This window comes from Rhodococcus marinonascens NBRC 14363, assembly GCF_001894885.1.
GTDB classification, from domain to species: Bacteria; Actinomycetota; Actinomycetes; order Mycobacteriales; family Mycobacteriaceae; genus Rhodococcus_F; species Rhodococcus_F marinonascens.
The window spans coordinates 1-166,755 of the sequence record NZ_BCXB01000010.1 but is presented as its reverse complement, the minus strand read 5'-3'; the positions used below and the strand labels follow the sequence as shown (position 1 = coordinate 166,755).

154 protein-coding genes, 1 tRNA gene and 6 pseudogenes are annotated in these 166,755 nt (G+C 65.1%); 58 read left to right on the top strand and 103 right to left on the bottom strand.

What is annotated here, in order from left to right:
- From RM2_RS09830 to RM2_RS23865, 3 genes and pseudogenes are all read right to left on the bottom strand, one after another.
- Nucleotides 1–664 (bottom strand): class I SAM-dependent methyltransferase (locus tag RM2_RS09830; RefSeq protein ID WP_072688642.1); only part of this gene is annotated, 664 nt, incomplete at its 3' end.
- 163 nt (nt 665–827) lie between these two features.
- Nucleotides 828–1,334 carry an SET domain-containing protein-lysine N-methyltransferase gene (locus RM2_RS09825; RefSeq protein ID WP_072688640.1) on the bottom strand — a complete coding sequence of 169 codons (507 nt, stop codon included), beginning with the start codon at nt 1,332–1,334 and terminating at the stop codon, nt 828–830.
- A gap of 452 nt (nt 1,335–1,786) precedes the next feature.
- Nucleotides 1,787–2,153, bottom strand: a pseudogene (locus RM2_RS23865) (ketopantoate reductase C-terminal domain-containing protein); the annotation flags it as partial.
- Between the two features lie 459 nt (nt 2,154–2,612).
- Between RM2_RS23865 and RM2_RS09815 the strand changes: the two are divergent.
- The 4 genes and pseudogenes from RM2_RS09815 (at nt 2,613) to RM2_RS09800 (ending at nt 4,407) form a co-directional block, all read left to right on the top strand.
- Nucleotides 2,613–3,137, top strand: coding sequence for a ParA family protein (locus RM2_RS09815; RefSeq protein ID WP_072688638.1), 525 nt, complete (start codon nt 2,613–2,615; stop codon nt 3,135–3,137).
- Between the two features lie 99 nt (nt 3,138–3,236).
- Entirely contained in the window at nt 3,237–3,452 is a 216-nt protein-coding gene (locus tag RM2_RS09810; protein ID WP_072688636.1) for a hypothetical protein, read from the top strand.
- 33 nt (nt 3,453–3,485) lie between these two features.
- A pseudogene (locus tag RM2_RS09805) lies at nt 3,486–3,869 on the top strand (type ISP restriction/modification enzyme); the annotation flags it as partial.
- Between the two features lie 244 nt (nt 3,870–4,113).
- Nucleotides 4,114–4,407, top strand: a complete 294-nt coding sequence (locus RM2_RS09800; protein ID WP_072688635.1) for a hypothetical protein — start codon at nt 4,114–4,116, stop codon at nt 4,405–4,407.
- A gap of 54 nt (nt 4,408–4,461) precedes the next feature.
- Here RM2_RS09800 and RM2_RS25130 read toward each other — a convergent pair.
- Nucleotides 4,462–4,778, bottom strand: a pseudogene (locus RM2_RS25130) (IS1380 family transposase); the annotation flags it as partial.
- 112 nt (nt 4,779–4,890) lie between these two features.
- Between RM2_RS25130 and RM2_RS09790 the strand changes: the two are divergent.
- Nucleotides 4,891–5,253 (top strand): PH domain-containing protein, encoded by a 363-nt coding sequence (locus RM2_RS09790; RefSeq protein WP_072688631.1) that lies wholly within the window; start codon nt 4,891–4,893, stop codon nt 5,251–5,253.
- Nucleotides 5,254–5,812: 559 nt separating this feature from the next.
- Nucleotides 5,813–6,265 carry an acetyltransferase gene (locus RM2_RS09785; protein WP_072688629.1) on the top strand — a complete coding sequence of 151 codons (453 nt, stop codon included), beginning with the start codon at nt 5,813–5,815 and terminating at the stop codon, nt 6,263–6,265.
- Between the two features lie 73 nt (nt 6,266–6,338).
- Here the strand turns inward: RM2_RS09785 and RM2_RS25885 are convergent, their stop codons facing one another.
- A complete protein-coding gene (locus RM2_RS25885; protein WP_218017218.1) occupies nt 6,339–6,584 on the bottom strand; it encodes a transposase in 246 nt (81 codons plus the stop codon).
- A 258-nt stretch (nt 6,585–6,842) separates the two neighbouring features.
- Here RM2_RS25885 and RM2_RS09775 point away from each other — a divergent pair, with 258 nt between their 5' ends.
- From RM2_RS09775 to RM2_RS09765, 3 genes are all read left to right on the top strand, one after another.
- Entirely contained in the window at nt 6,843–8,369 is a 1,527-nt protein-coding gene (locus RM2_RS09775) for a sodium-dependent transporter (protein WP_072688627.1), read from the top strand.
- On the top strand, nt 8,366–8,473 hold the full coding sequence (locus RM2_RS09770) for a methionine/alanine import family NSS transporter small subunit (RefSeq protein ID WP_072688625.1): 108 nt from the start codon (nt 8,366–8,368) through the stop codon (nt 8,471–8,473). Before RM2_RS09775 ends, RM2_RS09770 begins: the two co-directional genes overlap by 4 nt.
- A 227-nt stretch (nt 8,474–8,700) precedes the next feature.
- On the top strand, nt 8,701–10,983 hold the full coding sequence (locus tag RM2_RS09765) for a HelD family protein (RefSeq protein ID WP_072688623.1): 2,283 nt from the start codon (nt 8,701–8,703) through the stop codon (nt 10,981–10,983).
- 22 nt (nt 10,984–11,005) lie between these two features.
- On the opposite strand, the gene RM2_RS09760 is transcribed toward RM2_RS09765, so the two are convergent.
- The 3 genes from RM2_RS09760 to uvrB form a co-directional block, all read right to left on the bottom strand.
- Nucleotides 11,006–11,458, bottom strand: a complete 453-nt coding sequence (locus RM2_RS09760; protein ID WP_072688621.1) for a universal stress protein — start codon at nt 11,456–11,458, stop codon at nt 11,006–11,008.
- A 169-nt stretch (nt 11,459–11,627) separates the two neighbouring features.
- Entirely contained in the window at nt 11,628–12,500 is an 873-nt protein-coding gene (locus RM2_RS09755; protein ID WP_072688619.1) for an SCO6745 family protein, read from the bottom strand.
- A 29-nt stretch (nt 12,501–12,529) separates the two neighbouring features.
- On the bottom strand, nt 12,530–14,692 hold the full coding sequence (uvrB, locus tag RM2_RS09750; RefSeq protein WP_072688618.1) for an excinuclease ABC subunit UvrB: 2,163 nt from the start codon (nt 14,690–14,692) through the stop codon (nt 12,530–12,532).
- A 78-nt stretch (nt 14,693–14,770) separates the two neighbouring features.
- Between uvrB and RM2_RS09745 the strand changes: the two genes are divergently transcribed.
- Nucleotides 14,771–15,289 carry a ribonuclease FAU-1 family protein gene (locus RM2_RS09745; protein WP_072688617.1) on the top strand — a complete coding sequence of 173 codons (519 nt, stop codon included), beginning with the start codon at nt 14,771–14,773 and terminating at the stop codon, nt 15,287–15,289.
- A 3-nt stretch (nt 15,290–15,292) separates the two neighbouring features.
- Here RM2_RS09745 and coaE read toward each other — a convergent pair whose 3' ends face one another.
- A complete protein-coding gene (gene coaE, locus RM2_RS09740; protein ID WP_072688616.1) occupies nt 15,293–16,507 on the bottom strand; it encodes a dephospho-CoA kinase in 1,215 nt (404 codons plus the stop codon).
- A 185-nt stretch (nt 16,508–16,692) separates the two neighbouring features.
- Here coaE and RM2_RS09730 point away from each other — a divergent pair, with 185 nt between their 5' ends.
- Complete coding sequence (locus RM2_RS09730; protein ID WP_072688615.1) at nt 16,693–16,911, top strand: hypothetical protein; 219 nt, start codon at nt 16,693–16,695, stop codon at nt 16,909–16,911.
- Nucleotides 16,912–17,047: 136 nt separating this feature from the next.
- Here RM2_RS09730 and rpsA read toward each other — a convergent pair whose 3' ends face one another.
- A complete protein-coding gene (gene rpsA, locus RM2_RS09725; RefSeq protein ID WP_072688614.1) occupies nt 17,048–18,535 on the bottom strand; it encodes a 30S ribosomal protein S1 in 1,488 nt (495 codons plus the stop codon).
- Nucleotides 18,536–18,785: 250 nt separating this feature from the next.
- Between rpsA and RM2_RS09720 the strand changes: the two genes are divergently transcribed.
- Nucleotides 18,786–19,679 carry a class I SAM-dependent methyltransferase gene (locus tag RM2_RS09720; protein WP_072688613.1) on the top strand — a complete coding sequence of 298 codons (894 nt, stop codon included), beginning with the start codon at nt 18,786–18,788 and terminating at the stop codon, nt 19,677–19,679.
- A gap of 68 nt (nt 19,680–19,747) precedes the next feature.
- Here RM2_RS09720 and RM2_RS09715 read toward each other — a convergent pair whose 3' ends face one another.
- The 4 genes from RM2_RS09715 to RM2_RS23405 form a co-directional block, all read right to left on the bottom strand.
- The gene (locus RM2_RS09715; protein ID WP_072688612.1) at nt 19,748–20,509 is read right to left on the bottom strand and encodes an amino acid ABC transporter ATP-binding protein; all 762 of its coding nucleotides are present in this window, start codon (nt 20,507–20,509) and stop codon (nt 19,748–19,750) included.
- Nucleotides 20,506–21,489, bottom strand: a complete 984-nt coding sequence (locus RM2_RS09710; RefSeq protein WP_072688611.1) for an amino acid ABC transporter permease — start codon at nt 21,487–21,489, stop codon at nt 20,506–20,508. Before RM2_RS09710 ends, RM2_RS09715 begins: the two co-directional genes overlap by 4 nt.
- 42 nt (nt 21,490–21,531) lie before the next feature.
- Nucleotides 21,532–22,455 carry an ABC transporter substrate-binding protein gene (locus tag RM2_RS09705; protein ID WP_072688610.1) on the bottom strand — a complete coding sequence of 308 codons (924 nt, stop codon included), beginning with the start codon at nt 22,453–22,455 and terminating at the stop codon, nt 21,532–21,534.
- Nucleotides 22,456–22,572: 117 nt separating this feature from the next.
- Nucleotides 22,573–22,806: a hypothetical protein gene (locus RM2_RS23405; RefSeq protein ID WP_139277718.1), complete on the bottom strand. Its 234-nt coding sequence runs from the start codon at nt 22,804–22,806 to the stop codon at nt 22,573–22,575.
- Between the two features lie 19 nt (nt 22,807–22,825).
- Between RM2_RS23405 and RM2_RS09700 the strand changes: the two genes are divergently transcribed.
- Nucleotides 22,826–23,347, top strand: coding sequence for a 2'-5' RNA ligase family protein (locus tag RM2_RS09700; RefSeq protein WP_072688690.1), 522 nt, complete (start codon nt 22,826–22,828; stop codon nt 23,345–23,347).
- Here the strand turns inward: RM2_RS09700 and RM2_RS09695 are convergent, their stop codons facing one another.
- Nucleotides 23,348–24,253 (bottom strand): DMT family transporter, encoded by a 906-nt coding sequence (locus RM2_RS09695; protein WP_072688609.1) that lies wholly within the window; start codon nt 24,251–24,253, stop codon nt 23,348–23,350.
- Nucleotides 24,254–24,475: 222 nt separating this feature from the next.
- Between RM2_RS09695 and RM2_RS09690 the strand changes: the two genes are divergently transcribed.
- Both RM2_RS09690 and trxA read left to right on the top strand, forming a co-directional pair.
- Nucleotides 24,476–25,414 carry a GlxA family transcriptional regulator gene (locus tag RM2_RS09690; protein ID WP_245813807.1) on the top strand — a complete coding sequence of 313 codons (939 nt, stop codon included), beginning with the start codon at nt 24,476–24,478 and terminating at the stop codon, nt 25,412–25,414.
- A 73-nt stretch (nt 25,415–25,487) separates the two neighbouring features.
- The gene (gene trxA, locus RM2_RS09685; RefSeq protein ID WP_072688607.1) at nt 25,488–25,856 is read left to right on the top strand and encodes a thioredoxin; all 369 of its coding nucleotides are present in this window, start codon (nt 25,488–25,490) and stop codon (nt 25,854–25,856) included.
- Between the two features lie 17 nt (nt 25,857–25,873).
- Here trxA and polA read toward each other — a convergent pair whose 3' ends face one another.
- On the bottom strand, nt 25,874–28,618 hold the full coding sequence (polA, locus tag RM2_RS09680) for a DNA polymerase I (protein WP_072688606.1): 2,745 nt from the start codon (nt 28,616–28,618) through the stop codon (nt 25,874–25,876).
- A gap of 201 nt (nt 28,619–28,819) precedes the next feature.
- On the opposite strand from polA, the gene RM2_RS09675 reads away from it, so the two are divergent.
- The 4 genes from RM2_RS09675 to RM2_RS09660 are packed head-to-tail and all read left to right on the top strand — an operon-like array spanning nt 28,820 to nt 32,986.
- Nucleotides 28,820–30,220, top strand: coding sequence for a branched-chain amino acid ABC transporter permease (locus tag RM2_RS09675; protein WP_174553842.1), 1,401 nt, complete (start codon nt 28,820–28,822; stop codon nt 30,218–30,220).
- A gap of 3 nt (nt 30,221–30,223) precedes the next feature.
- Nucleotides 30,224–31,213, top strand: a complete 990-nt coding sequence (locus tag RM2_RS09670; protein ID WP_072688605.1) for a branched-chain amino acid ABC transporter permease — start codon at nt 30,224–30,226, stop codon at nt 31,211–31,213.
- A complete protein-coding gene (locus RM2_RS09665; protein ID WP_072688604.1) occupies nt 31,206–32,195 on the top strand; it encodes an ABC transporter ATP-binding protein in 990 nt (329 codons plus the stop codon). Before RM2_RS09670 ends, RM2_RS09665 begins: the two co-directional genes overlap by 8 nt.
- Entirely contained in the window at nt 32,192–32,986 is a 795-nt protein-coding gene (locus tag RM2_RS09660; RefSeq protein ID WP_072688603.1) for an ABC transporter ATP-binding protein, read from the top strand. Before RM2_RS09665 ends, RM2_RS09660 begins: the two co-directional genes overlap by 4 nt.
- Before the next feature lie 61 nt (nt 32,987–33,047).
- Here RM2_RS09660 and RM2_RS09655 read toward each other — a convergent pair whose 3' ends face one another.
- Both RM2_RS09655 and RM2_RS09650 read right to left on the bottom strand, forming a co-directional pair.
- Nucleotides 33,048–34,379 carry an ABC transporter substrate-binding protein gene (locus RM2_RS09655; protein WP_072688602.1) on the bottom strand — a complete coding sequence of 444 codons (1,332 nt, stop codon included), beginning with the start codon at nt 34,377–34,379 and terminating at the stop codon, nt 33,048–33,050.
- 266 nt (nt 34,380–34,645) lie between these two features.
- The gene (locus RM2_RS09650; protein ID WP_373863318.1) at nt 34,646–35,272 is read right to left on the bottom strand and encodes an ANTAR domain-containing response regulator; all 627 of its coding nucleotides are present in this window, start codon (nt 35,270–35,272) and stop codon (nt 34,646–34,648) included.
- Nucleotides 35,273–35,372: 100 nt separating this feature from the next.
- On the opposite strand from RM2_RS09650, the gene RM2_RS09645 reads away from it, so the two are divergent.
- Together RM2_RS09645 and RM2_RS09640 are read left to right on the top strand one after the other, a co-directional pair.
- Nucleotides 35,373–35,446: transfer RNA gene (locus tag RM2_RS09645), tRNA-Leu, on the top strand.
- A 351-nt stretch (nt 35,447–35,797) separates the two neighbouring features.
- Complete coding sequence (locus tag RM2_RS09640; RefSeq protein ID WP_072688601.1) at nt 35,798–36,301, top strand: SRPBCC family protein; 504 nt, start codon at nt 35,798–35,800, stop codon at nt 36,299–36,301.
- 21 nt (nt 36,302–36,322) lie between these two features.
- Here the strand turns inward: RM2_RS09640 and RM2_RS09635 are convergent, their stop codons facing one another.
- The 11 genes and pseudogenes from RM2_RS09635 to RM2_RS09585 all read right to left on the bottom strand — a co-directional run bounded on the left by RM2_RS09635 (nt 36,323) and on the right by RM2_RS09585 (nt 49,566).
- Nucleotides 36,323–38,110 (bottom strand): ABC transporter ATP-binding protein/permease, encoded by a 1,788-nt coding sequence (locus RM2_RS09635; protein ID WP_072688600.1) that lies wholly within the window; start codon nt 38,108–38,110, stop codon nt 36,323–36,325.
- A gap of 101 nt (nt 38,111–38,211) precedes the next feature.
- Nucleotides 38,212–39,132 carry an acyl-CoA thioesterase gene (locus RM2_RS09630; protein WP_072688599.1) on the bottom strand — a complete coding sequence of 307 codons (921 nt, stop codon included), beginning with the start codon at nt 39,130–39,132 and terminating at the stop codon, nt 38,212–38,214.
- Nucleotides 39,133–40,551, bottom strand: a complete 1,419-nt coding sequence (gene pyk / locus RM2_RS09625; protein WP_072688598.1) for a pyruvate kinase — start codon at nt 40,549–40,551, stop codon at nt 39,133–39,135.
- A gap of 225 nt (nt 40,552–40,776) precedes the next feature.
- Nucleotides 40,777–41,897 (bottom strand): annotated as a pseudogene (locus tag RM2_RS09620) (glutamate synthase subunit alpha); the annotation flags it as partial.
- A 274-nt stretch (nt 41,898–42,171) separates the two neighbouring features.
- On the bottom strand, nt 42,172–43,071 hold the full coding sequence (locus RM2_RS09615; protein ID WP_072688597.1) for a TM2 domain-containing protein: 900 nt from the start codon (nt 43,069–43,071) through the stop codon (nt 42,172–42,174).
- Nucleotides 43,064–44,167: a prolipoprotein diacylglyceryl transferase gene (gene lgt / locus RM2_RS09610; protein WP_072688596.1), complete on the bottom strand. Its 1,104-nt coding sequence runs from the start codon at nt 44,165–44,167 to the stop codon at nt 43,064–43,066. The genes RM2_RS09615 and lgt overlap by 8 nt, the downstream gene beginning before the upstream one ends.
- Entirely contained in the window at nt 44,164–44,967 is an 804-nt protein-coding gene (gene trpA, locus RM2_RS09605) for a tryptophan synthase subunit alpha (protein WP_072688595.1), read from the bottom strand. The genes lgt and trpA overlap by 4 nt, the downstream gene beginning before the upstream one ends.
- Entirely contained in the window at nt 44,964–46,283 is a 1,320-nt protein-coding gene (trpB, locus tag RM2_RS09600) for a tryptophan synthase subunit beta (RefSeq protein WP_072688594.1), read from the bottom strand. The genes trpA and trpB overlap by 4 nt, the downstream gene beginning before the upstream one ends.
- Before the next feature lie 63 nt (nt 46,284–46,346).
- Nucleotides 46,347–47,156: an indole-3-glycerol phosphate synthase TrpC gene (gene trpC, locus RM2_RS09595; RefSeq protein ID WP_072688593.1), complete on the bottom strand. Its 810-nt coding sequence runs from the start codon at nt 47,154–47,156 to the stop codon at nt 46,347–46,349.
- Nucleotides 47,157–47,242: 86 nt separating this feature from the next.
- Nucleotides 47,243–47,983: a TIGR02234 family membrane protein gene (locus tag RM2_RS09590; protein ID WP_139277717.1), complete on the bottom strand. Its 741-nt coding sequence runs from the start codon at nt 47,981–47,983 to the stop codon at nt 47,243–47,245.
- Nucleotides 47,980–49,566 (bottom strand): anthranilate synthase component I, encoded by a 1,587-nt coding sequence (locus RM2_RS09585; RefSeq protein WP_072688684.1) that lies wholly within the window; start codon nt 49,564–49,566, stop codon nt 47,980–47,982. The genes RM2_RS09590 and RM2_RS09585 overlap by 4 nt, the downstream gene beginning before the upstream one ends.
- 59 nt (nt 49,567–49,625) lie before the next feature.
- Here RM2_RS09585 and RM2_RS09580 point away from each other — a divergent pair, with 59 nt between their 5' ends.
- From RM2_RS09580 to RM2_RS09570, 3 genes are all read left to right on the top strand, one after another.
- On the top strand, nt 49,626–50,090 hold the full coding sequence (locus tag RM2_RS09580) for a peroxiredoxin (protein ID WP_072688591.1): 465 nt from the start codon (nt 49,626–49,628) through the stop codon (nt 50,088–50,090).
- 58 nt (nt 50,091–50,148) lie between these two features.
- Nucleotides 50,149–50,658, top strand: a complete 510-nt coding sequence (locus RM2_RS09575) for a MarR family winged helix-turn-helix transcriptional regulator (protein ID WP_072688590.1) — start codon at nt 50,149–50,151, stop codon at nt 50,656–50,658.
- A gap of 321 nt (nt 50,659–50,979) precedes the next feature.
- On the top strand, nt 50,980–51,939 hold the full coding sequence (locus tag RM2_RS09570) for a glycoside hydrolase family 16 protein (RefSeq protein ID WP_218017217.1): 960 nt from the start codon (nt 50,980–50,982) through the stop codon (nt 51,937–51,939).
- 35 nt (nt 51,940–51,974) lie between these two features.
- Here RM2_RS09570 and RM2_RS09565 read toward each other — a convergent pair whose 3' ends face one another.
- The 13 genes from RM2_RS09565 to RM2_RS09510 all read right to left on the bottom strand — a co-directional run bounded on the left by RM2_RS09565 (nt 51,975) and on the right by RM2_RS09510 (nt 63,900).
- On the bottom strand, nt 51,975–53,387 hold the full coding sequence (locus RM2_RS09565) for an IS30 family transposase (protein ID WP_072688681.1): 1,413 nt from the start codon (nt 53,385–53,387) through the stop codon (nt 51,975–51,977).
- A 297-nt stretch (nt 53,388–53,684) separates the two neighbouring features.
- On the bottom strand, nt 53,685–53,882 hold the full coding sequence (locus RM2_RS09560) for a tautomerase family protein (RefSeq protein WP_139277720.1): 198 nt from the start codon (nt 53,880–53,882) through the stop codon (nt 53,685–53,687).
- 23 nt (nt 53,883–53,905) lie between these two features.
- Nucleotides 53,906–54,250: a phosphoribosyl-AMP cyclohydrolase gene (hisI, locus tag RM2_RS09555; protein WP_072688587.1), complete on the bottom strand. Its 345-nt coding sequence runs from the start codon at nt 54,248–54,250 to the stop codon at nt 53,906–53,908.
- A complete protein-coding gene (hisF, locus tag RM2_RS09550) occupies nt 54,247–55,020 on the bottom strand; it encodes an imidazole glycerol phosphate synthase subunit HisF (RefSeq protein ID WP_072688586.1) in 774 nt (257 codons plus the stop codon). The genes hisI and hisF overlap by 4 nt, the downstream gene beginning before the upstream one ends.
- Nucleotides 55,017–55,850, bottom strand: a complete 834-nt coding sequence (locus RM2_RS09545; RefSeq protein WP_072688585.1) for an inositol monophosphatase family protein — start codon at nt 55,848–55,850, stop codon at nt 55,017–55,019. The genes hisF and RM2_RS09545 overlap by 4 nt, the downstream gene beginning before the upstream one ends.
- Nucleotides 55,847–56,596 (bottom strand): bifunctional 1-(5-phosphoribosyl)-5-((5-phosphoribosylamino)methylideneamino)imidazole-4-carboxamide isomerase/phosphoribosylanthranilate isomerase PriA, encoded by a 750-nt coding sequence (gene priA, locus RM2_RS09540; protein WP_072688679.1) that lies wholly within the window; start codon nt 56,594–56,596, stop codon nt 55,847–55,849. The genes RM2_RS09545 and priA overlap by 4 nt, the downstream gene beginning before the upstream one ends.
- A gap of 82 nt (nt 56,597–56,678) precedes the next feature.
- Nucleotides 56,679–57,314: an imidazole glycerol phosphate synthase subunit HisH gene (hisH, locus tag RM2_RS09535; protein WP_072688584.1), complete on the bottom strand. Its 636-nt coding sequence runs from the start codon at nt 57,312–57,314 to the stop codon at nt 56,679–56,681.
- Nucleotides 57,311–58,504: an MFS transporter gene (locus tag RM2_RS09530; protein WP_072688583.1), complete on the bottom strand. Its 1,194-nt coding sequence runs from the start codon at nt 58,502–58,504 to the stop codon at nt 57,311–57,313. Before RM2_RS09530 ends, hisH begins: the two co-directional genes overlap by 4 nt.
- Complete coding sequence (locus RM2_RS24440) at nt 58,505–58,657, bottom strand: CG2302 family histidine operon protein (RefSeq protein ID WP_169846696.1); 153 nt, start codon at nt 58,655–58,657, stop codon at nt 58,505–58,507. It lies immediately after the preceding gene.
- 13 nt (nt 58,658–58,670) lie between these two features.
- The gene (gene hisB / locus RM2_RS09525) at nt 58,671–59,285 is read right to left on the bottom strand and encodes an imidazoleglycerol-phosphate dehydratase HisB (protein ID WP_072688582.1); all 615 of its coding nucleotides are present in this window, start codon (nt 59,283–59,285) and stop codon (nt 58,671–58,673) included.
- On the bottom strand, nt 59,282–60,424 hold the full coding sequence (locus RM2_RS09520; protein ID WP_072688581.1) for a histidinol-phosphate transaminase: 1,143 nt from the start codon (nt 60,422–60,424) through the stop codon (nt 59,282–59,284). Before RM2_RS09520 ends, hisB begins: the two co-directional genes overlap by 4 nt.
- On the bottom strand, nt 60,421–61,773 hold the full coding sequence (gene hisD / locus RM2_RS09515; protein ID WP_072688580.1) for a histidinol dehydrogenase: 1,353 nt from the start codon (nt 61,771–61,773) through the stop codon (nt 60,421–60,423). Before hisD ends, RM2_RS09520 begins: the two co-directional genes overlap by 4 nt.
- 183 nt (nt 61,774–61,956) lie before the next feature.
- The gene (locus RM2_RS09510; protein ID WP_072688579.1) at nt 61,957–63,900 is read right to left on the bottom strand and encodes an acyl-CoA dehydrogenase family protein; all 1,944 of its coding nucleotides are present in this window, start codon (nt 63,898–63,900) and stop codon (nt 61,957–61,959) included.
- A gap of 154 nt (nt 63,901–64,054) precedes the next feature.
- Between RM2_RS09510 and RM2_RS09505 the strand changes: the two genes are divergently transcribed.
- On the top strand, nt 64,055–64,684 hold the full coding sequence (locus RM2_RS09505; protein ID WP_072688578.1) for a LysE family transporter: 630 nt from the start codon (nt 64,055–64,057) through the stop codon (nt 64,682–64,684).
- Between the two features lie 15 nt (nt 64,685–64,699).
- Here the strand turns inward: RM2_RS09505 and RM2_RS09500 are convergent.
- Nucleotides 64,700–65,036, bottom strand: a pseudogene (locus RM2_RS09500) (beta/alpha barrel domain-containing protein); the annotation flags it as partial.
- 219 nt (nt 65,037–65,255) lie between these two features.
- On the opposite strand from RM2_RS09500, the gene RM2_RS09495 reads away from it, so the two are divergent.
- Nucleotides 65,256–65,885, top strand: coding sequence for a LysE family transporter (locus tag RM2_RS09495; protein ID WP_072688576.1), 630 nt, complete (start codon nt 65,256–65,258; stop codon nt 65,883–65,885).
- A 15-nt stretch (nt 65,886–65,900) separates the two neighbouring features.
- On the opposite strand, the gene nadC is transcribed toward RM2_RS09495, so the two are convergent.
- The 3 genes from nadC to nadA are packed head-to-tail and all read right to left on the bottom strand — an operon-like array spanning nt 65,901 to nt 69,369.
- Nucleotides 65,901–66,770 (bottom strand): carboxylating nicotinate-nucleotide diphosphorylase, encoded by an 870-nt coding sequence (nadC, locus tag RM2_RS09490; protein WP_072688575.1) that lies wholly within the window; start codon nt 66,768–66,770, stop codon nt 65,901–65,903.
- Nucleotides 66,770–68,335 carry an L-aspartate oxidase gene (locus RM2_RS09485; protein ID WP_072688574.1) on the bottom strand — a complete coding sequence of 522 codons (1,566 nt, stop codon included), beginning with the start codon at nt 68,333–68,335 and terminating at the stop codon, nt 66,770–66,772. Before RM2_RS09485 ends, nadC begins: the two co-directional genes overlap by 1 nt.
- Complete coding sequence (gene nadA, locus RM2_RS09480; RefSeq protein ID WP_072688677.1) at nt 68,332–69,369, bottom strand: quinolinate synthase NadA; 1,038 nt, start codon at nt 69,367–69,369, stop codon at nt 68,332–68,334. Before nadA ends, RM2_RS09485 begins: the two co-directional genes overlap by 4 nt.
- A 77-nt stretch (nt 69,370–69,446) precedes the next feature.
- Between nadA and RM2_RS09475 the strand changes: the two genes are divergently transcribed.
- Nucleotides 69,447–70,181, top strand: a complete 735-nt coding sequence (locus RM2_RS09475; RefSeq protein ID WP_072688573.1) for an NUDIX hydrolase — start codon at nt 69,447–69,449, stop codon at nt 70,179–70,181.
- A gap of 30 nt (nt 70,182–70,211) precedes the next feature.
- On the opposite strand, the gene RM2_RS09470 is transcribed toward RM2_RS09475, so the two are convergent.
- A complete protein-coding gene (locus tag RM2_RS09470; RefSeq protein ID WP_072688572.1) occupies nt 70,212–70,811 on the bottom strand; it encodes a TetR/AcrR family transcriptional regulator in 600 nt (199 codons plus the stop codon).
- Between the two features lie 86 nt (nt 70,812–70,897).
- Between RM2_RS09470 and RM2_RS09465 the strand changes: the two genes are divergently transcribed.
- Nucleotides 70,898–71,710, top strand: a complete 813-nt coding sequence (locus tag RM2_RS09465; protein ID WP_072688571.1) for an SDR family NAD(P)-dependent oxidoreductase — start codon at nt 70,898–70,900, stop codon at nt 71,708–71,710.
- A gap of 3 nt (nt 71,711–71,713) precedes the next feature.
- Here the strand turns inward: RM2_RS09465 and RM2_RS09460 are convergent, their stop codons facing one another.
- The 5 genes from RM2_RS09460 to bioB all read right to left on the bottom strand — a co-directional run bounded on the left by RM2_RS09460 (nt 71,714) and on the right by bioB (nt 74,674).
- Nucleotides 71,714–72,316 (bottom strand): DUF2567 domain-containing protein, encoded by a 603-nt coding sequence (locus tag RM2_RS09460; protein WP_072688570.1) that lies wholly within the window; start codon nt 72,314–72,316, stop codon nt 71,714–71,716.
- Nucleotides 72,301–72,591, bottom strand: coding sequence for a zinc ribbon domain-containing protein (locus tag RM2_RS25880; RefSeq protein ID WP_139277716.1), 291 nt, complete (start codon nt 72,589–72,591; stop codon nt 72,301–72,303). The genes RM2_RS09460 and RM2_RS25880 overlap by 16 nt, the downstream gene beginning before the upstream one ends.
- Nucleotides 72,570–73,310 carry an RNA-guided endonuclease InsQ/TnpB family protein gene (locus RM2_RS23850; protein WP_139277715.1) on the bottom strand — a complete coding sequence of 247 codons (741 nt, stop codon included), beginning with the start codon at nt 73,308–73,310 and terminating at the stop codon, nt 72,570–72,572. Before RM2_RS23850 ends, RM2_RS25880 begins: the two co-directional genes overlap by 22 nt.
- Nucleotides 73,311–73,418: 108 nt before the next feature.
- The gene (gene bsaP / locus RM2_RS09445) at nt 73,419–73,661 is read right to left on the bottom strand and encodes a biotin synthase auxiliary protein BsaP (RefSeq protein ID WP_072688569.1); all 243 of its coding nucleotides are present in this window, start codon (nt 73,659–73,661) and stop codon (nt 73,419–73,421) included.
- Entirely contained in the window at nt 73,661–74,674 is a 1,014-nt protein-coding gene (bioB, locus tag RM2_RS09440) for a biotin synthase BioB (protein ID WP_072688568.1), read from the bottom strand. Before bioB ends, bsaP begins: the two co-directional genes overlap by 1 nt.
- A gap of 161 nt (nt 74,675–74,835) precedes the next feature.
- Between bioB and RM2_RS09435 the strand changes: the two genes are divergently transcribed.
- Both RM2_RS09435 and RM2_RS09430 read left to right on the top strand, forming a co-directional pair.
- Nucleotides 74,836–75,465 carry a TetR/AcrR family transcriptional regulator C-terminal domain-containing protein gene (locus RM2_RS09435; RefSeq protein WP_072688567.1) on the top strand — a complete coding sequence of 210 codons (630 nt, stop codon included), beginning with the start codon at nt 74,836–74,838 and terminating at the stop codon, nt 75,463–75,465.
- 73 nt (nt 75,466–75,538) lie between these two features.
- Nucleotides 75,539–76,666 (top strand): lipase family protein, encoded by a 1,128-nt coding sequence (locus tag RM2_RS09430; RefSeq protein WP_072688566.1) that lies wholly within the window; start codon nt 75,539–75,541, stop codon nt 76,664–76,666.
- A gap of 276 nt (nt 76,667–76,942) precedes the next feature.
- Here RM2_RS09430 and RM2_RS09425 read toward each other — a convergent pair whose 3' ends face one another.
- On the bottom strand, nt 76,943–78,160 hold the full coding sequence (locus RM2_RS09425) for an NAD(P)/FAD-dependent oxidoreductase (RefSeq protein ID WP_072688565.1): 1,218 nt from the start codon (nt 78,158–78,160) through the stop codon (nt 76,943–76,945).
- A gap of 373 nt (nt 78,161–78,533) precedes the next feature.
- Between RM2_RS09425 and RM2_RS09420 the strand changes: the two genes are divergently transcribed.
- From RM2_RS09420 to RM2_RS09395, 6 genes are all read left to right on the top strand, one after another.
- Nucleotides 78,534–79,916, top strand: a complete 1,383-nt coding sequence (locus RM2_RS09420; RefSeq protein ID WP_072688564.1) for an MBL fold metallo-hydrolase — start codon at nt 78,534–78,536, stop codon at nt 79,914–79,916.
- A gap of 34 nt (nt 79,917–79,950) precedes the next feature.
- The gene (locus tag RM2_RS09415; RefSeq protein ID WP_072688563.1) at nt 79,951–80,328 is read left to right on the top strand and encodes a thioredoxin family protein; all 378 of its coding nucleotides are present in this window, start codon (nt 79,951–79,953) and stop codon (nt 80,326–80,328) included.
- An 84-nt stretch (nt 80,329–80,412) separates the two neighbouring features.
- A complete protein-coding gene (locus RM2_RS09410) occupies nt 80,413–80,769 on the top strand; it encodes a rhodanese-like domain-containing protein (RefSeq protein ID WP_072688562.1) in 357 nt (118 codons plus the stop codon).
- Nucleotides 80,766–81,050 carry a metal-sensitive transcriptional regulator gene (locus RM2_RS09405; RefSeq protein WP_072688561.1) on the top strand — a complete coding sequence of 95 codons (285 nt, stop codon included), beginning with the start codon at nt 80,766–80,768 and terminating at the stop codon, nt 81,048–81,050. Before RM2_RS09410 ends, RM2_RS09405 begins: the two co-directional genes overlap by 4 nt.
- Before the next feature lie 128 nt (nt 81,051–81,178).
- Nucleotides 81,179–81,460: a hypothetical protein gene (locus RM2_RS09400; RefSeq protein WP_072688560.1), complete on the top strand. Its 282-nt coding sequence runs from the start codon at nt 81,179–81,181 to the stop codon at nt 81,458–81,460.
- 118 nt (nt 81,461–81,578) lie between these two features.
- Nucleotides 81,579–82,103, top strand: coding sequence for a GtrA family protein (locus RM2_RS09395; protein ID WP_084721708.1), 525 nt, complete (start codon nt 81,579–81,581; stop codon nt 82,101–82,103).
- A 47-nt stretch (nt 82,104–82,150) separates the two neighbouring features.
- Here RM2_RS09395 and RM2_RS09390 read toward each other — a convergent pair whose 3' ends face one another.
- From RM2_RS09390 to RM2_RS09365, 6 genes are all read right to left on the bottom strand, one after another.
- A complete protein-coding gene (locus RM2_RS09390; RefSeq protein WP_072688559.1) occupies nt 82,151–82,906 on the bottom strand; it encodes a succinate dehydrogenase/fumarate reductase iron-sulfur subunit in 756 nt (251 codons plus the stop codon).
- 1 nt (nt 82,907) lies between these two features.
- Nucleotides 82,908–84,842 (bottom strand): fumarate reductase/succinate dehydrogenase flavoprotein subunit, encoded by a 1,935-nt coding sequence (locus RM2_RS09385; RefSeq protein WP_072688558.1) that lies wholly within the window; start codon nt 84,840–84,842, stop codon nt 82,908–82,910.
- A gap of 54 nt (nt 84,843–84,896) precedes the next feature.
- Nucleotides 84,897–85,721, bottom strand: a complete 825-nt coding sequence (sdhC, locus tag RM2_RS09380; RefSeq protein ID WP_072688557.1) for a succinate dehydrogenase subunit SdhC — start codon at nt 85,719–85,721, stop codon at nt 84,897–84,899.
- On the bottom strand, nt 85,718–85,999 hold the full coding sequence (locus RM2_RS09375) for an Rv0250c family protein (RefSeq protein ID WP_072688673.1): 282 nt from the start codon (nt 85,997–85,999) through the stop codon (nt 85,718–85,720). Before RM2_RS09375 ends, sdhC begins: the two co-directional genes overlap by 4 nt.
- Before the next feature lie 153 nt (nt 86,000–86,152).
- Nucleotides 86,153–86,872: a dethiobiotin synthase gene (gene bioD, locus RM2_RS09370; RefSeq protein WP_072688556.1), complete on the bottom strand. Its 720-nt coding sequence runs from the start codon at nt 86,870–86,872 to the stop codon at nt 86,153–86,155.
- Entirely contained in the window at nt 86,869–88,011 is a 1,143-nt protein-coding gene (locus RM2_RS09365) for an 8-amino-7-oxononanoate synthase (protein ID WP_072688671.1), read from the bottom strand. The genes bioD and RM2_RS09365 overlap by 4 nt, the downstream gene beginning before the upstream one ends.
- Nucleotides 88,012–88,088: 77 nt before the next feature.
- Here RM2_RS09365 and RM2_RS09360 point away from each other — a divergent pair, with 77 nt between their 5' ends.
- The 4 genes from RM2_RS09360 to RM2_RS09345 all read left to right on the top strand — a co-directional run bounded on the left by RM2_RS09360 (nt 88,089) and on the right by RM2_RS09345 (nt 95,624).
- Complete coding sequence (locus tag RM2_RS09360) at nt 88,089–89,381, top strand: adenosylmethionine--8-amino-7-oxononanoate transaminase (protein WP_072688555.1); 1,293 nt, start codon at nt 88,089–88,091, stop codon at nt 89,379–89,381.
- A gap of 55 nt (nt 89,382–89,436) precedes the next feature.
- On the top strand, nt 89,437–91,698 hold the full coding sequence (gene glgX / locus RM2_RS09355; RefSeq protein WP_072688554.1) for a glycogen debranching protein GlgX: 2,262 nt from the start codon (nt 89,437–89,439) through the stop codon (nt 91,696–91,698).
- 13 nt (nt 91,699–91,711) lie between these two features.
- The gene (treY, locus tag RM2_RS09350) at nt 91,712–94,105 is read left to right on the top strand and encodes a malto-oligosyltrehalose synthase (protein ID WP_072688553.1); all 2,394 of its coding nucleotides are present in this window, start codon (nt 91,712–91,714) and stop codon (nt 94,103–94,105) included.
- A gap of 163 nt (nt 94,106–94,268) precedes the next feature.
- Nucleotides 94,269–95,624 carry a beta-1,3-glucanase family protein gene (locus tag RM2_RS09345; RefSeq protein ID WP_072688552.1) on the top strand — a complete coding sequence of 452 codons (1,356 nt, stop codon included), beginning with the start codon at nt 94,269–94,271 and terminating at the stop codon, nt 95,622–95,624.
- Between the two features lie 180 nt (nt 95,625–95,804).
- Here the strand turns inward: RM2_RS09345 and RM2_RS09340 are convergent, their stop codons facing one another.
- Nucleotides 95,805–96,434 (bottom strand): hypothetical protein, encoded by a 630-nt coding sequence (locus tag RM2_RS09340; protein ID WP_084721707.1) that lies wholly within the window; start codon nt 96,432–96,434, stop codon nt 95,805–95,807.
- 286 nt (nt 96,435–96,720) lie between these two features.
- Between RM2_RS09340 and RM2_RS09335 the strand changes: the two genes are divergently transcribed.
- Nucleotides 96,721–97,929: an enhanced intracellular survival protein Eis gene (locus RM2_RS09335; RefSeq protein ID WP_072688551.1), complete on the top strand. Its 1,209-nt coding sequence runs from the start codon at nt 96,721–96,723 to the stop codon at nt 97,927–97,929.
- A gap of 156 nt (nt 97,930–98,085) precedes the next feature.
- Here the strand turns inward: RM2_RS09335 and RM2_RS09330 are convergent, their stop codons facing one another.
- Nucleotides 98,086–98,274: a DUF1918 domain-containing protein gene (locus RM2_RS09330; protein ID WP_072688550.1), complete on the bottom strand. Its 189-nt coding sequence runs from the start codon at nt 98,272–98,274 to the stop codon at nt 98,086–98,088.
- 129 nt (nt 98,275–98,403) lie between these two features.
- Here RM2_RS09330 and treZ point away from each other — a divergent pair, with 129 nt between their 5' ends.
- On the top strand, nt 98,404–100,161 hold the full coding sequence (gene treZ / locus RM2_RS09325) for a malto-oligosyltrehalose trehalohydrolase (protein ID WP_072688549.1): 1,758 nt from the start codon (nt 98,404–98,406) through the stop codon (nt 100,159–100,161).
- Here treZ and RM2_RS09320 read toward each other — a convergent pair.
- Nucleotides 100,104–101,693 (bottom strand): MFS transporter, encoded by a 1,590-nt coding sequence (locus tag RM2_RS09320; RefSeq protein WP_072688548.1) that lies wholly within the window; start codon nt 101,691–101,693, stop codon nt 100,104–100,106. The genes treZ and RM2_RS09320 overlap by 58 nt on opposite strands.
- Nucleotides 101,694–101,818: 125 nt before the next feature.
- Here RM2_RS09320 and RM2_RS09315 point away from each other — a divergent pair, with 125 nt between their 5' ends.
- Nucleotides 101,819–102,343, top strand: a complete 525-nt coding sequence (locus RM2_RS09315) for a TetR/AcrR family transcriptional regulator (RefSeq protein WP_072688547.1) — start codon at nt 101,819–101,821, stop codon at nt 102,341–102,343.
- Nucleotides 102,344–102,347: 4 nt separating this feature from the next.
- Here RM2_RS09315 and ilvA read toward each other — a convergent pair whose 3' ends face one another.
- Both ilvA and RM2_RS09305 read right to left on the bottom strand, forming a co-directional pair.
- A complete protein-coding gene (gene ilvA, locus RM2_RS09310; RefSeq protein WP_072688666.1) occupies nt 102,348–103,700 on the bottom strand; it encodes a threonine ammonia-lyase IlvA in 1,353 nt (450 codons plus the stop codon).
- A gap of 173 nt (nt 103,701–103,873) precedes the next feature.
- Nucleotides 103,874–104,308 carry a nitroreductase family deazaflavin-dependent oxidoreductase gene (locus RM2_RS09305; protein ID WP_072688546.1) on the bottom strand — a complete coding sequence of 145 codons (435 nt, stop codon included), beginning with the start codon at nt 104,306–104,308 and terminating at the stop codon, nt 103,874–103,876.
- 212 nt (nt 104,309–104,520) lie between these two features.
- Here RM2_RS09305 and RM2_RS09300 point away from each other — a divergent pair, with 212 nt between their 5' ends.
- Nucleotides 104,521–104,799, top strand: coding sequence for a hypothetical protein (locus tag RM2_RS09300; RefSeq protein ID WP_072688545.1), 279 nt, complete (start codon nt 104,521–104,523; stop codon nt 104,797–104,799).
- On the opposite strand, the gene dnaE is transcribed toward RM2_RS09300, so the two are convergent.
- The 5 genes from dnaE to lspA all read right to left on the bottom strand — a co-directional run bounded on the left by dnaE (nt 104,770) and on the right by lspA (nt 111,500).
- Complete coding sequence (dnaE, locus tag RM2_RS09295; protein WP_072688544.1) at nt 104,770–108,306, bottom strand: DNA polymerase III subunit alpha; 3,537 nt, start codon at nt 108,304–108,306, stop codon at nt 104,770–104,772. The genes RM2_RS09300 and dnaE overlap by 30 nt on opposite strands.
- Nucleotides 108,307–108,408: 102 nt before the next feature.
- On the bottom strand, nt 108,409–109,326 hold the full coding sequence (gene rarD / locus RM2_RS09290) for an EamA family transporter RarD (RefSeq protein WP_072688543.1): 918 nt from the start codon (nt 109,324–109,326) through the stop codon (nt 108,409–108,411).
- Nucleotides 109,323–110,009 carry a hypothetical protein gene (locus RM2_RS09285; RefSeq protein WP_084721706.1) on the bottom strand — a complete coding sequence of 229 codons (687 nt, stop codon included), beginning with the start codon at nt 110,007–110,009 and terminating at the stop codon, nt 109,323–109,325. The genes rarD and RM2_RS09285 overlap by 4 nt, the downstream gene beginning before the upstream one ends.
- Nucleotide 110,010: 1 nt before the next feature.
- Nucleotides 110,011–110,919, bottom strand: a complete 909-nt coding sequence (locus RM2_RS09280; protein ID WP_174553841.1) for an RluA family pseudouridine synthase — start codon at nt 110,917–110,919, stop codon at nt 110,011–110,013.
- Between the two features lie 14 nt (nt 110,920–110,933).
- Nucleotides 110,934–111,500 (bottom strand): signal peptidase II, encoded by a 567-nt coding sequence (lspA, locus tag RM2_RS09275; RefSeq protein WP_174553840.1) that lies wholly within the window; start codon nt 111,498–111,500, stop codon nt 110,934–110,936.
- A gap of 53 nt (nt 111,501–111,553) precedes the next feature.
- On the opposite strand from lspA, the pseudogene RM2_RS09270 reads away from it, so the two are divergent.
- A pseudogene (locus RM2_RS09270) lies at nt 111,554–112,508 on the top strand (hypothetical protein).
- Nucleotides 112,508–113,266: a sensor domain-containing protein gene (locus RM2_RS09265; RefSeq protein ID WP_072688662.1), complete on the top strand. Its 759-nt coding sequence runs from the start codon at nt 112,508–112,510 to the stop codon at nt 113,264–113,266. Before RM2_RS09270 ends, RM2_RS09265 begins: the two are co-directional and overlap by 1 nt.
- A gap of 99 nt (nt 113,267–113,365) precedes the next feature.
- Here RM2_RS09265 and RM2_RS09260 read toward each other — a convergent pair whose 3' ends face one another.
- The 24 genes from RM2_RS09260 to RM2_RS09140 form a co-directional block, all read right to left on the bottom strand.
- On the bottom strand, nt 113,366–113,869 hold the full coding sequence (locus tag RM2_RS09260) for a WKL family lipoprotein (protein WP_072688661.1): 504 nt from the start codon (nt 113,867–113,869) through the stop codon (nt 113,366–113,368).
- A 152-nt stretch (nt 113,870–114,021) separates the two neighbouring features.
- Nucleotides 114,022–115,371: a DNA polymerase IV gene (locus RM2_RS09255; protein WP_072688540.1), complete on the bottom strand. Its 1,350-nt coding sequence runs from the start codon at nt 115,369–115,371 to the stop codon at nt 114,022–114,024.
- A 31-nt stretch (nt 115,372–115,402) separates the two neighbouring features.
- Complete coding sequence (locus tag RM2_RS25115; protein WP_281250405.1) at nt 115,403–118,765, bottom strand: isoleucine--tRNA ligase; 3,363 nt, start codon at nt 118,763–118,765, stop codon at nt 115,403–115,405.
- 274 nt (nt 118,766–119,039) lie between these two features.
- Nucleotides 119,040–119,234, bottom strand: coding sequence for a hypothetical protein (locus tag RM2_RS09240; RefSeq protein ID WP_072688539.1), 195 nt, complete (start codon nt 119,232–119,234; stop codon nt 119,040–119,042).
- Nucleotides 119,235–119,284: 50 nt separating this feature from the next.
- Nucleotides 119,285–120,121, bottom strand: a complete 837-nt coding sequence (gene wag31, locus RM2_RS09235; protein WP_072688538.1) for a DivIVA-like cell division protein Wag31 — start codon at nt 120,119–120,121, stop codon at nt 119,285–119,287.
- Between the two features lie 101 nt (nt 120,122–120,222).
- Nucleotides 120,223–120,525, bottom strand: a complete 303-nt coding sequence (locus tag RM2_RS09230) for a YggT family protein (RefSeq protein WP_072688537.1) — start codon at nt 120,523–120,525, stop codon at nt 120,223–120,225.
- Nucleotides 120,526–120,670: 145 nt separating this feature from the next.
- Nucleotides 120,671–121,357 carry a cell division protein SepF gene (locus tag RM2_RS09225; protein ID WP_072688536.1) on the bottom strand — a complete coding sequence of 229 codons (687 nt, stop codon included), beginning with the start codon at nt 121,355–121,357 and terminating at the stop codon, nt 120,671–120,673.
- 85 nt (nt 121,358–121,442) lie between these two features.
- A complete protein-coding gene (locus RM2_RS09220) occupies nt 121,443–122,168 on the bottom strand; it encodes a YggS family pyridoxal phosphate-dependent enzyme (RefSeq protein ID WP_072688659.1) in 726 nt (241 codons plus the stop codon).
- A gap of 57 nt (nt 122,169–122,225) precedes the next feature.
- Complete coding sequence (gene pgeF, locus RM2_RS09215) at nt 122,226–122,957, bottom strand: peptidoglycan editing factor PgeF (protein WP_072688535.1); 732 nt, start codon at nt 122,955–122,957, stop codon at nt 122,226–122,228.
- Entirely contained in the window at nt 122,954–124,147 is a 1,194-nt protein-coding gene (gene ftsZ / locus RM2_RS09210; RefSeq protein ID WP_072688534.1) for a cell division protein FtsZ, read from the bottom strand. The genes pgeF and ftsZ overlap by 4 nt, the downstream gene beginning before the upstream one ends.
- A 214-nt stretch (nt 124,148–124,361) precedes the next feature.
- A complete protein-coding gene (locus RM2_RS09205; RefSeq protein WP_072688533.1) occupies nt 124,362–125,000 on the bottom strand; it encodes a cell division protein FtsQ/DivIB in 639 nt (212 codons plus the stop codon).
- Nucleotides 125,001–125,236: 236 nt separating this feature from the next.
- Nucleotides 125,237–126,748 (bottom strand): UDP-N-acetylmuramate--L-alanine ligase, encoded by a 1,512-nt coding sequence (gene murC / locus RM2_RS09200; protein WP_072688532.1) that lies wholly within the window; start codon nt 126,746–126,748, stop codon nt 125,237–125,239.
- The gene (murG, locus tag RM2_RS09195; RefSeq protein ID WP_072688531.1) at nt 126,748–127,893 is read right to left on the bottom strand and encodes an undecaprenyldiphospho-muramoylpentapeptide beta-N-acetylglucosaminyltransferase; all 1,146 of its coding nucleotides are present in this window, start codon (nt 127,891–127,893) and stop codon (nt 126,748–126,750) included. The genes murC and murG overlap by 1 nt, the downstream gene beginning before the upstream one ends.
- Nucleotides 127,890–129,425 (bottom strand): putative lipid II flippase FtsW, encoded by a 1,536-nt coding sequence (gene ftsW, locus RM2_RS09190; protein ID WP_072688530.1) that lies wholly within the window; start codon nt 129,423–129,425, stop codon nt 127,890–127,892. The genes murG and ftsW overlap by 4 nt, the downstream gene beginning before the upstream one ends.
- A complete protein-coding gene (gene murD / locus RM2_RS09185; protein WP_072688529.1) occupies nt 129,422–130,948 on the bottom strand; it encodes a UDP-N-acetylmuramoyl-L-alanine--D-glutamate ligase in 1,527 nt (508 codons plus the stop codon). The genes ftsW and murD overlap by 4 nt, the downstream gene beginning before the upstream one ends.
- 4 nt (nt 130,949–130,952) lie before the next feature.
- Nucleotides 130,953–132,032, bottom strand: coding sequence for a phospho-N-acetylmuramoyl-pentapeptide-transferase (gene mraY / locus RM2_RS09180; RefSeq protein WP_072688528.1), 1,080 nt, complete (start codon nt 132,030–132,032; stop codon nt 130,953–130,955).
- The gene (locus RM2_RS09175; RefSeq protein ID WP_072688527.1) at nt 132,029–133,543 is read right to left on the bottom strand and encodes a UDP-N-acetylmuramoyl-tripeptide--D-alanyl-D-alanine ligase; all 1,515 of its coding nucleotides are present in this window, start codon (nt 133,541–133,543) and stop codon (nt 132,029–132,031) included. The genes mraY and RM2_RS09175 overlap by 4 nt, the downstream gene beginning before the upstream one ends.
- Nucleotides 133,540–135,120, bottom strand: coding sequence for a UDP-N-acetylmuramoyl-L-alanyl-D-glutamate--2,6-diaminopimelate ligase (locus RM2_RS09170; protein WP_072688526.1), 1,581 nt, complete (start codon nt 135,118–135,120; stop codon nt 133,540–133,542). Before RM2_RS09170 ends, RM2_RS09175 begins: the two co-directional genes overlap by 4 nt.
- 206 nt (nt 135,121–135,326) lie before the next feature.
- Nucleotides 135,327–137,177 (bottom strand): peptidoglycan D,D-transpeptidase FtsI family protein, encoded by a 1,851-nt coding sequence (locus tag RM2_RS09165; RefSeq protein ID WP_072688525.1) that lies wholly within the window; start codon nt 137,175–137,177, stop codon nt 135,327–135,329.
- A complete protein-coding gene (gene ftsL, locus RM2_RS09160; protein ID WP_072688524.1) occupies nt 137,174–137,848 on the bottom strand; it encodes a cell division protein FtsL in 675 nt (224 codons plus the stop codon). Before ftsL ends, RM2_RS09165 begins: the two co-directional genes overlap by 4 nt.
- Nucleotides 137,845–138,861, bottom strand: coding sequence for a 16S rRNA (cytosine(1402)-N(4))-methyltransferase RsmH (rsmH, locus tag RM2_RS09155; RefSeq protein ID WP_072688657.1), 1,017 nt, complete (start codon nt 138,859–138,861; stop codon nt 137,845–137,847). Before rsmH ends, ftsL begins: the two co-directional genes overlap by 4 nt.
- A 192-nt stretch (nt 138,862–139,053) precedes the next feature.
- The gene (gene mraZ, locus RM2_RS09150; RefSeq protein ID WP_072688523.1) at nt 139,054–139,485 is read right to left on the bottom strand and encodes a division/cell wall cluster transcriptional repressor MraZ; all 432 of its coding nucleotides are present in this window, start codon (nt 139,483–139,485) and stop codon (nt 139,054–139,056) included.
- Nucleotides 139,486–139,975: 490 nt separating this feature from the next.
- Entirely contained in the window at nt 139,976–140,425 is a 450-nt protein-coding gene (locus RM2_RS09145; protein WP_072688522.1) for an SCO2097 family morphological protein, read from the bottom strand.
- A 236-nt stretch (nt 140,426–140,661) separates the two neighbouring features.
- Nucleotides 140,662–141,042, bottom strand: a complete 381-nt coding sequence (locus tag RM2_RS09140) for an SAV_6107 family HEPN domain-containing protein (protein WP_072688655.1) — start codon at nt 141,040–141,042, stop codon at nt 140,662–140,664.
- A gap of 267 nt (nt 141,043–141,309) precedes the next feature.
- On the opposite strand from RM2_RS09140, the gene RM2_RS09135 reads away from it, so the two are divergent.
- Genes RM2_RS09135 through RM2_RS09115 form a run of 5 tightly spaced genes read left to right on the top strand, consistent with a single transcriptional unit; the run spans nt 141,310 to nt 146,322 of the window.
- Nucleotides 141,310–141,921 carry a GNAT family N-acetyltransferase gene (locus tag RM2_RS09135; protein ID WP_072688521.1) on the top strand — a complete coding sequence of 204 codons (612 nt, stop codon included), beginning with the start codon at nt 141,310–141,312 and terminating at the stop codon, nt 141,919–141,921.
- Nucleotides 141,922–141,946: 25 nt separating this feature from the next.
- A complete protein-coding gene (locus tag RM2_RS09130) occupies nt 141,947–143,521 on the top strand; it encodes a phytoene desaturase family protein (RefSeq protein ID WP_072688520.1) in 1,575 nt (524 codons plus the stop codon).
- A complete protein-coding gene (locus RM2_RS09125) occupies nt 143,518–144,366 on the top strand; it encodes a carotenoid biosynthesis protein (protein WP_072688654.1) in 849 nt (282 codons plus the stop codon). The genes RM2_RS09130 and RM2_RS09125 overlap by 4 nt, the downstream gene beginning before the upstream one ends.
- Nucleotides 144,367–144,397: 31 nt before the next feature.
- Nucleotides 144,398–145,138, top strand: a complete 741-nt coding sequence (locus RM2_RS09120; protein WP_072688519.1) for an LppM family (lipo)protein — start codon at nt 144,398–144,400, stop codon at nt 145,136–145,138.
- Nucleotides 145,139–145,161: 23 nt separating this feature from the next.
- Nucleotides 145,162–146,322: a glycosyltransferase family 2 protein gene (locus RM2_RS09115; protein ID WP_072688652.1), complete on the top strand. Its 1,161-nt coding sequence runs from the start codon at nt 145,162–145,164 to the stop codon at nt 146,320–146,322.
- Here RM2_RS09115 and metF read toward each other — a convergent pair.
- Entirely contained in the window at nt 146,315–147,262 is a 948-nt protein-coding gene (gene metF / locus RM2_RS09110; protein WP_218017219.1) for a methylenetetrahydrofolate reductase [NAD(P)H], read from the bottom strand. The two genes, RM2_RS09115 and metF, sit on opposite strands and share 8 nt — an antisense overlap.
- A gap of 136 nt (nt 147,263–147,398) precedes the next feature.
- Between metF and RM2_RS09105 the strand changes: the two genes are divergently transcribed.
- The 4 genes from RM2_RS09105 (at nt 147,399) to RM2_RS09090 (ending at nt 152,841) form a co-directional block, all read left to right on the top strand.
- Nucleotides 147,399–148,589 (top strand): polyprenyl synthetase family protein, encoded by a 1,191-nt coding sequence (locus tag RM2_RS09105; RefSeq protein ID WP_174553838.1) that lies wholly within the window; start codon nt 147,399–147,401, stop codon nt 148,587–148,589.
- A gap of 8 nt (nt 148,590–148,597) precedes the next feature.
- Nucleotides 148,598–150,154: a phytoene desaturase family protein gene (gene crtI, locus RM2_RS09100; RefSeq protein WP_072688517.1), complete on the top strand. Its 1,557-nt coding sequence runs from the start codon at nt 148,598–148,600 to the stop codon at nt 150,152–150,154.
- A 127-nt stretch (nt 150,155–150,281) separates the two neighbouring features.
- Nucleotides 150,282–151,892, top strand: a complete 1,611-nt coding sequence (locus tag RM2_RS09095; RefSeq protein WP_072688516.1) for an alpha-(1->6)-mannopyranosyltransferase A — start codon at nt 150,282–150,284, stop codon at nt 151,890–151,892.
- Between the two features lie 7 nt (nt 151,893–151,899).
- The gene (locus tag RM2_RS09090) at nt 151,900–152,841 is read left to right on the top strand and encodes a phytoene/squalene synthase family protein (RefSeq protein ID WP_072688515.1); all 942 of its coding nucleotides are present in this window, start codon (nt 151,900–151,902) and stop codon (nt 152,839–152,841) included.
- Between the two features lie 4 nt (nt 152,842–152,845).
- Here the strand turns inward: RM2_RS09090 and RM2_RS09085 are convergent, their stop codons facing one another.
- Nucleotides 152,846–153,214, bottom strand: a complete 369-nt coding sequence (locus RM2_RS09085) for an Rv2175c family DNA-binding protein (protein ID WP_072688514.1) — start codon at nt 153,212–153,214, stop codon at nt 152,846–152,848.
- Nucleotides 153,215–153,344: 130 nt separating this feature from the next.
- On the opposite strand from RM2_RS09085, the gene RM2_RS09080 reads away from it, so the two are divergent.
- Nucleotides 153,345–155,357, top strand: a complete 2,013-nt coding sequence (locus RM2_RS09080) for a Stk1 family PASTA domain-containing Ser/Thr kinase (RefSeq protein ID WP_072688648.1) — start codon at nt 153,345–153,347, stop codon at nt 155,355–155,357.
- Nucleotides 155,358–155,403: 46 nt separating this feature from the next.
- On the opposite strand, the gene RM2_RS09075 is transcribed toward RM2_RS09080, so the two are convergent.
- The 8 genes from RM2_RS09075 to RM2_RS09040 form a co-directional block, all read right to left on the bottom strand.
- Nucleotides 155,404–156,789, bottom strand: a complete 1,386-nt coding sequence (locus RM2_RS09075; protein WP_072688513.1) for a class II 3-deoxy-7-phosphoheptulonate synthase — start codon at nt 156,787–156,789, stop codon at nt 155,404–155,406.
- Nucleotides 156,790–156,845: 56 nt separating this feature from the next.
- Nucleotides 156,846–157,337, bottom strand: a complete 492-nt coding sequence (locus RM2_RS09070) for a polyadenylate-specific 3'-exoribonuclease AS (protein ID WP_072688512.1) — start codon at nt 157,335–157,337, stop codon at nt 156,846–156,848.
- Between the two features lie 100 nt (nt 157,338–157,437).
- Complete coding sequence (locus RM2_RS09065; RefSeq protein ID WP_072688511.1) at nt 157,438–158,205, bottom strand: lysophospholipid acyltransferase family protein; 768 nt, start codon at nt 158,203–158,205, stop codon at nt 157,438–157,440.
- A 130-nt stretch (nt 158,206–158,335) separates the two neighbouring features.
- The gene (locus tag RM2_RS09060; protein WP_072688510.1) at nt 158,336–159,331 is read right to left on the bottom strand and encodes an ROK family protein; all 996 of its coding nucleotides are present in this window, start codon (nt 159,329–159,331) and stop codon (nt 158,336–158,338) included.
- Nucleotides 159,328–159,759 carry a hypothetical protein gene (locus RM2_RS09055; RefSeq protein WP_072688646.1) on the bottom strand — a complete coding sequence of 144 codons (432 nt, stop codon included), beginning with the start codon at nt 159,757–159,759 and terminating at the stop codon, nt 159,328–159,330. Before RM2_RS09055 ends, RM2_RS09060 begins: the two co-directional genes overlap by 4 nt.
- The gene (locus RM2_RS09050) at nt 159,756–160,997 is read right to left on the bottom strand and encodes an ArsA family ATPase (protein ID WP_072688509.1); all 1,242 of its coding nucleotides are present in this window, start codon (nt 160,995–160,997) and stop codon (nt 159,756–159,758) included. Before RM2_RS09050 ends, RM2_RS09055 begins: the two co-directional genes overlap by 4 nt.
- Entirely contained in the window at nt 160,994–161,431 is a 438-nt protein-coding gene (locus RM2_RS09045; RefSeq protein ID WP_072688508.1) for an SRPBCC family protein, read from the bottom strand. The genes RM2_RS09050 and RM2_RS09045 overlap by 4 nt, the downstream gene beginning before the upstream one ends.
- 153 nt (nt 161,432–161,584) lie before the next feature.
- Nucleotides 161,585–162,004, bottom strand: a complete 420-nt coding sequence (locus RM2_RS09040; RefSeq protein WP_072688644.1) for a polyketide cyclase / dehydrase and lipid transport — start codon at nt 162,002–162,004, stop codon at nt 161,585–161,587.
- A gap of 171 nt (nt 162,005–162,175) precedes the next feature.
- Between RM2_RS09040 and RM2_RS09035 the strand changes: the two genes are divergently transcribed.
- Together RM2_RS09035 and RM2_RS09030 are read left to right on the top strand one after the other, a co-directional pair.
- The gene (locus RM2_RS09035) at nt 162,176–163,987 is read left to right on the top strand and encodes an AMP-dependent synthetase/ligase (RefSeq protein WP_072688643.1); all 1,812 of its coding nucleotides are present in this window, start codon (nt 162,176–162,178) and stop codon (nt 163,985–163,987) included.
- A 386-nt stretch (nt 163,988–164,373) separates the two neighbouring features.
- Nucleotides 164,374–166,626, top strand: a complete 2,253-nt coding sequence (locus RM2_RS09030) for an Ig-like domain-containing protein (RefSeq protein WP_169846695.1) — start codon at nt 164,374–164,376, stop codon at nt 166,624–166,626.
- Nucleotides 166,627–166,755: the final 129 nt, after the last annotated feature.

Here is a 166,755-nt window from a genome sequence, read left to right as displayed (position 1 = left end):
CTACGGTGAACCCGGCTTGGGTGGCGAGTTCCTCGACCATCGGCACCGACGGCAGCCGGCCGCCGGGAAAGATTTCAGTCATGATGAACTTCGCGAATCGGGCCATCTCGAACGTCATCTTGAGGCCTATTTTTTTCGCCTCGTCCCGGTCCGCGCCGGTGATGGTGTGCAACAGCATCGACCCGTCTTGCGGCAACGCGTCATAGGCCATCGTGAAGAACGCGCCGTAGCGGTCGTGGCCGAAGTGTTCGAACGCTCCGATGGACACGATCCGATCGACCTTCTCGTCGAACTCTTCCCAGCCTTGCAGTCGCACCTCGACCTTGCGCTTGGTGGGAACCTTGGCCAGCTTAGCCACGGCGTACTGGCGTTGACGCTCGCTGAGTGTGAGCCCGATGACGTTGACGTCGTAGTTCTCGATCGCCCGTTGCATGCCGCCGCCCCAGCCGCAGCCGACATCGAGCAGCGTCATCCCCGGTTCGAGGTTCAGCTTGCCCAGCGCCAGATCGAACTTGGCGTTTTGAGCCTCGTCGGTAGTCATATCGTCGCGTTCGAAGTACCCGCAGGTATAGCCCATCGTCGGGCCTAAGAACAGTTCGAAGAACTCATTCGAGATATCGAAGATCGACTGCAGCTCATCGTACTTCGGCTTTAGTTTGGACATACGTATTCGGTTTCTCCCAACTCGGGTAATGTCCGGCGAGTCGCACTTCAGCGCCCGCCTCGGCTCCCTGCCTCAACCTGGCAGGCCCGCTCCGTAACCGGATGGCCTGCGAACACTGGTCGTCTCGATCAACACCGTTCCCACACTGCGAACGACTGGAGTTCTAGATCCGAACCCCGCCGGCGAGTCGTTGCTGGTCCGCGGCTGCGGCGTGCTGGGCATCGAGTTCGGTGAGGTAGGGCGCTACGAAGCCGCGATAGTCGGCCTTGCGTTGGGCGGAGAGGTCCTTCCACCCGGTGATGCTGTCTCGGCAGTGCCGCGAGCCGCACTGGCAGTGGGCGGCGAAGTGTTGGATCGTGTAGTTCCGCATCGCGTAATCGAACGTGATCTCCTGGCCTGCGGTGATGGCGTCGCGGGCTACGAAATCGTGGGCGCCACTGGAGTTGAGGCGGACCCCACAGTTCGGGTCGCACGAATGGTTGACCTTAGGGACCAGGCCGCCGTGGAACACCCAGCGTTCCGCGCTTACCTGCGAGGCGTGAGAATGGTTAGCGCTGACTTCGCCCTTGATGACACCGATCATGACCGTTTCACCCATCCGGAAAGATCGGGTGGCGAATACACCTTCTCCCTTGGCCTTAGTGCCCAGAAGCTGGAATCCGTTGTTCATCGTGTTCTGCTCTCTGAGGACGGGTGCACGCGCAAGCTGATCCTCCGCAGGGTGCGGCAGCCAACGCGCCGTCTTCCTCGACTACGGTGCGTCAATCCTGTCACGTGCTCCGGCGTGTTTTTTCGTTATCGAGACAGCCGTCCCCCCGAGAAGTCTGGCCAGCAAGCGACTACCGAGGTCGGTTGGCCAGAAGTGCGGTGACCCGGGTTTTGTAGGTGACCCAACTCCGCCAGGTCGCGATCGATCATCCGAGCGGGTTGCATGGATGCTTCAACCCCCTCGGCTGCTGTAAGGCGACGAGCTGCCCTTTGGTGCTGGTCGGTGCGCTGGCCGGGGAGGGGGAATCCATTGTGGACGGGTTCGTGGTGCGCGGGGAGAGCCGTTTGGTCCGCCTGGAGCTTGAAGCGACATCCGGCAGGGCTGACGATCAGCTCGACGTTCGGGCCTGGCTCTCAAACGGGGTCGGTCCCGTCGCTGGCCGCGGCCAGCAGCGGCACCACGACGTCGCTGATCGGGGTGGTCAGTCCGTGGGTACGGCCTTTGCGGATGATCACCCCGTTACACAGGTCCCATTCCAGCCGGCGGTGGGTTTCCCCGGTCGGCAAGCATCGAGGTGCCCATATCGTCGGGAGCCGACCGGACAAGGTCGACCGTCTCCTCGACCACGTCTTCGCCGAGCCGGGCACTTTCGGCGCGCGCCACCGCCAGGCACTCGGTGACATAGCGGCGGGACAACGCTGCTACGTCGTCGCGGCGGAACATTCCGGACCGCCGCGCGGACAACACCATGAATCCGGCCAGCGCGTTGACTAGCAGTTTGTAACACCCTGGAAGATCGCGTCGGACATACCGGCCGGCGACTCCCGCGTCGGTAGTGCTGTTGCTGACCCCTGCAACCGCGCAATACCGTCGTTGCTGACACCCCTGCCGTCCCGGTCCCCCGGCCCGTGGTCGGCAACCGCCCGATTGGTCGATGAGGGAAGCGGCAACCCCCGGGAACGTGCCGCGTTGCGTGCCGGATCGGTCTCGGCCCCCGCCTGTTGCTTCCCGTTGCCCGCCATTGCACACCGCAACGGGGCTGTAGTGCTACAGCATTGCTGCTGCTCACAAGCCTGACTGTCATATCGGTGGCTCCGTTGCACTACAGCACTACAGCACCAGAGAGGTACGGACGACGGCGATCCGAGTTGCACAGCGTTACTGCCGCTCACAGGCCTCTGCCTGTCCTATCATGTAGGTCAATGACACCGTGAATCTATAGCACTACAGCTCGGGAGGATGCCGATGCCGGCGACCGTATATGCGATTTGCAATCAAAAAGGTGGGGTCGGGAAGACAACAACGGTCTACCACCTGGCTGCTGCAATCGCTGAAACAGGGCGGACCGCGCTGTGCGTCGATCTCGACCCCCAGGGAAATATGACAACCGTGCTCGGGAAGGACGACCTCAAACACGATGATCTAGGAATCGCGGAGGTACTGAGCTCCCGCACGGACGTGACCATCGACGATGTGGTGATGCCTTCACTCTTCACAGGCGTCGATGTCGTCCCCACCCCCCCGGAGAGCGAGAAACTCGCGGTCGTTCGTGACGAATTGGTAGTGACCGGGGCCGGCCGCGAGAAGCAATTGTCCGACGCGCTCGAACCCTTCAAGGGCAAGTACGACTTCATCCTGCTCGACTTCCCTCCGACGATCGACCTGTTGACCATCAACGGCATGAGCGCCGCCGACTATGCGCTTATCGGGAGTCGAGGAACAGAACCGCCCGATCCGGCGCTTAGGAATTCTCGCGGATACTAGCTCTTTATCTGCGGTAACCTATGGAACGAACTGGCGCGATGGATCTTTCGTGCGGGGTCGACTCGGTAATTCATCTGCGGTAGCGCGGGAGGCTGCTCGATGGGGACCGACCAGACGGTACTGCCGCCGGTGCCGCGCGATCCGATCCCGCCTACCCCGTCCCGGGTAGGCGGGATCGTGGATGCCATACGGATATTCCTCGGCACGGTGCCGGTGAAGAACATCCGCCGCGATTACATCGTTGTGCTGAACCGAATGGAACGTGACTTCGGCAAGGACGCGAATGTGGCACTCTCAGCTATCGAAAGCGCTTAGCGCCGGATCGGGCTGATCTGTTCCTCGACCCCCGTCAAGCCGAACGGCCTCGACGTGCAGCTCGAGCCGGACGCTAGCCCGGACGGCCGCGAGACGTGGCGCATGTCGACGATGAAGTGGGGCAAGAAGAAGGACCCCGCGACCGGCAAGAACGTCGCTGACCGCACGACCATCAACTACAACCCGAAGGTCACGATCGCCAGCATCCCCGAGGACGCCGAACGGTACATACTCGGGCCCCGTTCGGCGCTTGCCTGGATCATCGACCGCTACCGGGTCAAAACCGACAAGGCGTCCGGCATCGTCAACGACCCCAACGATTGGTGCGACGAGCACGACAACCACAGGCACGTCGTGGACCTGATCGAGCGCATCGTGACGGTCAGCGTCGAGACCATAAAGGTCGTCGACAGCCTGGCCGACAACGCATGCCGTCGCGGGTCATCATCTGGTGAAGGAACCGACTCTGTGATCCCCACTCTCACCGCCATAGTCGCCACACTGGCGATCATCTCCGCCGCACTCGTGACACGTTCCGCCACGCGCTACTCTGCTGATCTGTAAGCCCCGCAACGGAAACGGGAAGGGAGCTAGACCTACTGAATGAGTTTGCGGAGGCACTCCTGGGCGCCGCCACGGGGGGCGGAGCAACACGTTTACCGTGGACAAGGAGCTCCGCCTCCAGGCCGTGCTCTCGGAGGAGCAGTTCTACGAGACCCGTCCCTACAGTGAGACCGCCTTCGTCGAGGTCCAGCGCCTCCAGCTCATCATTCCGGCGATGCCGTGGCCGGACGTCGTGGATGCGGCGGTGTCCGCACGTGACCTCCTGGAGAGCGTGGTGGTCCAGTCCGAGGACAAGGAGGTGGACCCGCGAGCATGCGATGGCGAACCAGCCAGACGCCATCACCATAGCCAAGATGACCTCAAAACGCGGCGAACTGTTGGACTCGTATGACCTACCTGTGTGCCGGCAATCCTTTGTGTGCCCGTGGACCGGGCGCAGCAGCTAGTCGATGTCGACGAATCGCAGGCGTCCGATTCCGGGCAACAGATCGGCCCGGCTCGCGAGCGTGACAAGATGTACGCATCACCGATTCGAGCTGGCGAGCACGACGGAGGGTGTACTCGCGCAGCACGGTTCCAACGGTCCGGGGGGCATTCACCCCGCCGAACAAGAACTGCATTCCACCGGATCGCAGTACACCGACGTCGTCGATGCTGTCCGCACCGACGCACATCCCGGCGATCAGGGTGCCTGAGTTCCGGGGCAGGGTTCGCCGACCCGGACTTGATGCGCGGCGTAGTGATCGCGACCTTCTCCTCGATCGACCATCACTTCGCATCGACGAAGGCGCCCTCACGATGGTCGATACGCGTCACCTGCGACGAGATTTCTTGAGACGATGAGCAAACCCCGACCGACGTTGCAGGAGGAGCCATGACCGACCCGATCTTCGATAAGTCGGAGCAACTGAAGCAGGTCGAGCAGGGAGTTCTTCCCGGCGAGACGATCATCGCCGTGTACGACTGCATCGGAGCAGGAACCGGGTTCCTCGGTATGACGAACCTTCGCGTCGTGATCCAGGACAAGAGCTTCGTCGGAAAGCGCACCGCGATCACGTCGATCCCGTACAAGAACATTCGGTCTGTGTCGTTCCTCAGTAACAAGTCGTGGGCCGGTCAGTTCTTCTCGTCTAGCAGTGTCGCCCTCGACATCGGGCAAACCAATTTCGAAGCAGACTTCCGCGGCACCGACAAGGCCCATCACGTGCATACGGTCATCCTCCAACACATCACGTGATGCCGCTCGTCGGTCTTCCGGTGCATCCGACAGCGATGGTGACACCGGTCACCATCGTCAAAGACTCGAATCGCGCATGCCGATAGTTCGGCATGCTTCGGCGTTCATAGCTGCTCGCGAGGGATGCGTCGGCACCGCGGACACCAGGCCGGCGATCCCGGTGCCCGGAGCGTACGGCGACGGGAACCTTTCGGTCTGCCAAAGCTCACTTGGGAACCCCGTGTCTTGATCGGCCTCCCTCGCCAAAAGTCTCCAAGAGAAACTCGAGGCCTAGGGCGTTTTGATCAAGGCATGTGCGTTCTTCGCCGTCGCCATCCGCGTGGGTCGTGATGGCCTCCGTGGATGGCCATGCGATGAGGACCCGGTCGTGGCGCCGGACCTGATCCACGTATCCGTCCGCGGCGACTAGCCCGACCTGTCAAGCCCCGAGCGCCGCACCGTTAGAGCGGGTGTCAGTTGACACCCGTGGTGCATCTCCTCGTCGTGCCAGGCGACCGGGAGGCTGCGCAGCTGTGCGATAGGATTTGTGAGTTCGCCTAAATACCCAAAGAGGTCCATCGTGTCTGAGCTGAGTATCCGCCCGTCGATCGGAGCCGCCGAGTACCCGACGCTCGTGACGATCTGGCGCAGCGCCGTCGACGCGACCCACGACTTCCTCGCCGCCGCGGATCGCGACGAGATCGAGGCGCACCTCGCGTCGGACTATTTCCCAGCCGTCGTCCTCTCGGTCGTGGAGATCGACGGCGAACCGGTCGGATTCGCAGGCACGCTCGACGGCGGGCTGGAAATGCTGTTCGTCGCCGCCGCACAGCGCGGGGGCGGAATCGGAACCGCGCTCCTTACCTACGCGATCACGGAACACGGCGTGACCAGGCTCGACGTCAACGAGCAGAACGCCCTGGCCGCGGGCTTCTACGCCCACCGCGGATTCGAGATCGTCGGCCGAAGCGAGACCGACGAGGCAGGTCGTCCCTATCCGCTGCTCCATCTGCATCTAGGCGCATCATCCTGACGCAGGACATCGTCCGGGGCGAGGAATGTCTCGGGCCGTCGTGCGAGTGCTCGCGATCCAGCACCGACTTCTGCTAGGCCGTATTGATCGAGTCGGTCTTGATCCAGATCAGGATCGCGGCGAGACAGATCGCAGCGCGGTAATTTCGAGCGAGCTTGTCCGAGCGCATCGCGACCCCGCGCCACTGCTTGAGCCGGTTGAGGCACCGCTCGACGACGTTGCGGGCTTTGTAGCGGACCTTCTGCTCGTCGCCGAAGCGATGGGTCGGCCCGCCTTCTTGCTCGGTCCACGGCCGTGACCCGCCGGTCACAGTCGGCATCAACGGCTCCAGCACGGCCCATGCCTCGTCAGAAACCTCGGGTCGCGTTACTCGTCAAAACTCGCCCACCCGAGGACGAAACCACTTGATCAACACGGCCTAGGGGCACCGACAGCAGGGGTGTACTCTGCTGCGGGCGCAGAACCGCCGGTAGGTCCACGGTTCGGTGCCCGCGTACACCACACTTCGGAAGCGTCAGTGGATACGGTCGACCCAACGACAACAAGTATCTGCGTCGAGCGAAAGGCAGCAGCGACAGTGGAACGTCAACAAGAGGCGTGGTCCGGACGGACCGTGTTCATCCTGGCTGCGATCGGCTCCGCCGTAGGTCTGGGCAACATCTGGCGGTTTCCATACGTCGCCTACACGAACGGCGGTGGGGCCTTCTTCGTCCCGTACCTCGTCGCATTGCTGACGGCCGGAATTCCGCTACTTTTCCTCGACTACTCCCTCGGCCACAAGTTCCGCGGGTCACCGCCGCTGGTGTTCCGCAGGCTGCACAAGCGTGCCGAAATCATCGGGTGGTGGCAGGTCGGTATCTCCTTCGTGATCGGTGTCTACTACGCCGTCATCGTCGCGTGGGCGATTCGGTACTTCTTCTTCTCGTTCAATGAGGCGTGGGGCAGTGACCCCGCGACGTTCTTCGTCAACGACTTCCTGAAGCAGGACGACGACGCGACGTTCGCACTGGGCTTCGTCCCCGGCGTCGCGTTCCCGCTGCTGGCGGTGTGGGTCCTTACCCTCGCGGTCCTGGTCTTCGGGGTACAGAAGGGAATCGGCGCAACAGCACGGGTGTTCGTCCCGTTGCTGATAGTCCTGTTCGGAGTCCTGGTCGTGCGTTCACTGTTCCTCGACGGGGCCGGCGCGGGCCTCGACGCCTTCTTCCAGCCGAACTGGTCCATTCTGACCGACCCCACAGTGTGGATCGCCGCATACGGGCAGATCTTCTTCTCGTTGTCCGTGGCGTTCGGCATCATGCTCACCTATTCGTCGTATCTGGGGCGCAAGACGAATCTCACCGGCTCCGGGCTCGTGGTTGCATTCTCGAACAGCAGCTTCGAGATTCTCGCCGGCATCGGCGTCTTCGCCACCCTCGGGTACATGGCGAACATCTCGGGCGTTGCCGTCGACGAAGTGGTCGAGAGTGGAATAGGACTCGCGTTCGTCGCGTTCCCGGCGATCATCTCGTCCATGCCCGGGGGGGCGCTGTTCGGAGTCCTGTTCTTCGGTGCCCTTGTGATCGCCGGGTTCACCTCGATGGTCAGCATCATCCAGGTCTGCGTCGCGGCCGTGGAGGACAAACTCGGAATCGACCGTATACACGCGGTCCTCGGGGTGGGCGGGGTCTCCGCAGTGATATCGCTCCTACTCTTCCCCACCGTCACCGGACTGAACGTCCTGGATGTCGTGGACAACTTCGCGAACAACATCGGCATCGTAGGTGTGGCACTGGTCGCCATCGCGGTGGTCGCCTGGGCGTTGCGGCGCCTGCCCGACCTCGAGAACCACCTCAATTCGGTGTCGTCGTTCAAGCTCGGCATCGCTTGGCGCCTGTTCGTCGGCGTTGTGACCCCGGCCGTGCTCGCGTTCATGTTGATCACCGAGATCGTCGAACGCATACAAGACGGATACGGGGGCCTGCCCAGCGGTCTGGTCGTTACCTTCGGGTGGGGCGCGCAAATCCTCGTGATCGTCGTCGCAGTACTGTTGTCATTCACTCCGTGGCGGCGCACGGAAGTAGAACTCGAGCACTCGGAACCGACAAAGGCGGGCGAGAACCTATGAGCATCTCTGGGATCGTGATGATGGTGGTGACCCTCACATTGGTATGGGGAGGATTGGTCGCGAGTCTGGTGCACCTCCACCATCACCCCGACGACGAAGCGTAGGCGCTCGTCGCTGGGAGGGTGCACGAACCTAGTGTCTTTCTGGGGCCGAGAAAAGTCGGGCGTTCCCTACGACTTCGAGTGCCCGTGCCGCCCGGAATTCGGACTTTGTTGGCCCCGAAAATTCCCGCTGACCAGCGACGTGAACAGGAGGTCGCCGGCGCCGACTAGACTGTACAGGCACTTTTGCAGCCGATCGGATCTGCAGCCGAACCAGTCAAGGAGACCTCTTGCCCGACGAGGACACGTCACGCACCGAGCGCGAGTTCGAGCAGAAATACGTGACGATGCTCTACACCCGACTGGACGGCCTTCGGCAGTACGCGGCGAACCGGCTGAGCCGTGTACTGCTCGAAAGCGGCGGAACCCCGCAGGCCCGTAGTGAACGGGAGTCCTTCAATCAGCTCTATACCGAAGACCTCGCCGAGTACGACGCCGCCGAAAACGGGCTCTGCTTCGGGCGCATCGACCTAGACGGCGAATGCCGCTACATCGGACGTCTCGGCATCCTCGACGAGGAGAACGACTACGAGACAATGCTGCTTGATTGGCGTGCGCCCCTTGCCCGCCCGTTCTACCTCGCCACCCCCGCAGCCCCCGATGGCGTCTCGCGCCGACGGCACATTCGGACCCGAAGTCGCCGGGTGACGGCGGTCAACGACGAGTACCTCGATCTGGTGGCAGCGGAGGCGGCAGGCACCGTCACCGGTTCGGACGGGGTTGCGGGCGAGAACGCACTGCTCGCAGCCTTGAACGCCGCACGAACAGGTCAGATGAACGACATTGTCGAGACGATCCAGGGTGAGCAGGACGCCATCATCCGGTCCGAGCACAAGAGCGTGCTGGTGGTCCAGGGTGGTCCCGGAACCGGCAAGACCGCGGTCGCATTGCACCGCGCGGCGTACCTCCTCTATACCTACCGTCAGCAACTTGCGAAGGCCGGCGTCCTCATCATCGGCCCCAACGCCACGTTCCTCGACTACATCAGCCAGGTACTACCGTCGCTCGGCGAGACGGGTGTGCTGCTATCGACCATCGGCGACCTCTATCCCGGCGTCCGCGCCACCGCCGAGGACGGTCTCGAGTCCGGCGAGATCAAGGGTTCCCTCGACATGCTGGACGTTCTGAAGAAGGCAGTGCGGGATCGGCAGGAAGCACCGTCGCAACCCGTCGAGTTGACGTTCGACACCCACCGGATCACCCTCGACCGCAAGATCGTCACTCGCGCTCGTGGCCGGGCGCGGTCGTCACGGCGCCCCCATAACCTGGCCCGACCGATCTTTGTCTCTGCGGTCATCGAAGCGCTGGCCCAGCACCTCGCGGACACACTGGGCGCCAACGTCGTCGGCGGTGGAAATCTGCTGAGCCGCGACGACATCGCCGACATGCGAGACGAGATGCGCGAGGATCCGGAGATCATGGGAGCGATCAACTCCCTCTGGCCCGAATTGTCGCCGCAGCAGGTTCTCACCGAGTTGTACGCTTCACCGAAGCGACTGGCCGACGCCACTCCGAATATGACCGAATCCCGCCGCGCCTTGCTGCGCCGCCCCGTCACTCACGGCTTCAGCGCCGCCGATGCGCCCCTCCTCGACGAACTCGCGGAACTGCTCGGTGTGGACGACACCGCCGAACGCGAACGCGCCCGTCGACAATGGAGGGCACAGATCGCGGACGCTCAGGGCGCCCTCGACATCCTGACCGGTTCGGCACCACAGGACCTCGAGGACGAGTTGGATCCCGAGATCCTCATGGCCTACGACCTTATCGACGCCAGCCAGTTGGCGCAGCGCCACGAGGTGGGGCAACGCCAAACCACTGCGGAACGTGCGGCAGGCGACCGTACCTGGACCTACGGACACGTCATCGTCGACGAGGCTCAGGAACTCTCGGAGATGGCGTGGCGAATGCTGATGCGTCGCATACCGAATCGCTGGATGACCCTCGTCGGGGACACGGCGCAGACCGGTGATCCCGCTGGAACGTCATCGTGGCAACGAACCCTCGAACCGTACGTGGCGAACCGCTGGAAGCTCACCGAACTCACCGTCAACTACCGCACGCCGGCGGAGATCATGACGCCGGCGCAGCGGCTACTCACTGAGATCGATCCCGAACAGACCGTACCGCGGTCGGTTCGCGAGTCCGGATCCCCGCCGTGGGCCATGCCCGTCTCCGTGGACGAGATGGCAGACACCCTGCGCACGTGCGTATCTCGCGAGACCCACCCTGGCACGACCGCGGTAATCGCCGGCCACGACCTCGTCGCCGCACTCGCAGATCTGGCATCGGACTCCGTCAGCGTCCTCACGGTGCGAGATGCCAAGGGGTTGGAATTCGACTCGGTATTCATCGCAGAACCCCAGGACATCCTCGACCAGTCGCCGCGGGGGATGAACGACCTTTACGTTGCACTGACGCGCGCCACCCAGCGCCTCGGCGTCGTGCACGCCCGGCCGCTACCCGAGGTGCTGTCCGATCTGATCCCGGTAGAAGTCGCAGCGCGGCCGTGACACCGGTGCGACCGACCGAGTCTCAGCGCACCGTATGGACAATCAGGACGTCGGAGGTGGACTTGCGTGCCGCATCCGACGGAACCGATCCGAGGAGCCGCCCAGTGAGAGTGTTGAGTCCACGATTACCGATTACCAGGAGCCCTGCCTCGACCTCGTCGACCAGTTTCAGCAGCGACTCCACGGGTGCACCGACAATCGCACGCTCGAGAACCTCCTTGGCGCCCGCCGCGTGAGCACGCTCCCTTGCTGTGCGCAAAATCTCGTACGTCGGTGTCGAGCCCATGATCTGGTAGGCCTCGTCGCCGAGCGCGTCGACGGCCTGCCCGGCGTCCTTGGGATCAGCCGGATGGTAAGCGCACGCGATGATCAGTTTGGCGTCGGCGTCACCTGCGATGGCAGCAGCCTTCTCGACTGCCAGAAACGACGACTCGGAGCCATCGGTTCCGACGACTACGGTCTTGTAGGCGCTCATTCATTCCTCCATGTTCGCGACGGTCATCAACTGTTTAACAGGTCGACCACGGTTTGCGATGGTCGATCTATCGGGGTCCGGCACACGACACGACTGGACCGGCAGCCACTGCGCTGACCCTAACGATATCGGTACCGACACAGGTGCATTTGCAGTACGCGCCCGGGCGTCAGCGTGACGGGTCGACTTTGGGACCGAACAGCCACGCGGGGAACACTCCCCCGGCGACAATCGCCTTACGCCACGGGGTCGCGAGTTCGAGCACTCGGGCCGCCCCATCCTCCCCCAGCGCCGCCCATGGAGCCAGGGCCAGATCGTCGGTGAGATCCTCGACCAGTTCCCGCAATTCCCTTCCCTCTGCAGTGAGCTCGCCCCGCGCATCCAGTATCTCCCTGTCGCGAAGATTGCCACACGCCGAGTCCCATTGCTCTCGAGTCCATCCGCGACGAGTCTGCGCGAATTTCTCCTGGAACCCGAACCCCGTTGCGGTGTGGGTGATCAGCGATTCAAGTCCACTCAGTCCCGCCGTCTGCAGTGCCGCGAGGTGACCGTCTCCGCGGTACTCACGCAAGAGTGTAAGCGAATGCCAGAAAGTGAGGTGCGGTGAATCCGGCCACTCTACCGACGCATACCCGGCATAGAGCGGCCTGCCCTCGACGCCCGGCATGCCTCGAGCCGCGATGGACACGAGTTCGGCCGCTTCCGCCATCTCCGGCGATTTCGTCACCGCCTCACCGAGAAGGCGGACAAACGCTTCGTCAACCGCCCGGTACCGTGCCGCCACGACGGCGGACGGCGGTGCAAGGTCCCACGCGCGCGGAATGATCGCCTCGATCACGGCCGGGCTGAAGGTGAAAAATGTGGCAGCGACAACGCCCGGACCGACCGCGCCCATGGGCGCCGACCGACCCGCGAAGTAGCACATCCTTCCCGGTTCGAGACCGGCTTCGACCAGGCGCTCCTCGACCTCGGGAACGAAATAGCTGAGGGAGTGAAGCAACTCCAAGGACCGAGCGGTGCGGCCTGCGCTGTGTGCATCCATGCATCAGACGGTACTGCGCTGTCCCGGTGCTACTGCAAGCCTGCAGCGTCCATGCCGCGAAGTTCCTTCTTCAAGTCCGCGATCTCGTCGCGGAGTCGACCGGCGAGTTCGAACTGCAGATCACGGGCTGCGTTCATCATCTGATCGGTCAATTCCTTGACCAGGTCCGCCAACTCGGCCCTGGGCATGGACTTCGTGTCGCGACCCTCGTACAGTCCGGCACTGATCGCGCGGCCTGCCTCACCCTGAGCGCGACGACCCCGCGTGGCGTTCCGTCCGGATCCGCCCACGTCGATACCTCCGGCCGTGTCCTCGGCCTCCTCATAGACTTGGTCGAGGATGTCCGCGATCTTCTTCCTCAGTGGCTGCGGATCGACACCCATCTTCTCGTTGTAGGCGACCTGCTTCTCACGTCGCCGGTCGGTCTCCTCGATGGCGTGCTGCATCGAGTCGGTGATCTTGTCGGCGTACATGTGAACCTGACCGGAAACGTTACGTGCCGCACGCCCGATCGTCTGGATGAGGCTCGTAGAGCTTCGGAGGAAGCCTTCCTTGTCTGCATCGAGAATCGCCACCAACGACACCTCGGGAAGGTCTAGACCCTCACGCAGCAAGTTGATCCCCACAAGCACGTCGTACTCACCGAGCCGAAGTTGCCGCAGCAACTCGACCCGTCGCAGGGTGTCGATGTCGGAGTGCAGGTACCGCACCCGGATGCCGAGCTCGAGAAGGTAGTCGGTCAGATCTTCGGACATCTTCTTCGTCAGAGTGGTCACCAGGACCCGCTCGTCGCGGTCTGCACGCTCGCGGATCTCGTGTATCAGATCGTCAATCTGCCCCTTGGTCGGCTTCACGACGACTTGCGGGTCCACCAGGCCGGTCGGGCGGATGACCTGCTCGACGAACTCGCCGCCGGCCTGTCCCATTTCGTACTTGCCGGGTGTCGCCGACAGGTACACGGTCTGCCCGACGCGCTGGGTGAACTCCTCCCACGTCAGCGGCCGATTGTCGGTGGCGGACGGCAACCGGAATCCGAACTCGACGAGATTGCGCTTCCGTGACATGTCACCCTCGTACATCGCCCCGATTTGTGGGACCGTCACGTGGGACTCGTCGATGACGAGGAGGAAGTCCTCCGGGAAATAGTCGATGAGCGTCGCCGGCGCTGTACCGGCGCCGCGACCGTCGATGTGACGTGAGTAGTTCTCGATACCGGAGCAGAACCCGACCTGCTTGATCATCTCGAGGTCGTACTCGGTGCGCATCCGCAGCCTCTGCGCCTCGAGGAGTTTGCCCTTGTTCTTGAGGTCGGTGAGCCGCTCCTCGAGTTCGGCTTCGATGTCCTTGACAGCGCGTTCCATCCGCTCAGGACCCGCGACGTAATGCGTGGCGGGGAAGATCCGCACCGAGTCGACCTGACTCACGACGTCTCCGGTGAGGGGATGCAGGTAGTACAGCGCCTCGATCTCGTCACCGAAGAACTCGATCCGCACCGCCAGCTCTTCATACGAGGGGATGATCTCGACGGTGTCACCGCGCACCCGGAATGAGCCTCGAGTGAACGCCAGATCGTTGCGGTTGTACTGCACGTCGACGAGCAACCTGAGCAGCGCATCGCGGGGCACTTCCACGCCAACCTCGAGTTGCACCGAACGGTCGAGGTATGACTGCGGGGTCCCGAGTCCGTAGATGCACGATACGGACGCCACCACGACGACGTCCCGGCGTGATAGCAGATTCGACGTCGCGGAGTGCCGTAACCGCTCGACATCATCGTTGATCGACGAGTCCTTCTCGATGTAGGTGTCGGTCTGTGCGATGTAGGCCTCGGGTTGGTAGTAGTCGTAGTACGAGACGAAGTACTCGACAGAATTGTTGGGCAGCATGTCGCGCAATTCGTTGGCGAGTTGGGCAGCGAGAGTCTTGTTGGGTGCCATCACCAGCGTTGGTCGCTGCAGCTTCTCGATGAGCCAGGCGGTGGTCGCAGACTTGCCGGTGCCCGTGGCGCCGAGCAGGACCACGTCCTTCTCACCCGCATTGATACGCCGCTCGAGGTCGGCGATGGCCGTCGGCTGGTCGCCTGCCGGTTTGTGGTCGCTGACCACTTCGAACCGGGTCTCCGACCGTTCGATATCACCGATCGGACGGAACTCGGAATGTGCCACCACGGGCTGCTCGGATGCAAACGCCATACAAACAGGCTAGGCGCAGGCACCGACACACTCACCCGCCAAGCTCCGAAGAGACGAAATCCCGGTAAATTTCCCCTCATGGAAGACGCTGGTCACCGTATTCACGCGCCGAAGATCGAGTATTTCGACCTACAGGAGCACACCAACACTGATCCGAAGGGGTTCGTTCGTTCAGTCGATCACTACCGTGTCGAACCCTGGGGGTTGTACATGGCGCGGACATCCGACCATCCGCAGTTCCACTATCTCGAGTCCTGGCTGCTCCCCGACCTCGGTATCCGCGCGTCGATCTTCCACTACCACCCCTACCACCAGCGCGACCAGGACCACTACGTCGACATCGGCACCTTCACCCGCGGCGAACAAGTCTGGAAGTCCGAGGACCACTACCTCGACCTCGTCATCCGGACCGGGCGCGACACCGAACTTCTCGATGTCGACGAACTGTTGGAAGCGCACAGAGTGAGCCTGCTGGATGCAGCAACGGCCGAGCAGGCGGTGCTGGCGGCCACGACGGCGATCGCCGGGATCGCCGCCCACGGCCACGACCTCGGACGCTGGCTGGCGTCACTGGGGATGCCGATCGATTGGCGGTGACGCCTACAACGACCACCCTGTCTGCTCCGCCCAGTGCCACGCCCGGCGGTAGGCGAGGTCGAACCACGGTGCCTTCGCATCGACGTAGGCCTCGATCGCGCCCTCGACGGAAGAGCATGCGGAAGCCTTGTCTGCGGCACCCTTGTTGATCGTTGAATACTCGGCGCGGGCCTCCGCGTCTGCGCGGAGCCAGTCGCGGAAAAGAAGCGCGAACCGCTGTCCGGGCCACTCGGCGACTCGCAGATGGATATTGGCCGGCCGCGCCGGGTCTGCTGCTCCGTGAATTCGCTTGCCCCACAACGCCGGGTCGGTCTCTCCGCCCTGGTACGCGGGCTTCGGATCGTCTGCCGTGATGTTCTCGATCTGGGGAAACCCGGCGGCGGTGAGGGATTCGGCGAGGTCGTCCGCCGTCCCAAGGCCTGCGACAGTGATCTGAATATCGATGACGTCCCTGGCGGGCAGTCCGTCCACGGCGGTCGACCCGATGTGATCGATGCGCAGGGCGCGATCACCGCACACGAGTTCGAGTCGCCCGATCAGCCGGCGCGCCTGCTCCGGCCATTGCGGATTCGCCGGGGCGAGCGCGGGCAGGGCGGTCACCACGGTCCGAGTACGGATGTTGGACTCGAACGGCACGAGACGCTCGGACCACAGTGCCCGGATCTCCGATTCCAGGGAGCCGGGCGCCCCATTGTTGTCGAGCAGGACGTCGGCAGCCGCGCGCCGCTGATCGTCGTCAGACTGGGCGGCGATGCGAGACCGCGCGTCCGTTTCGAGCATTCCCCGCGAGCCGACGAGCCGCCGCACCCGCTCCTCGGCTTCGACGCACACGATGAGCACCAGATGAAAGGCCGCGCCCATCCCGCCCTCGACGAGCAACGGGATGTCCTGAACGAGCACCGCGTCCTCGGGCACCGACTCAATGATCTCCATGGTGCGCGCACCGACGAGTGGGTGGACTATCGAGTTCAGCGCCAACCGCGATTCGTCGTCGGCGAACGCCCGCGCGGCCAGCGCCTGACGGTCCAATGCCCCGTCCGCTGCGAGGATCTCCTCGCCAAATCGATCGATGAGGGTCGCCAGGCCGGGGGTTCCCCTTTCGACGACCTCCCTCGCTATCAGGTCTGCATCGACGATGACGGCCCCGAGTTCGGAGAGGACCTTCGACACGGTGGACTTACCGGCTCCTATGCCTCCAGTGAGGCCGATTCTCAACACGCTTCCCAGTGTGGCATCTACAGCGGTGGGGTTCGCATCTGCAGCAGTGGTTTGCTCCCATGAGCCTCTCCACCACCTACCCTCCCTGCAAACTCACCCGACCCAGATGACAGATGAGTCCGATCTCTTCGGCTAGGTTCGAAGACACGGACCCGACCTGCACCTTCTTCAAGAAGAGGAACGCTATGCGTGAGCACCGCAACCAGATCGGTCGGCACCGCCTCGGCACCGCGGGCGGGATACATTGCGTCGACTTTCCCGAGGTAGCTCTCGCCGTCGCCGATCATCGGCGATCCTGGCTCATGGCCTTCATCGGCCAGGGTCGGCACACCTTCGCGTCGATGCGCAGGCGGGCCGAGGCGCACTCGTCGCCCAACTACTGGATTCCCGCCACCGCGAGCTGAGCGACCGGCCCTCCCCCATACTCACGGGCCCACACTCAACGGGCCCCGGCACTCAAAGCGCGCCGCACACGGCAAGACCCCGCCCCTGCGACTGCAGGAGCGGGGTCTTTGGCTTGGCGAAAGGCGTCAGCCGGATTTATCCGGCGTTGCCGGACAGCTTCTCGCGCAGAGCGGCGAGCTGTGCATCGCTGGCCAGCGATCCACCAGCGGACTCCGCCGGCGCGGAGTTTGCCGACACAGGCGCGTCCGCCTCGTCTGCACCCGACTCCGAGGAGTAGCCGGCGGCAGCCGTGGCAGCCTCGGCGGCCTCGTCTGCAGCAGTCTTCTCCATCTGAGCGCTGTGCATCTTGTGGCGACGCTCGGCCTCGGCGTAGCGGTTCTCCCACTCTTCACGCTGCTTGTCGAAGCCCTCGAGCCATTCGTTGGTCTCGGGATCGAAGCCCTCGGGGAAGATGTAGTTGCCCTGGTCGTCGTAGCTGTCCGCCATTCCGTACTTGGACGGATCGAACTCGGCGTTGTAGTCCTCGTTGGCCTGCTTCAGCGACAACGAGATACGACGACGTTCGAGGTCGATGTCGATGACCTTGACGAGTGCATCGTCGTTGACGCCGACAACCTGGTCCGGAACCTCGACGTGGCGCTCGGCCAGCTCCGAGATGTGGACGAGGCCTTCGATTCCCTCATCGACGCGCACGAAGGCACCGAACGGAACCAGCTTCGTGACCTTGCCGGGCACGATCTGGCCGATGGCGTGAGTGCGGGCGAACTGACGCCACGGGTCTTCCTGCGTGGCCTTGAGTGACAGGGAGACGCGCTCGCGGTCCAGGTCGACGTCGAGGACCTCGACGGTGACCTCGGTGCCGACCTCTACGACCTCGGACGGGTGATCGATGTGCTTCCAGGACAGCTCGGACACGTGCACCAGGCCGTCGACGCCGCCCAGGTCCACGAAGGCACCGAAGTTGACGATGGAGGACACGACGCCCTTGCGGACCTGGCCCTTCTGCAACTGGTTCAGGAACTCGCTGCGAACCTCGGACTGCGTCTGCTCGAGCCATGCACGACGGGAGAGGACCACATTGTTGCGATTCTTGTCCAGCTCGATGATCTTGGCCTCGATCTCCTTGCCGACGTACGGCTGGAGGTCGCGGACCCGACGCATCTCGACGAGCGAAGCGGGAAGGAAGCCGCGCAGGCCGATGTCGAGGATCAGGCCGCCCTTGACAACCTCGATGACGGTGCCCTTGACTGCCTCGTCCTTCTCCTTGAGCTCCTCGATGGTGCCCCAAGCGCGCTCATACTGAGCACGCTTCTTCGACAGGATCAGTCGGCCTTCCTTGTCCTCCTTGGTGAGGACGAGAGCTTCAACCTCATCTCCCACGGAGACGACCTCGTTGGGGTCGACATCGTGCTTGATGGAGAGCTCACGGGAAGGGATGACGCCTTCGGTCTTGTAACCGATGTCGAGCAGAACCTCGTCCCGATCGACCTTGACGATGGTGCCTTCGACGATGTCACCATCGTTGAAGTACTTGATCGTTGCGTCGATAGCGGCGAGGAAGTCCTCGGCGGAGCCGATGTCATTGACGGCTACCTGCGGCGAGGTCACGGTGGTGGAGGGCATGTGTTGAGTTGCTCCGGACGGGTTGTGGTCGGTTGATGGTGTTCTGTCGGACAAGCAATCTGAACCGACGGAATATTCCCGCCGAATCAGGCCACCCTAAGTACAGCGAACGACACCCGATTGGAACCGAACAAACTCGAACTGAACCGAATCCGATGTCGCACACGTAGACACTTGCGTGCAATAGGTTACGCGCTTCTGGGCAAGCTGGGCAAACCCGGGCACGTCCCCGCGCTCTAGTCTGTTCCTCATGCCCGATTCTCGCCCGGTCCAATCTCAACTCTCTCCCGAAGACGACCGCCACGGCACCGCCAACGCCGCCCTCGGAACCACCGGGGTGAGCCGAGTCCGCGTCGATTCCGAGACCAGTGAGCGCGCGAGTCGCGCCTGGTGGGACGCCGACGCCGACGACTACCACCGCACACACGGCGAATTCCTCGGTGTCGACGCGACGGAAGGCGAGTTCGTCTGGTGCCCGGAAGGCCTGCACGAGGGGGATCACCACCTTCTCGGTGACGTGGCAGGTAAGGACGTCCTCGAAGTCGGTTGCGGGTCCGCGCCCTGCGCACGCTGGCTGGCAGGCCGGGGCGCTCGCGCTGTCGGACTCGATCTGTCCATGGCGATGTTGGCCCGCGGCGCCGAGGCCATGCGCGCGGGAGGAGCAACTGTGCCGCTCGTGCATGCGGGAGCCGAGCACCTCCCCTTTGCCAACGCGAGTTTCGACACCGCATGTTCGGCTTTTGGCGCAGTTCCGTTTGTGGCGGATTCGCAACAGGTGATGCTTGAGGTGGCACGAGTTCTTCGCCCCGGTGGGCTCTGGGTGTTCGCGGTGAACCACCCGATCCGCTGGATCTTCCCGGACGATCCGGGGCCGCAGGGCCTCACCGCCACGCTCCCCTACTTCGACCGCACGCCCTACGTGGAGGTCGACGACGACGGTGTCCCCACCTACGTCGAGCACCACCGGACCATCGGCGACCGGATCCGCGAGATCGTCGCGTCGGGGCTAGAGGTCCGCGACATCATCGAGCCGGAGTGGCCCGAATGGCTCGACCGCGAATGGGGGCAGTGGAGTCCTCTGCGCGGGCAACTCTTCCCCGGAACCGCCATCTTCAGCTGCCGGAAGCCCGTGAGTACTCCTTAAGTACTCACGGGCTTGACTACTCACGCGCTTGACTACTCACGGGCCGCGAAGCACTCGCGGACGCCGCGTCACAGCAGCTTCGAGAGGAACGCCTTGGTGCGTTCGTGTTGCGGATTGGTCAGCAGCTCATCGGGTTTACCCGATTCGACGACAACGCCGGCATCCATGAACACCAGGTGGTCGGCCACCTCCCGCGCGAAGCCCATCTCGTGGGTCACGACGACCATGGTCATACCGCCCGCGGCGAGATCCTTCATGGCGGCGAGCACCTCTCCGACCAACTCCGGGTCGAGGGCAGAAGTCGGCTCGTCGAACAACATCAGCTTGGGATCCATCGCCAGCGCGCGGGCGATGGCGACGCGTTGCTGCTGGCCGCCCGACAGTTGCGCCGGGTAGGCATCCGCCTTCTCACTCAACCCCACCTGCTCGAGTAGAGTCCGACCCCGCTCGACGGCCTTCTTCCTGCTCAATCGCTTCACTTGGATGGGTGCCTCGATGACGTTGGCAAGCGCCGTGCGGTGGGGGAAGAGGTTGAAATGCTGGAATACCATGCCGATGTCGCGGCGTTGCTTCGCCGCAGCACGCGGATGCAGTTCGTGGAGCTTGCCGTGCCGCTCGGAGTAGCCCATGATCTCACCGTCGACATACAGCCGCCCGGCATTGACCTGCTCGAGGTGGTTGATGCAACGCAAGAACGTCGACTTACCCGAACCGGACGGACCGACGATACACAGAACCTGACCGGGCTCGATCTCCAGCGACACGCCCTTGAGCACCTTCAGCGCTCCGAAGTTCTTGCACACCCGGTCCGCCTTGACCATCGGCGTCATTTTCGTTCCCCTCCCGGTACGTCCGGCAAGTGCGACGTGCCGGGTTCGACGATCAGCGGCCTACCCTCTGCGTCGGCGAGGGCCTGCAACTGCCGCGAGGTGAGCTTGCGGGTCGCGCCCTTCGAGAAGTACCGCTCCAGGTAGAACTGACCGATCATGAGCAGACTCGTGAAGGCCAGGTACCAGGTGGCGGCAACCATCAGCAGCGGAACCGGCTCAAAGTTTGTCCCGGCGATATCTCTGGAAACACCGTACAGTTCGAGGGTGTATGGCACGGCGCTGACCAGCGACGTCGTCTTGAGCATGCCGATCAGCTCGTTTCCCGTGGGAGGGATGATCACCCGCATGGCCTGAGGCAGGATCGTTCGCCGCATGGTCTGCGACCAGGTCATGCCGAGCGCCACCGACGCCTCCGTCTGCCCCTCGCCCACCGAGCTCACGCCGGCCCGGATAATCTCGGCCATGTAGGCGGCCTCGTTGAGCGCGAGTCCGATCACCGCGAACAGGAACGCCGAATAGAGCCCCGGAAGGTCGATGTGCACGAACTGGTGGACAAACGGGATACCGAGGTCAAGCTGTCGGTAGATGTACGGAAACAATCCCCAGAACGCCAATTGCACGTACACGGGGGTTCCGCGGAAGATCCACAGGTAGATCCACGCCGCCGTCTTCAGGACCGGGTTCGGCGACAGCCGCATGACCGCAAGGATTACACCAAGCACGATGGCGAGCGCCATCGACAGCACGGTGAGCTCGATCGTCTTCACTGCCGCGGCCGAGATCCGCTCGTCGAACAAGTATCGAGCGTAGATGTTCCAGCGGTACGCCTCGTTGGTCCGCGCACCGTTGACGAACAGGGCCAGCAGCAGACCCACGACTATCGCGGCGATCCAGCGACCGGGCCGGCGCAGTGGGATCGCCTTGATCGGCTCCGGTTCCTGGATCGTCGCGGCTGCCGAACTGTCCGGCACCTTCTCCATCTCAGACACCCGTCAACTCCACCTCAGCTACTCGTCAACCGCTCAGCTCGTCGCGCCGTTGATCTGCGAGGTGGTGATGACGCCCTCAACGACGCCCCAGTTCTGCGCGATCTCCAGGTAGCTGCCGTCGTCGATCAGATGCTGGAGCGCCTTCTGGAGAACCTCTGCGAAGGGCGAGCCCTTCGCGACGGGCCAGCCATAGGGCTGGGCGTCGAAGACCTCACCGGCGGTTTCGATCCGCCCGTCGCTCTGCTTAATCGCGTACGCGGTAACGGGCGAGTCCGCGGACATCGCGTCTACCTTGCCGAGGGCGACCGCGTTGGCCGCATCGTCCTGACTGTCGAACTTGATGATGTCGATGGGTGGCTGCCCTGCCGCGACGCACGCCGCACTCTTGGCGGGTACTTCCTCGATGTCCTCGATGGTGGTGGTCTGCACGCCGACCCGCAGGCCGCAGGCGTTGTTCGGGTCCACCGCCCCGCCAGCGGGTTGAGCCCACTGCACGCCGGCGCTGAAGTAGGTGACGAAATCCACCGCCTCCTCGCGTTCCTCGGTGTCCGTGAACGACGACATGCCCATGTCGTAACCGCCGGCCTGGATCGACGGAATGATCTTGTCGAAGTCCGCCTCGGTGTATACCGGCGTCACACCGAGCACCTTCGCGACGGCGTCCACAACGTCGACGTCGAAGCCGACGATCTTGCCGCTCGGATCCTTGAACTCGTTGGGAGAGTAGGGGATATTGACACCGACGATAATCTCGCCGTCCGAGGCGATCTCCTCGGGCAACTCGGCCGCGATCGCGTCCACCTTGTTCACCTCCACGGTGTCGCCTCCGGAAGGAAGGTCACCACCTTCGGTGTTGGTGGCGCACCCGGTTAGCAACAGAGCACTGGTACCCACCAGTGCTCCGAGGGTGCGGGCAACTCGGCCTCGCGTGATGACGGATCGACCAGACACTGGCATGTCCTCCAAAGAAATCGTGGTGCACCGAGCGAACTACGGCGACGGAGAACTCTCGAACTCCGAATTGTCGAACGGAAGAGTACGTCATCCGGACCGGCAGATGACATTATCGGATATTTACGGCCTGTCGAACTGCGAAGACGGTCTTGCGCGACGGAGTGTGCGGGCGAGGACCGTCTCGGCGAATTCGCTGGTCGACGAGAGCCCACCCACGTCAGCGGTGGCCACTCCAGACGAGATCGTAGCGCGGACCGCCTCGCTGATCCGGTGCACAGCGGCGCCCAGTCCGATGCCGTCGACGACGATCACGCCGATTCTCGTATCAGAGATGTTTGCCGCAGCACCGCTCATGGGGCCATCATTGCCTACCATGGTCCAGTCTGTGGAACTGCTCTTCGACGAGGCAACCGACGTTGCCGTTCGCGCCGAGTGGCAACGGCTGTGGGATGCAGGGCTACCCAGCCGAACCCGCGTTCGCGCGATGTCGAATCGACCACACGTCACCTTGTTCGCGGCCCGCCACATCCCGACTGAGATCGACGAACTCCTCGGCCGGCAGATCGCGACGCCCTCGTTTCACGTCCGACTGGGCGGTCTGGTGATGTTCGGTAGCGGACACGTAACGTTGTCGCGACTGGTGGTGCCGTCGAGGGCACTGTTGTCGCTGCACCGGACGGTCTTCGACCTCGCGGAGCGTGCAGCGGAGGTCCCGCCGCACATCCGGCCCGGCGAATGGACCCCGCACGTGACCCTCGCGCGGCGACTCCCGGCCGATCAGATCGCGGACGCCGCACGATTGCTCGACGGCGGCGACATCATCGGGCGCGCGTCCGTGGTGCGCAGATGGGACGGCGACGCCAAACGTGAGTGGGTCCTCACCGCGCCCCCGTGATCACCGCACGTCTGCGACCATCACGTTGGTGGATCTACGCGAAGACCGTTGCGTGACAATGATTCCCGAGACCACGGCAAGCGCCCCCACCGGATGATTCCACGAGATACCCTCCCCAAGCACTATTGCGCCGAGCACCACCCCGACCAGCGGCGTCAGGTAGGTGACGGTGGATGCGGCGGTCGGCCCCCAACCGCGCACAACGTTGGTGTTCCAGACGAATGCAAGACCGGTGCCGAATACCCCGAGCCCGATCATCGACGCAACGATCGCGGGTGTCAGGTGCATCGGTGAGCTCGCCGCCCACGGCGTCACGACGAGCAACGCCATCGCCGCGATCGATACCTGCATGAACGCGATGGCCGGTGTGCCGATACCTCGCGGAAGTATGAAGCGGCGCAAGTAGACCAGCGCGACACCGTAAGACGCGGTCGCCCCCAGGCACGCAAGCTGCGCCGGAACACTGCCCACGATCCCGGCCTGCCAGGGCGCCAGCACCACGACCACACCCGAGAACCCGAGCAGCAGGCCGAACAGTTTTGCATCCGTGAGTTTCTCCCCCGGCAGGAATGCCAGCGCCAGCGACATCGTCATCAGGGGTGTCGTCGCATTGTAGATGCTGGCCAGCCCGGAACTGATGGTCTGCTCGGCCCAGCTGAACAGCAACCACGGCACCAGACACTGTACGACCGCAAGTACGGATAGATGCGCCCATGTCGTCGCGTCACTCGGCAACCGCGATCGGGTGAGACCGAGAACCACACCGAGAGTCAGCGCCCCGAACACCAGCCGCCACAGCACGACTTGACTGAACGACAAGCCCTCGAGGCCGATTTTGATGAAAAGGAAACTCGCACCCCACGCAAGCGCTGTCCCGGTGTACTGGGCCGCCAGACCCGCCCTCAAAACCGGAAGTTCCCGTGCTGGGTGACATCGTTGTGCGTGTCGGGTGTACGGCCGGTGAGCACCATTACGTCGAGTGCCAGGAACACGAGGAGAATCACAACCAGGATTGTCATGCTTCGAGCCTGGCTGCCGCTCACCCAGGAGGGAAAGTGGCAGCAATGACACAGTTCGACGTTTTTCTGCCATACTGATGCGGTGCTGAAAAAGGTCGTTGTACCACTCATGCCCCTCACTGAAGCTTTCGAACTTGGTGTCGCCTGCGAGGTGTTCGGATTCGACAGATCCGACGACGGACTCCCCACCTACGATTTTTCCCTCGTCGCCGGCGCACCAGAACCCATTCGCACCCGTTTCGGGTACGGAATCGACGTTCCCTACGACCTCGACCGACTCGACGATGCCGATCTCGTCATCATTCCCGCGGGCGGAACCTTCGCCGAGGATCCGTGTATGGATCCCCTGCTCGAAAAACTTCGCGAAGTCGTCGACCGCGGCACCAAGGTTGCCAGCCTCTGCACTGGTGCGTTCGTACTCGGCGCCGCCGGGCTCCTGGACGGCCGAAAATGCACCACCCACTGGAAGCACTCCGAGCGACTCGCCGAATGTCATCCTGCAGCCACGGTCGATCCAAACGTGCTCTACGTGGACGACGACCCCGTCCTGACAAGCGCAGGTACCGCGGCGGGAATAGATCTGTGCCTGCACATCGTGCGAAAGGAGCAGGGCAGCGCAGTGGCCAACGGCATCGCACGACGCATGGTGGTCCCACCCCATCGGGACGGCGGCCAGGCCCAATATGTAGCGATGCCACTGCCGACGGCCTCGATCGACACCCTCGGACCTGTGCTGGACTGGATGACCGAACATCTCACCCTCGACCTTTCGGTGACCGCCCTGGCTGCGAAGGCCAACGTGTCACCGCGTACGTTCGCGCGACGGTTCCAGGCCGAGACGGGCACCACCCCCGCACGATGGCTCGGCGATCAACGGGTCCTCGCCGCGCAACACCTCCTCGAGAACTCGGACCTGCCGGTCGACGTGATTGCCGAACGCGTCGGATTCGGAGGTGGGGCGGTACTGCGGCAGCACTTCTTGCGGCTGCGTCACACCACCCCGCAGGCGTACCGTCGCGCTTTCCGTGACACTGAACGAACCGCATGATCGGCCTGCAGGGAAGAATCGGCGGCGACCGGGCGTTACACAAGCAACACCATCACCGATCGGAAGGACTCCCGTGGCCACCAAGACACTGACTCAACAGAATTTCGACGAGACCGTGACCGGCAATGACGTGGTTCTCGTCGACTTCTGGGCATCGTGGTGCGGACCGTGCCGCGCGTTCGCTCCCACCTTCGAGGCGTCGTCGGAGCAGCACCTCGACGTGGTGCACGCCAAGGTCGACACCGAAGCGGAACAAGGCATCGCCTCGGCGGCGAACATCCGCTCGATCCCGACCCTCATGGCGTTCCGTGAGGGTGTGCTGGTATTCAGCCAGCCGGGCGCCTTGCCGCCTGCCGCGCTCGAGGATCTCCTCACGCAGGTGAAGGCGCTCGACATGGACGAGGTACGCAAGCAGATCGCCGAGCAAGCTCCGGCCGAATAGGACGACAGGGGCGCCGCCTAGTGTGCGGCGGCGTCCCAACTGCGACCGGTGCCGACCGACACCTCGAGCGGCACCGACAGTTCGATGGCCGAGGACATCTCGTGGCGGACCAACTGCTCGACCTGTTCACGCTCCGACTCGACGACCTCGAGCACTAGTTCGTCGTGAACTTGCAGCAGCATGCGCGATTTCAGCCCAGCCTCACGCAGCGAGCGTTGGACGTTGATCATGGCGACCTTGATGATGTCGGCGGCCGTGCCCTGGATCGGCGCATTCAGGGCGGCCCGCTCGGCGACTTCGCGCCGCTGGCGATTGTCGTTGACAAGATCAGGCAAATAGCGGCGGCGGCCGTACAGCGTCGATGTGAAGAGGTCCTTCCGGGCCTGTTCCACCACCTCGTGCAAGTAGTCGCGCACGCCACCGAACCGCGCAAAGTACGCCTCCATCTGAGACTTGGCCTCCTCGGTCGAGATCTTGAGCTGCGCCGCCAGCCCGAATGCGCTGAGCCCGTAAGCAAGACCATAGGACATCGCCTTTACTCGACGCCGCAATTCGGGCGTGACCTCGTCGATCGGCACGCCGAATGCGCGAGCACCGACGAAGCTGTGCAAGTCTTCTCCGGTGTTGAACGCCTCGATAAGCCCCTCGTCCCCGGACACGTGAGCCATGATCCGCATCTCGATCTGGCTGTAGTCCGCAGTGAGCAAGGTATCGAAACCCTCGCCGACCACGAAGCCGTCACGGATCTGACGGCCGGCGTCGGTGCGCACGGGGATGTTCTGGAGATTGGGTTCGGTCGAGGACAGCCGGCCGGTGGCCGCGACGGTCTGATTGAACGTCGTATGTATACGGCCGTCTTCGGCGACGGTCTTGAGTAGACCGTCTACGGTCACCTTCAGACGTGTCGCGTCTCGGTGCGCGAGCAGGTGCTCGAGGAACGGGTGCGACGTCTTCTCGAACAAATTCTGCAGCGCATCGGCGTCAGTGGTGTGGCCGGTCTTGGTCTTCTTCGTCTTCGGCATCTCCAGTTCGTCGAAGAGCACGACTTGCAGCTGTTTGGGTGACCCGAGGTTGATCTGCTTCCCGATGACCTCGTAGGCGGCCTCCGCCGCCTCCGATACCTGGGCGGCGAACCGGCTCTGCAGGTCGTGGAGGTGATTACCGTCAACGGAGATACCCGACGCTTCGAGATCGGCCAGCACCTCCAATAGGGGCAGTTCCATTTCGGAAAGCAGGGTGCTCGATTCGATGTCGGAGAGTTCGGTGTCGAGTGCAGACGCGAGATCGAGCACGGCACGCGCGCTGAGGATTTCGGCTTCCGCGGCTTCAGCCTCCACCTGATCGGCGTCGTCGAGCAACGACAACTGCTCCTCGCCGGTCTCCTCCACCCGAAGCTCTCGGCGCAGATAGCGCAGCGCCAGATCGTCGAGGTTGAAGGTCCGCTGCCCTGGCCGCACCAGGTAGGCCGCCAACGCGGTGTCGCTGGTGAGTCCGCCGAGCACCCAGCCGCGGCCGCGCAGCGCGTGCATTGCCCACTTGGCTTCGTGCAGGGCCTTCGGCTGATCTGCATCCGCGAGCCAGTCGCCGAGCGCCTTCTCGTCTTCCGGCGTGACACCGGCGGTGTCGACGTAGGCGCCTTCGCCGTCCGCGGCCGCAATGGCGATCGCCGTCACGTCGCCGCCGTATGGCGTGCGCGTTCCGACCACGGAGACTCCGGATCTCTCGCCGCCCGAAGCGTGCTCGAACAGCCAGTCGGCGACCGCGCCGGGTTCGAGCGCGCCGCCACGCACCTCGAAGCCCTCTTCAGCTTCGGCCTCGACGGGGGCGAGCGTCGCGAACAATCGGTCCCTAAGCACCTTGAACTCGAGGTCGTCGAACAGTGCGTGGATCTTGTCACGATCCCACTGCGCAAGGACCAATTGATCCGGGGTGTACGGCAGTGGCACATCGCGCACCATCTCGGTGAGTTCCCGGTTGAGGAGGACGTTCGCAAGGTTCTCGCGTAACGCGTCCCCGACCTTGCCACGTACCTTGTCGACGTTGTCGACCAGTCCGACGAGGTCGCCGTATTCCTTGATCCACTTGGTGGCGGTCTTCTCCCCCACACCCGGGATTCCCGGCAGGTTGTCGCTCGGGTCGCCCCGCAGAGCCGCAAAGTCCGGGTACTGCGCGGGTGTGAGCCCGTACTTCTCCTCCACGGCCGCCGGCGTGAACCGGGTGAGGTCCGAGACACCCTTCTTCGGGTACAGCACCGTCACGCCGTCGGTGACCAACTGGAACGAATCCCGGTCACCGGTCACCACGAGAACGCGGTACCCGAGCGCCTCTGCCTGGGTGGTCAGTGTCGCGATGACGTCGTCGGCCTCGAAGCCTTCTTCCGCCATGACTGGAATGCCGAGCGCGCCGAGCACATCCTTGGTGATCTCGATCTGGCCCTTGAACTCGTCCGGAGCCTTGCTGCGGTTCGCCTTGTACTCGGGGAACCTCTCCGCCCGAAACGTCTGCCTGGACACATCGAATGCCGCCGCGACATGGCTGGGCTGTTCGTCGCGCAGCAGGTTGATCAACATCGACGTGAACCCGTACACCGCGTTGGTGACCTGACCGCTGTGGGTCTTGAAGTTCTCGGCGGGCAGCGCGTAGAACGCACGGAAGGCGAGCGAGTGGCCGTCGAGGAGCATCAGAGTAGGGCGATCGCCGGACGGCTCGGCTCGGCCGGACGCGAGGGACGTGGTGGACCGGGGTGTCGTTGCAGGGCTCACGGTTGCCCAGTCTAGGGAGCGACTGCGACAACGATCAGCCGGATGGTCCGAGCAGATCCGCTGACCAGAAATTCACACGCCAGAAATCCGAGAACCCGATTTCGCGCGGTCGAAGCCGCTAGAGTCCGGAAATTGCGAACGGGCTTTCCAGCCCGCCGCTGCACCGCCTGACCAAACTAGACACACCCGGAGGACCTGTTCGTGGCCCCAACCGTAAGGAAGCGACTCCCACTAGCGAGTACGCGACCTAAATCCCCAGGGATAGACATAGGACGAGATCCGGTAACCCCGTACCTCGGCCGTGTATTCGCCCTTCTCCTGCTCAGCCTCGTCGCTGCGATCGCACTCGGTGGTCCCGCGGCGGCGCAGGAGCCCACCCCGCCACCACCACCCGGGACCAGTGCGCAACCCGCACCCCCGGAGAACGCAGTCCGGGTCAGTGGCACCCTCAACAATGGCGGCGACCGTCTCGCGAGCGTCGAAGTGCGCGCACTCGACTCGACCGGGCGAGAGTCCGCCCGCACCGAATCGACGAGCACCGGCCGCTGGGACGTTCGCGTCGCGCCCGGCACTTACACATTCGAGATTGTCGAATCATCCCTCCCCGACGACGTGAGCGTGCAAGAGACAGTGGAGCGAGATGTGGTGGCCGGTCGTGCCAACACGGTGATCTTCTTGTTCGGCGATGAGCGGACTAGTTCCGACACCTCGTTCTACGAGAAGCTGATCCGGCAAACCGTCGACGGGCTCCGGTTCGGTCTGATCATCGCCATCGCAGGCGTCGGCTTGAGTTTGATCTACGGCACCACCGGTCTGACGAACTTCGCGCACGGCGAACTCGTCACTCTCGGTGCCGTCGCGGCGTGGGTCTTCAACGTGACGTTCGGGATGCAGCTGATCGCCGCCTCGATCCTTGCGATCATCGTCGGAGTCCTGATCGGCCTGTTGAACAACGCCGCGATCTGGAAACCTTTGCGCCGACGCAAGACCGGCCTGATTGCGCAGCTCGTGGTGTCGATCGGTCTCGCGATCGCCCTGCGCTACCTGATCCTCATCTTCTTTTCCGACCGCACGGAGCCGTTCGACGACTACCAGGTCCAGGTGCAGAGGCAGTGGGGTCCGATCGCGATCACCGATGCCAACCTCGTGTCCATCGTCATCAGTCTCGTCGTCCTGGTCGGCGTCGCCCTACTGCTGCAGAAGACGCGCATCGGCAAGGCCATGCGCGCGGTATCCGACAACCGTGACCTCGCGGAGTCGTCCGGCATCGACGTCGAACGCGTGATCCGTTTCGTCTGGGGTCTCGGCGGCGGACTCGCCGCCCTCGGCGGGGTCCTGTTCGCCATCTCCGAACTCGGGGGGCGCGTGCAGTGGGAGATGGGATTCAAGCTTCTGCTGCTGATGTTCGCCGGAATCACGCTCGGCGGACTCGGCACCGCATACGGCGCGCTGCTCGGTTGCGTGATCGTCGGCCTGCTCGTCCAACTGTCCACGCTCGTGATCAACCCTGACCTCAAGTACATCGGAGGACTGCTCATCTTGATCGTCATCCTCGTCGTCCGGCCTCAAGGCATTCTCGGCAGCCGGCAAAGGATCGGGTGACACATGGATATCATCGGAGCACTCCAGGTCTCGCTCGCCCAGCTGATTGGACCGTCAGCAATCTTCTACGCGCTGCTGGCGATCGGCCTGAACCTGCATTTCGGCTACGCCGGCCTGCTGAACTTCGGCCAGATCGGTTTCGCACTCCTCGGCGGCTACGGCGTGGGAATCATGACCGTCACCTATGACCAGCCGCTGTGGCTCGGCATCCTCGTCGGTCTCGCGGCAGCCGGGCTGCTGGCCCTGGTCCTCGGCATCCCAACTCTTCGACTGCGGGCCGACTACCTCGCCATCGTCACGATTGCCGCTTCGGAGATCTTGCGGCTGGTATTTCGATCCACCGCTTCGGATTCCGTCACCGGATCCACCAACGGGTTGTTCGGTTTCGCCGACCCGTTCACTGATCTCAGCCCGTTCGATTCTGGGAAGCAGTACTCCTTCCTCGGTGTGAAGTTCTACGGCGACGACCTGTGGTCGATGGTGGTCGGCTGGTCTCTCGTCCTCTTGCTGTGCGGGTTCGTATACCTCCTGACACACAGCCCGTGGGGTCGCGTCCTCAAAGCCGTCCGAGAGGACGAGGACGCCGCGCGCTCGTTGGGTAAGAACGTCTTCGTCTACAAGATGCAGGCCCTGGTCCTCGGCGGCATGATCGGCGGTCTGGGTGGCGTGTTCAACGCGCTGCAGACCAAGTCGATCAACCCCGACTTCTATTCGACCGCCCAGACGTTCTTCGCCTTCGGCGCCCTCATCCTCGGTGGCGCCGCCACCGTCTTCGGACCCGTCATCGGCGCGATGCTGTTCTGGTTCCTATTGGCCATCCCGGACGCGTTGCTGCGGCAGGCTATCTCGGGGCCTGAACCGCTACTGGCGCTGACGGAACAGCAGGTGGGTGCCATGCGATTCGTCCTGCTCGGGATCATGATCGCCGTCCTGATGGTCTTCCGGCCACAGGGCATAATGGGCAACAAGCGGGAGGTACAGCTCAATGCCTGACACCAACCTCACAGCCGAGCAGCGCGGGGCGATCTTCACCGACGTACCGCACTCCCCCGGCGCACCCAAACCGGATCCGATACTCGTGGTGGACAGCGTGTCCCGCTCGTTCGGCGGACTCAAGGCCGTCGACGTCGACCACCTGGAGGTTCAGCGTGGCTGCATCACCGGACTCATCGGACCCAACGGGGCAGGCAAAACCACCCTGTTCAACCTGCTTACCGGTTTCGACCGGCCTGACACTGGTACGTGGTCAATGGACGGGCAGTCCCTGGGCCGCATGTATCCACACCAGGTAGCCCGCAAGGGTGTGGTGCGCACGTTCCAGCTCACCAAGGCACTGTCAAAGCTGTCCGTGCTCGACAACGTGCGACTTGGGGCAACAGGGCAGCGGGGCGAACGCATCGTCAATACGCTGCTGCCCTGGACGTGGAAGGCTCAGGAACGTGCCGTCACCGAACGCGCCAACGAACTGCTCGCCCGCTTCAAGCTCGATGCCAAGGCCGACGACCTCGCCGGCTCGCTGTCCGGCGGTCAGCGCAAGTTACTGGAAATGGCGCGGGCACTGATGACCGATCCCACGGTAGTGATGCTCGACGAGCCGATGGCCGGTGTGAATCCGGCGTTGACCCAGAGCCTGCTCGGCCACATCAAATCGTTGCGCGACGAGGGCATGACCGTCGTGTTCGTCGAACACGACATGGACGTTATCCGCGACATCAGCGATTGGGTGGTGGTGATGGCCCAGGGCAGCGTGATCGCCGAGTCCACGCCGGAACATCTCTCGTCGAACGAAGCCGTGGTCGACGCCTACCTCGGCGCCCATCACGATCAGGCGCTCCAATTCGACGACGCGGGAAATCCAGTGGGCGAAACGGCCGTCCTCGCCGAGGCCCTCGAATCGGCCGAGGCCGAGACTCTCGAGCGCGGCGGCGACCTCTCCGAACCCGACATAACCGAACTGAGGCACGAGAATCCATGACCGAACTGACCCCAGCGGAATTCGCAGCCACACCCGAGGAGCACGCCAAACTCGCCGAAGGTGCACTCCTCCGAGCAGACGGCCTCGTTGCCGGCTACATCCCCGGCGTCAACATTCTCAATGAGTGCAACTTCTTTCTGCGCGAGGGGGAGATCGTCGGCATCATCGGCCCCAACGGTGCCGGGAAGTCCACACTCCTCAAGTCATTGTTCGGGCTGATTCCAGCCCGGTCGGGATCGGTCGTCCTGCGCGGAGAGGACATCACATCCAAGCCGGCCCACGTGCTCGTGCAGAAAGGAGTCGGCTATGTCCCGCAGACACAGAACGTCTTTCCCTCGCTCACCATCGAGGAGAACCTAGAGATGGGGATGTATTTGCGCCCCAAACTCTTCGACGAGCGGTTTGAGTTCGTCGGCGAACTGTTTCCCCTGCTGGCCGAGCGAAGAAAGGTGAAGGCCGGCGCCCTGTCCGGCGGCGAACGGCAGATGGTCGCAATGGGGCGCGCCCTGATGATGGAACCGTCAGTCCTGCTTCTCGACGAGCCGTCCGCCGGCTTGTCACCGATGTTCCAGGACGAGGTGTTCATCCGCTGCAAGAGCATCAACGGTGCGGGAGTCTCGGTGATCATGGTGGAGCAGAACGCCCGCCGGTGCCTGCAGATCTGCGACCGCGGATATGTTCTCGACCAGGGACGTAACGCCTACACCGACTCCGGGCCGAACCTCATGCACGACCCCAAGGTGATCGAACTCTACCTCGGCACGCTCGCCGGAAGCCAGGAGAAGAAGTAGTCCTTGCATATGACCGAGGGCCAGGGATTCCCTGGCCCTCAGTCATGTCGAGAGGTGGAGATTAACCGCCGACTACGATGAAGTCGTCCTGCGTCGGCGTCGCCAAGGTGTTGTCCGCGCCGAACTGCAGCTTGGCGTACGAACCGATGGACGGCTCTCCGGCGGCACTGAAGTCGAGCTTGCCGGTGATGCCGTCATAGTCGATGTCCTGACCGTCCTGCACCAACGGGAGGCACTCCTCGTACGATGTGCAGGGGGTGCCACCCAAGGTGACGGCGTTGATGTTCGCAGCGATGTCAGTACCGGCCGTCGACTTCGCCGCTTCCGCGGCGAGCGCGGAAACGATTACGGCGTCGTAGGATTCGGCGGCATAGTTGAAGTCGATCAGGTTCGGGTCGACGGTCATGATGCGATCCTGGAACGACTGACCGAGGAAGGTCATGGGTGCAGTGCCCTTCATTCCCTCCAGCAGTGGTGTTGCCACCGACTCGCCGAGCGCGTTACCCATGTTGCCGTCCACGCCGTAGACCTTCATGCCGTCGGACGGCCCGATGCCCACTCCGTGCATGCGGCTGATGATCTTGGCCGACTCCTCGAATCCGATTACGGCGACGGAGTCCGGGGCGAAGTCCTTGACCTGACCGACCTCGGAGTTGAACGACTGTGCATTGGGGTCGTAGATGATCTTCTGAATCTGGTCTTCCGGGATACCGGCATCCACGAGATTCTGCACCAGATTGTCGGCGAGCCCGGTGCCGTACGGATCGTTGAGCGCCAAGATCGACACGCGCTGGCCTCCGTCATCCGAAATAAGCTGCGAGACAGCCTGAGCCTGCAGCACGTCGGTGGGGGCGGTGCGGAAGTACTGACCGCTGTCCCGGTAGCAGACGAACTGATCGGACGTGTTGGCAGGGGAGAACATCACGACGCCCGCACTGGTCACCTTGTCGATGACCTTGAGCGACACCGACGACGACGCCGCACCGATGATCACCTGCGTGCCCGAGGCGAGCTCCCTGTCGACGGTGGCGTTCGCCGTATCGGTGGTGGTGTCACCCGAGTCGCCGGGGATCAGTTCGACTGGCTGGCCGAGAACCCCACCTGCAGCGTTGACATCGTTGACACCTAGCTGGGTACCGGCCACCATCGGCGGGCCCAGGAATGACAGGCTGCCCGTATTGGGAAGCAGGGTGCCGATTTTCAGCGGCGCCGTGGACGGAGCGCCTGATGCCGTCGCCACTTCGGGCGTGCAGTCGGTTGAAACCGTGGTGGCCGGGACGGAGCTGTCGCTTCCGCTCGCGGCGGCGTCGCCACTACTCGAACTGCAGCCCGCGAGCGCGAGAGACGCCGCGCCGAGAACCGCGGCCGTTCTCACGAAGGTCTGTATTGCCATCCAAAATCTCCTTAGATCACCTGTATTCGGACGCCACCCAACTCTGCGTCCGCCGTGGGATCAGACGGTAGCGGTCCGACGGCATTCGCAATCGCTTCAGACCGGCTCGTGACCTTACTGTGACCTGAATTGCCCAGCATTTACACATCCGTCATATTGAGGAACCCTTCCTGCACCGTCGAGCCCGCCCGCTGTATGACCGACGACCGACGAGAACTCGCACGAGTCCACCCCCGCTTGGTGTTCCGACCTGAGCGCACCCGAGGTCAGCTCGGCGCTTCCCCTCCAAGGGTCTCGAGCACCACGCGGGCGACCGCCTTCATCGTCGACCGGCGGTCCATCGCCGCCCGTTGGATCCAGCGGAACGCCTCGGGCTCGGTCAGCGAGTGCTTCTCCATCAGCACACCCTTGGCGCGTTCGATGACCTTGCGCGTCTCCAGACGCTCGGACAGATCCGAGATCTCACGCTCGAGCGCGGCGACTTCCTTGAACCGGCTGGCCGCCAACTCGACCGCCGGGATCAGGTCGGCAGCGGAGAACGGTTTGACGAGATATGCCATCGCGCCGGCGTCCCTGGCCCGCTCCACCAGCTTACGCTGACTAAATGCTGTGAGAATGACCACGGGCGCAATACGTTTCGCGGCGATCTCTGAGGCCGCGTCGATCCCGTCGCGATGAGGCATCTTTACGTCCATGATAACCAGGTCGGGCTTCAGTTCCACGGCCAGATCGACGGCGACCTGCCCATCCCCCGCCTCACCGACCACCTCGTAGCCCTCTTCCTGCAGCATCTCCACCAGATCGAGCCGGATCAGCGCCTCGTCTTCAGCCACCACGACCCGTCGCGGCGGGGGCGACGCATCTGGCTGCTGTGGAACATTCATGGTGACCATTCTCCTCTGCTCGGACGACGTTGACGCGGGGAGCGACCGTGAGGAAGGTACCGGTGATTGACTCTCCGCAGCGATCTTCTACAGTGGTACAGCGCGACCCGCCCTCGTATCCCAATTGGCAGAGGAAACGGATTCAAAACCCGTCCAGTGTGAGTTCGAGTCTCACCGAGGGCACTGCCAGAGTTTTTCCCGGGTTTCCCAATTCACCGGGTTTCCCAATTCACCAGGTTTCCCAATTCACCAGGTTTCCCAATTCAGATGCCTCCTCTGACCCGAGGTTCAATTCTCTTCTGCAGCGCAGAATCGGAGACCGGGTCCACCCGTGGCCGGTTGCCTGTCGGACGGTCCGCCTTGACGTGCAATCAGCAACCTGCAGGCAGCAGTTATTTCTCGAGCCCGATCCTGGGGATCTGTGTGGTCCTGCCAGTACCCTTGGTAGGAACCCCTTGGTAGGAACCCCTTGGTAGGAACCATTCGATAGGAGCCATCCTTAAGACTGGTACGCCCTCTAGCACGGAGGTCAGAATGGATCCAGGCACCGTCAGTTTCACGTACGACGGGCGTGTAGCACTTCGATTCCAGCAATCGTTGTCGCACTCGCCGGAGGAGGTGTGGCGTGTCCTCACCGATCCGCAGTACCTGAAGGCATGGTTCCCCGCCGACGTCGAGTTCGATCTCACTCCTGGTGCTGAACTGGTCTTCCGGGTGACCGCTGAGCAGGTGCGCCGATTCGGCCTGCCCGCAGACCAGACCACCACCGGTACGGTCATCTCAGTGCGCCCGGCTCATATACTCGAATACCTCTGGGATGCCGAGACGCTGCACTGGGAACTCGTTCCGGACGGAAGCGGCGGTTGCTGGCTGACCCTCACCCACACCGTCGAAGAGGAAGAGTCCGCCTACGCCCACGCCGCAGGCTGGCACGCCGGACTCGAGGTCGTAGAGGCCCAACTCGACGGGCGCACAGTCGACTGGTCACCATGGGATCGGGCCGCCGAACTCGCTTCGTCCTATCGCAGGACGCCGTAACGACGCGAGCAGATCCATCCGTCATCCCACCAATTCCGACTCCGTCCACCGCCCCTCCCCCTCGAGTTCCACGCCGCGGGAGTGGAATTGGTTCAGTGTGCTGCGGTGACCGACGCTCAGCACGATACTGTTCGGAAGTTCGGACCCGAGCATGGTGTAGAGCGTGTGCTCGAGCCCCTCATCGATCGCCGATGTCGCCTCGTCGAGGAAAATCACCGCGGGACGGGCGATCAACACTCGAGCGAACGACAGTCGCTGCTGTTCACCCGGTGACAGGATGCTGGTCCAGTCCGCGATCTCGTCGAGTCGGTCGCCCAGATTGCCCAGGGCCACCTTCGCCAGTGCGTCCCGCACGGTGGCATCCGCCGCCGTCGGTTCCTTCGGGTACGCCAATGCGGTCCGAAGCGAACCGAGGGGCAGATATGCGCGCTGGGAGAGGAAGATCGCCTCGCCCGTCGGCCGCGACACCGTGCCGTCGGCGTAGGGCCACAGATCCGCAAGAGTGCGGAGCAGTGTGGTCTTGCCCGAGCCCGAAGGCCCTTTCACCAGCAGCGACTCGCCGGGTTTCACGCTGAGGTCGAGCCCTTCGATGAGCACCTCACCCGACGGGATGCGGACGTCGAGCTTCGCGATCTCGAGGTCGTCGCCCCCCTTGCCGGTCTTCAGGATGGGCAGTTCGGCAGCATGCTGGTTGTCGTTGGCGAGTCCGTTGAGTCGGATGAGCGTGGCGCGGAAACTGGCGAAATCGTCATACGACTCACGGAAGAACGACAGCGAGTTGTGAACCTGCCCGAAAGCCTGCGACGTCTGCATGACGTCACCGAGGGACACCTGACCTGTGAACAGTCGTGGACCCTGCACGAGGAACGGGAAGATGACCGCCGTCTGGTTGACGGTGAGGTTCCATCCGCTGAACTTCAGCGTCCGGAAGACGATGTGCCACATGTTCCGGATGACCGCCGCGAACCGGCCGGCCAGGGTGCGGCGCTCGACGTTCTCGCCCCGATAGAAGGCGATGCTCTCGCCGTACTCGCGCACCCGGATCAGGGCGTAGCGGAAGTTCGCGCCGAGTTTCTCGTTGAGGAAGTTCAGCTTGATGAGAGGTCGGCCGATCCAGAACGCCACCGCCGTGGTAACCAGCACGTAGATGTAGACGAGGAAGATCATCGCCCGGGAAATCTCGACACCGAACACCGTCATCGGGCCGGACAGATCCCACAGGATTCCCGTGAACGAGACGATCGACAGCACCGCCGTCACGGCACCCATCGACAGCGTTCGCGAGGTCGTGACGAAGTTGGTGATGTCGGTCTGAATCCGCTGGTCCGGGTTGTCGATCGCGTCATCCAAGAACCTGTCGCGGTAGTACGCGCGGCCATCGAGCCAGCCGTCCACGAGATGATGGTTCAGCCAGGTCCGCCAGTCGATGTCGAGCGTTTGTCCGATCAGGAACTCGATCAGCGCGCGCGCGACGTGAACCGTTGCAAGGATCGCGAAGACACCCAGGAAGTGCCAGAACGCCGACTCGTCCAGATTCTGGATCGAATCGTAGAAATCGTTGTACCAGTACGAGAACAGCACCGTCACCCGCACAGCGAACACCGTCGAGAGCAGCAACACCGCGAGGATCGCGAGCGGCTTGAGGCTGCGCCTGGGATTGAAATACGGCGCGGCGAAGCGCCAGAATTGTCTTCCCCACTTGGTGTACCGGGCTAGCAGGATGACCACGACGGCGAACGCCGCCACGGTCATGATGTATGCCTGCAACAGCCACATCAAGCTGTCCCCGACCACGTTGTTCCAGTTCATGAGCGACGTCCCCCATCACGTGGTGAAGCTCACAGGAATAGCTGTCGGGTCAAAGCTTCGATCTCTCGATGCCTTGCCCTCGGCCCCTGCGGCGGGGTGAACTACCGTTCGACGCAGCTCGCTGCCACAGGACTGGCCAGAGCGACATTCCTGCGAGGAAAATGGCGTATCAGACCTTCCTGAACGACCGTAGCGAGCAACTGGCCTTCGAGTGAGAAGAATCGGCCAGTGGCGAGCCCACGGGAACCGGCCGCGACCGGCGACTCGGTGGCGTAGAGCATCCACTCATCGAAACGGAACGGCCGGTGGAACCAGATGGAATGGTTTACGGTAGCCGCGACGATCCGGTCCAGTCCCCACGACAATCCGTGGGTGGTAATGATGGAATCGAGAACCGTCGTGTCCGACGAGTAGCCCATGACTGCGACATGAATCAAGGGATCGTCGGGAAGATCCCCGTCCGACTTCATCCAGACTCGATTGTGCGTGAGCTTCTCCCCCGTGCCCTTCATGATCCAGGACGGGTCGTTCGCGTACCGCATGTCGATCGGCTTGAGGGCGTCGACAAACATCTTCAGTCGGTCCTCGTAGCCCAGCAGGTGGTCGCCCAGCGGCGGCAGGCTGTCCGGAAACGGGACGTCGGGCACCGTGACCGCGTGCTCGAGTCCCTTCCCCCAATCCTGGAACGCCGCGAGCATGACGAACAGCTCTTGACCATCCTGTAGCGCGGTGACCTGGCGGTTCGCGAATGCCCGGCCGTCACGGTGCCGCTCCACCCGGTACTCGATGGGTTCCTTGACGTCGCCGCCACGGATGAAGTGGGCGTTGACGGCATGCACGGCGCGCTCACCGACCACGGTGCGGCCGGCGGCGACAAGTGCCTGGGAGATCAATTGACCTCCGAATGTCCTGCTACCCACCTGCGCGGGGTGCCGACCTCTGTAGGTGTCCTCCCCGATCTCCTCGAGGTCGAGAAGATCGAGAAGCGTCTGGAGATCGGTCTTCGCCGCGACTTCGCTCACCTAGTGGTCCTCTTCGCCGATTTTGTGGACATGGATCAAGTTGGTAGAGCCTACGGTGCCGGGCGGCGATCCGGCGACGATTATCACCAACTCGCCCTTCTTACACCGCCCGAGACCCAGCAGCGCGCTGTCGACCTGACGCACCATGGCGTCCGTTTCGTCGACCGCGTCCACAAGGAAAGTCTCCGTTCCCCACGTCAGCGACAACTGACTCCGCACCTCGGACAACGGGGTGAACGCCAGCAACGGCAGCGGGGTATGCAGACGCGCAAGACGCCGCACCGTGTCGCCCGACTGGGTGAACGCGACCAACGCCTTCGCGTCCAGGCGCTCGCCGATGTCCCGGGCTGCATAGGAGATCACGCCGCGCTTGGTCCGCGGAACGTGCGTCAACGGCGGCACACGAGTCGACTCGCCCTCCACTGCCTCCACGATCCGGGCCATCGTCTGCACGGTCTCCATCACATACTTGCCGACTGACGTCTCACCCGACAACATCACGGCATCGGCACCGTCGAGAACGGCGTTCGCCACGTCGGACGCCTCGGCCCTGGTCGGCCGGGAGTTCTCGATCATCGACTCGAGCATCTGCGTCGCGACGATCACCGGCTTCGCGTTCTCGCGGGCGATCTGGATGGCCCGCTTCTGCACCAACGGCACTTGCTCGAGCGGCAGTTCGACACCCAGGTCGCCGCGGGCGACCATCACTGCGTCGAACGCAAGGACGATTGCCTCGAGGTTGTCGATCGCCTCGGGCTTCTCGAGCTTCGCGATGACCGGGAGGCGGCGACCGACCCGATCCATGATGGCGTGAACCAGTTCGATGTCGGCCGGTGAACGCACGAACGACAGAGCGATGAAGTCGACGCCGAGCCCGAGCGCGAATTCGAGGTCCGCGATGTCCTTCTCCGACAGCGCCGGGACCGACACGCTCATCCCCGGCAGAGACAAACCCTTGTTGTTGCTGACCGGACCGCCCTCGGTGACCCGGCAGATGACGTCGTTGCCTTCGACGTCGGTGACGACGAGACCAACCTTGCCGTCGTCGACGAGAAGCCGATCACCCGCCTTGGCGTCCTCGGATAACTGCTTGTAGGTGGTCGACACCCGGTCGTGAGTTCCCACGCAATCTTCGACGGTGATGCGCACGACCTCGCCTGTGGCCCACATGGTGCGGTCCTCCGCGAACCGGCCGAGCCGGATCTTCGGCCCCTGCAGGTCCGCGAGGATACCCACCGCCTTCCCCGTCTCATCCGAGGCTGCGCGAACGTGCCTGTAATTCTCCTCGTGGTCGGAGTGATCTCCGTGGCTGAAGTTCAGCCGGGCCACGTCCATACCGCTTTCGACCAGTTCGCGAATACGGTCAGCGGTTGCGGTGGCAGGTCCAAGAGTGCATACGATCTTCGTGCGTCGGTTCACGGCCTCGAGCCTAGTCGTCCCACGCGACCTTCTCCATTTCAGAGAACTGCAAGCGGACCGCCGTCGGATGCACCGGTGACGGGAGGTCCGAAGCGCCGGTGAGGTAGACATCGACCGCGTGCGCGGCGGACAGGCCCTCCGTAATCGCCCACATCACAAGCGACGCATCCCGATCCGAACACCATCTGGCGTCGCACAACGGACTCATGCCTGTGCTGGACGTGCGAGAGGGCGGTCCGTCCCACGCCTCCATGAACGAGAGGTGGAACCGGTAGAACGTCCGCCGCCCGGGACACATCGTCGTGTCGTTCTCCCACGCCTCCGGCATCATCATCACGACGTGCGGCACGCTGCGCCCGGCGAGGTGCAGCAACCCGAGCACCTCGTCGAACGACGCCGAATCCGAAGCCTCCGGAGTACAGATGGGGTACAAAGGCCGCAGGTCGCCCGGAATCACCGAACTCGACAACAATGCCTCCCGCGCCCGCATGCGGTTCCGATTGCCGCGAACTGTGTTGATCTCACCGTTGTGCGCGACGAAACGAAACGGGTGCGCGAGCGGCGAAGAGGGAAACGTATTGGTCGAGAACCTGCTGTGCACGCTCGCGATCCGCGGGTCACGCAGATCCGGAAAGTATTGTGAAAGTTGGGATGTGGTAAGCATTCCCTTGTAGACGAGGGTCCGGCTCGACCGCGAAGTACATGCCGGCTCCGTCGGCCTCGACCTCGGGGGCAATCCGCTCGGCGCGCTTGCGCAACGGATAGACCAGGCGGTCGAGTACCAGCCCGCCCGGAGGGATCCCTCCGATCGCGGGCGCAGCGACGAACACCTGACCCAACGATTCTTCGGCGCAAGCCCGGTCCTTCAGGTCCGGCGGGATGTCAATCATGTGCGGTTCGCAGGCCCGCGCACCGGCCCCGACGCCCGCACCGGCCGGGTCGACGGGAATCTCGCGCCAGCCGAGGATCTCCATTCCCTCGTCTGCGGCGAGATCCAGTACGCGCTGCTGCGCGACCGCCCTCGCCTGCGCTCCTCGAGGCAGAAAGCAAATTCTCGCCGCATACGTGCTGGTTCCGTCGTCCGCAGGAGCAGGTAAATCGAACTCGATGACATCTCCGCAGAACTCGGTGGGGAGTTGGAGGAGGATTCCGGCGCAGTCCCCGCTGTTCGGTTCCGAGCCTGCCGCACCGCGGTGCTCGAGGTTCTCGAGCGCGAGGAGTCCGTCAGAGACGATGGAATGCGAGCGGCGACCGCGTACGTCCGCCACCATGGCGACACCGCACGAATCGACTTCCAGATCCGGGTCGTACAGGCCCTGTGGACCGGGCAACCGAGAGAACAGCACCGAAATTCCTCCACATCGGCAGGAAAACCACCAGTGCGCGCGCTGCGCGGGCTGTCGGCGGCCTCCGCTGGCGGGGTTGCCGCAACGGGCGCCAACTGCGTTTCGGGGTTCCACTTGGGCAGATCGGGCCCGTGAAGGTTGCTGCTGGGCATACACCCTGCGCGTCCATTTTGGATGGACTTATACCCGCAGGATACGGCCGAATCTTGCTCCTGGACGCAGCGTGGCCCGTGACGCAGATGCGTCACGGGCCACGGCGATTGAGGGGCTGACTTCAATTCCGAAGGGGTCTGCCCTGTCCGTCCCTGACACTTCCCGACAGCATCATGATGCCGTCGATAAATGCCCACAGCCAAATAGCCGGAAACACGAGGAACCCGATGGCGGCGAAAATCAATACGACACCGACAAAGAACCCGAGCAGCTGGGCGAGACCAATGCCCGTGCTTCCGATGTATAGACGGCCGATTCCGCAAATCCCGAGAAAGCCGAGGAGAATCTGGAGCAGTCCAGCAGTGCCCTTCGACTTGTCGGAGTACGGCTCGCCCGTTATCGGATCGCGACCGAACGGAGCCGCCGGGTCGCCATACGGGCTGTAACCCGGCACTGCGTAGCCGGACTGCTGCGCAACTCCGGGCTGAGGGTACCCACCCTGAGGGAAGCCCTGCTGACCGTATCCCGGTTGCTGATAGCCAGGCTGCTGGTAGCCGGGCTGCTGGTAGCCGGGCTGCTGGGGTGCACCGTACTGCGCACCGTAGTTCGGGTCGGGTGCGCCATAGGTTGGGCCGCCCGACTGCTGCGAAGGATTCTCGTAGCCGGTATGGGGCGCGGTCTGCGGAGTCGGCTCGCTAACATTCGGAAACGACGCGGTCGATTCGGTTCCGCTCGGCGACGGGTAGGTGGGGGTGGAACCCCAGCCCGGGCCGTTGCCGACTCCGGAATAGGTGTCCCAGCCCGGACCGGTGCCGGTCGATCCCGGCGAGGGAGTGCCCTCCGATGTAGCAGGTGGCTGAGACAGCGAGGCCTCGGCGGTGGCGTCATAGTCGAAGGGTGAGCCGAACTCGGGAGGCGCGATCGACTCGTTGTTGTCGCTGCGCTTGCCTAGGTTCACCTTGTGCTGGTCCTCGGTTGCGCCTTGGCCGGAATCATCGGATGCTCTCCCCGGTTCAGTCATTCACATCATCCTTCTTGTCGCTGGTCTCCGTGCCCTCGGAGTCGGTCGGCTCCGCGCCCTTGGGGTCGCTCGGCTCCGCGCCCTTGGAGTCGCTCGGCGCCGTGCCCACCTCGGAGGACGCACTCGCATTGCTCGCGGACTTGTCGTCCGATACCGCCTCGCTCTTGTCCTCGGCCTTCCCGTCAGGCCCATTCTCGGAGATCTCCCCCTCCACCGACTCAGGTTTCGCCGACCGCAGTTCCGCCGGATCCTCCCTACCTTTGGTAGCGAACAAAAAGTACACCACGGCTACGACAAAGACGATGGCCGAGGTGAACGAGTTCACGCGGACGCCCGCTATCAGGCTGGCGTGATCGGTGCGCATCAGTTCGATCCAGAAGCGTCCGGCGCAATAGCCGGCAACGTACAGCGCGAAGAGTCGTCCGTGGCCGATGCGGAAGCGACGATCCACCCACACCAGCGCGATCACGATCAGCACGCTCCACAGCGCCTCATACAGGAACGTCGGATGCACCACGTATGCGACCTGGCCTGTGGAGACTCCGTCGATCAAACCGGGCGATACCTGACCGGCGTCGTTACGCCGCTCGAAGATCTCGAGCCCCCACGGCACAGTGGTCTCGCGACCGTAGAGTTCTTGGTTGAAGTAGTTTCCGATTCTGCCGATCGCCTGTGCCAACAGGATTGGGGGCGCGATCGCATCGCCGAGCGCGGGCAGCGGGATTCCGCGGCGACGACAGCCGATCCAGGCACCGACGGCACCGAGCGCCACGGCGCCCCAGATCCCCAGGCCGCCCTGCCACACCTTCAGCGCGTCGACGGGATTGCCGCCGTCGCTGAAGTACGTCGGCCAGTCGGTCATCACATGGTACAGCCGGCCACCGATCAGTCCGAACGGCACCGCCCAGACGGCGATGTCGAGAACGGTGCCCTTCTCCCCGCCTCGAGCCACCCAACGGCGGTCACCCCACACGATCGCGACGACGATGCCGACGATGATGAAGAGTGCGTATGCGCGCAGCGCCAACGGTCCGACGTACCAGACGCCTTGGGGCGGGCTCGGAATGTAGGCCAGTACGTCCTGTGTGGAAGTCACGAAGCCACGGTAGCGGAGCGGACTCCCTCGGCGAGTTCCATTGTGAGTGAGCGCACCGCATCCAGGCCGTTTTCCACGGCAGTGACCAGAGCGGAACCGACGATGACGGCATCCGCGTATGCGGCGATCTCGGCGGCCTGCGCCCCGGAGCGCACACCCAGTCCCACTCCCACCGGAATGTCCGAGTGGGCGCGGACACGGGCGGTCAACTCCGGCGCCATCGACGACACCGCGTTGCGCGCACCAGTGACACCCATCGTGGATGCGGCGTACACGAAGCCGCTGCTCGCATCGACGGTCATCGCTAGACGCTCCTCGGTCGAGGACGGGGCGACGAGGAAGATCCGGTCGAGATCGTGTTCCTTCGACGCGGCGAACCACTCGCCCGCTTCCTCGGGAATGAGGTTGGGCGTGATGAGTCCGAGACCGCCGGCACTTGCCAGATCGCGAGCGAACGCATCGACACCGTACTGCAGAACCGGATTCCAGTAGGTCATCACGACTGCCTTCCCGCCGATGGAAGCGATCTGTTCGACCACCGTGAACACATCACGCACCCGCACACCGCCCTGCAGAGCCGTCTCCGCCGCAGCTTGAATGGTCGGGCCGTCCATCACCGGATCGGAGTAGGCGATGCCGACTTCGACGATGTCGCAACCAGATTCGACCATTGCCTTGACCACGTCAATGGACCCGGGAAGGGTGGGGTACCCGGCCGGGAGGTATCCCACAAGGGCGGCCCGCTTCTCCTCGCGGCACTGCGCGAACGTCGGGGCGAGGCGCGAAAGTGGTTCGCTCATTTGGCCGAACCGTCCCTATCGGTCGTGTTGGTGTCGGTCGCATCGTCGGAATCGAACAGGCCGAACCATTTGGCGGCCGTATCCATGTCCTTGTCGCCGCGGCCGGAGAGATTGATGACGATGATCGCGCCCTCTCCCAATGCGCGGCCCAGCCTCAGCGATCCGGCGACGGCGTGGGCGGACTCGATGGCCGGGATGATTCCCTCACGCTCGGACAGCAGTCGTAGCGCATCCATAGCCTCGGTGTCCGTGACCGGCTCGTACGTGGCACGGCCAGTGTCCTTGAGGAGGGCGTGCTCGGGACCGACACCGGGGTAGTCGAGGCCCGCCGAGATCGAGTGCGACTCGATGGTTTGCCCGTCCTCATCCTGTAGGAGATACGAATACCCGCCCTGGAACGCGCCGGGTGTACCCGCGGTGAACGTGGCCGCGTGGCGACCCGTGTCGACGCCGTCACCGGCGGCCTCATAACCAACCAGACGCACTCCCGGGTCGTCCAGGAAGGCGTGGAAGATTCCGATGGCATTGGAACCGCCGCCGACGCACGCCGTGACTGCATCGGGCAACCGGCCCGTCATTGCCTGCACCTGGACACGTGCCTCGAGGCCGATGACGCGCTGAAAGTCGCGGACCATGGTCGGGAAGGGATGCGGCCCCGCCGCGGTGCCGAAACAGTAATAAGTATTGTGCGCGTTAGTAACCCAGTCGCGCAGTCCCTCGTTGATGGCGTCCTTGAGAGTCTTCGACCCGGACTCGACGGACACGACCGAAGATCCGAGTAGCCGCATTCGGGCGACGTTCAGCGCCTGCCGCTCGGTGTCGACGGCGCCCATGAAGATGACGCATTCGAGGCCGAGGAGGGCACATGCGGTAGCGGTGGCCACACCGTGCTGACCGGCTCCGGTCTCCGCGATGATGCGCGTCTTGCCCATCCGCTTGGCAAGCAGCACTTGGCCGAGCACGTTGTTTATCTTGTGTGAACCGGTGTGATTGAGGTCCTCACGTTTGAGGATGAGGCGGGCCCCACCGGCGAACTCACTCATCCGCGTCGCCTCGAAAATCGGGGACGGCCGGCCGGTGTAATTACGCTGCAGGCGATCGAGTTCCGACAGGAAGCCCTCATCCGCGCGCGCCTTCTCGTACTCTGCGGTAACTTCCTCGATCACTGCCATCAGAGCCTCCGGCACGTGCCGGCCACCGTAGACACCGAAGTGCCCTCCGGCGTCGGGGTCGTGCGCCGTGCGCTCGGCAATTCCCGCGCCTGCAGTCGGCAGATCGCCGCCCTTGAAGGAGGTTTCCTGAGTACGTAGAGTCACTGGGCCATTCTGCCACACCCGTTTCGGGCGTGTCCGGTCACTTCCGGCGATGCCGACGCCTGATCAGCGCGACGGCTTGGGGCAGGACGGGTGTGCGCCGGCGTTAACCAAGTCAGCCACAGCCTTACGCGGATCCCCGCTGGTGACAAGCCCTTCTCCAACCAGTACCGCATCCGCTCCCGCTCCCGCGTACGCCAGCAGTTCCGCGGGGCCACGCACGCCCGACTCCGCGATCTTGATTACCTCGGTCGGCAGCCCCGGAGCGATCTCGCCGAAAATGCCGTTGTCGACCTCGAGGTTCTTCAGGTTTCGGGCGTTGATGCCGATCACCTTGGCACCCGCCTCCAACGCCCGGTTGGCTTCATCCTCGGTATGAACCTCGACCAGTGCCGTCATCCCCAGCGATTCCGTGCGATCGATCAACGACACCAGAGCGTCTTGCTCGAGGGCCGCGACGATGAGCAGCACGACATCGGCGCCGTGCGCGCGCGCCTCGTGAATTTGGTACGGCCCGAAGACAAAATCCTTGCGCAGGATCGGGATACTCACCGCTCGGCGGACAGCGTCAAGATCAGCGAGTGAACCGTGGAACCGCCGCTCCTCGGTGAGCACGCTGATCACGCGAGCACCACCGGCCTCGTATGTGGCGGCGAGTTCCGCCGGATCGGCGATCTCGGCGAGTGGGCCCCTGGACGGACTCGCGCGCTTGACCTCCGCGATGACTCCGATGCCAGGCTCGAGCAGGGCGGCGGCGGCATCGAGCGCCGGATGCGCGGCAGCAGCGGCGGCCTTGACTGCAGCAAAGTCGAGAATGGCTTCGCGGGCGGCGACATCGGCACGCACCCCGTCGAGAATCGAGTCGAGAACGGTCATCGTGGCCCGAGTCCTTTCTGGGCGGAAACCCGATGTGAGGAACAATGTCAAGGGTGAGGCAAGCCTAGATGGCACTGTGACGCTGTTTACATTCGGGTACCCGGGCCTCCATCCAGACCGTCAACTTGATCGACACCATCCCCGTTCGCGTCGGCCTTCGGGCGGTCCATTGTCGGATCGTCCCCCGCATCCAGCGCGTCCCAGAGCATGCGCTGGCTGACCGGACCGTCGGCGAAATCGGCCCCGGCTTTCTTCGCCGCTACCCGACGCGCGCCGGGACTCTCGTACTTCGACGAAAGCCCGGCCCCCGCCCGGGGCCGCCGCGCCAGTTCCACTGCAGCGACAAACGCTGCCAAAGCCCCCACCAACACGAGTACGGCAGGCCCGACATGTACAGAAACTGCCTCGACCTCCGCCCTGCCAGGAAGCTCGGCCAGCCGTCCTGCCGCGTCGTCGGAGGCGCCGGACGCGACCACCTCCACCGCAGGGAGCGCGGCCCCGACAGCAACCACCCCGACGAGCACACCGAGGACACGTAACAACCAACCCTTGACCGCGAACGAGGCCGCGATTGCGGCGATCAGAGTCAGCGCCAGCGGAGTGAGCGCAGCGGCCCACGTGCTGCCGACGAGGACGGTCGTGCGTTCTTGACCCAGCCCGTCGGAGGATGTCACCTCCACCCACGTCATCCGGGAGGCACCCCACAGGCACACTGCGGCAAAACCGAGCAACAGTACGGCGAGCACCGACTGGCGCCGCCTCGCGTGTGCTGGTTCCTCCACGGTTCCCAACACATCGCTCACTTCACGTCGCCCCGCATCGCTCATTTCGTGTCGCCCCCTAGAGTCCGCACCGTGTGCGCCGCCGCGATCGCGCTGAGCACCGCCATCGCCTTGTTCCGTGCCTCGGTGTCCTCATATTCAGGGTTCGAGTCCGCGACCACACCCGCGCCCGCCTGGACGTAGCCGATGCCGTCCTTGATCAGCGCCGTCCGGATCGCGATCGCCGTATCCGCGTCACCGGCGAAGTCCAGATACCCGACGATGCCGCCGTAGACGCCCCGCCGCGTCGGTTCGAGCTGTTCGATCAACTGCATCGCCCTGACCTTCGGCGCACCGGAGAGGGTGCCTGCCGGAAAGCATGCAGTGACGGCGTCGAGGGCCTGCTTGCCTTCCGCGAGGTGACCGGTGACGGTGGAAACCAGATGCATCACGTGGCTATACCGCTCGATGTGGCGGTAGTCGTGGACCTTCACCGTTCCCGGTTCGCACACCCGGCCCAGGTCGTTGCGGCCCAGATCGACGAGCATCAGGTGCTCGGCGTTCTCCTTTTCGTCGACGAGGAGATCCTTCTCTAGCAGGAGATCGTCCTCCTCGGTGGCGCCGCGCCATCTGGTTCCGGCGATCGGGTGTGTAGTGGCGACACCCTCGGACACCGTCACAAGCGCCTCCGGGCTCGACCCGACGATCGAGAATTCCGTCTCACCGTCACCGTTCGGCACATTGACGAGGTACATGTACGGGCTGGGATTCGATGCGCGCAGCATCCGGTAGACGTCGATCGGGTCTGCGGTGCAGTCGATCTCGAAGCGCTGCGACAACACCACCTGGAACGCTTCGCCCGCCTCGATGTCCCCCACCAGTTTCGACACATCGGCGCCGAAACCCTCGGTGGTGCGCTGACGGCGGTAGCCGGGAGTCGGCTTCGCGAACGTCGACACTGTGGAGGCGGCCGGAGCAGACAGTGCCGCCGTCATACGCTCCAGCCGCCCGACCGCGTCATCGTAGGCCTCGTCTGCGTATTCGTCGGTGCCGTCCCAATTGACCGCATTAGCGATCAGTGTGATGGCACCCTCATGGTGGTCGACCGCCGCGAGATCCGTGGCCAGCAGCATGACCATCTCGGGGATCTGCAGATCGTCGAGGGCGTGCTCACCGATGCGCTCGATGCGCCGCACAGCGTCGTATCCGAGGAAGCCGACCATGCCACCGGTCAGCGGCGGCAAACCTGGGACCCGTTCGGTCCGCAGCAACTCCAGTGTCGCGCCGAGAGCCGCGATCGGGTCACCACCTGACGGAACACCTGCGGGAACGTTCCCGAACCAGGCGGCTTCACCGTTGACGACGGTCAGCGCCGCGGGACTACCCACACCGATGAACGACCATCGCGACCAGGATCGACCGTTCTCTGCAGACTCGAGCAGGAACGTGCCCGGGCGGTTCGCCGCGAGCTTGGAATACGCCGACAGCGGAGTCTCAGCGTCGGCCAGCACCTTGCGCGTCACCGGGACTACCCGGTGCTCTGCGGCGAGAGCACGAAACTGCGCGCGCGTAGTGGTCGAGTCGGACCCGCCTCCAGGCGTGGTGGCGGCGGAAGTGGGTGCGGGAATCGTAGTGGGCTCGCCGTGCATGCACACCATCATCCCAGGCGCACTCGTCGTGTCTCCGTGCGCGGGTAACCTCGGCACTTATGAAACCTGGTCAGATCGCCCCGGAATTCGTCCTGCCCGATCAGGACGGAGTCGAGCACTCACTGTCGAGCCTGCTCGAGGAGGGCCCACTGGTGCTGTTCTTCTACCCCGCGGCCTCGACGCCGGTCTGCACAGCCGAGGCCTGCCATTTCCGCGACCTCGGCGCCGAGTTCTCCGCTGTAGGCGCTTCCCGCGCGGGTATCAGCATCGACGCCGTCGACAAGCAGGCATCGTTCGCGCAGGAGCAATCCGTCGACTACCCACTGCTCTCGGACGCTGACGGGGCCGTGGCGGAGAAGTTCGGAGTCCGCCGCGGACTGCTCGGCAAACTCGCACCGGTCAAGCGATCCACGTTCGTCATCGATACCGACCGCACGGTGCTCGAAGTGATCTCCAGCGAGTTCCGTGCCAACACACACGGCGATCAAGCGCTCGCGTTCCTCCAAACCCGTCAGGCCACCTGAATCGACTGCTTGGACACGGTGCACGCGTGGATCGACGCACGAATGGAGGGCGCGACTGATGAGTGGTAATGACGAGGCCCGTTCTGCACACACCGATACCCGATGGCTCGACGAAGAGCAGCAGGATGCCTGGCTCACCCTCATCGCCCTGGTCACCCGACTCCCAGCGGCACTGGACACCCAACTCCAACGAGACTCGACTCTCACCCACTTCGAGTACTTCGTACTCGCCTCGCTGTCCGGCGAAAGCGACCGGCGCCTGCAGCTGTCCCTACTCGGCCGGCGCGCCAACGCGTCGCTCTCCCGGCTGTCCCACGTGATCACGAAGATGGAGAAAGCCGGCTGGGTACGCCGTGAGAGCATCCGCGGCGGTCGCGGATGCGACGCAGTCCTCACAGACGAGGGCAAGGCGAAGGTCGTCGAGGCCGCGCCCGCACACGTCGAGACCGTGCGGTCACTGATCTTCGACGGACTCTCGGCCGACCAGGTGCATCAGCTGTCCGAGCTGTCCGGCGCCATGCTCACCCAACTCGACAAAGGCATCGCATCCGGCACCGGGAATGCCTGACGGGGAACGGAACCACCGCGTCACCAGCCGATTCACACCACTTGTTCGTTCAATCCCGGAAACGGAGAACCACCGCCGGGACTTGAACCCCTGCTCCACACGCAGCGACCTTCGGCGTGACCGCGTGCATGCACGCCCTACGAACCGAGATCAACTCCCGCCCACAGAACTTCACACCCCCCCCCGCCTTCGCCACGGCTGAAAACTCGGTATAGACAACCCCGACCATGCCGAGTAGACCTACATGCGAAGTCCTCCGGTGAGGGGAACTATCCGACGGACACCTGGAGACAACTTCCTACGGACCACGAGGAGCTATCCATGTCCAAATCTCTCCGAACTTTCACCCTGCGCGGACCGTGTCCCGGTCGCCGATCACCCTCGATGGTGATCTCGGCTCTCGGCTTTGCCGCGGTTCTCGGGCTGACGACACTGACCGTCGCGGGATTTACTGGTGTGCCGGTCGCGCTCGCCGATGAGGCGCCACCAGGAGCGGTGATTTTCGAGGACGACTTCAGCGGTCCGGCCGGTTCCCCGGTCGATTCCTCGAAGTGGATGCAGGACCCCGGCTTGGGTGAAAACAACGAGCTACAAGAATATATCGCGGGTACAGACAACGTCGCTCTCGACGGCGATGGGCACCTGGCGATCACAGCCAAGATGAATGACGGCACCGACCTCAGCGATCCCCAGGTCGGTGACTTTACGTCCGGACGGATCAACACCTCGCAATCGTTCAACCAGACGTACGGCCATTTCGAGGCGCGAATAAAGGTCCCCACTGGACAGGGCATCTGGCCCGCGTTCTGGATGTTGGGCAGCGACTTCCCAGAAGTCGGGTGGCCGCAAACCGGTGAGATCGACACGATGGAGCACCTCGGTGGTGAGCCAGGCACCGTGCACGGAACAATCCACGGCCCCGGATATTCGGGTGACGATGGCCCCTCCAGTAGTTTCACCCTGCCCGACGGTCAGAGCCTCTCCGACGAATTTCACACATATGCTGTCGACTGGTCTCCGAACCTGATCACCTGGACACTGGACGGTCAAACGTACGCAGCCCGCACGCCAATGGACATTGGCACGGACAACCAGTGGGTCTTCGACCATCCGTTCTTCATGATTCTCAATGTTGCGGTCGGCGGCAACTTTCCCGGAAACCCTGACCCCAGCACATCATTCCCACAAACGATGTTGGTGGACTATGTGCGCGTCACCAGCAACGACGGCGGGACGGACTGTCCGATGAACGGTGGATTCGGATCGGCATCGGTTTGTTGATGCGCCCAAGGCCGACGTAGGTGACCAGGGCGGGTTCAACCTGTCGATGCAACACCGGGCTGTTGCAACGAGCGTAGTTGTTCCTCGAAGACCTCAGCCGGAGTCCGCCAGCCGAGTATCTTGCGAGGCCGATTGTTGATCACCAAGGCGACGGCTTCGAGGTCGTCTGCGGACCACCTGGACAGATCGGTGCCCTTCGGAAAGTACTGGCGCAAAAGGCCGTTCGTGTTCTCGTTCGTCGGTCGTTGCCAGGGCGAGTGCGGGTCGGCGAAGAACACTCTCGTGCCGGTATCGAGGGCCAACTGAACATGTCCGGAGAGTTCCTTCCCTCGGTCCCAGGTGAGGGTCTTACGGAACTGCTCGGGGAGCGTGGTCATCGATGTCGTCAGCGCGGCGTTCATCGCGACGGCGCCGTATCCGCCGAGGGACGGACCGTTCTTCACGGGTGGTTTCTCGCCCCACCCCTCCATCCGAGGCAGGTGCACCAGGATCGTGGATCGACTGCTGCGCTCGACGAGCGTACCGATCGCGGACCGGCCGGTCCCGATGATCAGATCCCCTTCCCAATGCCCCGGGACGGCGCGATCGGCGGCTTCGGCGGGGCGCTCCGAGTGGACGACATCCCCGGTGACATGACCTTGCGGCTTGTTCTGCGACCGCGCTCGGGGAACCCGCAACGCACGGCCGGTGCGCAGGCATGCAACCAGCTCCCGCTTCAGCGCGCCCCTGCCCTCGATGAACAACGATTGGTAGATCGCCTCGTGGCTGATGCGCATGGACTCATCATCGGGGAAGTCGATCCCCAGCCGGTGGGAGATCTGTTCCGGGCTCCACGCCGTCGCCCACCGCCTGTCCTGTCGATGCGGTTTGTTCAGCCCCTTCCACGCGGGCGTCTCAGGCCCACGGACGATCGTGCCGTCGGGTCGGCAGACGCTGCCGGAGAGCCGCTCTTGCACGTATTCACACAACCTGGTGTTATCCAACAGCTTCGCCGTCTTCGGACGCTTCGCGGCCTGTTGCGCTTTCCACTGTGCGACCAGGGCGCGGTAGACCGGCTGGCCGCCCCGGGTCGCTGCGTTGCGACGCAGTTCGCGTGAGATCGTGGCCGGGTCGCGTCCGATCCTGCGGGCGATGTCGCGCACGCCGACATCCTGGGCGCGCAACAGCGCGATCTCCTCACGCTCGGCGAACGACAGGTAACGGCTCGTGGGCTCGTCCAGGCTGATCGGCGGCATACCGCCAGCGTGACGGAACCACCGAGACCCGACCGGCCATGACACGCTGACGGCCTCCGCGGCTTCGGCTGTCGTCACTCCCGATGCGATCCGCCGCCAGAAGTCCCGCTGCACCGCACGAGAGGGCTCCGGCCGGCCTGGTGAACGCGTCGGAGGTCGCAACGCCCTGTCCGCCGCCCACTGCCGCCGGGCACCCGCCGGTGCCTCCGGCATCTGATTGTTGCTGCGTCCCATCGCGTACCTCCGTGATCGAGGTGTTGCGACGGCCGATTGAATCCGCCCAGCGTCCGGGAGTCGGAACTACTCGATTTCACGCACTTCGAGAGAAGCTTGATCGCAGTCCTGGCCCCGATACCCGTGTATCGGGGCCAGGACTGGACCGCCCCACATGTTCTACAGGTGCCCTAACGAACGTGTTTCCCAACATGATTGGGACAACGGAGCTGTGGCTGACCTCCCCGGGCCACTCCACGGAGAGTGAGTCGCCAGAAAGAACCGTGCCGGGAGCGCTCACCCCAGTGGCGTCCCGCCGACACCCCAACTGTCACGCGGGACCTCGATGATCGTCACCCACACCTTCGCCGGATCCTTGCCGGTCGCCTCGGCGTAAGCCTTGGTGACCGCCTCGATGGTGGCGCGCTTCTGCTCAGCGGTAAACCCGGGTGTCTGGCTGATCTGGATGAGCGGCATAGACCCATTCTGCCGAATGACCGAATCTGCTCGACAGTAACCTATTCGCCACTCAGAAGTACGTCGGAATCGAAGCAGGTGTGTGTGCCGGTATGGCACGCGGCACCCTCCTGATCGACGAGGAGCAGAACGGTGTCGCCGTCACAGTCGAGGCGCACCTCGTGAACGAACTGTGTGTGCCCCGATGTCTCGCCCTTCACCCAGTACTGCTGGCGCGACCGTGAGTAGTACGTGCCCTTCCGGGTCTCGAGGGTCCGCGCAAGGGCCTCGTCGTCCATCCACGCGACCATCAGCACTTCGCCGGTGGACTTCTCCTGCGCCACGGCGCTGAACAGGCCTGCCTCGTTGCGCTTGAGGCGGGACGAGATGGCCGGGTCGAGACTCATCGGACAACAATCCCTTCTTCGCGCATGGACTTCTTCACATCGCCGATGGTCATGTCGCCGAAGTGGAAGACGCTGGCCGCCAGCACGGCGTCAGCGCCTGCTCCCACAGCGGGTGCGAAGTGCTCGACGGCTCCCGCTCCCCCGCTGGCGATCACCGGCACGTGCACGGCGGCGCGCACCGCGCGAATCATCTGCAAGTCGAAGCCCGCCTTGGTGCCGTCCGCGTCCATCGAATTGAGCAGGATCTCCCCCACTCCCAGTTCGGCGCCGCGGAGCGCCCACTCGACCGCGTCGATGCCGGTACCGCGTTTGCCGCCGTGGGTGGTGACCTCCCAGCCAGATGCGGTGGAGGGTCCGCCCTGCGCAACGGTCCGCGCGTCCACCGACAACACGATGCACTGGGAACCGAAACGTTCACTGAGTTCGCGCAGCAACTCCGGCCGGGCGAGGGCCGCGGTGTTCACGCTCACCTTGTCGGCTCCGGCACGCAGCAGTCGATCCACGTCCTCGACAGTGCGAACTCCACCGCCGACCGTCAGGGGAATGAAGACCTGCTCGGCCGTCCGGCTCACCACGTCGAGCATGGTGCCCCGATCCGCGGTAGACGCGGTGACGTCGAGGAAGGTGAGTTCGTCTGCTCCCTGGGCATCGTATGCTGCGGCCAACTCGACCGGATCACCCGCGTCGCGTAGGTTCTCGAAGTTGACACCCTTGACGACACGTCCCGCATCGACGTCCAGACACGGTATTACCCGAACCGCCAGAGTCATTGCGCCCGCCCTCCATGAAGTCCGGAACGTGGATCACCCAGTGACCCGAGGATATCGAGAATATCGTCGTGCACCCCGGGCGCACCTGCCAGCACGGAACCCGACTCGATGGTCCACGGATCGCCGGCCAAATCTGTGACGACGCCGCCGGCGGCCCGCACCAGTGCCACGCCAGCTGCATTGTCCCACGCATTGTGCCCAAAGATCACCGCGCCACCGAGTATCCCGGCTGCGGTGAACGCGAGATCCACACCGGTGGATCCGTGAATCCGAATGCGCGACGACACCCTGCTCAACTGCGCTAGGACCTGCAGCCGAAAGGGGCCGGGGATGCGCCCACGGCTGTCGATGTTGAGGGCACCCATGCCGACGATCGACGAGGCCAGCGAGCCTCGGTCGAGTCTCGGCAGCGGTTTCCCGCCCTCGAGGAGTGGTCCGTCTGCAACGGCGGCGTACCGACGTCCGACGAGCGGCAGCCAAGTGAGACCGAGAATGGGCACGCCGTCGTCGAGAAGTGCGAGGAGCGTGCCGGCGGTCGGCAGACCCGCCGAGTAGTTGAAGGTGCCGTCGATGGGGTCCAGCACCCAGATGGGTCCGCTGTCGAGGTCGGGGCCGCCGAACTCCTCACCGTGGACGTCGATACCGGTCCGGTCGCGTAGTTCTCCGGTCAGCCGCTTCTCGAGCTCCAGGTCGACGGCGGTGGCAAAGTCGTCAGGACCTTTGTGCACCGCGCTCGGCGCCCCGACACCGGAGACGAAGCGGTCGTGCACACCGTCCAGAAGTTCGGCGGCGATGGTCAGGAGTTCCTGTGGGTCGCGGGACAGGTTCATGGTCGGTGCACTCGGCCCGCGACCGCGGCGAGCGCTTCGGGGAGGGTGAACCGTCCCGCATAGAGCGCCTTTCCGACGATGGATCCCTCGACTCCCTGGTCGACGAGTCCCGCGATCGCCTCGAGATCGTCGATGGTCGAGACCCCGCCCGAAGCGACCACCGGTGCGTCGGTGGCCGCGCAGACCTGAGCGAGGAGTTCGAGGTTGGGACCGGTCAGAGTGCCGTCCTTGCTGACGTCGGTGACGACGTACCGCGAGCAGCCGTCCTTGTCGAGTCGGGCCAGGGTCTCCCACAGACTTCCACCTTCGGTCACCCAACCGCGGCCGCGGAGTTGATAGTCGCCGTCGACGAGGCGCACGTCGAGGCCGACGGCGATCTTGTCTCCGTACTTCGCGATCGCGCGGGCACACCAGTCGGGGTTCTCGATGGCGGCGGTGCCGAGGTTCACGCGTCCACAGCCTGTGGCCAGTGCGGCCTCGAGCGACTCGTCGTCGCGGATTCCACCGGACAGTTCCACCTGGACGTCGAGTTCGCCCACCACGTCGGCGAGCAGTTCGCGGTTGGAGCCACGCCCGAAAGCGGCATCGAGGTCGACGATGTGCACCCACTCGGCGCCGTCGTTCTGCCACGCGAGGGCTGCGTCACGTGGCGAGCCGTACCCGGTCTCGCTGCCGGCCTCCCCCTGGACGAGACGGACAGCTTCACCGTTGACGACATCTACAGCAGGCAAAAGGACCAGGCTCACGTGCGACAACCCTAGTCGCTCAGCGGTAGGAACGGGGCTTCGGGTCCCCGCGATCGGCACCGTACGCGTGGCCGATCGTGCCTCACAGGCTCCGGACCCAGTTGCCGAGCAACTCCGCACCCGCGTCTCCGGACTTCTCGGGGTGAAACTGCGTGGCGGACAGCGCGCCGTTCTCGACGGCAGCGAGGAATTTGCCGCCGTAGTCGGCCCACGTCAGCGCGGGCGGAGCGAGTCGTTCCGGCGTCGGGAGTTCCCAGGTCTGCGCGGCATACGAGTGGACGAAGTAGAACCGGGTATCGGGGTCGATGCCAGCGAACAGGGTGCTGTTGTCCGGCGCCTCGACGGTGTTCCAGCCCATGTGCGGCAGCACGTCGGCCTGGAGTCGTTCGACGGTGCCTGGCCACTCGGCACAGCCGTCCGTCTCGACGCCGAACTCGACGCCGCGTTCGAAGAGGATCTGCATACCGACGCAAATCCCGAGGACCGGCCGTCCGCCGGCAAGGCGCTGACCAATGATCCGCTCGCCGCGAACCGCACGAAGTCCTTCCATGCACGCCGCGAATGCACCGACGCCGGGAACGACCAGACCGTCGGCAGCGAGCGCCACCTTGTGGTCGGAAGTGACCTCGACGCGCGCGCCGGTCCTGGCCAGCGCGCGGGTGGCCGAATGCAGATTGCCGGAGCCGTAGTCGAGGACGGCAATCGTTGGGACGCTCATCCGGTCAGCCTATCGGGCGGCTCAGCGGGCCCGAGCGCGCGGACGACGACCACCCCGACGGCCGGAACGACCGCGACCGCCGCCGCCGCGACCGCGAAGACCCAGGAGTACCCGGCCACTGAGGCGACGACTCCGAGCGAGAGCGACCCAATCCCCGCGCCCGCGTCGAAACCGATGTTCCATCCGGCGCTCGCGGCGCCGAACCGTGAGGGACCCGCTGCGGTGAAGATCATGACCAGCGACTCGTTCTGCACCCCGCCGAAGCCGAACCCGAAAGTGAGTGCCGCGCATACCAACAGCGCCTGGGACGCATGAGTTGCCGCAGCGAAGGTGAACAGCACCATCCCGAGGCACACGAACGCCAGGGCGGGCACCAGGGCACGACCCACTCCGATTCGGTCGGAGACGAACCCTGCCGCATACCGTCCCAGGAGTGTCGCACCACTCGAGACCGCGAGAATCACCCCTGCGAGTGAGGCCCGTTCCGAGAGGGCGATCGGCAGCAGGCTGGACAGACCACCGAATGCGGCGGCGGCGACCGCGACCGCAAGCCACGGCGTCAGAAGTACCCGCAGCGGAATGCGGCCGTGCGACGCACGATCGGGCGGGCTCTCGATCGCGGGCAATCTCGTGATCGCGAGCACGGCTAGCACGGGAATCAGAGCACCGATCACGAAGGCCGGGGTAGCAGACCAACGCTGCATGATCGCCAGGCCGGCGGGCAGACCGATCATCTGTGCAGCAGCGACCGCGATTCCCTGGGCGCCCGTAGCCCGACCGAGTATCTCGCGTGGCGCGAGTTCGGCGATCAGTGCGGACCCGGCGACGGTGAGCATGCCGAAGCCCGATCCCCGCACGGCAGACACGGCGAGCACGGGGATCGCGTCGGTGGACAGCAGGAACAGCAACGACGGCGGACCGAGCAGCAGACACCCGATGGCGAGTACCCACCGGTGCCCCCACCTGCGCAGGAGTCGGGGCACTGCCAGTTGGGTGGCCACGGTCGCTGCCATGAAAACGGCCGTCACGCTGCCGGCCAGTGCGTCGGAACCGCCGGACAGGGAGACGACCAGCGGAACGACGGGCAGCAACACCGCCCATCCACCGAACGCCGCGGCGCCCATCACCATGGCGGTCGGTAGACCGGGTGTGCGGAACAGGCCGGGGCGTGGCTTTACAACGACCGCCACTTACGTCAACCCGACAACGCCCGCCACGGCTGCCAGCACGGCCAACGCCAGCAGCACACCGGATGCCAGTTTGTTGAACTTCCACATCGAGTAGGCGCCGCCCGCCGCGATTCCCGCGGCGATGAACAGAACGTAGACCAGGACGACACTCACGATCGGGGCCCCATCACAGGCTGCCCTTGGTGGAAGGCACACCCGTGACGCGGGGATCCGGTTCGACCGCCTCACGCAGGGCGCGGGCAACGGCCTTGAACTCCGCTTCCGTGATGTGATGCTGGTCGCGGCCGTAGAGCACCCGCACGTGAAGGGCGATGCGGGCGTTGAGCGCGATCGACTCGAACACATGGCGATTGATCACCGTCGCATACGGGACACCGGGGTATCCGCCGATGACGGCGTGCAGGAGGTGTTCCGGTTCCCCGGTGTGCACGCAGTACGGACGCCCCGACACGTCGACCGACGCATGGGTGAGCGTCTCGTCCATCGGAATGAACGCGTCTCCGAACCGGCGGATGCCCTTCTTGTCTCCGAGTGCCTGGCCGAGTGCCTGGCCGAGCACTATCGACGTGTCCTCGACCGTGTGGTGTGCCTCGATCTCGATGTCGCCCTTCGCGCGGACGGTGAGATCGAAGCTGGCATGGGAGCCGAGTGCGGTCAGCATGTGGTCGAAGAACGGAACACCGGTCGAGACGTCGACGACGCCGGTGCCATCGAGGTTCAGTTCGACGGTGATGCTGGATTCTTTGGTGGTTCGTTCCACCTTGGCTGTGCGATCGGTCATGCTCGGTCTCCTGAACTGGTGAGTTCGGTGGCGGCGATCTCGTCGCCGGCCAAAATGAAGGCGTCGTTCTCGGAGGCTAGTCCGACGGTGGCGCGAAGGTAGCCTGGAATTCCGACGTCCCGGATCAGCACCCCACGGTCGAGGTAGGCCTGCCAGGCCCGGGAACTGTCGGCGAATTCGCCGAAGAGAATGAAGTTCGCGTCGCTAGGAATAACTCGGAATCCCTTGTCTTCCAGCTCTTTCGAAACCCGGGCCCGTTCCGCGGCGAGCGCGTGCACGCTGCCGAGCGTCTCGTCCGAGTGCCGCAGGGCCGCCCGGGCGGCGGCCTGCGTGACCACGGACAGGTGGTAAGGCAAGCGGACCAGCAGCAGCGCCTCGACGAATGCCGGTGCGGCCGCGAGGTATCCGAGCCGGCCGCCGGCGAATGCGAACGCCTTGCTCATCGTCCGCGACACCACGAGCTTCGACGGATACTCGTCGATCAGGGTCAATGCGCTCGGAGCATCGGAGAACTCGGCATACGCCTCGTCCACGACGACGATGCCCGTTGCGGCGTCGAGGATCCGGCGCAGGTCCGCGATCCCGATGCTGTGCCCGGTCGGGTTGTTGGGGCTGGTGACGAACACGACGTCGGGCCTACGTTCTCCGATAGCCGCAGTGACCGCGTCCACGTCGAGGGCGAAGTCGGCCCGGCGGAAGACCGGCAGCCAGTCGGTCTGCGTGCCGTCGGCGATGATCGGGTGCATCGAGTACGACGGCACAAAGCCCATGGCACTACGACCGGGACCTCCGAACGCCTGCAACAACTGTTGGAGGATCTCGTTGGACCCGTTGGCCGCCCACACGTTGTCGACCGTGACGGGAACGCCGGTCTGATGGGCGAGATACGCGGCGAGATCGGTGCGCAGTGCCACCGCGTCCCGGTCCGGATAGCGGTGCAACTCCCCCGCCGCCTCCCGGACGGACTCCGCGACGTCGTCGACGAGAGCCTTCGTGGGGGGGTACGGGTTTTCGTTGGTGTTCAACTGCACCGGGACGCTGAGTTGCGGAGCGCCGTAGGCCGACTTGCCGCGCAGGCTGTCCCGGATCGGCAGTGCGTCCACGCCGATCGACGCGCCGGGAACGTTCGCCGCCGTCACTGCAGGGCCTCGAAGCGCAGGCGCACGGCCTCACCGTGGGCCGGCAGGTCTTCGGCGTTGGCGAGGGTGATGACGTGACCGGTGACCTCTTTCAGCGCAGCTTCGGAGTAGTCGACGACATGGATGCCCCGCAGGAAGGTCTGCACGCTCAGACCGGACGAGTGCCGGGCGCAGCCGGCGGTGGGCAGCACATGGTTCGACCCGGCACAGTAGTCGCCGAGGCTGACGGGCGCCCACGGACCCACGAACACCGCACCGGCGCTGGTCACCTCGGCGGCCACGGCGGACGCGTTCTCGGTCTGGATCTCGAGGTGCTCGGCCGCGTAGGCGTTGACAACGCGCAGTCCCGCCTCGATGTCGGAGACCAGGACGATTCCGGACTGGGAGCCCGACAGGGCGGCGGTGACCCGCTCCCTGTGCTTCGTGATCTCGAGCTGAGCGGCCAGCGCGGTGTCGACGGCATCGGCGAGTTCCACGCTGGTGGTGACCAGGATGCTCGCCGCCATCACATCGTGCTCGGCCTGGCTGATCAGATCGGCGGCGACGTGCACGGGATCGGCGGTGGAGTCGGCGAGGACGGCGATCTCAGTGGGGCCTGCCTCGGCATCGATCCCGACAAGGCCACGGCACAGCCGCTTGGCAGCGGTGACGTAGATGTTGCCGGGCCCGGTGATCAAGTCGACGGGAACCAGTTCGGCGGTGTCGGTGTCGACGGCAGTGCCGTCAGCAGCAGCCGTGTCGGTGCCACCGTAGGTGAGCAGGGCGACGGCCTGAGCGCCGCCGACGGCCCATACCTCGTCGACGCCCAGCAGGGCTGCCGCGGCGAGGATGGTCGGGTGCGGCAGGCCGGCGAAGTCCGACTGTGGCGGCGACGCCACGACGAGGGACCGGACGCCGGCCGCCTGCGCGGGCACAACGTTCATCACGACACTCGACGGGTAGACGGCGTTGCCACCGGGAACGTAGAGACCGACACGGTCGACGGGGACCCACCGCTCGGTGACGGTCCCGCCGGGAACCACCTCGGTGGTGGTGTCGGTGCGCCGCTGATCGGCGTGGACCTTGCGGGTCCGTTCTATCGCTACCTCGAGCGCGGCGCGGACTGACGGGTCGAGCTCGCGGAGTGCGCCATCCAGTTCGGCCTGCGGCACGCGCACCTGAGCGGGCCGGACGCCGTCGAACTGCTCACTGAATTCGAGTGCCGCTTCGGCGCCGCGATCACGGACCGCCTCGACGACGGGGCGAACCTTGTGTAGGACCGCGTCCACATCCACTCCACCTCGGGGAAGTGCGGCCCGAAGTTCGGCCGTGGAAGGGGTACGACCGCGAAGGTCGGTGCGGGCGAGCATGAGAGGTCCTCTCTGCGACTGGCGGGACGCGGCGAATGGCGGACACAGCGTCATTCAAGGAGCGCACCGTTCACGAAGAACTGAGCACGACACCGACTATCCAGGATAGCCGGACCCCATTTTCACCGGCCGGCGGCGGAAGGAGGATTTCTCGTAGCGGTGATAGGGGGCTGTTGATTGTGCTCATTCGCGAGTGGAGCGCAGGAACCTCCGGGCCAGATCCTCCTCGACGGACGGCCCCGGAGTCCATTCGGCGATCCACGGCCCCGTGCCTTCGCTGGGGTCGACCACTCCCCGCTCGAGCCAGGCGTACCGGCCCTCGAGGACGGATTGCGCGACCTTCCGGTCGACCTCGTCGGTGTTGTGCCACAGACCGTCGAACAGTTTCTCGACCCTCAGCGCAGCCTGTCGGCAGAATACGTCGGCGAGTTCGTAGGCTGCAGCGCCCTCGGCCTCGTTCTCTTGGCGCTGCATCTCCGCCTTGACGCACGTGGCGGACATCGCGAAGAGTTCGGCACCGATGTCGACGACCCGACCGAGAAACCCTTGCTGCTTCTCGAGCGCCGCCTGCCAGCGGGCCATTCCGTAGAACGTGGAGCGAGCCAGCTTGCGGGAGTGTCGCTCGACGAAGCGCAGATGCTTGGCCAGGACGCCGAACTCGCCGTAGGACGTGGGCACCTGCCCCTTGCCCGCAACCAGCTTCGGTAGCCATTTCGCGTAGAAGCCGCTGGCCTTCGCAGCCGCGCGGGCCTTCGCGCCGGTGTCGGCGTGCGGATCGGCGAGATCGCCCGCAGCGGTCAAATGCGCGTCGACGGCCTCCCTGGCGACGAGCAGGCGCATGATCTCACTCGAACCCTCGAAGATCCTGTTGATGCGCAGGTCGCGGTCCAATTGCTCCGCGGGCACCGCACGTTCACCGCGGGCGGCCAGGGACGCCGCGGTCTCATAGCCACGGCCGCCGCGGATCTGGATCAGCTCGTCGGAGATGACGCAGGCCATCTCAGACGACCACAGCTTGGCCAGCGCCGCCTCGATCCGGATGTCGTTGCGGCCCTCGTCGTTCATCTGCGCCGACAGATCCACCACCGCTTCGAGGGCGTAGGTGGTCGCGGCCACGAACGACAGCTTGTTCGCGACGGCCGCATGCTCGCCGACGGGCTTTCCCCACTGCACGCGCACCCCGGACCATTCCCGGGCGATCTTCAACGACCATTTCCCGGCACCGGCACACATCGCCGGAATCGCGAGCCTGCCGGCGTTCAGCGTGGTAAGCGCGATCTTCAGGCCGTCCCCTTCACGCCCGATCAGATTCTCCCGGGGCACACGGACCTTGTACATGCGGGTGACACCGTTCTCGATGCCCCGCAATCCCATGAACGCATTGCGCCGTTCGACGGTGATGCCGGGTGAGTCGGCCTCGACGACGAAGGCCGAGATGCCGCCGCGGTGACCCTCGCTCTTCGGCACTCGTGCCATGACGACGAGCAATTCCGCGACGACGCCGTTGGTAGTCCACAGTTTCACCCCGTCCAACTGGTAGGCGGCACCATCTTCGATGGGGATCGCCGACGACGCGAGGCGCGCCGGGTCGGATCCGACGTCCGGTTCGGTGAGCAGGAACGCGGAAATGGCGCCCCGAGCACAGCGCGGCAAGAAATCGCGCTTCTGCTCGGGTGTCCCGGCGAGCTTCAGCGGCTCAGGGACTCCGATCGATTGATGGGCCGACAGGAGCGCGCCCAGGCTCGGATGCACGGAGGCGACGAGCATCAGCGCCCTGTTATATGCCACCTGTGAGAGTCCGAGGCCACCGTACTCCGGAGAAATCTTCAGTCCGAAGCACCCGAGGTCGGCGAGACCACGGACATACTCGTCGGGAATACGCGACTGGGATTCGATGACGGCGCCGTCGATCTCCTCGCAGTACACGCGGAGGCGGCCTAGGAACTCCTCTGCCTTCGCCGCGTCCTCGGGCATCGGCTTCGGGAAGGGATGGATCAGATCGAGCCGGAATCGTCCGAGAAACAATTCTTTCGCGAAAGACGGCTTGTCCCAACCGGACTCCCTCGCCTCCTCAGCGACGGCTCGCGCTTGTTCCTCGGTGACCTTCGGAGCAAATGTGTCGACCATGACGCGCCTCCTACTACCGGGTAGTCCTACTGACGAGTATCCCCCAATCGGCCCACTCGGAACAGGGTTTCGGCCGTTGTCCCGTAGTAAATCCTCCCCTCACCTGCACGAACCTCAGGTACCAGGGTGGCCGTCCCGCCGGTAGCATGACGTCGTGTCGTGGCAAGTGTGGTATGCGGTGTTCGGAGCTTGGTGCCTGATCAGTGTGTCCCCGGGCGCGGGCGCGGTTGCGTCGATGTCCACGGGGATGCGATTCGGCCTAGGACGCGGCTACTGGAACATCGTGGGTCTCGAACTCGGGTTACTGCTGCAGCTCGTGGTGGTCGCCGCCGGGCTAGGGGCGTTGCTTGCGAACTCGACACACGCGTTCACAGTGATCAAGTGGTTCGGCGTCGCCTACCTGGTGTATCTCGGGATTCGGCAGTGGCGAGCGAGCGCGACCGATACACCCGACGGCGGCGGCGAGACCGGAGAAGCGAGTGGACCGGCGATGGTCCTGCGCGGCTTCCTCGTCAACGCCAGCAACCCGAAGGCCACCGTCGTCATGCTGGCGGTGATCCCCCAGTTCATTACCCTGCACGAGTCGCTGCTCCCGCAGTACGCAATCATCGCCATCACCATGATTGCTGTCGACATGGCCGTCATGATCGGCTACACGGGGCTGGCGTCGAGGGTCCTTACGCTGATGCGGTTGCCGCGCCAGCAGCGCGCCACCAACCGAACGTTCTCCGGCCTGTTCTTCGTGGCGGCCACGCTCCTGGCCACGGTGCGCCACGCCGTCTGACCGGTGGGTAGGTCGTCACATATCGAGGCCGAGGTCCAGGACGGTCACCGAGTGGGTGAGCGCACCGACTGCGAGGTAGTCGACACCGGTGCGGCTTCCCGGACGGCATGCAAGGCGCCACCACCGAGCCGGCGGCGGCGACGTGGTTGTCCTTGATCAGCGCGGCGTCGCCGAGACCCATGCGGTGGTTGACACCGCCCCCTACCCGGACGGCGTACTTCTGTAGGGCTCGCAGCCCCGGCAGGGTCTTGCGGCTGTCGCGGATCTTCGCGCCGGTGCCCTCGACCGCATCCACCCACGCGGCGGTCGCGGTCGCGATGCCCGAAAGGTGGCAGACGAGGTTGAGCATCGTGTCGGCCGATCAACGTGTGGGGGGTGACGCCACCACCCCGACCCTCACCCGCCGACCGACCGATGCGGCAACCACCTGCAGGGACCTCATGGCGACCCGACCCACGGCAGGCTAGGAATCCGACCGGCGGGACGGGTTCGCTTCCTGTGCAAATCCACCCCTCAGCTGCACGAATCCGCTGCAGTCCAGTTGTCGTCGGGCGCACCGTAGCATGGTCTGATGTCTTGGCAAGTGTGGTATGCATGGCTCGGGGCCTCGGTCGTGATCAGCTTGTCCCCAGGGGCAAGCGCGATCTTATCGATGGCCACGGGAATGCGATTCGGCCTACGACGCGGCTACTGGAACATCGCGGGTCTTCAGTTGGGATTGCTGCTCCAGATCGCATTGGTCTCCGCCGGACTCGGGGCGCTGCTCGCGAGTTCGACACTCGCGTTCACGGTGATCAAGTGGCTCGGCGTCGCATACCTGGTGTATCTCGGAATTCGGCAGTGGCGGGCGAGCCCGACCGATATGTCCGGCGTCGACGGCGAGGTCACCGAGACCAGCGGCCCAGCGATGGCGCTACGCGGCTTCCTGGTCAACGCCAGCAACCCGAAGGCCATCATCTTCATGCTGGCGGTGCTCCCCCAATTCCTCACCCCGTCGGCGCCACTGCTGCCTCAGTACCTGATCGTCGCCGCCACCCTGATAGCCGTCGACGTCGTCGTCATGACCTTCTACACCGGGCTGGCGGCGAAGGTTCTGCGGCTGATGCGGTCGCCGCGCCAGCAGCGGGCCACTAATCGCACGTTCTCCGGGCTGTTCTTCGCTGCGGCGACCTTCCTGGCCACGGTGCGGCGCGCCGTCTGAGCGGTGGGTAGGTCGTCACATATCGAGGCCGAGGTCCAGGACGGTCACCGAATGGGTGAGCGCACCGACTGCGAGGTAGTCGACACCGGTGCTGGCGTAGTCGGCCGCGACCTCGAGGGCCAGCCCCCCTGACGATTCCAGCTTGGTGCCGGGGGCGTTCGTGTCCCGGCGCTGCACCGCGATCTGCGTCTGCCACAGCGGGAAATTGTCGAGCAGCACCAGTTCGACGTTCTCGGCCAGCACCTCGTCGAGTTGCTCGAGGCTGTCGACCTCCACCTCGCACTCAAGGCCCGGTGCGGCTTCCCGGACGGCGTGCAAGGCGGCCACCACCGAGCCGGCGGCGGCGACGTGGTTGTCCTTGATCAGCGCGGCGTCGCCGAGACCCATGCGGTGGTTGACACCGCCCCCTACCCGGACGGCGTACTTCTGTAGGGCTCGCAGCCCCGGCAGGGTCTTGCGGCTGTCGCGGATCTTCGCGCCGGTGCCCTCGACCGCATCCACCCACGCGGCGGTCGCGGTCGCGATGCCGGAGAGATGGCAGACCAGGTTGAGCATCGTGCGCTCGGCGGTGAACAGCCCGCGCGTCGGAGCGGACACCGTCAGCACCGACTGCCCGGGGGCGACCCGGGTGCCGTCGGCGACCCGGTCGAGCACCTTGTAACCGCCCGCTCCGATCACCTCGTCGAGCACCAGCAGTCCCACATCCAGACCGGCGACGGTCCCGTGCGCACGGGACACCACAGACGCCGTGGCCACGGCGTCGGCCGGGACCGTGGCCACCGAAGTGACATCGGGTCCGTACCGCAGATCCTCGTCCAGCGCGAGACGCAGGAGCGCACGCACCTCGTCCGCGTCCAGTCCGTGCGGAAGCAAGGGGTCGGTCATCACGCCGCTCCTGACAATTGGGGTTCGAGAAGTTCCAATTCGGCGTTCCGCAACCGCACGTGCGTGCTGCGACGCCACTCTTCCGACGTCTCCGGGTAGTCACTGCGGGTGTGGCATCCGCGGCTCTCGGTCCGCGCGGCGGCGGCGAGCACCAGCGCGGATGCGGCAACGGTGAGGGCAGCGTCCGCCAGGGCGGTCTCTCCCTCCGGCACGGTGCTCGGCGCGGAGGCCAGGGCATCGGCCACCGCCTCGAGGCCGACCGCGTCCCGGACGACAAACGAATGGTCGGTCATCAACTGCTGCAACAGCTCTCGTGGTACGGACGGCATCGCCCGTTGTTCAGGGTCGACTGCTTCCACCCGGACGTCGGATCGCTCGGCGGCCGCCGCACCGACGCGTTCGCCGACCACGAGCCCCTCGAGGAGGCTGTTCGAGGCCAGCCTGTTCGCGCCGTGTAGACCGGTGCGTGCCACCTCCCCCGCGGCGTAGAGACCGGGAACCGCGGTGCGGCCGTGGACATCGGTCACCACGCCACCGCACGCGTAGTGCGCGGCGGGCGCCACCGGGATCAACTGCTCACGCGGATCGATCCCGGCTTCCAGGCAAGACGCCGTGACCGTCGGGAACCGCTGCGCGAAACCCCTCAGGTGTCGCGCATCGAGATACACGTGATCCTGGCCCAGTTCCCGAAGCCTCGATGCGATCGCTCGCGACACGACGTCACGGGGTGCGAGGTCGCCCAATGGATGCACCCCGGCGGTCACGGAATCGCCGGCGGCGTCGACGAGGATCGCGCCCTCTCCGCGGACCGCTTCGCTGATCAGCGGACGCCGCCCGAGCCCGCCGGGGGTGAACAGGACCGTCGGATGGAACTGCACGAACTCGAGATCCGCGACGACGGCGCCCGCATCCAGTGCGAGTGCGATACCGTCCGCCGTGGCTCCGGGCGGGTTGGTGCTGCTCGTGTACAGCTGACCGAGCCCACCCGTCGCCAGCAGCACCGACGGGCAATGGACTACCCCGAGGCCGCGCGGGGACTCGACGAGGACACCGGTCACCCCGCGGGCGTCGGTCAGCACCCGGACCGCGGCCGCGTCGAACAGCACGGACGAGCCGGCGGCCCCGAGCGCGCGCTGCACCTCGGCGCCGGTCGCGTCGCCGCCGGCGTGGATGATCCGGTGTGTGCTGTGTCCGCCCTCCCGGGTACAGGACACCTCTCCGTCCCGGCCGCGGTCGAACACCGCGCCGAGTTCGGCGAGCGCCGTCACCGCGTCCTGGCCGCCGGCCACGATCGAGCGCACGGCTTCCTCGTCGCACAGCCCGGCCCCCGCCTCACAGGTGTCAGCGACGTGCGAGTCGACCGAGTCCCCGGCTTCGGCCACGACCGCAATGCCGCCCTGCGCGTACTGAGTCGCGGTGTCGGCCGGTCCTCCCTTGCTGACGGTCAGCACCGTCAGGCCCCGCAGCGCGGCAGTGCGGGCAGCCGTCAGTCCGGCTACCCCACCACCGATCACGACGAGGTCGGCGTGCTCCTCCCAGAGGATCCCCCGGACGGGTCCGGTCACTCCCCGCCGCCCGAATTCCCGATCTCGATCATTCGTTGCACCGACTTGCGGGCACGCTCGGCGGTCGCGAGATCTACGTGAACCTCGTCCTTGCCCTCGAGCAGGCAGCGGAGCAGGGCGGCCGGGGTGATCATCTTCATGTAGGGGCAGGACGCGCGGTCGTTGACGGCCTGGAAGTCCACCTCGGGCGCGGCCTTGCGCAACTGGTGGAGCATTCCGATCTCGGTGGCGACGAGGACCTGCTTGGCGCCGGTCGCCCGGGCGGCGTCGAGCATGCCGCCGGTGGACAGGATCTTCACCTTGTCCTCGGGCACGAATCCCTCACCGGCGAGGTACAGCGCCGATGTGGCGCAGCCACACTCGGGGTGGACGTACAGTTCGGCATCGGGGTGCGCCTTGGCCCGGGCCGTCAATTCGTCGCCGTTGATGCCGGCGTGCACGTGGCACTCGCCAGCCCAGATCTGCATGTTCTCGCGACCGGTGACCCGCTTGACGTGGGCGCCGAGGAACTGATCGGGAAGGAACAGCACCTCGCGGTCGGGGTCGATGGACGCGACGACGTCGACGGCGTTGGACGACGTGCAGCAAATGTCCGTCAGCCCCTTCACCTCGGCGGTGGTGTTGACGTACGAGACGACGATCGCGTCGGGAAACTCGGCCTTCCATTCACGCAGTTGAGCGGCCGTGATGGAGTCGGCCAGCGAACAGCCGGCGCGCTCGTCCGGGATCAGCACGGTCTTGGCCGGACTGAGGATCTTCGCGGTCTCCGCCATGAAATGCACGCCGCAGAACACGATCGTGTCCTCGGGCGCCTCCGCCGCGAGGCGCGAGAGCGCCAGGGAGTCGCCCACGTGGTCGGCAACGTCCTGAATGGCGGGCAACTGATAGTTGTGCGCGAGGAGGGTCGCTCCCCGTTCCCGTGCCAACCGCTTGATCTCGGCAGCCCACTCTTCGGTCGCCTCGACGCCCGCGTAGCCGCCGGGACCGTCCTGAATCTGCGGGCGTGTTCCCGCCCACAACGTAGAGGTCGTCATGGCTTGCTCCTTCACCGTGGACTCGGCGGGCCGGTCCAAATTTCCGAAATCAGGGTTTTCGACTTAGGATCGAAAACATGCCCAATAGTAGCACCACGCATGAAGTGCTCACCGCGGTGTTCCAGGTTCGCCACTTCCCCGCCGACGCCGTCGCGAGCCGATCAGGTGCGGTGTGTCACGCGGGCGGGGCCACGGAACTCGCGGTATTGCTGTGGCAGCGGGCCCGTGATCCGCAGGCGGACGCGTGGTCATTACCCGGCGGACTCGTCCGCAACGATGAGGACCTCATCACATCTGCGCGGCGGCAACTGGCCGAGAAGGTGGACGTGCAGGAGGTCTCGCATCTCGAACAGCTGTCGGTGTTCAGCGACCCTCACCGGGTGCCAGGTCCGCGCACCATCGCGTCGACCTTCCTCGGACTCGTCCCGCTCCCCGCCGATCCGAAGTTGCCGACGGACACCGTATGGCACCCGGTGTCCGACCTGCCCGAGATGGCCTTCGATCACGGGACCGTCGTCGAGCACGCCCGAACACGGCTCGCCGCCAAGCTGTCGTACACCAACATCGCCTACGGCCTCGCTCCCGCCGAGTTCCCCATGTCGACGCTGCGCGAAATCTATTGCGCCGCCCTCGGTTACCAAGTGGACGCCACCAATCTGGCGCGCGTGCTCGGCAGGCGCGGCGTGCTGACCGCGACGGGGAACACGGCCCGGTCCGGGCGCACGGGCGGGCGCCCGGCCGCGCTCTACCGCTTCACCGACTCCTGCTTGCGCGTCACCGACGAGTTCGCGGCGCTGCGACCGCCGGTCTGACCGCCTTCGGTAGGGCTGCCCTGCGAAACGTCACCCCTGAGCGAGACCTCGCCAGAACATATCGGATGCAGCGGCGACCACCTCGTCGACCGGGGCGCCGTCGAGCATCCCGGCCGCGGCGAGAGTCGCGATGCCGTGGAAGGTCGCGAACGCGACCAGGGCTATGCGCGACGGGTCCCCGGGACCGATGTCGCCCGCGGTCTGGGCCTCGGTCACGATCCGCACCGTCAGATCCATCGACGTGTGGCCGGCCTCCACCACCTGGGCGGCAGCCCCGGGCGCCTTCTTGCGGCTGTACATCAGTGCGAGCAACTCGTCGTGTGTGAGCGCGAACGTCACGTAGGTGCCCGCGAGTGCACCGAAGCGGGCGCGGGCATGTGGTTCCGCCTCGTCCATTGCCTGTTCGAGCGCCTTCGTCAGACGTAGAAACCCCGACTCGGCGAGCGCGTCGAGCAAGGCCTGCCGATCCCGGAAATGTTTGCTCGGTGCCGCGTGGCTGACCCCGGCCTCCCTGGCGAGGCGCCGAAGGGAGAGTCCGTCGACGCCGTCCTCCTCGAGCGTGCTCTCGGCGCGAGCGAGCAGCACCTGCCGCAGACTCCCGTGGTGGTACGGCTGCTCGGCGACGGACATGGCGCAATCGTAGCAAAATGTTGGCATTGACTACTTTGTTGTCACTGACTACATTCGGGGGAACTTACCGACTCAGGAGCGCACACATGTCTCTAGACGTATCCGGAACGACCGTCCTCATCACCGGCGCCAGCGCGGGCCTCGGCGCCGATTTCGCCCGACGCTTTGCCGAGCGAGGTGCGAACCTCGTTCTCGTCGCCCGCCGCGAAGACCGGCTCGAGCAGCTCGCGACCGAACTCCGCGACAAGCACCAGGCATCGGTCACCGTGCTCCCGTTCGACCTCGCCACCCCCGGCGCCGGCGAACGACTGAGAAGCGAACTCACCGCCCGCGACATCCGCATCGACTCCCTGGTCAACAACGCTGGATTCGGCACGCACGGAGACTTCGCGTCCGCGGACCTGGACAGGCTCACCTCTCTCATTCAGCTCAACGTCACGACGCTCGTCGAGTTATCCCACATCTTCCTGCCCGATCTACTCCGCGGACGCGGCCTACTGCTGAACATCGCGAGCAGCACCGCGTACCAGCCGACCCCCGGTATGGCCGTCTACGGGGCGAGCAAGGCATTCGTCCTCCACTTCACGGAGGCGTTGTGGGCGGAGGCCCGGGGCACCGGACTGACAGTGCTCGCGCTCTCCCCGGGCCCGACACACACCGAGTTCTTCGACGTCGTCGGATCCCAGGACGCCGCCGCCGGGCACATGCAAACCGCAGAACAGGTGATGAACACCGCATTCCGTGCCCTCGACCGCCGCAACCCACCGCCGAGCGTCATTTCCGGGTGGACGAACAAGATATCGGCACTCGGCTCGCGCCTGGCGACCCGCCGGATCACCGCGCTGATCGTCGGGCGCATGCTCGGTAACGTGCGGTTGCGCGCCAAGGTCGAGAAGTAGCGATCACGAAGTAATTGCCGGGTCCCGGACTTCCGGCTCGTCGAGTTCGATCGGATGATCACTGACGCCGAGATCGTCGTACGGGTTGAGGGCGGCGAGTACGAGCGTCACGACGCTGGCGACGAGGGGCTGGAAGACCAGCACCAGCAGGGTCCCGATACCCGGCGCGACCGCGACCACGGTTCCGGTAGCGGTCGTGTCCGGGTGGGGAAATCGCAGCGCGGCCAGACCGAGTCCAGCGAGCGCCATGACGCAGGCTCCGGCCGCACTGCCGGCAAGGACTGCACCGAAAGTGACCGGGCCGCGGCTACGCCGCAGAGCCCATGCCGCGACCGCGGTGAGGATGCCCACCACGAGACCCGCACACGCGAACATCCCGATCGCGTCGAAGCGGTGCACGCTCTCGCCCGTCAGCGCCACCCCCCGGTCGGGTGCGACCACCAGCAATTGTTCAGGCGGCGCAAGCACCCCCCACGCCACGCCCACGAGTGCGCTCACCGTCACCGCCCCACAGAAGATTCCGGCGGCAGATCGAAGCCTGATGCGCGGGAGTGTGTTGACATCCTCCTGGCCCTGAACGGCCGGGATTCCTACGCGGGAACACATGATGTGTCCTCCGTTCGGTGGGTTCCTGCTTCATCGCTGACTGCCCCGGCAAGCCGAAGTCTGACATCTGCTCCACAAGCGTTTAACGACCCTGCCAGCCCGGCAGCGTCGATGATATTCACCGCGGCGTTGTAATCGCGGTCCAGGTGCGCCCCACAGGGGCACCACCAGGTGCGGACATTCAGCGGCTTCTTCCCGTCGACCCGCCCATACTGTGAGCAGGTGCGGGTCGACGGGAAGAAGCGATCAATCTTCACCACCGTCCGCCCATACATGGCAGCCTTCTCCTGAAGTAGCCGCACCAGGGTGGACCACCCGGCCTCATGCACCGACTTCGCCAACCCGGTGCGGACCAGACGGCCACCGCAAGATCCTCGACGGCCACCACTTGGTTCTCGTGGATCAGCCGCCTCGCGAGCTTGTGGTGATGATCGAGCCGGGTCTCGCGCACCTTCCGATGCACTACCGCGACCCGGATGCGCGCCTTGGCACGGTTGTGTGAGCCTTTCTCCTTCCGGGCCAGCGCCTTCTGTGCCCGTGCCACACGTTTCTCCGCAGCCCGCAGGTGCCGGGGTGCGGGCACCTTCTCCCTGGTGCCGTCCGAGCGGGCGATGACCGCCAGATCCGTCAACCCCAAATCGATTCCGGCCACGGTCGGTGCCTGCGGTAACGGCTGTTCGTCTCGTTCCACCACGAACGAGACGAAATAGCGGCCGTCCGCCTCCCGAATCACCGACACCGACGAGGGCTCCGACGGCAATTGTCGGGACCACACCAGTTCGACGTCGCCGATCTTCGCCAACCGCACACACCGAGAGGTGACCGTGAACCCGTTACGGGTCAACCGGAATGCCTGCCGGTTGTCTTTACCGGACCGGAACCGGGGCGCCCCCACCCTGCGACCCTTCCGTTTCCCCGACAGGGAATCGAAGAAGTTGCGGTACGCCCCGTCGTATGTCGCCGCATCCTGTGGTGGTGCACCCCTGTCGATCATCCGGCAGTACTTGGAACAGCAGGGGAGACCGGATTAGAACGGGATCGGCTATCCCGGACCCGAAGGACCTGGCCTGCACCGAAGAATCGTTGGGTCACGTCCCCGACGCTACCGCCGTCCGGGCGCGATCGAGTCGAACACACCGTGGCGGGAGCATTTTGCCCACCATCCGTGCGGGCTGATCTGTACGACCATGCGACGCCCACACGCCTCACAGAAGCGCGGCGGCTCCAGCCCCAGGTGCGCAGCAGTGGGAACGGCGTCGCCCACACCGGCCACCACCCGGCGGCCGGTGAAGGGGTTGTAGCGTTCCTCGGTTCCGCCGCCCGAGGTGATCTCGGCCGAGGTCATCAGAGCGTGTCGTTCAGGGCCTTGATCGGCATCTGCAGATCGACGAGCAGATCGAGATCCTGCTCGGCCGGGCGGCCCAGGGTCGTGAGGTAGTTACCGACGATGACTGCGTTGATGCCACCGAGGATGCCCTGCTTGGCACCGAGATCGCCGAGCGTGATCTCGCGACCTCCGGCGAAACGAAGGATGGTGCGCGGCAGTGCAAGCCGGAACGCGGCCACCGACTTGAGCGCCTCGCTCGCAGGCAGGACCTCGAGATCACCGAACGGAGTGCCCGGGCGCGGGTTGAGGAAGTTCAGCGGAACCTCGTCCGGCTCGAGCTCAGCCAGATTGGCCGCGAACTCGGCGCGCTGCTCGAGGCTCTCACCCATGCCGAGGATGCCGCCGCAACACACCTCCATGCCCGCGTCGCGGACCATGCGGAGAGTGTTCCACCGCTCGTCCCAGCTGTGGGTGGTGACGACGTTCGGGAAGTGCGACTTCGCGGTCTCGAGGTTGTGGTTGTAGCGGTGCACACCCATCGCGGCGAGCTGGTCGACCTGCTCCTGGGTGAGCATCCCCAGCGAGCACGCGATCTGGATGTCGACCTCGTTGCGGATCGCCTCGATACCGGCCGCGACCTGGGCGAGTAGGCGCTCGTCGGGGCCGCGGACCGCGGCGACGATGCAGAACTCGGTGGCGCCGGTCTTGGCGGTCTGCTTGGCCGCCTCGACGAGGCTCGGGATGTCGAGCCAGGCCGCACGAACCGGCGACTGGAAAAGCCCCGACTGGGAGCAGAAGTGGCAGTCCTCGGGGCAGCCGCCGGTCTTGAGGCTGATGATCCCCTCGACCTCGACCTCGGGGCCGCACCACTTCATCCGCACGTCGTGTGCAAGAGCGAGCAGTTCCTCGAGACGGTCGTCGGGTAGTTGGAGAACTTCGAGCACCTGGCTCTCGTTCAGCGCCTCGCCGCGCTCGAGGACTTGCTCACGTGCGAGGGCGAGAATGCCTGTCTGTACTGGGGCCGATGTCACACGTATCTCCTGGAGAGCGGGCCGATCAGGGGCAGCGGATCGACATGAGTAAGAATTGAACACCGTACAAGTTGAACTGCGTTCACGTTAGATCCGTCGTGGGATACTGTCAAAGCCGGGCCGAACGACACCGGCTTTCTTCACGAGAGGGTGATCCGCCAGTGCAACTGCGACGTGGCGACGTACTCGCCGGCGCCATGGCAATTCTCGACGAGTTCGGTCTCGCCGACCTCACGATGCGCAGGCTCGCGGCTTCTCTGGGCGTCCAACCGGGCGCCCTGTACTGGCACTTCCCCAACAAGCAGACCCTCCTCGGAGCTCTCGCCGACAAGATCCTCGAGGATGTCGACGCACCGATCTCCGCCCCCGACGCGGACGCGGAGTTCGTCGAACTGGCGCACCGTTTGCGCGCGGCACTGCTCTCGCACCGCGACGGAGCAGAGTTGGTCTCGGCCACCTATGCGTCCCGCATGACCAACGCCAGGGTCCGAGAGGGCTTCGCTGCGGTCGGACGGCGTTACGGACTGTCCCGCGAGCACGCCGAGTTGGCCTCGTATTCGCTGCTGTATTACGTGCTGGGCCACACGGTCGACGAGCAGTCGCGGGCGCAGATGGAATCGGCCGGCGCCCTCACTCGGGCGGCCCTCTCCCCCGACGCCCCGCACTCGCCCAGCGCGGCGTACGACGAAGATCTGCTCGACGGCGACCCGACGGTCCGGTTCGACTTCGGCCTCTCCCTGTTCGTCGACGGCATTCGTGCGCGGCTGAAGAGTCGCGCACACCCTGCCTAGCAGGCACAATGGTGTTGAAGCCGAGTCGCCCACGAGGACCACTCGGCGCGCCCCGCGACCCAAGGATGACGCGATGACGTCTTCGCTCCGCCGCCGCGCAGGAACCGTTCTCGCGGCGGCACTCGCACTGATGCTCCTCCTTGCCCCCGTCCAGGCAGGCGCGCAGGCCACCGTCGGCCGCCCCGGCGCCGTCGTCTCCTCCTCCCCCATACCGTCCGGCGCGCTGCCCGAGGGCGTCGCCGCCGGTTCGTACGTGACCTACTGGTCCATTGGCCCGCAGGACGAACCGGCGCTGAGCACCGGCGCGGTCCTCCTCCCGCCGGGTGAGCCGCCACCCGGCGGGTGGCCGGTGATCTCGTGGGCGCACGGCACCGTGGGCATCGCCGACGCCTGCGCCCCGACGGTCAGCGGGCCGCTCGCCGGCCCATACCTGGAAACGTGGCTGCAGCAGGGATACGCCATTGTCGCAACGGATTACATCGGCCTAGGGACGCCGGGAATCCATGCGTACCTGGACGGACCGTCGGAGGCGCACGCCGTGATCGACATGGTGCGCGCGGGCCGGGCCGTGACACCGTCCCTGTCGGACCGGTGGGTGGCGCTCGGGCAGTCGCAGGGTGGGCAGGCTGCTCTGTTCACTGCCTCGATGGGAACGACGTACGCGCCCGAACTCGACTTCCGCGGCACCGTCGCAACCGGGGCGCCGTCGAACATCGAGAAGCTGGCGCCGCTGGCCGGCCCGAGTTTCCCCGCGCTGCCGCTCGCTGGGAGCACAGTGTTCATCGCGTACGCTCTCGCTGGCCTCCGCGCCGCACATCCCGACCTGGTCGACAGCTACCTGAGCCCCCTCGGCCGCGACGTTCTCGGCCGCGTCGAGTCGCTCTGCTACGAGGATGCGGAGGCGCAGATCGGGAACCTCACCATCGGCCAGTTGTTGTCGCGGCCGCTCGACGATCCCGCGATGCAGGCGGCATTGCAGCGTTCCCTGGCAGTGCCCGTCACCGGCTACGACCGCCCCCTCTTCATCGGCCATGGGATCTTCGACGAGATGGTCCCTGTAGTGTTCACGTATGCGCTGACCTCGGAGCTGGCGGCCGCGGGCCAGAGCTTCTTGTTCCACACCTACCCCACCACTCACGTCGCGACGATGTACGCCGCCTTGCCCGATACCACTGAGTTCGTCCAGTCAGCCTTCCGGTAAGGGGCCATCGCCGCCGCGATCAAACGCAATCTCCAACGGGGTCGCGGCTCACAGCGCTTCACACCACACTCGGTGTTCCCGTCTGCGGTTACGATCGGCCGCTCTTCATCGGGCAGGAATGGTTCGACGACCAAGTCTCGATCCGCTCATAGTGAAATCCGTCGCCGACCTCACAGCGATCGGCCAGAACTTCGTGTTCAGGACGTATCCGACAGGCCATCTCGAGACCATGCCAACCCCCAACCCGACACGACCTTGTGTGCGAGCGGGGCGTCGTCAGACCCTGCCCTTGACCATGCCGTGCCAGTACATGGCCGGCAGGCCGTAGCGCTTGAGTAGCCACATGTCGCGGCGGTCCTTCGTGGTGTCGATGACCGGGAAGCTCGGTGCCGGATTCAGATCGTAGTCGAACTCGGCAAGCATCATCTTGTCCCGTGCTGTGACGAACGGACACGACGAGTAGCCGTCGTAACTCTTACGCTCACCTGATCCGCGCATGGTCACGAGCAAGTTGGCGACCAGCACGGGGGCCTGCTTGCGCACTGCGGCGCCGGTTTTCGAAGTGGGCAGGTCCGCGACATCGCCCAGTGCAAACACGTTGGGGTACAGGCGATGCTGGAGGGTGTGCTTGTCGACCTCAGCGTATCCGAAGGGGCTGGCCGGATTGGCGAGCGGACTCTCCGCGACCCATTCCGGAGCTCGCTGCGGCGGGACGGCGTGGAGCATGCCCAAAGCGAGTTCTTCCTCGGTACCTGCGGCGTGGTCGGCGATGGTCGCCTTGTGAGATGCCCCGTCCAACGACACCATCTCCGAGATGAGTCGCACCTCGATTCCATATCTCTCGACGATCTCCTCGAGCGCGTGCCGCCAGGAGGGAACGCCGAACATGGAGTCACCCGGGAGGACGAGTATCACCCGGATCTGGTCCAGAATTCCCTGCCGGCGCCAGTAGTCGGAGGCGATGTAGGCGATCTTCTGCGGAGCACCGGCACACTTGATCGGTCCGACGGGCTGGGTGAATATCGCTGTCCCCGAGCGCATGTTGCGGATCAGCTCCCAGGTATGGGGCGCATATTCATAGGAATAGTTACTGGAGACCGCGCCGTGCCCCACCGAGTCCGCCAGTCCGGGCACCCCATTCCAGTCCAATCGCAGACCCGTTGCCATCACCAGATAGTCGTAGCCGATCTCGGACCCTGTATCCGTGGTGACGGTCTGCGCTTCCGGATCGACCGATGTCGCCGCCTCCCGAATCCACTCGACACCGCTCGGGATCAGCTTCGCCTCGATGCGCCGGGTTTCCTTCACCCACGCCTGCCCTGAACCGACCAGCGTCCACAGAGGCTGGTACCAGTGCCGATCAGAGGGCCCGAGCACCGCGATGCTCGTGACAGCGGCACGCCTGAGGCGTGCCGCTGTCGCAATGCCCGCGGTGCCGCCCCCGACGATGAGCACCCGGTACCGGGACACCAATTTTCCTGGGTTGGATGACATGAGAACACTCGTTCGTCTTTGTGACGTGTAGATGCGAGACCGACCGCGTGTTTTCGGATCCGAATGGGCCCGGGATCACGGCTTCGACGCTACTAATACCCCTCCGGGTATTTACGGACGAGCGTATTCCTCGTAAGACGCAATGGTCAAGTACCCCTTAGGGTATTTTTCCAGCCCGGAGGATGGGGCGCACGAAGCCAGCGAACGCTGCGATCTCGACTTTCTCCCATCGCCACTTCCTCTACTCAAGCGGCAGGGAGTATTGGACTCGGTACAAGGTATCCCCATGGGGTACTTGAATACCCCATGGGGTATATGGCATTCTTGTATTCAACACAGGAGAAAGTTCCTGCCCGTCCCGGAGGAGACCGTGATGATTCTCGAGCAGTACTACATCGAATGCCTGTCCCACGCCTCATACTTGATCGGGGACGAGAGCACTGGGCACGCCGTCGTCGTCGATCCGCGCCGCGACATCACCGACTACCTCGACGACGCCCGCGAGCACGGGCTGACCATCGAAGGAGTCATCAATACCCACTTCCACGCCGACTTCGTCTCCGGGCACCTCGAACTACTCGAGGCAACTGGTGCATGGATCGGGTTCGGGAAAGCTGCCGACGCCGACTACCCGATCCGCCGCCTCGCCCACGGCGAGCATATTTCCCTCGGCGAGGTCGACCTCGAGGTCTTGTCGACCCCCGGCCACACCTGGGAATCGATCAGCCTGCTGGTACGGGAGCATCCCGACGCAACACCCACGGCAGTTCTCACCGGCGACTCACTGTTCATCGGCGACGTCGGCCGCCCCGACCTCGTCAACCTCGGCGACGGATCGAACACCGACCTGGCCCGCGCGATGTTCCGCACCCTCCATCGGACGTTGCTGGCACTGCCCGATTCGGTGACGGTGATGCCCGCCCACGGCGCCGGATCGTCCTGTGGCAAGAACCTGTCCGCGGAACTCACCTCCACCATCGGCGAGCAGCGGCGCACCAATCCATCGGTGCAGCCGATGAGCGAGGACGCGTTCGTGGCATTGATCACCGACGGGCAGCCCGCGGTCCCGGCGTATTTCTCCGTAGACGCCGCCCTGAATAAGGCCACCCACGCCGTCCTCGACCAGGATCGCCACATCCCCGCGATGACTCCCGAGCAAGTCCGCCATGCTCTGTCCTCCCCGGACATTCGGGTGGTCGACGCGCGCAGCGTCGACGACTTCGCCGCCGGACACCTGGCAGAGTCGGTCAACGTCGGCTTCGACGGCCGATTCGCCGAAACTGGAGGCATGGTCGCCGAGGTCGGACAGCAGATCGTGCTGATCAGTTACCCGGGCGAAGAACAAGAAGCCGCGATGCGGCTCGCACGCATCGGTTCGGACAACACCATCGGCTATCTGAACACCACCACCGACTGCACCTTCCCCGCTGAGCTCGCGGATCTGGTCCGCACGGCCGCCCGCACGACCGTTTCCGAACTGGACAAGCTCCTGGCAGACGATGCGATCACACTGATCGACATCCGAAACCCCGGTGAACGCGACTTCGGGGTCATACCTGGCGCTCTCCCCATCCCACTCGCCCAACTGACCGCTCGCCTCGGCGAGCTACCCACCGGCAAACCCATCGTCGTGCACTGCGCCGGAGGGTGGCGGTCGAGCGTCGGGGCTTCCCTGCTCCGCGCACACGGCCTCGACAGGGTCAGCGACCTCGTCGGCGGCTACAACGACTGGGCCGATCAACACATCCCCACCTGACCATCTCCGGCACCATCACCGAAAGGATCACCTCATGACCACCAGAAACCTCACTGCCGCGGACTTCGAATCCACCGTCTCTGGTCACGACATCGTGTTGGTCGACTTATGGGCTGGGTGGTGCGGTCCGTGCCGGGCGTTCGCCCCGACTTTCGACAAGTCGTCGAAGGCTCACCCCGACATCGTGCACGCGAAGGTCGACACCCAGGCCGAGCAGGAACTCGGCGCTGCCCTCGGAATCCAGTCGATTCCCACGATCATGGCATTCCGTGAAGGTGTGCTCGTGTACGCCCAACCCGGAGCTCTGCCGCCCGCCGCCCTCGAGAACTTGATCACCCAGATCAGGGCCCTCGACATGAACGCGGTACACGCGAAACTGGCCGAACAGAAAGCATCCGCCGCGAGCGCCTAGTCCTCGTACGGGGGAGCTCGTGCCCTCGAACGGTGCGGATCAAGAACAGTGAGCCGGCGACCCGGCATGAATCGAGGAGAGAAAATGCGGGAAGTCGATATTCCGACCTTCGCCGACGCGTGGGAGACCGGAGCGCCGGTCGTGGATGTGCGAGAAGATTACGAGTACGCGCAGGCACACGTGCCCGGTGCGCAGTGGATTCCACTCGGCGAGCTGGGTACCCGTGTCGCCGAGGTTCCCGACGGGAACATGGTGTACGTGATCTGCGCGTCCGGAAGCCGCAGTCTCTACGGTGCCGACATTCTCCTTGCTGCGGGTCGGCGCGCGGTCTCGGTAGCAGGCGGGACAGGTGCGTGGCTGCGTTCCGGGCATCCCACCGAGAACGGCGCTGCCGGCACATCCACTCTCGGATACAACTCCAAACAGAAGGGTCGACAATGACCACACAACCCGCCAACGCCGCCGAATCGACCGCGCTGGTACTCAACCGCCTCCACCGAGCGCAGGGGCAGCTTGCCGGAGTTATCACGATGATCGAATCCGGCCGGGAATGCCGTGACGTTGTCACGCAACTCGCCGCGGTCTCCCACGCCCTGCACCGTGCCGGGTTCAAGATCGTCGCAGCGCAATTGCGTCAATGCGTCCTCGACGAGCAGGACAGCACGTGCACCGACCGGCTCTCCGAGGAAGAACTCGAGAAGCTCTTCCTCACGCTCGCCTGAACGGTCCCACCGTCCACTCATCTCCGTCCAGGCCTCCGACCGGTGCGACTGTACCGAGAACTCCACTCCCCCTCCGAAATCAGGATAATTCGGCTCGATCTTCGGACGCTGACAACACGCTCACGTCGGTGGTGCGCGGGCAACACATACAAGAGCAGCAGAAGTGGGGCGGCATGCCGGGTCGGTCGGGTGCGCAGTTGTACTTCACAGGAGTCGACATCGTCGATCGTCTCGAGCCGAATGAGCGGGACGTGGTCGCCAATACCGCCCCCGAACGGCCAGCCTCCGACCTCGATGGACGCACCGTCGCGATCCACGACACAGTGTTCCGAGTCCGGCGCCGCTGGCACTCCCCCGCTCAGCGCCAGAAGTGCCAAATACGCCTGGGCGGAGACGAAAGAAGAAGTTGATGGTTACTCAGGATTGCCGTCTGCGCCGACGCTTCCCGTGCGCCCCGATCGGCGACACGACCAGCGCACGTCGTCACCGTCGTCGGCTCTCGGACCCTCGCGATCATCCGGCAGGCCTATGACCGTGGAACCTTCATCCGAGGCTGACTCGCCCAGTTATTCCCGGATACGTGCACGGGTCGACCTCTGGCGCCTGAGCGGCGACGGCTGGCTCGCCCAACTCACCCGCTTCGCTCTTGTCGGAGGGTCCAGCAACGCCCTCTACGCACTCGCCTTCCTCTTCCTCACCGGACACGGATACTTCGTCGCCAACACAGTGGGGGTTACCGCCAGCACAGTCCTCGCGAATGAGCTGCACCGCCGGCTTACCTTCCGCGCCGCGGGCCGAGTGCATTGGTTCGCTGCGCAGTGGGAGGGCGGCACACTGGCGCTACTCGGGCTGCTACTCAGCTCTCTGGTGCTCGCCCTGCTGCACCTGTTCATCCCGACGGCCACGGGAATTGTCCAGGCGCTCCTGGTGATCGCGACCAGCGCCGCCATCGGAGGCTTGCGGTTCCTCGCACTCAGAGGATGGGTCTTCGCCCCCGCAGACCAACCTCGCGACACGGTGGGCCGACCGGAATTTGTGGACCAGAGGGCATGAGGACTTCCTACGTTCGGCGGACCGGGGCCGACCTCGGAAGATGCGCTTCAGGCCTTGTCTCGCCGGAAAAGTTTGTTACCCAACCAGACCAGAGGGTCGTAGCGCTGGTCCGCCACCCGCTCCTTCATCGGAATGATGGCGTTGTCAGTGATCTTGATCCCTTCCGGACACACCTCGGTGCAGCATTTGGTGATGTTGCACAGGCCCAACCCGTACTCGTCCTGCGCGGCGTCACGTCGGTCCGCGGTGTCAAGTGGGTGCATCTCCAATTCCGCGACCCGGATGAAGAAGCGGGGACCGGAGAACGCGGGCTTGTTGTCCTCGTGGTCACGAACTACGTGACAGGTGTTCTGGCACAGGAAGCACTCGATGCACTTGCGGAACTCCTGCGAGCGTTCGACATCGATCTGCTGCATCCGGTACTCGCCCGGCGCAAGACCCGGCGGCGGGGTGAACGAAGGAACCTCGCGCGCCTTCTCGTAGTTGAACGACACATCGGTGACAAGGTCGCGGATGATGGGGAACGCTCGCATCGGCGTGATCGTCACCACCTCGTCCTCCGCGAACGTCGACATCCGCGTCATGCACAACAGACGTGGCTGGCCGTTGATCTCAGCGGAACACGACCCGCACTTGCCGGCCTTGCAGTTCCACCGCACCGCCAGGTCCGGGGTCTGGGTGGCCTGGAGTCGGTGGATGATGTCGAGCACCACCTCACCCTCGTTGACGGGAATAACATAATCCTCGAGGGCGCCGCCGTCGGAATCGCCGCGCCACACCCTGAACCGTGCGTCGTAGCCCATCTCAGCCCTTCCTTCCCGGATGCTCTGCGAGTTCGGCGTCGGTGTAGTACTTGCCCAGTTCGCCGATCTCGAAGAGCGCCAACAGGTCCTTACGCATCGGTGCCTGGCGTTTGCGGGTGATCAGAATGTCCGGTATGGACGCACCGGGATGCGCGGACATGTCCCCGACCGCGCTGCACACGAGCAGGGTGTCGCGCCACTCGGCTTCCATGGTCGGGTGATCGTCGCGGGTATGCCCACCGCGACTCTCGGTGCGCATCAGCGCCGCCCGGGCGACGCACTCGCTGACCAGCACCATGTTCCGCAGGTCTACCGCGAGGTGCCACCCCGGGTTGAACTGGCGGTGGCCCTCTACTTCGACGCCCCAGATACGGGCCTTGATCTCATCGAGTGCGGCAAGCGCCCGCAGAATCTCGTCTTCCTTCCGGATGATGCCGACGAGGTCGTTCATGGTTTGCTGCAGTTCGGTATGAAGGGTGTAGGGATTCTCGGAAGTGCCACTGCCCTCGATCGCAGGGTCGAACGGCGACAACAGCATCCGGGCCGCCGCGTCCACGGCCACAGGAGAGACGACCGGCCGCTTCGACAGCGACTTCACGTATCCGGCGGCGCCGAGACCTGCACGGCGTCCGAACACGAGCAGGTCGGACAGCGAATTGCCGCCGAGTCGGTTGGATCCGTGCATGCCCCCTGAGCACTCCCCCGCCGCGAACAGGCCTGGGACGCTGGACGCTCCGGTGTCGGGGTCGACCTCGATGCCCCCCATCACGTAGTGGCAGGTCGGCCCGACCTCCATCTGCTCCTTGGTGATGTCGACGTCCGCGAGCTCCTTGAACTGGTGATACATCGACGGCAGTCGGCGGACGATTTCATCGGCGGGCATGCGCGAGGCGATGTCGAGGTAGACGCCGCCGTGCGGGGTCTGCCGTCCGGCCTTGACCTCCGAGTTGATGGCGCGCGCCACCTCGTCGCGGGGCAGCAGATCCGGTGTGCGGCGGTTGTTGTCGGAATCTTTGTACCAGCCGTCGGCCTCTTCCTCGGTCTCCGCGTACTGACCTTTGAAGACCGGAGGGATATAGGAGAACATGAACCGGTCGCCCTCGGCGTTCTTCAGAATCCCGCCGTCGCCACGCACGCCCTCGGTGACGAGGATGCCCTTCACGCTGGGCGGCCACACCATGCCCGTCGGGTGGAATTGGACGAACTCCATGTTGATGAGGTCGGCCCCGGCACGCAGGGCCAGTGCGTGACCGTCGCCGGTGTATTCCCACGAATTGGATGTCACCTTGAACGACTTGCCGATTCCGCCGGTCGCCATCACCACCGCGGGCGCTTCGAACAGCACGAAACGTCCACTCTCACGCCAGTATCCGAAAGCACCGGCAATCCTGTCGCCGTCCTTGACGAGTTCGGAGATGGTGCATTCGGCGAAGATCTTGATCCGGGCCTCGTAGTCGCCGGTCGCGGCAAAATCTTCCTGCTGCAGCGACACGATCTTCTGCTGCATCGTGCGGATCAGTTCGAGACCGGTGCGATCGCCGACGTGTGCGAGACGCGGATAGGTGTGACCACCGAAATTGCGCTGGCTGATCCGGCCGTCGGCAGTCCGATCGAACAGTGCCCCGTAGGTTTCGAGTTCCCACACCCGATCGGGCGCTTCGCACGCGTGGAGTTCGGCCATCCGCCAGTTGTTGAGGAACTTGCCACCGCGCATCGTGTCCTGAAAATGGGTCTGCCACGTGTCCTTCTCGTTGGCATTGCCCATCGCGGCAGCGCATCCCCCCTCCGCCATGACGGTGTGCGCCTTGCCGAACAGCGACTTGCAGACGACGGCGACGGACAGGCCCTGTTCGCGGGCCTCGATGACCGCCCGCAGTCCGGCGCCACCGGCACCGATCACCACGACGTCGTAGGTGTGGCGTTCGACTTCCGTCATTCCGCTCCTTCGGTGTTATCGACTGCCTAATGTTTTCGTCCATGCGGTGTTCGGTCAATTGATCAGACGGAGGTCGGTCAGGGTTCCACTGGCCACGAGCATCACGTAGAAGTCGGTGATCATCAGCGTGGCCAGGGTGGTCCAGGCGAATTGCATGTGGCGGGTGTTCAGCTTGCTTATCTGGGTCCACATCCAGTACCGCACCGGATGCTTCGAAAAGTGGGTGAGCCTGCCACCGGTGACGTGCCGGCAGGAATGACACGACACGGTGTACAACCAGAGCAGGGTCACGTTGCCGACCAGGATCAGGGTTCCGAGCCCGATGCCGAACCCGCCGTCCGCGCCGCGGAACGAGCGGATCGCGTCATAGGTGTTGATCAGAGAGATGATCACCGCGAAATAGAAGAAGTAGCGGTGTGCGTTCTGGATGATCAACGGAAGCCGCGTCTCGCCCGAATAGGTGCGATGCGGTTCCGCGACCGCGCACGCGGGCGGCGCCAGCCACACCGACCGGTAGTAGGCCTTGCGGTAGTAGTAGCAGGTGAGCCGGAACCCGAGTAGGAACGGCAGCACCAGGAATCCGAGCGGAATGATCATCGGCAGTTCGCCGATGGGAGTGCCGAAGTCGCTCGAACCCGGCACACACGAATCGCTCAGGCACGGTGAGTAGAACGGTGTCAGGTAGTGGTAGTCCTCGACGAAGTAGGCAGTCCTGACCCACGAACGGATGGACGCGTAGATCACGAACACGGCCAAGCCGAGTGCCGTCAGCAGCGGCGCCTGCCACCACCTGTCGGTACGTAGCGTGCGCTCGGCTATCCGGGCACGCGTCGGGGACCTGACACCAGCTCTTTCGGGATTCTTCGGCGGCGCGCTCATCCGCGCTCGTAGTGGAGCCCGCCCAGACCCTCGTCATCGACGCCCCGCCACATCGCGGCGTCGTACGGGGTATCGGGCACCTTGATTCGCTCCTCCGGTTGGCGGGAGGCACGCGGCGGCGAGGAGTCAAGTTCTCGCGCGTCGATCTCAAGGCGCTCCAGATCGTTGTCCAGTCGCCGCACGGGGGCGGCGTCGCCGTACATCGAACGCAGGGAACCGACGCAGCGCCGGAGGCGGTCGATGGTGCGATTCAATTCAAGCATTTCGGAGGTCGACATGGAACCTCTCCCAACCTCGCCGAATACCACAGTGACGTCTGTCACATTACCGGTATGCGGAGAATCCCGTGCCGATTTCAAGCTGTGGACTGGACAACGACAAGTTTCACTTACCAGCGCGAACGACCGGCGTGTCCTGCTAGTGAACGGCCCTCATATCGCCTGGCTCACGGCCCGAATGCCCACGTTCAGCGTCGACTCCAACCAGGTGCTGTCGAACCACGTGGACGCTGCCGCAGCAAATGATGCAGGCTGCAGGCGCCCGCTGCCCGTAGGGACGGAGCCGACGACGTCGACACCGGTCACGGCGGGCAGGTCGTCGAGATTGCATCGCTCGGCGAGGCCGGGTTCGTCCGGCCACGATCCGATCACCGTTCCAGCGCAGGCGAGCCCGGCGGCCGTCAGAGCCCGGATGGTGAGCTCGGTGTGATTGAGGGTGCCGAGCCCGGCTGCGGCAACCACCACGGCCGGTGCGTCGAGTGCCCGCGCAAGATCGACGAGCGTGAATCCGTCGGCTCCGAGTCGCACCAGCAGACCGCCCGCACCCTCGACGAGCACCAAGTCGTGCTCGGTGTCGAGCGCTCTTACCCGGTCAACGACTTCGGCGCACCGGACCATCGGAAGACCGGCGCGGCGCGCCGCGGCATCGGGAGCGAGCGGATCCGGGTAGCGGGCGAATTCCAGCACCGTCTCGACACCGGACAGCCTCGTCACCTCGGCGAGATCGCCTGGTTCTCCCGGGGAGACACCGGTCTGCGCAGGCTTGCATACCGCAACGGACAGGCCCGCCGCTCGCGCTGCGGCGGCGAGCGCTGCCGTGACCACGGTCTTGCCGACGTCGGTCGACGTTCCGGTGATCACGACGATGCTCACGCCGACACTCCCGCCAGGACGTCCGTCAAGACTGCCTCGATGCGGGCCAATTCGTCTGAGCCGAGCGTCGCCCGCGCGGTGAGCCGCAGACGGGACGTGCCCTCCGGCACGGACGGGGGCCGGAAGCAGCCGACATGCAATCCCCGCTCCCGGCACGCGGCGGCGGCATCGAATGCCCGTTGCGGGTCGCCGAGGATCACGGAAACCACGGCAGATTCGGGAGTCGCGGCGCCGGTGAATCGGGCGAGGTCCCTGGCGCGGTCCAGCACGGACTCGGCGCGATGGGGCTCGAGTCGCAGAATCGTGAGCGCCGCGCGCGCCGCTCCCACCGACGCCGGGGCCAGACCCGTGTCGAAGATGAACGTGCGGGCGGAGTCGATGAGGTGTGCGCGAACCTTTTCCGACGCGAGAACCGCACCACCCTGGCTGGCGAGAGACTTCGACAGAGTCGCCGTCACCACGATGTCGGGTTCGCCCGCGAGCCCCACTTCGTGCACGAGACCGCGCCCGCCGACGCCGCGGACGCCGATTCCGTGCGCCTCGTCCACGACGAGGAACGCACCGTATTCGCGGCATACCCGGTGCAGTGCGACCAAGGGCGACAGGTCGCCGTCCGCGCTGAACACCGAATCGGTGACGACGAGTGCCCGCCCCTCGGTCCGGGTGGCCAGCGCGCTGCGGACGAACTCGATATCCGAATGCCGCGCGACCACGACCCGGGCGCGGGACAACCGGCAGGCGTCCACAAGTGACGCGTGGCTGCCGGCGTCGGAGACGATCAACGATCCGGCACCGGACAGCGCGGTGACGACGCCCAGATTTGCGGCGTACCCCGAAGAGAACACCAGCCCGGACTGGGCACCGACGAACTCGGCGAGTTCCGATTCGAGTAGGTCGTGCTCGGTGGTCGACCCGGTGACCAGACGTGATCCGGTGGCCCCGGCACCCCACCGGCGCAGCGCGGTCATCGCACCGCGCAGCACCTCCGGGTGGCGCACGAGCCCGAGGTAGTCGTTGGACGCCAGATCGATGAGCGCGCTACCGGGCGTGCGGGGACGCAACTCACGGTGCAGGCCGGCGGCACGTCGCTGATCCGCGACGTCGTCAAGCCAAGCAGACAGGGTGTGGTCGGTGCTCACCAACCGCACGATACGTGACTTGAACGGTGTTCAACCCGAATGGGCCCCACTTTTTTCTGGTGTCTAGGGTCGACACCGTGACCTCCACGAGCCTGTCCGTCGACGACGTCTCTGCCCTGGATGCCTCTTTGCTCTGGCATCCGTACGGAGCATTTCCCTCCTCGACGATCCCCCTCGTGGTGGCCTCGGCAACCGGTACCCGGCTCACCCTCGCCGACGGCCGTGAACTCGTCGACGGCATGAGTTCCTGGTGGGCGGCGGTGCATGGTTACCGGCATCCCGCCCTGGACGCGGCGGCGACCGCTCAACTCGAGCGGATGAGTCACGTCATGTTCGGCGGGCTCACCCACGAACCGGCGGCGAGGCTGGCGCAACTGCTCGTGGAGATCACCCCGACCGGCCTGGACAAGGTCTTCCTCGCCGATTCGGGTTCGGTGTCCGTCGAGGTCGCCGTCAAGATGTGTCTGCAGTATTGGCGAAGCCGCGGCAAGCCGGGCAGACATCGACTGCTCACATGGCGTGGCGGCTACCACGGCGACACGTTTGCGCCCATGAGCGTCTGCGACCCCGACGGCGGCATGCATTCGCTGTGGACCGACGTCCTGGCACGGCAGGTGTTCGCGGGGCCGCCGCCCCGCGAGTTCGACCCCGGCTACGTCGCGGATTTCGAACGTCTCGTGGAGTTGCATTCCGGCGAACTGGCAGCGGTCATCGTGGAACCGGTGGTGCAGGGCGCCGGCGGCATGCGGTTCCACGACCCCCGGTATCTGTCGGAACTTCGACGGATCTGCGACGAGCACGAACTGCTGCTGGTGTTCGACGAGATCGCCACCGGATTCGGCCGGACCGGCGAACTGTTCGCCGCCGATCACGCCCGGGTAAGCCCTGACATCATGTGCGTTGGCAAGGCCCTCACCGGCGGATACATGACGCTCGCGGCCACCCTCTGTTCCACCGACGTCGCGGAGACCATCAGTTCCGGCGATGCAGGTGGGTTGATGCACGGTCCGACATTCATGGCCAATCCGCTCGCCTGCGCCGTCGCGGTGGCGTCGATCGAACTACTGCTGTCCCGGGACTGGCGAGGCGAGGTCACCGCCCTGAACACGCAACTCGAGTCGGGTCTCGCGCCGGCCACGGAGTTCCCCGGCGTCCGGGACGTGCGAGTGCTCGGCGCCATCGGAGTGATCGAACTCCTCGAACCCGTCGATATGAGGACGGCCACCGACGCCGCCGTGGCGTCCGGGGTGTGGTTGCGGCCGTTCCGGAACCTGATCTACGCCATGCCGCCCTACGTGTGCACCGCCGAAGACATGCGGATTATCACAGCGGGCATGTGCGCTGCCGCAGAAAGCCAGAGCGCCGACTGACGGGCTCGGCCGTCGAACCGAGAGCAAACCGGCCGCGGGCACTACTGTTTTCGATATGGACCCGAGCGACTCGGCAGGGACCACCCCTTTCGGGGTGTGGCCCGGTAACGCCTATCCCCTGGGCGCCACATACGACGGGGCCGGGACGAACTTCTCGCTGTTCTCCGAAGTCGCCGAGGCTGTCGATCTGTGCCTGATCGCCCGGGACGGCACAGAAGCGCGGATCCGTCTCGAAGAAGTCGACAGTTACGTGTGGCACGCGTATCTACCGACCGTCGCTCCCGGTCAGCGCTACGGCTACCGTGTCCACGGACCGTACAACCCGGCGGCCGGACACCGCTGCGATCCGAGCAAGCTCCTCCTCGACCCCTACGGTAAAGCTTTCGACGGCAGCTTCGACGGCGATCGCTCCCTGTACTCCTACGACGTCGAGGACCAGGTGGACCGCCCCGAGGTCGTCGACACCGAAGATGACGACGTCGAAAACGTCGACGACTACCCGGAGGGGCATTCGAGCTCCGAATCCACGGCGGAAGCGGAGAACGCGGAATCCGCGGAACCCGCTTTGCCCGGACACGATTCACTCGGCCACACGATGACCACCGTGGTGATCAACCCCTTCTTCGACTGGAACAACGACCGCGCGCCCAAACGCCCATACCACGAGACAGTGATCTACGAGGCTCACGTCAAGGGCATGACGGCGAGCCACCCCGGCGTTCCGGAAAATCTTCGTGGAACCTATGCGGGCCTGGCCCATCCGGTGATCATCGACCACCTGGTCGGGCTCGGTGTCACTGCAATCGAGCTGATACCGGTGCACCAGTTCATGCACGACCAGACCCTGCTCGATCGCGGGCTGCGGAACTACTGGGGATACAACACATTCGGCTTCCTCGCCCCGCACACCGAGTACTCATCAGCGGAGAAACCGGGCGTCGCGGTGTCGGAGTTCAAGTGGATGGTCCGGACGTTCCACGAGGCGGGTATCGAAGTGATCCTCGACGTCGTCTACAACCACACCGCCGAGGGCAACCATCGCGGTCCGACCATCTGTTTCCGCGGCATCGACAACGCCGCCTACTACCGACTCGTCGACGGGAATGCCGGGCACTACAAGGACTACACCGGTACGGGGAACAGCCTTGACGCTCGGCACCCGCATACGCTGCAGCTGATCATGGACTCACTGCGATACTGGGTCACGGAGATGCACGTCGACGGATTCCGATTCGACCTCGCGTCCACGCTCGCGCGCGAACTGCACGACGTCAACCGCTTGTCCGCGTTCTTCGATCTCGTTCAACAGGATCCGGTCGTCAGTCAGGTCAAACTGATTGCCGAGCCGTGGGATATCGGTGAAGGCGGCTACCAGGTGGGCAACTTCCCGGGCCTGTGGACGGAATGGAACGGCAAGTACCGGGACACCGTCCGCGACTACTGGCGGGGCGAGCCTGCGACTCTCGGCGAGTTCGCGTCCCGTCTCACCGGGTCGTCCGACCTCTACGAGGCGACAGGCCGGCGCCCCGGCGCGAGCATCAATTTCGTGGTCGCTCACGATGGGTTCACGCTGCGCGACCTGGTGTCCTACAACGAAAAGCACAACGAGGCCAACGGCGAGAACAACAACGACGGAGAGAGCCATAACCGCTCCTGGAACTGCGGTATCGAGGGGCCGACGGACGATCCGGACATCCTGGACCTACGGGGGCGCCAGAGCCGGAACATGCTGGCTACGCTGATGCTGAGCCAAGGCACTCCGATGCTGGCGCACGGCGATGAAATGGGCCGCACCAAGCATGGCAACAACAACGTGTACTGCCACGACTCGGAGTTGTCGTGGATCGACTGGTCTCTGGCGGACACCAACGCCGACCTGGTCGAGTTCACCACACGAGTGATCGCGCTACGGAAGCACAATCCGGTGTTCCGTCGACGCCGGTTCTTCGAGGGCACACCCATCCGCAGCGGCGACCAGACCCGCGACATCGCCTGGCTCACCCCGTCCGGTGAGGAGATGACGCCCGAAGACTGGGACAGCGGATTCGGAAAGTCACTGGCGGTCTTCCTCAACGGAGAGGGCATCCCCGAACCCAACCAGCGCGGAGAGCGGGTTGTCGGCGACTCGTTCCTCTTGTGTTTCAACGCGCACGACGAAGGAATCGGGTTCTCCACTCCCGATTCGGATTACGCCGAGGCCTGGACAGTCGAACTCGACACGTCGGTACCGACGGGGGCGAAGAAGTCGGTGATCAAGGCCGGAGATCAGCTGCAGATCGAGGCCAGATCGCTTGTCGTGCTGCGCCGGACCACCTGAACCGAGGACGACGATGTCCATCACGGCTACGTACCGACTCCAATTACACTGCGATCCTTTCACTCTCGCGGACGCTGCCGCCGTGGTCGGCTACCTGGACGACCTCGGGGTCTCGCATGTCTACCTGTCACCGATCCTGACAGCAACCACTGGATCGACCCACGGCTACGACGTGACCGACGTGACTCGCGTGTCCCCCGCGCTCGGCGGTCGTGAGGCGCTACTGGCGCTATCGGAGGAGTTGCGTGGCCGCGGCATGGGAATCGTCGTAGATCTCGTCCCCAACCATGTCGGCGTTGCGAAACCACACGAGAACGCTTGGTGGTGGGACGTCCTCACCCACGGTCGCCGGTCCGAGTACGCCGAGTTCTTCGACATCGACTGGCACGAGGACAACGGTGCCGGCGGCCGGCTCGCGCTCCCCGTGCTCGGGTCGGATGCAGATCTCGAAACCCTCACACACGACCGCTCCGGCACCGAACCGATGCTCGCGTTCCACGAGCATCGGTTCCCGATCGCGCCGGGCACCGATGGTGCGGACCCACGATTGGTGCACGACGCGCAGTCCTACCGTTTGGTGCCGTGGAACTCTGGGCTCGTCGGGTACCGACGGTTCTTCGCAATCAGTGATCTTGCCTGTATCCGACAGGAGGATTCGCGGGTGTTCGAGGCTTCGCACCGTGAACTCCGAGATTGGGTGCGCAGCGGACTGATCGACGGCGTGCGCGTCGACCACCCGGACGGGCTGTCCGATCCGGCGGGGTACCTCGACCGGCTACGCACCGTGATCGGCGCGGACCGCTGGCTCGTGATCGAGAAGATCCTCACTCACGCCGAACCACTGGACGACCACCTGCCGATCGACGGCACCACCGGCTACGACGCACTGGCCGAACTGGGCGGCGTGTTCCTCGACTCATCGGGGGCGGCCCCGCTCACCTCCTTGTCGGCCTCCCGGACCGGTGACCGCGGGGATGCAACGTGGATCCACGAGCAGGAGGTGTCGATCAAGCGCACAGTCGCCACCACTGTCCTCGCACCCGAGGTCAGGCGACTTGTGCGCGTGATCCTCGCGGAGACCGGCAGCGAGTGCAGCAGCGATCTTCTTCGCGACGCCGTCGTGGACGTCATCGCGGCCATGCCCGTGTACCGGTCGGACTACAGCCCTCTCACCGGGCTGGCAAAGCGCGTGATCGGCGACGTCGCCCGACGCGTTGCGCACTGGGCCGAACCGCTCGACGCGCTCGCTGCAGCCCTGATCAACCAGAGCGAGGCGGCCACTCGTTTCCATCAAGTCTGCGGCGCGGTGATGGCGAAGTCGGTGGAGGACTGTCTGTTCTACCGCACCGCCCGCCTGGTGTCACTTCAGGAGGTGGGCGGCGACCCGGCAAGAATGGGCATCGCACCCGCCGAGTTCCACCTCGCCAGCGCCGAGCGCGCCACCAGGTGGCCGAGGGCCATGACGACGCTCTCGACCCATGACACCAAACGCGGAGAGGATGTCCGAGCCCGGATCGGCGTCTTGACGCAGGTGCCCGACCTGTGGGCCGGATGCGTCGATCGGTGGGAGCGGATCGCCCCCAGTCCTGATCCCGCCACCGGTCTCTTCTTGTGGCAGAACATGTTCGGAGTGTGGCCCGTGGACAGTCGGGCTGCGGCCGAAGTGCCCGGATTCCGAAACCGCATCCACGCCTACGCGGAAAAGGCTGCCCGCGAAGCCGGAACCCGTACATCCTGGAACGACGTCGACTCGGACTTCGAAGCCGATCTCCATCTCTGGCTCGACACCGTGATCGACGGAGCGGTAGGGATGTCGATCGGTTCACTGTGCACCCAGCTGGCACCGCACGGATGGTCCGATGCCCTGGGCCAGAAACTGCTCCAACTCTGCGGCCCGGGTATCCCGGACGTGTATCAGGGCAGCGAACTCTGGGAGGACTCCCTCGTCGATCCGGACAATCGCCGGCTGGTGGACTACGACGAGCGAAGGCGCGTCCTCGCGGACCTGCAGAATCCACCCGTCGACGCGACGGGTGCGGCGAAAATGCACGTCGTCCGGGCGGCTCTGAAACTACGGCGGGAGCGTCCGGACTCGTTCGTCGGCGGGGAGTACACCCCGGTCTTCGGGACCGGGCCTGCCGCGGCCCACGTAGTGGGGTTCGCGCGGGGTCCCGCGGGCGGGTCGCCGGACGTTGTCGCAGTAGCGACCCGCCACAGCGTCAAACTCGGCGAACGGGGCTGGGACGACACCGCCGTCGTACTGCCCGGTGGAACATGGACCGACCGTCTCACAGGCGAGACCGTCCACACGGCCGACGACGCCGGCCCGGTGCCCGAATCCCGGGCCGAAGCCCTCTTCGCCACCTATCCGGTGGCATTGCTCACCCGCCCACGACACGGCCGTTGACCTCGGCGGGCGACTGCCTACCCGAGGTCACATCACGTGAGGTAAAGAGCGTTCACCTCGGTTTCCTGCGAGCTGCTCCAGCCTATTGCATTCCTTCGAGTCATCTGCAAAGATTTCCGCTCAATAACGAATCAGTAACGTATCAATGACGGAGTGTCAATATATGTTGAGTAGAAGAGCCTTTCTCGGAAGTGCACTCGGTGCGGTGGCCCTCGGGGCACCGATTCTGTCGTCAGTCGCTCCGGCTCTCACCCCTCGCGCCCGCGCCGCTACTACCCTCCGCACGAAGGTGGTCAACGCCACCGGCACCTTCGGCAACAGTGCGATCAAGATGTACATTCCCGGTGAAGACCTCGCCACCGGACAGCAAGGATTCGTCAATGCCAGCGGGGTCTTCGTACCGGTCCCCCAAGATGCCGCTGACGGCACCGTCCTCGACCTGGCGATACCGATGTCCAACACCGGAGACACAGATTTCGTCTTGCCCCAGATGTCGGGGCGCATCTACTTCGCAATCGACGGCGACTTGGCGTTCAAAGCCGTCGTCGACGAACACGGTATCCGCAAGTTGCAGTACCCAGCCGGCTGGGTTGAGAGCGACGACAGCTACTCGGTGATGTACGACTGGATGGAATTCACCCTCGACGACGCCGGAATGCACTGCAACAACACAATGGTCGACAGTTTCTGCCTACCATCGGCCATTCGGCTGGAGGGAGCAGCGTCGCAGACCTCCGGCGAACTCGTCCCCGGTGGCCGCGAAAGAATCTTCTCCGCCATCGCGAGGCAGCCGGACCACAAGAATCTCATCATCGGTGACAACCTGCGCGTGATCTCCCCCGGCCATGGCATCGATGCCGGGCTGTTCCCGGCGGACTACTTCGACGAGTACATCAACGAGGTGTGGAAGAAGTACGCCACCACCGATCTGCTGGTGACCAACGAGGGCAGGGGTGTCACCTACACCGGGCGAGTAGAAGATGAGGTGCTTGTCTTCGACAAAGGCGTGGCACCGATCCCCAAACCAACCACCCGTGACGTGTTCTACTGCGACGGGGCACTGGTGGCCCCGAACGACGGCCTGTCCGGACCGGTCGCCGCGATAATCGGCTCCGCCTTCAACCGAGGGACGCTGCTCGACCACTCCGATCAGCCCATCAGCGACCCCAAGCTCTTCTACAAACCCGGCATCACCAACCACTACTCGCGGATCATGCACGAGAACACCGTAACCGGTAAGGCATACGGGTTCGCATTCGACGACGTAGGAGCCCCCGGCGCTGGAGAAGGCGATGGAGATGGCTTCTCGACCCTCATCCAGGACGCCAACCCGAGCTCCTGCACGATCACACTGACCGATCTCTCCTCGGGCCCGGTTCCTGGTGGAACCGATCCTGGCACCGGCGGCGGAACCACTCCCAGCACCGGCGGCGGAACCGACCCCAACACGGGCGGCGGAACCAATCCCGGCCCCGGCGGTGTATCCACCGGCAGCACAGGGCTGAACTTCGGCTCGTAACCACCAGTGTCTCGTAACCACCAGTGTTCAGAGAAGGCGGCGGCAAGCCGCCCGTCGTGTGACCTCAGCACCGCCCGCACCACGCGGGCAACAGGTACTGCCACGGCCACGGGAAGACATGCACCACACGGTGCGGGTCTTCCCGTGGCAGGACGCGCTCTTGCACGTTTCCTGTGGCGGTCAGGCCATCTCGGGGACGTGCAGGTGTGCGATCGCTAACTCGAACTCGCCCGTCTCGAGCACCTCGGCGTTCGCCTCACGCACTGTTTCGGACCTGATCTCGTCGACGCGTTCCATGTTGCGTTCCATCGCCTCGCGGCTGTCGAAAGTCAGCGACGACACCGAACGACCGGCAGCGTGGTCGAGCAAGAGACTGGCGCTGCAGAAACCTTCGAGTTCCTCCATCTTCGGTAGCCCTGCCAACTTCCACACGTCGACGACACGGTCCGTGTGGACCGGCTCCGTCTTGACCCACGTGACGCGGCAGAATGCCCCGCGATCCGAGTTGTGATCGCGGTGCATCGCGGCGATGTCCCACCTCGACACCTCGGCTGTGCCATGGAAGATTTCGGCGGCCTCGTCACGCAACTTCCGCACCGGTCCCTCGCTCGCGCGCAGCGATTCCTCGTCCCGCCACGAACTGGTCGCGATGCACCGACCCGAATCGCGATCGACCAGCAGGGACATTCCGAGGGAACCCTCGACGTCCGCCAGCGCGGGCATCACGACATCGCGTACGTGCTTCATCCCTTCGTCGATGAACGACGGATGCGCTTGAATTGTGGTTGAGCGTGCAAACACGATCGTCACCCTTCCTTGTCGAAGGCGGCGCCACAGGCGGCGTCGCCCGTCAATCCCACGTGTTTCACACTCCTCCGCAACGGCGGCTGAGGCAATGGCCGAGCATGTGAATGCCGAGATGGGTACGAACCTACGTCCGCACTCGCGTGGTGAGAGCGGCGGATCGCGCCCATCGACGCCGACCGGGCGCCTCGACGGCGCGCGGATCGTGTGCTCGAGCACCCACGAGACGGCTCGAGGCGACTCCCAAGTAATTAGGATGCGACACCTGCCGGCTTGTGCCAGTGTCTGAACCATGACGACCGACACCGGGATCATCGTCCGAACCGCAGGCGAGCAGGACTGGAGCAACCTTCTGCTGCTGGACGAAGTCGGGTTCGGCACCCCGTACACCCCGGAGGCCATCGGCATGTGGCGAGAACTCGTCGGCGTCGATCGCCCGATCATCGCGATCGACGGCGAGGCCGTGGTCGGGGTAACGATGGACTTTCCGATGACCGTCACCGTTCCCGGCGGGGCGGCGGTGCGCGCAGCGGGGATCACCGCCGTCTCCGTCTCACCCACTCACCGGAGGCGGGGAATCCTCCGCTCCCTGTACACCGAGCAGCATCGGCGGATTCGGGCGACGGGCGCGGCGCTGTCGGTGCTCACCGCCAGCGAGGGCGGGATCTACGGGCGGTTCGGGTACGGCCCCGCTACCATCGTGTCGTCGGTGAGCATCGACCGCCGCTTCGCCGCTCCCCATCCGAAAGCCCCCGACCCGGGCGGGGTGCGCATCGTTCGACCGGCCGATTCCCGGACCGCGATCACCGACGTCTACGACCGCTGGCAGCGGGCGACACCCGGCGCGCAAGTTCGGCCCGACGTCCTGTGGGATCAGCTGTTCGTCGATCGCGAGAGCGACCGCGACGGCGGTACCAGCCTGTTCGTCCTCCTCCACGACGACGGCTACGCACTGTATCGCCGGGTCGGCGGGGAGGACGACGGGATGGTCGCCCGGATCCAGGAGATGCGGGCCGTCACCGACGACGCGCACGCGGCACTGTGGCGAGCGTTACTCGGTCTCGACCTGATGCGCAGCATCGAGACGACCCTCGCACCCTGGGATCCACTGCCGCAGTTGCTCACCGACAGCCGTCTGGTCCGCACCAGGTCGCGGCACGACGAGTTGTGGGTGCGGATCATGGATACTCCTGCCGCCCTCGAGGCCCGCACCTACCAGTGTGACCTCGACCTGGTACTACAGGTCGACGACGGATTTCTCGATGCCGGCGGCTGTTTTCGGCTGGTCGTCCGGGACGGCCGCGCGAAGTGCACCCCCACCGACGACTCCCCTCAGGTCGTCGTCGACCTGGATGCGCTGGGCAGCCTGTATCTCGGAGCGCATCGGGCGCGGACGTTCGCGGCGGCCCATCGGCTCTGGGCCGACACCTCCGAAACGCTCAGGGTGGTCGACCACGCCTTCGACTCGGACCGCAGCGCCCAGATGGGCTGGCCGTTCTAGGGCACGCTGCCCTCGATGTCGAGTTTTTGATTCATCACTCAAAGCGGCTCAAAGCAGAATGGGCAGGCACCGGACGAACGCCGCGCATCCTGTACACACAGAGTCTTCCCCGCTACCCCATCGCGCTCCGGCCCTACGAATTGGGGTGTTCGCGCCCTACGAATTGGGGTGTTCCACCCATGCGTCGGAACCCGGAAAGACGAGCGCCTCGTGACCGTCGTCGTACCGGACGAGGTACGGCGGTTCCCCGTTCTCTCCGTGCACTTCCACCACCTCGGCGGTCTGCGCGTGTGCCCCGACAACTCGGCCCTGAACGTGCAACCTGTCTCCCACTGCTACCTGCATGACTGCTCCTCGTGGTGCTCGACTCGGTATTCTCGTCACTCTCAGCTTGCTACTTCCGGCGTCGCGGCGAAAGGGCCGACTCGCCGAGTGCGTCCTGCGTGAGATTCCAGGCCGGGGCATGCTGATCTGGTGCACACATTCGAGGTATGGGCGCCGATTCCGAAGTCCGTTCGCGTGGAGGTCGACGGTCGATCCCACGACATGATCCGGTCACCCGACGGTTGGTGGCGAGCCGACGTCGACGCCTCCCCGCGCTCCCGGTACGGCTTCCTTCTCGACGACGCCGACGCGCCGCTGCCCGATCCACGATCGCCGCGTCAGCCTGACGGTGTGCACCGACCGTCGCAACTCCACACTCTCGACGAGAATCTCTGGACCGACTCGAACTGGACCGGGCGACAGCTCGCGGGCTGTGTCGTCTACGAACTGCACGTGGGAACGTTCACTCCGGAGGGCACGTTCGCCGCCGCCGCCGGCAAACTCGACCACCTCGTCGACCTTGGTGTCGACTTCGTCGAGCTGATGCCCGTCAACGGCTTCAACGGCCCTCACAACTGGGGCTACGACGGCGTCCTCTGGTACACGGTCCATGAAGAATACGGCGGTCCGGACGGACTGCAGACCTTCGTCGACGCGTGTCACGCGCGCGGACTCGCGGTGGTCCTCGATACCGTCTACAACCATCTCGGACCGTCCGGGAACTACCTCGACGGATTCGGCCCGTATCTGTCGCCGGACGCCAACACCTGGGGCCCGAGCATCAACCTCGACGGTCCTGACAGCGGCGAGGTGCGCCGCTACATCATCGACAACGCACTGCGGTGGTTCCGCGAATTCCACATCGACGCGTTACGACTCGACGCCATCCACGCGCTCGTCGACCACACGGCCACTCATCTCCTCGAAGATCTGGCCATCGAGACCCGCCGACTGGCCGCGCATCTGAGGCGCCCGCTGACGCTGATTGCCGAGAGCGACCTCAACGACCCGCGACTGATCACCTCACGGTCCGCAGGTGGTTATGGCCTGGACGCTCAGTGGGACGACGACGTGCATCACGCCATCCACGCCGCGGTGTCGGGTGAGAGGCAGGGCTACTACGGAGACTTCGGTTCGATGGCCTGCCTAGCCGACACTCTGCGACAGGGATTTTTCCATGCGGGCACGTTCTCGTCGTTCCGCGGGCGCATGCATGGCAAGCCCCTGGACACCCGGCGCATTCCGGCCAGTTCCCTCGTCACCTACACGTGCACACACGATCAGATCGGCAACCGCGCGGTGGGTGACCGGCCCGGCACCTACCTCGACTCCGGGCAACTCGCGGTGAAGGCTGCACTCGTGCTGTGCTCGCCGTTTACGCCAATGCTGTTCATGGGCGAGGAATGGGGAGCGAGCACACCGTTCCAATTCTTCACCTCGCATCCCGAACCAGCGCTCGCCCGCGCCACGGCGGAGGGACGCAAGGCCGAGTTCGCGGAGCACGGATGGGCCACGGACGACGTGCCCGATCCGCAGGACCCGGCGACGTTCGAAAGGTCCAGACTCGACTGGGACGAACCCGCTCGCGAACCGCATGCCCGCCTGCTCGAGTGCTACCGCTCGCTCGTGCGCCTGCGACGCGAGCGCGGGGAACTCACCGATCCCTGGCTCGCGAACCTATCGGTGGACTACGACGAGGCGCAGCGCTGGATCATCGTGAGCCGCGGCGCGCTTCGACTCGCGTGCAACCTGAGCGCCGAGGCGGTGACCGTCCCTGTCGGCGGCTCCCCCGTGCTGTGGTGGGAGCCGCCGACCCAGGACGAAACCGCGTCCGCGATGGTGCTACCGGCTCATTCGTTCGTGGTGCTCGACGACGCGTATGCGTCCTCCGCACACGGCTCCCCCTGACGGTTGCGCAGCATCCGCAGGACGAGGATCGCGGTGGCGAACAGGATCATTGCGGTCGCGCCGGCGGCCACGTGCATGCCGTCGACGAACGCGGCCTGTGCAGATTCCAGGAATGCGGTACGCGCGGTCTCGGGAAGGTTCTGCGCCTCGGCGACTGCGGCACCGAGGGTGCCCTGGGCCGGTTCGACCCGTTCCGGGGCCAGCATCGACGTGTCCAGACCGTTCCGGAAGATCGCCATGACAACGCTGCCCAGCACGGCTACACCGAGTGCGATACCGAGTTCGTAGGCGGTTTCGGAGACCGCCGAGGCGGCGCCCGCCCGTTCGGGTTCGACGGCGCTGACGACCAGATCGGATGTCAGGGTCATCGCGATACCGACACCGGCGCCCGCGAGTCCGAACCCGATCACGAACATCGTCGGACCGCTGTCGACACCGAGGGCGAGCATCATGGCCGCACCCACGCCGGCGAGCGCCATACCGCCGCCGAGGACGTGCGAGGTGGCCCAGTAGCGCACCATCCAGGCCGCCGCGAGCGCGGTGATCGCGCTCATCAGCATGCCGGGCAGCATCAGCACGCCCGATTCGAGCGCGGTGTTGCCCAATACCAATTGCAGGTACTGGGATCCGAAGAACAGCACACCGGCCAGCGCAAAGATGGACAGCAGATTGGTGAGGACGGCTGTCGAGAATGCGGGCTGGGCGAACAATCCGATATCGATCATCGGATCCTTCATCGCCTTCTGCCTGCGAACGAACACAACACCGGACGCGACACCGACAAGACCGATCGCAAGGAGTGCTGGGGCGATCCCGTGCACAACGGACTCTTTGACGGCGTACACGAGTGGCAGCATCGTCGACATCGACAGCGCCGCACTGATCAAGTCGAAGCGTCCGGGATGCGGGTCCTTCGACTCCGGGATCACCAGCGGACCGACACAGATCAGCACGAGCATCACCGGGATATTGATCAGGAATACCGAACCCCACCAGAAGTGTTCGAGCAGCCAACCACCGATGAGCGGGCCGGCCGCCGTGCCACCGCCTGCCATCGCTCCCCACACGCCGATCGCGAGGGTGCGCTGGCGCCGGTCGACGAAGATCGTCCGAATCAGGCCCAGAGTGGCGGGCATCAGCGTCGCACCCGAGATACCCTGCAACACACGTGCCGCGATCAGCATCTCCGGTGACGGCGCCCCCGCTGCGATCAGCGAGGCGACGCCGAAACCGGCGGCGCCGATAAGCAGGAGTCGACGGCGCCCGATGCGGTCGCCGAGCGTGCCCATCGTGATGAGTAGTCCGGCAAGCACGAACGAGTAGACGTCGATGATCCACAGCAACTGCGTGCTGCTGGGTTCGAGGTCCGCACTGATGAATGGCAGCGCGAGATCGAGCACGGTGCCGTCGACCGCGATCAGGAGAACAGCGAACGCCAGGACGACCAGCCCGAGCCAGTCTCGGCGAGATGCGGAGGCACGACCCGGCCCGCCGTAGGCGTCGTTGATCCCGCGATCCGTGGACACAGACATCTGTCTTCCCGCGACTTTCCGATTCGAGAGCTGATACGGAAGGTGAACCGTCCAGCCGGTACAGTACCGATACTGTACCGTGAACCGTCCAGCCGGTAAAGTTATTTCGGGTACAGTCGCTCCCTATGGCCGCCGGTACTCGCGATCGAATACTCGACGCACTAGAGAAACTGCTGCTCGACCTGGGAATAGCGCAGGTGACACTCGAGGCCGTAGCCGCGGAGGCGGGGGTGTCCAAGGGCGGTCTGCTCTATCACTTCCCCAGCAAGGAAGCGCTCCTCGCGGCGATGGTGCGCCGACTCGGCGACCGCGCGGACGCGCAATTCGCCGACGCCGCGTCCGGCGGCGCCTCGCTGTCGGAGTGGTATCTGCAGGTCCCCGACGCGAACAGCACCGAGGAACTCGCCCTCTACCGTTCGACGATCGCCGCGCTACGCAGTGTCGACGGTCAGCACGACGAGATCCAGAAGGCTGTCACCGAGGTTATGCGCGGCTGGGACGAAGGCCTACAGAGCGAAATCACCGATCCCGTCCTAGCCGAGATCGTGCGACTGGTCGGTGACGGAATCTACCTTGCCGCATTGCTCGGGCTCCCCATGCCCGAGCCCGCGCTGTATGCCAAGGTGGTCGCGCGCCTGCTCCAGCAATAGCGCCTCACGTGAGGTAGCGGTATGCGGGACTTCCCGGTTCGAGACGCTCCACCTGTATCCGGGACTGCTCCATCCGGTCGAGCAACTCGCCCAGCCCCTCCGCCTTGCCGAGTTCGATACCCACCAGCGCGGCGCCGGTCTCCCTGTTGTTTCGCTTCACGTACTCGAACAGCGTGATGTCGTCCTCGGGACCGAGCACCTCGTCGAGGAACCGACGCAGCGCGCCAGGCTCCTGTGGGAAGTCCACGAGAAAGTAGTGCTTGAGGCCGAGATTCACGAGGGAGCGTTCCAGGATCTCGCCGTACCGCGAGACATCGTTGTTGCCCCCGGAGATCAAGCACACCACCGTCGAACCGGGTTCGAATGTGATGTTGGCGAGTACCGCCACCGACAGTGCGCCCGCCGGTTCCGCGATGATGCCCTCGTTCTGATACAGCTCGAGCATCGTCGTGCAGAGCGCACCCTCGTCGAGGTTGGTCATCACGAAGGACTCGGCGTCGAGTTGAATCGTGGCCGACCGGCTCGGCTGGAGCAGCGAGGTGTGCGAGACCACCTCGGCGCCCAGAGCGGAGGCGACAGCGTAGGGAAGGTCGCCCACTCGCCTCACGGACGCTCCGTCGACGAAGGGGTCGATCTCTGTCAGCGTCACGGGTGCGCCGGCTACCAGGGCCGCCGTCATCGACGCCGCGCCTGTCGGTTCGACCCCCACGATGGCCGTCCCGGTCGCGCGGGCACGCAGGTAGGTCGCGATGCCGGCGATGCATCCGCCGCCACCGACCGGAACGAGGACGGCGTCGGGCGATGCGCCGAGTTGGGCGAGGATCTCGGCCGCGATGGTGCCCTGCCCGGCAGCGGTGCGGACGTCGTCGAACGGCGGAACCATCGTCGCGCCCGTGTGCCGGACGTCGGCCTCCGCGGCGGCGGCCGCAGCGTCGTACGTCTCCCCCGTCAGGATCAGTTCGACGAACTCGCCGCCGTGCGCACGGATGCGGTCGCGCTTTTGCTTGGGAGTGTTCGACGGAACGTAGATGCGGCCGCTGATCTCCATCGAACGGCAGGCGAACGCAACGCCCTGCGCATGGTTGCCTGCGCTGGCGGCCACCACTCCGGCCGTGCGCTCCTCAGCGTCGAGTTGGGCCATGAGGTTATAGGCGCCGCGCAGTTTGTACGAGCGGGCCACCTGGAGGTCCTCCCGCTTCAGGTAGACATTCGCGCCCGTCAGAGCAGACAGTCGCTCATTCCGCTGCAGCGGGGTCGCATCGATCACGTGGGAAATTCGCTCGATGGCCGCGTCGATCTCGCCCACAGTGAGGGGACAGGTGATGTTCTGGGCTGCGGTATCGGGCGTTGTGGACACCCGAACATATTCCCACTCTCGCGCCATCACGTACCAGCCGGGTTCAGCCGGGCGGATCGAATTGCGGCGGTCGCCGACATATGTTCGATTTCGCCGACCACCCGGCCACGCCGCCGTTCGTCAGCATCGGGTTCGCGCCGGTGTCGGCGAAGAGGGTGATGCCGGACCCGGTGTCATGCGGGTTCGAGAACGAACACGGGGATCACCCGGTCCGTATTCTTCTGATACTCGGCGTATTCGGGGTACGCGGCGACGGCGCGTACCCACCATTTGGCCTTCTCGTCGCCGGTTACCTCTCGGGCCACCATGTCCTGCTTCAACGCCCCATCGCGCAACTCGACGAGCGGCTCGGCCTTCACGTTGTAGTACCAGACGGGATTCTTGGGGGCGCCGCCGAGGGAGGCGACGATCGCGTACGCCCCCTCGTGTTCGACGCGCATCAACGGGATCTTGCGAAGCTTCCCGGACTTCACGCCGCGGGTGGTCAACAAGATCACGGGCATGTCCGCCAGTGTCGTCCCCTCCGCCCCATCAGTGGATTCGATCAAGTCGGCCTGGTCTGCGGACCATTTCAACGAACCGGGCTCATATTCACCTGTGAGTGGCATGCCTCCAGTCAACACCACTGAATGTCGAGCGCACTGGCCGGGGCGATCGCCACCCCGAACGTTCCGCACAACCCGCCACCCACTCGCCGATTGAGTAGGAATACTAGACCCTCATCAAATTGTTCGTTGCGCCGAATTCAGGTCTTCGAGTAACCTGATCAGATGGGGAGGGCGTGTGCGTTCCCAGCCATCGGACAATGAGGTGACCTGCGATGCCGACTAATTGCATTGGGATGCGCCGCGACGGCGACGCTATCCGGACGGTCGACATAGCAGGTACGGACTGGCCCATCCACAAACTCGAGGCCCTCTGCGTTGCCCTGCTGGCCTTCGTGCTAGTGCTCGTTGTCACCCAGACGTTGCAGGCGGCCGTGCTCACCGCCGCCGCCATAGCCGTCGTCGTATGGTGGGCGCGGCGCCTCTACGCCTCCGGCCCTTCCGGCCACCTCGAGGCCGAACCGTCACACGGACAGGCAACTGGGGCCCAGTAGCGCCTTGAGGTCACCCATCAACGCCGACGACGGTTCTACCCGCAGCACGTCGTCGACCTTCCACAAGGTGACCTCGGTTCCACCGATCAACCGCACATGCACGTCGGAGGTTCCCGGGTGCCGTGTGAGTACCTGCCGCAGAGCCCCGAGTTTGTCCTTCGTGCACTGACGCAGCGGCAGGCTCACCGCCAGCGGCTTCGCGACGCCCACCGCCGAAAGATCGGGCACCACAAGGTCGTTGGCAATGAGTGAGATCCTGTCGTCACGAATCGAAACACGTCCCTTGACCAGCACGACGGAGTCCTCCGTGACGTCCATCCCGTAGACCGAGTAGGCCTGTGGGAAGAACAACACCTCGATACCACCGGCTAGATCCTCGAGTTGCGCGGACGCCCAGGTGAGGCCGTTCTTGTTGATCCTCCGGTTCACGGAGGCGAGGATGCCGCCGACGGTCACCTGGGTGCCGTCTTTGATGTCACCCTCGAGGATCGTCGCAATCGCGGTATCGGACTGCGCCGACAGCACGTGTTCGACACCGTTCAGCGGGTGCCCGGAGACATAGAGTCCCAGCATTTCCCGCTCCAACGCCAACCGGTGCTTCGAGTCCCACTCCTCCTCTGGAATCTTCACGTTGAACACTGAGGCGATCGACTCGTCGGCGTCGGCGCCACCGAACAGGTCGAATTGACCGATCGACTCCGCCTTCTTGGTGCCCATCACCGCGTCGATGGCGTCTGCGTGGACCAGCAGGAGACCCTTGCGCGGGTGGCCCAGCGAGTCGAAACCGCCCGCCTTGATCAGGGATTCGGTGACCTTCTTGGAGCACGCCGCGGCATCGATCTTGCCCAGGTAGTCGGAGAAGTCAACGAACTTGGACTTCTCCCTACGCGCCTTGATGATCGAGCTCACGACGTTGGCGCCGACGTTGCGGACGGCACCCATACCGAACCGGATGTCCTCGCCGACGGAAGCGAAGTCGACCTCCGATTCGTTGACGTCGGGCGGGAGCACTATGATCCCCATCCTGCGGCAGTCGGCCAGGTAGATCGCAGCCTTGTCCTTGTCGTCACCGACCGACGTGAGCAGTCCGGCCATGTACTCGGACGGATAATTGGCCTTGAGGTACCCGGTCCAGAACGAAACCAGTCCGTACCCGGCGGCGTGCGACTTGTTGAACGCGTACCCGGCGAACGGCAGGATGGTGTCCCACAGTGCTTTGATAGCCGGCTCGGAGAATTCGTTGGTGAGCATGCCCTCACGGAAGCCGGCATAGGCCTCCTCCAGAACGGACAGTTTCTTCTTACCCATGGCTCGGCGAAGAATGTCGGCCTGTCCGAGAGAGTACCCGGCCACCTTCTGCGCGATCTGCATGATCTGCTCTTGGTAGACGATCAGGCCATACGTGTCGGCCAGAATCTCCTTCAGGGGTTCCTCGAGCTCCGGGTGAATGGGTTTGACCTCTTGCCGCCCGTTCTTGCGGTCGGCGTAGTCGTTGTGCGCGTTCATCCCCATCGGGCCGGGCCGGTACAGCGCGAGCACCGCGACGATGTCCTCGAAGCCGGTGGGTTGCATGCGGCGGAGCAGATCGCGCATGGCGCTGCCGTCGAGTTGGAATACACCGAGTGTGTCACCGCGCGAGAGCAGATCGTAGGTGGCCGGATCGTCGAGTGGGAGGGTGTCCAGATCCAGATCAATACCGCGGTTGGCCTTGATGTTGTCGATGGCGTCACCGATGACGGTGAGGTTCCGCAGTCCGAGGAAGTCCATCTTGAGCAGGCCGATGGCCTCGCACGACGGGTAGTCCCAGCCGGTGATGATGGCACCGTCCTGGGCACGCTTCCACACGGGTATGGCGTCCATCAGCGGCTCGGACGACATGATCACCGCGCAGGCGTGGACGCCGGCGTTTCGGATCAGGCCTTCGAGGCCCTTGGCCGTCTGGTAGATCTTCGCGACGTCCGGATTGGAGTCGATGAGGGCGCGAACCTCCACCGCTTCCTTGTAGCGTTCGTGGTCCGGGTCGGTGATGCCGGACACCGAGATGTCCTTGGCCATGATCGGCGGTGGCAGCGCCTTCGTGATCTGGTCGGCGATCGCGAACCCCGGCTGGCCGAACTGCACTCGGGCGGAGTCCTTGATTGCGGCCTTCGTCTTGATGGTGCCGAACGTGATGACCTGGGCGACGCGGTCGCTCCCCCACTTGTCCGTCGCGTAGCGCACCATCTCGCCGCGACGACGATCATCGAAGTCGATATCGATATCGGGCATGGATACGCGCTCGGGGTTCAGGAACCGCTCGAAGAGCAGACCATGCGGGATGGGGTCGATGTTGGTGATACCCATCGCGTAAGCGACGAGCGAACCGGCGGCCGAGCCGCGACCGGGGCCGACACGGATGCCGACGTCGCGGGCGTGGTTGATGAGATCACCCACGACGAGGAAGTATGCGGGGAATCCCATTTCGAGGATGACGCCGATCTCGTAGTCGGCGCGGGCCAGGTAGTCCTGCGGCGGTCCGTCGGGGAACCGCCGGTCGAGACCGCTCAGCACCTCCTTACGGAGCCAGGTGTCCTGCGTCTCGCCCTCTGGAACGGGGAAGATCGGCATCCGGTCGCGGTGTTCCCACACTTCGTCGTACGGCTGGACGCGCTCGGCGATCAGTAAGGTGCTGTCGCAGGCGCCGGGCACCTGGTCGTCCCAGAGCTCACGCATCTCCGCCGCGGACTTGAGAAAGTAGCCGTCGCCGTCGAACTTGAAGCGAGTGGGGTCGGACAGCGTCTTACCGGTCTGGATGCAGAGCAGCGCCTCGTGGTTCTCCGCGGCTTCCTTGGTGACGTAATGGCAGTCGTTGGTCGCGAGCGGAGGAATCTCGAGCTTCTTGCTGATCTCGAGCAGCCCTTCGCGGACCCGGCGTTCGATCGACAGACCGTGGTCCATCAGTTCGAGAAAGAAGTTGTCCTTACCCCAGATCTCCTGCCACTTGGCTGCAGCCTCGAGTGCCTCGCGGTCGTGCCCGAGGCGCAGACGCGTCTGGATCTCGCCGGACGGGCATCCGGTTGTGGCGATGATGCCCTCGTGATTGGCAGCGATGAGCTCTTCGTCCATCCGCGCCCACTTGCCGAGTTGCCCCTCGATCGACGCGAGCGAGGACAGCTTGAACAGATTGCGCAGGCCGGTGGTGTTCTCCGCGACCATCGTCATGTGGGTGTACGCACCGCTACCGGAGACATCGTCGGATTTCTGACCGCGGTCACCCCAGAGCACACGTTTGGTGTTGAAGCGCGACTCGGGCGCGACATACGCCTCGATGCCGATGATCGGCTTGATGCCCTGTTTCTTCGCCACGTTGTAGAACTCGCTGGCGCCGTACATGTTGCCGTGGTCGGTCATACCCACCGCCGACATGCCCAGTCGCTCCGCTTCTTCGAACATGGCGCCAACCTTGGCCGCGCCGTCGAGCATCGAATATTCGGTGTGGTTGTGCAGATGTACGAACGAGTCAGCCACGTGCGTGCGCCTCTCTGAAGGTCTGGGAGCGTCACGAGTGTATGCCCTCTCACCGACAGCGCCTCTCGGCGACGGTCGGTGTCGGAGAAGTCGTGACGGGAGTTACTGGACGGGAGCCGGCGTCGAGTCGACGGTGCGCCTCTCTCGCCGGGTCCGCACCAGCAGGTCGGTACTGAAGATCAGAAGCGCCATCCAGATCAGCGCAAATCCCACCCACCGCGACGGAGGCATGTCCTCGTGGAGAACTGCGATGCCCCACACCATCTGCAGCGCGGGTGTCAGGTACTGCAGCATGCCCAGTGTGCGCAAGGGCACCCGCTGCGCCGCGGCCCCGAACAGCAGGAGCGGCAGCGCAGTCACGGGTCCCGCAGCCATCAGCAGCAGGCTGTGTCCAGAGCCGTTGCCGAAGAACGTACCGGCGCCCGTGAAGGCCAGGAACACCAGGTAGCCGACCGCGATCGGTGCGGCCACGATTCCCTCGGCGGTCAGACTCGTCCGCGGATCGAGCGGCATCACCTTCTTGCACAGGCCGTACAGCGCGAACGAGGCGGCCAGCGTGAGGGCGATATACGGCGGATGACCGTAGTCGACGGTGATCACCAGCACCGCCGTCGCCGCGAGTGCGAGGGCCACGATCTGGACCGGAACGAGTCGTTCCCTGAAGATCACCACACCGAGCAGGACGCTTACCAAGGGATTGATGAAGTAGCCGAGCGCAGCCTCGATGACTCGGCCGGACGTCACCCCGTAGACATAGGTCCCCCAGTTCACCGCGATGGCTGTCGAGGCGGCCGAAACCAGCAGCCATGTCCGCACACCTAGTCCGCGCAGCGAGCCGATACGACCGGACACCGCGAGCACGACGAACATGAGGGCCAGCGTCCACACGATCCGGTGGGCCAGGATCCCGCCCGGTCCGGCAGGGCCGAGCAAGCCGAAGAAGGCCGGGAACGCGCCCCACATCACGTAGGCGCCGACGCCATACGCCGCACCGACCGTTTCGATCTTTCTCTCCGTCACGAGCCACCACAGGGAACGAAGCCGTCGTCGGGGCCGGGCTCGACGAACTCGACCTGTTCCGGAAGAAGCGGTCGTACGGCGAACCGGCCGAACACGGCGTCAGCGCTGAGCGCCTCGACCACCCGCACTTCCGGCGCGGACCGCATCGCCGTCAATTGATCGAGATCAGCGCGCACGACGACGCCGATCACGCAGGCGCAGTTGCGGGAAAGTTCCTCCGCGGACACCGCAGAGATGTTGGCCTGCCGATCCGTCTCGCCCGTCTTCATCGGGACCCGCCCGGCGGCCAGAACGCTCGCTCGGGCGAGTGCCGCGTCACCGGCAGCGACGGAGACGGCGATGAGGGGCGTCTGCACGCGTTCGAGGGGCACCCGGAACATAACCTGAGACACGCGCACGCCCAAGGCGAGTTCCCGCACGACCCCGGTGGTCACCGGGGTCTCGAACGAGACCAGCGCCCAGCGTTCGCCCCGCAACTCCTGATCGAGCGATCGAGACGATCGGGCCAGGTAATCGGATACTCTTTCCCCGTTTTCCGGGCCCAGAGTGTCCGTCGACACGGGCACCCGCCGAACAGGATTGACGACTCCGAGTACTACGGTGACCGCAACGAGAACCACTGCGGCGAGAACCACTGCGGCGACAGCCGAGACCGCGTATCCCCCCTGACGCCGACGCGTCACCTCAGTTCGACCGGAGAACCTCGAGGGCGACCTCGAGATCCTTCGGATACTTGGATGTGATCTCCACCCACCGCCCGTCCGCAGGGTGTGCGAAGCCCAGGGATCGGGCATGCAGCCACTGACGCTCCAGACCGAGACGTTCCGCCAGACGCGGATCCGCCCCGTACGTCAGGTCGCCGCAACACGGGTGTCGCAGCGCGGCAAAATGCACGCGGATCTGGTGCGTGCGTCCCGTCTCCAGGTGGATGTCCAGCAGGCTCGCCGACTGGAACGCCTCGACGGTGTCGTAGTGCGTGACACTCGGCTTGCCGTCCGCGGTGACCGTGAACTTCCAGTCGTTGCTGCGATGTCTTCCGATCGGCGCGTCGATGGTTCCGCTGCTCGGATCCGGGTGACCCTGCACCAGGGCGTGGTATCGCTTGTCGATGGTCCGCTGCTTGAACGCCCGCTTGAGCAGCGTGTAGGCGCGTTCCGACGTCGCCACCACCATGACCCCGGACGTGCCGACATCCAGGCGATGCACGATGCCTTGGCGTTCATGCGCGCCCGACGTCGAGATCCGGAAGCCCGCAGCGGCGAGACCACCGATGACCGTCGGTCCGGTCCATCCCACGCTGGCGTGCGCGGCGACACCCACTGGCTTATCGACGGCGACTACGTCGTCGTCCGCATAGAGGATCTCCATGCCCTCGACGGGCTCCGCCTCGATGGCCAGAGGCCGCGGTGGTTCCGGCATTTCCACCTCGAGCCACGATCCGGCAGACAGACGGTCCGATTTGCCGACGGCTGCGCCGTCGACCAGCACCGAACCCTCCTCGGTGAGTTGGGCGACCGCGGTGCGCGACAGGCCCAGCAGTCGAGCGAGACCGGCGTCGACTCTCATCGCCTCGAGTCCGTCCGGGACCGGCATGGACCGTGTTTCCCTCACTTCTCCACCCCCCGACGTTGTCCGTCCGGGTCCAGGCCTATCAGCGTGAGCACGACGAGCAGGACTGCGCCACACACGATGCCGGAGTCGGCCACATTGAACACCGGCCACCAGCCGACCGAAACGAAATCGACGACATGGCCCTGCATCACTCCGGGTGCCCGGAAGAAACGGTCGACGAGATTGCCAAGGGCACCCCCGAGTACCAGTCCCAGACCGAGCGCCCACCACGGTGACCGGAGCGTACGACCGATCTTGATGACACCTATGACCACGCCCACCGCAACCAACGTGAGCAACCACGTCATACTCGTGGCCATGGAGAACGCCGCACCGGGGTTGCGGACCAATCGCAACGAGACGACGTCCCCGACCAGCCAGATCGGGTGGCCGGGCTCGATGTTGGCGACGGCGAGGATCTTCGTCAGCAGATCCAGGGCGAGGACGACACCCGCGACCGCAAACAGAAGCAACATTCGCCGAGGCTTCGGCGTCTCCGGTCGGTCTTCGACGTCGGTCTCGTTCTCTGCCGTGGGGTCTCGACTCACCCTTTCATCATCCACTACGCAGGAAAGCTACCCCTCACGCACTCCCGAACGGCAGCTAGCCTGGGTATGTGCCACTGTTCTCGAAAGCTCCACGACCCCGATTCCGACTGCTCGGGGCAACCATCTCCCTGCTCGTCCTCGCCGCGGGATGTGGAGGTGGCGTCGGTTCCTCGGAGCCGAGCCCCGCGGGGTCCGAACCCACGCCCGGAGAAGTGACCGTTCCCATCTCAGCCACCACCGTCGAAGTGACGCAACCCGGCCAGGAACCCCGCGAGGTGATTCGGCGCCGACTACCGGACGGTGTCTCGCAGCAGGCAACGCTGATCACCTACGCGCAGGTGTTCCAGCAGATCGATAATCAGCCCCCCCCAGGACTTCTCTTCTCCCGAGGTCACCGTGCCCCTCGCCGCCGTCGTCAATCAGCGTCCCGAGGACGTCGACGGCGAGACCACCGTCGACCTCACATTCGGCCACGTCACCAGTCCCAACGAGCGCCTCGGACTCGCTCTCGAAGCGAGCGAAGGGGCAGGGGCCGGCTTCACGATCGAGCCCACCAGTGCGATCACCGAACTGCAATTGCGTCCGAACGCCAATGCTCAGGACATCGCTCGGTCCGCGGTCGAACAGGCCTTCTACCAGGCCGTGTACCGAACGATCCCGTTTCCCACGGAGCCAGTAGGAGTGGGAGCCCAGTGGACGATCCATCAGCAGGTGATGAGCGGCATCGCGCTCGACCAGACTGCCGTCGCGACTCTCACAGCCCGTGACGGCGACCTGTTGACCGTCGACTACACGATCGACCAGCAGCCGACCTCCCCGGTTTGGACCCTGCCCGGCGGGGCGGGCACGCTCAACGTCGACCGGTACGTGATGCAGGGTTCGGGCAGTGTCGCCATCGATCTCGACCTTCCGCTGCCCGTCGCCGGGACCGTCACTGTGACCGGGGATCAGCAGTACAGCGACCCGGACGGCCCTACGCGCCTGCAGCAGACCACGTCGAACCGCGTCGAGTGGACTTCCTGATGCGCCGTGGCCCGGCCGCCACCACCACCTGCCCGCTGCTCGCGGTGCTCGCGTTGTCGGCGTGCTCGTCCGCGGACGGCGATGCCGAGGCCGCGATATCGCTCGCTCCGCTCGGACCAGCAGTGACCGTATCGCCGGACGCCTCTGGAGTGCCGTTCGTTGATCAGGCGACACTCCGGGCGGCCCTGCTCGACATCGGTGACCTTCCGGCCGGATTCTCGCCGGTGCCCAACCTCGAAGATCTGGGGTTGCAGCGTGGCCCTGAAACGACGGACCCCGGCACAGCACCGGCAGCGAGCACGGACCCGGCACAGTGCGGCGCGATCCTCTCCCCCGTCGCCGACCAGCGGGCCGGGGCGGTCGTCTCGGCGTCGAGTTCGTTCGCTGGCCCGGGGTTCACCACCATCGACCAGGATGCGGCGAGCTACGGAACCGGCGCCGACGCAGCCGAGGCGTTCGCGGAGGTGCAGCACAGCCTCGACCACTGCGCCGAGTACTCGGGAACGGACGCGGACGGTGTGCAAGTGCAGTACCGGATCGGCGCACGGGACCAGGAGCCTGTGGGCGATGCGTCGGCTGCGTTCCGGCTCGTCACCACAAGCGCGGGCCTCGATCTCGTCTCCGACGTGGTGGTGGTCGTCGTCGGGGGCACCGTCAGCCAACTCGTCGCGACGGGACAGGACCCGATCGACGCAGGCGTCTTCGACGGTCTGACCCGCACCGTGGTGAACAAACTGGTGCCTGCGCCCGCCGGCTGAATCAACCGGGCCTCGAACGACAGATGCCGACGCCCCGGAAGGGACGCCGGCATCCGGGTGAGAACGCTGTCCGTCAGGACCGCGCGGTTCAGTCTGAGATCAGGCCACGCATGCGGGCGAGGTCAACTGCGCCATCGAGACGATCTGACACGCGGTAACATTCGACAGCTTCCACGTTCCGTTCTCGCCAGGAATGAAGATGGCCGGAAGGCCGCCCTGCAGGATCTGGCCGTCGATGGTCAGCTGCAACTGTCCACTGGCGGTGCCGTCCCCGTTGTCGATGACCGGGTCGAGTACGGTGACCTCGGCGTTGTTGGCCCTGGCTGCGGCGGCAACCTGGTTGATGAGCTCCGGATCCTGCTCCGAGCCCTCGACCATCATCGACTTCTCCTCGAGCGGCGTCGCCGGATCCAGACCCTTCATCAGAAGTAAGTTGAACTCGGCCGCGGTGGGTACAACGAGTTCTTCCGCGGTCTCGGCAGCTGCGGAAGTTGTGGTGGTCGTGGTCTTGGTCGCCGGGTCACCATCGTCCGAACCACAGGCGGACATCGTGAGGGCAGCGGCGATCGCTACTGCGGAAACCGTGATCTTATGAAGCTTCAACTCGATAACCTCTTCATTCTCGGGTATTCGTTTCTCGGGCGACCTGGTCATCTCGAAGCCCGGGGCCGACATTTACCCAACGGTAAGCATTGCCGGGTGAGGCTACCTTCTCTTCGAGTCCGGCTTCCACCCGCTGATGCGGCACGGGCCGGTCACTCGAGCGACCCTTCCATATCAGCCCGTTGGAGCTGCTCCTCGTCCTGGTTGAACGTCCGAGCGATCCCCGACCCCGTTGTGCGCGTTTCGAATCGCACCGTCACGACCCCGTGTCCGGCGCCCTGCACCCAACCGTGACCGAAGTCCTGGTGCATCACGTCGAGACCGGGATACCACCGACCGTCGATTTCGTGAGCCGGTGCCGGCGCGGTGCGAGCCACGTGGTCGCCGCCGCCCCCGTCCTGGATTCTCGATTCCTCGTAGCCGGGGACGTCCAGTTCCAACTCCGGGAACAGTGAGCCCTGGCGCACAGTCGACAGACCGGCGAACCCTACGCCGACCAGTCGCACCGGTCCGAGTTCGATCGGGTCGATCACCTGACGCTGCGCGGCGGCAACCAGGATCTGACGGTCGAGGGTGGCATACGGCAGCGTCACGGATCGCGTCACGATACTCATGTCGGCCTTCCTCAGTTTCAGCACCACGGTCCGGGCCGCCCTGCCGTCCCTGTGCAGTCGCGCGAAGGCCGCCGCCGCGCTCGATTCGACCGCTCCGCGCAACTCCCCCAGCGTGACGATGTCGGTGGCGAAGGTGGTCTCGGCACTGACCTGTTTGGACTCCGCACGCTCGGCCACCGGACGGTTGTCGATCCCCCGCGCCAGTCGGTGCAGTCCGGGTCCGATCGTCGTGCCCAGGATGGAGGCCACTTCCGATTCCGAGGTGCGGGCGAAGCCTCCGATCGTCTCGATGCCGAGCCGTTTCAGCTTCTCCTCCGCGACCGGGCCGATGCCCCACAGTTTGCGCACCGGCAGTCCGTCCAACAGCGCACGTTGTTCGGCCGGTGGAATCACCGTGATCCCATTCGGCTTGGCCAGGCCCGAGGCGATCTTGGCCGCCTGCTTCCCCGACCCGGCACCGATCGAGGCGATCAGTCCCGTCTCCTCGAGAACGAGGGCGCGCAGGCCCTCGCAATAGCGTTGCACCGTAGAAGCATCCGTCCCGGCCAGTTCGGTGGGTTCGCCGAAGGCCTCGTCCATCGACAGTTGCTCGAGCACCGGCATCGGGCCGCGGAGTGCGTCGAACACGGACTTGCTCAACAAGCCATAGAGTCGGCCACGGGGCGGCAACACGACAGCACCGGGACCCACGAGTCGCCGCGCCTGATGCATCGGCATTGCCGAGCACGCGCCGAATATGCGCGCCTCGTAGCTGGCCCCGGCGACGACTCCGCGTCCGCCGAGACCGCCGACCAAGACCGGGCGGCCACGAAGCGTCGGCCGGGTGAGTTGCTCGACCGACGCGAAGAACGCGTCCATATCGAGATGCAGGACCCACCGTCGACTCACCTGGTGCAAATTACCCGCCCGGTCCGACAGATCATGCCTTGGCGATCGCCGCCCGCACTCCCTCACCGAGTTCGACGGCGTCGTCCTCCACGTCGGCCAGTTTCAGGTCGACGGCAAGGATCTCACCCGCGATCAATCCTTGGTGGGCCACCGCCCAGTCCCGTCGTTCCGCCGGCACCTCGAGAACGACGGTGATCCGGTCGGACACCTCGAGTCCGGCGGCACGGCGCGCGTCCTGCAACTCGCGGATGCGGTCTTTCGCCCAGCCCTCGGCCTCCAGTTCCTCCGTGACCACCGAATCCAGCAGCACCAGGCCAGCGCCGTCGGGCAGCGCCGCCGTCGACTCCGGCTCTGCGGCAACGAGCCGCCGCGTGTACTCCTCGGGCAGCAACGCGATCCCCGCCGCGACCACGACACCGTCCGAATTCTCCGACCAGTCGCCGGCCTTGACCGCCTTGATGACGGTCTGCACATCCTTGCCCAGGCGCGGTCCCGCAGCCCGGGCATTGACGACGAGTTCGAACCGGCCGTGCGCGGCGACGTCGGTGGTGAGATCCACCCTCTTGACGTTGACCTCGTCTGCGATGAGATCCAGGAAGGGACGCAGACGCTCGGCGTCGTCGGATGCCACCGTCACCTCAGGCAGCGGCAACCGCACCCGGAGATTCTGGGCCTTGCGGAGTCCGAGGACAGTCGAGCACACCGACCGGACCTCGTCCATCGCCGACACCAGGTCCGTATCAGCGGGGAGTGCATCAGCCTTGCTTCCCGGGAGCTCCGCAGGCTCCGCTCCTGCCCTCCCTAGGAGCTCCGCAGGCTCCGCTCCTGCCGGCCAGTCCGCGAGATGCACCGAACGCCCACCCGTCAGCCCGCGCCAGATCACCTCACTGATCAGGGGCAACAACGGTGCGGCAAGCCGGGTGACGACCTCGAGCACGGTATGCAGGGTGTCGACGGCGTCGCGATCCTCGTTCCAGAAGCGTGCACGCGACCGGCGCACGTACCAGTTCGTCAACGCGTCGCAGAACGTGCGTAGTTCGTCGCAGGCACCGGCAATGTCGATCGTCTCGAGCGCGTCGGTAATCACATCCCGGGTGCCAGCAAGCTTCGCGAGAATGTACCGATCCAGGACGTTCTCCGAATCCGTCCGCCACGTGCCTGATTTCGGCGCGTACAACTGCAAAAAGCTCCACGCGTTCCACAGCGGCAGCAGCGCATGCCGGACACCCTCACGGATGCCCTGCTCCGTGACGACGAGGTTTCCGCCGCGCAGGATCGGCGAGGACATGAGGAACCATCGCATGGCGTCCGAGCCGTCGCGCTCGAACACCTCGTTGACGTCCGGGTAGTTGCCCTTCGACTTGCTCATCTTCAGGCCGTCTTCACCGAGAACGATGCCGTGTGCTGCAACGGTTTTGAAGGCAGGACGATCGAACAGTGCAGTGGACAGCACGTGCAGGGTGTAGAACCAGCCACGGGTCTGCCCGCTGTACTCGACGATGAAGTCGCCCGGAAAGTGGCCCGCACCCGTGGTCGGGCCCGCAAGCGACCCCCCTGCGTCAAAGGTCGGGCCCGCAAGCGACCCCCCTGCGTCAAAGGTCGGGCCCGCAAGCGACCCCCCTGCGTCAAAGGTCGGGCCCGCAAGCGACCCCCCTGCGTCAAAGGTCGGGCCCGCAAGCGACCCTCCGTCGAACCACTCCTTGTTCTCGAACGGGTAGTGCACCTGCGCGTACGGCATCGAACCCGACTCGAACCAGCAGTCGAGCACCTCAGGCACGCGTCGCATCATCGACTTACCGGTCGGGTCGTCCGGGTTAGGACGCACCAGATCATCGATCATCGGCCGGTGCAGATCGGTCGGACGCACACCGAAGTCTCGCTCGAGGTCGTCGAGCGAGCCGTACACGTCCGTGCGCGGATACGCCGGGTCGTCGGACACCCACACCGGGATCGGACTGCCCCAGTACCGGTTACGGCTGATGTTCCAGTCTCGCGCACCCTCGAGCCACTTGCCGAACTGTCCGTCGCGGATGTGCTCCGGCATCCAGGTAATGTCCTGATTCAGTTCCACCATGCGGTCACGGAACTTCGTCACAGCGACGAACCATGACGGGACAGCCATGTAAATGAGCGGCTTCCCGCTGCGCCAACTGTGCGGGTACGAGTGCTCGATCGTCTCGTGCCGCAGCAACTTTCCAGCAGCCTTCAGATCCTTGATGATCACCGCGTTCGCGTCGAACACCTGGAGACCCTCGTAACGGGGCACCATCGCTGTGAACTTGCCGGCCGGGTCGAGCGGTTGAACGATCTCGATCCCGTTCGCCGTGGCACAATCCATGTCCTCCTCACCAAAAGCCGGTGCGAGGTGCACGATTCCGGTACCGGACTCCGTCGTGACGTAGTCGGCGGAGATGACGCGGTGCGCGTTGTTATGTCCGAGAAAGAAGTCGAACGGTGGATCGTAGCTGAGCCCGAGGAGGTCCGAACCAGGGTGCTCGGACACCACCGTCGGTGACTCACCTAGCTCGCGGGCATAGTGCGTCAACCGGTCCTTGGCCAACACGTAGCGCTTTCCGTCCACCGCGATCTGGACGTAGGCGATATCTGGGTGAACGGCGACCGCGAGGTTGGACGGCAGCGTCCACGGAGTGGTAGTCCAGATGAGCGCATTCGCGCCATCGAGCGGTCCGTGGCCGTGTAGCGGCATATCGACCGTGACTGCCGGATCCTGGCGCATCTTGTATGCGTCGTCAAGCCGTGTCTCCTGGTTCGACAGCGGCGTCTGCTCGTACCAGCTGTAGGGCAGAACCCGGAACCCCTGGTAGATCAACCCCTTGTCGAAGAGTTCCTTGAACGCCCACATCACCGACTCCATGAAGTCGAGGTCGAGGGTCTTGTAGTCGTTGTCGAAGTCGACCCACCTGGCCTGGCGTGTGACGTAGCTACGCCATTCGTCCGTGTAGCGCAGGACCGACGACTTGCAATACTCGTTGAACGTCTCGAGACCCATGACATCGATCTCGGACTTTTCTTGGATGCCGAGTTGCTTCTCGGCCTCGAGTTCCGCGGGTAGTCCGTGACAGTCCCAACCGAATCGGCGCTCGACCTTCTTGCCCCGCATTGTCTGGAACCGCGGGATGACGTCCTTGACGTACCCCGTCAGGAGGTGACCGTAGTGCGGGAGACCGTTGGCGAACGGCGGGCCGTCGTAGAAAACGAACTCGGGGGCACCGTCACGTTGGGCAATCGATGCGCGGAAGGTATCGTCCTCCTCCCAGCCTGCCAGCACGCGTTGCTCGATGCGCGGGAACCTGACACCGGCATCCTCCGCGACGCCGTAGTCGACCTTGGGGTAGGACTCATTGCTGCTGTTCACTTTGCTGGTCTTGGTCACCGGCAAACTCCTCGTGCCTGACGTGCTCGGCACGGGGACGACGGGGACGCCTCGTGCGTCACCACCGCGGTACCACCCCGCTTGCAACCCCTCAGGGCGCCTCTCGGTGCCGGGCTGTGACGGGCCCGCCCGTTCGGTTCTACTGAGCCGGTATCCCGACTGTTCTTCCGAAGACTCCCCGGTGATGGCCGGATCTCCGCCGTATCTTTCTGTCTGAAATTTGTCGCTGAATGCAGTCTAGTCGGCCAAGTCGGGACCGACCCAGTCGCCGTCATCACGCAGGCCGGCCGTGTTCCTGCCCGTGAGGGGCGGCCGTCTTCTTACCGGAGAGTGCACTGACGAGCAGTAGGACTGCTCCAGCGACGCACACTACGATGCATCCCCAGGCCCAGATGACCGAGCCAGTGGTTACGGCCACCACCAGGAGCGCGAACCCCACTGCTGCTAGTGCGAGTGTCACGACCAGCACGGCTCACCTCTATCCGGGCCCGACTGGCTGTGCATCTCCTGCGCGCTCAGTCAGCTGGCACCCTTGGCGTAGGACTGGCTGTAGTTAGACTGCGAACCGCCCTGCGCGAACGAATCCTGACCGCCGTCCACCGGAACCGCCGATCCACGCTGCTCCAGTTCCTCGAGCTGCGATTCCAGGTACGACTTCAGGCGAACACGGTATTCGCGCTCGAAGGTCTTGAGCTGTTCGATACGGCCCTCCAGCACAGACCGTTGCTGGTTGATCGTCGCCATGATCTCGGTGTGCTTCTTCTCGGCGTCCGCCTGGAGTGCGTCGGCCTTTTCCTTGGCCTGGCGCAACTGAGTCTCGGAACGAGTCTGAGCGTCCGTGATCAGCGCTTCCGACTTCTGACGAGCATCCGAGATCATCGTCTGGGAACGCGTACGAGCATCGCTCACAAGCTGCTCGGAATTCGTGCGCGCATTGCCAAGCAGTTGCTCGGATTCGGTCTTCGCATCGCTCGTGAGACGGTCTGCCATCTCCTGCGCGAGACCCAGGACCTTGGCGGCCTGCATGTGAGCATCGGCGCCCTGAGCGGGGGCCGACGCGGCTGCCGCAGGCGCCATCGCGGGCGCCTTCGGCTGCTCGACCACGCGAGCCTGCTCCGCCTTGACAGCGGGACTCTGTGCGGCCGACGCGGGTCGCGGGCTCTTCTTCTCATCGGCGAGTTCTTGGTCGAGTTCGGCCACTCGCTGACGAAGGTCGGCGTTCTCCTCGATCAGGCTCGACAACTCTTGCTCGACGAGATCGAGGAACGCATCGACCTCGTCTTCGTTGTAGCCCCGCTTACCGATCGGTGGCTTGCTGAACGCGACATTGTGAACATCAGCTGGAGTCAGCGGCATGGAAGGATCCCTTCGCGCATCATTGGCGGTCGAGCAAGCAATCAGTTACAAGACAGTCTACGGAACGATGAAACAAGACTGGATCAATGTCGACCATTCTGTCACACCAAACCAGTAGCACGTGCTTGTCCCTGAACGATCGTCATCAGGATGAACACGATGAACAGCAAGACCATGATGGACAGATCCAACCGAACCCCACCGAGATTGATCGGGGGGATCAACCGCCGAAGCAGCTTGACCGGTGGATCCGTGACCGTAAAAACCGCTTCGAGAACGACGACCACAACGCCGGACGGCCGCCAGTCCCGTGCGAAAGTTCGTATGAATTCGATAATTATTCTGCTGATGAGCAGCAGCCAAAAAACGAACAGTATCAAGTAGATCACCGAGAACAAGGCCACACCTTCACTCTGCCTGAGAATATCCGCTTCATCAAAACCGCCACGCAGCCAGGGCGTTCTCCGCCACAGTCACCGAGGTCGGCCCGTTCCGGATATTCGATCCCGATTGTCGTCTCCACCCGCCACGATCCGCCCAGCCCTGGGTCTACTTCTGACTGTAGAAGCCTGTCTCCGCGATCCGGCGACGCTCCTCTGCAGACACATCGATATCTGCGGGTGAGAGCAAGAACACCTTCGTCGCCACCTTGTCGAAAGATCCGCGCAACGCGAAGGCGAGTCCCGCAGCGAAATCCACGAGTCGCTTGGCGTCGGCATTACTCATCTCGACGAGGTCCATGATGACGGGCGTTCCTTCTCGGAACCGCTCACCGATGGTGCGGGCCTCGCCGTAGTCGCGAGGGCGAAGCGTCGTGATCTTGGACAGGGGTCCACCTTCGTCGAAGAGGGGTCCGCGGTGACTCTCCACCCGCTCTGAGCGGTTGTCGACGGCAAGCGCGCCGCGTGTGCTGCCGCGCACTGCGCCGCTCGCACCCGAACGGGCCGATCGGATGCCCACCGGCTCTACCCGCGACGAGTGCCGCGGAGCCTCGTAGCGGTCGAACTCTTCATCGCGTTCATCGCGTTCATCGCGGCGACCGGGAGCGTAAGCAGCCTTACTGAAGGACGGTTCCGCGAAATCACGATCATCGCGGTCGGGATATGAATCGCGTCCGCCGTCGCGGGCAGGGCGAGCAGTCCGTCGAGCACGTTCCGGCTCGTCCAGGTACTCGTCCTCGTAATCGTCGAGGGGAACCATGCCGAAGTAAGCCTTGAACTTGTGAAGACTGCTCATTGATCGACCTTCCTTGGCGTGGCGGACAAAATCCTACTGCATTCAGTAGCAGCGGTGCGGACCGGTAGTCGATCACCTGGGCGATCTATTTCGAGGTTATAGGCCTCGAACCCAACAGGGCCGTTCCGACACGCACGCAGGTGGACCCGTGTCGAACAGCATGCTCGAGATCATTCGTCATACCAGCCGAGAGTTCCGTCGCCTCCGGATATTCGAGGCGCAGTCGCGCGTGAATTTCCTGCAATTCCCCGAACGCCGCATCCGGGTCGGCATCGATGGGCGGAATCGCCATCAATCCTCGATAGTCCAAACCCGGCGACGATTGCACCTGCTCGGCGAGGTATTCGAGATCGGAGATGGCCGCCCCGCCCCGCTGCGGGTCACCGTCGAGACTCACCTGGAGCAGTACCCGCAGGGGTTGGGCCCGCTCCCCAGCCTCGAGTGCGGTCGCCGCAGCGCGGCCGAGTGCGCCGATGAGTCGTTCCCGGTCCAGCGAGTGAATGCAGTAAGCCCAGCCCGCAACCGCCCGGGACTTGTTGCGCTGTAGGTGCCCGATCATATGCCACCGCACCGACTGATCGGCCACCTCCGCGCGGAAGGCCTCGATCTTCGAAGTGGCCTCCTGCTCCCGCGCCTCCGCGAAATCCCTGCACCCGAGGTCGTAGAGAATACGGACGTCCGATTCCGGGAAGAACTTGGTAACTGGAAGGAGCGAAACCTCCAAGGGATCCCGACCCGCCGTCCGGCAAGCCGCATCGAGCCGTTCGCGCACGGCCTTCAGTGCCGCCTCGATCTCGTCGACCCTGTTCATCGTTTTCACACCCACACCCTGAATCTCTCACCGTCGCCGGCAGCGATCACACGCCGACTACCCAATATCCATCCAGATCACCGCAGCGAGGCGGCCAGTCGGAGCCTCCCGGCGGTGACTGAACAGAGTCCGGTCCTCGATGGTGCACCGCGGATCCTCCGCGACCCCCGAGACGCCCGCATCCAGGAGTTGCCGACGAATGCCGGCGCGCAGGTCGAGGCCGGGCGTTCCCTTGACAGTGCGCGTAGCACTACCTGGGAGGAACTTCTCGACGTCCGCCTGCATCGCCGCCGGAACCTCGTACTGGCGACCGCTCGCAGCCGGCCCCAGGAACCCGCCGATCCGCTCGATTCGCGCACCCTGCGCCACCATGACGTCGAGAACCCGCGGAACGATGCGGATGCGGGCGCCGATCCGGCCGGCATGGACGGCAGCGATCACACCCGCCTCGTCGTCGGACAACAGCACCGGTACGCAGTCGGCACTCAAAGTCGCGAGCGCAAGTCCCGGCACCTTCGTCACCACCGCATCCGTGGCGGGTACGACCGTGTCGGTGGGGCCGTCGACCACAGTCACGTTGCGACCATGAATCTGCTCCATCCAGATCAGATGGTCGCCCGCAACGCCGATCCGCTCCGCCAGTCGCCGCCGGTTCGCTTGGACCGCCGCGGGGTCGTCCCCGACGTGATCACCGAGATTGAACGAGTCGTACGGCGCGACGGACGCACCCCCCACGCGGGAGGTGACGACTCGTCGAACCCGAAACTTTGGGGTGGACCGCGGACTCAACGCATGAAGTCGGGCACGTTGATGTCGTCTTCGCTGTCCTCGTCGAACGCGGGCGCAGTACGGGACTGGCCCTTGCCCGGAAGTGGAGGCAGGCTGTTCGAACCCCGGTGCGGGGGGGCGATCGTTTCGCGCGTCACCGAAACCGACTCGCTCTGCTGCTCGGCCGGCGCTGAATCGCCTGCGCGTGCAGCACCGATGGCGCTACGACTTGCCACGCCGGACTCGACGGGACGACGAGTCGGAGTGCCTCCGTCGAACCCGGCGGCGATGACGGTGACACGCACCTCGTCGCCGAGCGAATCGTCGATGACGGTGCCGAAGATGATGTTGGCGTCGATGTGGGCAGCTTCCTGCACCAGTGACGCGGCCTCGTTGATCTCGAACAGGCCGAGGTCACTACCACCGGCAATCGACAGCAGCACGCCACGCGCACCTTCCATCGACGCCTCCAGAAGTGGAGAGTTGATCGCTGATTCCGCCGCCTTGATGGCCCGACCCTCCCCACGCGAGGATCCGATGCCCATCAGCGCACTGCCCGCACCGGACATGACACCCTTGACGTCGGCGAAGTCGACGTTGATCAGACCCGGGGTCGTGATGAGGTCGGTGATGCCCTGGACGCCGTTGAGCAGCACCTCGTCTGCACTGATGAAAGCATCCATCAGGCTGACTGCGGCGTCACCGAGTTGCAGCAGGCGATCGTTCGGGATGACGATGAGCGTGTCGCAGGATTCACGCAACGACTGAATGCCCGTGTCGGCCTGGCCTCCGCGCCGCTTGCCCTCGAATGAGAACGGGCGCGTGACGACACCGACGGTGAGCGCCCCGAGCTTGCGCGCGATGCTCGCCACGACCGGCGCGCCGCCGGTGCCCGTACCGCCGCCCTCGCCCGCGGTCACGAACACCATGTCGGAGCCCTTGAGGACTTCCTCGATCTCGTCCTTGTGGTCTTCGGCGGCCTTGCGGCCGACTTCGGGATCCGCGCCGGCACCGAGCCCACGGGTGAGTTCTCGGCCAACGTCGAGTTTGACGTCGGCATCGCTCATCAGCAGCGCTTGCGCGTCGGTGTTGACGGCGATGAACTCGACTCCCTTGAGACCCTGGTCGATCATCCGGTTGACTGCGTTCACGCCGCCGCCGCCGATGCCGACGACCTTGATTACGGCGAGGTAGTTATGCGGGGGCGTCATCGGCTCTCGCCTTCCGTGAGTGTGAATCGCGCTTTCGTACAACACATCAGCCGAGACGATGCCTCGACCTAAACCATAGGGTTACGTTTATGTCAAGTGCTCGACTAAAGCGAAACGCTATGCACCGGTTCAGGGATACGCCATTAGGCGCGCCGAGGCGCACCAAGTTATTTGACGAACCCGCACACCGGTTTCGCATCCGAGTCCCGCTCCCTCATCGTACCGTCGGCAGATCGGGACTCGACACGTCGTACGTCTGCCCGGACTGGGTCAGCAGGGGCAGGGCGACAGCACCCTTGCGCGCGGAGTTCTCCGCACCTCCCCACACCACAGCCCGACCGTCGAGCAGGGTCACCGATATGTCCGAAATCGAAGTCGCGGCAATCTGCCCCACCTGACCTCGCAGTTGCGGCGGCATCGACTCCAGCACGTCGAGTGCCGCCTCGGTCGATGGATCACCCCAACCCGGCTTCTCTGTCACCAGTCGCGGAACACCGGGCGGCGGGGGCGCAATCTCGTAGTCGACGGCATCCGCGTCGAGGAGGTGAGTACCGCCTGGCGTGTCGATGAACACGACGGGCACCCGATCGGTCACCGTGACCCGGATCGAGGACGGATACACACGTTGCACCCGCACAGACGCCACCTTGGGAATCTCCGCGACCCGTTGCGCGGCAGACTCCGTGTCGACGCGCAACAACGGTTGCCCATGCTGGACTGCCAAGACCAGGCGGATCTGCTCCTCGGGGATCGACGTGGCACCCGCGACGTCGATCTCGCGCACCGACAGCAGCGGCGTGAACCATGCGACGAGACCGAGCGCTACGGCCACGACGACACCGACGACACCCATCGCCGATGGCCTGCGGTACCACGGCCGGGGTGGCTCGTCAGCCGTTGCCGGCCTCCGCGCCGCCGAGGCCGATTCCTGCGTGTGCCCCATGCCTGAATCGGCGGCCGCCGAGGTCCGTTTGCGCGATGTCGTGCGTTCAGCCGCCGCGCCCCGGGCGCCGGTCGAACGCCCCTGCGACCGACTGCGCTGGGTGGCGCGGCGGACTGGGCGCTCGGACCGGCCGCGACGCTCCTGCGTCATCGCGGCGGGTCGTGGCGGGGGGCCGCACGCAGGGCATCGAGGATCTGGTTGCCGAGCATCGTCACGTCACCCGCACCCATGGTGATCACGACGTCGCCAGGCGACGCGAGGGCCGCGACCTGACGCGGCACCTGCGACAGATCGGGCTGATAGTGCACCGGCTTGGACACCGCCAGCGCGACCAGTGCGCCGCTGACACCAGGGAGTGGTTCTTCCCTGGCGCCGTAGACGTCGAGCACCATGACCTCGTCTGCGAGGTCGAGTGCGTTACCGAATTCCTTCGCGAATGTTGCTGTGCGAGAGTACAGGTGGGGCTGAAACACGACGATGACTTTACCCCTGCGCACCGAGTCCTCGGACTCGCGACGGTCAGCCTCGTCGGGTTTGGGAACCAGATCGGCGGCGGCACCGAGCACGGCGCGGACCTCCGTCGGATGATGCGCGTAGTCATCGAACACGCGGACCCCGTGTTCGCGCCCGGTGAACTGGAACCGGCGGTGCACTCCCCCGAATCCGGCGATGCCTTCGAGGATCTCGTCCACGTCGGCACCGGCTTCGCGTGCCGCGAGTATGGCGGCCAGGGCGTTGAGCGCCATGTGCCGGCCCGGCACTCCCATCCGGACGGTCCTCGGCTCATGTTCTCCTGCCAACTGAAACTGCAGGACTCCGCCGACGTCCCTGGCCTCGAAGCTGAGCAGTCGCGCACCGACCTCGACGCCGTCGACCGGATCGAAAGCGCCGCCCTCGTTCTCCGCACTGCCGTATCCGAGCACCCGCACGCCCGGCAGCTGCTTGGCTGTCACCCGTTGGGCGAGCGCGGCAGATCCGGGATCGTCGAGGCAGGCGATGAGCAGACCCCCGCGTGAGAGCTTGGCAGCGAAGTCGTCGAACACCTGCGTGTATGCCTCGGGAGTGCCGAAGTGATCGAGATGGTCCGCCTCGATATTCGTCACGACGACGACGTCGGGGTCGTACTGGAGCAGCGAACCGTCACTCTCGTCGGCCTCTGCCACGAATACGTCACCGCTGCCGTGATGGGCGTTGGTGCCCGCCTCGTTCAGTTCACCGCCGACGGCGAACGACGGATCGAACACGCAATGTTGCAATGCCACCACCACCATCGACGTCGTCGACGTCTTACCGTGGGTGCCCGACACCAGCAGGGTGCGGTGCCCCCGCATCAAAGAGGCGAGGACCGTGGGGCGCAAGATCACCGGGATGCCGCGCCTGGCCGCCTCCACCAGTTCCGAGTTGTCCTTGGGGATCGCGGCGTGCGTGGTGACCACTACCGTCGGGCCGCCGGGCAGAAGGTCGAGGGCACTGCCGTCGTGGCCGATGCGGACCTGCGCACCACGAGCACGAAGGGCCAGTACGCCGCGGCTCTCCTTGGCGTCAGATCCGGACACCTGCCCACCCCGGGCCAGCAGGATCCGCGCGATTCCAGACATTCCGGCTCCGCCGATCCCGACCATGTGGACGCGTTCCAAATCCGCGGGCAAATCGGTCATCAGGTTCCCCTTGTCAGCGCGGCCACGTCGAGCACGATCCGCGCAACCTCGGCGGCTGCGCTCCGGTGACCCGCCCCGGCCGCGCGGCGTCCCATGTCCTCGAGTCGCACGGGGTCGCGCAGCAGAGGGATCACGGTCTCCGCGACGAATCCGGCGGACAGGTCTCCATCGGAGACGATCATGCCACCCCCGGCCGCGACAACCGGTCGCGCATTCAGTTCCTGCTCGCCGTTGCCGTGCGGCAGCGGCACGTACACCGCAGGCAAGCCTACGGCCGACACCTCTGCCACTGTCATGGCGCCGGAACGGCAGATTGCGACGTCCGCCGCCGAATACGCGAGGTCCATCCGCGACAGATACGGAACGGCGACGTAGGGCGGCCCACCCTTCGTCGCGGGAACGTCGAGGGTGTTTTTCGGTCCGTGCGCGTGTATGACGGCCACACCGGCCGCGGCGAGTGACCCGGCCGCAGCCGACACGGCGTCGTTGAGCGACCGGGCGCCCTGCGAGCCACCGAAGACCAGCAGAACCGGACCCTCCGCAGGAAGCCCGAAGTATTCCCGTGCCTGCGCCCGCAGCGCAGTTCGGTCCAGACCGGTGATCGACGCCCTCACCGGGATTCCGAGAATCTCGGCATCCGAGCGCCCGCGCGCCGCGACACCGGAACCTGCGACCGCGGCGAGGACGCGGGCGGCACGCCGGGCCCCGATCTTGTTCGCGATTCCGGCGCTCGCGTTCGCCTCGTGGACCACGATCGGAATCCGGCGCCTGCGGCGAAGCAACCCCCGCCCGGCAGCCAAATATGCTGGCACGGCGACGTAGCCTCCGAAGCCGACGATCACGTCGGCTTCGGTTCTGTCGAGCACCTCGCGGGTCCGCCGGACGGACTCTCGAAGTCGACCGGGAAGCCTCAGTAGATCGAGTGAAAGCTTGCGCGGCAGCGGCACCGGAGGAATGAGCTCCAACGGGTAGCCGCGCCCCGGAACCAGGGCGGTCTCGAGACCACGCGCCGTGCCGATCGCAGTTACCACCACGTTGTAGTCGATCGCCTTGATCGCATCGGCCACTGCCAGAGCGGGTTCGATATGCCCTGCGGTGCCACCACCGGCCACGATCACCGACAGGACAGACTTGTCGCCGCTCACCTACGAAATCCTCGCTCTCCTGCTCGGCCGCCCGAGCTTCGCTGTTGACGTACACCCCGTTCGGGTTTGCCGCCCTTGCCACCGCGTGCGGATCGGCCCTTCTCGTATGAGACGCTGCGTGTACGCGCAGCCGCCTCGCGACCCGCACGCCGATCCGCCTCCGCGCGCCGTACCGCCTCTGCACGCACAGCCTCGGCCCTCATCGGCGAGTACGCATCAGGCTTGCGCAGTCGCAGAAGGCGCCCGAAGCGGCCGTCCTGACCCGAGTTCAGCGCCGCAACCGCCTCCGGTTCGTGCCGCGCCGCATTGGCTACGAGGCCGAACATGAACAAAGTAGTGGCCGTCGACGTTCCGCCCGCAGACACCAGTGGCAACTGCAGTCCGGTGACCGGCAGCAACCCGATCACATAACCCACGTTGATGAACGCCTGGCCGGTGATCCACACCGTGGCCGTACCTGTGAGTAACCGCAGAAACGGATCGACCGAACGCGCCGAGACACGGAGCCCGGTGTACACGAACAGACCGAACAATCCGAGCACCGCTGCGCCGCCGAGGTACCCGAGTTCCTCACCGATGATCGCGAAGATGAAATCATTGTGCGCGTTCGGCAGGTAACTCCACTTCGCGCGACTCTGCCCTAGACCGCGCCCCAGTATTCCGCCGTCCGCGAGCGAATACATCGCCTGCCGCGACTGGTAGCCGGCGCCCTGCGGGTCGGTACCCGGATTGAAGAACTCACGCATCCGTGCAGACCGGTAGCCCGCAGTGAGCGCCAGAATCACAGTGCCGACGAGCCCTGTACCGACGATCGCAATGAACAGCTTGAGCGGCAGTCCCGCGAACCACAGCAACGCCAACACGATGATGGCCAGCGAGACCGTAGTTCCGAGGTCGGGTTGCAAGAGGATCAGTACGAGCGCCACAAGCGTCGCCGGAATGAGCGGAACGAGCATGCCCCCGACACTCGGGATGTCGCGCCGCCGCGACGCCAGAATGTGCGCACCCCAGACAGCCAGCGCGATCTTTGCCAACTCGGAGGGCTGCAGCGAGAATCCGGCGACCACGAACCAGCCGCGGGTGCCCTGGGATTTGGTGCCGATACCGGGGATCAGGACCAGCACGAGGAGGATGATCGTGCTTGCGAACGCCAGGAACGACGATCTGCGCATCATCCGGATCGGGAGCTGCAGCGCCACATAGAAGAGGACGACACCGAGACCCGCGAAGAGCACCTGACGGGTGAACAGGGTGTAGGCCGAACCATCGGAGGCGTACGCCTCGACGCTGGACGACGACAGCACCATCACCAGGCCGAGCACCGTCAGCAGAGCCGCGATGGTCACTACGAGGTGGAACGAGGCCAGCGGCCGGGACAACCAGGTCCCGATTCGGGTACGCGGTGCCCGCGGTGGTGGCTTGCGCGTTCGTGGGGCGGACGGTGCTCGACTCGAGACTCCCGCCGCCGCCGTGCGAGCAGGGGCCCGCTGCCTGTCGGGAACGCGGCGGGTCCGTGATCCGGCCGAGGTCATCGCAGTTTCCTGGAGATGTCCGATTCGTCGAGCGCACCGACGGCGTCCGCGAAGCTACGTCCCCGGTGGCCGTAGTTGTCGAACATGTCGAGGGACGCGGCAGCGGGCGCCAGAACGACGGCGTCGCCCGCTGCCGCCATTGCTGCAGCCTCACGGACGACAACGCCCATCAGGGCGTCACCATCGGTATCCGGGGGGAGTACCACCCGTAGTGCCGCGGTCTGCGTCCAATTTTGTGCGCCCCGCGCCCGTGGGACTTCGATCACTCCTGTATCGTCTCCCGTTTCGACACCGACCACGGGTACCTCGGGGGCGTGTCGCGAAAGCGACTCTGCAATCTGCACCGCATCGAGCCCCAGTAGCACAGCTCCTGAAAGGCGTCCGGCGACCTCCTGAACCAGGTCGTCGACCCGCGCACCCTTGAGCAGGCCACCGGCGATCCACACCACCCGCTCGTGGGCGAGAATCGATGAACGGGCTGCGTGCGGGTTGGTGGCCTTGGAATCGTCGACGAACGTCACACCCCCGACAACGGCGACGCTCTCCGCCCGGTGCGGACCCACCACGTGGGTGGCGAGACCGTCGGCGACGGCATCCGACGTGACGCCGACCGCCCGCGCAAGTGCCGCGGCTGCCAGTGCGTCCATCAGCCCGGCTGGTCCGGGCGGGATGATCCCCTCCGCCGGCGCCAGCCGCTCCCCGTCGGCGAACGCGCGGTCGAGGAGATACCCATCTTCGACACCCAACTCACCCGACGCAGGCACGCCCAGCCGGAAACCCAGGGTCCGAGGGGCCGGCGACGAAGAGAAGAGCGACGACGCGACGGCGTCATCCAAACCCAGCACCGCGACCTCGCCGGACAACGCGCGCGACTTCGCGTCGATGTACGCCTGCATGCCCCCGTGCCAGTCGAGGTGGTCTTCCGCGATATTGAGGATCACCCCGGCTGTGGGCCGGACGGACTGTGTCCAGTGCAACTGGAAGGAGGAGAGTTCCACGGCGAGCACCTCCGCCCGGGGCGTGGTCTTCCGTAAGGCGTCGAGTACGGGTAGTCCGATGTTGCCGCAGGCAAGGCTCGGCAACCCTGCCGCCTCTAGGATGGCGTGCAGCATCGAGGTCGTGGTGGTCTTGCCGTTGGTGCCGGTCACGACCAGCCACCGACGCGGCCGTCCATACAGCCCGGCTCGATCCACCCGCCAGGAGAGTTCGATGTCGCCCCAGACGGGCACCGCTTCCCTCGCAGCCAGAGACAGCAGAGGCGCGTCTGGGCGGAACCCCGGGCTGGCCACGACCAGCGCGAATTCGGCGATGCGGCCCCGATCAGGGAGCAAGTTGTCGAGCGGAACCGTCGTAGCCCCGATACGTGCACACGCGGCGAGAGCGTGAACGTCCGAGTCGGTGACGGTCACAAAGGCGCCGAGGTCATTGAGTGGCTCTATGGTAGCCCTGCCGGAGATACCCGCGCCGGCGACGAGAACACGGCGACCATGCAGCCAATCGAGCTCACCGCGTTCCTCCGCCACGCCGTCAGCCCCCGACCGCTGCCAGGTACTCGCTGTAGAACAGCGCCAGCCCAACCGCCGAGGCGATCGCCGCCAGCAACCAGAAGCGGATGATCACAGTGGTTTCCGCCCATCCCGCAAGTTCGAAGTGGTGGTGGAATGGGGCCATCCGGAAAACCCGTCTTCGACTGGACCGGAACACCGCGACCTGGATCACCACCGATGCCGCCTCGGCGACGAACAGCGCACCGATCACGACCATGAGCAGTTCTGTGCGAGTCGTGATCGACAAACCTGCAAGCAGGCCACCGAGCGCGAGGGATCCGGTGTCGCCCATGAAAATCTTGGCAGGCGCAGCGTTCCACCACAGGAATCCGATGCACGCACCGGCAGCCGACGCGCAGATCAGCGCGAGGTCGAGTGGATCCCGGACGTCATAGCAGCCCTGAACGATAATCCTCCCGCACGCGTTGTGGTACTGCCAAAACGTGATGATCACGTAGGCCCCGAGCACGAGGCTCATCGAACCGGCGGCCAGGCCGTCCAGGCCGTCAGTAAGATTGACGGCGTTCGACCAGGCGCTGACCAGCAGATAACAGAAGGCCACGAACACGACCGAGCCCAACGAGACCGTCGCGATGTCGCGGACGTACGACAGGTGGGCACTTCCGGGTGTGAGACCGTCCGCGCCGCGGAACTGCAGGGCGAGGATGCCGAACGCAACGGCGGCGACCAACTGGCCGACCAGTTTCGCCGTCTTGTTCAATCCCAGGTTGCGCTGCTTGCGAATCTTGATGAAATCGTCGAGGAAGCCGACGCCACCCAGTGCGGTCGTCAGACCCAGCACCAGAAGTCCCGACGCCGACGGCCCGTCCGCGTTGTAGCCAATGCCGATCAGATGCGAACCCCAGTAGCCGGCCCACAGTCCGGCGAGGATGGCGACGCCGCCCATGGTCGGGGTGCCGCGCTTCGACTGGTGACTCGCCGGACCCTCGACCCGAATCTCTTGGCCGAATCCCTGACGGGAGAAGGCCTTGACCAGAACCGGAGTCAACATGATCGAGACGGCGAGCGCGATGCCCGCCGCGAAGAGGATCTGTCTCACCGTGTGGCCTCCGAACCCTTCGGTTCCGTGCTTCCCGCCAGCAACGCGTCTGCGACCTCCCATAACCCGACCGAATTCGACCCTTTGACCAGCACCAGATCACCCGGTTCCACTTCTTCTTCGAGCAACGCGATTGCGGCTTTGATGTCGGGAACGAGAATCGACTCTTCGCCCCACGAACCCTCCATGACCGCACCCTGGTGCATGGCGCGGGAGGGCCGGCCCGTTCCGACGACGATCAGTCGGCTCACGTCCAGCCGGACTGCAAATCTACCGATGGCATCATGTTCGACCACTGATTCCGGGCCCAGCTCGCCCATTTCTCCGAGTACGGCCCAACTCCGCCGCGCCGCTCCGCGACCCGTCCTCGCCATCGACACCAGCGCCTTGAGGGCTGCCCGCATCGAGTCGGGATTCGCATTGTACGAATCGTTCACCACCGTGACACCGTGGGGACCGTCGCGGACATCCATCCGACGAGCCGACACCGCGGAGGCGACGCCCAGTGCCCGCGCGACCTGCTCGAGATCGGCTCCGCATTCGAGAGCCACCGCTGCAGCTGCGAGCGCATTGCCGATCTGGTGTTCACCATGCACGACCAGCGACACCCGAACGCTGCCCGCCGGGGTGGTGAGCGTGAAACGTGCGCTGGCCTTCTCGTCGAGGGCGACGTCGGTTGCCCGCACGTCTGCAGATTCCGACTGGCCGACCAATACCACCCGCGCCGACGTGCGTGACGCCATCGCCGACACGAGCGGATCGTCGGCGTTGAGGATCGCGACGCCACCATCGGCGGCGGACGGCAGCGATTCCGCGAGTTCACCTTTGGCTGCGGCGATAGCGTCCCGCGAACCGAACTCGCCGAGATGTGCCGTTCCGACGTTGAGAACTACCCCGATCCTCGGGGCCGCGATGTTCGCGAGGGAGGCGATGTGGCCGCGGCTGCGGGCCGACATCTCCAGGACGAGAAACCGCGTGTCTGCATCCGCTCGAAGCGCGGTCCAGGGGTGTCCGAGTTCATTGTTGAACGATCCGGGCGGCGCGACCACCGAGCCCAGCGGACGCAGGACTGCGGCGAGCAAATCCTTGGTGGACGTCTTTCCGGCGGATCCGGTGACGCCTACGACAGTCAACCCATTCGCGACGAGGCCGTCGACGGAGGCACGCGCGAGTGCCGCCAGAGCCGCCAGCACAGCGGCGCCCGATCCGTCGGCGTCATACTCGAGGGCCATCGCGCGGCTGGGGACATCGCTGGGCGTCGGGGACACCACGATGGCGGGAACACCTACCGGCCGGGCAGCCAGGACCGCCACAGCGCCAGCCTCGACGGCGGCGGCGGCATGGTCGTGGCCGTCGACCCGGGCGCCGGGCAGAGCGAGGAACAGTCCGCCGTCGGCAATTTCGCGCGAATCGAACTCGACCGTTCCGGTCACCTCGGCGCACGGATCGTCGACGTCGTGTAGTTCACCGCCCACAATCTGCGCGATGCGCGCGAGTGTCATCGGGATCATTGCGCTTCTCCGACTACTCGTTCGATCGCGGCGCCCAGTACGTCGCGGTCGTCAAATGGGTACTTCACCCCGTGTATCTCCTGACCGATCTCGTGTCCCTTACCCGCAACCAGGACCACATCGCCTGCCTGCACCCAACCGACGGCGTCGGCGATCGCCCTCGCTCGGTCGGCCACTTCCCATACATGTCCCCGCTCGGATTCGGGCACCGCGAGAGCTCCCTCCCGGACCGCGGCCCTGATCGTGGCCGGATCCTCGGTACGCGGGTTGTCGTCGGTGATGACCACGAGGTCGGCGCCTCGCGCGGCCGCGGCACCCATCAGGGGCCGCTTCTGCGCGTCACGGTCACCGCCGGCACCCACGACAATGACGATCCGGCCCTGTACCTGTTCACGCAAAGTCGCGATCACCGCGTCGAGCGCAGCAGGTTTGTGCGCATAATCGACAACGGCGAGGAAGTCTTGTCCCCGATCGATTCGTTCTACCCGGCCCGGCACGTCGACGGCGGCGATACCCTCGAGGGCGTCGTGCGGGTCGACACCCAGGGCGGCACACAGCGCGATGGCGAGGGATGCGTTGGCCACGTTGTACCGGCCGGGTAGTCGGAGCACCACGTCGAACGTCGTCCCGTCTGCGGTCGTGAGGCCGAAGGTCTGCGTGCCCGACGGCGACACCGTTGCGGGTCCTGCTCTCCACGACGCGCCCGCGACCTCAGGCGTGGTGGCTACCGTCGTCACGGCCGAATGCGCACCGCGCGCCACGTCGGCCATGCGCTGCCCCCACCTGTCGTCGACGCAGATGACAGCGCGTTCGGCGTGCGTCAGCGAATCGGCGGAGAAGAGGCGGGCCTTGGCAGCGAAGTAGTCCTCGAAGTCGCGGTGGAAGTCCAGGTGGTCCCGTGAGAGGTTAGTGAAGGCACTTACGTCGAAACGAACACCGTCGACACGGCCGAGGGACAGCGCGTGACTGGACACCTCCATGATTACGGTATCGACCCCTTGCTCCAACATGACCGCAAACAGAGCGTGGAGCTGCGGGGCCTCCGGGGTCGTGAGTGCGCTAGGTACCCGCCGTCCACCCATACGAATCTCGATGGTGCCGACGAGGCCTGTCGTTCGACCGGCCGCGATGAGCGCAGACTCGAGTAGATACGACGTCGTGGTCTTGCCCGACGTTCCAGTGATCCCAATGACCTGCATCTTCTCGGAAGGCCGACCGTAGATGGTGGCCGACAATTCACCCAAGACCCCGCGTGGGTCGTCGTGGACGAGCACCGGCACCTCGGATGCGAGGTGGGACACGCGCGCAAATCCAACCTTGTCGGTGAGGATGGCGGTCGCTCCGCGTTCGAGGGCCTCGGCGGCGAACTCTGCCCCGTGTGTTCGTGCCCCGGGAAGGCCCGCGAACAGGTCGCCGGCCGCGATCGCCTGAGCGCGCAGGCTCACTCCGGTCACGATCACATCATCCGCGACTCCCGCGAGTGCCTCGACTTGCGCGCCGATGAGCGCGGCCAGGGCGCCGACCGCGGTACGGACCGGCTGATCGGGACGAAGGATGTCGGAGACCTTCACCTCCATTGACGCCGGTTGCGGGCGAGGCGGAACGGGCACCGGACTCCTCTCGGATGTCGATTTCACTGTTGACAACGGCCGCCGTGCACGTTCGGGTGCAGAGTGCTGACGCGGCAACTCACTGCGCCCACGCGAAAGACTGTGTTCACGTCAGCGGCCGACGTGTCAGATTACCGCGACCGATCTCGAAACCCGATTCGGCCGACCTTCGATCAATCGACTTGCAACATCAGCTTGCGACCGGGGTCCGGGGACATCGGCACACTGTCGCGTTGCAGCATCCAGGATGCGATGTTGTGAAACAGGGGTGCAGCGGACTGCCCGCCGGAACCATCTGTGCTGCGTGTCGGCGCGTTGAGCATGATTCCGACGACGTACCGCGGGTCGTCGGCGGGAGCGATCCCAGCGAACGTGATCCAGTAGTTCGAGTTCGAATAGCATCTGCACGCGGGGTCGACCTGCTGGGCCGTCCCCGTCTTACCGCTGATCTGGTATCCGTCGACGGCTGCCTGCACCCCGGTTCCCCGCTGGTTTCCCGTGTCGTTCTGGGTGACGGCCCGGAACATGTCTCGTACGGTCGTTGCGGTCTGCGGGCTGACGACTGTCACCTCCTCGGGTTTCTCCGTCTCAGTCCGGTTTCCGGATGCATCGATGGTCGCCTGAACGATGCGGGGCGGGATACGGACTCCGTCGTTGGCGATGGCCTGGTACATGCCGGTCATTTGCAACAACGTCATCGACAGACCCTGACCGATGGGAAGATTCGCGAACGTACCTCCCGACCATTGGTCGCGGCTCGGCACGATGCCTGCACTCTCATGGGGAAGCCCGACGTCGGTGCGCCGACCAAGGCCGAACTTCGATAACATTTCCGCATATCGGTCCTCACCCACTCGCTGAGCCAACATCAGCGTGCCCACGTTCGAGGACTTACCGAACACTCCGGTGGTTGTGTAGGGGACTACACCGTGCGCCCATGCGTCCTTCACCGTCACGCCCGCCATGTGAATGCTGCCCGGGACCTGGAGCACCTCGTCCGGCGTGGTCAGCCCGTACTCGATCGCTGCGGCGGCAGTGACGATCTTGTTGACAGAACCCGGTTCGAACGGCGTGGTGACCGGCAGGTTGCCCAATTGAACGGACCGCGGATTGTTACCCACCCCGATCGCCGGGTTGAACGTGTCGTCATTCGACATGGCGAGCACCTCACCGGTGCGGGCGTCCAGGACCACCACCGACGCATCCTGGGCGCCGGACAAGTCCTTTGCCGCCTGCACCTGCTGTTGTACGTAGTACTGCAGATCGGAGTCGATGGTGAGTTCGACACTCGATCCGTTCACAGCCGGTTGTTCGTCACGCGTGCTACCGGGAATCACCGCGCCATCGGACCCGCGGTCGTACGTCTGCGATCCGTCGGTGCCGGCGAGAGTGGAATCGAGTAAGTCCTCGAGACCGAGCAACCCGTGACCATCCCAACCGGTGGCACCGACGATGTTGGCCGCGAGAGATCCACCCGGATACTCACGGACGTCCTGACGTTCGAGGCCAACTTCCGGAAACTTGTCGCTGACCTGCGCGGCGACCGCAGGATCGACGCTGCGGGCGAGATAGACGAAGGTGTCGTCGCTGTGAAGTTTTTCCTTCAGATCCTCTTCGGGCGCGGCCTCGCCGAGTCGGTCGTGAATCTCCTTCGCGATGGCGTCGAGCCGCGAATCCACGTCGGGAGCGGTCTCGCTCTTGGCTTTCGCTTCCTCGAGGTCCTGACGAACACGCGTGGGCTGGAAGGTCAGCGCCTTCGCTTCCATAGTGAACGCGATGGGATTGGCGCTGCGGTCGGTGATCGAACCACGCAGCGCCGGATCCACCTCGGTGGTAGAGCGTTGATCCGCCGCCTCGGCCGACAGCCGCGGAGCGTCGACGACCTGGATCCACAGAAGTTGCAGCGCGGCAACACCGAGCGCTCCGAACATCATCATGCGTCCGATCCGCTGTCTGAACGGAAAGGCCGCCGAACCGGCGCCCTTGGGGCGCCGGTTGCGACTTCTCGGAGCGTTTCGGCTCACCGGCGACCACCGGGCGGTGGTGCAGTCGTCGGTGTGGTGGTCGACGGGATCACCGGAACGAGTTGTTCACCCCGAGCCTGAATTTCTGGGCTGTGACCAGATTGCGGTGTGGCGCGCGGCGACTGGGTGATGGCACCGCGGGTCGGCGCGGTCGGGACAAGGATGCCCTCGTTCGTGGACGGAGCGGCGACGTCGAGCGGCGGCACCGGGGAACCTGAAGCCGGGGCGGGAGTTCCGACGACCTCGACACTGCCGTCGGCATGGACGACGAGTCGCGCCGGATCCTTCGCCGGCACCATGCCGAGTTTGGCTGCTTCCTCCGCCAGTTTCGGCGCGGAGTTCGCGGTCTCGACGTCACGTTGCAGCGCAGCCTTCTCTTGCGCAAGGGATTGGTTGTGGGCACGTGCAGCACTCAGCTGATACGAGTCCTCCGCGGAACGCGTGGTCAGCAGCAGGGTCACGGCGAGGCCGATACCGAGCAGTCCGATGATCGTCGCCACGAACGGGATGCGGGCGGCGACCACGGTGCGGTTCCGACCGGACACGGTGGCGGCGGAGCTACCGCTCGCGGACGCACGCTGCGTGCGCTTCTTGTACGCACGCTCTGCGGCGCCCGAACGCTTTTCCGCACGTACGGGCCGCGTTTCGGTGGAACTCACCTGAATCGTCATGCCGCCGACCTCCTGGCAATTCTTTCTGCAGCGCGCAACCGCACCGGGGCTGATCGTGGGTTCTCTTCAACTTCTTGTTCGGACGCGCGTTCCGCCCCTCGTGTGAGGATGCGAAACTCGGGACCCATCCCAGGCAGTTCGACAGGAAGCCCTTCGGGGCTCTTCGACTTCGACCTGGGTGTGATTTCCTGCTTGACGACCCTGTCTTCTAATGATTGGTACGACATGAACACGACGCGTCCCTTGACGGTCAACGCGTCGAGAGCAGCCGGTATCGCGGTGCGTAGTGAATCGAGCTCACCGTTGACCTCCACCCGAAGTGCTTGGAACGTCCGTTTGGCAGGATGTCCGCCGGTACGGCGGGTCGCCGCAGGAATGGCGCGGTAGAGCAACTCGACCAGCGCCGCACTGGTGGTGAACGGCTCCTTCGCGCGCTGCCGGACGATCTCCGACGCGATCTTGCCGGCGAATCGCTCTTCACCGTAGGTGCTGAGGACCCGAGCGAGATCGCCGTGACCATAGGTGTTGAGCACCCCCGCCGCGGTGATACCGGTGGTGGGGTCCATCCGCATATCGAGAGGCGCGTCGATGGAATACGCGAACCCGCGGTCCGATTCATCGAGTTGCATCGACGACACACCGAGATCGAACAGGATCCCGTTAACCGACTCCTCCGCGGGCAGATCCGCCTGACCGAGCGCATCCTCGATGCCGTCGTATCGAGTGTGAACGAATGTGATCCGCCCTGCATACGGCGCGAGCCTGCCGCGGGCGATCTCGAGCGCATTCGGATCACGGTCGAGTGCGATCAATTTCAGCTGAGGGTAGGCCCGGAGAAAGTGCTCGGAGTGTCCACCGAGACCGAGTGTCGCATCGATCATTACCGCTCCCCCACCCTGGGGGTCGTTCACGGTGAGCGCCGGACCCAGGAGTTCGAGTGCACGGTGGAGCAAAACCGGGATATGACCGAAACTGTCGGCGGGCGAGGAACTCACTCCCTCCTGATCCACCATCATTCCTCCGGCTCCTGATTCTGCGGTGCGGGTGAACCTATCCGGTGCCCGGGTTTCCACTACTTGAACTTCCTTTGTCGGCCGGCTGCCTTAGCGAATGCCTCGAGGTCCCTGTCCGAGAAGGAAACCTGGCGCTGGGGAAGTGCGTCAGGGTTCCGTCGGACAGAGGCCTCGCGGCACTCGAGATCAGGCTCATACGATCTCGCCCAGCGCGACTCCTGTTGCCTGCGAGTAGCTCTCCTCGTTCTCCTCGACGTAGGTCCGCCAGGATCGTGCATCCCAGATTTCGAGGAAATCGACCGAACCAATCACTACGCAGTCCTTGGAGAGACCCGCGTAGCGACGGTGATCTGCCGAGAGGGTGATGCGCCCCTGGGCATCTGCATGCTGCTCGTCGGTGCCCGCTGCCAGTCCGCGAACGAATGCCCGCGCTTCCGCATCGCTTCTCGACGCTGCCGCGGCCTTGCGAGCAAGGCCGGCGAACTCTTCTCGGGGATACACCGCGAGGCTGTGATCCTGACCCTTGGTGACCATCAACCCTCCCGCCAGTGCATCCCGGAACTTCGCAGGCAATGTGAGCCGCCCCTTGTCGTCGAGCTTGGGCGTGTAAGTACCGAGAAACACTCGACACCTCCCGCCACATTCATGTCGAACGCCACACCCCGGCGGTTCACCTTCGCTCCCCGCTGTACACCACAGTACCCCACATTCCCCCACCCATAAGGAAGAAAGCAGAGTGTCGTCCTCCAATCTTTTAGATATTTGCAGGTCAACGCAGATAGAAGGCGGTGGGGGAAATACGGACCTGACCGTCGACATATCGGATCCATTTCCGGCTCCACGCCGCACAGCGGCGTCGAATCCACCAGAAGCCCAGGTGAGAGGGCGGCACGCAAGCGTGGTCACCGCAACGTGGAATGCCGCGGACGCGGTTGGGGGAAGTGGGGAACGCCAGTGGGTGGTTGTGGGTAATCGCAACGACCAGGATGGTTCACTGGCCCAACCGAATTACGCAGACCGGATGCAACCGCAAGAATATTGCGAACACACTCCAAAAATGCATTAGCGGCGCGACATATTTATGTCACGCCGCCAATGCTACGAGCGAGCGATACTACTCTTGGTCGAATCTCTTTTTGAAGCGGTCTTCCATTCGTGACGAGAATCCGCCACTCTTGCGGCCGCTTCGGGGCTTGCCTCGATCGGGCCCACCTGTCCCGCCTTGTTGTGCGGTCGAACCTTGCGAGGTCGAGTCATCTTGAGATTCCTGTCCGGACTTGCTCTTATCTCCACCCCATAGGAGCAGAATTCCGGCACCGAACATGACGATGAAACCGATCAGGCTGAGGATTGGAAAATCACCCAGCCGGGTGATCGGCAGGGCAACGCCGGCGACGAGCAGGACGAGCCCAAGAACGAACAGGGCAATAGCTTGCACTCGGCGACGACTCGACGCCGCACGTATGCGACCACCTCGGACCGTCGAGGCGAATTTGGGATCCTCGGCGTAGAGAGCGCTCTCGATCTGGTCGAGCATTCGCTGCTCGTGCTCGGAGAGTGGCACGGTACCTCCCCCGGCACTGGATTGTTGGCCACCGCCTCGCGTTGCGAGTCGGTGGGTAGCCGACTTTTTGGCGACTACCTAGGTCTAATAATACGAGTAGTTCGATCCTCGTACCACCTACTCGGCGTACGAGTTCGCCACTGATCCTACGGACCGCCACGCCGATCTCCGTTCGGGGCACCGCAATCTCGCGTGCGACCCACCTCTTTCCCGCGATTTTCGGCCGTCGTCCCCGGCTAAGACGCCCGCAAATCGAGACCTGCGTCATGTCCGATGCGATCTTCGACAGCCTGCAGGAAGCGCCCGACCTCGACGAAGAACTCGTCGGCCTCCCAATCGGTCAAGATCCGCGACATACCGGCTTCGATTGCCGCACGGGTGGCCGAGTGACTGGCGAAGTAGTCGGCCCAGCTCGCCAAATCCGGCGCGGCATGGGCCAAGAGAACCCAGGCGTTACGCGTTCGTGTCCTTCGATTGCCCGACGACGTCCGCTCAGCGGTGGCCAACACCGCACCCGCCCCTCTCAGTGCAGCCAGATATGCGCTGTGGAATCGGTCTGCCGGCGCGCCCGCTCCCACCGATTGCGACAGGAGGGCGTCGGCGCGATCGAGCAGCACCGACCCTCGCCTGGACGCCGGGTCGCGCACGATTCCCGGTCGACGGGAATCCCCAGAGTTCGGTCCTGCGACCGAGTTCGTCGACACTTCGAACACCTCCCAACCCCGGTGCAACACCCCGCCGGGCATAGTCAGACCTTTGAATTCGTGCTAGGTCGGGGGTCCAGTGGTGCTCGCTTCCCTCGAGCATCGCCGGATCCCCTATATCGAACATCAGTTCGATCTATTCAATATAGCTGGACCCACCGACACGTCGTCAACAGAAAGGTGAGACCGGTAGACACGCACGCTGACCAGACCCCACTGGTGGTTGAACTCTCGGCCGCCGAGTTCCGCGACCGCCTGCACGAGGCGCTGTCGGTCTACGTCGCCGCCATGGGCTACCCCCACGGCACCGAGTATCACCGGGCGCCTATGTGGAGTGAGCATCTTCGGCGCTCGGGGTGGCGCGCCGTCGCCGCGCTCGTCCCGGTCGGAGACGGATCTCCTGAAGACGCGCCACCCCGCCTCGTAGCCATCGCTTACGGGTACAGCGGCGCTCCCGGACAGTGGTGGCACCAGCAGGTCCGCTCGGGGCTGCGGCACACGGGGTGGAGCCGGGACCAGATCGACGTACTCCTCGCCAACTACTTCGAACTCACCGAACTACACGTCCACCCCGATGCCCAGGGGCATCAACTCGGTGAGACGCTGCTCCTACGGCTCCTCGAAGACAGACCCGAGCGGGGTGTCCTGCTGTCCACGCCGGAGGTCGCTGACGAGGACAACCGTGCCTGGCGGCTCTATCGGCGCCTCGGCTTCAGAGATGTCCTGCGGCACTTCCGATTCGGCGGCGACAACCGCCCTTTCGCAGTGCTTGGACGAGGGCTTCCGCTGTGATTGGCCCATTGGGCGGATCCGCCCGATGATCGATGCGGTGGTAGTGGGTTCGGGACACAACGCCCTGGTGTCGGCGTGTTACCTCGCACGATCCGGATGGTCCGTCGAGGTGATCGAACGTGACACCGTTCTCGGCGGTGCGGTATCCACGGTGCAACGTTTTCCCGGACACAAAGTCGACCGCGGTTCGTCCGCGCACATCATGGTGCGCCACACGGGAATCGTCGAAGAGCTCGACCTAGGGGCGCACGGCCTGAGATACCTCGACTGCGATCCGTGGGCCTTTGCGCCGGCGCCGGCACATGCGGGCGAGCCTGGAATCGTTTTCCACCGCAGCCTCGCCTCGACATGCCTGTCCATCCAAGAGTCCTGCGGGGCCGCCGATGCCGACGCATACCGCCGGTTCGTCGAGGTATGGGGTCCGCGCAGCGCCCGCGTCATGCGCGCGTTCTCGAAGCCGCCGACCGCGCCCGCGCTGCTCTCCTCGTTCTGGGGACTCGATGCGGGCGGGGGCGGCAGCGACCTATCCCGACAGTTCCTCGGCTCCGGGGACGCTCTACTGGACGAGTACTTCGACAACGAACGACTCAAGGCCGCGCTCGCCTGGTTCGGCGCCCAGTCGGGCCCGCCGATGTCCGAGCCCGGCACGGCGCCGATGGTCGGATTCGCCGCCCTCATGCACACCGTTCCTCCGGGCCGTGCGGTCGGCGGGAGCGGCGCCCTGACCGCTGCCCTCGCGTCCCGATTACGTTCGGACTCCGGCACAGTCTCGCTCGGCGATTCGGTGACGGCGCTGACACGTCACGGCGACTCCTGGACGACCCGAACGTCCTCGGGCCGCGAGATCCGATCGCGCGTGGTCGTCGCGGGCTGCCACGTCCTCACGACCCTCGATCTCCTCGCGCGTGGCGGACACGATAGACAGACAATCGACCGCTGGCGTCGCCGGATTCGCGTCGGACCAGGAATCGGGATGGCTGTGCGACTGGCCACCGACGCGCTCCCCGATTACCCGAGCGCGCCCGATTCCTCAGTCACCCACGGGCTTCAACTGCTGGTATCCGATCGTGCACACCTGCGACTCGCCCACGGCGCTGCCCTGGCCGGGGAACTCCCCCCGCGTCCAGCGGTTCTCGGAATGAGCTTCAGCAGCCTGGACCCCTCCATCGCACCGGTCGGCCAGCATCAGGTGACCCTGTGGTCCCAATGGCAGCCGTACCGGCTCAGTGGTGGTCGCAGGTGGGGCGACCTGGCCCGGCCCGAGGCCGATCGGATCATCGCTGAGATCGACGCGCTCGCGCCCGGCTTCAGCGCATCCGTGCTCGACCGGCACGTGCAGTCGCCGCAGGACCTCGAAGACGAGATGGGACTGGTCGGCGGCAACGTCATGCACGTCGAAATGTCGCTGGACCAGATGATGATGTGGCGTCCACTGCCCGAACTGTCGGGGCACCGCGTTCCCGGCGCCGACCGCCTGTATCTGACCGGGGCCTCGACACACCCGGGTGGCGGCGTATCCGGCGCGAGCGGCCGAAGCGCTGCACAGGTGGCACTCCACGATGCACGGCGCGGCCTACGGCGCCTGTGGCCGGCGCGATGACTGGCCGTCTCTCGGTGTTTCTCGCCGCAGCGGCCGTCGTAACGCAAATTCTCTATCCGCTGGTGCAGGGCGGGGCGCGCGACGCGCTCACCGTATCGGTGGTCGTGCTGCTCGCGGCGGCGTGTATCACCCATGCGGCCGCCACCCGAGGAGCACGCTGGACTGCCGGGCTGGTTATCGTGACCGCCGGACTCGGTCTGTCCTCGGAGGTCCTCGGAACGGCCACCGGATACCCGTACGGCTGCTATGCCTACACCGCAGACCGGCTCGGACCTGCGCTTGCAGGTGTTCCCCTCGTGGTGCCCCTGGCGTGGACGGCCGGCTTCTACCTTGCGTGGTGCGTGGCGTCGGTGCTCGCGCGAGGACCGCTCCTGCGGCCAATTCGTATCCTCCTGGCAACGATCGGTGTCGTCGGCTGGGACCTGTATCTCGACCCGCAGATGGTCGCGGACGGCCAGTGGACCTGGTGCGTCGCCGATGCCGGTCTTCCCGGCCTCGAGCACATCCCGCTGACCAATTACGCCGGATGGTTGTTGGTGACGGTGGTGATGGCCGTCGCCGTCGACCGAATCGACCTCCTGATCGACCACGGGGTCAACCGCCGAATCGAACTCCAGGTCGACGCCGCGGCCCCGCGCAGTGATGGCGTCCCGATCGGGTTGTTCCTGTGGACGTGGCTTGGTTCCGCGCTGGCCCACTCGGTCTTTCTGGGCGCCCCCGAGTTGCGGTACTCCGCGATGTACGGATGGATCGTGATGGGAATTCTGGGAGTCCCTCTGCTCATCTCCCTGATGCGGCAACGTGCCCGCCAACCCTGGACGTACGACACGCGCCCTCGCACCTGACACCGTTCCGCTCCCCTGGCACGATACAACTGTGCAACCGTCCTCAGTTCCGACCTCCATCCGCTCGCGGCGCCGGGGCTTCTCCCTCGCGGCCCTCGCCCTCCTCCTCGTGCCCCTGCTCGCGGGCTGCCTGCGGGTTCAGGTGTCGATGGGTGTGTCTGCCGACGACAGGGTGTCCGGTCAGATCGTGGCCGCCAGCGTGCCCACGGACGATCAGGACCAGGGACCGCAACTCACGCCGCCCGCCGCACTGTCGGACAAGATCCGCGTCCAGGAGTACAGGCAGGACGGGTACGTGGGCAGCCAGGCGTTCTTCAGCGACCTCACCTTCGGCGACGTGCAACAACTCGGCTCAATGTCAGACCAGGCGAACGGCAGTTTCCAGATTTCGTTGCAGCGGGCCGGAGACCTCGTGACCCTCGATGGGAGGGCCGATCTCACTTCCGTACCGGCTCAGGGCACCGATGTGCAGATCACCGTCGCCTTTCCCTCCAGAATCGTCACGACCAACGGAACCCGCCAAGGTGATTCCATCGTGTCGTGGACGCTCCCCGCGGGGGACACCTCGACCATCCGAGCCGAGGTGCGCTACCAGGATCCCAGCACACGCAGTTTCGCTGGCTGGGCCGGCATCATGGGCGGCGCAACCCTGGGAGTTGCCGTGATCGTCGCCGCGCTGGCCTGGATGGCCCGCAACAGGGAACCCGTGGCCGCCCGCAACAGGGAGCCGGTGGCCGGCGGTGGCCGCGACAGGGACCGCTCGAAGTCGTGAGCCGGTGTTCGATCGGGCTCGACGTGAGCGCGACGCCGATCGAGCGGGTGGTTCGAATCGGTTCGCTGATCTCGATTGCCGGACTCGTCACGACCGTCATCAATCTGTGTCGTGCCCCACGGCTACCTACTGACCCCAGCCCGACCACCGAACCTGTCACGGTGTGCATTCCGGCCAGAGACGAACGCAACCGACTACCGAACCTCCTCGCCGACCTACGCCGCCAACGCGGTGTCGAAGACCTGTTTGTGCTGGTCTACGACGATGCCTCCACGGATGGAACGGCCGCGGCGGCAGAGGAGGCGTGCGCCGGGGATCCCCGCTTGGCAGTGAAAAGGGGGACCGAGGAACCCCCGGACGGGTGGGTGGGCAAGCCCGCCGCATGTCACCGAGCAGGCGAACACGCCGCCGGGTCGGGCCGCGGCCGCAGCGGCATTCTCGTATTCCTCGACGCGGATGTGCGGTTGGACCCGGACGCCCTGAACGCGGCATGTTCCGCACTGCGCGAATCGGGCGCAGCGCTGCTCTGTCCGTGGCCGTTTCAGGAGGCGCGGTCGATCACCGAAATCCTCGTCCAACCACTACTCGCGTGGACCTGGGCGGCGACACTACCCATCCGGGCCGCAAACCGATCGCGGCGACCATCCACGGCGGTGGCGTGCGGCCAGTTCCTGGTCTTCGATTCCGTGGAATACCGCCAGGTCGGAGGTCACCGAGCGGTCGCAGGCAGCCTCACCGAAGACCTCGACCTCGCACGTCTACTCCGCCGCCGGGGCCGGCGGACAGAGGTCGCCCTCGCAGGCAGGTCCGCGTCGTGCCGGATGTACGTGGACGCCGCCGCGTTGCGCGGCGGATACGATCGCTGGCTGTGGACGGCCTTCGGCTCCCGCATCGGCGCGACCGCAGTGCTGGGTGCGGCGGCCGTGGCCTACGTCGCGCCGCCGGTGGCACTCGCGGTCGGGCGGGGGCGTGTGCGCAGGTGGGGCGCGGTGGGATACCTCGCGGCGACGGCGTCCCGACTGTGTGCGCGGGCGCTCGAACGCGGTGGCCCACTCACCGTCACCGATGTGCCCGTTGCGTGCGCATACCCACTGTCGATCGCCGCGGTGACGACGCTGGCGGTGTCGTCACACCGTAACCACCGCCGCGGACGAACTCAGTGGAAGGGCCGGTCCCTCAGTTGACCGATGCCGATGAGGTCCCGGAACCCACTTTGTCGCCCAGTCGTGCCAGCACTTCGCTGGTGGCACGGGCGAAGTTCAGGGTGATGAAGTGCAGGCCCGGTGCGCCCTCGGCGATGAGTCGTTCACTCATCTCGGTGGCCAGGTCGATCCCGATCTCGCGCACCGCGGCGCGATTCTCCTCGGGGCCGTCACCGGCCGCCCGGTCGAGCCGCATCTCGAGTTCCGCCGGGAGACTCGATCCGGATAGTTCGAGCATGCGCCGGACCGATCGCAGGGATGTGATCGGCATGATCTCGGGAATAATCGGCTTCTCACCCTGCTCAGGGTCGAGGGCCGAAACCCTGTCCCTCAGACGCAGGTAGTCGTCGACGTCGAAGAACATTTGGGTTATCGAATACTCGGCACCGGCGCGCAACTTCGACACCAAGTATCGGGTGTCGTGTGCGAGATCGGGCGCGCGGTAGTGCCCCTCTGGGAACGATGCCACGCCGACGTGGAAGTCGCCGAGGTCGCGGACGAGCCGGACGAGCTCTTCCGCGTACTCGACACCCTCGGGATGCTTCTGCCATTCACCGAGCGGATCGCCGGGTGGGTCGCCGCGCAGGACCAGGATGTTGCTGATTCCACGGTCGGCGTAGGCGCCCACCATCGAGCGCAGTTCGTCGACGCTGTGCGATACAGCAGTGAGATGCGCCACGGGAAGAAGCGTGGTCTCCTCGGCGAGTTGCCCGGTGATGCGGACAGTACGGTCGCGCGTCGACCCGCCCGCACCGTAGGTCATGGACACGAAGGCCGGACCCAGGCGCTCGAACTCCCGGACCGCACGCCACAAACGAGCCTCGGCGGCCTCGTCCCGCGGCGGCGAGAACTCGACGGAAAAAGGGACTCGGCCGTCGCCGCACGACCGAATCCGGTCGACGATGCATGGCGTGCGGGTCACCCAACCCTTGCTGGCCCGCCCCCTGACGGAATCGAATGTCACCCATCCAGCATAGGTACAGCCAGGGGCCGGGCGCTCATTGCGTCTTGGTGAGTACCGAGAACCCGACCTCCGAGCGCACCCCCAGCCGCCCACTATGGTTGTCTCGACGCGTGTCGCCGAGTTTGGTGCACGCGAAAACTCGACCCTGGCAAACTCGACCCTGAAATTCGACCCTGAAAATTCGACTCTGGAGGCAACGCTGTCCGCTGGAACCCGCCCCGGCGCACTCGCGGCCGAGATCGACATTGCGCTCGGCGACTTCTTCACCAGTCGGCAGGAGCAGGTCGACGCGGTCGGCAGTAGCTATCGCGACGCCGTGACCACCCTCGAAGACTTCGTCCTTCGCGGAGGAAAGCGGGTCCGCCCGGCTTTCGCGTGGACCGGTTGGCTCGGCGCGGGCGGCGACCCGCGTGGCCCGCAAGCCGTGCCTGTGCTCCGTGCCTGCGCGGCGCTCGAACTCGTACAGGCCTGCGCACTCATGCACGACGACATCATCGACGCCTCCACGACTCGCCGTGGCAGTCCCACCGTCCACGTCCAGTTCGAAACGCACCACCGCGACGGCGCCTGGAACGGTGATTCCGCTCACTTCGGCGAGGCCGTCGCGATTCTCCTCGGCGATCTCGCGCTGGCCTGGGCGGACGATATGATCCGGGAATCGGGGATCAGTCCCGAGGCGTCGCGGCGGATCTCCCCCGTCTGGTCCGCGATGCGCACCGAAGTACTCGGCGGGCAGTTCCTCGACATCAGCAACGAGGCGCGGGCGGACGAGTCGATCGATGCGGCCATGAAGGTGAACCGGTACAAGACCGCGGCCTACACGATCGAGCGGCCACTTCACCTCGGGGCCGCGCTTGCCGGCGCCGACGATGCCCTCGTCTCTGCCTACCGCCGATTCGGCACCGACATCGGAATCGCGTTCCAACTACGGGACGATCTCCTGGGGGTGTTCGGAGATCCTGCGGTGACAGGGAAACCGTCCGGCGACGACCTTCGGGCAGGCAAACGCACCGTCCTGTTCGCCAAGGCATTGCAGCGCGCCGACTCCGAGGACCCGGAGATTGCCGAATGGCTTCGCCGGAGTGTCGGATCCGACATATCGGATGCGGAGGTAGACACCCTGCGGGACACGATCACCTCGCTCGGCGCGGTGGCCGACGTGGAAAAGCAAATCGGAGAACTCGTCGAGAACGCACTGTCGAGTCTGGCAACCAGCACGGCCACCGCCGAGGCGAAACAGCAACTCACCGAGATGGCCGCCGCCGCGACGCGGCGCACGTACTGAGGCCCGCGATGGCTCGCGCACTCCGTACGGTGCTCGGCCGCACCGACCATGTCGTGGTGGTCGGTGCCGGACTCGCCGGTCTGTCTGCCGCCCTGTACCTCACCGGATCGGGCGTGCGGGTCACCGTCCTCGAACGGGAGTCGTCACCCGGTGGCCGGGTGGGCACCTACCAGGGTCCCGGCTACGACATCGACAACGGCGCCACCGTGCTCACAATGCCCGAACTGGTCCGTGACGCGCTCGCCGCCGTGGGCGCCGACCTCGATTCCACCCGTCCCGCACTGATCCTCGAGCGCCTGTCACCTGCCTATCACGCACGGTTCGCGGACGGTTCGTCGCTGGACGTCCACTCGGACCCGGATGCGATGGTCGCCGAGGTCACTCGGGTGTGCGGACCGGAGGAATCAGCCAGATACCTGACCCTGCGACGCTGGCTCGGTCGGATCTTCGACGCCGAATACCACCGCTTCATGGACGCGAACTTCGACTCGCCACTCGATCTCGTCTCCTCACCCGCGGCCGCACGGGATCTGGCGAAACTGGCTGCACTCGGCGGCTTCGGCCGACTCGGCGCTCGGGTCGATCGCACGATCACCGATCCGAGACTTCGTCGGATCTTCACATTCCAGGCCCTGTACGCCGGGGTCGCTCCCGCCGACGCCCTCGCGGTATACGGTGCGATCGCTCACATGGACACATCTCTGGGCGTCTACTTCCCCCGGGGTGGGATGCGCTCGATAGCTCTCGCCCTCGCCGATGCGCTCACCACTGCGGGCGGCGAGGTCCGATTCGAGACCGAGGTCACGCGTATCGAGGGCGCCGACGACCGCGTCAGCGCCGTCTGCACCGCTGAGGGTGACCGGATCGGCTGCGACGCCCTGGTCCTGACGCCGGACACCGCGGCGGTCGACGATCTCCTGCGCCCGGTGTCACGCCGGAGTCCCCGGCGTGTACGAGTGTCGCCGTCCGCCGTGGTCCTGCACGGAACCGTACCCACTTCGGTGAGTGCGCAGTGGCCGGCGCGGCGCCATCACACGATCGACTTCGGCCACGCGTGGAAGAAAACGTTCGCGGAGATCACCGCACGGGCGGGAGGCGGGCGCCTGATGACCGACCCCTCGCTGCTACTCACCCGGCCCGCCGTGTCCGATCCCGGTCTGGTCGTCGACCGTGGGGGCGTCCCCGCGGAACCGCTGTCGGTGCTCGCACCTTGTCCGAACCTACACAGCGCACCTCTGGACTGGGCCTCGTTGACCGAGCCGTACGTGAGCGAGCTCCTGCGTGAACTCGAGACACGCGGGTACACCGGAATCGTGACGCACTTCGCAGTCGACCATGTCGACACCCCACTGACCTGGCTCGGCAAGGGGATGGCCGCAGGCAGTCCGTTCGCGGCCGCACACGTGTTCCGACAGACCGGACCGTTCCGGCGCCCGAACCTGGTCAGGGGCCTGGACAACGTCGTCCTGGCCGGCTCGGGGACCGTTCCAGGCGTCGGGGTTCCTTCCGTTCTGTTGTCAGGGAAACTCGCCGCTGCGCGAATCACGGGGCCGTCGAAAGTTTGAATCGTGCGGCGATATTGGCAAGGCATGGTGAGAGCCGGTTCCAACAGCAATTAAACTGACTCCTCGACCACGCGATGCGCACGTTACGGGCGCAACCGAACTCACGTCGGGGAGGAATTCAGCACTCATGACGTCCTCTGCCCGGCAGGCGAGCGTCGCGCCTGCTACGACCACGCCACAACGGCCGCGGCTACACACCGTGGCCGACTTCCTCCGCAGTCCGGAGGGGCATGCCGCGATCCTCGGTTTCGCCGGCGCGGCGATGATCACGTTCGGCGGTTTCGGGGCGGGCAGCGTGCGCCGCGTGGACCCTCTCCTCGAATCGATGCACTTGTCCTGGTTGCGGTTCGGTCACGGCTACGTTCTGTCGACCATAATCGTCTGGATCGGTGTCGTCGCGATGATCACCGCCTGGGTGCGGTTGGGTCGCGGAACGCTCCGTGGGAACGTCAGCTTGGGACAGTTGCGGTTGATCGTCCCGGCGTGGACGGCACCTCTACTGCTGGCCGTTCCCATGTTCAGCCGGGACGCCTATTCCTACCTGGCGCAGGGCGCGCTGCTGCGTGACGGGTTCGATCCCTACGCCGTGGGACCGGTGGTCAACCCGGGAGTCCTCCTCGACAATGTCAGCAACGTGTGGACCACGACCACCGCGCCCTACGGCCCACTGTTCCTGCTTCTCAGTCAGGGAATCACTGCACTGACCGGCGACAACGTGATCACGGGAACAATGCTTCTTCGAATTACGATGCTGCCGGGGCTCGCCCTCATGGTCTGGGCGGTCCCCCACCTCGCCCGACACCTCGGCGGAAATCCTGCCATCGCACTGTGGCTCGCGGTGCTCAATCCTCTGGTCCTCATACACCTCATCGGTGGTGTCCACAACGAACTCCTGATGGTCGGCCTGATGATGGCAGGAATCGCGCTCGCACTCGAGCGTCACCACCTCGCCGGAATCGCGCTCGTGTCGGTGGCCGTGGCAGTCAAGGCCACCGCGGGTGCCGCACTTCCGTTCATAGTGTGGATCTGGATGCTGCACGAGAAAGAGAAAGCCGAGTCGGAAGGCCGCACACCAGCGTCACCCCTCTCGCTGTTCGCGAAGACAGCGAGCGCGGGATTCGCGGTATTCGTGGTCATCTTCGCCGGGGCGTCCGCTGTCGCCGGAGTCGGACTCGGCTGGATGAGCGCGCTGTCCGGCTCGAACAAGATCATCAACTGGTTGACGTTGCCGACGATCGTCGCCCATGTCGTGACGGTCGGAACCTCGTGGTTCGCCGATCTGCGACTCAGTGAGGTACTGGCTATCAGCCGCCCGATCAGTGCTGTTGCCCTCGTGGTGATCGTGCTGGCGGCCTGGTGGCGATACCGGAAGACCGAACGCGACGCGATCCTCGGAATCCTCATCGTCCTGGTCGCCATCGTGATCCTGTCGCCTGCTGCTCTGCCCTGGTACTACTCGTGGCCGATTGCGATCGCCGCAGGTTTCGCGTTGTCGCTGCGAACGCTGATGATCCTCGTCGGGTTGTCCACCTGGTTGATGCTGGTGTTCCAACCCGACGGGTCGATCGGCCTCTACACCTTCCCGCACGTAGTGCTCGCAACGTTCGCGGCGGTAATCGCCGCAATGTCGTTGCATTCGGTCGACCCGTTGCGTCTGCGCACCCCACGTCAACGCCCGCAAGAGAGCAAGCACACCTCCGACCCAGCACGTGCTACGTCGTCACCCGCCATCGAGTGAGGCGCCCGTGAGCGATCTGGCGGACAGTTATCGGTACTGCGGCGCGGTGGCTGCAGAGCACGGGCGCACCTACCATCTCGCCACCCGGTTGCTTCCCGCACGTCGCCGGGCCGCGGCGCATTCACTGTACGGGTTCGCCCGCACGGTCGACGACATCGTCGACGTCGATGCGGGCCGGTCTGCCGAGGACGTTGCCACCGAACTCGATCGGATCGACGCGATGCTGCGACTCTGTTTCTCCGATCGAAGCGCAGTCGGATCGCATGCGTGTCCCGGTGGGATGCAGCGGGTGCTACCCGCATTCCTCGACACAGTGGCCTACTTCGAAATTCCGCACGACTACTTCTTCGCGTTCCTGCACTCCATGCGGATGGACGTGCCCGGAACCCCGGCTCACCGAACCGAATACGGCACCCTGGCCGATCTTCGCACCTACATGTACGGTTCGGCCGTCGTCGTCGGGCTGCAGATGCTGCCCGTCCTCGGGACGACCGGGCGGATGGCCGACGCAGAACCGCACGCCGCGGCTCTCGGCGAGGCGTTCCAGCTCACAAACTTCCTCCGCGACGTCGGCGAGGATCTCGACCGAGGCCGCGTTTATCTACCGGCACGCGAGCTGAGAGCGTTCGGGGTCGATACCGAACTTCTCGCGTTCAGTCGGCGCACCGGAACGACCGACCAGCGGATCGTGCGGGCGCTCGCCCATCTCATCTCGATCACACGGTCCGTGTACCGGAGCGCCGAACCTGGAATTGCCATGCTGGACCGGCGGGTGCAACCTGGAATCCGGACCGCGTACGTGCTGTACTCGCGCATCCTCGACGAAATCGAACGCGGGGGCTACCGGGTTCTCGACCGGCGCGCCACCGTGCCCCGGAGAGATCGGTGGGCAGTTGCACTCCCCCAGTTCGCCCGGCTCACGCTACCCACCCGCGGTCGGAGGTCGTGACAGTTCAGAAACCCATCGCCTGAGCGCGCCGGATCACCTCGCGGGCAAGGTCACCGTGCAGGGCCTCCGCGGGTGTGCCCGGCAGGCTGTCGTCGCTACGGAACATCCAGCGCAGCATTTCCTCGTCGCTGAATCCGCCGTCGTGCAGCACGGCGATAAGGCCGGGCAACCACTGGACAATCTCGCCGTTTTTGCCGAAGAAGAGTTCGGGAACGCCCAGCAAGCCATCGCGACGGACGGCAAGCAACTGGTGGTCGCGCAGGAGTTGCTGCACGCGGGTGACAGCCACACCGAGGTTCTTCGCGGCATCCACCAACTGGAGCAGCGAGATGGAAGGGTCCAGGACATCGTCACAGTAAGGGATCGCACTCACTCCCCTAAGTTATCCGGTTGCTTCCCGGGTGGCGCTACCGGTCGGGGTAGCTGGCTACGATTGAGAGGCCCGAATAGCCGGGCTGCACACACTCGGGGGGTTAAACACAGTGCACGATGGAGGTCAACGTTTGATCGGCGAACTGCTCGACCGGCGCTATCGGGTGGATGCCGTGATCGCGCGTGGTGGCATGTCCACCGTCTACAGGGGGCTCGACACGCGCCTCGACCGCCCGGTGGCCATCAAAGTCATGGATCCGCAATTCGCCGCCGATCCAGCGTTCCTCACCCGGTTCGAGTTCGAGGCCCGCTCGGTAGCCCGGCTCAAGCATCCGTCCCTCGTCGCGGTCTACGACCAGGGCCACGACCGCGGCCATGTGTTCCTCGTAATGGAACTCGTCGACGGTGGAACGCTCCGCGAACTCCTGCGTGAACGCGGGCCGATGCCCCCGCACGCCGTCGCCGCGGTCGTGGGTCCTGTTCTGGATGCTCTCGCCGTCGCGCACCGGGCCGGCCTCGTGCACCGCGACGTCAAACCCGAAAACATCCTGATCTCCGACAGTGGCGAGGTGAAAATCGCCGACTTCGGTCTGGTGCGCGCCGCGGCCGCATCGAACACCACCTCTAGCAGCGTGATTCTGGGCACCGCCGCGTACCTGTCGCCGGAGCAGGTGACGTCTGGAGTTGCGGACACCCGCAGTGACGTCTACTCCACCGGCGTCCTCCTGTTCGAACTCCTCACCGGACGCGCCCCGTTCACCGGTGACACGTCGCTGTCCATCGCCTACCAGCGGATCAACCAAGACGTTCCCCTGCCCGGTTCGTTCATCGCCGGTGTCCCGCCCGAGTTCGACGAATTCGTCGCCGAAGCCACCCACCGCGAGCCGTCCCACCGCTTCGCCAACGCAGAGCAGATGGGCACGTCGCTGCGCAGCATCGCTGCCTCACTCGACCTGCCCACATACCGGGTGCCGGCACCGCGACGCTCTGCGCAACACGTCGCAGCGGCGACGGCGCTCACCGCATCACCCCACCCGGCCCCATCGCCCACAGTGCATCTCCCACCCGCCGCCACAGTGCATCTCCCACCCGCCGGCCCGGTGCACCACCCACCCACGGAGATACCCGAACAACCCGGCGTCCAGCACACTCGGGTCGTCACCACCCAGACGCCACGCCTTCCGGTCGACGGTTCGCACGAGTTCGCCACCTCCGACGAGACCGACGACGGATACCACTACGCGGGCTTCGCCGCCCGACGCCAACGGTCGCGGCGCACCACGATCGTGTGGCTCTTCATCGTTCTGATGCTCGCCTCGGCGGTAGGAATCGGGGGTTGGTGGATGGGTTCGGGCCGGTACACCGCTGTTCCGTCCATCGACGGCCTGGACAGCGGTGCCGCGGTGACCGCGATCGAATCAGCGGGGCTTACTACGGAGATCCGCGGCCAGTATTCGGACGACTCTGCCGTCGACGCCGTGCTGGGAACCGATCCGGCAGGAGGTTCACGAATTTCCCGTGACGGCACCGTGGCTCTCCTGGTGTCCCTCGGCAGACCGACCGTTCCGGCCCTGCCTGCCGACGGTGACCGCGGCCCGATCGAGCAGGAGCTCCGGAACCGTACCTTAACCCCGGTCGATGGCGGTCAGGCATTCAGCGTGAACGTTCCGATCGGTGGGGTGGCCGCGTTGGATCCACCGCCGGGAACCGAACTCGCGACCGGTTCAGAGGTCAACGTCATCGTCAGCAAAGGTGCTCCGCCGGTAGACATTCCCGATGTCATGGGCATGTCGGAGGCCGAGGCGCGCGCGGCGCTCGATGCGGTCGGCATCGTCGTGCGGGACACCACCAGCGACTTCGATCGGAAGGCCGAGGCCGGAAGCGCGATCACCACCGACCCGAAGGCCGGCACCCGCGTAAACGCAGGTACCAGTGTGACGCTGAGCGTGTCCAATGCAGTGCGGGTACCGTCCCTGATCGGGGAAAACACCGGATCGGCGCGTGCGGAACTGGGCCGCCTCGGACTCGACGTGAAGGTGCGTCAGGTCGCCGACACCGACCGATCACTCGTCATCAGTCAGAATCCGGGCAGCGGCGACCTGGTGAAGCCCGGAAGCACGGTCACGCTGGTCTCACTGCCCTGACCCCGCGGGAGCAGGGCAGTGAGGGTCTGAGCGTGCATGCCAGCGGTCAGCCGCGCAGCATCTCCGCGACGAGAAAAGCGAGTTCCAGCGACTGCTGCGTGTTCAGCCTCGGGTCGCAGGCGGTCTCGTACCGACCGGACAGGTCGACGTCGGAGATGTCCTGTGCGCCGCCGAGGCATTCGGTGACGTCCTCGCCGGTGAGTTCGACATGGATGCCGCCGGGGTAGGTACCGAGACCATGGTGGACCTCGAAGAATCCCTGGACCTCGTCGACGATGCGGTCGAAGTGCCGGGTCTTGTAGCCGGTGGACGCCTCGTGCGTGTTGCCGTGCATCGGGTCGCACTGCCAGATCACTTGGTGGCCTGTGGCCTGAACCTTCTCGACGATGGACGGCAGCAGGTCGCGGACCTTGCCGTTGCCCATTCGTGAGATCAGGGTCAGACGGCCCGGCTTGTTGGTCGGGTCGAGTCGCTCGACGTACTCGACCGCCATCTCCGGCGTGGTGCTGGGGCCGATCTTCAGGCCGATCGGGTTCGCCAGGAGTTCCGCGAAGGCGATGTGCGCGCCGTCCAGTTGGCGGGTGCGGTCCCCGATCCACAGGAAGTGGGCCGACAGGTCGTAAAGCTTGGGGTGATCGTCGTCGTTGTCGAGACGCAGCATTGCGCGCTCGTAGTCGAGGACGAGGGCCTCGTGGCTGGCGAAGATCTGCGCCTGCTGCAGGCTGGGGTCGGAGACACCGCAGGCATTCATGAACTGCAAGCCGCGGTCGATCTCCGCTGCGATTGCCTCGTAGCGGGCACCGGCCGGGGAGGACGAGACGAATTCACGGTTCCAGTCGTGCACCCTGTGCAGATCGGCCATGCCCGCGCCGGTGAGAGCGCGGACCAGGTTCATCGCGGCGCTCGCGTTCGCGTAGGCCCGGACGAGCCGAGACGGGTCGTGCACGCGCACCGCCTCGTCCGCGACCAAAGAGTTGATCATGTCGCCGCGGTACGACTGCAACCCGAGGGCGTCGATATTCGACGACCGCGGCTTGGCGTACTGACCGGCGATGCGGGCGACCTTGACGACGGGCAGACTCGCTCCGTAGGTCAGGACGACGGCCATCTGCAGCAGCGTCCGGATGTTGCCCTTGATGTGCGGTTCGGTGTTGTCGGCGAACGTCTCGGCACAGTCGCCGCCCTGAAGCAGGAACGCCTCTCCGCGGGCCACCTGAGCCAGCTTGGACTGCAGGGCCTCGACCTCACTGGCCACCGTGATCGGCGGCACGCTCTCGAGGACGGTCCGCATGGCGGCTGCATGGCCTTCGGGCCATTGCGGCTGCTGCTCGGCGGGCTTGGCCAGCGCAGCATCGAGTTGCTCTCGCATCGCGCTGGGCAGCGGCGGGAGTTCGGGCAAGCGGTCGATCGGCACGTCGACAGTCCAGTTCACCCCTACAGGGTATTCGCTCGACCGAAGTTAGTGCGAGTCAGGTCAGGCCGGCCAGGTCACCGAAGTGATCGCGCAGCCTGAACGGCTTCGAACTTCGCAAGGTTGTGCCGGGCGTCCGCGAGGGCGTCGTGCGCGTCGTCCGGAGCAGGTGGAAGCACCGGGCTGCCGTGTTCCTCCCAGTACTGCCGGAGTTCATGCGTGTACCGGGGCAACGACTGCGGCAGTTCCGTCATGTCACCCCAGAGTTGGCAGAGGGCGACGTGATCATAGGCCGCGACCCAAGCCCACAGTTCGGGGACGATACCGGGCCGGGGAATCAGGAAGGCGAAGAGGTCGTCGCGAATGCGGGCACGGCTCTTCCAGAGCGGCGAGGACGGCTGCGGGAGCTTCGGCAGCACATTCCTCCGCACCCACCTGCCCGCCCGCTCGGGGTCGAAATCGGATGACACCGCGTAGAATTCACGTCCATCCTCGGCGATCACCCCGATCGACACCAGGTCGATTGTCCGACCGTCCTCGATGAATTCGCAGTCGTAGAAGTAACGCACGCCGTAAACTATGCCTCACCCGCCCGGGCCGACCGGGTCCCCCCTATAACTTCCTGCCGTGGTTGCCGTCAGCTGAGTGGCCCGCCGGCTGAGAGGGCCTCTAACTCGCCCGCGTGTCCGGCAATCGCGTGACGTCGGTGGCATCGGTCGCCGGCACCGAATCGGACACCGGTGCCGGCGCGCCCGCTGCCGTGGGTGCCGTCTTCCTCAGTGTCGCCGCGTAGATGTCGACGTATTCCTGACACGACAATTTCATCAGCGCGTACATGACCTCGTCGGTGACCGCCCGTTCGACGAAGCGGTTGCCGCTCATACCCTCGAAACGGGAGAAGTCGATCGGCTTCCCGACTCGGATGGTGACCTTCGCCGGGCGCCACATCCGCGAGCCGATCGGGTTGACCTTCTCCGTTCCGATCATGGCGACAGGAATGACCTTCACTCCGGACTCGAGTGCCATGCGCGCCAGGCCGGTCTTGCCCTTGTAGAGGCGGCCGTCGGGCGACCGGGTGCCCTCGGGGTAGACACCCATAAGCTTGCCATCCGACAGGATTCGCAGTCCGGCGTTCAACGCGTTCTGCGCGGCGTCGGCGCCCGTCCGGTCGATCGGCACCTGGCCGACCGCGGAGAAGAACCAGCGCTGGAATGCACCCTTGAGTCCGGTCCCGGTGAAGTATTCGCTCTTGGCGAGAAAAGTGATCCTCCGCGGTACCCGCAGGGGCAGAAAGAACGAATCCAGAACCGCCTGATGGTTACTCGCCAGGATCGCTCCGCCCTTGGCCGGTATGTTCTCCGCACCCTCAACGGTCGGCCGACCCACCGCCCAAAGTAGCGGCCCCAATAACACATACTTGAAAAGCCAGTACATCATCGCGTTCCCTCCCGTTCACAACCCAAGCCTTGTTCGGACCGACTCTACTTCGGGTGGGTGAGGGCCGCTACACACGCCGACGCGCCCCGGACGGCATCGCTGCGCGGGGCTAATTCGATCGGGTAAGCCGTCAACCTACCCGATCGGGCAGGACAGCTCGGGCAAGTTCGGCCGCTCCGATCATGCCAGCCGCCTCCCCCAACTGGGTAGGCCGGATGCGAGCGAGCGGCCGGTGCCCGGCCCCCGTCGTCAGCGCGGCGTAGTGCTCGCGGGCTTCGTCGATGAACAGCGGTGACGAACTCGCGACACCACCCGCGATCACGACCAGATCCGGGTCGTACACATCACCGATCAGCGCCAGTCCGACACCCAACCACCGGGCGAATTCCCGCATCGTCTCCAGTGCCAGCGGATCTCCGTCTTGCGCGGCGCCGGCGATCAACCGCCCAGTGAGCCCACCGGGATCGACCGCAACCTCCCGGGCGAGGAGTGTCGAGGCTGCCGGGTCCGCGGCCAACAGTTCGATCGCAGTGTCGACCAGTGCGGTCCCGCTGCAATACCTCTCCCAGCAGCCACGTTTGCCGCAGGCGCACGGACGGCCGTCAGGTACGACCTGGATGTGCCCGAGTTCGGGTGCGACGCCGTGAGTGCCGCGGTACAACTGTCCGTCCGCGAGCAACGCCGCGCCGATGCCGGTTCCGATGGCGAGCATCAACACGTTCCTACCACCGCCCGCCGCGCCGAACCGGTACTCGGCCCATGCAGCGGCGTTGACGTCGTGTTCGAGAACCACCGGAAGACCCAATCGCTGTCCGAGGTCTCGGCCCACCGGCGCACCCACCCAGGGCAGGTGCGGCGCAAAACGCACCGTGGTGCGGTCGGGCGTGACAAACCCCGCGACCGCCAACCCCACCGCGGCGATGTCGTGCCGTGCCGCCAACTCGCGCACCGCGCGGTCGAGGCCGTTCTCGAGGGCCGTCGCCGACGCCGGCGTTGGCGACTGGTGGGAATCCAGTACCTCACCTGATGAATCGACCACCGACGCCCGGATACTCGTTCCGCCGACATCGATGCCGATAGTCAGTGCCGAACTGCCGTTCGTTGCGCTACCCGCGGCTGTACTCATGGAGACGATTGTGCCGAAGCGGGATCGGCGACGCGCACAGTGATCGGAACGAACGCCGGACCGCGGGCCGGTTCGGCGTCGGTAGTTCCTTCCGTCGCGCCGGAACTCGAAGCCCCGGCACCGTCGGGCCCCGGGGCGCCGTGGACACGGTGCTCGTCGAGAATCTGTCGTAGCAACACGATCAGTACGGACGCCTGACCGGCAAGTAAGGTCACGAGTTCGTGCTGCTCACCGCGGATCAGCGCCGCGAGAGCACAGACCGGGCACCACGTGCATCCCGACCGCTGACTGGTGTCCGCAGCCACTTCTTCGCCCGACTCCTGCGGGTGCGGGGCCGCAGCGCGCCGCACAATCGGTTCGAGACGATCGAGGACACTCTCGGCGAGGACTCGCAGTTCCTCCATCACCTGTGCGTGGTCGTCGTTCATACCGGCCACACCTGCGGATCGGGCGTGAAACGCACTACGAGGTCGGATCCGTCGAGTTCTGCATCCGCAACGACACACCGGCGCAGAACCGAGGCGAGTCGGACCCTACGGCGCACCCCTTCAGCCCCCACTACCAAGTCGTCCTCCACTCGTCCCAACGTCAACGTCGACGGGTTCACGAGCGGCAGATACATCCGCATCGTGTACACAGAATCCACACCGGCTCCCGATTCCAGCCCCACCCGCACTGCCGGTGGGTTCTTTCCCAACACCGCCACCGCGTCCACGGTGTCGCCATACAACTCTCGGGCGATACCGCCGAGATCGGCCAACCCTACCGGCTCCGTGACCGACCGGGTCGCCGAGAGGATCATGGTGGCACCTGCGGAGGCGGTGAGTTCCGAGAGCACCCTCTGCTGAAGCGCTCGTCGCCTGATCAACCAGGCCACACCGGGATCGTCGTGTTCTGACGGCAGATCAAATTGCGGCAGAACGTTGTTCACGAGGATCGCGTCGATGCGCAGCCCGGAGAGAGCCGCGGCGACGACGGTTCGCCGGGTTTCCGTCAAGACCATCCGCTCAGGTGTCGTCACCAGGCGCACAGTGGTTTTCGAACGATCTGCCAGCAGTTCGCGAACCCCGCCGACGGAGGACACCACCTGTTCGATCAACGACACCAGCATGACGAGCCGAGGGTCGGATCCCAATACCGCGGTCATCCGGCGGTGCTGCGGCCACACCCGTTCGACGTAGTCGAGAGCCATTGTGGGCGCGGCGAGAGTCCGCAGACAGTCCGCTGTGGGTGGGCAGTCGACCACGACGGCGTCGTAGTCGCCCCCGGTCGCGAACCGAACGATCTCAAGGAGTCCGAGCACGTCCTGCACACCGGGAAGACCGGTCAACTCCTCCGGTTCGAGCGCCGACAACTGGCCACCGTGGTCGTGAGCGCCGGTGGCGGCGAGAACTCCTGCCAGACCCCGGAATCGCGTTTCGAGCAACGAGAGCGTGTCCAGTTCGATGACGTCGAGGCCGACGTCCACCGACACAATGCCCCTGGCACCGCCGATCCCGAGTACATCAGCGAGGGAATGCGCCTGGTCGAGAGAAACGAGGAGCGTCCGGTTGCCATGCTCCGCGGCCGCGTGCGCTGTCGCGGCGGCGAGCGTTGTCTTCCCGACACCCCCCTTTCCTACGAAGAATTGGACCCGAGCAGACCCGGGACGGTGCTCGCCGTTCAGCCTTCTACCTGCTTCTTGAGTTCTTTGAGAGCGGTATCGGTGATCGCCTTCTCCGCCTTACGTTTGAACAAGCCGATCATCGGAATGGTGAGGTCGACGGTGAGTTCGTAGGTAACGGTGGTGCCGCCCTCCGCTGCGTCCTCGAGCACGTACGAGCCGAACTGCGATTTCTGGATCTCGCCCGAGACGAGTTCCCAGCTGACGGACTTGCCGTCGGGCGCCCAGTCGTATCGCAGGACGTACGTGTCCTTGACCATTCCCGCGTCGAGCATGAAACGCACCCGGGCCGCCCGGCCCTGCTCTCCAGACTCGAGAACTTCGACGGATTTCGCAGCAGTCACCCATACGGGGTATGCATCGAAGTCGGCGATCACATCCATCACCCGGGCGGGCGGCGCCTCGATTCTGATCGACCTCTTGGTCCTCTCTGGCATGGAGTGAACTCTTCCTTTCGCCTGACGGGCCCGCTCGTCGATGGCCGGGCTGCACCGTTACCGGTTCCGTTATCTCTTATCCTGCCCGACCATCACACACGATCGTTGTGCCCCGACACAACGCCGGTCCCGTCGCGGCGGCACCGACCTGCGTCAGGACGGTGGTTCGCCGGCCGGTCGCCCCGCCTCGAGTTCCTTCTTCACCTCGAAGGACATCACCTTGCCCTCGACGCGGCGACGGCGATTCAGTGCAGCCAGATCGGGGGCAGCCCGATCCGGGGCAGCCAGATCGGGGGCAGCCCGATCCGGGGACCCGCCGATCCGGGCCGGTTCAGCGTGAAGAAAGTAGTGAACGATCACCCCGTCCATCACCAGCTCGAGCCATACCTCCATGGTGCCGGTGAGGGCACCGGCCACGGTCCAGCGGATACCCTTCTCGACCCGGTCCTCCCCGACGGCGAGCGTGAGATCGGGCCACCAGCGGCGCCAGCGACTGCGCGGCGCGATCGCCGCCGCGACCCGCTGGGGCGTGGCCACGATGAACGTCTGGTCTGCGACCTGAATGCTGCTCACGGCGACTAGCTTCACATATCACCGTTCGGGGTCCTCACGCCGGTTCCGAAGAACCCCTGGTGACGTTGCGTTTTGCACCGCCCGTTGGGCTGGACACGGACCATGAGGAGAACGGGCTAGAGTTGAACCGAACAATTCTACTAGTCAGTATTTTCTGTGTCGGAGGTTTTCGTGCCCGAGTTCAGCGCGCCACTGTCGTACACCATCGCGGAGGACTCCTCCGCGGTCGACTCGGTGTATGCCCACGCCGCGGCCGACCCGAAGCTGGTCGTGTTCAAGCGCAAGATCGGTGGAAACTGGTCCGATGTCACGTCCGCCGAGTTCGCGGCGCAGGTCACCGCGGTGGCCAAGGGCCTCATCGCCCTCGGCGTGCAGCCGGGTGACCGGGTCGCGCTGATGTCGGCCACCCGGTACGAGTGGCCCCTCATCGACTTCGCTATTTGGGCCGCCGGCGGCGTCACCGTCCCCATCTACGAGACGTCTTCCGCGGGGCAGGTCAGCTGGATTCTCGAGGACTCCGCCGCGATCCATCTCGTCGTCGAGAACGCCGCCCACGCAGCAACCGTGGAGTCCGTCGCCGCCGAGGCTACGGCGCTGCGTGGCGTCTACCAGATCGATCCGGCCGACGAAGGCCGCGGCGCCGTCGCGGAACTCACCGCGCTGGGCTCCGAGATATCGGACTCCGATGTCACGTCCCGCGTCGCGGCGTTGAAGGCCGCCGATCCGGCCACCCTCATCTACACCTCCGGCACCACCGGCCGACCCAAAGGGTGCCAACTCACCCACGCGAACCTCATCGCCGAGTCCAAGGGCATCCTCGATTCCAGCCTCGGCACCGTGCTGAAGACCCCCGGTGTCAGCACCCTCATGTTCCTGCCGATGGCGCACGTCCTCGCACGCGCGGTGAGCATCGCGTCCTTCGACGCCGGCGCCACGCTCGGGCACACCAGCGACATCCCGAACCTCGTCCCCACGTTCGGAGAGTTCCGGCCCGATTTCATCCTGTCCGTCCCGCGCGTGTTCGAGAAGGTGTACAACAGCGCACACAGCAAGGCACACAACGAGGGCAAGGGCAAGATATTCGACGCTGCCGCCGAGACGGCAATCGCCTGGAGCGAGGCCCAGGACAAGGGTGGCGCCGGGCTCATCCTCAAGGCCAAGCGCGCACTGTTCGACAAGCTCGTGTTCTCCAAGCTGCGGGTCGCGCTCGGCGGCAAATGCCAGCTGGCGATCTCCGGCGGCGCACCGCTGGGCGCGCGCCTCGGTCACTTCTTCCGCGGGATCGGCATCACCATCTATGAGGGCTACGGCCTCACCGAAACGTCGGCGGCGTTCGCCGTCAACACGATCGGCGAGCAGAAGGTCGGCTCGGTCGGTAAGCCGTTGTCGGGCAACTCGGTTCGAATCGCCGACGACGGTGAGATCTTGTTGTCGGGACCTGTGGTCTTCGGCGGGTACTGGCACAACGAGAGTGCCACCGCCGAGGCGCTCGAGAACGGCTGGTTCCACACCGGCGACCTCGGCTCGGTCGACGCAGAGGGCTACATCACCATCACGGGTCGCAAGAAGGAAATCATCGTCACAGCGGGTGGCAAGAATGTCTCCCCCGGCCCACTCGAGGATCAACTTCGCGCCCACCCCCTCATCAGCCAAGCCATCCTGGTGGGCGATCAGCAACCGTTCATCGGAGCCCTGATCACCATCGACGCCGACGCACTCCCGGCGTGGAACGAGCGCCACGGCAACCCGGCCGACACCAAGGTCGCGGACCTGCTCGCTGATGCAGATCTCGCGGCAGAGATCGACGCAGCCGTGACCGCGGCCAACTCGCTCGTATCGCACGCCGAGGCGATCAAGAAGTTCCGGGTCCTGCCCGTCGACTTCACCGAGGAGACCGGTGAACTCACGCCCACGATGAAGCTCAAGCGCAACGTGGTACACGAGCGCTTCGCCGACGACATCGCCGCCATCTACTCCAAGTAGGTCGAGGTAGTCGTCACGTTCGGGCTCTTCATCGGGAGGGCTTCTGGCAACAACTGCGCGGCAATCGATTCGGTGCCACGTGCCTCCGATCCGGGGGTACCGGCCCCAGGGAAGGCGCAGCGGTCGTCGACCGTGTCCGAGAGCCGCCAATCGGTCGTTCCTGTCTTCGCCCTTCGAGACCTGTCCGGATGCGCCGGTCGACGATCACCATCTCCGTTGGTTGCGGGGACCTTTGTTGGACACCCGTCCACACCAGTCTTCGAAAAGGCCGTTGCGCCACCAATCGATGTGGTCTACTGCACGGAATTGTCAGCGCTGGATACAACGAGAAATCTGGACGGCCGGGCATCTTGCTGATGCCTTCGAGCCGTCGTGGAGGGGTCTGCATGTTTGCAAGGAACATTCGCCGCGTGGTCGGCGGCGTGGGTGTTGTCGCGATGGCCGCCGGATTGGCGGTGACGGTCGGTGCCGGCGCCGCGAGTGCGGCGTCCGACAAGATCACGTGGAGCGATGGCAATAGCAAATTCACCCGAACGATCAGCAATGTGGACCCCCGTGAGGGCGACACCATCACCGTGTCAACGAAGTTCCAGCGGAGCATTGCCCTCGAGATCATCAACGAGGTCAAGGACTACCATCCGGCATGCCTGGAGTTCGTGTCGGCGAAGGTAGACGGAAAGTCCAAGAGTCTCGACAGTCGGGAGAATGATTGGGCGAAGGTAAAGGGCTCATGGACGGTGAGACCGTACTTCGACCCGAAATCGCATACGTTCGAGTTCTCTTACCGGGTCGGTGCGAACTGCGATCGCAATGTCGGACTCAAGACCGGAATGACCTACGACGGCTCGCTCGGCAGCGGCTCGTACAAGACCAAGGGCCCGAAGGTCACGGTCAAGATGAACAACACGTCCACGACGCTCGCGCCGGTGCCGAGCGCCGTGGTCGGAGCGCCGGTTACCCTGAGCGCCACGGTGACCGGTGGCCATGAGGGCGACAAGCTCGGCTTCTACGACGGAGACACCAAGATCGGCGACGGTCGTTTGAATGGCGACGGTATTGCGACAATCGAGTGGACTCCGGCCACTGATGGTGCGCACACCCTGGCTGCCAAATTCTCGGAAACCCCGAGAGCTAAAGGCTCGGAGTCGGCTACGCAGACCGTAACGGTGGCCGGCCCCGAGGTCACGGCCACGACGTTGACCGGTCCGCCCACCGCTCTGACCGGCGACGAACTGGTCTTCACCGCCCAGGTCACGCCGAACCCGGCCGGCGGCACCGTCCAATTCAAGGACGGCGGAGCCGATCTCGGCCCGGCTGTCGCGATCAACCCGGACGGCACAGCGGTCCTGAACCACACCTTCGACACCGCCGGTCCCCACGAGATCATCGCCGTCTACTCCGGCATCCCGGGCGTCATCGGATCGACCTCCGCCAACCACACCGTCGCAGTCTCCGAGGGCACAGCCACCACACTGACCGGTCCGACCACCGCTCTGACCGGCGACGAAGTGGCCTTTACCGCGCAGATCACGCCGAACCCGGCCGGAGGCACCATCCAATTCAAGGACGGCGGAATCGACCTCGGCCCGGCCGTCACGGTCAACCCGGACGGCACAGCGGTCCTGAACCACACCTTCGACACCGGCGGCACCCACGAGATCGCCGCCGCCTTCTCCGGCACCCCCGTGTTCACCGAATCGGCCTCCGCAAACCACTCCGTCGCGGTGTCCGTACCCGAGGTCACCACCACCACACTGACCGGTCCGACCACCACAATGGCCGGCGCCGAGGTGACCTTCACCGCCCAGATCTCGCCGAACCCGGCCGGAGGCACCATCCAATTCAGGGACGGCGACACCGATCTCGGCCCCACCGTCACGGTCAACCCGGACGGCACCGCCACCCTGACGCACACCTTCGACACCGCGGGCACCCACGAAATCGCCGCCGCCTTCTCCGGCACCCCGGCCTTCGTCGGATCAACCTCCGCCAACCACTCCGTCGCGGTCTCCGAGGTCACCACCACCACACTGACCGGTCCGACCACCGCAATGGCCGGCACCGAAGTGGCCTTCACCGCCCAGATCACGCCGAACCCGGCCGGAGGCACCATCCAATTCAAGAACGGCGGCGCTGATCTCGGCCCAGCGGTAGCGGTCAACCCGGACGGCACCGCCAACCTGCCCCACACGTTCGACACCGATGGGCCCCACCAAATCGCCGCCGTCTTCTCCGGCGTCCCCGGGTTCATCGGATCCACCTCCGCCAACCACACCGTCACGGTGTCCGTACCGGACCCAGCGGACGTCACGACCACGACGGTGCTGACTGCGCCTGCGTCCGCGAAGAAGGGCGCTGCAGTGGATCTGATCGCGACGGTCTCCCCGAACCCGGCAGGTGGCACGGTCCAGTTCTTCGATGGCGCAACCCCGATCGGAGCCCCGGCGCAGGTGGCTGACGGAAAGGCGACGCTGTCGCACGCCTTCGCAGCGACTGGCGATCGCCGTGTCTCCGCGGTCTACGGCGGAACGCAGGGCTTCCTCGGCTCCACCGCCCAGGCCGTCACCGTCACTGTCACCGACGACGGCACCGGCACCGGCACGGACACGGGATCGGCTGGCAACGTATTCGGATCTTGAGGTGAATTAGCCCCCCCGGCCGCCCGTGTGCGTTGACGGGCGGCCGGTTCGATTCGTGGTCACCTGGCCAACTAGCACCAACGCACCCAGAAGTGCGCTATCGCCTACGCCGATCCAGTAATTGGACAG

Bases quoted from the DNA above. Each gene is read 5' to 3' on its own strand.
- RM2_RS09825 (WP_072688640.1), bottom strand. From the start codon at position 1,334: ATGAACAACGGATTCCAGCTTCTGGGCACTAAGGCCAAGGGAGAAGGT.
- RM2_RS09815 (WP_072688638.1), top strand. From the start codon at position 2,613: ATGCCGATGCCGGCGACCGTATATGCGATTTGCAATCAAAAAGGTGGG.
- RM2_RS09810 (WP_072688636.1), top strand. From the start codon at position 3,237: ATGGGGACCGACCAGACGGTACTGCCGCCGGTGCCGCGCGATCCGATC.
- RM2_RS09790 (WP_072688631.1), top strand. From the start codon at position 4,891: ATGACCGACCCGATCTTCGATAAGTCGGAGCAACTGAAGCAGGTCGAG.
- RM2_RS25885 (WP_218017218.1), bottom strand. From the start codon at position 6,584: ATGCCGACTGTGACCGGCGGGTCACGGCCGTGGACCGAGCAAGAAGGC.
- RM2_RS09770 (WP_072688625.1), top strand. From the start codon at position 8,366: ATGAGCATCTCTGGGATCGTGATGATGGTGGTGACCCTCACATTGGTA.
- RM2_RS09760 (WP_072688621.1), bottom strand. From the start codon at position 11,458: ATGAGCGCCTACAAGACCGTAGTCGTCGGAACCGATGGCTCCGAGTCG.
- RM2_RS09755 (WP_072688619.1), bottom strand. From the start codon at position 12,500: ATGGATGCACACAGCGCAGGCCGCACCGCTCGGTCCTTGGAGTTGCTT.
- uvrB (WP_072688618.1), bottom strand. From the start codon at position 14,692: ATGGCGTTTGCATCCGAGCAGCCCGTGGTGGCACATTCCGAGTTCCGT.
- RM2_RS09745 (WP_072688617.1), top strand. From the start codon at position 14,771: ATGGAAGACGCTGGTCACCGTATTCACGCGCCGAAGATCGAGTATTTC.
- RM2_RS09730 (WP_072688615.1), top strand. From the start codon at position 16,693: ATGCGTGAGCACCGCAACCAGATCGGTCGGCACCGCCTCGGCACCGCG.
- rpsA (WP_072688614.1), bottom strand. From the start codon at position 18,535: ATGCCCTCCACCACCGTGACCTCGCCGCAGGTAGCCGTCAATGACATC.
- RM2_RS09720 (WP_072688613.1), top strand. From the start codon at position 18,786: ATGCCCGATTCTCGCCCGGTCCAATCTCAACTCTCTCCCGAAGACGAC.
- RM2_RS09715 (WP_072688612.1), bottom strand. From the start codon at position 20,509: ATGACGCCGATGGTCAAGGCGGACCGGGTGTGCAAGAACTTCGGAGCG.
- RM2_RS09710 (WP_072688611.1), bottom strand. From the start codon at position 21,489: ATGGAGAAGGTGCCGGACAGTTCGGCAGCCGCGACGATCCAGGAACCG.
- RM2_RS09705 (WP_072688610.1), bottom strand. From the start codon at position 22,455: ATGCCAGTGTCTGGTCGATCCGTCATCACGCGAGGCCGAGTTGCCCGC.
- RM2_RS23405 (WP_139277718.1), bottom strand. From the start codon at position 22,806: ATGAGCGGTGCTGCGGCAAACATCTCTGATACGAGAATCGGCGTGATC.
- RM2_RS09700 (WP_072688690.1), top strand. From the start codon at position 22,826: ATGGTCCAGTCTGTGGAACTGCTCTTCGACGAGGCAACCGACGTTGCC.
- RM2_RS09690 (WP_245813807.1), top strand. From the start codon at position 24,476: ATGCCCCTCACTGAAGCTTTCGAACTTGGTGTCGCCTGCGAGGTGTTC.
- RM2_RS09670 (WP_072688605.1), top strand. From the start codon at position 30,224: ATGGATATCATCGGAGCACTCCAGGTCTCGCTCGCCCAGCTGATTGGA.
- RM2_RS09665 (WP_072688604.1), top strand. From the start codon at position 31,206: ATGCCTGACACCAACCTCACAGCCGAGCAGCGCGGGGCGATCTTCACC.
- RM2_RS09660 (WP_072688603.1), top strand. From the start codon at position 32,192: ATGACCGAACTGACCCCAGCGGAATTCGCAGCCACACCCGAGGAGCAC.
- RM2_RS09655 (WP_072688602.1), bottom strand. From the start codon at position 34,379: ATGGCAATACAGACCTTCGTGAGAACGGCCGCGGTTCTCGGCGCGGCG.
- RM2_RS09650 (WP_373863318.1), bottom strand. From the start codon at position 35,272: ATGGTCACCATGAATGTTCCACAGCAGCCAGATGCGTCGCCCCCGCCG.
- RM2_RS09640 (WP_072688601.1), top strand. From the start codon at position 35,798: ATGGATCCAGGCACCGTCAGTTTCACGTACGACGGGCGTGTAGCACTT.
- RM2_RS09635 (WP_072688600.1), bottom strand. From the start codon at position 38,110: ATGAACTGGAACAACGTGGTCGGGGACAGCTTGATGTGGCTGTTGCAG.
- RM2_RS09615 (WP_072688597.1), bottom strand. From the start codon at position 43,071: ATGACTGAACCGGGGAGAGCATCCGATGATTCCGGCCAAGGCGCAACC.
- trpA (WP_072688595.1), bottom strand. From the start codon at position 44,967: ATGAGCGAACCACTTTCGCGCCTCGCCCCGACGTTCGCGCAGTGCCGC.
- trpC (WP_072688593.1), bottom strand. From the start codon at position 47,156: ATGACCGTTCTCGACTCGATTCTCGACGGGGTGCGTGCCGATGTCGCC.
- RM2_RS09590 (WP_139277717.1), bottom strand. From the start codon at position 47,983: ATGAGCGATGCGGGGCGACGTGAAGTGAGCGATGTGTTGGGAACCGTG.
- RM2_RS09585 (WP_072688684.1), bottom strand. From the start codon at position 49,566: ATGCACGGCGAGCCCACTACGATTCCCGCACCCACTTCCGCCGCCACC.
- RM2_RS09580 (WP_072688591.1), top strand. From the start codon at position 49,626: ATGAAACCTGGTCAGATCGCCCCGGAATTCGTCCTGCCCGATCAGGAC.
- RM2_RS09575 (WP_072688590.1), top strand. From the start codon at position 50,149: ATGAGTGGTAATGACGAGGCCCGTTCTGCACACACCGATACCCGATGG.
- RM2_RS09570 (WP_218017217.1), top strand. From the start codon at position 50,980: ATGTCCAAATCTCTCCGAACTTTCACCCTGCGCGGACCGTGTCCCGGT.
- RM2_RS09565 (WP_072688681.1), bottom strand. From the start codon at position 53,387: ATGCCGGAGGCACCGGCGGGTGCCCGGCGGCAGTGGGCGGCGGACAGG.
- hisI (WP_072688587.1), bottom strand. From the start codon at position 54,250: ATGAGTCTCGACCCGGCCATCTCGTCCCGCCTCAAGCGCAACGAGGCA.
- hisF (WP_072688586.1), bottom strand. From the start codon at position 55,020: ATGACTCTGGCGGTTCGGGTAATACCGTGTCTGGACGTCGATGCGGGA.
- RM2_RS09545 (WP_072688585.1), bottom strand. From the start codon at position 55,850: ATGAACCTGTCCCGCGACCCACAGGAACTCCTGACCATCGCCGCCGAA.
- hisH (WP_072688584.1), bottom strand. From the start codon at position 57,314: ATGAGCGTCCCAACGATTGCCGTCCTCGACTACGGCTCCGGCAATCTG.
- hisB (WP_072688582.1), bottom strand. From the start codon at position 59,285: ATGACCGATCGCACAGCCAAGGTGGAACGAACCACCAAAGAATCCAGC.
- hisD (WP_072688580.1), bottom strand. From the start codon at position 61,773: ATGCTCGCCCGCACCGACCTTCGCGGTCGTACCCCTTCCACGGCCGAA.
- RM2_RS09510 (WP_072688579.1), bottom strand. From the start codon at position 63,900: ATGGTCGACACATTTGCTCCGAAGGTCACCGAGGAACAAGCGCGAGCC.
- RM2_RS09495 (WP_072688576.1), top strand. From the start codon at position 65,256: ATGTCTTGGCAAGTGTGGTATGCATGGCTCGGGGCCTCGGTCGTGATC.
- nadC (WP_072688575.1), bottom strand. From the start codon at position 66,770: ATGACCGACCCCTTGCTTCCGCACGGACTGGACGCGGACGAGGTGCGT.
- nadA (WP_072688677.1), bottom strand. From the start codon at position 69,369: ATGACGACCTCTACGTTGTGGGCGGGAACACGCCCGCAGATTCAGGAC.
- RM2_RS09475 (WP_072688573.1), top strand. From the start codon at position 69,447: ATGCCCAATAGTAGCACCACGCATGAAGTGCTCACCGCGGTGTTCCAG.
- RM2_RS09470 (WP_072688572.1), bottom strand. From the start codon at position 70,811: ATGTCCGTCGCCGAGCAGCCGTACCACCACGGGAGTCTGCGGCAGGTG.
- RM2_RS09465 (WP_072688571.1), top strand. From the start codon at position 70,898: ATGTCTCTAGACGTATCCGGAACGACCGTCCTCATCACCGGCGCCAGC.
- RM2_RS09460 (WP_072688570.1), bottom strand. From the start codon at position 72,316: ATGTGTTCCCGCGTAGGAATCCCGGCCGTTCAGGGCCAGGAGGATGTC.
- RM2_RS25880 (WP_139277716.1), bottom strand. From the start codon at position 72,591: ATGTATGGGCGGACGGTGGTGAAGATTGATCGCTTCTTCCCGTCGACC.
- RM2_RS23850 (WP_139277715.1), bottom strand. From the start codon at position 73,310: ATGATCGACAGGGGTGCACCACCACAGGATGCGGCGACATACGACGGG.
- bsaP (WP_072688569.1), bottom strand. From the start codon at position 73,661: ATGACCTCGGCCGAGATCACCTCGGGCGGCGGAACCGAGGAACGCTAC.
- RM2_RS09430 (WP_072688566.1), top strand. From the start codon at position 75,539: ATGACGTCTTCGCTCCGCCGCCGCGCAGGAACCGTTCTCGCGGCGGCA.
- RM2_RS09425 (WP_072688565.1), bottom strand. From the start codon at position 78,160: ATGTCATCCAACCCAGGAAAATTGGTGTCCCGGTACCGGGTGCTCATC.
- RM2_RS09420 (WP_072688564.1), top strand. From the start codon at position 78,534: ATGATTCTCGAGCAGTACTACATCGAATGCCTGTCCCACGCCTCATAC.
- RM2_RS09415 (WP_072688563.1), top strand. From the start codon at position 79,951: ATGACCACCAGAAACCTCACTGCCGCGGACTTCGAATCCACCGTCTCT.
- RM2_RS09410 (WP_072688562.1), top strand. From the start codon at position 80,413: ATGCGGGAAGTCGATATTCCGACCTTCGCCGACGCGTGGGAGACCGGA.
- RM2_RS09405 (WP_072688561.1), top strand. From the start codon at position 80,766: ATGACCACACAACCCGCCAACGCCGCCGAATCGACCGCGCTGGTACTC.
- RM2_RS09395 (WP_084721708.1), top strand. From the start codon at position 81,579: ATGACCGTGGAACCTTCATCCGAGGCTGACTCGCCCAGTTATTCCCGG.
- RM2_RS09390 (WP_072688559.1), bottom strand. From the start codon at position 82,906: ATGGGCTACGACGCACGGTTCAGGGTGTGGCGCGGCGATTCCGACGGC.
- RM2_RS09385 (WP_072688558.1), bottom strand. From the start codon at position 84,842: ATGACGGAAGTCGAACGCCACACCTACGACGTCGTGGTGATCGGTGCC.
- sdhC (WP_072688557.1), bottom strand. From the start codon at position 85,721: ATGAGCGCGCCGCCGAAGAATCCCGAAAGAGCTGGTGTCAGGTCCCCG.
- RM2_RS09375 (WP_072688673.1), bottom strand. From the start codon at position 85,999: ATGTCGACCTCCGAAATGCTTGAATTGAATCGCACCATCGACCGCCTC.
- glgX (WP_072688554.1), top strand. From the start codon at position 89,437: ATGGACCCGAGCGACTCGGCAGGGACCACCCCTTTCGGGGTGTGGCCC.
- treY (WP_072688553.1), top strand. From the start codon at position 91,712: ATGTCCATCACGGCTACGTACCGACTCCAATTACACTGCGATCCTTTC.
- RM2_RS09345 (WP_072688552.1), top strand. From the start codon at position 94,269: ATGTTGAGTAGAAGAGCCTTTCTCGGAAGTGCACTCGGTGCGGTGGCC.
- RM2_RS09335 (WP_072688551.1), top strand. From the start codon at position 96,721: ATGACGACCGACACCGGGATCATCGTCCGAACCGCAGGCGAGCAGGAC.
- RM2_RS09330 (WP_072688550.1), bottom strand. From the start codon at position 98,274: ATGCAGGTAGCAGTGGGAGACAGGTTGCACGTTCAGGGCCGAGTTGTC.
- RM2_RS09320 (WP_072688548.1), bottom strand. From the start codon at position 101,693: ATGTCTGTGTCCACGGATCGCGGGATCAACGACGCCTACGGCGGGCCG.
- RM2_RS09315 (WP_072688547.1), top strand. From the start codon at position 101,819: ATGGCCGCCGGTACTCGCGATCGAATACTCGACGCACTAGAGAAACTG.
- RM2_RS09305 (WP_072688546.1), bottom strand. From the start codon at position 104,308: ATGCCACTCACAGGTGAATATGAGCCCGGTTCGTTGAAATGGTCCGCA.
- RM2_RS09300 (WP_072688545.1), top strand. From the start codon at position 104,521: ATGCCGACTAATTGCATTGGGATGCGCCGCGACGGCGACGCTATCCGG.
- RM2_RS09280 (WP_174553841.1), bottom strand. From the start codon at position 110,919: ATGCCGGTCCCGGACGGACTCGAGGCGATGAGAGTCGACGCCGGTCTC.
- RM2_RS09265 (WP_072688662.1), top strand. From the start codon at position 112,508: ATGCGCCGTGGCCCGGCCGCCACCACCACCTGCCCGCTGCTCGCGGTG.
- wag31 (WP_072688538.1), bottom strand. From the start codon at position 120,121: ATGCCGCTGACTCCAGCTGATGTTCACAATGTCGCGTTCAGCAAGCCA.
- RM2_RS09225 (WP_072688536.1), bottom strand. From the start codon at position 121,357: ATGAGCAGTCTTCACAAGTTCAAGGCTTACTTCGGCATGGTTCCCCTC.
- RM2_RS09220 (WP_072688659.1), bottom strand. From the start codon at position 122,168: ATGAACAGGGTCGACGAGATCGAGGCGGCACTGAAGGCCGTGCGCGAA.
- ftsZ (WP_072688534.1), bottom strand. From the start codon at position 124,147: ATGACGCCCCCGCATAACTACCTCGCCGTAATCAAGGTCGTCGGCATC.
- RM2_RS09205 (WP_072688533.1), bottom strand. From the start codon at position 125,000: ATGGGTGTCGTCGGTGTCGTCGTGGCCGTAGCGCTCGGTCTCGTCGCA.
- murC (WP_072688532.1), bottom strand. From the start codon at position 126,748: ATGACCGATTTGCCCGCGGATTTGGAACGCGTCCACATGGTCGGGATC.
- ftsW (WP_072688530.1), bottom strand. From the start codon at position 129,425: ATGACCTCGGCCGGATCACGGACCCGCCGCGTTCCCGACAGGCAGCGG.
- RM2_RS09175 (WP_072688527.1), bottom strand. From the start codon at position 133,543: ATGATCCCGATGACACTCGCGCGCATCGCGCAGATTGTGGGCGGTGAA.
- RM2_RS09170 (WP_072688526.1), bottom strand. From the start codon at position 135,120: ATGGAGGTGAAGGTCTCCGACATCCTTCGTCCCGATCAGCCGGTCCGT.
- ftsL (WP_072688524.1), bottom strand. From the start codon at position 137,848: ATGACGATTCAGGTGAGTTCCACCGAAACGCGGCCCGTACGTGCGGAA.
- rsmH (WP_072688657.1), bottom strand. From the start codon at position 138,861: ATGGTGGATCAGGAGGGAGTGAGTTCCTCGCCCGCCGACAGTTTCGGT.
- RM2_RS09130 (WP_072688520.1), top strand. From the start codon at position 141,947: ATGATCGATGCGGTGGTAGTGGGTTCGGGACACAACGCCCTGGTGTCG.
- RM2_RS09125 (WP_072688654.1), top strand. From the start codon at position 143,518: ATGACTGGCCGTCTCTCGGTGTTTCTCGCCGCAGCGGCCGTCGTAACG.
- RM2_RS09105 (WP_174553838.1), top strand. From the start codon at position 147,399: ATGGTTGTCTCGACGCGTGTCGCCGAGTTTGGTGCACGCGAAAACTCG.
- crtI (WP_072688517.1), top strand. From the start codon at position 148,598: ATGGCTCGCGCACTCCGTACGGTGCTCGGCCGCACCGACCATGTCGTG.
- RM2_RS09095 (WP_072688516.1), top strand. From the start codon at position 150,282: ATGACGTCCTCTGCCCGGCAGGCGAGCGTCGCGCCTGCTACGACCACG.
- RM2_RS09065 (WP_072688511.1), bottom strand. From the start codon at position 158,205: ATGATGTACTGGCTTTTCAAGTATGTGTTATTGGGGCCGCTACTTTGG.
- RM2_RS09060 (WP_072688510.1), bottom strand. From the start codon at position 159,331: ATGAGTACAGCCGCGGGTAGCGCAACGAACGGCAGTTCGGCACTGACT.
- RM2_RS09055 (WP_072688646.1), bottom strand. From the start codon at position 159,759: ATGAACGACGACCACGCACAGGTGATGGAGGAACTGCGAGTCCTCGCC.
- RM2_RS09045 (WP_072688508.1), bottom strand. From the start codon at position 161,431: ATGCCAGAGAGGACCAAGAGGTCGATCAGAATCGAGGCGCCGCCCGCC.
- RM2_RS09030 (WP_169846695.1), top strand. From the start codon at position 164,374: ATGTTTGCAAGGAACATTCGCCGCGTGGTCGGCGGCGTGGGTGTTGTC.